Source organism: Comamonas granuli NBRC 101663, from assembly GCF_000739995.1.
Lineage (GTDB): Bacteria > Pseudomonadota > Gammaproteobacteria > Burkholderiales > Burkholderiaceae_C > Simplicispira > Simplicispira granuli.
In genome coordinates this window covers 1-226,679 of the sequence record NZ_BBJX01000006.1, presented here as the reverse complement: position 1 = coordinate 226,679, position 226,679 = coordinate 1, and the positions used below count along the sequence as shown (strand labels likewise).

Genomic DNA, 226,679 nt, shown 5'->3' with positions numbered 1-226,679 from the left:
AAAATCAACTTGACCATGGTGATCTGGGCACTTCTATGCAGCGCTTTGTCAGGTATTTTGCGTTCCCTGGAAAACCACTCGTCAATTGCAGTAGCCAAGTCAGTGCTTAGTGTTCTGAAACCATCGGTCGGTCGAGTGCTACCAGCAAGTGGCTCCATTTGTTTCATATAGTCCCGCAGCGCGAACAGAATCACACCGATTCTGAAACAGCGCTCAGAATATGTATGTAGTCGTAGGCTGGAGAAAAGCACGACGTATTGCTCGCACTGCCTCACGAGGCCCTCCGCTTCCTCTCTCAGCTCTCGGATGTCTGCCATCTCCAATGATCGGTGGCCCAGTATATGCGATCCTCTCGCCATCCGAGATCGCAGCATTTCCAAGAGATTTTCGGAATTACCGTAGATTGAGTGGCTGAATAGCTCGGATAATCGATCATTTTTTAGTTCGTAGTGAAGCGCCTCATTCAAGTTTTGGATGCCGCCAGCGCGCAGTAGCAAAGTTGTGCAATCACGAAGAAACTGGAGGCACAGAAATGAGGCTGTGCGTTGTGCCTGAATTTTATTGCGCAACTGCACGATCCAAAAAATCGTGGGTACAAGGATGGTGAGAAGCAGGATGTCAATTGCCATCCCGCTGACTTCGACGAATAGACCTTCGAGATATTCGGGCGTTTTCACGAATGCACTGTATCTCTGCAAAAGCTCATCTAATGTCATCTTCTTTTCCCACCTCTTCCCAGCAATCCTACACTTGTCCCTGACACCCACATTGCTCCCACTGCCCTGCGAACAATGTCTTGATTGGCAAGGTAGTCGACTGCTTGCGAAAGAATAACAACCGCATTGCGGGGATTGGTATGCACTGCTCTCATTGGCCGCTTTGGGTCGATTTGCGCCAGTCAACCCGGCGCCTTACTTACGGTTGCGGCTTTTCTTCTTCCATCTCCCACCGCCCCGCCACATTCTTCAGCAGCGCATTCACTGCCGCCAGCCTGCGGCTGCGCACATCGATCAGGCCGCGCTGCGCCGCCAGCACCGTGGTCTGCGCGCTCAGCACGTTGAGGTAGCCGACCGTCCCCGCGCGGTACTGGTTGGTCACCACGTCCAGCGCGCGCTGCGCGGCGGCCACGGCCTCCAGTTGCAGTGCCTGTTCGCGCTCCAGCGCGGCGGCGGCGACGAGGTTGTCTTCCACCTCCTGCAGGGCGGTCAGCACGGTCTGGCGGTAGCTGGCCACGGCCTGCTCGTGCGTGGCGCGGGCCGATTCCACGGCGGCGCTGCGCGCGCCGCCGTCGAACAGGGCGGCGGCCAGCGCCGGGCCCAGCGACCAGAAGCGGTACGGGGCGCTGAGCAGGTCGGCCAGTTGCGCGCCGCGCAAGCCCGCCGTGGCCGACAGGGTGATGGCGGGGAAGAAGGCGGCGCGGGCCACGCCGATCTGCGCATTGGCGGCGGCCACGCGGCGCTCGGCAGCGGCGATGTCGGGGCGGCGCTCCAGCAGGCGCGCGGGCAGTTGCGCGGGCACGGCGGGCGGCTGGGGCAGCGCGGCCGTGGCGCCCAGGCTGAGCGCCGCCGGGGCCTGGCCGGTGAGCGCGGCCAGGGCGTGCTCCAACTGGGCGCGGCTGGTGCGTGCTTCGTGCCATTGCACCTGGGTGGATTTGTACTGCGCCTCGGCCTGGGCCACGTCGGCGGCCGAGGCCACGCCGGCGCGCTGGCGGTTGCGCGTGAGCTCCCAACTGCGTTCGTAGGCGGCCAGGGTGTCGTCCAGCAGTTGCGCCTGCGCCTCGGCGGCGCGCAGGGCGAAGTAGGTTTGCGCCACCGTGGCCTGCACCGACAGGCGCATGGCGGCCAGGTCGTCGGCGCTGGCCTGGGCGCTGGCGCGCGCGGCATCCACGCTGCCCGACAGGCGCCCCCACAGGTCCAGCTCCCAACTGGCGCTCAGTCCCAGCGCGTGGCTGCTGGTGGTGCGCGCCGTGCTGCTGCCATCCTGGGTGGTAGTGCCGCTGCGCGCGCGCGTGCTGCTGGCATTGGCGCCCAGGCTGGGCAGGGTGGCGGCGCTGGCGCCGTCGAGCGCGGCGCGCGCGGCGCGCAGGCGGGCCACGGCCAGGGCGACGTTTTGGTTGCCGCTGGCGGCGCGCTCCTGCAGGGCGTCGAGCACGGGGTCGGCGAACAGGGTCCACCAGGCGTCGGGCACGCTGTCCTGCGGCTCGGCGGGCTGCCACACGGCGCTGCCGGGCACGCCTTCCTTGTAGGCGGCGGGCAGGTCGAGCGCCGGACGCTCGTGCGGCGGCTGCAGGCTGCCGCAGGCGGCCAGCCAGGCCGTGCTTACAAGCAAAAAAGGCCTCCAGGGCCTGTGCATCCAGCGCAAGCAGCTATCAAAACAGGAGTTTTCAAAGGGCATCAGGTGTCTCCTTGCAGCGCGGGCGCCGGGCCGGGCGCCGCCGGGCGGCTGGCGGTGGCGCGCAGCACGCGCTGGCGCAGGCGGTCGAACACCACGTAGACCACGGGCGTGGTGTAGAGCGTGAGCACCTGGCTGAGCAGCAGGCCGCCGACCACGGCCATGCCCAGCGGCTGGCGCAGCTCGGCGCCGTCGCCGCGGCCCAGGGCCAGGGGCAGCGCCCCCACCATGGCGGCCAGGGTGGTCATGAGGATGGGGCGCAGGCGCAGGCTGCAGGCGCGGTAGATGGCCTGCGCGGCCCCGGCATGGCCCCGGCGCTGGCGCGCGAGGGCGAAGTCGATCATCATGATCGCGTTCTTCTTGACGATGCCGATCAGCAGGATCACGCCGATGAGCGCAATGAGCGAGAACTCCGTCTTAAACAGCATGAGCGCCAGCAGCGCACCCACGCCGGCCGAGGGCAGCGTGGACAGAATGGTGAGCGGGTGCACCAGGCTCTCGTACAGCATGCCCAGCACCAGGTAAATGCACACCATGGCCGCGAGGATGAGCAGCGGCTGGCCGGCCAGCGCGTCCTGGAAGGCCCCGGCCGTGCCGCTGAACGAGCCGCGCACCGACACCGGCACGCCGAGCTGCGCCACCGCGTCGTGGATGGCCGCCGTGGCCTGCGACAGCGAAACCCCCTGCGCCAGGCTGAAGCTCACCGTGCTGGCGGGGGTGCCGCGCTCGTGCTGCACGGACAGGGGCGTGGTCGTCTGCGTGACGCGCGCAAAGGCCGTGAGCGGCACGCTCTGCCCCTGCTTGTTGACGAAGAAGAAGCCGCCCAGCGTCTCGGGGCTTTGCAGGTAGCGCGGCGCGGCCTCCATGACCACGCGGTACTGGTTGAGCGGGTTGTAGATCACGCCCACCTGGCGCTGGCCGAAGGCGTCGTTCAGCGTGGCGTCGATCTGCGCCATGGTCAGGCCCAGGCGCGTCACGGCGTCGCGGTCGATCACCAGCGTGGTCTGCACGCCAAAGTCCTGCACGTCGCTGTTCACGTCCTCCAGCTCGGGCAGTTGCGCCATGGCCTGGCGGATGCGCGGCTCCCAGGTGCGCAGGTCCTGGATGTCGTCGGCCTGCAGGGTGTAGTCGAACGAGGCGCTGCTCTGGCGCCCGCCGATGCGGATGTCGCGCTGCAGCATCATGAACAGGCGCGCGCCGGGCTCGTTCTTGAGCTGCTGGCGCAGGCGGTTGATGACTTCGTCCGACGAGACCTTGCGCTCGGCCAGGGGCTTGAGCGTGAGGTACATGCTGGCGGCGTTGCGCTGCCAGCCGCCGGTAAAGCCCGTCACGTACTCCACCGCCGGGTCCTGCTGCACGATGGCCAGGAAGCGCTTGAGGCGCTGCTCCATGGCCTGGTAGGAGGTGGCCTGGTCGGCGCGGATGAAGCCGGAGATGCGCCCCGTGTCCTGCTCGGGCATGAAGCCCTTGTCGATGGCCATGTACAGGTGCACATTGAGCGCCACCACGCCCGCCAGGGCCAGCAGCACCAGCGGCTGGTGGCGCAGGCACCAGGCCAGGCTGCGCCGGTAGCCGCGCAGGCCGCGCGCGGCCAGCGCGTCCTGCCAGCGCGCCCAGCGGCTGCGCTGGCGCGGCTGCAGGGGCTGGCGCAGCAGGTGCGCGCACATCATGGGCGTGGTGGTGAGCGACACCACCATGGACACCAGAATCGCCGCCGACATGACGATGGCGAACTCGCGGAAGAACCGCCCGACGATGCCGCCCATGAACCAGATGGGCACGAACACGGCGATCAGCGACAGGCTCATGGACACCACGGTGAAGCCGATCTCGCGCGCGCCGTCGAGCGCCGCCTGCAGCGCGCTCTTGCCGCGCTCCATGTGACGCATGATGTTTTCCAGCACGACGATGGCGTCGTCCACCACGAAGCCGGTGACCACGGTGAGCGCCATGAGCGAGAGGTTGTCCAGCGTGTAGCCCGCCAGGTACATCACGCCAAAGGTGCCCGCCAGCGACGCGGGCACGGCCACGCTGGGGATGAGCGTGGCGCGGCCATTGCGCAGGAACAGGAATACCACCAGGATGACCAGCCCCACGGCCAGCGCCAGCGCGCGCTCGACCTCGCGCAGGGAGGCGCGCAGCGTGGGCGTGCGGTCGGAGACGATGGTGATGTCTATGGCCGCCGGGATGGAGGCCTGGAGCTGCGGCAGCAGCGCGCGCACGCGCTCGACGGCCTGCAGGATGTTGGCCCCCGGCTGCTTGTACACCTGCAGCAGGATGGCGGGCTTGCCGTTGGCCACGCCGTAGTTGCGCACGTCCTGCACCGAGTCGAGCACCTCGGCCACGTCCTGCAAACGCACGGCGCGGCCCTGGTTCCAGCGCAGCACCAGCGGGGCGTACTCGGCGGCGGTGCGCGCCTGGTCGTTGGTGGCCACCTGCCAGTAGTGGTCCTCGCGCTCGAGCGCGCCCAGGGGGCGGTTGGCGTTGGTGCTGGTGAGGGCGGCGCGCACCTGCTCCAGCGAGATGCCGTTGGCCGCCAGGCGCACCGGGTCGAGCTCCACGCGCACGGCGGGCAGCGCCCCGCCGCTCACCGTGGCCTGGCCCACCCCCTCGACCTGCGAGAGCTTTTGCGCCAGCACGGTGGAGGCGGCGTCGTACATCTGCCCGCGCGTGAGCGCATCGGAGGTGAGCGCCAGGATCATGATGGGCGCGTCCGCCGGGTTCACCTTGCGGTAGGTGGGGTTGCTGGGCATGCCCGTGGGCAGCAGGGTGCGCGCGGCGTTGATGGCGGCCTGCACGTCGCGCGCCGCGCCGTCGATGTCGCGCCCCAGGTCGAACTGCAGCGTGATGCGCGTGCTACCCAGCGTGGAGCTGGAGGTGATCTCGTTCACCCCGGCGATGGCGCCCAGCGCGCGCTCGAGCGGCGTGGCCACGGTGGCGGCCATGGTGTCGGGGCTGGCGCCGGGCAGGCTGGCCGACACCGAGATGGTGGGGTAGTCCACCTGGGGCAGCGGCGCCACCGGGAGCAGAAAGAAGGCCACCGTGCCGGCCAGGACCAGGCCGAGCGTCAGCAGCATGGTGGCGATGGGGCGGTGGATGAAGGGAGTGGAGAGGCTCATTCATGCCCTCCCATCGGGCGCTGCGGCTTGTCTGGATTGAGGGCGGAGGCCGGGTCTCGCCCTCCATACCAACACAGCACTACAAAAAAGAGAGCTGCCAGCGCACACCACATAAGCCCCAGAGCCGAAAAAGGCATCAAACATCACGCCCCCTCTGCACCCACCCCTCGAACGTGAGGTAAATGACCGGCGTGGTGAACAGCGTGAGCAGTTGGCTCAGGATCAGCCCCCCCACCATGGTCACCCCCAGCGGGTGGCGCAGCTCGCTGCCCACGCCCGTGCCCAGCATCAGGGGCAGCGCCCCGAGCAAGGCGGCCAGCGTAGTCATGAGGATGGGCCGAAAGCGCAGCAGGCAGGCCTGGGTGATGGCCTCGCGCGCGCTCAGCCCCTCGCGGCGCTGCGCATCGAGCGCGAAGTCGATCATCATGATGGCGTTCTTCTTCACGATGCCGATCAAGAGCACGATGCCGATGATGGCGATGATGTCGATCGCCAGCCCCGCCCACAACAGCGCCAGCAGCGCCCCCACCCCGGCCGAGGGCAGCGTGGACAGGATGGTGACCGGGTGGATGGTGCTCTCGTACAGCACGCCCAGCACGATGTACATGGTGACCACCGCCGCCAGGATCAGCAGCAGCGTGTTCGTCAGCGAGGCCTGGAAGGCCAGCGCCGCGCCCTGGAAGGCCATCTCCACCGACAGGGGCATCTGCCCCTCGGCCTGCAGCGCGGCGTGCGCGCGCTCGATGGCCTGCACCGCCGCGCCCAGGGACACGCCCGGCGCCGTGTTGAACGACAGCGTGGCCGCCGGCAGCTGGCCCACGTGGTTCACGGCCAGGGCGGTGCTGCGCTCCTCGATGTGCGCCACGGACGACAGCGGCACCGGCGCCCCCAGGCTGGAGGGCACGTGGATACGCTCCAGCGCCTCGGGCCCGAGCTTGAACTGCGGCGCCACTTCGAGCACCACGCGGTACTGGTTGGACTGGGTGAAGATGGTCGAGATCAGGCGCTGGCCGAAGGCGTTGTACAGCGCCGTGTCGATGCCCGCCACCGTCACGCCCAGGCGGCTGGCCTGCGCGCGGTCGATCTGCACATACGCCTGGCGGCCCTGGTCTTGCAGGTCGCTGGCCACGTCGGCCAGCTCGGGCGCGGCGCGCAGGCGCTCGAGCAGCGCGGCGGTGCTGCGCTGCAATTGCGCCATGTCGGCCGACGACAGCAGCACCTGGTACTGGGTGCGCGCCACGCGGTCTTCAATGGTCAGGTCCTGCACCGGCTGGGCGTACAGGCGGATGCCGGGCACGTCCAGCGTGTCCTGCGCCAGGCGGCGCAGCACCACGTCCAGCGCCTCGCGCTGGCCATGGGGCTTGAGGTCGATCTGCAGGCGCCCGGTGTTCAGCGTGGTGTTGGTGCCGTCCACGCCGATGAAGGACGACACGCTTTGCACCGCCGGGTCGCGCAGCACGCGCTCGGCGAGCTGCTGCTGGCGCTGGGCCATGGCCGCGAACGAGATCGACTGGTCGGCCTCGGTCGTGGCCTGCAGCGTCCCGGTGTCCTGCACGGGGAAAAAGCCCTTGGGCACCACCAGGTACAGCAGCGCCGTGAGCGCCAGCGTGGCCAGGAACACCAGCCACGTCAGCCCCCGGTGCGCCAGCACCCAGCCCAGGGCGCGCCCGTAGTGGGCGATGGTGCGCTCGAAGAATCGGCCCGTGGCCCGTGCCAGGCGGCCGCGCTGCGCCTCGCCTTCGCTCTGGTGGCGCAGCAGGCGCGCGCACAGCATGGGCGTGAGCGTGAGCGAGACCACGGCCGAGATCAGGATGGCCACCGCCATGGTGATGGCGAACTCGTGGAACAGCCGGCCCACCACGTCGCCCATGAACAGCAGCGGGATCAGCACCGCAATCAGCGAAATGGTGAGCGAGATGATGGTGAAACCGATCTGTTGCGCGCCCTTGAGCGCCGCTGCCAGCGGGGCCTCACCCTGCTCCACATAGCGGGCGATGTTCTCGATCATGACGATGGCGTCGTCCACCACGAAGCCGGTGGAGATGGTCAGCGCCATCAGCGTGAGGTTGTTGATGGAAAAGCCCATCAGGTGCATCACGCCAAAGGTGCCGATCAGCGACAGCGGCACCGCCAGCGCCGGAATCACGGTGGCCGTGCCGCTGCGCAGGAACACGAAGATCACGCCCACCACCAGGGCAACGGCCAGCAGCAGCTCGGCCTGCATGTCCTGCACGCCCGCGCGGATGGTGACGGTGCGGTCCGTGAGCACCTGCACATCCAGCGAGGCGGGCAGCGTCTCCTGCAGCTGCGGCAGCAGCGCCTTGATGCGGTTCACCGTCTCGATCACGTTGGCTCCGGGCTGGCGCCGGATGTTCAGGATCACCCCGGCCTTGGCGCCCGTCTGCGGCGTGCCGGCCCAGGCGGCCAGGCGGGTGTTTTCGGCGTCGTCCACCGTCTCGGCGATGGCCGACAGGCGCACCGGGTTGCCGTTCTTGTAGGCAATGATGAGGTCGCGGTATTCCTGCGCCGACTGCAGCTGGTCGTTGGCGTCGATGGTGGAAGCGCGCTCGGGCCCGTCAAAGCCGCCCTTGGGCTGCTTGACGTTGGCGGCCGTGATGGCGCTGCGCACGTCCTCCAGCGTCATGCCCAGCCCCGCCAGCGCCACCGGGTTGGCCTGGATGCGCACGGCCGGCCGCCGCCCCCCGGCAATGGCCACCAGCCCCACGCCATTGACCTGCGAGAGCTTGGGCGCGAGGCGGTTTTCCACCAGGTCGTTGACGCGGATCACCGGCAGCGAGGGCGAGGTGATGGCCAGCGTGAGAATGGGCGCGTCCGCCGGGTTCACCTTGCTGTACAGCGGCGGCATGGGCAGGTCGCCGGGCAGCAGGTTGGAGCCGGCGTTGATGGCCGCCTGCACCTGCTGCTCGGCCACGTCCAGGCCATAGTCCAGCGCAAAGCGCAGCGTGATGACCGAGGCCCCGCCCGAGCTGGTGGACGACATCTGCACCAGCCCCGGCATCTGGCCGAACTGGCGCTCCAGCGGCGCGGTGACGTTGGAGGTCATCACGTCGGGGCTGGCGCCGGGGTACAGCGTGGTGACCTGGATGGTGGGGTAGTCCACCTCGGGCAGGGCCGAGATGGGCAGCAGCCGGTAGGCCAGCAGCCCGGCGATCAGCACCGCCACCATGAGCAGCGACGTGGCGACCGGGCGCAGGATGAAGATGCGCGACAGGTTCATGGCGCGCTACATCAACGCGAGGCGGCCGCCGCGGGCGCCGGGGCCGCACCCGAGGCACCGCCCGCCGGGGCTGTGCCCCCGCCCTGCGCCGCCTCCTGCTGGGCGCGCAGCCTGCGGATGAAGGCCTTGCGCTCCTCGGGGGACAGGGCGGCCAGGCGCTCGCGCTGCTCGGGCGTGAGCTTTTTCAGGAACTCGGCGCGGCGCGCGCTGGCCTCCTGCGCGGCCTGGTCGGTCTTGGCCGCGGCTGCCTGGGCGTCGATGACCACCACCCGCGCGCCTTCGCGCAGGCGGTCCATGCCGTCGGTCACCACCTGGGCGCCCTCGGGCAGATCCCCTTGCACGCTCACGCGGTCGCCGTCCGCCACGCCCACGCGGATGCGCCGCTGCGTGACGGTGCCGTCCTCCTGCACCAGGTACACGTAGTTGTTCTGCACGGCGGTGGCGGGCACGGTGAGGGCGTTCTCCAGCAGGTTCACCTGCAGCCTCACGTTCACGAACTGGTTGGGGTAGAGGCTGCCGTCCTCGTTGGCAAAGCTGGCCTTGACGCGGATGCTGCCGGTGCTGGTGTCGATGGCGTTGTCCAGCGCCGCCACGCGCCCGCGCGCCAGCACCTGCCGCAGTTCGCGGTCCCACAGCTCCACAGGCAGCTCTGCGCCCTGCGCCAGGCGCGCGCGCAAGGCGGCCAGATGTACCTCGGGCACGGCAAACACCGCATCGATGGGGCGCACCTGGGTGATGGTGACGATGCCATTGGCGTCGCCGGGGTTGACCACGTTGCCGCGGTCGGCCGCGCGCAGGCCCAGGCGCCCGGAGATAGGCGCCGTGACGCGCGTGTAGCCGAGCTGCAGTCGCGCCGCGTCGACCTGCGCCTGGCCCGCAGCCACTGCGCCCTCGTACTGGCGCACCAGCGCGGCCTGCGTGTCCACCTGCTGGCGGGCGATGGAGTCCAGCGCCTGCAGCTCCTGGTAGCGCTGCAGATCCAGGCGCGCGTTCTTGAGCAGGGCCTGGTCGCGCGCCAGGTTGCCCTGCACCTGCGCCAGTTGCGCCTGGTAGCTGCGCGGGTCGATCTCGGCCAGCACCTGGCCGGCGCGCACCTCATCGCCCTCCTTGAAGCGCAGGGCCTGCAGCTCGCCGCTGACCTTGGTGCGCACCACGGCCGTGGCACGGGCGTTGAGCGTGCCGATGGCGCCCACGAGCACGCGCATGTCCTGGCGGCGCACCACGCCCACCGATACGGGCTGGGCCGCGCCGCCCGGTCCCAGGCGCGGGCCGCCGCCCTTGGCCGGCACGGAGGCGGCCGGCGGCGCGCCCCGCTGCTGCCACCACCAGACGCCGGCGCCGCCCGCCGCCAGCGCCAGCACCGCCAGGGCGGCCCACCATCGCATGCGGCCCCGCTGGTGCGAGACAGGATGCCGGGGAGCCAACGGGGTGGAACGCATGATGGAGCGCGCTGCAGAGTGGAACCAGCGGCTATGGTAGTGCCGCCTGCCCGGCCGCGCCCGGCGCCGCGGCTGGTTTTACCCAGGCTTTACCCGGCCGGGGCGGGCGGCAAGGCCAGGGTCTGCGCCCAGGGCACGCCGGGCAGCGCCTCGTAGTGCGCCACCACCAGCGCGCGCTGCGCGTGCGCCGGCTGGGCCAGCGCCTGCTGCAGGTACTGCACCGAGGGGCGGTCCAGCCCGGCCACGGGCTCGTCGATTAGCGTGAGCGGCGCCCCGCTGGCCAGCGCCGCCGCCATGAGCACCTTGCGCCGGCTGCCGGTCGAGAGCATGTGGAAGGTCTTGTCCAGGTGCTCCTGCAATGCAAAGCCCTGCAGGTGCTGCGCCAGCGCCTGCGCATCCCAGGCCGCGTGGGCGGGGGCCTGTGCCTGCAGCCAGGCGCGTACGGTCCAGGCGTCGAGCGCGCTGCAGCGCGGGTCCTGCCAGAACACCTGCGCGCGGTAGGCCGCCGGCGCGGCCGCCAGCGCCTGCCCGCCCAGCACCAGGTGCCCGGCGTCGGCGGGCTGCTGCCCCGCCAGCAGGCGCAGCAGCGTGGTCTTGCCGCTGCCCTCGTCGCCCTGCACCAGCGTGGCGCCCGGGCCTATGCGCGCCGACCAGCCGCGCAGCAGCGGCCGGCCCGGGTACGCGAAATCCAGCCCCTGCACGAGCAGCAGCGCCTGGGTGTCGTCGTTCATGCCTCATCCTCCATGGCGAGCAGCGGGCCGGTGCCGCACAATGCGGGGCCCCATCGCCGCACACCGCACACCATGCCCCTGCGCTACCTCGATTTTGACCACAGCGAAGACGCCGAGGGCAACGGCACCTGGGATGCCATGGCCAGCGTGACCCCGCAGCACCTGGACGCCCTGCTCGGCGAAATCAGTGCGGTGCTGGCCTGGGCCCATGCGCACTACCCCGGGCCCTGCGGCCCGCTCGACGAGGGCGGCGACTGGCATTTCGACCTGCAGGCCCTCAGCGAGGACGGCAGCACGCCGCCGCCGCTGCACTATGACGCGGGCCGCGCGCAGGCCTGCATGCCCCTGCCCACGCCTGCGCCGGCGCGCTGCACGGTGACGCTCACGCTGTGCGGCAGCAGCGCCTTTGGCGCGGCGCTGCGCGATCGCTTCGGCCTGTGATGCTCGCGGGTGCGACCTGCCGCACTTGTCTCTGACGCGACAAATGCGTTACGTCACCGACGTAAACCCCTAGCGACAAGGCCGGGGCCCGGCAGCTATAAACCGGGCTCTGTTAACACACATCAAGGAGACATCAGCGTGCAGATGCTGCAGTTGATGATCAGCGGGGTCGCGCAGGGCTGCATCTACGGCCTGATCGCACTGGGCTTCGTACTGATTTACAAAGGCACCGAAACGGTGAGCTTTGCCCAGGGCGAGCTGATGATGCTGGGGGCCTTCATCGGCCTGGCCTGCATGACGCTGATGGGCTTTCCCTTCTGGCTGTCCGTGCTCAGCGCCATTGCCGGCATGGCGGCGTTCGGCATGCTGCTCGAGCGCATCGTGGTGCGGCCCATCCTGGGGCAGCCGGCCTTCTCCATCGTGATGCTGACGATCGGCGTGGGCTACACCCTGCGCGGGCTCATCACCATGATCCCGGGCATAGGCACCGAGACCTACCTGCTGCCCGTGCCCTACAAGGACGAGATCTGGACCTGGGGCGAGCTGGTGGTCAACGTGGAGCAGTTCGCCATCATTGCCGCCACGGGCGTGCTGTGCCTGCTGCTGTTCGCGCTGTTCAAGTACAGCAAGCTGGGCATTGCCATGCAGGCGTCCTCGCAGAACCAGCTCGCGGCCTACTACATGGGCATTCCCGTGCAGCGCCTCAACGGCGTGGTCTGGGCCCTGGCCGCCGCCGTGGCGGCCGTGGCCGGGCTGCTGCTGGCGCCCATCACCTTCGTGCACGCCAACATGGGCTTCATCGGCCTCAAGGCGTTCCCGGCGGCGGTCGTGGGAGGCTTCAGCAGCCTGCCGGGCGCCATCGTCGGCGGCCTGGTCATCGGGCTGGTGGAGTCGTTCTCGGGCTTTTACCTGCCCGAGGGATTCAAGGACGTGGCCGCCTACGTGGTGGTCCTCATCATGCTGATGGTCAAACCCAACGGGCTGTTTGGCGAAAAGCTGCGCAAGAAGGTCTGACCCCTCCGATACCGCCATGCGTTTCATCTTCAAGACCGATTACCGCCAGGACATTGCCCTGGCCAAGCACCCGGGCCATGTGTTCTGGTACGGGCTGCTCGCCCTGCTGCTGCTCGCCGCGCCCTGGTGGCTGGCCGAGTACTGGCTCGCGCAGCTCACCTTCGTGCTCATCTACGCCATCGCGGGGCTGGGGCTCATGCTGCTGGCGGGCTTCACGGGTTTGTTCTCGCTGGGGCACGCTGCCTTCCTGGGCGTGGGGGCCTATACGCACGCGGCACTGGTGGCAGCGGGTTGGCCGTTCCTGCTGTCGCTGGCCTGCGCGGCCGCCATGTCGGGGGCCGTGGGCGTGGTCGTGGGCCTGCCCGCGCTGCGCGTCAAGGGCATCTACCTGGGCATGGCAACGCTGGCGTTCGGCTTCATCGTCGAGGAAATCCTCGCGCGCTGGGAGTCGGTCACCGGCGGCAACGCGGGCCTGCACGTCAAGGCGCCGCAGATCATGGGCTGGTCGCTCGCGGGCGCCGAGGCGTTCTACTTCCTGTGCCTGGTGATCACGGTGCTGGCCACGCTGGGCATGCTCAACCTGCTGCGCGCGCCCACGGGGCGGGCCTTCGTGGCTATCCGCGACTCGGAGATCTCTGCCCAGAGCATGGGCATCCACCTGGCGCGCTACAAGACGCTGTCGTTCGCGCTCTCGGCCGCCCTGGCGGGCGTGGCCGGGGCGCTGTATGCGCACAAGCTGCAGTTCATCTCGCCCGATCAGTTCAACATCCTGCAGTCCATCGACCTGCTGCTCATGATCGTGATCGGCGGCCTGGGTTCGGTGCACGGGGTGTTTCTCGGGGCGCTGTTCCTCATCGCCATGCCGCAGGCCATTGCCCTGGGCAAGGACCTGCTGCCCGCCGCCATCGGCCAGGCCCCGGGCCTGCAGGCCGCCGTCTACGGCCTGGTGCTCATTGCCTTCGTGCTGTTCGAGCCCATGGGCCTGTATGGGCGCTGGCTCAAGGTGCGCACCTGGCTGCAGTTGTTCCCGTTCTACCGCCAGGGCATGTTCAAGCGGCAGAAATCATTCCAGAAGTCGGACAGGCTGAAATGACAGACGTTCTTTTGACTGCCAACCACCTGAGCGTGCGTTTCGGCGGCGTGCTGGCCGTCAACGATGTGAGTTTCGACGTGCGCAAGGGCGAGGTGTTCACCCTCATCGGGCCCAACGGCGCGGGCAAGACCACGGTGTTCAACCTCATCAGCCGCATCTACCAGCCCACGGCGGGCGACATCTGGTTCGACGGCCGCAAGCTCACCGCCGAGCCGGCGCACGCGATTGCCGCCCTGGGCATTGCGCGAACGTTCCAGAACATCGAGCTGTTCGAGCACGCCACGGTGCTGCACAACCTGCTCATCGGGCGCCACACGCACCGGCGCACGGGCCTGGTGCGCGACCTGTTCTTCACTCGCACGGCGCGCGAAGCCGAGCTGCATTCGCGCCTCAAGGCCGAGGAGGTCATCGACCTGCTGAACCTGCAGCACTACCGCGACACCATGGTGGCGGGCCTGCCCTACGGTGTGCGCAAGGTGGTGGAGCTGGCGCGTGCGCTGTGCACCGAACCCCGGCTGCTGCTGCTCGACGAGCCGTCCAGCGGCCTGAACGTGGAGGAAACCGACGACATGGCGTTCTGGATCCAGGACATCCAGCAGGAGCTGGGCATCACGGTGCTCATGGTGGAGCACGATATGTCGCTGGTCTCCAAGGTCTCGGACCGCGTGCTGGCCATGAACCAGGGCGAGGTCCTGGCCCTGGGCACGCCGCGCGAGGTGCAGACCGACCCGGCCGTGGTCGAGGCCTACCTGGGCACCATCGACGATGTCTCTTCTCTGCGGAGGCCGGCATGAGCAGCAGCACCGCCACCCCCCTGGACAATCCGCCCGTGCTCAGGCTGCTCAACGTGGAGAGCGCCTACGGCCCCATCAAGGCCATCCGCGGCGTGAGCCTGCAGGTGCGCAAGGGCGAGATCGCCACCGTGCTGGGCTCCAACGGCGCGGGCAAGACGACCATTCTCAAGACCATCTCGGGCATCCTCGATCCGCGCAAGGGCTCGGTGGAATTCAAGGGCCTGGACATCACCGCCAAGGACCCTGCCTTCATCGTGCAGCAGGGCCTGCTGCACGTGCCCGAGGGGCGCGAAGTCTTTCCGCTGCTGTCCGTGCGCGACAACCTGCTCATGGGCGCCTACACGCGCCGCGACCGCGACGGCGTGGCGCGCGACATGGAGATGGTCTACGCCTACTTCCCCATCCTCAAGGAGCGCTCGCACCAGGACGCCGGCCTGCTCTCGGGCGGGCAGCAGCAGATGCTGGCCATCTCGCGCGCGCTCATGGCCAACCCCGACCTGATCCTGCTCGACGAGCCCAGTCTGGGCCTGAGTCCGAAGCTCACCAAAGAGATCTTCGAGATCGTGGTGCGCATCAACCGCGAGCGTGGCACCACGATTTTGCTGGTGGAGCAGAACGCCAACATGGCCCTCAACGCCTCGGACTATGGCTATGTGCTGGAGAACGGCCGCATCGTCATGGAGGACACCTGCGCGCGCCTGCGCGAGAAAGAGGACATCAAGGAGTTCTACCTGGGACTGAAGGAGACCGGCGTGCGCGGCGAGCGGCGCTGGAAAAAGAAGAAGACATGGCGGTGAAGCAATGAGCAATCTCTGGGATCTGAGCCATATCCAGCCCGGCCGCGCCGATGCGGTGGCCGGCGAGACCGTTCCCGCCCTGTTCTGGAACGCGGTGCAAAAGCGCGGCCCCAAGGTCTGGCTGCGGCAGAAGAAGCTGGGCATCTGGCAGAGCTGGACCTGGCAGCAGACCGGCGCGGCCGTGCGCGAGATCGCCGCCGGCCTGCAGGCCCTGGGCTTTGAGCGCGGCCACACGGCCTCCATCCTGGCCAATACCGTGGTCGAATGGGTGTGGGCCGATCTGGCCGTGCTCAGTTGCTGCGGCGTCTCCAACGGTATCTACCCCACCGACGCGGCGTCGCAGGTGCAGTACCTGTGCGAGGACTCATCCACGCGCGTGCTGTTCGTCGAGGACGACGAGCAGCTCGACAAGGCGCTGGAGGTGCGCGCGCAGCTCCCGCTGCTGCACAAGATCATCGTGTTCGACATGAAGGGGCTGCGCGAGCTCGACGACCCGGGCGTGCTGTCGCTGGACGCGCTGCGCGCCCTGGGCCGCAGCCACCTGCAGCAGCACCCCGACTGCGTGGAGCGCAGCAGCGCCGCCTGCCAGCCCGCGGACCTGGCCATCCTGGTCTACACCTCGGGCACCACGGGCAAGCCCAAGGGGGCCATGCACAGCCACCAGGGGCTGGTCTACACCATGCGCGGCTTCAATACCCTGATCGCGCAGGACGACACGGACGAGCGCATGTGCTTCCTGCCGCTGTGTCACATTGCCGAGCGCATGGGCGGCGAGTACTTCGCGCTGTTCACCGGCGCCAAGCTCAATTTCGTCGAGAACCCGGAGACCATCCCCGAGAACGTGCGCGAGATCGCACCCACGACGTTCACGGCCGTGCCGCGCGTCTGGGAGAAGTTCTATTCCGGCGTGATGATTGCCCTCAAGGAGTCCAGCCCCCTGCAGCGCGCCGCCTACGCCTGGAGCATTGGCGTGGGCATGCAGATCGCCGAGAAGGTGATTGCCGGCGAGGCGGTGGGCGCCGGCCTCAAGCTGCGCTTCACGCTGGCGCGCTGGCTCGCCCTGAACAACACGCGCAAGCTCATCGGCATCCACCGTGCGCGCTTTCTGGTCACGGGTGCAGCGCCCATTTCGCCCGAGCTGGTCAAGTGGTACCTGGCGTTGGGCGTGCCCATGCTGGAGGTCTGGGGCATGACCGAGACCTGCGGCGCATCCACGGGCATGACGCCCCAGCGCATCAAGCCGGGCTCCATCGGTCCGGCCACCAGCTTCAACGAGGTGCGGATCGACCCCGCCACAGGCGAGATCCTGGTGCGCGGCCCGAACGTGTTCATGGGCTACCTCAATCTGCCCGACAAGACGGCCGAAGCCATCGATGCCGAAGGCTGGCTGCACACGGGGGACGTGGGCGTGGTCGACGACGAGGGGTTCTTCCGCATCACCGACCGCATGAAGGACATCATCATCACCGCGGGCGGCAAGAACATCACGCCCAGCGAACTGGAGAACGAGCTCAAGTTCTCGCCCTACATCACCGACGCCGTGGTCATCGGCGACAAGCGCCCCTACCTCACGGTCATCATCATGATCGACCAGGAGAACGTGGAGAAATTCGCCCAGGATGCGGACATACCCTTCAGTAATTACGCCAGTTTGACGCGCGCGCCTGAAGTGCAAGAATTGATCCAGAGCGAAATCGACCGGGTGAACCAGAAGTTCGCCCGCGTCGAGCAGATCAAGAAATTCTTCCTGCTCGACACCCAACTCACGGCCGAGGACGAAGAACTCACCCCGACCATGAAGCTCAAGCGCAAGCTGGTGGAGAAGAAGTACGCGGCGCAAATCGATGCCATGTATTGAGCCCGTTCATTCCAACAAAGGAGACATGACATGCAATTCAAGACCCTGACCGCCCTGGCATGCGCCGCGGCGCTGGCCTCCCCTGCCCTGCTCGCCCAGGAAAGCCAGGGCGTGAGCAAGACGGAAATCACCCTGGGTTCCATCCAGGACCTCTCCGGCCCCCTGGCCGGCTTCGGCAAGCAGGTGCGCAACGGCATGATTCTGCGCGTGAACGAAGCCAACGAGCAGGGCGGCGTGAACGGCCGCAAGATCAAGCTGCTGGTCGAGGACTCGGGCTACGATCCGAAGAAGGCCGTGCTCGCCGCCCAGAAGCTCGTCAACCAGGACAAGATCTTCATGATGGTGGGCCACATCGGCACGGCGCAAAACCTCGCCGCCATGCCCGTGCAGTTCGAGAAGAACGTGATCAACTTCTTCCCCGTGACGGCTGCGCGCGAAATGTACGAGCCCTTCCACAAGCTCAAGTACGCCTTTGCCGCCACCTACTACGACCAGATGAAGGCGGCCGTGCCCAAGCTGGCGCGCGAGAAGGGGTCCAAGAAGATCTGTTCCCTGTACCAGGACGATGAGTTCGGCCTGGAGGTACAGCGTGGCGCCGAGGACGGCCTCAAGGCCATGGGCGTGACCATGACCGAGAAGACCACCTTCAAGCGCGGCGCCACCGATTTCTCCTCGCAAGTGGCCAAGCTCAAGGCATCCGAGTGCGACATGGTGGTGTTGGGGACCATCATCCGCGAGACCATCGGCGCCATCGGCACGGCGCGCAAGCTCGGCTACAACCCGGTGTTCGTGGCCTCGAGCGCGGCCTACACCGACCTGATCCACAAGCTCGGCGGCAAGGCCATGGACGGGCTGTACGCCACCATGACGGTGCAAAACCCCTACCTGGACGACGCTTCACAGCCCATCCGCTTCTGGGCCAACAAGTACAAGACGGCCTTCAACGAAGATCCCGCCGTGTTCTCGGTCTACGGCTACCTGGCGATTGATTCCTTCATCCGCGCCGCGCAGAAGACCGGCCCCAACCTGAACACCGAGAACTTCATCAAGGCCATGGACACCATGGAAATCCCGCGCGACATCTTCGGCAGCGCACCGCAGAAATTCGGCCCGCAAAAGCGCCTGGGCAACAACCAGTCGCGCCTGTCGCAACTGCATGACGGCCGCTGGACCATCGTATCGAACTACATCACCGAATAAGGGAGGGGGGGCCGCCCGTTCGCGGGCGGCAAGCGCCCAGCAAAACGCCCGGCCATGCCGGGCGTTTTTTTCATGGGTCGCTGGCGGCGCTCAATCGCTGTGCCAGATGACCTTCTTGCCCGTGCTTTCCCAGCGCTCGTAGTACCTGGCGTACACGTCCTCGATGCGGTTGCGCTTGACCTTGAAGGTCGGGGTGATCATGTCATTGTCCACCGTCCAGGGCTTGGTCACGACCACGATGCACTGCAACTGCTCGTGCGGGTCCAGCGGCGCATTCACCGCCTTGAGGTGCTGCGCGAGCGAGGCCTCGAGGGCGCTGCGCTCGCGGGCATCGGCCATGCGTGCGGCCACCTCGGCCCCCAGCATAACGATGCCCACGGGCTGCCCCAGGTTGGCGCCCGTGACCACGCAGGCCTCGATGGCCTCGTGCGCACCCAGCCGGTCCTCGATGGGAGCGGGCGCCACGTACTTGCCCTTGGCTGTCTTGAACAGGTCCTTGACGCGGCCCGTGATGTGCAGGCAGCCCTCGGCGTCGATGCGTCCCTTGTCACCGGTCTTGAGCCAGCCGTCGTCCGTGAAGGACGCACGGCTTTGCTCGGGCTCCTTGTAGTACCCGAGCATGAGTGCCGGGCTGCGCATCTGGATTTCGCCCGTCTGCGGGTCGATGCGGTGCTCCACTCCGCGGTAGGTCGGCCCCACGCTGCCCTGCTGGTTGCGCCCCGGAATGGTGAGGTGCGAGACCGCCAGGTTCTCGGTCATGCCATAGCCTTCGTTGATGTGCAGCCCGAGCCGGCTGTACCACTGCAGCAAGGCCAGAGGCATGGGGGCCGCGCCGCCGGCAGCGATGCGGCACTGGTCCAGGCCCAGGGCCTTTTGCACCTTGCGCCGCACCAGGCCGCCGATGAGCGGCAGGGAGAGCAGGCGCTGCAGCTTCTGGTCGGGCATCTTGTGGTTGATGCCTTGCTGGAACTTGACCCACAGGCGCGGCACCGAGAAAAAGATGGTGGGCCGGGCGCGCTGCAGATCGGCGGCAAAGGTGTCGAGCGACTCGGCAAACCACACGCGCATGCCCGTGCGCAGCCAGCCGTGCTCGACCAGCACGCGCTCGACCACGTGCGCCAGCGGCAGGTAGGAGAGCATGCGGTCATGCTCGTTCATGGGAATGCGCTCTATCCCCGCCTGCAGCGCCCAGGCGAAATTGCCGAAGCTGTGCATCACGCCCTTGGGTTTGCCCGTGGTGCCCGAGGTGTAGATCAATGTCGCCAGTTCGTCGGCTGCGCGCACCGGCTGGCCCTGCAGCGGCGCCGTGCGCGCGATGATGGCGTCCCAGCCCTCGTAGTTGCGGATGGCATCGTCGGGCGAGAGCGGGTAGCTCAGGCAGGGCAGGCCCTCGGGCACACCGGGCTTCATGCCTTCCCAGCCATCGAGCTTGCCGATGAAACAGGCCTTGGCCTCGCTGTGCGTAAGGATCTGGTGCACCGTGTCATGCGACAGCGTGGGGTACAGCGGCACCGACACGTAGCCCGCCATCCAGATGGCCAGGTCGCTCATCAGCCACCAGGAGCAGTTCTTGGAGAGGATGGCCACGCGCGAGCCGGGCTCCCAGCCCTGGGCCTGGAGGTAGGCGGCCATGCGCCGCACCTGGTCGGCAACCTCGGCCCAGGTGTAATCCTTCACGGCACCTCCACCCATGGGCTGCGTCAATGCAACGCGCGTAGGCGCTGTCGCCTCCCAGTGGTACAGGCGCTGCAGTGCCAGCGAGTCGGATGCTACGGAGCTCATTGGGATCAATCTCCTTTCGAGGGTTGGGCGGACTGTCAAATAGGTGACATCTTGTTTCCAGTATAGGGACGGCCACATGGATTCCCGGCCCCCGGCGCATGCCAGGCCCTAGCGATTTACCCCCATTGCAGGCCCGTGCCATCTTTGCCACGTCTGGCGCGATTCGGACGCACGCATGAAAAAACCACCTGGCACGGCGAGGCACCAGGTGGTTGGCGTGGCCCGCGCACCGGCCCTCCTGCGGAGAGCCGGGCAGGTCTGCGATCAGTGGAACTGCTCTTCTTCGGTGGAGCCGGTCAGGGCCTTCACGCTGGAAGAACCGCCCTGGATCACGGTGGTCACGTCGTCGAAGTAGCCTGCGCCCACTTCCTGCTGGTGCGACACGAAGGTGTAGCCCTTCTCACGTGCTGCGAACTCAGGCTCTTGCACCATGTTCACGTAGTGCTTCATGCCTTCGCCGCGGGCGTAGGCGTGGGCGAACTGGAAGGTGTTGAACCAGTTGACGTGGATGCCGGCCAGCGTGATGAACTGGTACTTGTAGCCCAGTGCCGACAGCTCTTCCTGGAAGGAAGCGATCTGGCTGTCGTTGAGGTTCTTCTTCCAGTTGAAGGAAGGCGAGCAGTTGTAGGACAGCAGCTTGCCGGGGCAGGCAGCGTGCACGGCCTGCGCGAACTCGCGGGCAAAGCCGATGTCGGGCACGCCGGTTTCACACCACACCAGGTCGGCGTAGGGGGCGTAGGCCACGCCGCGGCTGATGGCCTGCTCCAGGCCGTTCTTGACGCGGTAGAAGCCTTCTTGCGTGCGCTCGCCGGTCAGGAAGGGCTTGTCGTTGGCGTCGTGGTCGGAGGTGATCAGGTTGGCAGCCTCGGCGTCGGTACGGGCCAACACGATGGTGGGCACGCCCATCACGTCAGCGGCGAAGCGGGCAGCGATCAGCTTTTCAACGGCTTCCTGCGTGGGCACCAGCACCTTGCCACCCATGTGGCCGCACTTCTTCACGGCAGCCAGTTGGTCTTCGAAGTGCACGCCGGCAGCGCCAGCGGCGATCATGTTCTTCATCAGTTCGAAGGCGTTGAGCACACCGCCAAAACCGGCCTCGGCGTCAGCGACGATGGGCAGGAAGTAGTCGATGAAGCCTTCGTCGCCGGGGTTGATGCCGCGGCTCCACTGGATTTCGTCAGCGCGCTTGAAGGTGTTGTTGATGCGGCGCACCATGGTGGGGACCGAGTCGTAGGCGTAGAGCGACTGGTCGGGGTACATGGTCTCGGAGGTGTTGCCGTCGGCGGCGACCTGCCAGCCCGACAGGTACACGGCTTCCAGGCCTGCCTTGGCCTGCTGCATGGCCTGACCAGCGGTGATGGCGCCGAAGGCGTTCACGTAGCCCTTCTTCGCACCACCGTTGACCTTCTCCCACAGCTTTTCCGCACCACGCTGGGCCAGGGTGTACTCGGGCTGCAGGCTGCCGCGCAGACGCACGACGTCGGCTGCGGAGTAGCCGCGCTTGACCAGCTTCCAGCGGGGGTTTTCCGCCCAGTCTTTTTCCAGGGCTGCAATCTGCTGTTCACGGCTCAGTTGACGGTTCAGGGAATCAGGCATGTTCACTCCATCGGTTCATTGAAAAAAATCCCGGTTCGCACGCAGCGATCCATGGCTGTACTTTAAGTCTTCTATAAGACTTGCGCAATATCTTATGTCTTATACAAGACATGTTTTTCAAACGAAAAATCAAGCACTTGCGGTTTTTTTTCGCAAGATGAAATGATGTTTTCTTTGGCGGAATGCATCGATCGCGCGACCGGTCACGCGATTTCATGATGCGAGATCAATGCGCTGCACTGTGAAATGCGCAGGCCGCTGTACGTCCACCGGCTGCCAGCAGGCCGATGGGAGTCGCGGCGCCAGGCGCCGCGTGCGGGTCACAGGGGAGTGCTGCTGACGACGATGCCGTCGGCGTCGGCATACAGCCAGTCGCCCGGCTGGATGCGCACGCCCTGCACCAGCACCACCACGTCGCGCTGGCCCTCGTTGCGCTTCTCCGTGGGCAAGGGCATGAGGCCCAGGGCGCGGATACCGATCTCTGCGGCGGCCAGTTCGGCCGCGTCGCGCACGCAGCCGTCCACCACGATGCCGGCCCAGCCATTGCGGGCCGCAGCTGCCGCGAGATTGCCCCCCACCAGCGCCCTGCGCAGCGAACCGCCGCCGTCCACCACCAGCACGCGGCCTTCACCGGGCGACTCCACCGCCGCCTTGACGAGGGTGTTGTCTTCATGGCACTTGACGGTGCTCACCGGTCCCGCAAAGCAGGCACGCGCCCCGTAGCTGGCGAACACCGGCGGCAACACACGGAACGCGCCCGTCGCATCGGCCTTGTGCTGGTCACAGAAATCGCAGGTGCTGAAGGAGGTGGAACTCATGGTGCGGGCAAAAAAGGATCAGTGGTGAGGCGTCAGCTTGCGGCACTCGTCCGGCCGTTCGCCCACCGGGACCGGGCAGCGGTTGACCTCGAAGGGCGACTGGGCCAGCAAGGTGGTCAGGGCGCTCGATGCCATGGTGGCGAACCAGAACACGAAGAAAGCGGCAGTGTAGATGGCTTCGCGGGTCCAGGCGATGGACTGTCCCCCGAACCAGTGCAGGTCTTGCGGATCGATGAGGGCGAATACCACCATTTCCAGCGCACCGGCCACCAGAAAGGCTGGCCAGGCGATCCACATCAGGCGTTGGCTCCACATGGGTGTTGTCTCCTTGTTGGGTATGCTGGCCGCCGGTTCTCAGCGGGGACGGTCCTGCACGGGTGTGGCGGCGTGATTGCGACCCTTGAGGGCGGGCGGAAGGGTTGGGTCGGACGTATCCTCCAGCGTCTTGTTGATGTCCACCCCGCGCCGGTAGTAGTCCTCGGCGATCACCGGATCGGGCGTGCGCAGGATGAACCACAGGGTGACCACCGCTGCCAGGATCACCGCCAGCGGACCGGAAACGATCAGCCAGACATAGCCGTATTTCCACCAGGGGCCGCTGTGCTGCTCGGGGAGGGGCAATTTCTCGGACATGAGGAGACTCCAGGGAGAAGTGCTTACTGGCGCGGCACCAGGAACACGGATTTTTCGCTGACCTGTTTGCCGGTCTCCACCGCCAGGACGTCGAATTGCACGGGGTGCGAGCCCTCGGTCGCGCTGCCGTAGGGGATGTGCAGTTGCACCACCACCCAGCGCGACTGGGCCGCCTCGATTTGAAACTCAGGCTCGGAGACGAGTTCCAGGCCATCGAGGCCGCGCGCCGCAATGCGGTAGTGCTGCGGCGCCTCGGTTGCATTCATGATCTGCAGGCGGTAGATATTCTCCAGTTTGCCGCCGGCCACGATGCGCGAGAGCGCGGCGCGGTCGCGCACCACATCGACCTTGAAAGGCGTGCGCACCATCAGGCTGGCAAGCATGCCCACGGACAGCGCCACCAGGACGCCGGTGTAGATGAGCACGCGCGGACGCAGCACGCGCTTGAGCATCTGCAATTTGCTCCAGCCATGCTGCACACCGTTCTGTGTGGAGAAGCGGATCAGCCCGCGCGGATAGTGCATCTTGTCCATCACCGTGTCACAGGCATCGACGCACAGCCCGCAGCCTATGCACTCGTACTGCAGGCCGTTGCGGATGTCGATGCCCACGGGGCATACCTGCACGCACAGCGTGCAGTCGATGCAGTCGCCCAGGCCCTTGGCCTTGTAGTCCACCGCCTTGGTGCGCGGGCCGCGCGGCTCGCCGCGCCCGGCATCGTAGGTGACGATGAGGGTGTCGCGGTCAAACATCGCGCTCTGGAAGCGCGCGTACGGGCACATGTATTTGCATACCTGCTCCCGCAGGAAGCCGGCATTGCCATAGGTGGCGAAACCGTAGAACAGCACCCAGAAAATCTGCCAGGACCCCTGCAGAGCCAGAAGCTCCCCGCCGAGCTGGCGGATGGGCACGAAAAAGCCCACGAAGGTAAAGCCCGTCCAGAGTGAAACGGCGATCCAGAGGAACTGCTTGAGCGATTTCTTCCCGATCTTCTCGACGGTCCAGGGACTGCCGTCCAGGCGCAGACGGGCACTGCGGTCACCCTCGACCTTGTGCTCTATCCACATGAAGATTTCGGTGTACACCGTTTGCGGACAGGCGAAGCCGCACCACAAGCGCCCCGCGACTGCCGTGAACAGGAACAGGGCCAGGGCCGAAATGATGAGCAGCGCCGTGAGATAGATGAAATCCTGCGGGTAGAGCACCAGCCCGAAGATGTAGAAGCGCCGGGCGCCCAGGTCGAACAGCACCATCTGGCGTTCGCCCCACTGCAGCCAGGGCAGGCCATAAAACACCAACTGCGTGAGAAACACCATGGCCCAGCGCCAGCGCGAGAACAGGCCGGTGATGGAGCGGGGGTAGACCTTTTTCTGCGCCTCGTACAGCGAGACGATGTCTCCCTGGGAGTCGGCAGGGGCGATGGGGATGACCTTGCGGGGCTTCCCGCTGGGGGTGTTCATGGTGCAGTGCTCATCATGCAGTTGCGAACGCGGCCCAAAGGCCGCGTCCTGGAAACAATCGGCGGGTGAAAGGTCTGCACAACCCCTTCGCCCGGCCGTCGGTGCCTGCGGCCTCAGCGCGCCGCAGCACCTGCCTTGTGCGAGAGTCCCCACACATAGGCCGTCAGCACATTGAGCTGTGCTTCCGTCAGCTTACCCGCCTGGGCAGGCATTTCGTTGGTCTTGCCATTATTGATCATGGCCGTGATGGCAGCCTCGCCCCAGCCATGCAGCCAGGTGTCGTCCGTCAGGTTGGGGGCGCCCATGTCCTGGTTGCCCTTGCCATCCGGGCCGTGGCAGGCTGCGCAGGCAGCGAACAGCGGCTTGCCCAGCGATGCACGCAGCGAGTCGTGCGGGCTGCCCGAGAGGCTCAGCACGTATTGCGCGAGATTGCGCACGTCCTCGCCCGTGCCCACGGCTGCGCCCATGGGCGGCATCACGCCCACGCGGCCCTGGTGCAGGGTTTCGCTGATCTTCGCGGGCGAGCCGCCGTACAGCCAGTCGTTGTCGGTCAGATTGGGGAAGCCCTTGCTGCCGCGCGCATCGGAGCCATGGCATTGCGCGCAGTTGTTCATGAACAGGCGCTCGCCGATGGCCATGGCCTGGGGATCGCCAGCGATCTCCTCGGTCTTCATCGCAGCAAAGCGGGCATACACGGGTTCGATCTCGGCATTGCCCTTGTCCATCTCGCGCTGGTACTCACCCACCTGCGACCAGCCGAGCTTGCCCGCAAAATTGCCCAGGCCCGGGTAGAGGGCCAGGTAGCCCAGGGCGAAGACGATGGTGATGACGAACAGCCACATCCACCAACGGGGCATGGGGTTGTTCATCTCCGTCAGGTCGCCGTCCCAGACGTGGCCCGTGGTGTTGTCGGCGGTCGCCTCCACCTTCTTGCGTGCCGTGATGATGAGCAGAAGCAGGCAGGCAATGATGCCTACGACGGTGATTCCGGCCACGTACAACGACCAGAAATTGCTGGTGAAATCACTCATGGTTTGTTCTCATTCTGGTAGTGGTCAGTCTTGTTCGAAAGGGAGCTGCGCGGCCTCTTCAAACCGCTCCCGGTTGCTGCGTGCATAGGCCCAGAGGGCGATGCCGACAAAGCAGCCAAACGAGAGCAGCGTGACGACGATGCGCATCGTGGTGACATCCATGATGGCCTCCCGAGTCTTACTTGAGGGCGCGGCCCATCACCTGCAGGTAGGCGATGAGTGCCTCCATTTCGGTCTTGCCCTTGACTTCGCCAGCGGCGGCGGCGATTTGCTCGTCGGTGTAGGGCACGCCCACGGTGCGCAGCGCCTTCATGCGCGGAGCGACGGCCGAGGCATCGACCTGGTTTTTCTCCAGCCAGGGGTAGGCAGGCATGTTGGACTCGGGCACCACGTCACGCGGGTTGTTGAGGTGGATGCGGTGCCACTCGTCGCTGTACTTGCCGCCCACGCGGTGCAGGTCCGGACCGGTACGCTTGCTGCCCCACTGGAAGGGGTGGTCATAGACGAACTCGCCGGCGACGGAGTAATGGCCATAGCGCAGCGTCTCGGCGCGGAAGGGACGGATCATCTGCGAGTGGCAGTTGTAGCAGCCTTCGCGCAGGTAGATGTCGCGCCCCATCAACGGCAACGCAGCGTAAGGCTCCACGCCCTTGACCGGCTCGGTCGTCGAACGCTGGAAGAACAAGGGCACGATCTCGACCAGACCGCCGACCGCCACCACCAGGACGATGAGGACGATCATCAGGAAGTTGTTGGTCTCGATCTTCTCGTGGCTGAAGCCGGTTGCTTCGCGGGTATTCTGTGACATGAATGTTTCCTCGCTATCTCAGGCGTGGGAAGGCTTGACGGCGGGGATGGCCACCTTGACCGAGCGGCCGGAAATCGCCGTCATCCAGACGTTCCAGGCCATGATGATCATGCCGGTCAGATACAGCAGGCCACCCAGCACGCGGATCACGTAGAAGGGATAGGTCGCCTTGACGCTCTCGACGAAGGTGTAGGTCAGCGTGCCATCGGCGTTGACGGCGCGCCACATCAGGCCCTGCATGACGCCGGCAATCCACATGGCGGCGATGTAGAGCACGATGCCGATGGTGGCCAGCCAGAAGTGCAGCTCGATGGCCTTGATGGAATGCATTTTTTCGCGGCCGAACAGGCGCGGCACCAGGTAGTACAGCGAACCCATGGTAATCAGACCCACCCAGCCCAGGGCGCCGGAGTGCACGTGGCCCACGGTCCAGTCGGTGTAGTGCGACAGCGCGTTGACGGTCTTGATAGACATCATCGGACCTTCGAACGTGGACATGCCGTAGAACGACAGCGACACGATCAGGAAGCGCAGGATGGGGTCATCGCGCAGCTTGTGCCAGGCGCCCGAGAGCGTCATCATGCCGTTGATCATGCCGCCCCAGCTCGGGGCGAGCAGCACCAGGGAGAACACCATGCCCACGGACTGCGTCCAGTCGGGCAGCGCCGTGTAGTGCAGGTGGTGCGGGCCGGCCCACATGTAGGTGAAGATCAGCGCCCAGAAGTGCACGATGGACAGGCGGTAGCTGTACACCGGGCGGCCGGCCTGCTTGGGGATGAAGTAGTACATCATGCCCAGGAAGCCTGCGGTCAGGAAGAAGCCCACGGCATTGTGGCCGTACCACCACTGCACCATGGCATCCTGCACGCCGGCGTAGGCCGAGTAGCTCTTCATCCAGCCCGCGGGAACCTCGGCGCTGTTGACCACGTGCAGCAGCGCGATGGCCAGAATGAAGCCGCCATAGAACCAGTTGGCGACATAGATGTGCTTGACCTTGCGCACACCGATGGTGCCGAAGAACACGATGGCATAGGCCACCCAGACCAGGGTGATCAGGATGTCGATGGGCCACTCGAGCTCAGCGTATTCCTTGCCCGTGGTGAAGCCCAGCGGCAGGGAAATGGCCGCGGCCACGATGACCAACTGCCAACCCCAGAAGGTGAAGCCCACCAGCGGACCGCCGAACAGGCGCACCTGGCAGGTGCGCTGCACCACGTAGTAGCTCGTGCCGATGAGCGCGCTGCCGCCGAAGGCGAAGATCACCGCATTGGTGTGCAGCGGCCGCAGGCGCCCGTAGCTGAGCCAGGGGATGCCGAAGTTGAGTTCCGGCCAGGCAAGCTGCGCGGCAATGAACACGCCCACGAGCATGCCCACCACCCCCCAGACTACGGCCATGATCGAAAACTGCCGCACGACCGTGTCGTTGTAGTGCGCAGCGTTTGTTTTTGCTATGGAATCCATCGCTTACCTCTTGAAATGCCCGGAAATAATAACCTTATTATTAGTAGTGCTTTTTTGACCTCGGTCAACCGTCGCGAAGAATGCGCTCTCCCTCCTGCTCGACATTCTCGAACTGTCCCCCATGCACGGCCCACCAGAGGCCGAGCAGGATCAGCAGCACCAGGGCCACCGACAGCGGAATCAAGAGATACAGGATGTCCATTCAGCCATGTCCTTGTATGGTTGCGCGCTTCAGGCCGATATGGCGGGGCTGTGCAGGATGCGTACCGACGCCGGCAGCAGAGCGGCGGCGCCCTGCGGGGTGACCGACAGGCGCGCGGCGTTGAGGATCACCAGCAGCGAACTCAGCGCCATTCCCAGTCCGGCCAGCCAGGCAGGCATGTAACCCGCAATGGCCAGCGGAACGCAAGCCGCGTTGTACGCGGCAGCCCACCATAAATTCTGTCGCACAACCTTTAGTGCCTGCCGGGCGAGGGCTATTGCGCGCACCACCTGGCCGAGGTCTTCGCCGGGCACGACGAAGTCGGCGCGCGCCTGCGCCAGGGGCACGGAGCGCCCGAAGGCGAAGGAGGCATGGGCCGCCGCCAGCACCGGGCCGTCGTTGAGCCCGTCGCCCACCATGGCCACGCGGCGCCCCTGCGCCTGCAGGGCGCGCAGGGCGCGCAGCTTGTCGTCCGGGGAGCAGTCGCCCTGCCAGTGGGCAATGCCGGCCTGCCCGGCCAGGCGCTGCACGGCTGCGCTGCGGTCGCCCGACAGCAGATGCACATCAAGCCCGGCGCTGCGCAGGGCCGCCACCGCCTGCGGGGTTTGCGCACGCACGTCCTCCGCCAGGGCGAAGCGCGCCAGCTCGCGCGCCGTGCCCTGCCCATCGGTCGCAGCCAGAAACACCTGCGGCCCATCCGCCGGCGCGGCGCCTGCATCCAGCCCGGCGTGGCGCGCGGAGCCCAGGCGCAGGGTCCAGGCGGGGCCCGTGCCGTCGGCCTGCCACACCTGGGCACGCAGGCCGCGCCCCGGCTCTTCCTGCACGTCCTGCGCGACCCACTCGCCCTGCACGCCCTGCTCCTGGGCCAGGCGCAGGATGGCGCGCGAGGCCGGGTGCAGCGAATGCTGGGCCAGCGCCGCAGCCATGCCCAGCACCTGGCGCTCCTGCCCCGCAGCCGCGGGTTGCAGGGCCTGCACGGCCATGCCGTCGCGCGTGAGGGTGCCGGTCTTGTCGAACACCACGGTATCGACCTGCGAGAGCGATTCGAGCGCCTGCAGGTTGCGCACCAGCACGCCGCTGCGCGCCAGCGCACCCGCGGCAGAGAGCATGGCCACCGGCGTGGCCAGCGACAGCGCACAGGGGCAGGTCACGACGAGCACGGCCACGGCCACCATGAGGGCATGCGCCGGATCGGTGGGCCACCACCAGGCAGCGGCGAGCAGCGCGGCCAGCAGCACGAGCACGAGGAAGGGCCGCGCGATGCGGTCGGCGAGCTGGGCCAGGCGGGGCTTTTGCGTGGCCGCGCTCTCCATGAGGGCGACGATCTGGGCGAAGCGCGTGTCCTGGCCCACACCCTGCACCTGCACGAGCACGGGCGCCTGCAGGTTGTAGCTGCCCGCCACCACGCGGGTGCCAGGGCCGCGCCGCACGGGGGTGGATTCGCCGGTGAGCAGGGCCTCGTCCGCCAGGGTGTGGCCTTCGAGCACCTGGCCATCGGCCGCAAAGGCCTCGCCCGGCAGCACGCGCACCACATCGCCGGGCTGCAGGCGGCGCACCGCCACGCGCTCGAAGGCGCCATCGGCCTGGCGGCGCAGCACGCTGTCGGGCAGGCGGTTGAGCACGGCCTCCAGCGCCCCGGCGGTGCGGTCGCGCAGGCGCAGCTCCAGCCAGCGGCCGGTGAGCAGGAAGAAGACGAACATGGTGAGCGAGTCGAAATAGACCTCGCGGCCGAACACGCCCTCGGGCTCGAAGGTGCCGGCCGTGCTCACGGCAAAGGTGATGGCCATGCCCAGGGCCACGGGCAGGTCCATGCTGACGCTGCGCTGGCGGATGTCGCGCAGCGCATTGGAGAAGAATGGACCGCAGGCAAAGAACACCACCGGCAGGCTGATGACCCAGGAGGCCCAGCGCAGCAGGCGCTCCATTTCCATGGACAGGTCGCCCGGGTCGGCCACGTAGGCGGGCCATGCGTACATCATGACCTGCATCATGCAAAAGCCGGCCACCAGCCAGCGCCACAGGGCCTGGCGGTTCTCGCGCTGGCGCGCGCCGCGGGCATGGGCATCGAGCGCCGGCAAGGCGCGGTAGCCCGCGCGACGCAGTGCTGCCATCCAGTGCGAGGGCAGGGTCTGCCCGGGCTGCCAGACCACGCGGGCGCGCTGGCTGGCGGCGCTGACCTCGGCGCTGCGCACGCCGGGGACGCTGCGCAGCGCCTCCTCGACGGTGAGCGCGCAGGCGGCGCAGTGCATGCCCTGGATGACGACATGCGACTCCCAGGCGCCTGCAGGCGCACCCCCGCCATCCGCCGGGGCGCAGGCACGACCGAACGAGGGCCATTCCTGGGGATCGTCGAGCAGGGTCTCGTCGACCGCCTCGGTCGGCGTGACGGCCTGCGGACCATCCGTGGCCCTATCCGGTGCCGCAACGGATTTCTTTGACATCGCGCAAGCTTACCTATTTTGAATTCCCGATTATTTGACCATCGTCAACTCAAAACAGCTTGTTTTTACTTTAATCAAGCTTTTCAGCAAGGAAACTGCCATGTACCAACGCATCCTGATCGCCACCGACGGTTCCGCGCTCTCCAACAAGGCGGTGAAGAACGGCTTGGCCCTGGCCACCCAATGCGGCGCCAGCGTGGTGGCGCTCAAGGTCGTGCCGCGCTATCCGCGCAGCTACTTCGAGGGCGGGATGCCGGTGGACGCCAGCGACATCCGCCGCATCGAAAAGCAGTGGACCGACGCTGCCCAGGCCGAAGTCGATGCGGTCAAGGAGCTGGGGCTGAAGCAGGACGTGAGCGTCAAGGCCGTGGTCGCCAAGTCCGACCTGATCGCCGAGGCCGTGATCGCCGCCGCCAAGAAGCACAAGTGCGACATGATCGTCATGGCCTCGCACGGGCGCAAGGGCATCAAGCGCCTGCTGCTGGGCAGCGAGACGCAGCATGTGCTCACGCACTCGCACATCCCGGTGCTGGTTTTCAGATAAAAATGGCTCCAGCGCCCTATCAGCAAGCGCTGGCAGCTATAAAAAATATAGCATTCAAACCTGAAGAACCGTCTGGACCGCGCCGGCGGCGGCGGCGCGCTGTCAGGCGAACAGGCCCTGGTACTGCGCGCGCAGCAGGTTCTTCTGCACCTTGCCCATGGCGTTGCGCGGCAGCTCCGGCACCACGAAACACTTCTTGGGAATCTTGAAATTGGCCAGCCGCGCTTTCAGCGCGGCCACGATGGCCTCGGGCTGCAGCACGGCGCCCGGTTTGGCGATGAGCACCGCCACGCCCACCTCGCCAAAATCAGGGTGCGGCACACCCACCAGCGCGCTCTCGGCCACGCCGGGCAGCTCGTTGATGGTGGCCTCGACCTCGGCCGGATAGACGTTGTAGCCGCCGCTGATGATCAGGTCCTTGCTGCGGCCGACGATGCGCACGTAGCCGCGCTCGTCCACCACGCCCACGTCGCCGGTCTTGAACCAGCCGTCCTGCGTGAACTCCTCGGCCGTCTTCTCGGGCATGCGCCAGTAGCCCTGGAACACATTGGCGCCGCGCACCTGGATGTGGCCGGTCTCGCCCACGGGCAAGACTTTGCCGTCGTCCCCCACCACGCGCAGGCCCACGCCGGGCAGCGGGAAGCCCACGGTGCCGCCACGGCGCTCGTCCTGGCCGCCATGGCGCGCATCCGCCGCATAGGGGTTGGAGGTGAGCATGATGGTCTCGCTCATGCCGTAGCGCTCCAGGATGGTGTGGCCCGTGCGCTCCTGCCAGTCGCGGAAGGTCTCGATGAGCAGCGGTGCCGAACCCGAGATGAACAGGCGCATGTGGCGGGCCGCATCGCGCGTGAGCGCACCCTCGCCCAGCATGCGCACGTACAGCGTGGGCACGCCCATGAACACCGTGGCGCGCGGCAGCGCGGCGATCACGGCCTGGGGGTCGAACTTCGCCAGCCAGATCATCTTGCTGCCGCCCAGCAGCGCCGCGTGGATGGCCACGAACAGCCCGTGCACATGGAAGATGGGCAGCGCGTGGATCAGCACGTCGCCCTGGCGCCAGCCCCAGTAGTCATTGAGCACCACCGCGTTGGACAGCAGGTTGCCGTGCGTGAGCATCGCCCCCTTGCTGCGGCCCGTGGTGCCGCTGGTGTAGAGAATGGCGGCCACATCGTCCGCGCCCTTGCGCGCCACCTCGTGCGTGTCGGCATGGTGCACGGCGCGCTCCAGCAGGCTGCCGTCGCGGCTCTCGCCCAGCGTGAAGACATGGCGCGTGCCCGCCGTGAAGGCGATCTTCGACACCCAGCCAAAGTTGCCCGGCGTGCACACCACCACCGCAGGTTCGGCGTTGCCGATGAAGTATTCGATCTCGGCGCTCTGGTAGGCCGTGTTGAGCGGCAAAAAGACATAGCCCGCGCGCAGCGTGGCCAGGTACAGCAGCAGGGCCTCGACCGATTTTTCCACCTGCACCGCCACGCGGCTGCCGCCCGGCAAGCCGAGCGAGGCCAGCAGGTTGGCGATGCGGCTGCTGGCGCGGTCGATGTCGCGCCAGGTGTAGTACAGCGGCGTGCCATCGGGCGCCGTGGTTTCGATGGCGGTGGCGTCCAGGTCGGCGGGGAAGGCCGCGCGCAGGGCGGCGAACAGGCTGTCGTTGCGGGGGTTGGCGGTCATGGCAAGTTCAGAAGGCGGGGGGACGTTTGGCGAGGAAGGCGTTGATGCCCTCGCGGTGCTCGGCGCTGTCGGCGTAGGCGTAGGGGTCCGTGGCGCCATGTACTATGCTTTCGATAGCTGCTTGCGCTTGTACATCAAGGGCTGGAGGCACTTTCAATGCCCGAAGTGTCTGCTTGTTCAGGCGCGCCGCCTGCGGCGCCAGGGCGGCCACGCGCTGGGCGGTCCCCAGGGCCTCGGCGTCCAGGCGTTCGTCGGGCACCACGCGGCTCAGAAAGCCGCGCGCCAGCATGTCGGGCGCGGCGAAGGTGGCGGCTTCGAGCAGCATCTGGCGCGCGGTCAGCTCACCCACGGCGCCCGCCACGAGCTGTGCCTCGCGCGGCGCCATGGGGAAGCCCAGGCGCGCGATGGGCGCGCCAAAGCGCGCGCCGGTGGCGGCGATGCGGATGTCGCAGCAACTGGCGATCTCCACGCCCGCGCCCATGCAGGCACCGTCGATGCGCGCAACGATGGGCACGTCGCAGGCCAGCATGGCCGAGAGGCCGCCCCAGACGTCGTTCTCATGGAAGTCGCGCAACTGCGCCGCATCGAAACGGAAGGCCGGGTATTCCGAGATGTCGCCGCCCGCGCAGAACGCACCGCCCTCGCCTTCAATGAGCACGCAGCGCGCTTCAGGATTGCGCTGAATGCTCTCGAAAACAGAGCGCAACTGGCGCCACATGGCGCGCGACATGGCGTTGAGCCGCCCGGTGTGGCGCAAGGTCACCACCACCACGCCGGCTGCGCCGGCTTCTGCGGCGGCTGGCGCCGCCACCACTTCTGCTGTCATGTCCTGGATTCCCCCTTGGCCGTTGCTGCCGGGCCGCCGCGTCAGCGGCACAGGCCCTCGATCTCGCGCGCTGCCGCCACCTGGCCGGCCGCCAGCATGCTGCGGTGCTTGTCGATGCGCTTGAGATCGTACAAATAATTCACCATCAGTCCGTAGGACTGCTTGTGCCCCTTGGCCGACGGATCGGCCGCCCAGTTGATCCGCTCCACGCGCGCGCCATTGCCCAGGTGAAAGCGCGCCACCGGGTCCACGGGCTTGCCGTCCTGCAGCGCGTGCACCAGGTAGTGCGCAGCGCAGCGCAGCAGCATCTGGCGCACGGGCGCGCGCTCGTCCAGCGCCTGGGCCTTGTCGAAGGCGGCCAGCAACTGCGTGGCCTTGGGCGGCTCCTGGCCCAGGGCGCGGCCCAGTTCGGCGCGCTGGCGCTCGTCCAGGCCTTCGAGCAGCGCGCCCGCGTTCTTGCCCAGCCAGGCGCGCAGGCCCGGGAGGGGCGAGAGCGTGGCGAACTGGCGCAGGCGCGGAAACTCCTGCTTGAGCGTCTCCACCACGTGCTTGATGAGCGAATCGCCGAAGCTCACGCCGCGCAGGCCCGTCTGCGTGCTGCTGATGGAATAGAAGACGGCAGTGGTGGCGCGCTGGATGTCCACGGGCGCGGCGGTTTCGTCCAGCAGCGGCGTGATGCTGGCGGACAGGCGGTCGAGCAGCGCCACCTCCACGAAGATCAGGGGCTCGTTCGGCAGGCTGGGATGGAAGAAGCCATAGCAGCGCCGGTCGCTGTCCAGGCGGTTCTTCAGGTCGGCCCAGCTGCGGATGTCGTGCACGGCCTCGTACTGGATGAGCTTCTCCAGCAGCGAGGCGGGCGAGTCCCAGGAGAGGCGGCGCAGTTCCAGGAAGGCCACGTCGAACCAGGTGGAGAACAACTGCTCGAGCTCGGCGTCGAGCGCGAGCAGGCGCGGGTCGGCCTTGAGGGCGGCCAGCAGCTCGGCGCGCAGATCGACCAGGAAGCGCATGCCCCCGGCAAACACGGCAAAGCGCTGGAGCAGGCGCTTGCGCGGCGACACCAGCGCGCGGCGCAGGTGGATCTCGGCCTGGCCCTCTTGCGGCGTGCCCGCGGCGGCCTCGTAGCGCTGGCGCGCAGCGGCAAAGCGGGCGGCATCGGGGGCGAACTGCTCGCTCATCAGCAGCCACATGTCGTGCCGCTCGGCCGGCCCGGCCTGGGCGTACCAGCGGGCAATGTCCTGGGCGCGCGCGCCAGCCTCCACGTCGCTCACGCGCGCATCGACCACGCCCTGCAGATCGGCCAGCAGGCGGCGCAGCGCGCGCGGGGCGAGCGCCTCGGTGCCGCGCTTGAGCGTGGCCTGCAGGCGCTCGTGCGTGCTGCGCACCTCCTCGGGCTTGGCCGCCGGGGCGGCGGGCGGCGCGCCGTCAACGGCACGGGAACCGCGCAGGCGCGAGACACTGCGGGCGATCCATTCGGGGGCGGTGGTCATGGGCGGGACAGCGAGGACGTAGAGAGGCCGGGAACTCAGGCGAAATTATTGGCCATTGTGCGTGAGCACAGGCGCGGCAGACGAAATAGACATACTGTCTAGACGATTTGTCATTGTTTCGGTACAGTCGTCCCGCCAGGCTCCAGCCCCGGAGCCACCCCGAAAGGAAATCCATGTCCCTCCACGGCAAGACCCTGTTCATCAGCGGCGGCTCGCGCGGCATCGGCCTCGCGATCGCGCTGCGCGCAGCGCGCGATGGCGCCAACGTGGCCATTGCGGCCAAGACCACCGAGCCGCACCCCACGCTGCCGGGCACCATCCACACGGCGGCGGCCGAGATCGAGGCCGCGGGCGGCCAGGCGCTGCCACTGGTCTGCGACATCCGCGACGCACAGCAGATCGACGCGGCCGTCGCGCGCACCGTGGAGCGCTTCGGCGGCATCGACATCTGCATCAACAACGCCTCGGCCATCCACCTCACGGGCACGCTGCAGACCGAGCCCAAGCGGTTGGACCTGATGCAGAACATCAACGCCCGGGGCACCTTCCTGGTCAGCCGCGCCTGCATTCCGCACCTGATGAAGGCGGCCAACCCGCATGTGCTCAACCTGGCGCCGCCGCTCGAATTCAAGCCCGAGTGGTTCGCGCCCTACCCGGCCTACGCGCTGGCCAAGTATTCGATGAGCCTCTACGCCATGGCCATGGCGGAAGAATTCCGGCGCGAGCGCATCGCCTTCAACACGCTCTGGCCCAAGACCTACATCGACACCGCCGCCGTGCGCCACATCGCGGGCACGCAGGCACGCGCCGTGAGCCGCACGCCCGAGATCATGGCGGACGCTGCCTGGCACATCCTCACCCAGCCGAGCACCTCCTTCACGGGCCGGCACTGCGTGGACGAGGAGGTGCTGGTCGCAGCCGGCATGCGCGACCTGCGCCCCTACCGCTGCGAGCCCGGCGACACGCCGCTGGCGTTCGACCTGTTCGTGCAGCCCGGGCACCATCCGCAGGCCATCGTCTAGGAGCGCGCTCCGTGCGCACCACATCCATCACCCGGCGCGGCCGCGAGCCCAGCGACGCCCCGCCTGCCGCCGTGGACCGGCTGGTCGAGGCCTTCGAGCGCCTGCTTGCGCGCGGCGAGAGCTTCACGGCCATCAGCGTCGAACAGCTCGCACGCGAGGCCGGCGTGGCGCGCGCCACGTTCTACCTGCACTTTCGCAACAAGGGGCAGCTCGTCAGCCACGCCATGCAGGCGGTGCAGGGCGAGCTCAAGGCGGCAGCGCGCAGCCGGCTCAAGAAGGCCGGCGCCTACGGGCGCACCGAGTTCCAGGTCTTCATGCGCGAGGTGGTGGACATCCTGTTCCAGCACCGGCACGCCATCTGGGCCATGAACGAGGTGGCTGCCTACGACCCGCAGGTGCAGGCGGTGTTTGCCGAGTTCATGGACCAGCGCACCCGCGAGATCCAGCGCACGCTGGAGCAGCTCGAACGGCAGGGTGCCGCACACCCGGCTGCGCCTGCCGGGCTGGCGCCCATGCTGGCCTGGACCATAGAGCGCAGCTTCTGCCAGATGCTCAGCGAGCTGAGCCCGCGCGAGGAGCGCGCCGCCCTGGCGGACAGGCTCACGCACATCATCTGGAGTGCGCTGGCCCGCCCCGAGGCCGCCCCGGGCGCCCGTAGCCCGGGCTGAGAGGCCCCCGCGCGGCCGGCGCGGCGCCGCTCAGGAGGATTCGACCGCCGGCAAGCCCAGGTTGCGGCGCACGTTGTCGTTGATGATGCGCAGCTCGACCAGGCTGCTTTCAATGTGCGCACGTTTTTGCTCCAGCTCGGCAATGGCGGCATCGGTGCGCTGCAGCACGTAGCGCAGCTGCTGCTGGCGGCCTTCGCCGGCCTGGCCGTACATGTCGAGGTACTGCTTGATCTCGGCGAGCGAGGAGCCTATGACCTTGGCTCGCAGGATCAGCGCCAGGCGCGCGCGGTCCCGGCGGCTGTAGACGCGCGTGCCGTTGATGCGGCGCGGGCTCAGCAAGCCCTTGTCTTCATAGAAGCGCAGGGTGCGCGGCGTGACGTCGAAGGCCTTGCACAGTTCGGTGACGCCAAAGAGCTCGGAGGTCTTGTCGTCCGACATGTGGTCGGCCAGGGCCTGGCGGGCAGCCTCCGTGGCAGCCGCCTGCCGCTCGGCAGCCTCGGGGGTGCGGCCCTGCGCCATGTTCAGACCACCTTCTGCAGCTTCATGGCGACGCCCATGTCGCCGCTGACCTTGAACTTGCCGCTCATGAAGCCCGTGACGGGGTTGAGCGCGCCCGTGAGCAGGGCGTTGAGGTTCTCCAGCGTGATGGCCACGGTGCAGTCGGCCTCGCGGTCCTCGTTGCTCACGCTGTTGGGGGTGGAGACACCGTCGATGACGATCAGGCCGTCGCTGCCGCAGTCGAACTTGAGCACGGCGTTGAGACCGCTGTCCTCACCCACTTTGCCGCGGATGGTTTCGGTGCATTCCTGGAGATTCATGGTTTTCCTTGAGGGGATGTGAAAGAACGGAGCGCATCATAAGGCAATGCCATACCGCATATCTCAGGGAAAATACCAATAAGACATTTAGTTGACGTTAACGTCACCATAGCCTCTAATTCGTCACCCTCACCGATCCGTTCTTTCTCCATGAATCCAAGTAGCACCCCTTCCCAGGGCAGCGCACCCGCGCGCTACCAGAGCGTGTTCCGTCCAGACCTGTTCGCGGGCCGTACCGTCTGGGTGACCGGCGGCGGCAGCGGCATCGGCCGCTGCGTGGCCCATGAACTGGCGTCGCTGGGCGCGCGCGTGGTCATCAGCGGCCGCACCCAGGAAAAACTCGACCGCGTGGCGCAGGAAATCCGCGAAGACGGCGGCCTGTGCGAGACCACCGCCTTCGACATCCGCGACGAGGACGCCGTCAAAGCGGGCGTGGCGGCCATGGTGCAGCAGGTGGGCCGCATCGACGGCCTGGTCAACAACGCGGGCGGGCAGTTCCCGTCGCCGCTGCAGGCCATCAGCAAGCGCGGCTTCGAGGCCGTGGTGAGCAACAACCTCACGGGCGGCTTTCTGATGATGCGCGAGGTGTACCTGCACAGCATGCAGGCGCATGGCGGCGCCATCGTCAACATGACGGCGGACTTCAGGAACGGCATGCCCGGCATGGCGCACACGGGCGCGGCGCGCGCGGGCATGAGCAACCTGACCATGAGCGCCGCCTTCGAGTGGGCCAGCAGCGGCGTGCGCGTGAACGCGGTGGCGCCCGGCTGGGTGGCTTCCTCGGGCATGGACAGCTATGGCGGCGCCGTGAAGGCGCTGATCCCGCAGTTGCGCAAGCATGTGCCTCTGCAGCGCCTGGCCACCGAGGCCGAGGTCAGCGCCGCCATCGTCTTTCTGCTGAGCCCCGGCGCGGCCTTCATCACCGGGGTGACGCTGCAGATCGACGGCGCGGCTTCGCTGCAAACCCCGCTGTTCCCCATCCTGGAACACCAGCGCGCCCAGCCGTTCGAGGGTTTTCACCGCGCGCAGACGCCGGAGGTGCTCAAGCCATGACGCAGATCCGTTCCCAGATCGACCCACGCTCCGACGCCTACCGCCGCAACCACGAGCGCATGGCCGAGCGGCTGGCGCAGGTGCAGGCCCTGCAGGGCAAGGTGGTGGCGGAATCCGCCTCCAAGCAGGACAAGTTCGAGAAGAAGGGCCAGTTGCTGCCGCGCGAGCGCGTGGCGCGCCTGCTCGACCGGGGGAGCCACTTCCTGGAGCTCTCCGCCCTGGCGGGCCTGGGCATGCACGACGACGACGGCAAGAAGGCCGTGCTCGGCGGCGGCTCCATCGTGGGCATTGGCCAGGTGGCGGGCAAGCGCGTGCTGATCTCCGCCAGCGACAGCGCCGTCAAGGGCGGCACCGTGGCGCCCATGGGCCTGAAGAAAGGCCTGCGCGCCCAGGCGATTGCGCTGCAGAACAAGCTGCCGCTGGTGTCGCTGGTCGAATCGGGCGGCGCCAACCTGATGTACCAGGCCGACATCTTCGTGGACGGCGGGCGCAGCTTTGCCAACCAGGCGCGCCTGTCGGCCGCGGGCATTCCGCAGATCGCCGTGGTGCACGGTTCGTCCACGGCCGGTGGCGCCTACCTGCCGGGCCTGTCGGACTATGTGGTGCTGGTGAAGGACCGCTCCAGCATCTACCTGGCCGGCCCGCCCCTGGTGAAGGCCGCCATTGGCGAGGACACCACCGACGACGAACTGGGCGGCAGCGACCTGCACGCCCGCGTGACCGGCCTGGGCGAGTACCTGGCCGAGAACGACGCGCACGCCATCGCCATCGCCCGCGACCTGCTGGACCACCTGCCCTGGGACGAGGCTGCGGGCCAGGACGCCAGCGTGCGCGCGCCGCTGTACGACGCCGAGGAGCTGCTGGGCATCGTGCCGGCCGACGAGCGCGAGCCCTACGACGCGCGCGAGATCATCGCGCGCATCGTCGATGGCTCGCACTTCCTCGAATTCAAGGCGGCGTTCGACAGCGACACCGTCTGTGGCCATGCGCGCATCGCCGGCCACCGGGTCGGCCTCATCGCCAACAACGGCCCCATCCAGCCCACCGGCTCGGTCAAGGCGGCGCAGTTCATCCAGTTGTGCGACCAGAGCGGCACGCCGCTGGTCTTCCTGCAGAACACCACGGGCTACATGGTGGGCAGCGCGGCCGAGCGCGCCGGTGCCATCAAGCACGGCAGCAAGATGATCCAGGCCGTGGCCAATGCGCGCTGTCCGAAGTTCACCATCGTGGTGGGCGGCTCGTTCGGCGCGGGCAACTACGGCATGTGCGGGCGCGGCTTCGACCCGGACTTCATCTTCAGCTGGCCCAGCGCACGCACCGCCGTCATGGGCGGCGCCCAGGCCGCCATGGTCATGGAGATGATCAGCCGCGGCAAGCTCGCGCGCGAGGGCATACCGCTGAACGAAGACACCGAGGCCGGCATCCGCGCCATGAGCGAGCAGCTCAAGCGCCGCCTGGACCTTGAATCCGACGTGCTGTTCGGCACCGCGCGCCTGTGGGACGACGGAATCATCGACCCACGCGAAACCCGCAGCGTGCTCGCCCAGTGCCTGGCCATGGCGCGCGAGGCCCAAGCGCGCGTGCTGCACCCCAACACCTTCGGCATTGCCCGCATGTAACCCCCTTTCTTGAATCTGGAGCACACACCATGCAATTCACCCCCGAGCACGAGCAGATCCGCGACACGGTGCGCAAATTCGTCGCCAACGAGATCAACCCCCACACCCGCGAATGGGAGAAGGCCGGCATCTTCCCCGCGCACCAGCTCTTCAAGAAGATGGGCGACCTGGGCCTGCTGGGCATCAAGTACCCCACCGAGTACGGCGGCATGGGGCTGGACTTCAGCTACTCCATGGTCATGGCCGAGGCGCTGGGCGACTGCAACGTGGGCGGCGTGCCCATGGCCATCGGCGTGCAGACCGACATGTGCACCCCGGCGCTGGCGCGCTTTGGCAGCGACGAGCTGCGTCGTGAGTTCCTCGCCCCCTCCATCGCGGGCGACCTGGTGGGCTGCATCGGCGTGAGCGAAGTCACCGGCGGCTCGGACGTGGCCGCGCTCAAGACCACGGCCAAGAAAGACGGCGGCGACTACGTCATCAACGGCTCCAAGATGTGGATCACCAACGGCATGCAGGCCGACTGGTGCTGCCTGCTGGCCAACACCAGCGAGGGGCCGGTGCACTCGAACAAGTCGCTCATCATGGTGCCGCTCGACGCCCCCGGTGTGACGCGCCAGAAGATCGAGAAGATCGGCATGCATTCGAGCGACACGGCGCAGCTCTTCTTCGACAACGTGCGCGTGCCCCAGCGCAACCTCATCGGCCAGGAGGGCGCGGGCTTCATGTTCCAGATGCTGCAGTTCCAGGAAGAGCGCCTGTACGGCGCGGCCAGCAGCCTCCAGTCGCTGGACAACCTGATCGACCAAACCATCGAATACACGCGCCAGCGCCATACCTTCGGCCAGCCCCTCCTGAACAACCAGGTGGTGCACTTCCGCCTGGCGGAGCTGCGTACCGAAGTCGAAGCCCTGCGCGCCCTCACCTACCGCGCCGTGGAGGCCTACGTGGCGGGCAAGGACGTGACCAAGCTCGCCTCCATGGCCAAGCTCAAGGCGGGGCGCCTGTCGCGTGAGGTGGCGGACAGTTGCCTGCAGTACTGGGGCGGCATGGGCTTCACGGCGGACAACCCCATCAGCCAGGCCTACCGCGACAGCCGCCTGATCTCCATCGGCGGTGGGGCGGACGAAATCATGCTCGGCATCATCTGCAAGCTCGAAGGCACCTTGCCGGGCAAGAAGCGCTGAAGCGGATAAATGCTATGACTTTTATAGCTATTGGCGCCGTATCTACGGGCCCCGTGCTCGAAATCACCTTGAACCGCCCCGACGTGCGCAACGCCATGTCGCTGGCCATGGTGGAGGAGCTGCGCCAGGCCCTGGCGCAGGCCGAGGCCAGCGTGGGCAGCGCCCAGCCGACCCGCGTGGTGGTGCTGCGCGGCGCGGGCGGGCATTTCTGCGCCGGGGGCGACCTCAAGGACATGGCCATGGCCCGCATGCGCGCCATGGAGGCCCCGGCAGGCACCGACCCCATTGCTGAAGTCAATGCCGCCTTCGGCCGCATGTGCGCGGCATTTGCCGACACCCCGCTGGCCGTGGTGGCGGTGCTGGAAGGCACGGTGATGGGCGGCGGCTTGGGCCTGGCCTGCGTGGCCGACGTGGCGATCGCCACCGAGACGGCGAGCTTCCGCCTGCCCGAGACCTCGCTGGGCGTGGTGCCCGCGCAGATCGCACCCTTCCTCGTCGAGCGCCTGGGCTACTCGCAGGCCAAGCGCCTGGCAGTGACCGGCGGCAAGCTGGATGCGGCGCAGGCGCTGCGCATCGGCCTGGTGCACCAGCAAGTGGCCACCGCCGAGGCGGACGCTGCGCTGCAGGCCGTGCTGGCCGACATCCTGGCCTGCGCCCCTGGCGCCCTGGCAGCCACCAAGGCGCTGATGGCCAAGGCACGCTGGAGCGCCCCCGCCGCGCTGGTCGATGAGGCCGCCGCCCTCTTCTCGCGCGCCGCCCAGGGCCCCGAAGGCCAGGAGGGCACGGGCGCATTCCTGCAGAAACGCAAACCACACTGGGTTCCCGCATGAGCTTTTCCAAAATCCTGATTGCGAACCGGGGCGACCAGCCGCGCAGCGGCGCAGCGGCGAAGCCACATCGCATGGTGCGCGCAGCGCACGCAGGCGGTTTCTCCGCGAAAGGGGCACAGCATGTTTAACAAGATACTGATCGCCAATCGCGGAGAAATCGCCTGCCGCGTCATCCGCACCGCCCGCGCCCTGGGCTACCGCACGGTGGCCGTGTACAGCGACGCCGACGCGGAGGCCCCCCATGTGGCGCTGGCCGACGAGGCCGTGCACATCGGCCCCGCACCGGCGGCCGAGTCCTACCTGCAATTCGACGCCATCCTGGGCGCCTGCAAGGCCACGGGCGCCGATGCGCTGCACCCCGGCTACGGCTTCCTCAGCGAGAACGCCGCCTTTGCCCTGGCCTGCGAGGACGCGGGCGTGGTCTTCATCGGCCCGCCGCCCAGCGCCATCGAGGCCATGGGCGACAAGGCCCTGGCCAAGCAGCGCATGATCGCCGCCGGCGTGCCCTGCGCGCCCGGCTACCTGGGCGCAGACCAGGCCGACGCCACGCTGGTGGCCGAGGCGAAGAAGCTAGGCTACCCGCTGCTGGTCAAGGCCGTGGCGGGCGGCGGCGGGCGCGGCATGCGCCTGGTACGGCACGACAGCGAACTGCAAGCCGCCATCGAGGGCGCACGGCGCGAGGCCACCAGCGCCTTTGGCGACGGCACGCTGATGCTGGAGCGCCTGATCGACAACGGCCGCCACATCGAGATCCAGGTCTTCGCCGACGCGCATGGCAACGCCGTGCACCTGGGCGAACGCGACTGCACGGCGCAGCGCCGCCGCCAGAAGGTGATCGAGGAAGCGCCCTCCCCCGTGGTCTCGCCGCAGATGCGCGCGCAAATGGGGGCCGACGCCGTGGCCGCCGCGCTGGCCGTGGGCTACCGGGGCGCGGGCACGGTCGAATTCATCGTCGATGCGCAGAACCACCACTACTTCCTGGAGATGAACACGCGCCTGCAGGTCGAGCACCCGGTGACCGAATGCATCACCGGCCAGGACCTAGTGGAGTGGCAGTTGCGCGTGGCGGCGGGCGAACCGCTGCCGCTGGCGCAGGAGGACATCATGCTGTCCGGCCATGCCATCGAGGTGCGCCTGTACGCCGAAGACCCCTACGACGGCTTCGCGCCGCAAACCGGCGCCGTGCGCTACTGGCGGCCCGAGCAGGCACTGGCGGGCCGCGCCCGGGGCCAGGCTGCGTTTGGCGAGGTGCGCATCGACGCCGGCATCCGCGAGGGCGGCGAAGTCACCCCCTACTACGACCCCATGGTGGCCAAGCTCATTGCCCATGGCCGCGACCGCGCTGACGCCATCCGCCGCCTGATGGCCGCGCTGGACGACGCCCCGCTGCTGGGCCTGCGCCACAACGCGCGCTTTCTGCGCGACCTGCTGGACCACCCGGCCTTCCGCGAGGCGCGCATGCACACCACGCTGATCGACCAGTGGCAGCAGGCAGGCGAACCCCTGCTGCAGCGCCCCCAACCCGATGCGCTGGCCTGGGCCCTGGCGGCCGCCGCGCTGGCGGCTGGCGAAGGCGGTGCCCGCCGCCCCGACAGCGTGGCCACCTGGGGCACCACGCTGGTGCTCGCGGGCGGCAGCGAACAGCGCGCCGTGCGCGTGCGCCCCCACGGGACGCAGGTGCAGGTGCAATTGGCGGGCGCCGAGGGCTTCACCTTCGACACCGTGCGCTGGCAGGACGAACGCCTGACCTGGCGCCAGGGTGGCGTGCAGCGCAGCGCCGTGTGCCAGATGCAGGGTGGCCAGGTCACGTTGGCACTGGGCGCCACGGTGCACCAGTTTGCTGAGCTGTCGCCCTTCCCGCAGAACGACCCGGCCCTGGACCCGAGCAAGCTGCGCTCCCCGGTGGCGGGCACGGTGTGCGCCGTGGCCGTGGCCGTGGGCGAACAGGTCAGCGCCGGTCAGCCCTTGCTGTGCGTGGAGGCCATGAAGATGGAAATGTGGCTGCACGCCCGCGCCAGCGGCACCGTGTCGGCCCTGCACGCCCAGATCAAAGACAGCGTTGCCGCCGGCAGCGTGCTCGCAGAAATCGACATCACCGAAGAGGCCCCCGCATGACGCAAGAAAAAGCCATCCTCACCTGCGCCCTCACCGGCGTGCTGACCAACCCCCAGCAACACCCGGTGCCCGTCACGCCCGCGCAGATGGCCGCGCAGGCGCGCGACGCCTACAACGCGGGCGCGAGCATCATGCATGTGCACATCCGCGCGCAGGAGCCCGGCATGGGCCACATGCCCAGCTGGGACCCGGACGTGGCCCAGGAGGTGGTGGACGCCATCCGGGCGGCCTGCCCGGGCGTCATCATCAACCTGACCACCGGCGTCATCGGCAAGGACATCAGCGGGCCGCTCGCCTGCATCCGCCGCGTCCAACCCGAGATCGCCGCCTGCAATGCCGGCAGCCTGAACTACCTCAAGCTCAAGGAAGACGGCACCTGGGCCTGGCCGCCCATGGTGTTCGACAACCCGGTGGCCAAGGTGCAGCAGTTCCTCGACGTGATGGAGGAATGCGGCACGCACCCCGAGTTCGAGTGCTTCGACGTGGGCATCGTGCGCTCGGTCACCATGTACATCAAGAACGGCATGCTCAAGCCCTCCATGGGCCGCCCCGAATACAACCTGGTGATGGGCGTGGCCTCGGGCATGCCCTGCGACGCACAACTGCTGGAACTGCTGCCGCAGTGGATGGCCCCCGGCGCCGTGTGGCAGGCCACGCTGATCGGCCGCCAGGAAATCTGGCCCGTGCACCAGAAGACGGCGGACCTTGGCGGCATGCTGCGCACCGGCCTGGAAGACACCTTCTACCTGCCCGACGGCAGCCGCGCCAGCGGCAACGGTGTGCTGATCGAGGCGCTGGCCCAATGCGCGCGCAATGCGGGCCGCGCGATCGCTTCCCCCGCCGAGGCCCGCCAGATGCTGGGCTTGGCCTGAGCATCACCCGGCCTGTGCGCGACAGGCCCCCGCCAGAGGGGCCGGCGCGCCGCCTGCACTCCACGTGCAGGCCATCCCCCAAAAAAACGGAGACAAGAGCATGCCAACCTCCCTAGCGCAGAGCGGGCCGCTGGCCGCAAGCGACCAGCGCTTCCAGAGCATCCCGGCCCGCTTCATGGCCACCAGCCAGCGCCAGCCGCAGGCGCCCGCCTATTTCGTGCGCGACGCGCAGGGCTGGCAACCCACCACCTGGCAGGAATACGTCCAGCAAGTGCGCCAGGCCGCCCGCGCGCTGGTGGCTCTGGGCGTGCAACCCGGCGACGCGGTATGCATCCTGGGCTTCAACCGCCCCGAGTGGACCACCATGGACCTGGCCGCCATGATGGTGGGCGCCATGGCGGCCGGCATCTACTGGAGCAGCGCGGCCAACGAGATCGCCTACATCGTCGAGCACAGCGGCTGCGCCGTGCTGCTGGTGGAAAACGAGACGCAATGGGCCAAGGCAGCGGCAGAGCCCCAGGCGCTGGCCCGCCTGCGCGCCACCGTGCTCATGCGCCAGGCGCCGGACGATGCCCAGCCGCAGGTGCCCGAAGGCGTGGCCGCACCCATGGCCTGGGAGCAGTTCCTGGCGCTGGGTGGCATGGAGCACGATGCCGAGGTGCAGCGCCGCATGGACGCCATCCGCGAGGAGGACATCGGCACGCTGATCTACACCTCGGGCACCACGGGCCACCCCAAGGCCGTGGAGCTGACGCACGCCAACCTGAGCTGGACCTCGGCGGCACTGTCGGCCGCATTCCAGGTGGGCCCGCAGGACCGGCTGATCTCCTACCTGCCGCTGGCGCACATCGCCGAGCAGCACGGGTCGATTTGCAACCACGCGCTGGCCGGTTACCAGCTCTACTTCGCGCGCTCGCTGGAGAGCCTGGGCGAGCACCTGCAGGAGGTGCATCCCACGGTGTTCTTCGGCGTGCCACGCGTGTGGGAGAAGATGCAGGCCGCCATCGCCACCAAGCTGGCGGGCGCCACGGGCGTCAAGGCCCGGCTGGCGCGCTGGGCCCTGCGCACCGGGCGCGCCTGGCACGCCGAGCGCCTGCAAGGGCGCACGCCCGGCGCCTGGCTGGACCGGCAGTACCGCTGGGCACACCAACTGGTGCACCGCAAGGTGCAGGCCGCGCTGGGGTTTGACCAGGCGCGTATCCTGATTTCCGGCGCGGCGCCCATCGCCGTGGAAAACCTGGAATTCTTCACCGGCCTGGGCCTGCTGATCGGCGAGGTGTACGGCCAGTCCGAGGACTGCGGCCCCACCGCCATCAGCCTGCCCGGCTTCATCCGCCTGGGCGCGGCGGGAAAGACCCTGCCCGGCATGCAGGTGCGCATTGCCGAGGACGGCGAGATCCTCGTGCAGGGACCCAACGTGTTCCGCGGCTACCGTGGCCGCCCCGAAGACACGGCCGAGGCGCTGCAGGACGGCTGGCTGCACAGCGGCGACCTGGGCCGCATCGACGAGGACGGCTTCATCTACGTGACCGGCCGCAAGAAGGACCTGCTCATCACCTCGGGCGGCAAGAACATCTCGCCCGGCAACATCGAGGCCGACCTGATGAACCTGCCCCTGGTGGAGCACGCGGTGGTCATCGGCGATTCGCGCCACTACCTCGGCGCACTGCTCACGCTCAAGCCCGATGTGTTGCAGGCCTTTGCCCAGCAGCACCAGATCCCCGGCGGGCCCGCCGAGTGGGCGCGCAGCAGCCCGGTGCACGCGGAGCTGCAGCGCGGCATCGACGCCGTCAACGCCAAGCAGGCGCGCGTGGCGCATGTGCGCAAGTTTGCGGTGCTGGAAAGCGCCTTCACCATAGACAACGGCTGCCTCACGCCCACGCAGAAGATCCGCCGCAACGTGGTGCAGCGCCAGTACGCCGAGGAGATCGAGGCTCTGTACCGCGACGGCGCCAGCGCACCGCACTGAGCCACAGCTTCGCTGGGCGTCAGCCGCGCTTGGCGCTCCAGAGCCACAGCGCGATGCCCCCGGCGATCATGGGCAGGCACAGCCACTGCCCCATGCTCATGCCCAGCGACAGCAGGCCCAGAAAGGCATCGGGCTCACGGAAGTATTCGGCGATGAAGCGGAAAACGCCGTAGCCCACCAGGAAGGCCGCCGCCACCTGGCCCTGGCGCCGCTCCTTGCGCGCATACAGCCACAGCAGCACGAACAGCAGCAGCCCTTCGAGCAGGAACTGGTACACCTGCGAGGGGTGGCGCGGCAGCATGGAGCCGCTGTGCGGGAACACCATGCCCCAGGGCAGGTCGGGGCTGGCGAAACGCCCCCACAGCTCGCCGTTGATGAAGTTGCCCACACGGCCCGCCGCCAGGCCCGTGGGCACACAGGGCGCCACGAAGTCCGCCACCTGCAGCCACGGCCGCTGGCGGGTGCGAGCAAACCAGAAGAAGGAGCCAATGACGCCCAGCAGCCCGCCATGGAAGCTCATGCCGCCCTGCCACACGGCGAAGATCTCCAGCGGGTGCGCGGCGTAGTAGCCCGGCTTGTAGAACAGGCAGTAGCCCAGGCGCCCACCCACGATCACGCCGACCACGCCCAGGAAGAGGATGTCTTCCACATCCTTGCGCGTCCAGGCCCCGGGACCGGTCATGGAAGCAAAAGGCGGATGCCGCAGCCGCAGCGTCCCCAGCCACATGAACAGGCCAAAGGCCGCCAGGTAGGTCAGCCCATACCAATGGATGGCCACGGGGCCGAGCTGCAGGGCAACGGGGTCGATGTGGGGGTAAGTCAGCATGGTGGGCGGTATTGTGCCCGGCGCTGCATCCAGGCGTCACCCTCCCGGCGGTGATTGACGGATTTTTGAATAAATCGGCCTCTAGCGCTTATGGAGAAAGCGCCAAACGCTATTGAAACAATAGCAAAAACCGCCGGAATCCATCCGGCGGGTAGGCGCAGGGCTGCGCGTGGCGTCAGTCGAGCAGCGAGAGGTCGCGCACCGCGCCCTTGTCGGCGCTGGTCACCAGCATGGCGTAGGCCTTGAGCGCGGCCGACACCTTGCGCGGGCGCGGCTGGGCCGGCTTCCAGCCCTTGGCGTCCTGCGCGGCGCGGCGGCGCGCCAGTTCCTCGTCGCTCACCAGCACGTTGATGCTGCGGTTGGGGATGTCGATGCGGATCTTGTCGCCGTTCTGCACCAGGCCGATGGCGCCGCCGGCCGCCGCCTCGGGCGAGCAGTGGCCGATGGACAGGCCCGAGGTGCCGCCGGAGAAGCGCCCGTCGGTCAGCAGTGCGCAGGCCTTGCCCAGGCCCTTGCTCTTGATGTAGCTGGTGGGGTAGAGCATTTCCTGCATGCCGGGGCCGCCCTTGGGGCCCTCGTAGCGCACGATGACCACGTCGCCGGCCTTCACCTGGTCGTTGAGGATGTGCTCCACGGCCTCGTCCTGCGACTCGGTGACATGGGCCGTGCCCTCGAACACCAGGATGGATTCGTCCACGCCCGCGGTCTTGACCACGCAGCCGTCGACGGCGATGTTGCCCTTGAGCACGGCCAGGCCGCCTTCCAGGCTGAAGGCGTGCTCGATGGAGCGGATGCAGCCCTGCGCGCGGTCCAGGTCCAGGCTGGGCCAGCGGCTGGCCTGGCTGAAGGCCTTTTGCGTGGGTACGCCGCCGGGGCCGGCCTTGAAGAAGGTGTGCACGGCCTCATCCTGCGTGCGCGTGATGTCCCATTGCGCGATGGCCTCGCCCAGGGTCCTGGCGTGCACCGTGGGCACGTCGGTGTGCAGCTTGCCCGCGCGCTCGAGCTCTCCCAGGATGGCCACGATGCCGCCCGCGCGGTGCACGTCCTCGATGTGGTACTTGTCGGTATTGGGCGCCACCTTGCACAACTGGGGTACGCTGCGCGAGAGGCGGTCGATGTCCGCCATGGTGAAGTCGATCTCCGCTTCCTGCGCGATGGCCAGCAGGTGCAGGATGGTGTTGGTCGAGCCGCCCATGGCGATGTCCAGCGTCATGGCGTTCTCGAAGGCCTTGAAACCCACCGAGCGCGGCAGGATGCTCTCGTCCTCGCCCTCGTAGTACTGGCGCGCCAGCTCCACGATGCGCCGGCCGGCGCGCTGGAACAATTGCTCGCGGTCGGCGTGCGTGGCCAGCGTGGTGCCATTGCCGGGCAGCGACAGGCCCATGGCCTCGGTCAGGCAGTTCATGGAATTGGCGGTGAACATGCCCGAGCACGAGCCGCAGGTGGGACAGGCGTTGCGCTCGACCTCGGCGATGTCGGCCTCGCTCACCGCACTGTCCACGGCCATGACCATGGCGTCCACCAGGTCGAGCTTTTTCATGTGGATGGTCTTGGTGCCCGGGGTGGCCAGTTGCACCTTGCCCGCCTCCATGGGGCCGCCCGAGACGAAGATCACGGGGATGTTCAGGCGCATCGCGGCCATGAGCATGCCGGGGGTGATCTTGTCGCAGTTGGAGATGCACACCATGGCGTCGGCGCAGTGCGCGTTGACCATGTATTCCACGCTGTCGGCAATCACGTCGCGGCTGGGCAGCGAGTAGAGCATGCCGTCGTGGCCCATGGCGATGCCGTCGTCCACGGCAATGGTGTTGAATTCCTTGGCCACGCCGCCGGCGGCCTCGATCTCGCGCGCGACGAGTTGCCCCAGGTCCTTCAAGTGCACGTGGCCGGGCACAAACTGGGTGAAGGAGTTGACCACCGCGATGATGGGCTTCTGGAAGTCGGCATCCTGCATGCCGGTGGCGCGCCACAGGGCGCGGGCGCCGGCCATATTGCGGCCGGCAGTGGAGGTCTTGGAACGGTAGGCGGGCATCGTGGGACGGAAAAAAGGTGTCTGGAAAAGAAAACCGGCCCTTCCATTTCCAGGGCCACGGCGCATGGCCGCGCGCCGCCTCTTGAGCGGCGCCCGGGGCAAACCGGCCGATTATGTCGCAGCCCCACCCCGACGGCGCCAGGGGCATGGCGCCGCCGCCCTGCGCCGCGCCCTACACTGGCTGCGCCTGCACTGCCCGAGACCGCCATGACGGATTCCCTGCCCCTGAACCGCCGCTCCGCCCACATCACGCAAGGCAAGGAGCGCGCGCCCAACCGCTCCATGTACTACGGCATGGGCTATACCGCCGCCGACTTCGACAAGCCCATGGTCGGCGTGGCCAACGGCCACAGCACCATCACGCCGTGCAACAGCGGTCTGCAAAAGCTGTGCGATGCCGCCGTGGAAGGCATACGCGCCGCCGGCGGCAATCCGCAGACCTTTGGCACGCCCACGATCTCCGACGGCATGGCCATGGGCACCGAGGGCATGAAGTACAGCCTGGTGAGCCGCGAGGTGATTGCCGACTGCGTGGAGACCTGCGTGCAGGGCCAGTGGATGGATGGCTGCGTGGTCATCGGCGGCTGCGACAAGAACATGCCCGGCGGCATGATGGGCATGCTGCGCGCCAACGTGCCGAGCATCTATGTGTACGGCGGCACCATCCTGCCCGGGTGCCTGCACGGCTGCGACCTCAACATCGTGAGCGTCTTCGAGGCCGTGGGCGAGAACGCGGCAGGCAAGATCAGCGACCAGCAGCTCCAGGACATCGAACGGCACGCCATCCCCGGCACCGGCTCCTGCGGCGGCATGTACACGGCCAACACCATGAGCAGCGCCTTCGAGGCGCTGGGCATGAGCCTGCCCTACTCCTCCACCATGGCCAACGAGCACCAGGAGAAGGTCGATTCCGCCCGGGAATCGGCCCGGGTGCTGATCGACGCCATCCGGCACGACCGCAAGCCGCGCGACATCGTCACGCGCCAGTCCATCGAGAACGCCGTCGCCGTGATCATGGCCGTGGGCGGCTCGACCAATGCCGTGCTGCACTTCCTGGCCATTGCCCATGCGGCGGACGTGCCGTGGAGCATCGACGACTTCGAGCGCATGCGCCGCAAGGTGCCGGTGATTTGCGACCTCAAGCCCAGCGGCAAGCACCTCGCCATCGACCTGCACCGCGCCGGCGGCATCCCGCAGGTGATGAAGATCCTGCTCAACGCCGGCCTGCTGCACGGCGACTGCATGACCATCACCGGCCAGACCATCGCCGAGGCCCTCAAGGACGTTCCCGACCAGCCGCGCGCCGACCAGGACGTGATCCGCCCCATCACCCAGCCCCTGTATGCCCAGGGCCATTTGGCCATCCTCAAGGGCAATCTCAGCCCCGAGGGGGCGGTGGCCAAGATCACAGGGCTCAAGAACCCCGCCATCACCGGCCCGGCGCGCGTGTTCGACGACGAACCCTCGGCCCTGCAGGCCATCCTGGCGGGCCGCATCCGCGCGGGCGATGTGGTGGTGCTGCGCTACCTGGGCCCCAAGGGCGGGCCGGGCATGCCCGAGATGCTGGCGCCCACCAGCGCACTGGTGGGCCAGGGTCTGGGCGAGAGCGTGGGCCTGGTCACCGACGGGCGCTTCTCGGGCGGCACCTGGGGCATGGTCGTGGGCCACGTGGCGCCCGAGGCCTATGTGGGCGGCACCATCGCCCTGGTGCACGAGGGCGACAGCATCACCATCGACGCGCACCGGCTGCTGCTGCAACTGAACGTGGACGAGGCCGAGCTCGCCCACCGGCGCGCACTCTGGCAGCCCCCTGCCCCGCGCTACACGCGCGGCGTGCAGGCCAAGTTCGCCTTCAACGCCTCCAGCGCCAGCAAGGGCGCCGTACTCGACGACTTTGCGCCCCATGCCGCCGCCCGGTAGGCACTGCCCTGCCGCCCCAGCCGCAAGGCCTGCGGCGCGCAGCCTGCCCAATACCCGCTTTGCATTACAATATGCGCGATATGTTTGCCGCCCCACTGTTCACCCCGAACCTGGCCCCTGCCTGCCTGGCAGGTCTGGCTGCGCGCGCAACCATCACCAAAACCACGACCATTAAGGGCTGATCCAGCTCCGGCATCGTCGTGCGCCCTCCCTGGCCCAGACGAGCCGGGGCGAGGAAAACAGCCGCCGGTCGCGTGCGTACTGTTTTTTAACTTGAAAGGGCGTTGAAAATGAGCAAGTTGGTAGGTCTGGTGGGCTGGCGCGGCATGGTCGGCTCGGTATTGATGGACCGCATGCAGGCCGAAGGCGATTTCGACCTGATCGAGCCCCTGTTCTTCTCCACCTCCAACGCCGGCGGCCAGGCTCCCGCGCAGGCCAGGAACGAAACCACGCTGCAGGACGCCTTCAATATCGATGCCCTGAAGCGCTGCGAGATCATCATCTCCTGCCAGGGCGGCGACTACACCACCGAAGTGTTCCCCAAGCTGCGCGCTGCGGGCTGGAACGGCCACTGGATCGATGCCGCCTCCACCCTGCGCATGAAGGACGACGCCGTCATCGTGCTCGATCCCGTGAACATGCCGGTCATCCGGAACGCCCTGGCCAAGGGCGGCAGGAACTGGATCGGCGGCAACTGCACCGTGAGCTGCATGCTCATGGGCGTGGGCGCGCTGTACAAGGCGGGCCTGGTCGAGTGGATGAGCACGCAAACCTACCAGGCCGCCAGCGGCGGCGGCGCGCAGCACATGCGCGAGCTGCTGACGCAGTTCGGCACCCTCAACGCCGAAGTGAAGGCCCTGCTCGACGACCCCAAGAGCGCCATCCTGGAAATCGACCGCAAGGTCATCGCCAAGCAGCGCGCCCTCAGCGGCGCCGAAACCGCCAACTTCGGCGTGCCGCTGGGCGGCTCGCTCATTCCCTGGATCGACAAGGACCTGGGCAACGGCATGAGCCGCGAAGAGTGGAAGGGCATGGCCGAGACCAACAAGATCCTGGGCCAGGGCGAGGGCTTTGGCACGGCCGCCATTCCCGTGGACGGCTTTTGCGTGCGCATCGGCGCCATGCGCTGCCACAGCCAGGCCCTGACCTTCAAGCTGAAGAAAGACGTGCCCGTGGCCGACATCGAGGCCATGATCGCCGCCGACAACCCCTGGGCCAAGGTCGTGCCGAACACGCGCGAGGCCACCATCCAGGACCTCACGCCCGTGGCCGTCACGGGCACGCTGACCATCCCCGTGGGCCGCATCCGCAAGCTCGCCATGGGCCCGGAGTACGTGGGCGCCTTCACCATCGGCGACCAGTTGCTGTGGGGCGCCGCCGAACCGCTGCGCCGCATGCTGCGCATCCTGCTGGACGCCTGAGGCCCTTGCACGGCCCCTCCCCGAGAAAAGCGCCTGCGGGCGCTTTTCTTGCGTCTGCACCCCTGAAACACCTGGTTACCCACGTTGTCGCTGGACAACACACCCGGGGGCGCAAGCCCCGCTTCCAGCGTCTGGTCAGAGCTTCGCCACTACGTGAGCTTGTCAGTGCAAAACATTGCTGCTAAGGTGCTTTTACACATTTTTTCGTACGCTGGAGCGCAGGGGGGACATCCGACCATGACCAGGACCAGAGCGCTCCGCCGAGCCCCAGAATCAAATCAGTTGATGGCAACCATGCATCGTTGGAAACACTCCGCCCTGGCTGCGGCCGCCGCGGCGGCGCTTGGCCTCTACAGCTCTAGCGCCCTGGCCCTGGCCCTGGGACCCATCAGCGTGCAATCGGCCCTGGGCGAGCCGCTGCGTGCCGAGATCGACCTGCCTCAGGCCACGGCCTCGGAGGCCGAGACGCTGCGCGTGACCACGGCGGCGCCGGAAACCTACCGCGCGCAGGGCATGGAGTATTCGCCCCTCGTCACCCGCGTGCAGATCGAGATCAAGCGCCGCGCCAACGGCAGCGCGGTGCTGCGCCTGACCAGCGATCGGCCCGTGACCGAGCCCTTCGTGGACCTGGTGATCGACGCCAACTGGAATACCGGCCGCCTGACGCGCAGCTACACCATGCTGTTCGACCCGCCCACGCTGCGCAAGCCGCCCGTGGCCGTGGCCGCCATGCCCGAGGCGCCTGCCGCCCGGCCCGCGCCCGCCCAGCCACAGCGTACGCCGCAGGTCAGCGCCCCCGCAGCCAGCGCGCCGGCGGCCGCCGCAGGCGCGGAGCACAGCGTCACCGTCAAGGCGGGAGACACCGCGGGGCGCATCGCCAGCGCGCACCGCCCGGCCGGCGTGTCCCTGGACCAGATGCTGGTCGCCCTGCTGCGCGCCAACCCGGACGCCTTCATCCAGGGCAACGTCAACCGCATCAAGGCCGGTGCCGTGCTGCAGATGCCGAGCGAAGCCCAGGCCAGCGCCATCGACAAGGGCGAGGCCCGCCAGGTGCTGGCCGCCCAAAGCCGCGACTTCAGCGACTTCCGCCGCAAGCTGGCAGGCGCCGCCCCGGCAGTCGACGTGGGCGCCGCCGGGCGCTCTGCCAAGGGCACGGTCGAAGCCCAGGTGCAGGACCAGAAGGCCGGCAGCGCTGCTCCCGACAAGCTCACCCTCTCCAAGGGCGCCCTGAAAGGGCGCAAGGCCAACGAAGAAGCCCTGGCTCAGCGCAAGCAGGCGCAGCAAGCGGCAGCACGCGTGGAAGAGCTGGCCAAGAACATCGAAGACCTGAACAAGCTCAGCGCCGCATCCGGCGCAGCCGCCGCACCGGCTGCTGCGGCCAGCGTCCCAGGCATTGCCGTGCCCGTGGCAGCACCCATGCCCGCACCGGCGGCCTCCGAAGCTCCGGCCCCGGCCCCCGAGGCCGCAGCCGCCCCGGCGCAGCCCGCCAGCGAAGCCGCTTCCGCCCCCGATCCCGCGGCCTCCGCCGCCGAGGCCGCGTCCGCACCGGCTCCGATGGCAGAAGCGGCCTCGGCCGCCCAGCCTGCAGCGCCCAGGCCTGCGCCCCCGGCACCGCCTCCGGTCGAGGAGCCCGGCTTCCTCGACGGCCTGATGGACGACCCCATGATGCCCCTGGCCGGCGGCGGCCTGCTGGCCCTGCTGCTGGGCTATGGCGCCTACCGCGTGGTGCAGCGCCGGCGCAACAACGCCGGCATGGACAGCTCCTTCCTGGAAAGCCGCCTGCAGCCCGACTCCTTCTTCGGGGCCAGCGGCGGCCAGCGCATCGACACGGCCAACACCGACTCCTCCACGGGCGGCTCCTCCATGGCCTATTCGCCCAGCCAGCTCGACGCCGGCGGCGATGTGGACCCCGTGGCCGAAGCCGACGTGTACCTGGCCTACGGGCGTGACCTGCAGGCCGAGGAAATCCTCAAGGAAGCCCTGCGCCACAACCCCGGGCGTGTCTCCATCCACGCCAAGCTGGCAGAGATCTACGCCAAGCGCCAGGACCGCAAGGCACTGGAATCCACCGCCACCCAGATCCACCAGCTGACCCAGGGCCAGGGCCAGGACTGGGCCCGCGTGGCCGACCTGGGCCGCACGCTGGACCCCGGCAACGCCCTGTACCAGCCGGGCGGCGCCCCGGCAGCGGCGGCTGGCGGCGAAGGCGCCGCACCATCGACCATGCCGCCCGACCTGGATCTGGACCTGGATCTGGACCTGCCCGACGATGCGCTGACGGATGCCCCGGCGGCTCCCGCCGGCGCCTTTGCCGCCGCAGCCCAGAGTGCCGCAGCACCCGTACTGGAAGACAGCGCCCCCATGCCGCTAGAGATTCCCGACTACGAGTCGCCCGCAGAGCCGGCACCCGAGCCCATGCAGGCCGATGAAACCCCGCTGTGGCAGCCCCCGGTCCCCGCCAGCCCGGCCCCGGCAGCAGCGGCCGAGCCCCCTGGCCTGCTCGACGTCCCCCTGGACATGCCCCTGGACGCTCCGCTGGATCTGCCGGACATCGACACCCAGCCCAATGCCCTGGAAAAGCCCGCGGAGAAGCCCTACGTGCCTTCCGAATCCGGGCTGATGGACTTCGACCTCGACAGCATCTCGCTGGACCTCAAGGCCCCCCCGGCAAGCCCGGCGGCAGACAGCAGCCCGGCCGAGCCGACCACCGCCCGGGCCGAACTGCCGGGCGACCCCCTGGCCACCAAGCTCGCGCTGGCGCAGGAGTTCCATGCCATCGGCGACACCGACGGCGCCCGCACGCTGATCGAAGAGGTGATGGCCGAGGCCAGCGGCGATCTCAAGGCCCGCGCGCAGAAGATGCTGGCCGACTTCAGTTGACCCCGCGCCCGTCAGGCATGCGGATGGCGCTGGGCGTCAGCTACGACGGCCAGAACTACCTGGGCTGGCAGAGCCAGCCCTCGGGCAACACAGTGCAGGACCGGCTGGAGGCGGCACTCGCGCAGTTCGCCACCCGGCCCATCAGCACCTTGTGCGCCGGCCGCACCGATGCCGGCGTGCACGGGCTGATGCAGGTCGTGCACTTCGACGCCCCGGTGGAGCGCAGCCCGTTCTCCTGGGTGCGCGGCACCAACGCCTTCCTGCCGCCCGACATCGCCGTGCAATGGGCCCGGCCCGTGCCCGAAGCTTTTCACGCCCGCGCCTGCGCCACCGCGCGGCGCTACGCCTATGTGCTGCTGCAGTCGCCCGTGCGCCCCAGCGTAGAAGCCGGGCGCGTGGGCTGGGTGTTCCGCCCGCTCGACGGCGCCGCCATGCGCGCGGCCGCCGCGCACCTGCTGGGCGAGCACGACTTCACCTCGTTCCGCGCCTCAGCCTGCCAGGCGCTCACGCCGGTCAAGACCCTGCACCGCATCGACATCACCTGCAAAGGCCCCGCCCAGCCCGAGCCCGGCGAGGACTGGAGCCCGTGCTACTGGCGCTTCGAGTTCGAGGGCAACGCCTTCCTGCACCACATGATCCGCAACATCATGGGCTGCCTGGTGGCCATCGGCCAGGGTGCCAAGCCAGCCTCCTGGATGGCCGAGGTGCTGGCGGCGCGCTCGCGCGACGCGGCCGCGCCCACCTTCTCGCCCGATGGGCTGTACTTCCTCGGGCCGGTGTACGACGCCGCCTGGGGCCTGCCCAGCCGCACGGCTGCGTATGATGCGCTGCCATGAGCAGCCCCCCGCACATCCAGCCCCGCACCGCAACCCTCCCCGCCACCCGCACGCGCATCAAGGTCTGCGGTCTCACGCGCGAGCAGGACGTGGATGCCGCCGTCGCCGCCGGCGTGGACGCCGTGGGCTTCGTGCTCTACGCCCCCAGCCCGCGCGCCGTGACGCCCGAACGCGCGGCGCAACTGGCAGCGCGCCTGCCGCCCTTCGTCACGCCGGTGCTGCTGTTCGTCAACGAAACCGCTCCCAATGTGATAGCTGCCAGCGCAATGGTGGCGGGCGCAATGCTGCAATTTCATGGAGATGAAACCGCCGAGGAATGCTGGGAGGCCAGCGGCTGGGGTGCACGCCCCTACCTGCGCGCCGCGCGCATTCCCCTGGGGGAGCAAGGCATGGGGTTCGACCTCGTAGAATATGCCCATGTTCACTCCCGCGCCCGGGCCATCCTGCTCGACGCCCATGTCGAAGGCTATGGCGGTGGCGGCAAGGCTTTCCATTGGTCACTTCTGCCTCCAAGCGTCGCCTCTCACCTCGTTTTAAGTGGTGGACTCACGCCTGCAAACGTGACCGATGGCATCGTGCAGGTGCGCCCGCGAGGCCTCTCGCTGGCGGTTGATGTCAGTTCCGGCGTCGAGCTTGACGGCCCCGATGGCCAGCCCATCAAGGGCGTCAAGGACACCGACAAGATCCAGCGCTTCGTGGCCGCCGTGCGTGCGGCCGACGAGCACCTTGCAAGGCAATCCCATGTTCCAGTACGACCAACCTGATTCCTCGGGCCACTTCGGCCCCTACGGCGGCAGTTTCGCCAGCGAGACCCTGACCTTTGCCCTGCGCGAACTGCAGGCGGCCTACGCCCGCTACCAGAACGACCCGGAGTTCATCGCCGAATTCAACTACGAGCTCGCGCACTTCGTCGGCCGCCCCTCGCCCGTGTACCACGCGGCGCGCACCAGCCGCGAGATCGGCGGCGCGCAGATCTACCTCAAGCGCGAGGACCTGAACCACACCGGCGCGCACAAGATCAACAACGTGATCGGCCAGGCCATGCTGGCGCGCCGCATGGGCAAGAAGCGCATCATCGCCGAGACCGGCGCGGGCCAGCACGGCGTGGCCACGGCCACCATCTGCGCGCGCTACGGCCTCGAATGCGTGGTCTACATGGGCTCGGAGGACGTCAAGCGCCAGAGCCCCAACGTGTTCCGCATGAAGCTGCTGGGCGCCACCGTGGTGCCCGTGGAGTCGGGCAGCAAGACGCTCAAGGACGCGCTCAACGAGGCCATGCGCGACTGGGTGGCCAACGTGGACGATACCTTCTACATCATCGGCACCGTGGCCGGCCCGCACCCCTACCCCATGATGGTGCGCGACTTCCAGAGCGTGATCGGCAAGGAATGCCTCACGCAGATGCCCGCCATGCTGGCCGAACAGAAGATCGCCGCAGAGCAGCCCGACGCCGTGGTCGCCTGCGTGGGCGGTGGCAGCAACGCCATGGGCATCTTCCACCCCTACATTCCGTTCGAGAAGACCCGCCTGATCGGCGTCGAGGCCGCTGGCGAGGGCCTGGACAGCGGCAAGCACTCGGCCAGCCTGCAACGCGGCTCCAGCGGCGTGCTGCACGGCAACCGCACCTACATCCTGCAGGACGAGAACGGCCAGATCACCGAGACGCACAGCATCAGCGCCGGCCTGGACTACCCCGGCGTCGGCCCCGAGCACGCTTGGCTGCAGGAGATCGGGCGCGCGCAGTATGTCGGCATCACCGACAGCGAGGCGCTCGACGCCTTCCACTACCTGTGCCGCACCGAGGGCATCATCCCCGCGCTCGAATCGAGCCACGCCTTCGCCTATGCCATGAAGCTCGCCAAGGAGATGCGTCCCGACCAGTCCATCCTGGTCAACCTCTCGGGCCGGGGCGACAAGGACATCGGCACCGTGGCCGACCTCTCGGGCGAGGATTTTTACGACCGCCCCTCCATGCGCGGCCACGCCGTGAAGGGAGGACCCGCAGCATGAACACCACACCGAACCGCATCGCCGCCACCTTCGCCGCCCTGCAGGCCAAGGGCCGCAAGGCGCTGATCCCCTACGTCACGGCGGGCTTTCCGTTCGCCGACATCACGCCCGCGCTCATGCACGGCATGGTCGAGGCCGGCGCCGACATCATCGAGCTGGGCGTGCCCTTCTCCGACCCCATGGCCGACGGCCCGGTCATCCAGAAGGCCGGCGAGAAGGCCCTGGCGCTGGGCACCGGCCTCAAGCAGGTGCTGGGCCATGTGCGCGAATTCCGCGGCCGCAACAAGGACACCCCCGTGGTGCTGATGGGTTACGCCAACCCCGTGGAGCGCTATGACCAGATCCACGGGAAGGATGCCTTCGTGCGCGACGCCGCCGAGGCCGGTGTCGATGGCGTGCTCATCGTGGACTACCCGCCCGAGGAATGCACTGAGTTTGCCGCCAAGCTGCGCGCGCACGGCATGGACCTGATCTTCTTGCTGGCCCCCACCAGCACCGAGCAGCGCATGCAGGAAGTGGCCCGCGTGGCCAGCGGCTATGTGTACTACGTGTCGCTCAAGGGCGTCACCGGCTCGGGCGCGCTGGACACCGCCGCCGTCGAGGCCATGCTGCCGCGCATCCGCCAGCATGTGCACATCCCCGTGGGCGTGGGTTTCGGCATCCGCGACGCGGCCACGGCCCAGGCCATCGGCAAGGTGGCCGATGCGGTGGTCATCGGCAGCCGCATCATCCAGTTGCTCGATGACCAGCCGCACGAGAAAATCGTGCCCCTGGCCATGGACTTCCTGCGCGGTGTGCGCAAGGCGCTCGACGCATAATATGGGCTCAACCCCCTGAGCGGCTTCGCCGCTTCCCCCTTCTCTCGCGCTGCGCGCGGGAAGGGGGACGCCGCCAGTGCGGCGGGGCGGCCCTTGCACGGCGGCCCTCGCCTGGGCCGCGTCAGTTTCAAAGGCCGCGCCGCTGCGGGCCCATTCATACAGAGGAATACGCATGTCCTGGCTTGAAAAACTCCTGCCGTCCAAGATCCAGCATACCGACCCCACCGAGCGCCGCCAGATGCCCGAGGGGCTGTGGATCAAGTGCCCGAGCTGCGACACCGTGCTCTACAAGGCCGACCTGGAGCACAACCAGAACGTCTGCCCCAAGTGCAGCCACCACCACCGCATCGGCGCCCGTGCGCGGCTGGACGCCTTCCTCGACCCGGAAGGCCGCTACGAGATCGGCCAGGAGGTCATCCCGGTCGATGCCCTCAAGTTCAAGGACAGCCGCAAGTACCCCGAGCGCCTGAAGGAAGCCCTGGAGAACACGGGCGAGACCGATGCGCTGATCGTCATGGGCGGCGCCGTCAAGAGCATCAACGTCGTGGCCGCCTGCTTCGAGTTCGACTTCATGGGCGGCTCCATGGGCAGCGTGGTGGGCGAGCGCTTCGTGCGCGGCGTCGAGACCGCCATCGAACAGAAGGTGCCCTTCATCTGCTTCACCGCCACGGGCGGCGCGCGCATGCAGGAAGGCCTGCTCTCGCTCATGCAGATGGCCAAGACCAACGCCGCGCTCACGCGCCTGGCCAAGAAGGGCCTACCCTACATCAGCGTGCTCACCGACCCGACCATGGGCGGCGTGAGCGCGGGCTTCGCCTTCGTGGGCGACATCGTGATCGCCGAGCCCAAGGCGCTGATCGGCTTCGCCGGCCCGCGCGTCATCGAGAACACCGTGCGCGTGACCCTGCCCGAGGGCTTCCAGCGCGCCGAGTTCCTCATGCAAAAGGGCGCGGTGGACCTGATCTGCGACCGCCGCGAACTGCGCAACACCGTGGCCAGCAGCCTGGCCATGCTGCAGCGCCTGCCAGCCGACGCCGTCGCCTGAATGCTATTGAAATAATAGCTTGTAGCGCTTGAATGACGGGCGCTACAGGCTTTTTCAGCCTCTGAACAGCAGACTGGTCTGCAGGCTGCCCAGCACCATCAAGGCCACCTGGAGCAGCACCAGCACCAGCAGCGGCGAGAGATCGACACCGCCCACCAGCGGCACGATGCGGCGCACCGGCCGCAGCACGGGTTCGCACAGGCGGGCGATCACGTCCGACACCGGCGAGCGGGCCTGCACCCAGGACATGACGGCGTACACAATGAGCAAGCCGACCAGGCCGGTCAGGGCCACGCGCACCATGCCGAACAGCGCCAGCCAGGGGAGCCAGGCCCAGCCATCGCCGCCCCCGAGCAGCAGCCACAGCAGCAGGTACTGCACGAGTTCCACGAGGTAGGCGGCCGTGAGGCTGGCCCCATCGGCACGCCCCAGCGAACCGATGAGGCGCCGCAGCGGCAGCACCATCCAGTCCGAGAGCGCGAACACCAGACGCCCGACCGGGTTGGCAAACGGAATGCGCTGCCACTGCATCCACACACGCAGCAGGCTGGCGCCGCACAGCAGGCCCGTCGCCACGTCAAGCAAAAAAGAAACAATCTGGTAGAGCATCGCTGGGATTCCGTCCTGGGCCGCACGGCGGCATGGGATGATAGCCCCTTGCCCGTGCGCGCCATGCAGCCAGCCGATTCACTGCCCCTCACCCTGAACAGCCTGCCGCTGTTCCCGCTCCAGACCCTGCTGTTTCCGGGCGGGGTGCTGCCGCTCAGGGTCTTCGAGGTACGCTACCTCGACATGGTGCGCAAATGCCGCCAGGCGGGCGCGCCCTTCGGCGTCGTGGGCCTGCGCCAGGGGCACGAGGTGCGCCGCGCCGGCGCCGCCCCCGAGCAGTTGCACGAGGTGGGCACGCTGTGCACCATCGGCCAGTTCGACGCGCCGCAACCCGGCCTGGTCACGCTGGAATGCCACGGCGGCCCGCGTTTTCGCATTCTGCACAGCCACATGCTGCCCCATGGCCTGTGGGTGGCCGACGTGGAGCTGCTGCCCGGCGACGCGCCCGTGCCGGTGCCGCCGCACCTGCAGACCGCAGCGCAGGCCCTGGCCCGGGTGCGCACCGCCCTGCAGCAGCGCGCCCCGGCCCCCGGCACGCCCGGGGAGCAGCCCGACGACTGCGGCTGGGTCGCCAACCGCTGGTGCGAGCTGCTGCCCATCCCGCTGGAACTCAAGCAGCGCCTGATGCAACTGGACTCGCCCCTGGTGCGGCTGGAGCTGGTCAACGACCTGCTCGAACGCACGGGCATTGCCGCGCCATGACCGCCAGCGCTCCCTCCCACGACATGCTCGACAGCATGCTGCTCTGGCCGCGCGCGGCCAAGCGCCTGTTCGTCGCGCTGCTCGACACGGGCATGGGCCTGCTGGCCATGTGGCTGGCCTTCTCGCTGCGCCTGGATACCCTGCACCGGCCCACCGGCCTGCAATGGCTGGTGTACGGGCTGGGGCCGCTGCTGGCCTTTCCCATCTTCGTGCACCTGGGGCTGTACCGCGCCATCTTCCGCTACACCGGCATCCGCGCCCTGCTTACCACCGGCAAGGCCGTAGCCCTGTACGGGGCACTGCTGCTGGCCATTCTGCTGGTCGCGCAGTGGGAGGGCGTGCCGCGCAGCGTGGGCATTCTGCAGCCGCTGATGTTTCTGCTGCTCGTGGGCACCAGCCGCGCTCTGGCCTGGCTCTGGCTGGCCGGCCGCCCGGACGCGGCCTCGCGGCGCCTGCTGATCTACGGTGCGGGCAGCGCCGGCGCGCAGACCGCCGCCGGACTGGTAGGCATGCGCCAGTACCAGTTGCAGGGCTTTGTCGACGACGACGCGGGCAAGGTCGGGCGCAGCATCAACGGCGTGCGCGTGTATGGGCCGCAGGACCTGGCCGAGGTGGTGCAGCGCCTGCACGTCACCGATGTGCTGCTGGCCGTGCCCAGCACCACGCGCCAGCGCCGGCGCCAGATCATCGAAAGCCTGGGCCGCCTGCCTGTGCGCATCCGCACCCTGCCCGGGCTCTCGGACCTGGCCAGCGGCCGCGTGACGGTGGCGGACTTCCAGGACCTGGACATCGAAGACCTGCTGGGGCGCGAGCCCGTGGCGCCCCTGCCCGGCCTGCTGGGCCGCAACCTCGCGGGCCAAGTCGTCATGGTGACGGGTGCCGGCGGCAGCATCGGCAGCGAGCTGTGCCGCCAGATCGTGCACGAGGGGCCGGCACGGCTGCTGCTGGTGGACCACAGCGAATTCGCGCTCTACCGCATCCACCACGAACTGCAGGCCCAGGGCGCGCACGGCTGCGAGCTCGTGCCGCTGCTGGCCAGCGTGTGCGATGCGCAGCGCATGGAGGGCATCTGCGCAGCCCACCGCCCGCACTGCATCTACCACGCCGCCGCCTACAAGCACGTGCCCATGGTGGAGGCCAACGCCGGCGAAGGCGTGCTCAACAACGTCTTTGGCACGCTCACCATGGTGCGCATGGCGCTGGCGCACGGGGCGCAGCATTTCGTGCTCATCTCCACCGACAAGGCCGTGCGCCCGACCAATGTGATGGGGGCGAGCAAGCGCGTGGCCGAGCTGATTCTGCAGGCCGTGGCCGCCAGCCGCGCCGCGCCCTGGGCGGCCGCAGGCAGCGCCGCGCCCTGGCAATGCCCGGTGCGCTTTTCCATGGTGCGCTTTGGCAATGTGCTGGGCTCCAGCGGCAGCGTGATCCCGCTGTTCCGGCGCCAGATCGCCACGGGCGGCCCGGTCACGGTCACGCACCCCGAGGTCACGCGCTATTTCATGACCATCCCCGAGGCCGCCCAGCTCGTGCTGCAGGCCGGTGCCCTCGCCGAAGGCGGCGACCTGTTCCTGCTGGACATGGGCGAGCCCGTGCGCATCGTGGACCTGGCACGGCGCATGGTGGCGCTCTCGGGCCTGACGGTACGCGACGCGCAGCACCCCCTGGGCGACATCGCCATCGAGTTCACCGGCCTGCGCCCAGGCGAAAAGCTCTACGAAGAGCTGCTCATCGCCGACCAGCCCCTGCCAACGGCGCACCCGCGCATCCTGCGCGCCTGCGAGGAGCATCTGCCCTGGCCGGCCTTGCAGCCCCTGCTGGAGCAGTTACAGCGCAACGCGCAGGCGAACGACGGCGCGGCCCTCAAGGCCCTGCTGCGCACGCTGGTGCCCGGCTACCAGCCGCCCTCCAGCGCGCAGCCATGACTCCGACGCTGCTGCGGGCCACGTTCACGCTGCTGACGGGCAGCGTGCTGGCGCATGCGCTGCCCCTGCTGCTGGGCCCGGCGCTCACGCGCCTGTATGCACCCGAAGACTTCGGCCGCTTCGCACTGCTGTGGGCCGTGGCGGCCAACCTCGCCGTGGTGGCCTGTGCACGCTACGAGTTTGCCCTGCCGCTGGAGCCGCGTGCCCGGTCCGCCGCCCTGCTGATGGCGCTGTGTGCACGCATCCTCCTGGGTGCGGCCGCCCTGGCCCTGCCCGTGGGGCTGGCGCTGTGGTGGTGGCAGGGCCTGGCGCAGGCCTGGCTGCTGCCGCTGGCGGTGCTGGGCACGGGCAGCGTGCAATGGCTGGGCATGTGGGCGACGCGCGGGCAGCGCTTTGGCCTGCTGGCGGCGGCGCGCCTGCTGCAGCAGGGCGGCGGCGCCGTGCTGCAGGTGCTGCTGGGCCTGCTGCACGCCGGGCTGTGGGGGCTGGTGCTGGGGCCGGTGCTGGCGGCGCTGGCAGCGGCCGGGTTGCTGGCCCGGCCTGCGCCGCACGGGGGCTGGCAGGGCCTGGTGCGCCAGCCGCTGCAGCGGCTGCGGACCATGGCACGGCGCCACCGCGACTTCCCGCTCTACAACACGCCGCACGCCTTTCTGGGCGCCCTGCAGGACACCCTGGCCCTGCTGCTGGTCGCCGCCTGGGCGGGCGACGCGGCCGCAGGCTTCTGGGCGCTAGCGTTGCGCTACCTCAAGGCACCGGCCACGCTGCTGGGCGGCGCGCTGTCGCAAGCGCTGTACCCGCAACTGGTGCAGGCGCACAGCGCCGACCAGGCCCGCGCCCTGGTGCGCCGCAGCATGCTGGCGCTGGCCCTGCTCGCCGTCCCCCTGGCTGCCGTGCTGCTGCTGTGGGGGCCCGGCCTGTTCACCTGGGCGTTCGGCGCGCACTGGGGCGGCACGGGGGCGCTCGCGCGGGGGCTGGCGCTGTACATCGGCCTGCATTTCATCGCCTCGCCGCTCGCCGTGGTCACGCTGGCCTGGCGCGCACAGCCCTGGGCATTGCGCCTGTCGCTGGTGGGGCAGGCGGTGTTCTTTGCCGCGCTCATCCCCGGTTTACGGTGGGGCGGGCTGGAGGGGGCGGCCTGGAGTGTTTCGGCCGCCATGGCAGCGTACTTTCTTTACTATTTCCATGCCCTGGCACACTGGAAGGAGGTTCCCCATGAGAGCCTGGCTTAACCGCTGGCGCCGCGCACTGTGGCGGCAGCTCTTCTTCCGCATGGTGTTCGGCGAGCAGGACCGCAACGGCCGTGCGCTGGCGCACACGCGCATCGCTCCCAGCACCTGCATCGACCATCCCCAGGGCCTGGAGCTCGCCGACCATGTCTTCATCGGCCAGTTCAATTACCTGGAGGCCTCGGGGGGGCTGCGCATCGGCGAGGGCGTGCAGATCACGAACTATGTGAGCATCCTCACGCACAGCTCGCACCGCAGCATCCGGCTGCTGGGCCGCCACTTCACCAGCCACACGGGCGAGATGCCGGGCTACGTGCGCGCGGGCGTGGACATCGGCGCCTACAGCTTCATCGGCCCGCACAGCGTGATCGAGGCGGGCAGCCGCATCGGCAAGGGCGTGGTGGTGTGTTCCCACTCGCGCGTGCGCGGCACGGTGCCGGATTTTGCCATCGTCGCCGGGGTGCCGGCGCGCCCCGTGGGCGATGTGCGGGTGCGCGACGCCCGCCTGCTCGCCCAGCACCCGGACATGGCCGCCCACTACGCCGCCTGGGCCGGCGAGCTGCCCCGCGCGGAGCCCGGGCATGGCTGACAGGCCGCCCCACCTGTGCCTGCTCGGCGACGCCAACAGCCCGCACACGCGGCGCTGGGCGCTGGAGATGCGCGCGCGCGGCTGGCGTGTCTCCCTCGTCACGGCGCGGCCCGAACCGCTCGACGGCGTGGAGCAGCGCATCCTGCCGCCGGTGCGGCGCCAGGCCGACTGGCTGCTGCGCGCAGGCGCGGCGCGCCGCCATGTGCACGAGCTGGCGCCCGACATCGTGCATGCGCACTATGTCACCTCCTACGGCTACTTGGCCGCACGCTGCGGCCGTCACCCGCTGGTGATGACGGCCTGGGGCAGCGACCTGCTCGTCACGCCGCACACCCACCCGTGGATGCGCTGGCTCACCGGCTGGATCCTGCGCCGCGCCGACCTCCTCACCGGCGACTCGGCCAGCCTGGTGGAGGCCGCACGGCAATACCACCCGCGTGCCCCGGTGCACGAGATCCACTGGGGCGTGGACCGCGCGCGCTTCGCCCCCGCGCCCTGGGAGCACAAGGACGGCCTGCACATCGTGAGCCTGCGCGCCTGGGAGCCCAACTACCAGATCGGCACGCTGATCGAGGCCTTCGCGCTGCTGCGCCAGCAACTGCCCGGTGCGCCGCTGCAGCTGCACCTGCTGGGCGGCGGCGCGCTCGAAGCCGCGCTGCGCGCGCAGGTGCAGGCGCTGGGCCTGGCGCAGAGCGTGGTGTTCCATGGCCGGCTCGACGATGCGGGCATGGCCGCCGTGCTGGCGCGCTGCAAGATCTCGGTCAGCGTGCCAACCAGCGACGCCACCTCCGTGGCCATGCTGGAGAGCATGGCCTGCGGCCTGGCCGTGGTCGCCAGCGACCTGCCCGCCAACCGGCAGTGGATCACCCCCGAACTGCTGGTACCCGCGGGCGACGCGCCCGCGCTGGCCCGCGTGCTGCAGCGGCTGGCCAGCGACGATGCACTGGCGCGCCAGGCCGGCGAGCGCAATGCCGAGCGCATCGCTCTGGACGGCGACCGCAAGGCGCAGATGGACCGCATGGACCGGCTGTACCGGAAACTACTGCCATGACCGCCCCCACCCCCCATCTGCTCAGCGTGATCGCCCCCTGCCGCAACGAGGCCGCCTTCATCGACGCCTTTTGCGACTCGGTGCTGCGCCAGCAGTTGCCCGCAGGCTGGCGCATGGAAGTGCTGATCGCCGACGGCGAGAGCGACGACGGCACGCGCGCGCGCCTGCAGGAGCGCTGCGCGCACGACGCGCGCCTGGTGTGGGTGGACAACCCGGACCGCATCGTCTCCACCGGGCTCAATGCCTGCATCGCGCGCGCCCAGGGCGAGGTGATTGCCCGGCTCGACATCCACACCCAGTTCGCCCCGGACTACCTGGCGCGCTGCATCGAGACATTGGTGCGCAGCGGTGCCGACAACGTGGGCGGCCCCTGGATCGCGCAGGGCACCGGCCCCATGGGCGAAGCCATCGCGGCGGCCTTCCAGTGCCGCTGGGTGGTGGGCGGCGCGCGCTCGCGCGACCCGGCCTACGAAGGCGCGGTCGACACCGTGTACCTGGGCTGCTGGCGGCGCGAGGCGTTCGCGCGTTTCGGCCTGTTCGACGAGGCGCTGGTGCGCAACCAGGACGACGAACACAACCTGCGCCTGCGCCTGGGCGGCGGCCGCATCTGGCAGAGCGGCACGATCCATTCGGTTTACCACCCGCGCGGCTCGCTGCGCCACCTCTATGCCCAGCAGCAGCAGTACGGCTACTGGCGGCCCTTCGTGGTGCGCAAGCACGGCCAGCCAGGTTCGCCGCGCCAGCTCGTACCCGCGCTGTTCGTCGCCGCGCTCGTGCTCTGCGCCCTGCTGCTGCCCTGGTCGGCCTGGCCCGCCACCGCGCTGCTGGCGCTCTACGGCGGTTATCTGGCAATGGCGAGCGTGGCGGCGGCACACGCCGCCGGGTCCTGGCGCGCGCTGCCGCGCCTGCCCGCGGTGATCACGGCCTTCCACCTCGGCTATGGCTGGGGCACCTGGCAGGGCCTGTGGGATGTGCTGCGCAAGCGCCCGCCCGCGCAGCGCTTCGCGAGAATCACGCGATGAGCACGCCCGAAACCCAGGCTGTACAGGCACGCTACGCCCGGCGCGACAGCAGCGCCGACGCACAGCGCTACAGCCTGTACGCCAACGCGGCCGCATTGCAGGCGCAACAGGAACGCCTGCGTGTCCTGGCGCGCCTGTGGCGTGCGCATGGCTGGACCGACCTGTCGGGCCGCACGCTGCTCGAAGTGGGCTGCGGCAGCGGCGGCAACCTGCTGGACCTGCTGCGCCTGGGCGCCGCGCCCACGCAGTTGACCGGCATCGAGTTGCTGCCCGAGCGTGCCGCCGCCGCGCGCGCTGTGCTGCCGGGCGGCGTGCAGCTCATCGCTGGCGACGCCTGCGCCGCTCCCGTGGCAGATGGCAGCCAGCAGGCCGTGCTGGCCTTTACCGTATTCAGCTCGCTGCTCGACCCCGCCTACCGGCAGCAGTTCGCGCGCACCCTGTGGCGCTGGGTGGCGCCGGGCGGCGGCGTGCTGGTGTATGACTTCGTCGTCAACAACCCGCACAATCCCGATGTGCGCAAACTGCCGCTGTCCGAACTGCGCGCCCTGTTCCCCGGCGCGCGGCTGCATTCGCGCCGCCTGACGCTGGCGCCACCGGTCGCGCGGCGGCTGCCCGCCGGGCTCATCGCCCCGACCTCGCTGCTGCTGCCCCCGTTGCGCACGCACCGCCTCACCTGGGCGGTCAAACCTCTGTGAATCGAGCATGAAAATCACTGTCGTCGGAACCGGTTACGTGGGCCTGGTCACGGGCGCCTGCCTCTCGGAGATGGGCAACCAGGTGGTCTGCCTGGACCGCGACACCGAGCGCATCGCCACGCTGCAGAATGGCCAGTTGCCCATCCACGAGCCCGGCCTGCTCGATATCGTGCTGCGCAACACGCGCAGCGGGCGCTTGGCTTTCACGGGCGACGTGGACCACGCCGTGGCGCACGGCAGCGTGCAATTCATCGCCGTGGGCACGCCTGCGGGCGAAGATGGCTCGGCCGACCTGCAGCATGTGCTCGCCGCCGCGCAGGCCATCGCCGAGCGCATGCAGGAGCCCCGGCTCATCGTGAACAAGAGCACCGTCCCCGTGGGTACGGCGGACCGCGTGCGCGAGGCGGTAGCGCAGGTGCTGCAGGCGCGCGGCCTGCCGGCGCTGGCGTTTTCGGTGGCGTCCAACCCCGAGTTCCTCAAGGAGGGCTCGGCCGTGCAGGACTTCATGCGCCCGGACCGCGTGGTCGTGGGCGCCGACGATCCCCAGGCGGCCCAGACGCTGCACCAGCTCTACGCACCCTTCATGCGCAACCGCGACCGCCTGATCGTGATGGACGTGCGCAGCGCCGAGTTCACCAAGTACGCGGCCAACGCCATGCTGGCTACGCGCATCAGCTTCATGAACGAGCTGGCCCTGCTGGCCGAGAAGCTGGGTGCCGATATCGAACAGGTGCGCACGGGCATCGGCACCGACCCGCGCATCGGCACGCATTTCCTCTACGCGGGCACGGGCTATGGCGGGTCCTGCTTTCCCAAGGACGTGAAGGCCCTGGTACACACCGCGCGCGAGGCCGGGCAGGACCTGACCATCCTGCAGGCCGTGCAGGCCGTGAACGAGCGCCAGAAGCAGGTGCTGGTGGACAAGATCGTGGCCCGCTTCGGGCCGGACCTGCGCGGGCGGCGTTTTGCGCTCTGGGGCCTGGCCTTCAAGCCGGGCACGGACGACATGCGCGAGGCACCGAGCCTGACCCTCATCGAGCGCCTGCTGGCCCTCGGCGCCGAAGTCGCCGCCTACGACCCCGTGGCGCTGGCGCAGGCGCGCATCGCACTGGGCGAACGCACGGGCTTGCGCCTGCTGGACCAGGCCAATGCCGTGCTCGAAGGTGCGGATGCGCTCGTCATCGTGACCGAGTGGAGAGAGTTCCGCAGCCCCGACTTCGCCCACCTGGCCGCCACGCTGCGCCAGCCGGTCCTCTTCGACGGCCGCAACCTGTTCGAACCCGCCGACATGCGCGCGCTGGGCATCGAATACCACGCCATCGGCCGTGGCACCCCCTGAACCCTCACCATGTCCGACACCGCCCCCCCCTTCCTGCCCTTCGCCCGCCCCGACATCGGCGACGCCGAAATCGCCGCCGTCACCGAGGCCCTGCGCTCGGGCTGGGTCACCACCGGCCCCCGTGCCCGCGCTTTCGAGCAGGCCTTCACCGACTACCTGGGCGGCAACGGTTTGCAGTCCATCGCCGTCAACTCCGCCACGGCCGGCCTGCACCTGGCGCTGGAGGCTCTGGGCATCGGCCCGGGCGACGAGGTGATCGCGCCCACGCTGACCTTCACCGCCACCGTGGAGGTGGTGCGCTACCTCGGCGCCGACCCGGTGCTGGTGGACGTGGACCCGGTGACGCTGAACATTGCCCCCGAGGCCATCCGCACCGCCATCACGCCGGCTACCCGCGCCATCATGCCGGTGCACTATGGGGGCCTGGCCTGCCGCATGGACGCCATCCTGGCCATTGCGCGCGAACACGGCCTGAAAGTGGTGGAAGACGCCGCGCACGCCCTGCCCACCACCTGGCAAGGCCAGCTCGTGGGACAGCTCGACTCCGACGTGACAGTGTTCAGCTTCTACGCCAACAAGACCATCACCACCGGCGAAGGCGGCATGGCCGTGACGCGCGATCCGAAACTGGCCGAGCGCATGCGCGTGATGCGCCTGCACGGCATGAGCCGCGACGCCTTCGACCGCTTCACCTCCAAGACGCCGGCCTGGTACTACGAGGTGGTGGCACCCGGTTTCAAGTACAACCTGACCGACACCGCCGCCGCCCTGGGCATGGTGCAATTGCAGCGTCTGCCGCAGTTCGTGCAGCGGCGCGAATATCTGGCGCAGCGCTACCATGCGCAACTGGCCGGCCTGCCCCTGGTGCTGCCCGCCTGCGCGCCGATGGGCGATGTGCACGCCTGGCACCTGTACGTGGTGCGCCTGGCGCCGGGCGCCCGCCTGGAGCGCGATGCGCTGATCCAGGCCCTGTCGGACCGCGGCATCGGCACCAGCGTGCACTATGTGCCGCTGCACCGCCACCCCTACTGGCGCGACCGCTACCAACTGCGCGCCGAACAGTTTCCGCAGGCCGACGCGGCCTACCAATCCATGGTCAGCCTGCCGCTGTTCACTGCCATGCAGGATGCGGACCAGGACCGCGTCATCGCCGCGCTGCAGGAACTGCTGGGCTAGGGCGATGCCACACCCCCCGTGGCGCGCAGCGCCAAGGACCACTGAGATGGGCAAACGCCTGTTCGACATTGCCTGTGCCGCCACGGCGCTGGTGCTGCTGTCACCCGTGCTGCTGCTGGTCGCGCTGTGGGTGCGGCTCGATTCGCCGGGGCCGGTGCTGTTTCGCCAGCAGCGCGTGGGGCGCGGCGGGCGGCCGTTTGCCATCCTCAAGTTCCGCACCATGCAGGTGAACGCCGAGGCCGCCGGGCTGCAGATCACCGTGGGGCGGGACCCGCGCGTCACGCGCGCGGGCGCCTGGCTGCGCCGCAGCAAGCTCGATGAATTGCCGCAGTTCTTCAACGTGCTGCGCGGCGAGATGAGCGTGGTGGGCCCGCGCCCCGAGGTGCCGCGCTACGTGGCGCTGTACCCGGCCGCGCAGCGCGCCACCGTGCTGAGCGTGCGCCCCGGCATCACCGACCTGGCCTCGCTCGCCTTCCGCGACGAGGCCGGCCTGCTGGCCGCCAGCGCCGACCCCGAGCGCACCTATGTGGAGCAGATCCTGCCCGTCAAGCTGCGCCACGCCTGCGACTACGTGCAACAGCGCAGCCTGTGGCTGGACCTGCGCATCATTGCCCGCACGGCACTGGCCGTGCTGGGCTGGCAGGGCGCGGCGCCGCCGCACGGAAGCGCACCGCCGTAAAATCGCGAGTTTGGCCGCATCGGCCGCCCCTTCTGGCCGCATCGGCCGCCCTTTTCACGCCCCGCAGCGACGGCCCCTATGTCTGAACAGCACACCCCCCCTTCCCCCCAGGACGAGAACCAGCTCATCGCCGAGCGCCGCGAGAAACTGCGCGCCCTGCGCGAGGCGCAGGCCCAGGGCCGGGGCGTGGCCTTCCCCAACGACTTCAAGCCCACGCACCATGCCGCCGCGCTGCAGCAGCAGTACGCCGCGGCGGACGCCGAAGCCCTGCAGGCCCAGGGCGTGGCCGTGTGCCTGGCCGGCCGCATGATGCTCAAGCGCGTGATGGGCAAGGCCAGCTTTGCGACGGTGCAGGACGGCTCGGGCCGCATCCAGCTCTACGTGACGCGCGACGCCCTGGGCGAGGAGCTCTACGCCGCCTTCAAGCACTGGGACCTGGGCGACATCGTCGGCGCCGAAGGCACGCTCATGAAGACGCGCACCGGCGAGCTCTCCGTGCACGTGACGCGCCTGCGCCTGCTCACCAAGAGCCTGCGCCCCATGCCCGACAAGTTCCACGGCATCGCGGACCAGGAGATGAAGTACCGCCAGCGCTACGTGGACCTGATGACCGACGAGAGCGCGCGCCAGCGCTTCGTCGCGCGCAGCAAGGCCATCAGCGCCATCCGCGACTTCATGGTGCAGCACGGCTTCCTGGAGGTCGAGACGCCCATGCTGCACCCCATTCCCGGCGGGGCCAATGCGCGCCCCTTCGTGACGCACCACAACGCGCTGGAGCAGGAGATGTACCTGCGCATCGCGCCCGAGCTGTACCTCAAGCGCCTGCTGGTGGGCGGCTTCGAGCGCGTGTTCGAGATCAACCGCAACTTCCGCAACGAAGGCATCTCGGTGCGCCACAACCCCGAGTTCACGATGATGGAGTTCTACGCGGCCTACTGGAACTACCGCGACCAGATGGACTTCACCGAGCAGCTCATCCGCAACGCCGCCATGCAGGCCGTGGGCACGCTGCAGCTGAGCTACCAGGGCCGCGCCGTGGACCTGTCCCAGCCGTTCGCGCGCCTGACCATCCGCGAGGCCATCTACCAGTACACCGACGCGGGCGCGCATGTGGACGACCCTGCCTGGCTCATCAGCGCGCTCAAGAAGCTGGGCCTGAGCGAAGACAAGGACCGCCTCTCGGCGCGCACGCTCGCCGGCCTGCAGGTGCTGTACTTCGAGGAGGCGGTGGAGAGCCAGCTCTGGCAGCCGACCTTCATCATGGAGCACCCCACCGAGATCTCGCCGCTGGCGCGCGCCAACGACCTGCGGCCGGAGGTGACCGAGCGCTTCGAGCTCTACATCACGGGCCGCGAAATGGCCAACGCCTTCTCCGAGCTCAACGACGCCGAGGACCAGGCCGCGCGCTTCCAGGCCCAGGTGGACGCCAAGGACAGCGGCGACGACGAGGCCATGTACTTCGACCACGACTTCGTGCGCGCCCTGGAATACGGCATGCCCCCGGCCAGCGGCTGCGGCATCGGCATAGACCGCCTGATGATGCTGCTGACCGACAGCCAGAGCATCCGCGACGTGATCCTGTTCCCGGCGCTGCGGCGCGAGGATTGAGCGCCGTCATCGGGATGACCGCGCGCCATGGGGATCTGACATGAGAACCGCGATCCGGCCCAGTGTGAAAGAGCGCCTGCCCGAGTGGGTGCAGGACTGGCTGGACCTCATCGTCCCGGGCGCGCAGATCCTGCTCATCCTGCTGGCCGCCTGGGCGCTGCAGCGCCTGCTGCGCCGGCTGTTTGCCCACGCCGCCGAGCGCTACGGCCTGCCGCACGCGCTGCGCACCTCCGTCAACGGCCTGATCCGCTGGACCATCCTGGCCAGCGCCCTGCTGCTCGTGCTCGAACGCCTGGGCGTATCGGCCTCGGTGCTGTGGGCCGCCTTCACCGGCTTTGCCACCGTGGGCGCCGTGGCCTTCTTCGCGGCATGGAGCGTGCTCTCCAACCTGTTCTGCGCCCTGCTGATCTTCACCGTGCGGCCGTTCAAGCTGGGCGACACCATCGAGGTGCTGGACACGGCGGAAAAGCCCGGCGCCAGGGGCCGCGTGGTGGACATCAACCTGCTCTACACCACGCTGCAGGATGGCGCGCCGCCACAGGCCGGAGCGCTGTTGCAAATCCCGAATGCGCTGATCTTCCAGCGCGTGGTGCGCCGCTGGCCCGACGGCCCGGCTGCCGATGCGGGCGCCAGCACGCCGGTGCCCGCCGCAGACGGCAGCGCGGCAGACACCCCCGCCGTGCCCTGAGCGCTGCCTCTCAGGGCAGCAGATCCAGCGCGCGCATGTAGGCGCCGTGCACCATGAGCTCGTCCCAGGCCAGGGGCAGGGTCTCGGGCAGCAAGGCCAGGCGGCGCTCCTCGCTGCGGGCGCTGGGCTGCCAGCGGCCCTGCGACTGGGCCTGGGCCAGGCCGCCGATCAGGGCATCGACCTCGTGGCCCTCGCCCAGGCTCTGGTTGCACAGCAGCACCAGGTCGCAACCCGCCTGCAGGGCCGCGACGGCGGCGTCGGTGTAGCTCACCGTGCGGCCGTCGATGCGCCGCGCGCCCTCCATGCTCAGGTCGTCGCTGAAGATGGCGCCGTCAAAGCGCAGCTGGCCGCGCAGAATGTCCTGCAGCCAGCGTGCGGAAAAGCCCGCCGGGCGGCTGTCCACCTGGGGATAGATGACATGCGCGGGCATGACGCTCTGCAGCGAGCTCGACAGCCAGCCGTAGGGCGCGGCGTCGTCGTGCAGGATGGCGCTGAAGCTGCGCCGGTCCACCGGAATCTCCGTGTGCGAGTCGGCCTGGACGAAGCCGTGCCCAGGAAAATGCTTGCCGCAATGGGCCATGCCCGCCTGCAGCAGGCCCTGCATGAGGGCGCGCGCCAGCAGGGTCACCACGCGCGGGTCGCGCGCGAAGGCGCGGTCGCCGATCACGCCGCTGACGCCGTAGTCCAGGTCGAGCACGGGCGTGAAGGAAAAATCCACGCCGCAGGCGCGCAGCTCGGCCCCCAGCACATAGCCCGCCGCCGTGGCCGCGTCCATGGCGCGCAGCGCGCCGCTGCCCTCGCGGTAGGCGCGCCCCTGGCCGTCGTCCAGCCACAGCTCGCCGAAGGCGCGCATGGGCGGGATGTGCGTGAAGCCGTCGGTCTTGAAGCGCTGCACGCGCCCGCCCTCGTGGTCCACGCAGATCAGCAGGTCGGCGCGCACCGCCTTGATGCTGGCCGTGAGCTGCAGCAGTTGCGCGCGGTCCTGCCAGTTGCGCGCAAACAGGATGACGCCGCCCACCAGCGGGTGGGCCAGGCGCGCGCGGTCTGCCGCCGTGAGGGCGGTGCCGGCGACGTCGATGATCAGGGGGGAATGCTCGGTCATGCGGTGAATGCTCTGTTTTTAATAGCTGCTTACGCTTGCTGGGTGGCCGCCAAAGGCGATTTTCCTTCAAATCTTCTCGACCACGCAGAAACTGGCGGCGTAGTCGCTTTCGTCCGTCACGCTGAGGTGGCAGCGCAGGCCCTGCGCGTCGAACCAGTCCTGCAGCGCGCCATGCAGCACGATGGCGGGCTGGCCGCTGGGCAGGTTCACGACCTCGCAGGCGCGCCAGGTCATGGGCATGCGCATCCCCAGGCCCACGGCCTTGGAGAACGCCTCCTTGGCGGAAAAGCGCGTGGCCAGATAGCGCAGGCCGCGCTCGCTCCAGCGCGCCGAGCGCGCGCGCCAGATGGCGAGCTCGCCCTCGCACAGCACTTTTTCGGCAAAACGCTCCCCATGGCGCTCCAGGCTGGCGCGGATGCGGCGGATGTCGCAGATGTCGGTACCGATGCCGTAGACCATGGGTTTTAAGTAAAAAAGGCCTCCAGCCCTTGCGTGGCAAGCGCTGGCAGCTATGGATTCAGGAGTCCCGCTCGGCCATGCCCTGGTCTATGCAGCGCTGGTAGGCGCGCACCGTGTCGCCATAGCCCAGCTCCAGCGCGTCGGCGATCAGCGCGTGGCCTATGGACACCTCCAGCACGCCGGGCACCTGCGCCAGGAAGTCGGCCAGGTTGTCGCGGTTGAGGTCGTGGCCCGCGTTCACGCCCAGGCCCGCCGCCAGCGCGGCCTGGGCTGCGGCGCGGTAGCGCGCGAGCTGCGCGGCCTGCTGCGGCGTGCCCCAGGCGGCCGCGTAGGGTTCGGTGTAGAGCTCGACGCGGTCGGCGCCCACGCTGCGCGCGGCGGCCATCTGCTCGGGCACGGGGTCCATGAACAGGCTCACGCGCACGCCCAGGGCGTGGCACTCGTCGATCAGCGGCCGCAGGCGCGCGGCGTCCTGCGGCAGGCTCCAGCCGTGGTCGCTGGTGAACTGGCTCTCGCTGTCGGGCACGAAGGTGGCCTGGTGCGGGCGCACCTGGCGGATGAAGTCCATGAGGTTCTGCGTGGGGTTGCCCTCGATGTTGTATTCCGCCTGCGGCCAGGCGCGCAGCAGCTCGGCGAGCTGCTGCACGTCTACGGCGCGGATGTGGCGCCCGTCGGGGCGCGGGTGCACGGTGATGCCCTGCGCCCCCGCCTCCAGGCAGCGCTGCGCGGCACGCGTGACGCTGGGAATGCCCAGGTGGCGCGTGTTGCGCACCAGGGCGACCTTGTTGACGTTGACGGACAGGGCCGTGCGGGGGTGGGCGTGGGTCATAGCGATTGCAGGTCCATCATGAGCTGGCGCGTGCGCAGCAGCGGGCTGCCGCAATGGTATTGCAGCAGCACGCGCAACTGGGGCTTGAGTTCGGCGTCCACGCTGGCGCAGGCGCGCAGCAGCGCGGGGTAGTCCTGCTCCAGCGCCTGCTGCAGCGCGCTCCACTGCGCCCCGGTGAGCGCGGCGCGGTCAGCGGGCGCGGCAGCGCGCAGGCCGCCCTCGGGCACCAGCGTGTAGCGGGCCTGGGCGTCCAGCGCGGCCAGGGTGGCGGTCTCGGCGTCCAGCGCGGGCAGCAGGCCGATGGCGCGCAGCAGCAGCAGCTCGAAGGTGCGCAGCACGGGGCCCACCGCATCGCCCTGGGGGCCGCCAGCGAGCACGCGCACCACGCCGGCGTAGATGTCGAACAGCTCGGCGTGCGGGTCGTCGCGCGCGAGCAGGCGCAGCAGCAGCTCGTTGAGGTACAGGCCCGAGAGCAGCGCATCGCCCGTGGGCATGACGTGGCCGCCCACCCATTCCGCGCCCTTGAGTGCATGGATCTCGGCCGCCCCGGTCGCAGCCACCGTGTAGGCCAGGTGCAGCGGCTGCAGCGGCAGCAGCACGGGACGGAAGTTGGAGGTGGGCTTCTTCGCCCCCTTGGCCACCAGTGCCACGCGCCCATGGTGGCGCGTGAAGGCTTCCAGGATCAGGCTGGACTCGCTCCAGGCATAGCTGTGCAGCACGAAGGCGGGCTCGTCGGAAATGCGGCGCACTGCCATGGGACGCTATTGATTCAGTAGCTTCCGGCGCTTGATGGACGGGCGCTGGCGGCTGATTTCATCCATGCAGCGCCGCAGGGGAGTGTTCCTCACTCATAGCCGAAGGAGCGCACGCGCGCCTCGTCGTCGGCCCAGCCCGAGCGCACCTTGACCCAGATTTCGAGGAACACCTTGGCGTCGAGCAGGCGTTCGAGCTCCTGGCGCGCCTCGGTGCTGATGCGCTTCAAGCGCTCGCCCTTGTCGCCGATGACCATGGCCTTGTGGCTGTCGCGCTCGACCACGATGGTGGCGGCAATGCGCACGAAGCGCTTGTACTGGCGGCTCTCCTCCTCGTCCCACTTCTCTATCATCACCGTCGAGGTGTAGGGCAGCTCGTCGCCCGTGAAGCGGAAGAGCTTTTCGCGCACCGTCTCGCTGGCGAGGAATTTCTCGCTGCGGTCGGTCAGCTCGTCCTCGGCGTACCACCAGGCTTGCTCGGGCAGGTATTTCTCGACGATGCCGTACAGGCGCTCGATGTCGCCCTTGCTCTTGGCCGACATGGGCACGAACTCGGCGAACGGGTGGCGCTCCTGCATGCCCTTGAGCCAGGGCGCGATCTCGGCGCGGCGGTGCACGGTGTCGAGCTTGTTGGCGATGAGCAGCGTGGGAATGCCGGGCTTGAACAGGCTCAGCACCTTGGCGTCCTGCAGCGTGAAGCTGCCGGCCTCGACGACGAAGAGGATCAGGTCCACGTCGCCGATGGCCCCCATCACGGCCTTGTTGAGCGACTTGTTCAGCGCCGTGCTGTGGCGCGTCTGGAAGCCCGGCGTATCGACGAAGACGAACTGCGTCTGGCCGCGCGTGCGGATGCCCGTGATGCGGTGGCGCGTGGTCTGCGCCTTGCGCGAGGTGATGGAGATCTTCTGCCCCACGAGCGCGTTCATCAGCGTGGACTTGCCCACGTTGGGCTTGCCCACGATGGCGATCAGCCCGCAGCGCTGGCCCGCGGCACTGGTTCCGCCGTCCGCCTGCGCCGCCGCCACCGTACCGCCGGGGCGCAGCGCAGCGAGCATGGAATCCAGGTCATTTTGGGTTGCAGCGCCCGCCGGGCTTGCGCCAGGAGCTACATTTTTGGGAGCATTCGTCATCGGTTTGCGCTTGTCAATTGGGCCAGCATGGCGGCCGCCGCGGCCTGCTCGGCCGCACGGCGCGAGGCCCCGCTGCCGTCCTGGCGCAGGTCCAGCTCGGCGATCTGGCACTCCACATGGAACACCTGCCGGTGCGCGGCGCCCGTGGTCTGCACCACACGGTACTGGGGCAATTGCATTTTGCGGCCCTGCAGCCACTCCTGCAACGCCGTCTTGGCATCCTTGGCCGCCGCGCGCAGGCGCGGGCTCAGCTCCACACCCTCGTACAGGCGGTGCACCAGGGCCTCGGCGGGCGCATAGCCCGCGTCCAGGTACACCGCGCCGATGATGGCTTCCAGAGCGTCGGCCAGGATGGAGGGGCGCTGGCGCCCGCCGGACTTGGCCTCACCCTCGCCCAGGCGCAGGACCTCGGGCAGGCGCAGGGCGAGCGCGAGTGCGTGCAGCGACTCCTGCCGGACCAGGTGGGCGCGCAGGCGCGAGAGCTCGCCTTCCGGCAGGTCGCTCAGTCGCTGGTACAGCAGGCTGGAGACCGCCAGGCTGAGCACCGAGTCGCCCAGGAACTCCAGGCGCTCGTTGTGTTCGCTGCCGAAACTGCGGTGCGTGACCGCCTGCTGCAGCAGCGCGGCATGGGAAAACGGGTGCTGCAGCCGCGACTGCAGCGCCATCAGGGGCGATGCGGACACCTATTCGACGGACTCTTGGAAGCGGTACACCAGGTACGCCGGGCCGGCGAGGGCGATCTCGCGCGAATACTTGAACGACACCACGACCTTGTCGCCACGCTTAGTGACCTCCAGGTCCTTGCCCGAGATGGAGTGGATGTCGTCGATGGCGGCCGCGCGGTCAAAGGCAGCGCGCACGTCGTTCACGGTCGATCCCTCGCGCGCAGCCTTCTTGGCGGCCTTGCCGATCGCGTGGTACTCGAGAAAGACGGGGATGGACTGCCCGCCCACGGCAAAGCCGGCCACGGCCAGCACGCCCACGAAGATCAGGCCAAAGAACGACAGGCCGCGCTGGCGGGCGCGGCGGGCGGATCGGAATGCGGTCATCTTGTCTCCCCTCTCGTGTGTCAGTGGAACGAACCGATGCGCTTGAGGTTGCCGAAGTTCATCCAGACGAAGAAGGCCTTGCCCACGATATTGGACTCCGGCACGAAGCCCCAGTAGCGCGAATCGAGCGAATTATCGCGGTTGTCGCCCATCATGAAGTAGTGGCCCTCGGGCACCTTGCAGACCACGCCTTCCACACTGTAGCGGCACTGGTCACGGTAGGCAAAATTGCTCGCCCCCTGCACGAAGGCCGGGGCTTCGGGGTTGACGATCAGGTGGTGGCGCTCGGCGCCGAGCTGTTCGTCGAACTGCTGGAAGTAGCGCAGGCTGCCTTCCTCGAGATAGTCCGGCAGGGCCGAGGCCGGCACCGGCTGGCCGTTGATGGTGAGGCGCTTGTTCAGGTAGGCCACCTCGTCGCCCGGCAGGCCCACCACGCGCTTGATGTAGTCCAAGCTGGGCTGCGGCGGGTAGCGGAACACCACCACGTCGCCGCGCTGCGGCGCATTGCCCTGTGTGACCTTGGTGTTGATCACCGGCAGGCGCACGCCGTAGGTGAACTTGTTCACCAGGATCAGGTCGCCGACCAGCAGCGTGGGAATCATGGAGCCCGAGGGGATCTTGAACGGCTCGAACAGGAACGAGCGCAGCAGGAACACGGCGGCGATCACCGGGAACAGGCCCGCCGTCCAGTCCAGCCACCAGGGCTGCATGAGCAGCTTGTCCTTGGCGGCGCGCACGTCGATGTCCACCTGAGCGATGCCCATGCGGTCGAGTTCGGCGCGGCGCTGGGCGGCGGCAGCCTCCACGGCCTCGGCCGCGCGCCGGCGCTGCGGCAGGAAGTACAGGCGCTCGGCCAGCCAATAGACGCCCGTGACCACCGTGGCCAGGAACAGCAGCAGCGCGAAATTGCCTTCGATGGCGCCGAAGTACCAGGCGCCGGCATAGCCGGCAAAGGCGGCCAGGATGCACGCGGTGAGGATGGAGATGGCCTGCATCAGTCTTCCACCTGCAAAATCGCCAGGAAGGCTTCCTGGGGCACCTCGACCGATCCGATCTGTTTCATGCGTTTCTTGCCTGCCTTTTGTTTTTCGAGGAGCTTGCGCTTGCGCGTGATGTCGCCGCCGTAGCATTTTGCCAGCACGTTCTTGCGCAGCGCCTTGACGGTCTCGCGCGCGATGATGTTCGCGCCAATGGCCGCCTGGATGGCCACATCGAACATCTGGCGCGAGATGATCTCGCGCATCTTGGCCGCCACCGCGCGACCGCGGTAGGCCGCCTGGCTGCGGTGCACGATGATGGAGAGCGCGTCCACCTTCTCGCCGTTGAGCAGGATGTCCACCTTCACCACGTCGGAGGGGCGGTACTCCTTGAACTCGTAGTCCATGGAGGCATAGCCGCGCGAGACGCTCTTGAGCTTGTCGAAGAAGTCCAGCACGATCTCGCCCAGCGGCAGCTCGTAGGTCAGCATGACCTGGCGGCCGTGGTACTGCATGTTCAGTTGCACACCGCGCTTCTGGTTGGCCAGCGTCATCACCGGGCCCACGTAGTCCTGCGGCATGTACAGGTGCACGGTGACGATGGGCTCGCGGATTTCCTCGATCTTGCCCTGCTCCGGCATCTTGGACGGGTTTTCGACCATGATGATCTCGCCGTCGCCCTTGAGCACCTGGTACACCACGCTGGGCGCGGTGGTGATCAGGTCCTGGTCGAACTCGCGCTCCAGGCGCTCCTGCACGATCTCCATGTGCAGCAGGCCCAGGAAGCCGCAGCGAAAGCCAAAGCCCAGCGCCTGCGAGACCTCGGGCTCGAAGTGCAGTGAGGCATCGTTGAGCTGGAGCTTCTCCAGCGCATCGCGCAGCGCGTCGTACTGGTTGGCCTCGGTGGGGTACAGGCCCGCGAACACCTGGGGCTGGATCTCCTTGAAGCCGGGCAGCGCCTCGCTGGCCGGGCCGGCGTTGTTCGGGAGCTTTTTCTCCAGCGTGATGGTGTCGCCCACCTTCGCCGCCTTGAGCTCCTTGATGCCGGCGATGATGTAGCCCACCTCGCCCGCACGCAGGATGTCGCGCGGCTGGTTGGCCGGGGTGAACACGCCGAGCTGGTTGGCCTCATAGGCCGCACCCGTGGCCATGAGCTTGATGCGCTCGCCTTTCTTGAGCTCGCCGTCGACCACGCGCACCAGCATCACCACGCCGACGTAGCTGTCGAACCAGCTGTCGATGATCATGGCGCGCAGCGGGCCGTCGGGCCGGCCCTCGGGCGGCGGCACCTTGGCCACCACGGCCTCCAGGATCTCGTCGATGCCCAGGCCCGTCTTGGCCGAGCAGGCGATGGCATCGCTCGCGTCGATGCCGATCACGTCCTCGATCTCGGCCTTGGCGTTGTCCGGGTCGGCCTGGGGCAGGTCCATCTTGTTGAGCACGGGCAGCACTTCCACGCCCAGGTCCAGCGCGGTGTAGCAGTTGGCCACGGTCTGCGCCTCCACGCCCTGCGAGGCATCGACGACCAGCAGCGCGCCCTCGCAGGCCGAGAGCGAGCGGCTCACCTCGTAGGAGAAGTCCACGTGGCCCGGGGTGTCGATCAGGTTGAGGTTGTAGACCTGCCCGTCCTTGGCCTTGTACTGCAGCGCGGCCGTCTGCGCCTTGATGGTGATGCCGCGCTCCTTCTCGATGTCCATGGAGTCGAGCACCTGGGCTTCCATCTCGCGTTCGGCCAGGCCGCCGCAGCGCTGGATCAGGCGGTCGGCGAGCGTCGACTTGCCATGGTCGATGTGCGCGATGATGGAGAAATTTCGGATGTGTTTCATCGACGGGAATCTGCGTCAGGGAAGGAACAATGCACCAGGCGGGCATGAAAAAAGGGCGCGTCGACGGAAGACGCGCCCTGAACCAACGATCTGTGGCAACTGCGATGGTTGGAGCCTCATTGTAGGCAAAAAGCCCCGCAAAAAAAGGCGTCCACGCAGTCGACCCAGAGCGTTGCAGAGCGGCAACGAAATGTTATGCACAATTTATCCACATGATGAGCACATCACACAGGGACATCCTGTGCGCGACCTGTGGATCGCTTGTGCGGTACCTGGCAATATCCCAAATCATGAAATCAGGCCATGCCGTTATACCGCTTGCCATGCCTTGGAAGGGCGCCATTCTAACAAATCGGCTATGTAGGCTGCGCCGGGGTGTGCCTGCCGGAATGGCCATGACCGGCACGCACAAAGGGTTATTCCTGCTCCCCGGCGGGCGCCCCCATGGCATCAGCGCGCGGGCCGGATCAGCGCGTACTGCGCCCACTCCCCGCGCCGGAACAGCACATTGACGGGCTTGCCCTTGTCGAGCCTGGCGACGGCGGCCTCGAAGTCCTTGACCGTGGCCACCTCCGTATTGGCGATCGCGAGGATGACATCGCCCTCACGCAGACCGGCGCGCGCCGCGGCCTCGCTGGCCGCGTCCACGCGCACGCCGCCGCGCAACCGCAGCTCCTTCTTCTGGGCATCGCTGAGGTCGGAGACCGTGAGCCCGAGCTGCTGGGCTGCCGCCGAGGCCTTGGGCGCACGGCCTTCGCGCTCGGAGGTCTTGGCGGCAGGTGCATCGGGCTCGACCTCGCCGATCACCACGCTCAAGTCCTTGGCCCGCCCGCGCCGGAACACCGTGATGGCGCTCTTGGTGCCGGGCTTGGTATTGCCAACCATGCGCGGCAGGTCCGCCAGCTTCTCGATGGGTTTGCCCTCGAAACGGGTGATGATGTCGCCCGCCTCGACGCCGGCCTTGTCGGCCGGGGAGCCGGTCTCCACGCCGGTCACCAGTGCCCCCTGCTGCTTGCCCAGGCCCAGGGATTCGGCCAGGTCACGCGACACCGGGCCGATCTGCACGCCGATGCGCCCGCGCGTCACGCGCCCGCTGGCACGCAGTTGCTCGCTCACGCGCATGGCCTCGTCGATGGGAATGGCAAACGAAATGCCCATGAAGCCGCCCGAGCGCGAGTAGATCTGGCTGTTGATGCCCACGACCTCGCCGCGCATATTGATCAGCGGCCCGCCCGAGTTGCCGGGGTTGATGGCCACATCCGTCTGGATGAAGGGCAGGTAGTCGCCGGTGTCGCGCTGCTTGGCGCTCACGATGCCGGCCGTCACGGTGTTGTCCAGGCCGAAGGGCGAGCCAATCGCCATGACCCACTCGCCCACGCGCAGGCGCCCCACGTCGGCAATGCGCACGGCCGGCAGGCCCGTGGCGTCGATCTTCACCAGGGCCACGTCGGTGCGCTTGTCCGTGCCCACGATGCGCGCCTTGAACTCGCGCTTGTCGGTCAGGGTCACGAAGACCTCGTCGGCGCCATCGACCACATGCGCATTGGTCAGCACATAGCCGTCCGGGCTGATGATGAAGCCCGAACCCAAGCCGCGCGCCTGCTCCTCTTCCTGTGGCCGCTGGGGGCGCTGCTGGCGTGGAACCTGGGGCATGGGAATGCCGAAGCGCTTGAAGAACTCCAGCATGTCCTCGTCCATGCCGCTAAAGGCGCCGCGCGTGCCCACTTTCTCCATGGTGCGGATGTTCACGACCGAGGGGCCGACCTGCTCGACCAGGTCACTGAAGTCGGGCAGGCCGCGCACCACGGGCGCGGGGGCGGCCGTCTGTGCCGCGGCGGGGGCGGCATGGCCCAGTGCCGCCGCCAGGCCCACGGCCGCAGCGCAGGCCAGCGTGTTCCACTGCTTTGCAATGCTTGCATTCATCGGTGTACCTCTCATGATGCGGTAGGCCGGCGGAGGCGCCGGCACCTGCTCTGTGAAGGCCGGGCACGCACTTTGGTTCCCCGTGCGCGCGGGCCGCGTGCGCACACGGCGCAGCGCCTGGGGATTCAGCGCTGCGGCTCTTCCAGCGTGGTGTTGCGCAGGAAGCGCGCCGGCATCTGCAGCGCATTGGCGCCGCTGTACTGCCTGCGGGCGGCGAGCAGTTCGTCGAGCCGCGGGTCGCGCAGCATGACCTGGCTGTCGGCCGCAGGCTGGGCAGCGACCTGCACGCTGGCGGTGTCGGCACGCGCGGGCGCCGCGGCCAGTTGGGCTCCGGCGGCCGGGCCGCGCACGGCGTCCAGCACATTCCAGCCCAGGGCCGAGACCGCCGCGAGCGAGGCAATGCCGGCCATCATCTTCCAGCGGAACAGCGCCTGGTTGGCCGCCTCGCCGCGCGCCAGCGCGCCTGCGCCCGGCGCCTGTCGCTCGGCGTGCGGCGCAGGGCGCGGCACAGCCGGCTCCTGCGCCAGGCGCTCGTGCAGCCCGGCCAGAAACGCCGGGGCCGCACTGGCACGCGCCAGCTCGGCCGAGCGCAGCGCATCACCGATGAGCTGGTACTCCAGCCACGCTTGCCGGCCTGCCGCCTGGCCGGCATAGTCCAGCACCGGCGGCAACTCTCCGGCAGGCAACTGGCCATCCGCCAGCGCCGACAACTGTTCACGCAATTTCAGTTCCTGGTCCATGCTCATACCTGCCTCGCCATCGTCTCACTCGCGTACGCCACCACCCCATCACCAGCGCTTGCCACTGCGGTTTTCCAGCAGCGGGCGCACACGCGCCGATATGGCCTCACGTGCCCGGAAGATGCGCGAGCGCACCGTACCGATCGGGCAAGCCATGGCCGTGGCGATTTCCTCGTAGCTCAAGCCCTCGATCTCGCGCAGCGTCACAGCCTGGCGCAAATCCTCGGGCAGCGCTTCCATCGCGGCATTCACAGCGGCCGCAATTTCCTGTGCTGCCAGCACGGTCTCGGGGGTTTCGTCGCTGGTTGGTTCCTGCACGGGGCGGGAAGTTTCATCGTCTTCGCCCTCGGGCCGCAGCGCCCCCTCGTACACCACGGGGTCGCGCTTGAGGTCCATCAAGGCCTTCTTGGCCGTGTTCACGGCAATGCGGTACAGCCAGGTGTAGAACTGGGCTTCGCCACGGAACTGGTGCAGCGCACGGTAGGCGCGCAGAAAGGTCTCTTGCGCAATGTCCTGCACCAGATCGGTGTCGCGCACCATGCGGCCGATGAGACGCTCGATGCGGCGCTGGTACTTGATCACCAGCAGGTCGTAGGCGCGCAAATCCCCGGCCACGGTGCGCTCGACCAGCAGCAGGTCGCTGTCGGCCGGGCTTGGCGGGGGAGAAGCGGACGATGGATGGGTCATGGCAATGGGGGCTTGCGGCTCACGGTCCTTCGTCCGGCCGGGTGGGAGGCGTCGCCGTGTCGGCAGAATCGACGCCGGCGCGCGAATATACCGCACGGCGCAGCGCGCTCCAGCGCTCGGGCTGGGTGCGCGATTCGAGCCAGAGCCAGCAGCGCGCGCCCTGCGGGGCCACCAGGCATACGCCCATGCGCTGCTGCAGGTCCAGGTGCACTTGCAGGCGCGCCTGCGCCAGGCTCTGCCTGCCCGCCTGCAAGTCCCAGTGGCTGCCCGTCCAGTGCAGCACGCCCAGCGGCTGCGCGTGCCACTGGCGCCCGGCGGACAGGCAGGCTGCCAGCCAAGCGCCCATGCAGGCCGGCACCACCCACCAGGCATGCTGCCCGGCACCCCACAGGGCCCAGACGAGCAGTGCGGCCAGGCCTGCCAGCGCCACGGCGCAGAGCACGCCGGCGAGCCAGCGGCTGCGCGCTACGGGATAGTGCACGGGCGGCGCCTGCCGGCGCGCGGCTGGGCCGGTCATGGCGCAGGTCCTGCGCACGCCGGCACAGGCGGGGCCGGGGCGCGGGGTGCCGGGCCGGCGTCAGACCCGGCGGAACACCAGAGTGCCGTTGGTTCCGCCAAAGCCGAAGTTGTTCTTCATGGCGACGTCGAACTTCAGGTCGCGCGCAGTATGGGCGCAGTAGTCCAGGTCGCACTCGGGGTCCTGGGCATCCAGGTTGATGGTGGGCGGGATCTGCTGGTGGTACAGCGCCAGGATGGTGAAGATGCTCTCAATGCCCCCGGCGCCGCCCAGCAGGTGGCCGGTCATGGACTTGGTGGAGCTCACGACGACCTGGTGCGCATGCGCGCCCAGGGCCGCCTTGATGGCGTTGGACTCGTTCACGTCCCCCAGCGGGGTGGAGGTGCCGTGCGCGTTGAGGTAGCCCACCGCATCGGCCGGGAGACCGGCGTTGCGCAGTGCAGCGAGCATGGCGCGGCGCGGGCCGTCCATGCTGGGGGCCGTCATGTGACCGGCGTCGGCGCTCATGCCGTAGCCCGAGAGCTCGGCGTAGATGCGCGCGCCGCGGGCCTTGGCATGCTCGTACTCTTCCAGCACGACCACGCCGGCACCCTCGCCCAGCACGAAGCCGTCGCGGTCCTTGTCCCAGGGGCGGGAGGCCGCCTGGGGGGCGTCGTTGCGCGTGGACAGCGCACGCATCGCGGCAAAGCCGCCTATGCCCAGGGGCGAGACCGTGGCCTCCGAGCCGCCGGCCACGACCACGTCGGCATCGCCATACTCGATCATGCGGCCCGCCTCGCCGATGCAGTGCAGGCCTGTGGTGCAGGCGGTGACGACGGCGAGGTTCGGCCCCTTGAAGCCAAAGCGCATGGACACATGGCCCGCCACCATGTTGATGATGGACGCCGGGACGAAGAAGGGCGTGATGCGCCGCGGGCCGCGGTTGACGTACTCGGTGTGGGTTTCCTCGATCAGCGGCAGGCCGCCGATGCCCGAGCCGATGACGCAGCCAATGCGCGTGGCCTGCTCTTCGCTCAGGGCATCGCCCGTGGGCAAACCTGCGTCACGCACGGCCTGGGTGGCCGCGGCGATGCCGTAATGGATGAACGAGTCCATGCTGCGCGCCTCCTTGGCGCTGATGTAGGACTCGAGGTCAAACCCCCGGACCTCGCCGGCAATTCTGCAGGCGAAGTTCGACGCATCGAACTTGGTGATGAGGTCAATGCCGGATTTACCGGCCAGGAGGTTGGCCCAGGCATCAGCCACCGTATTGCCTACGGGAGTGACACAGCCCAGGCCGGTCACGACTACGCGACGACGGCTCATGCGTGAAAAAACCTTGTGCTGATCGCTGCAGGTACAGCGGCGCGCGGTGCGCCGCTCAGGACTTCTGGTGTGCCAGGGCGTAGTCGATGGCGTTTTGCACCGTGGTGATCTTCTCGGCGTCTTCGTCCGGAATCTCGATGCCGAATTCGTCTTCCAGCGCCATCACCAGTTCCACCGTGTCCAGCGAGTCGGCACCCAGATCGGCCACGAAGGCCTTTTCATTGGTGACCTGGGACTCTTCCACGCCGAGTTGTTCGGCAATGATTTTTTTGACACGTGCTTCGATATCGCTCATGGGTTTCCCTCTGGGGGTTGTGAATGGATCCGCGATTCTAGCCGTTTAAGGAATGTGCCCTAAACCGCCCGCCGCACGGATGGATCGGCGTGTTTCTAGCGCGGCATGCTACATATACATGCCGCCGTTGACGTGCAGCTCCTGCCCGGTCACGTAACCCGCCTCGCGCGATGCCAGGTAGGCCACGGCGTGGGCGATGTCGACGGGCTGGCCCATGTGGCCCAGCGGAATCTGCGCCTGCAGGGCCTTGTGCTGCTCTGCGGACAGCTCGGCCGTCATGTCGGTCTGGATGAAGCCCGGCGCCACGCAGTTGACCGTGATGTTGCGGCTGCCCAGCTCGCGCGCCAGCGAGCGCGTCATGCCCGCCACGCCCGCCTTGGCGGCAGCGTAGTTGGCCTGGCCGGGGTTGCCCGACGCACCCACCACGCTGGTGATGCTGATGATGCGGCCGTAGCGCTGCTTCATCATGGGCTTGATCGCGGCACGGCTGACGCGGAACACGGCCTTGAGGTTGGTGTCCAGCACGGCGTCCCAGTCGTCGTCCTTCATGCGCATGGCAAGCTGGTCGCGCGTGATGCCGGCGTTGTTCACCAGCACATGCAGGCCGCCCTGGCCCTTGACGATGCCGTCGATCAGCGCCTCGACCGCCGCCGCGTCGTTCACATTGAGGTTGGCACCCCGGCAGCCCGGGTAGGCGGCCAGCGCCTGGGTGATGCGCGCTGCGCCATCGTCGGTGGTGGCCGTGCCGATGACCTGGTGGCCGCGCGCGGCCAGTTCCAGGGCGATGGCGGCGCCGATGCCGCGCGAAGCACCCGTGACCAGCGCCACGGTGGGGGTTGCGGTGGATGCGCTCATGCCAGCAGTTCCTTCACTTCATTCAGGGTGGCCGGGTCGTACAGTGCCGCGCCCGTCAGTTCGGCGTCGATGCGCTTGGTCATGCCCGCCAGCACCTTGCCGGGGCCGCATTCGACGATGTGGGTGATGCCGCGGGCCTTGAGCGCCTGCACGCACTCCACCCAGCGCACGGGGCCGAAGGCCTGGCGGTAGAGCGCGTCACGGATGGCGTCGGCGTCCTGCTGCACGGCCACGTCGATATTGTTGAGCACCGGGATCTGCGGCGCCGCCAGTGGCGTGGTGGCCAGGGCGGCACGCAGCTTCTCGGCGGCAGGCTTCATCAGGCTGGAATGAAAGGGCGCCGACACCGGCAGCGGTAGCGCGCGCTTGGCACCGGCGGCCTTGAGGGCTTCGCAGGCCTTCTCGACGGCCGCCTTGCTGCCTGCAATCACGGTCTGGGCCGGATCGTTGAAATTGACCGCCTCGACCACTTCAGTGCCGTTTTGGCCCAGGGCGCGCGTCACTTCTGCGCAACCAGCTATTACTTTTGCTGCACCCAGGCCCAGAATCGCGGCCATGGCGCCGGTGCCCACGGGCACGGCTTCCTGCATGGCGGCGGCGCGCAGGCGCACCAGCGGCGCCGCCTGGGCCAGCGTGAGCACGCCGGACGCCACCAGCGCCGAGTATTCGCCGAGCGAGTGCCCGGCCACAGCGGCCGGTAGCGCACCGCCCTCGGCGCGCCAGACGCGCCAGGCTGCCACGCCGGCCACCAGCATCACCGGCTGGGTGTTGGTGGTCAGGGCCAGCGCCTCCTTGGGGCCTTCGTGGATCAGGCGGCCCACGTCTTCGCCCAGGGCGTCGGACGCTTCCTGCAGCGTCTGGGCCACAGCGGGGTGATCGCCCCAGCCATCGAGCATGCCCACGGCCTGCGAGCCCTGGCCGGGAAAGACGAATGCGAAATTCTTCATGGTGGTTCTGAAAAATACAGTCAAATCGGCCTCTAGCGCTTATCCATCAAGCGCCAAAAGCTACATTTTCAATAGCACAGCGCCCCAGGTGAAGCCGCCGCCCACGCCTTCGAGCAGCACCGTCTCGCCCCGGTGGATGCGCCCGGCGCGCACCGCATGGTCCAGCGCCAGCGGAATGGACGCCGCAGAGGTGTTGCCGTGTTCGTGCACGGTGACCACCATGCGCTCGAGCGGCAGCCGGAGCTTGCGTGCCGTGCCCTGCATGATGCGGATATTGGCCTGGTGCGGAATGAGCCAGTCGATGTCGGATGCGGCCAGCCCCGCCTTGTCCAGGGCGGCGCGCGCCGCGCTCTCGAGCACACCCACGGCGAGCCGGAACACGGCGGGGCCGTCCATGGTCAGCAGGGGGTGGCCCGTGGCCTGGCCGCCCGAGACATGGCCCGGCACGCACAGGATGCCCACATGGCGCCCATCGGCGTGCAGGTCGCTGGCCAGAATGCCCGGTTCGTCCGAAGCCTCCAGCACCACGGCACCGGCGCCATCGCCGAAGAGCACGCAGGTCGTGCGGTCGTTGAAATCCAGGAGGCGGCTGAAGATTTCCGCCCCCACCACCAGGGCGCGGCGCGCCGTGCCGGCACGGATCATGGCGTCCGCCACCGTGAGCGCATAGACGAAGCCGCTGCACACCGCCTGCACGTCAAAGGCCGGGCAACCCACGATGCCCAGCTTGTTCTGCAGAATGCAGGCCGTGGAGGGAAACACCATGTCCGGCGTGGACGTGGCGACGATGATGAGATCGATGTCCTGCGCCGCCACGCCGGCCGCCTGCAGGGCCTGGCGCGCAGCCTCCAGCGCGAGGTCGCTGCAGGCCACGCCGGCGTCGGCGAAGTGGCGCGCTTCGATGCCGGTGCGCTCGACGATCCATTGGTGGGAGGACTCGATCCCCCGGGCGGCCAGGTCGGCCACCAGTTCGGCATTGGTGACGCGGCGCGGCGGCAGGTAGCTGCCGGTGCCGGTGATACGGGAATAGCGTGTGTTCAAGGCTGGGTGGCCGCCGCCTCCGGGACGGACTGGGCAGCGGCAGGCATCAGCAAGGGGGCCGCATGCGCAATCCGGGACCGGACTCGGTCGAGCAGGTTGTTGCGGGCCGCATCATACGCCCGGTTCAAGGCCTGCTCAAAGGCCAGCACATCGGCCGAACCATGGCTCTTGAACACCAGCCCGCGCAGCCCGAGCAGGGCCGCGCCGTTGTAGCGCCGGTAGTCCATGCGCTTCATCAGCGCAGATAGCACCGGATACGCAATGATGGCGGCAATTTTGGTGAAGATATTGCGCTTGAACTCTTGCTTGAGTCCACCCACGATCATCGAGGCGACCCCTTCGCTGGCCTTGAGAGCGACGTTGCCCACAAAGCCGTCGCAGACGACGATATCCACCGTGCCCTTGAAGATGTCATTGCCCTCGACGTTGCCGTAGAAGTTCAAATCGCCGGAGTTAGCCGCAGATCGCAGCAATTCGCCAGCCCTCTTGATGATTTCACTGCCCTTGATGGTTTCTTCGCCAATATTGAGCAGGCCTACGGCGGCGGGCGAGCCCTCCTGCAGCACCGACACCAGGGCCGAGCCCATCACCGCGAACTGCAGCAGGTGCTCAGCCGAGCAATCGACGTTGGCGCCGAGGTCCAGCACGGTGGTGGCGCCGCCCTTGTCGTTGGGCATCTGGGTGGCAATGGCCGGCCGGTCTATGCCGTCGAGGGTCTTGAGCACGTAACGGGCAATCGCCATGAGCGCGCCCGTATTGCCCGCGGACACGGCGGCGGCCGCCGCCCCCTCCTTCACCTGCATGATGGCCACGCGCATGGAAGAGTCCTTCTTGCGGCGCAGGGCCACCTCGATGGGATCGTCCATGGCGACCACCTCGCTCGCCGGCACCACGGTGGCGCGCTCATGGGCAAAGCCCTGCAGGGCCGCAGGCAGGCCCACGAGGAGCAGGCGCGCATCGGCGTGCGCATCGAGGAAATGGCGGCACGCCGCCAGCGTGACATGGGGGCCATGGTCGCCGCCCATGCAGTCAACAGCCAGTGTGATCATGCAACAGGATTCTGGTGAAACGGCTCCCCTTGCCGGGCGCGCAGAACGCACATACGACAAAGGCCCGTGCTACGGTACGGTAGCTACGGGCCTGGGAGGAAACGGCCTCGGGCAAATGCCGATCAGGCTTCCGACTTGTTCTTCAGCACCTGGCGGCCGCGATAGAAGCCGTTGGGGCTGATATGGTGGCGCAGATGGGTTTCGCCCGTGGTGGGTTCCACAGCGATGCCCGGCACCGTCAGTGCATTGTGCGAGCGGTGCATGCCGCGCTTGGACGGCGATTTCTTGTTTTGCTGAACAGCCATGAGGGGCTCCTGGTCTTCAAAAGGTGTTGGTGAAAACGCGATCAGCCCAACCAAAGACACGAGGGGTTTCGCGCGAAGCCTGCCATTATAGCGCAAACCCGGGCTCGCTCGCCAGCACTGGAAAACCCAGCACCACACACAGCCCGCCCAGGCGCCGGGAGGACTCCAGAACGAGCGTCGCACCGTGCAGCCGAGCGATGGCGTGCACGATGGCCAGCCCCAGTCCGCTGCCTCCAGCGCCCTGCGCGCCCGCGGCCGTGCGGTAGAAGCGGCCGAACACCCGGCCGCGCTCGGCCTCGGGAATGCCCGGGCCGCTGTCCTCCACCACCAGTTCGACCACGGGTACCGGCCCGCTCGGCCCATCCGGGCGGGCGGCCGTGCGCAGGGTCACATCCACCGTGCCGCCGGCGGGCGTGTATTTGATGGCGTTGTCCAGCAGGTTGCGCACCAGGATGCGCAGCGCCTCCTGCTGCCCGGCAATGGCTGGCAGCGGCGCCTCGGGCAACGGCGCCAGGCCCAGGTCTATGCCGCGCGCCTGGGCCGCCGGCGCCAGATCGGCCAGCACCAGGCGCACGACCCCGGCCAGGTCCACCGGTTCGGCCGGGGCGCCTTGCGCTGCGTGGGCTTCCTGGCGCGCCAGCACGAGCAGTTGCGCGACCAGGCCCGCGGCACGGTCGATGCCGGCTTCGAGGCGCGCCACGGCCAGGCGGCGCGCCGCCTCGTCCTGCGCCCGGCGCAGGCCCTGCACCTGCAGCTTGAGCGCCGCCAGCGGCGAGCGCAGCTCGTGCGCCGCATCGGCCACAAAATGGCTCTGCGCCTCGAAAGCCTGCTGCACGCGCGCAAACAGCAGGTTGAGTTCACGCACCAGCGGCTCCACCTCGTCGGGCAGTGCCGCCGCATCCACGGGCGACAAATCGCCCGCCTGGCGCTGCGCCAGCTCGCTGCGCACCCGCTCGACCGGGACCAGCAGGCGGCTCACGGCGGCCCACACCGCCAGGGCCAGCAGCGGCGCCATCAGGGCCAGGGGCAGCAGGGAGCGCAGCGCCAGCGCCCGCGCCATGGAGCGGCGCACCGCCATGTCCTGCGCGACCTGGATGACCTGCGCGCGCGTCTGCAGGGAAAACACCCGGTAGGTGGTCCCGCGCGCCCGCACGTCGGCAAAGCCCAGCACGGCCATCTGCGGCAAGGCCGCCCCCACGGCAGATTCAAAGATGCGCAGCCCCTCCTGGGTCCAGATCTGGACGATGAATTCGTGGTTCTCGTCCTCGGGCAGCGGCGCGGGCCCAACGCCCGGCGCCATGGGTGGCAGCCCGGCGCGCAGGGCAAAGGCCGTCTGCTGCATGTGGTAGTCGAACAGGGCGTCGGCTTCGGCCAGGGCGCTGCGGTAGGCCAGCGCCCCCTGCACCGCCGCGGCCAGGGCAATGGCCGCGAGCAGGAAGACCAGCAGGCGCACGCGCAGGGAGCGCGGCAGGCCCACGGGCGACCGCCTGGCCGTATTCATGCCTTGGGCACCATATAGCCCACGCCGCGCACGTTGAGCACCAGGCCCGCGCCGAGCTTCTTGCGCAGGCCATGGATGTAGACCTCGACCGCGTTGCTGCTGACCTCTTCGCCCCAGCCGTAGAGCTTGTCCTCCAGTTGCTGGCGCGAGAGCACCGCCCCTGGACGGGCGAGCAGCGCTTCGAGCACCGCCCATTCGCGCGCCGACAGCACCACGGCGCGCCCCTGCACGCGCACCTCGCGCGTGGCCGGGGCTATGGCCACGCCCTGGTGCTCGTACACCGGCTCGGCGCGTCCGGCGGCGCGGCGCAGCAGCGCGCGGATGCGTGCCAGCAGTTCGTCGAAATCGTAGGGCTTGAGCACGTAGTCGTCGGCACCGGCATCGAGCCCTTCGATGCGCTGGGCCACGCCGTCGCGCGCCGTGGCCACGAGCACGGGAGTGCGGTCCCGGCGCGCCCGCAGGCCGCGCAGCACGGCCAGGCCGTCGCGGCGCGGCAAGCCCAGGTCCAGCAGCACCAGATCGTAGGCTTGCGCGGCCAGCGCCGCATCGGCCATGGCGCCATCGGTCGCCCAGTCCACGGCATAGTGCTCGCCGCGCAGCAGATCACGCACGGCTTCACCGATCATGGGATCGTCCTCGACGAGCAGCAGGCGCATGGGAAATCCACGGTTCGGCCAGGGGCGGGGCGGCGGCACCGGCCCTGGCCTGGCTATCGTAAACCGGTCCGCGCTCCCGCCTCAGCCCAGGCGCACGGGAATGAAGATTTTCTCGCTGTCGCGCGCGATGAGCAGCGCCACCGACGAACCGGCATGGGCCACGGTACTGCGCACCTGCTCAACGCCCTGCACGGGCGTGCCGTTGATGGCCAGCAGCACGTCGCCCGGCTGTACACCGGCCATGGCAGCGGGGCCGCGCACGTCCTCGATCACGAGGCCTGCACCCACACCGGCGGCACGCGCTTCCGCGGGGGCCAGCGGCCGCAGCGCCAGGCCCAGCCGCCCCTGGCCCACGGCAGCATCGCCGCGCTCTGCCACACGGGCTTGGTCGCTGGCGTCGCCGAGCGTGGCGTTCAGGGTGGTGGCCCGGCCCTGGCGCCAGACTTCGAGCTCCAGCTTCTCGCCTGGCGCGGCCTGGCCGATGAAAGCGGGCAGATCTCCGGACGCCACAATGGCCTGGCTGCCGATCCGCAGAATCACATCGCCGGCGCGCAGTCCGGCCTTGTCGGCCGGGCCGCCAGGCTCGACGCTGGAGACCAGCGCCCCGGCAGGGCGCGGCAGCTCGAAGGAATCGGCAAAGGCCTGGTTCACCTCCTGCACGGCGACCCCCAGACGCGCATGGCGCGCATGACCGGTCTGCCGGACCTGCTGCTCGACGCGCGTCGCCACCTCGATGGGAATGGCGAACGACAGCCCCTGGAAGCCCCCGGAGCGGCTGTAGATCTGGGCATTGATGCCCACCACCTCGCCGCGTGCATTGAACAGGGGACCGCCCGAGTTGCCGGGGTTCACCGCCGCATCGGTCTGGATGAAGGGCACCAGGCTGTCGTCGGGCAAGCTGCGGCCCTTGGCACTGACCACGCCCGCGGTGACGGTGTTCTCAAAACCAAAGGGCGAGCCAATGGCCAGCACCCATTCGCCCACCTGCAGGTCCTGCGAGCGCCCCAGTTGCACCGTGGGCAGGTTCTTGGCGTCGATCTTCAGCACGGCAATGTCGGTCTTGGGATCGGCGCCCAGCACCTTGGCGCGGAACTCGCGCCGGTCCGTGAGCTTGACGGTGACGTCGCTGGCGCCCTGGACCACGTGGGCATTGGTCAGAACGATGCCATTGGCATCGATGATGAAGCCCGAACCCTGGCCGCGCAGGGGCACGGCCGCGCCGTCCCGCCCGTCCATGCCCGGCAGGCCGAAACGGCGCAACAGCTCGGGCCAGGGGCTGTCCGGGTCCAGGCCGGGCATGCCGCTGCCGGCCGAATCGCCCTGCGCCTGGGCGCCGGAGACCTTGCGCATGCCGCTGACGCTGATGTTGACCACCGCCGGGCCATACAAGGCGGTGACGCGCGAAAAATCCGGCAATCCGCTCCCCACGGCCAGGGGCGGCGCCGCAACAGGCGCAGCGGCGGCCGGGAGTTCGTGCGGCGTGCGCGCCGCATGGGCCGTGACATAGCCCGCGCCCGCGGCGCCCAAGGCGCCCGAGGCCAGCACGGCGACCAGCCAGCGGCGCGAGGAATTGTTGAGCGTGTTCATGGCGTGCCTTTCCACAAGGTGATGCTGATGCAAGGGCAGTGTGCGCGGCAACACTTAGGCCTGGCTGAAGGCCCTGGCGGGGCCGCCCCCCGCCCCCCGGCACGGGCCCGGAGGAACGCGCAGGCAAAGCAAAGGGCCGCACGTTCGGAGAACGGTGCGGCCCTGGATGTGGTGCCGATTGTCGGGATCGAACTGACGACCTACCGCTTACAAGGCGGTTGCTCTACCACTGAGCTAAATCGGCGTGGCCGGTATTGTAGCGGCGCCCCAGCGGCTTATTTGACGCGCTTGAGCGCGGGGCGCGTGGGCTGCGTCGGCGGGCTGGGCGGTGGGTCCTGTGGGGGCTCCTCGCCTGGCGCGGCGGCAGGCTCGCTGCTCACGAGTTGCACCACGCGCGCCGGGTCGCCACTGGCAGGCTCCGGCGCCACCGGCTGTGCCGTCTGAGGGCTGGTCTCCGGCGGAAAAGCCATGCCCTGCCCGTTCTCGCGCGCATAAATGGCCAGCACCCGGTCCACCGGCACCACGATGTCGCGCGCTACGCCGCCGAAACGGGCCTTGAAACTGATGTAGTCATTGCCCAGTTGCAGGCTGCCCGTGGCATCGAAGCCCACGTTGAGCACGATTTCACCGCCGTTCACGTACTCCCGGGGCACCTGCACGGATTCGTCCACACGCACGGCGATGTAGGGCGTGAGGCCGTTGTCGGTGCACCATTCGTGCAACGCACGGATCAGGTAGGGGCGCGTGGAGGTGGTTTCCTGGTCGTTCATTGCGGGTGGAACTGCGATGGCTTCGGGGGGGGGCGGTACGGCCCGGCGGGCGCGGGGCCGTCTGGGGCTTACTTGCGCATGACCTTTTCCGAGGGCGTGAGCGCCTCGATGTAGGCCGGGCGCGAAAAGATGCGCTCGGCGTACTTGAGCAGGGGGGCGGCATTCTTGCTCAGTTCGATGCCGTAGTAGTCCAGGCGCCAGAGCAGCGGCGCGATGGCCACGTCCAGCATGGAGAAGTTCTCGCCCAGCATGTATTTGTTTTTCAGAAACACCGGGGCGAGCTGGGTCAGGCGGTCGCGGATGTGCGCGCGGGCCTTTTCCAGGGCTTTCTCGTTGCTCTTGGTGGCGCGCGACTCCAGCGTGCTGACGTGGACGAACAGTTCCTTCTCGAAGTTGAGCAGGAACAGGCGTACGCGGGCGCGGTCCACCGGATCCCCGGGCATGAGCTGGGGATGGGGGAAACGCTCGTCGATGTACTCGTTGATGATGTTGGACTCGTACAGGATGAGGTCGCGCTCCACGAGGATGGGCACCTGGCCGTACGGGTTCATCACGCTGATGTCTTCGGGCTTGTTGTAGAGGTCCACGTCGCGGATTTCGAAATCCATGCCTTTTTCGAACAGCACGAAGCGGCAGCGGTGGGAGAAGGGGCAGGTGGTTCCCGAATAAAGCACCATCATGGCAAGTAGCTCCTAAAAACCAAAGGAGTGGAACGCATGCACGCGTCCACTCCGCAAAGGATGGGCCGCGCCCGAAGGCGCGGCGGGGGCAAGGCTGGGGGCCTTACTTGACGTCTTTCCAGAAAGCGGCGTTGAGCCTCCAGGCGAGGAACGTGGTCACGAACAGGAAAGCCAGCACCCAGATGCCGATACGCACGCGGGTATTCTGGGCCGGCTCGCCCATCCACTGCAGGTAGCCGACGAGGTCCGCCACGGCAGCGTCGTATTCCTGCGCGCTCATCTTGCCAGGTGTGACTTGCTCGTAGCCCTTGAAGGCATGGGTGGTCTCGTCGAAGGTGGCGCGGCGCTCACCCTGCAGCTCCCACAGCGCGTGCGGCATGCCCACGTTGGGGAACAGCACGTTGTTCCAGCCCGTGGCCTTGGCGTCATCGCGGTAGAAGGAGCGCAGGAAGGTGTAGAGATAGTCAGCGCCGGTGCCACCATGGCCCGCACGCGAGCGCGCGATCACGGTCAGGTCGGGCGGGTTGGCGCCGAACCAATCCTTGGCCTGCTTGGGATCGATGGTGGCCTTCATGGTGTCACCGATCTTGTCCGTGGTCAGCAGCAGGTTGTCCTTGATCTGCTGCTCGGTCAGGCCGATGTCCTGGAGGCGGTTGTAGCGCATGAAGGCGGCCGAGTGGCAGCCCAGGCAGTAGTTGACGAACAGCTTGGCGCCGTTCTGCAGGGCCGGCAGGTCATTGGTCTTGTTGGGCGCCTTGTCCCAGGCAATGGTGGCGCCGCCGGCGGCATGGGCCGCGCCAGCAACCAGGCCCAGAGCCGCAATGAACGAGAGGATGATTTTTTTCATGGTGGGTTGACTCCGGCTCAATGCGCTTGGTAGATGACACGGTCGGGCACGGGCTTGGGCTCCCCCTTGGCGCTCCACCAGGGCATCAGCAGGAAGAAGCCGAAGTAGATCAGCGTGCCAAGCTGCGAGACGCGCTCGCCCACGGGAGACGGAGGCTGCACGCCCAGGTAGGCCAGGATCACGAAGTTGACCACGAACACGGCGTACACGTACTTGTGCCAGGTCGGGCGGTAGCGGATGGAGCGCGCCGGGCTGCAGTCGAGCCAGGGCAGGAAGAACAGGATGATCACGGCGCCGCCCATGACCACCACGCCCCAGAACTTGGCGTCGATGGCAAGCATGAGGGCCACGGTGACGGCCGCGGCCACGGCGATGAGGCCCTTGAAGATGCCGGGCAGTTTGGCCTTGAAGACACCGAAGGCCGCGCCCAGCACCACGCAGGCCACGAGCACGTACACCATTTCGGTGGTGATGGCGCGCAGCATGGAGTAGAACGGCGTGAAGTACCACACCGGGGCGATGTGCGCCGGCGTGACCAGGGGATCGGCCGGGATGAAGTTGTTGTACTCCAGGAAGTAGCCGCCGGCTTCAGGCGCAAAGAAGATCACGGCCGTGAAGACGATCAGGAACACGCACACGCCAAGGATGTCGTGCACCGTGTAGTAGGGGTGGAACGGAATGCCGTCGGTCGGAGCGGTCGGCGACCAGCGGTTGCCCTTGGGGCCCTTCTTGATCTCGATGCCGTCGGGGTTGTTGGAGCCCACGTCGTGCAGCGCCAGTAGGTGGGCCACCACCAGGCCCAGCAGCACCAGCGGCACGGCGATGACGTGGAAGCTGAAGAAGCGGTTCAGCGTGGCGTCGGACACCACGTAGTCGCCGCGGATCAGCAGGGCCAGGTCAGGGCCGATGAAGGGGATGGCGGAGAACAGGTTCACGATCACCTGGGCGCCCCAGTAGGACATCTGACCCCAGGGCAGCAGGTAGCCCATGAAGGCCTCGCCCATGAGCGCCAGGAAGATGGCGCAGCCAAAGATCCAGACCAGCTCGCGCGGCTTGCGGTAGCTGCCGTACAGCAGGCCGCGGAACATGTGCAGGTACACCACGATGAAGAACGCCGAGGCGCCCGTGGAGTGCATGTAGCGGATCAGCCAGCCCCAGGGCACGTCGCGCATGATGTACTCGACCGACTCGAAGGCCTTGGCGGCGTCGGGCTTGTAGTGCATCACGAGGAAGATGCCGGTGACGATCTGGATCACCAGCACCAGCAGGGCGAGCGAACCGAAGATGTACCAGAAGTTGAAGTTCTTGGGTGCGTAGTACTCCGACATGTGGACGCGGTAGGCGTCGAACATGGTCGGAAAGCGGTTCTCAAACCAGTTGGTGAGCTTGGCGCCCGCCGAGGCGTTGGGGGAGATTTCCTTGAATTCGGCCATGGTGGGGTCCTCGATTAGGCTTTCTTGTCTTCACCGATGAGCAGGCGCGTGTCCGACAGGTACATGTGCGGGGGAATTTCGAGGTTGTCGGGCGAAGGCTTGTTCTTGAACACGCGGCCGGCCAGGTCGAAGGTGGAGCCATGGCAGGGGCAGAGGAAGCCGCCCTTCCAGTCGTCGGGCAGCGAAGGCTGGGGACCGGGGGTGTATTTTTCGGTCGGCGAGCAGCCCAGGTGCGGGCAGATGCCCACGGCCACGAGGATCTCGGGCTTGATGGAGCGGTGCTCGTTGCGCGCGTAGGGGGGCGTGAATTCGTCGGGCTTGCGCTCGGACTTGGGGTCGGCCAGCTGATTGTCGAGCGAGGGCAGATCGGCGATCTGCTCGGGCGTGCGCTTGATGATCCAGACGGGCTTGCCGCGCCACTCGGCGATGATGCGCTCACCAGGCTTGAGCTGAGAGATGTCCACCTCGATCGCAGCGCCGGCGGCTTTGGCCTTTTCCGACGGCTGGAAGGTACTCACGAAAGGAACGGCGGTTGCCACGCCGCCCACGGCGCCCGCGCAGCCGGTCGCGATCAGCCACGTCCTTTTGCTGGAGTCGATTGGAGTGTCACTCATGGGGGTCCTCGATGAACATCGCTATGGTTGGGTCAACCGTAAATTGTAGCGGAGTGCCAAGAAAGGGCCGGGACAATCTGGCGCGTCATTGACCTGCATCGAACTCTGCGTGCGGTCGTGTTGTGCGTGATACTTGCAGCTTTCCCACTTCAAGGACACATCCATGGGCATGCTGCAAGAATTCCGCGAATTCGCCATCAAGGGCAACGTCATCGATCTGGCCGTGGGTGTGATCATCGGCGGGGCATTTGGCAAGATCGTCGATTCCGTCGTCTCCGACCTCATCATGCCGGTGGTGGGCCTGGTGTTCGGCAAGCTCGATTTCTCCAACCTGTTCGTCGTGCTCGGCACGGTGCCTGAGGGCACGGCGCGCACGCTCGATGCGCTCAAGAAAGCGGGCGTGCCCGTCTTTGCCTACGGCAACTTCGTCACCGTGGCGGTGAATTTCTTCATCCTGGCGTTCATCATCTTCATGATGATCAAGCAGATCAACCGGCTCAAGCGCGAAGCCCCGGCCGCCGCGCCCGCGCCGGTCGAGCCGGCGCCCACGCCCGAGGACATCGTGCTGCTGCGCGAAATCCGCGACAGCCTCAAGCGCTGATCAGCCCGCCACCAGGCGGCGCGCCATGCGCACCGCCTCGATGAGGCTGGAGGCATCGGCCACGCCCTGGCCGGCGATGTCGAAGGCCGTGCCATGGTCCGGGCTGGTGCGCACCAGGGGCAGGCCCAGGGTGACGTTCACGCCCTTGTCCACGCCCAGGTATTTCACCGGGATGAGGCCCTGGTCGTGGTACATGGCCACGACGGCATCGAATTCGCCCGGATGCCCCGGGGCATGGCGTGCGCGCATGAACACGGTGTCGGGCGCGTAGGGGCCATGGGCGTCCACGCCCTCGGCGCGGGCCTGGGCCACGGCCGGGGCGATCACCTCGATTTCCTCGCGGCCGAACAGGCCACCCTCGCCCGCATGCGGATTGAGCCCGGCCACGGCGATGCGCGGTGCCCGCCCCAGGCTGCGCGCGAGCGCGGCATGCGCGATGCGCAACGTCTGCAGCACATTGGCGGGCGTGACCGCCGCGATGGCGTCGCGCAGCGACACATGGATGCTCACCAGCACCGTGCGCAGCTCGTCGCTGGCGAGCATCATGCGCACCGGCATGTCGGCCAGGGCCACGCCCGCGTGCCGCGCCGCCTCGGCCTGCAGCAGCTCCGTGTGCCCCGGGTAGTCCACCCCCGCCGCGGCCAGCGCCTCCTTGTGCAGCGGCGCCGTGACCAGCGCCGCCACCTCCCCGCGCAGCGCCGCGCGCGCGGCCCACAGCACGCAGTCGGCGGCCGCGCGCCCTGCCCCGGCCGTCACCTGCCCCCAGGGCGGCGGGCCGGGCAGGCCGGGCAGCGCCAGCACGGGCAGACAGCGCGGCGGCACCTGTGCGGCGTCGCGCGCCGCGTCCAGCAGCGCCACGGGCAGCTCGGGCTGGCCGGGCTGGCCGGGCCCGGCGATGCACGCCGCCGCACGGCGCAGCGTCGCCAGCTCGCCCACGGCAAAGCAGCCGCGCAGCACCTCGGGGGCATCGCGGAAGGCCTTGGCGACGATCTCGGGGCCGATACCCGCAGGATCGCCCTGGGTGATGGCAATGGGAAGCATGGCGGCAGTATTCATAGGAAAAATGGCTGTAGCGCCCTGTGGTTAAGCGCTACCAGCTATCAAAACAGGAGTTTCAAGCCGGATTGGCGATGTCGATGAAGCGGTGCTCCAGGCCCCACTGCGCCGCCACCTGCGCCGCGACGGCCGGCGCGCCGTAGCGTTCGGTCGCGTGGTGGCCCGCGGCCAGAAAGGCGACGCCGCACTCGCGCGCCAGATGCGCCTGGGGCTCGGAGATCTCGCCGGTGAGGAAGGCATCGGCCCCGGCGGCGATGGCCGCCTCGAAGTAGCCCTGGGCTCCACCGCTGCACCAGGCCACGCGGCGGATGGGCCGCCCGGGCTCGCCCTCCACCAGGGTCACGGGGCGGCCCAGCACCTGCTCCACGTGGCGTGCCAGCGCTGCCGCATGGTCGTAGGCCGCGCGGCCCGCAAAGCCCAGCTCCTGCTCGCCAAAGCGCGCCTCGGCCGTGAAGCCCAGCTCGGCACCCAGGCGCGCGTTGTTGCCCAGCTCGGGGTGGGCGTCCAGCGGCAGGTGGTAGGCAAAGAGGTTGATGTCGTGCGCCAGCAGGCGCTGCAGGCGCTCTTTCATCCAGCCGGTGACGCGGCCGTCCTGCCCGCGCCAGAACAGGCCGTGGTGCACGAAGATGGCGTCGGCCTGCGCGGCGATGGCGGCGTCGATCAGGGCGCGGCTGGCCGTCACGCCGCTGACGATGCGCGCCACCGCGCGCTTGCCTTCGACCTGCAGGCCGTTGGGTCCGTAGTCCTTGAAGCGCTCGGGCTGCAAGAGCGCATCGAAGGACTGCAACAGGGTGTCTCGGGATAGGGGCATGTATGTATTGTCCTGCCTGGCGCGCACGGGCGCTTGCGCCACAATAGTGCCCGCACTGCATTTATTCCAGACACCCCCATGAAACGCCTCTGGCTGCTGTTTTCGCAAACCGTGACGGTGCTCGTCGCGGCCTACTTCGTCGTGGCCACGCTCCAGCCCGACTGGATCCGCAGGGGCATAGGCCGCCCGGGTGCGGTGCCTGCGCTCATCGAGGCGGCGCCCAATGCGGCGGGCCACGTACCGGCCGGCAGCCTGAGCAGCGCCGCGCGCAAGGCCGCGCCGGCCGTGGTGAGCATCAACACCAGCAAGGCGCCGGTGCGCGATCCGCGCAGCAGCGACCCGTGGTTCCGCTTCTTCTTCGGCGACATGGGCAGCGAACCCCAGGTCGGGCTGGGCAGCGGCGTCATCGTCAGCCCCGACGGCTACATCCTGACGAACAACCACGTCGTCGAGGGTGCCGACGAGATCGAGGTGACGCTCTCCGACAGCCGCCACGCGCGCGCGCGCACCATCGGCACCGACCCGGAGACCGACCTGGCCATCCTCAAGATCGAGCTGGACAAGCTGCCCGTCATCGTGCTGGGCAATTCCGACGAGCTGGCGGTGGGCGACATCGTGCTTGCCATCGGCAACCCCTTCGGCGTGGGCCAGACGGTGACCAGCGGCATCGTCAGTGCGCTGGGCCGCAGCCAGTTGGGCATCAACACCTTCGAGAACTTCATCCAGACCGACGCCGCCATCAACCCCGGCAATTCGGGCGGCGCGCTCGTGGACGTGGACGGCAACCTCATGGGCATCAACACGGCCATTTACTCCCGCTCGGGCGGCAGCCTGGGCATCGGCTTCGCCATCCCCATGTCCACGGCGCGCATGGTGCTCGACGGCATCGTGCGCGAGGGCAAGGTCACGCGCGGCTGGATCGGCGTGGAGCCGGGCGAACTCTCGCCCGAGCTGGCCGAGACCTTTGGCGTCAAGGCGACCTCGGGCGTCATCATCACCGGCGTGCTGCAGGACGGTCCGGCCGCCCTGGGCGGCGTGCGGCCCGGCGACGTGATCGTGGAGGTGGCGGGCAAGCCCGTGGGCAATGTGGCCGCCCTGCTGTCGGCCGTGGCGGCCCTGCGCCCAGGCATGCCGGCGCAATTCCAGGTGCAGCGCGGCAACAGCGTCATCGCCCTGCAGCTGACCCCCGACGTGCGGCCCCAGCCGCGGCGCACGCGCCAGCGCTGAGCGGGCCGCGGCGCTCAGGCGGCCGGGGGCTCCTGCTGCTCCCCGGGCGCCTGTGTGTGCCGCACGAAGAGCTGCGCCGCCCAGATGCCGATCTCGTAGAGCAGGCACATGGGCACGGCCAGCGCCAGTTGGGAGATCACGTCGGGCGGCGTCACCACGGCAGCGACGATGAAGGCCACGACGATGAAGTAGCCGCGGAAGGACTTGAGCTTGGCGACCTCCACGATGCCAAAGCGCACGAGCAGCACCACCACGATGGGCACCTGGAACGCCAGGCCAAAAGCCAGGTAGAGCGACAGGATGGACTCCACGTAGGAGGCGATGTCCGGCGTGGCGGCCACGCTGGCCGGCGTGAAGCCCTGGATGAAGGCGAACATCTTGTCGAGCACGAAGAACTGCACGAAGGCGATGCCCGTGTAGGCCAGCAGGCTGCCGAAGACGATGAGCGGCAGCACGAATTTCTTTTCGTGGCTGTAGAGCCCGGGCGCCACGAACGCCCAGATCTGGTAGATCAGCCAGGGCAGCGCCAGCAGCACCGCCACGAGCATCAGCACCTTGAGCGGCACGAAGAAGGGCGAGAACACTCCGACGGCGATGAGCTTGGCGTCGGGCGGCATGTGCGCGCGGATGGGCCGCGCGATGAAGTCGATGAGCCCGTTGGGGCCGGGCCAGATGGCCAGCAGACCGACGGCGGCGAAGATGCCGTAGATGCAGTAGAGCAGGCGGTCACGCAGCTCGATGAGGTGCTGCACGAAAGGCTGCTCGGTGCCTGCGAGTTCGTCGTCTTGGGATGGTTGCTCGGACATAAAGGTGGTTCGCAGGCCTGCTGCCTCCGCCCCAGCGGCGCTGGCGCCGGAGTCAGCGGTATGAGGAGGGGCGGTGGCGGGCCACGCGCGCCGCGCCGGACTGCACCTTGGTGCGGATGCCGCTGCGCGATTTGTACCACTGGGGCATCGCACCGCGCTTGAGGCGCCAGTTCTTGCGCGGATGGCGGTACACCGGGGCCACGGCGCCCAGGCCCTCGCCGGGCAGCGCGGCGCCGGACTGGCCCGTGGCCTCGGCCCAGTCCTTCTCGAACTCGGCCGCCGTGGTGTGGATGGACTGCTCGACGTCGCGCGCCGCGGTCTCCACCGTCTCCTTCATTTTCTTGAGCTCATCGAGCTCCATGGAGCGGTTGACCTCGGCCTTGACGTCGGCGACGTAGCGCTGGGCCTTGCCCAGCAGCGTGCCCACGGTGCGCGCCACGCGCGGCAGCTTCTCCGGTCCGATGACGATGAGGGCGACCACGCCCACCAGCGCCATCTTGGAAAGGCCGATATCGATCATGCGAGCACGGGCTGCGGCAGAAGGCGGCGGTTCAGCCCTTCTGCTTGGCCTCGACGTCGATGGTGGTCTTCTCGGCGGCCGAGGCGCTGTCCGTCACCTGCCCCGCGGGCGGTATGGTGGGCGCGGCTTCGCTGGTGGCCCCGTCCTTCATGCCATCCTTGAAGCCCTTGACGGCGCCGCCCAGGTCCTGACCGATGTTCTTGAGCTTTTTGGTGCCGAACACCAGCACGACGATCAGCAGCACGATCAGCCAGTGCCAGATGGAAAAAGTACCCATGGAATATCTCCTGATGAATGCAGCCGATTTTAGTCCGTGCCGGACTTCGTGCGGGTTTCAACCCTTGAGCCAGGGTCGTGGTCCGCCCATGACGTGGATGTGCAGGTGGTGCACTTCCTGCCCGCCTTCGGCCCCGGTGTTCGCCACGATGCGAAAGCCCCCGTCCGGATAGGGCCGGCAGCCCTGCTCCAGCGCCAGGCGCGGCGCCAGCGCCATCATGCGGCCCAGCAAGGCCTCGTGCCCGGTGTGCACCTGGGCCATCGAGGGAATATGCAGCTTGGGCACCATGAGGAAATGCACCGGCGCCCAGGGGTGGATGTCGTGGAAGGCAAAGACCTCTTCGTCCTCGTACACCTTGCGGGAGGGGATCTGGCCGGCAATGATCTTGCAGAAAATACAGTTCGGGTCGTGCATGGAGCAGGTGGGGAGTCGGCAATCAGGACGTCACGGCATGGCTCTGGTTCATGGCCACCATGCCGCGCACGATGCGGTAGAGAAACCACAGCGAGATCAGCGACCAGGCGACCCAGCCGGGCAGGAAGAACAGCAGCCACAGCGGCGCCGTGACCAGGTAGAGCACGCCCGCCGTGAGCACGGTGGAGATGCGCCAGGTGAAGTGCGAGGCCTGCCAGGTGCCCTGGGCCTCGCCTTTCTTCACCAGGTCGATGACCAGCGCGACGAGCAGCAGCGCGGCGCTGGGCTGCGCGCCCGGCACCACGGCCGCCACGGCCACGATGAGGTGCAGCACATAGCTCACCCAGCCCCAGGCCTTGAGGCCTTCGGCACGCTGGTCGTCCGCGTCGATGATGTCGCTCATGGCACAGCCCTCCGTTCAGGCATGGGGCCTTGCGGCCTTCTCCGCGATGCCGCTGGTGCCTTCGCGGCGCTCGAGTTCGGCCAGCACGTCGTCGGGGTGCAGGCCGTAGTGGGCCAGCGCCACCATGCTGTGGAACCACAGGTCGGCCACTTCGTAGACCAGCTTGGCCTTGTCGCCGCCGTGCTCCAGGTCCTTGGCGGCGAGGACGACCTCGGTCGCCTCCTCGCCGATCTTCTTCAAAAAGGCGTCCGGCCCCTTGTGCAGCAGCCGCGCCACGTAGCTGGTCGCCGGGTCGGCGCCCAGGCCGGGGCGGCGGCTTTCGATGGTGGCGGCCACGCGGGCCAGGGTTGCGCTGCGCGTCATGGGGTGCGTCACTGGTAAATGGATGCCGGGTCTTTGAGCACCGGGTCGGCCGCCTGCCAGGCGCCGTCCTGCAGCACGTTGAAGAAGCAGCTGTGGCGCCCGGTATGGCAGGCGATGCCGGGCTCGTGGCCGAGCTGGGTGACCTGCAGCAACACCACGTCGCCGTCGCAGTCGGTGCGGATCTCGTGCACGGTCTGCACGTGGCCGGACTCCTCGCCCTTGTACCAGAGCTTGCCGCGCGAGCGGCTGAAGTACACCGCACGGCCCAGCTCTGCCGTCTTGGCCAGGGCCTCGCGGTTCATCCAGGCGAACATCAGCACGTGGCCCGTGCCCTGCTCCTGCGCAATCACGGGCACCAGGCCCTGCGCATCCCATTTCACTTCGTCCAGCCAGTTGCTCATGGCGCTATTGTCGCGGATGCTGCGGCCGGCTTTCAGCGCAGCGCGGGGGCCACGGAGCGCGCCGCCTGCACGGCGCCGGCGCCCACGGCCGCGCCAAAGCGCTTGGCCAGGCGCTCGGCGACGTTCTCGCGGCGCGTGTAGTCGATGATGTCCTCGGCCTTGACGACCTCGCGCGCCACGTAGTCCAGGCTGCCCAGGTGGTCGGCCAGGCCGCGCTCTATGGCCTGCTGGCCGGTCCAGAACAGGCCGCTGAAGGTCTGCTCGTCGCTCTTGAGCCGCTCGCCCCGGCCGGCCTTGACGGCCGCGATGAACTGCGCGTGGATCTGGTCGAGCATGACCTGGGCGAGCGCGCGCTGCTGGTCCGACTGGGGACTGAAGGGGTCCAGGAAGCCCTTGTTCTCGCCCGCGGTGAGCAGGCGGCGCTCGATGCCCAGCTTCTCCATGGTGCCGGTGAAGCCGAAGCCGTCCATGAGCACGCCGATGCTGCCGACGATGCTCGCCTTGTCGACATAGATCTCGTCGGCCGCCGCCGCGATGTAGTAGGCCGCCGAGGCGCAGGTCTCCTCTACCACGGCATAGAGCGGCTTGCCGTGCTTTTGCTTGAGGCGCACGATCTCGTCGTTGATGATGCCCGCCTGCACCGGGCTGCCGCCGGGCGAGTTGATGAGCAGCACCACGGCCTGCGAGCCCGCGTCCTCGAAGGCGCTGCGCATGGCGGCGAGCACGTTGTCGGCGCTGGCGTCGGCGCCCGAGGCGATTTCGCCCTTGATCTCGACCACCGCCGTGTGCGGGGCCGATTTGCTGGTGGTGCCTGCCATTTCGTTGCTCGCCAGGCTCCAGGCCAGCGCCGCAATGAGCAGCAGCCAGGCCAGGCGGAAGAAGTTGCGCCAGCGCCGCGCCGCGCGCTGTTCGGCCAGGGCGGCAAAGGCCAGCTTCTCCAGCACGGCGCGCTCCCAGCCCGGGGCGCCCGGCACGGCCTCTTTTGCTACAGAAGATGTAGCTGGTTGCGCCCATGGATCGGGCGTTGGAAGCGGTTTTTTCTCAAAACCATTGCCCGTGTTCTCTTGGGGGTCGTTCATTTCAGAACTCGAAAGGTTGCAATTGCTTCGCAGTATGCCAGCGCACCACACCCCCGCTTTCGCTCAGGGCGATCTTGACCAGGCTGCCGCGGCAGGGGCCGGCGACGCAGGCCCCGGTGTCCGGCGCGTAGGTGGCACCGTGCGTGGCGCACAGCAGCCAGTGGCCGCTGTGGTCGAAAAAGCGGTTCTCCTGGTAATCCATCTCCATGGGCACATGGGCGCAGCGGTTGAGGTAGGCATGCACCTGGCCCGCGTAGCGCACGGCAAAGGCGCGGCAGTGCTGCCCCTGGTAGAGCACCTCGAAGGGCACGGCCAGGCCGCCGTCCTGCAGGTCGGCGCTGGCGCACAGGGCAATGGCCTGGTCCGGCGCTGCGGCGTCGCTCATGCCTGGGCCTCCAGCCAGCGGTGCAGCTCCGGCACGGAATGCGCCACATGCAGCGGCGCCAGGGCGCCGAAGGTGCCGCTCTCGTGGGCGCCATAGCTCACGCCCACGCTGGGGCAGCCGGCGTTCTGCGCCATCTGCAGGTCGTGCGTGGTGTCGCCGATCATGAGCACGCGCTCGGGCGGCACGCCGAACTCGGCCATGAGTTCCTGCAGCATCAGCGGATGGGGTTTGCCCGCCGTCTCGTCGGCGGTGCGCGAGCTGTCGAACATGCCGCGCAATTGCACCATCTGCAGGACCTGGTCCAGCCCGCGGCGGCTCTTGCCCGTGGCCACGGCCAGCCAGTGGCCGCGCGCGCGCAGACCTTCCAGCATGGGCAGCACGCCCTCGAACAGGCTCAGGTCCTCCTGGTGCTGCAGGTAGTGGTAGCGGTAGCGGTGGGCCAGCTCGGGGTATTTGTCCGGCGGCACGTCGGGCGCGGCATGGGCCAGCGCCTGCGGCAGGGCCATGCCGATGACGTAGGCGGCCGCCTGTTCGCTGGGCATGGCGCCGCCCACGTCGCGCACGGCCTCCTGGATGCTGCGCACGATGATGGCCGTGGAGTCGAACAGCGTGCCATCCCAGTCGAAGGCGATCAGGTCGAAGCGGCGGGCGCGGGAGAGAGGGCTCATGGCTCGGTCGGTACAAAACAGGCCAGATCGGGCGGCAGCGGCGCCAGCAGCTCGGTGCGCTCCCCGGTGGCCGGATGGTCGAACTGCAGGCGCCAGGCATGCAGGAACATGCGCTTGAGGCCCTGGCGCTGCAGGCGGCGGTTGAGATCGAAATCCCCGTATTTTTCATCCCCCGCAATGGGGTGGCCCTGGCTGGCCAGGTGCACGCGGATCTGGTGTGTGCGCCCGGTCTTGATGGTCACCTCCAGCAGCGTGAACGCGGGCAGGCCTTCCTGCGGCCGCGCAGGCTGGCTGCTGCGCACCTTCACCAGCGTGATGGCCCGCATGGCATCGGGGTCCTCGGCGGTGGTCACGCGCACGCGCCGCTCGCCGTCGGGCTGCAGGTATTTGTGCAGCGGCACGTCGATGAGCTTCTTGCGCGCCGGCCACTGGCCGCTCACCAGCGCCAGGTAGGTCTTGCCGGTCTCGCGCTGGCGGAACTGCTCCTGCAGCCGCGTGAGCGCGCTGCGCCGCTTGGCCACGAGCAGGATGCCCGAGGTCTCGCGGTCGAGCCGGTGCACGAGTTCCAGGAAGCGGGCCTGCGGCCGGGCCTGGCGCAATTGCTCGATCACGCCGAAGTCCACGCCGCTGCCCCCGTGCACGGCCGTGCCGGCGGGCTTGTCGATGGCGAGCAGGTGCTCGTCCTCCAGCAGCACGGGGAATTCGCGCGCCGGCGCCGCGCGCCCGGCCGCGGCGACAGCCCGCTCGGGCAGGCGCAGCGGCGGCACGCGCACCTGGTCGCCCGCGCTCACGCGCGCATCGGCGCTGGCGCGGCCCTTGTTGAGGCGCACCTCGCCGCTGCGGATGATGCGGTAGACATGCGTCTTGGGCACGCCCTTGAGCTGGCGCAGCAGGAAATTGTCCAGCCGCTGGCCCGCCGATTCGGCATCGACGGCGATCAGGCGCGCCGCCGGGGGGGACGGATGGGCCGCCCGGTGCGTGGCCGGATTGCCCCCTATAATGTGTGTCACCTGCGCAGTGTTTTGTAAGTGGTTGATTCGTCTGGAGTTTAGTCCACGCGGCCATTTCCCTGTGTGCAGGCAGGTCGATGCCGGCGGGCGTCGCAGCGGCAGATGGCGGGGCATTTCCCCGCCATGGCCAGTGCGGCGCACGGGTGGCTGACACACATTGGAACACCGATACGGAATACCCCATCGGGCAGGCCACCCCACCCGGGCTGCGCCTGCCCAAGGATCGAAGCGAATATGTGGGCACTGGTGATGTGGATCCCAACGCTGTGGCGCAGGCGCCTGCCTGCCCCATGGGCCATGGATTGCATGCCCAAGCCCGTACTGCCTGCGCAAACCGCTGTTTTCAGGGTCGCCAACCAACGCACCCGCAGGCACTTCGCCCCCATCCACGCGCCCTTGCCGCCCCCGCCGAGTCCATAAGCTCGCGCAGGTGCTGCGGCATCCATTGGCAATTCCCTCCGTTCCAACAGCGTCAGCCCAGGCATGGTTGGCTCGTCAAGAGCCTGTTTGTCTGTAGGGTCGCTGCGGGCCCGTGCCTCCAGGGCAGGCCCGCCGCAAGAAGAAGGAAGACGCACCATGAAACGGATGCTCATCAACGCCACGCAAGCCGAAGAGCGGCGCCTGGCCATCGTGGACGGCCAGAAGCTGCTGGACTACGAAATCGAGATCGAAGGGCGCGAGCAGCGCAAGGGCAATATCTACAAGGCCGTCGTCACGCGCGTCGAGCCTTCGCTGGAGGCCTGCTTCGTCGACTATGGCGAGGACCGCCACGGCTTCCTGCCGTTCAAGGAGATCTCGCGCCAGTATTTCGCTGAAGGCGTCGCCCCCAGCCAGGCGCGCATCAACGAGGTCATCAAGGAAGGCCAGGAGCTGATCGTCCAGGTCGAGAAGGAAGAGCGCGGCAACAAGGGCGCCGCGCTCACGACCTTCGTCAGCCTGGCCGGGCGCTACGTGGTGCTCATGCCCAACAACCCGCGCGGCGGCGGCGTCTCGCGCCGCATCGAGGGCGAGGACCGCGCCGAGCTCAAGGAGGCGATGGACCAGCTCGAATACCCCAAGGGCATGTCCATCATCGCGCGCACGGCCGGCATCGGCCGCAGCGCGCCCGAGCTGCAGTGGGACCTGAACTACCTGCTCAAGCTGTGGAACGCCATCGACGGCGCCGCCAAGGCGGGCCGCGGCGCCTTCCTGATCTACCAGGAATCCAGCCTGGTGATCCGCGCCATCCGCGACTACTTCAACAGCGACATCGGCGACATCCTGATCGACACCGATGACATCTACGAGCAGGCGCAGCAGTTCATGGCGCACGTCATGCCCGAGCATGCCGCCAAGGTCAAGCGCTACCGCGACGACGCGCCGCTGTTCTCGCGCTTCCAGATCGAGCACCAGATCGAATCGGCGTACTCGCGCACCGTCACCCTGCCCTCGGGCGGCGCCATCGTCATCGACCACACCGAAGCCCTGGTCAGCGTGGACGTGAACTCGGCCCGCGCCATCAAGGGCGGCGACATCGAGGAGACCGCCACGCGCACCAACCTGGAGGCCGCCGACGAGGTGGCGCGCCAGATGCGCCTGCGCGACCTGGGCGGCCTGATCGTGATCGACTTCATCGACATGGAGGAATCGAAGAACCGCCGCGAAGTCGAGAACCGCCTGCGCGACGCGCTGCGCCAGGACCGCGCGCGCGTGCAGTTCGGCTCGATCTCCAAGTTCGGCCTCATGGAGATGAGCCGCCAGCGCCTCAAGCCCGCCTTGAGCGAGGGCTCCTCCATCCCCTGCCCGCGCTGCGGCGGCTCGGGCCATATCCGCGACACGGAAAGCTCGGCCCTGCAGATCCTGCGCATCATCCAGGAAGAGTCCATGAAGGACAACACCGCCGCCGTGCACTGCCAGGTGCCGGTGGAGGTGGCCAGCTTTCTGCTCAACGAGAAGCGCACCGAAATCGCCAAGATCGAGCTCAAGCAGCGCGTGGCCGTGCTCATGGTGCCCAACAAGACGCTGGAGACCCCGAACTACAAGCTCGAACGCCTCAAGCACGACGACCCGCGCCTGGACCAACTGGACGTGAGCTACAAGCTGGCCGAGGACATCGAGGACCCCACGCGCGTGACGCGCCGCTCGCAGGAGCCCACGAACCGGCAGACTCCGGTGATCAAGGGCGTGCTGCCCGACGCCCCCGCGCCGCAGGCCCCGGCCCGCCCCGAGCCGCCGGCGGCGGCCGCCCCCGCGCCGACCGCAGCGCCCCGCGCGCCCAGCGCACCGGTGCGCACGCAGCCCGAACCGGAACAGGGCTTTTTTGCCTGGCTCAAGAGCCTGTTCGGCCTGGGCCGGCCCGCCCAGGGCACCCCGGCCAGCGCCGCTCCGGCCGCTGCCGCTCCGGCGGCCAGCCCCGCAGCGCGTGAGCCGCGGCGCGACGGACGGGGCGAAGGCCGCGGCCGCCGCGGCGAACGCAATGGCGAACGCAATGGCGAGCGCAACGGCGAGCGCGGTCCGCGCGACGCCGGCAGCGAAGGCCGCAACCGCCGAGGCGAGCGCAGCGAGCGCCAAGGTGAGGCCCGCCCGGCCGAGCCACGCGCCCCGCGCGAGGGCCGTGAACCACGCGAGGGCCAGCGCCCGCGCCGCGACGCCGACCAGCGCGCCGCCACCGAAGCTCCGCTGCACGGCGCGGCCGCCGAGGGCGCCGCACCGGAAGCGGCCGCCAGCGAGCGCGCTCCGCGCCAGGGCAACGGCCAGCGGCGCGAGCGCACACCACGCGGCGAGGGCCGCGAGAGCCGCGAAGGCCGTGAGGGCCGCGAAGCACCGGAACGCGCACCCGAGGCCCGCGCCGCGGCCCCCGAGTTCGCCGACACCACGCCGCAGGAGCTGCTGCCCGACCTGGACCTGACCGGCAACGAAGTGCCCTTCAGCCCCATGGAAGGCAAGGAACGGCGCGAACGCCGCTCGCGCGACCGCTATGGCCGCAACCGCCGCGAACGCGGCGAGCGCAGCGCCAACGCCGCGGAAGGCGCCGACACCGAGCTGCTGCCCGACATCGACCTGACCGCCACGCAGGAGGCCCCGGCCGCCCCGCAGGCCAGCGACGAAGCCCCGCGCCGCAGCTACTTCAGCGCACCGGCAGCGCCTGCAGCGCAGCCCGCCGCACCGAGCCTGCCCCCCGAAGCGGCAGAGCCGGCGCCTGTCGCGGCTGTGCCGGCCCCGGCCGCCCCGCAGGCGACGGCGCAGCCCCTGCCCGCGACCGAAGCCGCGGTGCCAGCCCCCGCTGCCGTGCCGGCGCCCGCCGTGCCAGCCGCCCCCGCGGCAGAGGCCGTGGCGCCACCGGCCCTGCCCCGGGTGGCAGGCTTTACGCTGCCGCTGGACGAGCTGCAGCGCGTCGCCGCGGCCTCGGGCCTGCAGTGGGTGAACTCCGATGCCGCCAAGGTCGCCGCCGTGCAGGCCGCCATTGCCGCCGAGCCCGCTCCGGTACATGTGCCGCGCGAACGCGCGCCCGTGGCGCTGCCCGACGAAGGCCCGCTGGTGCTCGTGGAGACCCGGCGCGACCTGCGCAACCTGCACCTGCCGTTCGAGTCCTGAGAAGGTGTGAACGAACCCACCATGCCCGCTCATCCCGCCACCACACACCCGCTCGGCGTTGCAAATGCTCGCCATAGCACGCGCTATGGCTGCGCTTTGCGCCTTGATCGGCCGCGTGGTGACGGCCTGCTCGGGCACGCCGGATTCATTCACACCTTCTGAGCGCCGCAAGGCGCAGGCCCGCCCCTCTGGGACGGGCCTGCCGCCGCCTGCGGATGACCCCTGCCCCCTGTCATTGCCATGCTGATCCTGCTCTCGCCCGCCAAGTCGCTGGACCTCGACAGCCCCCTGCCCGACGGCCTGGCGCAGACGCAACCGCCCTTTCTCGCGCAATCGGCCGAGTTGATCGGCCTGCTGCGCCGGCTCTCGCCGCAGCAGGTGGCCTCGCTCATGCATCTGAGCGACGCGCTCGCCGCGCTCAACGTGGCGCGCTACGCCGCCTGGACGCCCGAGGGCGCGCCCGGCAGCGCGCGCCCGGCGGTGCTGACCTTCAACGGCGACGTGTACGAAGGCCTGGACGCACGCAGCCTGGACCGCGCCAGCCTGGCCTGGGCGCAGGAGCATGTGGCCATCCTCAGCGGCCTGTACGGCGTGCTGCGCCCGCTCGACGGCATGCAGCCCTACCGCCTGGAGATGGGCACGAAGCTGGCCACGCCCGCGGGCGCCAACCTCTACCAGTTCTGGGGCGAGCGCATCGCCCGGCACCTCAACGCGCGGCTGGCAGGCCAGGCGGCGCCCGCTGTGCTGAACCTGGCATCGCAGGAATACTTCAAGGCCGTGGACCGCAAGGTGCTCGCTGCGCGCGTGGTCGAATGCGTGTTCGAAGACTACAAGAACGGCGCGTGGAAGATCATCAGCTTCCACGCCAAGCGCGCCCGCGGCCTGATGGCGCGCCACGCCATTGCGCAGCGCGCCCGCACCCCCGAAGATGTGCTCGGTTTTGACGCCGAAGGCTGGCGCCACGCCCCGGCCGCCTCCACGCCCGAGCGCCTGGTGTTCCGCCGCCGCCTGGCGTGAATTTCAAGCCAAATCAGGCTCCAACGCCCGTCCATCCAGCGCAAGCTGCTCTCTTTTTGGGAGTTGATCATGCCCCTGCCGGAACAATCCCCCTTGGGCAAGGCCTCGGCCTATGCCGACCAGTACGACCCCACCCTGCTGTGCCCCCTGGAGCGCGCGCCCAAGCGCGCCGAGATCGGCATCGGCGCCGCCGGCGCGCCCTTCGTCGGTGCCGACCTGTGGACGGCGTATGAGCTCTCCTGGCTGAACGCGCGCGGCAAGCCGCAGGTGGCGCTCGCGCACATCACCGTGCCCTGCGAGACGCCCTGCCTCATCGAGAGCAAGTCCTTCAAGCTCTACCTCAACAGCTTCAACCAGACCGCTTTTGCCAGCGCGCAGGACGTGCAGGCGCGCCTGCGCGCCGACCTGGGGGCCGCCGTCTGGCACGGCGCGCCGCAGCCCGGCACGGTGGGCGTGCGGCTGATCGCGCCCGAGCAGTTCGACCAGCAGAGCGTGCACGAGCTCGACGGCCTGGACCTCGACCGCCTGGACATCGAGTGCCACACCTACCAGCCGGCGCCCGAACTGCTACGCGCACACCACGACGAAGCCCCGGTGAGCGAGGTGCTCACCAGCCGATTGCTCAAGAGCAACTGCCTAGTCACGGGCCAGCCCGACTGGGGGAGCCTGCGCATTGCCTACAGCGGGGCGCCCATCGACCAGGAAGGGCTGCTGCAATACATCGTGAGCTTTCGCCAGCACCAGGAATTCCATGAGCAGTGCGTGGAGCGCATCTTCATGGACCTGTGGACGCGCTGCCGCCCCACCAAGCTGGAGGTGTACGCACGCTACACGCGCCGCGGCGGGCTGGACATCAACCCCTGGCGCACCAGCCACCCCATGCAGTTGCCGGCCCACACGCGCACGGCGCGGCAGTAAAGGGCGCGTCAGGGCAGCTGGAAGACGTTCACCGACAGGCCCAGCGATACCGCGCTGGCCCGCAGGCCTTGCGCCGAAGCCGCAGACTCCTCCACCAGCACGGCGTTTTGCCGGGTGGCGCTGTCGAGCTGGGTGACGGCCTCGTTCACCTGCGTAATGCCCAGCGCCTGCTCCTGGGTGGCCTGGCTGATCTGCTGCACCATGGTGGACACCCGCTGCACGGCGCCAACCACCTCCTGGATGGTGGCGGCCGCATGGTCCATCTGCTGGGCGCCGCCAGAGACCTGCTCCACCGTGGCCGCGATCATGCCGCGCACCTCCTGGGCGGCGGCGGCGCTGCGCTGCGCCAGCGCGCGCACCTCGGAGGCGACCACGGCAAACCCGCGGCCCTGCTCGCCCGCACGGGCCGCCTCCACGGCCGCGTTGAGCGCCAGCAGATTGGTCTGAAACGCAATGCCTTCGATGACGCCCACGATCTCGCCGATCTTGCCGGACGACTGCTGCATCTGCTGCATGGCCGCCCCGACGGCCTGCACCGCCTGCCCGCCGCGCAAGGCCGTCGCGCTGCTGTGGGCGCTTTCCTGCGACACCTGGGCGGCGATACCGGCCGTCTGCCGGACGGTGCCGGACAGCTCCTCCATGGAGGCGGCCGTCTCCTCCAGGCTGGCGGCCTGCGCTTCGGTGCGCGCCGACAGGTCATTGCTGCCTTGAGTGATGGACCCCGCCGCGGCCGTCAGGCTGCCCACCTGCGCGCGCACATCGCCGACCACGGCGCGCAGATTCACCTGCGTCTGCTGCAGCCGCTGCATCAGCGCGCCCAGGGGCTGGGGAAAGTCCGTCGCCACCGTGGTGGTCAGGTTGCACACGGAAATGTCCGCGGCAAAGCGGCAGGCCTCCTGCATTCCCGCCAGCACCGCGGCCTGAAAGCGCCACAGCACCCAGCCCGCGCCGAGCAGCAGCAATGCGGCCCGCGCGGCAACGGCGGCGCCGCCCTGCCAGCCCGCCGCATCGGGCAGCAGCGCCAGCAGCACGAGCAGCGCCAAGCCGCCGGCCATGCGCTGCAGCAGCGGCCGCTGCCCGGCCCACTGCCCCAGCCCCTTGAGGCCACGGTAGCGCACCTGGCCGGATTCGAGCGTGAAACTGCAGCGCCCCGAGGCCGCTTCGTCGCGCATGCGGGCGTACAGCGCCTCGGCGGCCGCCACTTGCGCCGCACTCGGACGGGTGCGCACCGACATATAGCCCCGCGGGCGGCCGCCTTCCAGGATGGGGGTGACATTCGCCCGCACCCAGTAGTGGTCGCCATTCTTGCGGCGGTTCTTCACCAGCCCCGTCCAGGGCTCGCCGCGGCCTATGGTGCGCCACATGTCCTGGTAGGCCTGGGCCGGCATGTCGGGGTGGCGCACCAGGTTGTGCGGCTGCCCCAGCAGCTCATCGCGGCTGAACCCGCTGGTCTCGATGAAGGCCGGGTTGCAGTGCTGGATGACACCCTGGGTGTCGGTGATGGACACCAGCATGCTTTCCGGGGGGAAATGGTATTCACGCTGGGTGACCGGCAAATTCAGGCGCATCGACAGGGTTCCTTGTTCGTCCCACCCTGGAAGCGGCTGGAATTTACAAATGTTACTCGTTGATGCAAATCAAGACAACATTACCCAAGTCCCCGACCACTGCCGGGCCACGCGCCCCGGCGTGCGGCGCAGCCGCCCTGCGCTCCGGCCTCTCAGGGCAGCTTGAAGACGTCCAGCGTGCGTCCCAGCACGCCCGCATAATTGCTCATGGAGCGCGCCGATGCAGCGGACTCCTCCACCAGCGCGGCGTTCTGCTGCGTCACGCGGTCCAGGTCGGTCACGGCGTCGTTCACCTGGGCGATGCCTATGGACTGCTCGCGCGTGGCCACGCCGATCTGGCCCATGAGCTCATTCACATGGGCCACGGACTGCACCACCTGCGCGATGGTCTGGCCGGCCGACTGCATCTGCTGCGCACCGCGCCCGATGTGCGCACTGGACTCGCCGATCAGCCCGCGGATCTCGCCCGCCGCCGTGGCGCTGCGCTGCGCCAGCGCGCGCACCTCGCTGGCCACCACGGCAAAGCCGCGCCCCTGCTCGCCCGCGCGCGCCGCCTCCACGGCGGCATTGAGCGCCAGGATGTTGGTCTGGAACGCGATGCCCTCGATAGTGGCGATGATCTGCCCCATCTTGCGCGAGGACTGCTCGATCGCCTGCACCACGCTGCCCACCTCGGCCACGGCCTGGCCGCCGCGCTGGGCGAGGTCGGCGCTGCGTTCGCTCTCCTTGAGCACCTGCTGCGCCGCGTCGGCCGACTGGCGCACCGTGCTGGAGAGCTCCTCCATGGACGCGGCCGTCTGCTCCAGGCTGCTGGCCTGCGACTCGGTACGTGCCGACAGGTCCTGCGCGCCCTGCGCGATCTCGGCGGAAATGCGCCCGAAGGCGCCGATCTCGCCGCGCGCATCGCCCACCACGGCGCGCAGGTTGATCTGGATCTGGTGCAGGCGCTCGATCAGCAGCGCCATGGGATGGCGGCCATCGGCCTGGCAGCCCGAGGTGCCCAGATTGCAGCCGGCGATGTCGCGCGCCAGCCGGTTGGCATCGTTCAGTGCATAGGTGATGCGCCGGTGAAAGCGCCACAGGATCAGTGCTGCCCACGCCACCATCAGCACGGCCTGGGCGACAGCCACGTCTGCGCCGCGCCAGCCCAGCAGCGCGGGCGCCAGGGCCACGGCCAGCAGCGGCAGCATCATCACCGCCAGGCGCTGCGTGAAGCTGGCGCGCTGCAGCTTGCCGACCCAGTCGCGCCAGCCGGTATGCCGCACACGGCCCGCGTGCAGCACGAAGCTGCTCACGCCCGCCTCGCGCTCCTGGCGGATCCGGTCGTACAGCGCCTCGGCCGCGCGCACCTCCTCGCGCGTGGGCTTGGCGCGCACCGACATATAGCCCCGGGGTTTGCCATTGACCACGATGGGTGTGACATGGGCACGCACCCAGTAGTAGTCGCCATTCTTGCGCCGGTTCTTCACGATGCCGCACCAGCTGCGCCCATGGCCGATGGTGGACCACAGGTCCTTGAACGCCTCGGGCGGCATGTCGGGGTGGCGGATCAGGTTGTGCGGCTGGCCCATGAGCTCGTCCATGGTGTAGCCGCTGACCCGCATGAACGCCGCGTTGCAGTGCGTGATGACGCCCTTGTTGTCGGTGGTGGACATCAGGAGTTCTTCACCCGGATAGTCGTATTCATGCTCGCTGACCGGCAGATTGACACGCATGGGGGCAGACCTTGGAAAAAAGCGATGGAATGAAGTATCGGAAATGCATATTAACTTCGCGTTACATCCATCTTTTGACTATCGTCAACCCAGCAGATGGGACTGGCCGCCGGTTCGCTTGGGCGTGCCGGTGGCCCGGGGGTCGGAAAACCCGACGCCACTGCAAGCGGCACAAGCGTTTACCCTTAAATGCACAGGGAAAATGTAAATTTATGTAATAATCAGCAACAGATTTTGTCGCACACGCGACAAAATCAAGCTTGCAAAGCCACCGACCTATGGCCTCCTGCTGAAAGGTATGGCATAGGAGCAAACTTTCGGCCAACTCCCGCCCCTGGGGGGGGGGGAATTAGTCGATGCAGCCATGGAAGCCGTTTTCAGTGTTTCCGGTTTTGCGGTCGCGCCCGTCCTGGCGTTTTTTCCCTACGGGACCTGGCTGCTGCGTTTCGGGCCCGCTAATGTCCCCTGGCCGGCAATCCGGCCCGAGGCGCAGCAAAGGGGCGAGACCTTTCTTCTGGCTGCCTACCAGCAGCCCAGCCAAGGCTTTGCCTCAAGCCTCCCGCTGTACCTCCAACACCAGGCACTCACCCAGAGGATCCGTCCCATGACCCTTGCCATTGCTCCACAGGAACCCACTTCCTCTCCGGTCGGACCCATCGCCGCGGAGTACCTGACTTTCCGCCTGGGCAAAGAGGAATACGCCATCGACATCCTGCGAGTGCAGGAAATCCGGGGCTACGACGCCGCCACACGCATTGCCAACGCTCCTGCCTATGTCAAGGGTGTTATCAACCTGCGTGGCCGCATCGTTCCCATCGTCGATCTGCGCATGCTGTTCGACCTGCCAGACCCAGATTACGACAGCTTCACCGTCGTCATCGTGATCAATGTCTGCGACACCGTGCTCGGAATGGTCGTGGACGGTGTCAACGACGTAGTCCAGATATCCCGCGCAGACGTCAAGCCGGCTCCCGGATTCGGCGCTTCGGCGGACACCAGCTACCTCCACGGTATCGCTTCCATCGCAGAGCGAATGATTCTTTTGCTGGAAATCGAGAAGCTTGTCCAAGGCGCTGGCCTGGGCTCCCTGCACACAGAACAACCCTAACTACGCAAACTTCAAGGAGAAGTCACATGGATTGGTTCAAAAACCTCAAGGTCGGCGCCAAGCTGATCAGCGGATTCCTGGTGGTCGCCGCCATCGGCGCGGTCATTGGCATCCAGGGCATCCTCAAGTCCGCACACATGAACGACATGGCCAGCATCATGTACGAACGCGAAATCGTAGGGCTGAGACATGCCGCAGAAGCCAATATTCAACTGCTCGCAGCCGCCCGCTCCATTCGCACCGCGATTCTGTCGAACAGCACGGAAGACAGGGCCCACAACCTCAAGGAACTCGATGAGCGTGTGCAGCGGGTCTACTCCGAGCTGACCGCCGCCGAGAAGACCTTTGTCACCGAGCAAGGCAAAGCGTTGGTAGACAACGCGGTGAAGGCGGTACGCGACTTCGAGGCGAGCATCAAGCAGATCGAACAATTGCTACGCACTGAAGAGCTGAGCGACAAGCGTGCATCGACCGAGCATTTGTTCAAAGTGGCGATTCCTCTGACGAACAAAGCCGACGATTTGATGACAGAGCTGGTCGAGAGAAAGAAAGCCAACGCCGACCGCCTCAACAACGAAACCGATGAGGTCTACGCCAACATCCGCATCCTGCTCATCAGCCTGACCATCGGCGGTGTGCTGGCAGGCGTGGCCATCGGCGTCATGCTGACCCGCGGCATCACCCGGCAGTTGGGCGGCGAGCCGGCCGACGTGGCCAGTGTGGCCGGCGCCATCGCGGCCGGCGACCTGGCCACGCACATCGATGCGTCGCACGCCCGGCCGGGCAGCGTGGTCCATGCCATGCAGCAGATGCAGCAGTCCCTGCGCCAGGTCGTGGGTGCGGTGCGCAGCAGCAGCGACAGCATCGCGACGGGCGCCAACCAGATCGCCATGGGCAACGCCGACCTCTCCCAGCGCACCGAGGAGCAGGCCAGCAACCTGGAGGAGACGGCCGCCTCCATGGAGGAGCTCTCCAGCACGGTGCGCACCAACTCCGACACCGCGCAGCAGGCGGCGCAACTGGCCCAGTCCGCCAGCGGCGTGGCCGTCAAGGGCGGCGAGGTGGTGCAGCAGGTCGTGCACATGATGGAAGAGATCAACGCCTCCTCCAAGAGGATCTCCGACATCATCGGCGTCATCGATGGCATCGCCTTCCAGACCAACATCCTGGCGCTCAACGCCGCCGTGGAGGCCGCCCGCGCGGGCGAGCAGGGCCGCGGCTTTGCCGTGGTGGCCTCGGAGGTGCGCAGTCTTGCAGGACGCAGCGCCGAAGCGGCCAAGGAAATCAAGTCGCTGATCGGCGACAGCGTGCAAAAGGTGGAAGCCGGCGGCCAATTGGTGACCGAGGCGGGCAGCACCATGCAGGACATCGTGGCCCAGGTCCGGCGCGTGACCGATCTGATCTCGGAAATCAATGCGGCCACCAAGGAGCAGACCGCCGGCATCGACCAGATCAACGACGCCGTGATGCAGCTCGACCAGGTGACGCAGCAGAACGCGGCACTGGTGGAGGAGTCCGCCTCCGCCGCCGACAGCCTCAATCAGCAGGCGCAGCAGCTGGTGAGTGCCGTGGCGGTATTCAAGATCGGCGATGCCGCCCCTGCCGCAGCCTACACGCCGCCGGCCCAGCACACGGCCTTCGTGCAACGCGCGCCCTCCGCGGCCAAGCCGGCGCCGGCGGTCCAGGGTGGCAGGAAGCCCGTGGTGGCGGCCCTGGCGGGCGGGCAGCCCCGCGCCAGCGCCAAGGCCGGTGACGCGGCGTCGGACGACTGGACCTCGTTCTGAGGCGATGCGGCATCCGTCCGCGCCGTGGCGCTAGAACAGCTCGGCGGTGCCGCCCGCGCACCCTGCGCCACCCGGCCCCGCGGGCGGCTGGTGGCTTTCACCGGGGCGCGACAGCCCGCCCACGCGCACGCCCAGCAGGCGCAGGCGCCGCTGCAGCGGCACGCGCTTGAGGCACAGGCCCGCCACGCGGCGGATGGCGGCGGCGTCTTGTGTGGGTTCGGCAATGGTCTGGTCGCGCGTGACGCTGCGAAAGTCGTCATAGCGCAGCTTGATGCCGATGGTGCGCCCCACATAGCCCTTGTGCTGCAGGTCCTGCGCCACGCGCTCGCACAGGCCGGTGAAGATGGCACCGAGCTCGGCGCGGTCGTGCACGGCGTGCAGGTCGCGCTCGAAGGTGGTCTCGCGGCTGATGCTCACGGGCTCGCTCTCGGTCACCACGGGGCGCGCGTCGCGCCCCCAGGCGGCCTCGTGCAGCCAGGCGCCCGTGGCCTTGCCAAAGTGCTGTACCAGCCAGTCGCGCGGGCGGGCCGCCAGTTCGCCGATGGTGTGGATGCCGTGGTGCGCCAGCTTCTCGCTGGCCTTGGGGCCGATGCCGTTGATCTTGCGGCACGGCAGCGGCCAGATCAGCGGCTCCAGGTCGGCCTCGTGCACGATGGAGATGCCGTTCGGTTTGTGGAACTCGCTCGCCATCTTGGCCAGCAGCTTGTTGGGCGCCACGCCGATGGAGCAGGTCAGGCCCGTCGCGTCGTGGATGCTTTTCTGGATCAGGCGCGCGAGCACGCGCCCGCCCTCACGCTGGCCGCCGGGCACCTCGGTGAAGTCGATGTACACCTCGTCCACGCCGCGGTCCTCCATCACCGGGGCGATGTCGGTGATGATGGCCTTGAAACGGCGCGAATAGCGCCGGTATTCGTCGAAATCCACCGGCAGCAGGATGGCCTGCGGGCACAGGCGCGCCGCTTTCATCAGGCCCATGGCCGAGCCCACGCCGAAGGCACGCGCCGCGTAGGTGGCGGTGGTGATGACGCCGCGCCCGGTGTAGTCCTGCAGCCGCGGGAAGGCCGAGAGCGGGATCTCGTGCAGCGGCAGGAGCGCGCCTTCGGCGGTGAGCGCGCTGTCGCAGGCGCGGCGCCCACCGCCGATCACCACGGGCAGGCCCTGGAGCTGCGGGTAGCGCAGCAGCTCCACGCTGGCATAGAAGGCATCCATGTCCAGGTGGGCGATGCGGCGAATCAGAGGCGGGCTGGCGGTCACAGCCGCCATTGTTTCACCTCAGCGGCTGCCGCTCACGGCGTGGGGTAGGTGCCAGGCAGCAGGATGGAGGCATCGACCTGCTCGATGTTCGTGCGCCCGCAAAAGGCCATGGTCAGGTCGAGCTCGCGGTGGATGATCTGCAGCGCGCGCGCCACGCCCTGCTCGCCATAGGCGCCCAGGCCGTAGAGGAAGGCGCGGCCGATGTAGGTGCCGCGTGCGCCCAGCGCGCGCGCCTTGAGCACGTCCTGGCCGCTGCGGATGCCGCTGTCCATGTGCACCTCGATCTCGCGCCCCACGGCATCGACGATGGCGGGCAGCGCCTCGATGGCCGAGGGAGCGCCGTCGAGCTGGCGCCCGCCGTGGTTGCTGACGATCAGGGCGTCCGCCCCCGACTCCACCGCCAGGCGCGCATCCTCGGGCACCATGATGCCCTTGATGATGAGCTTGCCGCCCCAGCGCTTCTTGATCCACTCGACGTCGCCCCAGTTCAGGCGCGGGTCGAACTGGTCGGCCGTCCAGGCGCCCAGGTTGCTCATGTCGGTCACGCCCTCCACATGGCCGTGGATGTTGCCGAACTTGCGCCGCGGCGTGCCCAGCATGCCCATGATCCAGCGCGGCTTGGTGGCCAGGTTGATGAGGTTGGCCAGCGTGGGCTTCGGGGGCGTGGACAGGCCGTTCTTGATGTCCTTGTGGCGCTGGCCCAGGATTTGCAGGTCCAGGGTGACGACCAGGGCGCTGCAGCCCGCGGCCTTGGCGCGGTCGATCAGGCGCTCGATGAAGCGGCGGTCGCGCATGACGTAGAGCTGGAACCAGAAGCCCGGCCCGGCATGCTGGGCCACGTCCTCGATGGAGCAGATGCTCATGGTCGAGAGCGTGAAGGGCACGCCGAAGGCGCGCGCCGCGCGCGCGGCCAGGATTTCGCCGTCGGCGTGCTGCATGCCGGTCAGGCCCGTGGGGGCCAGGGCGACGGGCATGGCCACCTCCTGGCCCACCATGGTGCTCGCGGTGCTGCGCCCTTCCATGTTGACGGCCACGCGCTGGCGCAGCTTGATGCGCTGGAAGTCGTCCTGGTTGGCGCGGTAGGTGCCCTCGGTCCACGAGCCGGAATCACAGTAGTCGTAGAACATGCGGGGCACGCGGCGCTGGGCGACGCGGCGCAGGTCTTCGATGCAGGTGATGGTGGACAGATCGGGCATGCGGAAAACTCCTGGGTGATGGGCAGGCGCCATGGTAGGGCGCGGCGCCGGCGGCGGCCATCGAAATTATTTGCAGGCCTTGGAGCAAATTTGCATCTCCAAGTCAAAAACGGCTCAAACCATTGCCTAGCAAGCGCAAGCAGCTATCAATGATATAGCTATAGCAGCACCGGCGTACCGCGCTCCTCGTCGGCCAACAGCTCGGGCTCCTGCCCCGGCCCGGCGTAGCGGCGCACCTGCATGCGCCCGGCGCGCTTGGCGGCGTACATGGCGGCGTCGGCGTGGCGCGCCAGCTCCTCGAAGCTGCTGCCATGCTGCGGGAACAGGGCCATGCCCGCGCTCAGGCCCACCGTGGCCGTGTGGCCCTGCAGGTCGAAGGGCGCGCGGCACACGGCCAGCAGCTTGCGCGCCAGCACCACCGCCTGCTCGGCGCCCTCGAGCCCGGGCAGCAGCAGCACGAACTCGTCGCCGCCCTGGCGGCACACGGTGTCGGACTCGCGCACGGCGGCCTGCAGGCGGCGGGCGAACTGCACGAGCAACTGGTCGCCCAGGTCATGGCCCAGGGTGTCGTTGACGTCCTTGAAGCCGTCGAGGTCGAGGTACATCACCGCCAGGCTCTTGCCCTCGCGCCGCGCGAGCGCCAGGGCGTGGCGCGCGCGGTCCTGCAGCAGCACGCGGTTGGGCAGGTCGGTGAGCGCGTCGTACTGCGCCAGGTGCGCCATGCGCTCGGCCAGGGCCATGGTCTCGGTCACGTCGTGCAGCACCATCACGGCGCCGCTCAACTGGCCATGGCGGTCGGTGATGGGGCTGGCCGACTCCTCGACCACGTAGCGGTGCCCGTCCTTGCGGTGCAGCACCACGCCGCGCGTGGGGCCGCAGGGCTTGCCGGTCTCCAGGGTCTGGTGCATGGGGCTGGGCTCCACGCGCACGCCGTTGCTGTGGTAGAGCGGCGCCACCTCGTCCACGCTCTGGCCTGCGGCGTCGAAGGCCTGCCAGCCCGTCATGCGCTGGGCCACGGGGTTGATGTAGGTGACGCGGCCGGCGGCGTCGGTGCAGACCACGGCGTCGCCAATGGATTGCAGCGTCAGGCGCATGCGCTCCTTTTCCTCGAAGAGGGCGTCCTCCATGCGCTTGCGCTCGGTGATGTCGGTGACCTGGGCAAAAATGCCCTGCACCGGGCCGCCGGGCTCGGGCCGGTCGGGCGTGTAGGAGATGTGGTTGTGGCGCACCTCGCCGGTGGCCGCGTGCACATGGGTGCGCTCGAACACCTGCGGCTCGCCCGCCAGGGCGTGGCGCACATAGGGTTCGACGGCGGCGAAATCCGCGGCGCCCAGCAGCCCGGCCGCATCCCGGCCCTGCATGCCCTCGGGCGTGAGCCCGAAGACGGCGCTGGCGGCCTTGTTGGCAAAGCGGCTGCGCAGGTCGGCGCCCCAGTAGCTCACCAGCGAGGGCAGGTTGTCGAGGATGGTGCGCACGTCGTGCTGGGCCTGCTGCAGGCGGCTGGCCACCTGCTGGCGCTGCGTGAGCTCGCGCGTGAACAGCACGGCCAGCCCCACGCAACTGGCCATGAGCACCAGCGCGAAGACGGACAGTTGCAGCGCATTCTTGCGCCAGTGGGCCAGGATGACGTCGGTCGCCTGGGCGACGTTCACCACCAGGGGGTACGGCCCCACGTGCCGGAAGGAGTAGAAGCGCTCCACCTGGTCCAGGCTGGCCACGCCCACGAAGCTGCCGGCCGGCGCGGCCAGCAGGCGGCGCATGTTCGGCGTGCCCGCCAGGGACTTGCCCACGTCGGCGTCGCCATAGGGGTAGCGGGTCACGATGACGCCGCTGTCGAGGATGAGGTTCACGCCGCTGCTGGGACCCAGTTGCAGGGCCGAGAACAGCTCGTTGAAGTAGCTCAGGCTGATGGAGCTGACCACCACCCCGGCGACCCGCCCATCCGCGCCCCGGTAGGCCCGCGCCACGGGCAGCATCCAGGTCTTGGTGACGCGGCCCATGACCGGATGGCCGATGACCAGGCCTTGCCGGGTGCCGGACATCAGCGCCTGGAAATAGTCGCGGTCGGCGTAGTTGGCCTGGTGCGGCGGGGTGGCGGACGAGTCGATGATGATGTCGCCCCGGGCATCGACCACATAGACATCCATGAGGCCGGCCACGCGCAGCGGGGTATTGAACAGCACCCGGTTGCGCAGCTCCGGCGGCAGGTCCACGACGCCGGGGTGCTCCAGCTTGGCCGCGACGTCCTGCAAGGACTGGTCCAGCGCCCGCAGCGTCCAGCCCACGGACTGCTCCAGCGCCGTCACCAGGTTGGCATTGGTGCGCGTGGCGAAGTCCCACTCATCGGCACGCATGGTCCAGACCGTGCGCGCCACCATGGCGCCTATCCCCATGCTCAACAGCAGGGCCAGCCAGATCAGGCGTTGGGAGAAGAAATGGCGCATCAGGATTGCAGGGGGCAGCGTTTTGATTGTAGGTGTAAGAACCTGTTTCGACCACCGGCAGGCCGGCGCCGCCTCAGCGCCCAGCCAGCCCTGCGCCGCGCACTTCGATGCGCACCTCGTCCAGCACGGTGCCGCGCGCGTCCGTCAATTGCACCACATGGCGGCCGGGCCAGGGCAGCCAGGCCGCCTGCGCGCCGCGCGCCAGGGGTTTGCCGTCGATGCGCCAGCGCAGGCCGGCCGGCGCGCCCGGCATGGCGGCGAACTGCAGGCGCTGGTGCTGCGGCGGGATGTCGGGGTCCAGCGCGACGATGGTGCCCGGCGCCGGCGCCAGGATGCGCACGGCCGAGGGTGCGCCGGGTACAGAATTTTTAGTATCCGATAGGGCTCCAAGGCTTGCTGCATCAGCGCCAGCTGCTCCGCTATCCATAGCAAAAAACGATTGCTGCGTGCCGGCGAGGAACCACTCGGCGCGCGCCGCTTCGAGGGGCGTGGACACGCCCGGTGCGGGACCGAAGCGCACCGCCTGGCGCACCAGCGCGACCGGTGCCACCGGGGCGCGGCTGGGCGCGCGCGCGTGCAGGTGCGCCATGAGCGCGGCCCACACGGGCGCCGCGCCGCTGGTGCCGCTGACCTCGTGCATGGCAGCGCCGCTGGCATTGCCCACCCACACGCCCACGGTGTAGCGCTGCGACCAGCCCAGGGCCCAGTTGTCGCGCATGTCCTTGCTGGTGCCCGTCTTCACCGCCGTCCAGGCGCGCGTGGCGAGCACGCTGTCGGTGCCGAAGGTGCGCGCACGGGCGTTGCCGTCGGCCAGGATGTCGCCCACGATGAAGGCCGCCCCCGCATCGAGCACCTGCGTGGGCGCCGCCGCCGCTGCCCCCCCGGGCCGCACCAGGGGCGCGACCGGGCCGTAGCGCCCGCCGTTGGCCAGCGCCCGGTAGGCATTGGTCAGGTGCAGCAGCGCCACCTCGCTGCTGCCCAGGGCCAGGCTGTAGCCGAAGTAGCCCGCGCTCTCGGCCAGCGGCAGGCCCAGGCTGCGCAACTGGCGGAAGAAGGCGTCGGGCGAGACCATGGTCAGCGTGCGCACCGCCGGCACGTTGAGCGAGGCGCCCAGCGCCGTGCGCACCGACACCCAGCCCTTGAACTGGCGGTCGTAGTTCTGCGGGATGTAGAGCCCGCCGGGGGTGGCGATCTGCGCCGGGGAGTCCTCGATGAGCGAGGCCGCCGTGAGCCGCCGCTCGGCCAGCGCCTGGGCGTAGAGAAAGGGCTTGAGCGTGGAGCCGGGCTGGCGCAGGGCGAGCACGCCGTCGACCTCGGCCGCGGCGCTGAGCACGCCCGAGGAGCCGACCCAGGCGAGCACCTCGCCGCTGGCGTTGTCGAGCACCAGGACGGCGCCATCCTCCACATGGCGCCCGCGCAGTTCGCGCAACTGCTGCTCCAGCACTTGCACCGCCCGGCGCTGCAGCGGCGCGCTGAGCGTGGTGCGCAGCACGCCGCCCGCCTGGGCCGCGCCCGCCTGGGCCAGCGCCCGGCGCGCCGCATGCGGCGCCACGCCCTCGCTCGCCGGCCAGGCACGGCGCTGCAGGGCGCCGTCAGCCAGCAGGGCCAGGGCCGCGCAATCGGTGTGCGCCGGCGCGCCGGCCTGCGCGCTGCGCATCAGGCGCAGCACACCGCAGGCGCGCTGGGCGACCTGCGCGGGCCGGGCATTGGGCGCGCGCACCAGGGCGGCGGCGAGCGCGGCCTCGTGCTCCTGCAGGCCATGCGCCGCCTTGCCGAACAGGGTGCGCGCCAGCGCGTCTATGCCCACGATCTCGCCGCGAAAGGGCACGAGGTTGAGGTAGGCCTCCAGGATCTGGTCCTTGCGCCAGCGCCGGTCCAGCACCTGCGCCGCCACCGCCTGGCCCAGCTTCTGCGCCACGCTGCGCCCGCCCGGCCCCTGGCGCCAGTCCTCGTCGAGCAGGCCCGCGAGCTGCATGGTGATGGTGCTGGCGCCGCGCGTGCGCTGGTGCCACAGCCGGCCCCAGGCGGCGGCCGACACGGCCGCCCAGTCCACGCCACTGTGCTCGTAAAAGCGCTTGTCCTCGCTCCACACCAGGGCGGTGCGCAGCGCGGGCGACATGTCCGCCAGCGCCACCCAGGCGCCGCGGCGCACCTGGGCGTCCTGGCGCACGCGCTGCAGCAGCTCGCCCTCGCGCGAGAGCACCAGCACCTCGGACGAGCGGTGGCCCTGGCGCACTTCCTCGAACGTGGGCAGGGCCCAGGCCGGCAGCGCCGCCAGCAGGCCGCAGCCCCAGGCTGCCAGCACGCGCCAGCGCCGCCCGGCCGCCGCAGGTGTGCAGGACGTCACGCTGCCGCCCCAGTGCGGGCCTGGGCGGCTGGACGCGGGGAGCCGCTTTTTGTACAGTGCAGCAACAACTTGATACACCTTCGCCCACCCCCTCGGAGACCCCCATGCAACAAAGCCTGTGCTGCCTCACCCTGGCCTGCTCCCTGTTCCTGCCGGCCTGGGCGCAAACCCAGGTCTGGTCCGAGGCGCCCCAGACCCAGCGCTGGTCGCAGGCGCCCCAGCGCCCCGCGCAACCGGCCCCGCCCGCACCGCCCGCGCCGCGCACCACGCAGTGGAGCACCCAGCACGCCCTGCCCGGCGCAGCCCCTGCCGCCCGTGCGCCGGACGCCGCTGCGGGGCGCACCAGCCAGTGGTCCACCCCGACCTATACCCAGCGCCGTTCCGATGCCGACATCCAGCGCCAAGTGGACGCCATCACGCGCGATGCCGAGCGCCGCGCCCGCGCAGGCCAGGGGGGCTGGAGCGGCGGGCGCAGCGCCAGCCAGGTGCCCGACCAGGCCTGGCGCGACCACATGGACCGCTCGCGCGCGCAGGACCAGTTCCAGCGCGACCAGGACGACTACTACCGGCGCCAGCGTGAGTTCAGCGGCCGCTGAGCGCGCTTTCAAGGAAAAATGGCCTCCAGGGCTTATGTAGCCTGCGCCAGCAGCTTCTCTTTCGATAGCAAAAACCGCTTTCAAGGCAGGCCCACCTGCATGCGTGCATTGGGCGCTGCGCCAAACATCTCGGGCGCGTACAAGGCCTCGGCCCGACTCGGGGGCAGGGCAAAGTCGCCCGCGTTGTTCAGGCGCAGGGTGTATTCCATCTTCACCGTGCCCTTGGGCAGGTACTCGTAGTAGCTGCGGAAGGCCTCGAAGCTGCGCTCCTCGAACGCGGGCCAGCCTGCGCCGCTGCGCTTCTCGCCCTGGGTGGCGATCTCGGAGTCGCGGCCCAGGCCGCTGCCCAGGATGGTGGCGCCCGCGGGAATGGGGTCGGTGATGGCCACCCAGGTCATGTCGGCCTGGCCGCTCACCGTAAGCTGAACGCGCAGCACGTCGCCGCGCGTGTACCGGCCGGGCGGCAGGTCCTTGCGCGCCTGCTCGATGGGCGTGACGGTTTTCTGGATGCGGTAGCCCGCGCTGAACGGCGCCTTCAGCTCGACGGCGGCCACCGACTGCAGCGTGAGCCAGGGCTTGCCCGGCCCCTGGTGCGCCACGGCCAAGGTCTGCGTGCCGCTGCCCCAGGGCAGGAACATGCTGTTGCCGCGCAGCATGCCGGGGGCGGCCGGCGCGCCGAAGGCGCTGCTCTGGTGCGCCGCGCCGCTGGCGTCCTGCGTCTTGATGCGCTCGACCTTGCTCCAGTCCACGCTGGCCGCGTTGCCGCCCAGGCTGGCGCGGGTCGTGCCCGCCACGGGCGTGGCCTCGAATCGGGCGCTGAATTTCTCCAGCGCCAGCCCACCCCACAGGTTGGCCGTGGTGGTGCGCCAGGCCCCGCCCTGCTGGCGCGCGATGAAGCCGCTGGCCAGGCGGCCCAGCTCATCGCGCCACTGCGGGTCGTCGAGCCCGGCGAGCAGCAGGCGCGCGGCGTTCACGTCGCCGTTCTGCATGAGCCACCACCAGTGGTCGTCCTGCTCGGTGCTGAAGATGAGCCGCGTGCCCTGGTACGCCAGGCGGCTGCGCAGGATCTGCACGGCTTCCTTCAGGCGCTGCTCGCGCTGCGGCACGTCCTGCACGCGCTGGAGGATGCCCAGCCAGTCGAGCACGCTGTGCGTGGGCCACTGCTGGGGCGCGATGGTGAGGCTGGTGAGCATGCGCGCCTGCGCGCGGCCATGGCGCGCCAGCGCCTCGATGGCGGCGAGCTTGCGCATGTCCAGGTCCTTGCGCGGGCTCCAGAAGCTGCGCTCGATGCGGCCCTCGACGAAGGCGATCAGGCCGCGCTCCATGGCGGCGCGCGCCTCGTCGGGCAGGGCAAAGGCCGGGTTCAGGCCCGCGGCCTCGTGGGCGGCGGCGAGCAGGTGGGCGGTGAGCACGTCGCTGCCGTGGTCGGCGCTGCCGCTGCGCGGCGGGAAATAGCTGGCCAGGCCGTCGCTGTCGAGGTAGGTGGGCAGTTGCGCCATCACCGTGGCCCACAGGCGCGCGTCGCGCAGGCCGATGGCCTTGCTGGTCTTTTGCTCCAGGCAGGCAAAGGGGTAGCGCGCCCACCAGTCGCGCACGCCGGGCAGGCCCTCGGCCAGGCGCGGCTGCAACGCCAGTTGCAGGCCGCCGCGCCCGGGCAGGGCATCGGCCGGGGCCTGCACGTCCAGGTTCAGGCCGCCGTCGAGCTGCACCAGCGTGGCCTGCTGCACGGCCAGCGGCACGGCGGGCACGATGCGCTGGCTGGCCTTGAGCGCGTCACGGGCGCTGCCCGCGGTGTCGCGCGCCACGACCTCCCACAGCAGGGCCTGGGCGCGCGTGCGCCCGAGCTGCTCGGGCGCCGTGACCTGCCAGGCCAGCTCGCGCGCCTGGCCGGGCGCCAGCTCCAGCGTCTGCGGCGCCAGCTCCAGCAGCGTGGCGCGCGGCGCGACCTCGACCTTCATCGCCGCCGCGGTGGTGTTGCGCAGGGTGAATTGCGCCCGGAACTGGTCGCCCTCGCGCACCAGGGGCGGCAGGCCGCTGATGATCTGCAGGTCCTGCGTGGTGCGTATGCGGGCCGTGCCGGTGCCGAACCAGCCCGCCCCGGCGTCGGCCACGGCGACGATCTGGAAGGTGGTGAGCGCATCGTTGAGCGGCACCTCCACCCGCGCCTGGCCGCGCTCGTCGAGCTGGACCGCGGGCTGCCACAGCAGCAGGGTGTCGAGCAGTTCGCGCGTGGGCGCGCGCCCGCCGCCGCCGCCCGCGGGCACGGCTTTCTTGCCGTAGTGGCGCCGGCCCACGATTTCCATCTGCGCCGTGGCCGTCTGCACGCCCCAACTGCGGCGCTGCAGCATGGCATCGAGCAGGTTCCAGCTGGTGTTGGGCATGAGCTCGAGCAGCGCCTGGTCCACGGCGGCCAGCGCCACCTCGGCGTGGGCCGCGGGCTTGCCGCCGGGAAGCTGGGCCGTGATGGTGACCCGCGCCTTGCCGCGCACGGGGTAGCTGGCCTTGTCGGCCTGCACCTTCACGTCGATCTGGTGCGCCCGCGTGCCCACCCGGAGTTCAGCCACGCCCAGGCGGAAGGCGGGCTTGGCCAGGTCCACCAGCGCCGTGGGCGCGGTGTATTCCTTGCCCTCGTACCAGAAGGCCGTCCACCACTCGCGCGGGGCCTGGTAGCCCCAGGTGAAGAAGCTGTACCAGGGCACGTCGCGCAGGCGCCCGCGCAGGGCCAGCACGCTGACGTAGACGTTGGGGCCCCAGCCCTCCTCGATCTTGAGGTGCACGGTCGGGTCCTTGCCGCTGAGCTGCACCACCTGCGTGGCGATGATGCCCTCGCGCTCCACCGCCACCAGGGCCGTGGCGAAGCGAAACGGCATGCGCACCTGCAGGCGCGCGGTCTCGCCAGGCTGGTAGCTCTTCTTCTCGGGCAGCAGGTCGATGCGGTCGTGGTTCTCGCCGCCGAACCACAGCTCGCCCTGGCGCGTGACCCAGACCGAGGAGGCGGCGTCCGCGGTGTTGCCGGACTTGTCGCGCGCGGTGGCCACCAGCTCCACCTCGCCGCCCTGGTCCAGCCGGACCTCGCACAGCAGCAGGCCGCGCGCATCGCTCTCGCCCGTGCAGACGGTACCCAGGTCCTTGGTGTCGCTCTTGTGGTCGTAGCTGTAGAAGCCGCCCACCATGCGCTTGCGGCTGGTGGTGGTGGTGTGGGCGATGGCCTGCACCTGCAGCGGCACGCCCGCGGCGGGACGGCCTTCGGGCGTGAGCGCCAGCGCCTGCAGGCGCAGCTTCTGGCTGGCCGAGGCCCAGCCCTCGGTCTTGATGCCGGCCACCACGGCCGCAGGCCACAGGGTGTGGGCGCTGCGCAGGGTCTGCACCTCGCCGGCCGGGTCGGCGTAGGTGGCTTCGATCACCAGCTCCTGCGCCGCGCTGGCGCGCGGCACGTTCTCCAGGGTGATGCGGCCCGCGCCCTGGCGGTCGAGCGTGAGCGCCAGCTTGTCGGCAATGACGCGGGCGTCCTCGCGGGCGGCGTCTTCCTCTTCGCCGGCCTGCGCGCCGCCCTGGCGCGGCCGCGGCGGCTGGAAGCTGAAGTCCTCGTAGTCCCCGTAGTGCAGCGGCTTGGTGCGCACCAGGGCCGAGACGCGCACCGGCAACTGCGCCGCCGGGCCGCCGGCCACGTACTGGACCTGCACCGCGGCCGGCACGGAGCGCACGTTCACCAGCGGCGCCGGGTCAGCCGGGCCCACGCGCCCTTCGAGCACCGGCAGGCGGAACTCCTCCACGCGAAAGCGCCCCGAGGCGTAGGACGGCGCACCCTCGGCGCCGCGCAGCTCCACCTCGTACACGCCCAGCCGGGCGGCCGGCGGCACGGCGAATTCGCTCTGCGCGCTCAGGCCGCCCGTGGCCGTCTTGCGCCACTGCAGCGCCTGGGTGAACTGCTGGCCGCTGCCCACGTGGGTGATGGCCAGCGTCGGCGGCTGCTGTGCGGGCAGGGCGAAGCCGGCCTGGGTCTCGGTGCGCAGCAGGTGCTTCATGGACACGGTCTCGCCCGCACGCAGCAGGGTGCGGGCGAAGATGGTGTGGGCGCGCACGTCGGGCTGGGGCTCGCTGCTCGTGGGCACGTTGAAGCGCCAGGGCTCGATGCCGCGCTGCCACTCGCTCCAGGCGAAGGCCATGTCCTGCACGCCGTCGGCGCCGCGGTGGCGCGCGCTCACGAAGTAGCCCGCGCCGGAAGCGCCCGCGCCCTCGCAGTACGGCGGCGTGGCGGAGAGCCCCTCGATGCGCGCCACGCCCTGGGCGTCGGTCACCGCGCTGGCCAGGGCCTTGCCGGCGCAATCGGAGACGCGCACCTGCGCGCCCGCCACGGGCTGGCCGCGGTCCAGCGAGGTCACCCAGGCGAGCGCGTTCTCGCGCCCGAGCTTGAAGTGCACGGCCAGATTGGTCACCAGGGCCATGCTGCGCACGTACATGCTGCGGCTGCGGCCGTGGCGCGCGTCGAGCAGCGAGGCGCCCAGCAGCGGCGAGGCGATCTCGATGACGTGAAAACCCGGCGCCAATGGGATGCCCACGACCTCGAACGGCCGCTTGTCGCCCCGCGCGGTCCGCGGCAGATCGAGCGTGCGCACCCCGCCCTGGCCGGCGAGCAGCGACAGCATGCGCGGCTGCACGTAGTCCGGGCTCTCGCCCGCGAGCGCCTGGGGCAAGGGGCCCTTGACGTCGCGGCGCGCCACGCGGCGCTCGACCTGCCAGGCGTCGTGGCGCTGCACCTTCTGGAACCAGGCGATGATGTCGGCGTCCTGCGTGGGCTGCAGCGTGCCGACCTGGCCCGCCGCGGGCGCCGCCGGCCCGGTCTGCAGCCCCTGCACGCGCAGATCGGACTCGACGTTGCGCAGCGTCACGGGAAACAGCGCCGGCCCCTGCGGCCCTTCGGCAAAGCGCTCGACGACGCCAAAGGGCGCGGCGGCAAACTTGGCCAGCGGCGGCAGGCCGCCCGTGGCCACCTGCAGCGGAAAGCTCGCCGCATTCGCCAGCGCCCGGCCCGAGGCGTCTTTCAAGTCCTTGGGCAGCTCCAGCACATAGGCGGTGTTCTCCGCCAGCGGCGCAGCGAACTGCACGCTGCCCACCAGCGCGTCGCCCTCGGGCTCCTCGCCGGCGCCCGGCAGGCTGGGCTGCAGCGTCTCGCGCGGCCCCTTCAGGCGCAGCGCCAGCGCCTGCTTGCGCGGCACGGGCGCGCTGAACGCCACGGTGAGCGGGCGGATCGGCAGGCAAGCCGCCTGGGCATTCTCGCGCTCGCAGGAGAACTCGGCCGTGAAGGGCGCGCGCACGCGGAAGGTGAAGCGCTTTTCCACCCGGTTCTCCACCCCGCCCGGCGTGGCCACGCCCTTGCCCCAAACGAGTTGCACCTGTGCCGAAGGCGCCAGGCGCCGGTTGCACGCGAGCGTGACCATGGCCAGCGGGTTCTGCTGCGCGCGCGCCTGCAGCCCCAGGGCCTGGAGCAACTCGGTGCGTTCCTTGCCCGCCACGGCACGCACCGGCACGCGCTCGCCCACCCCTTCGACCGCGCACCACACATGCGCCAGCACGCTCTCGGGCGCGGCCGCGCCGTTGAGCTGCAGCACGAAATGCTGCTCCTCGTCGATGGGCTGGTAGGTGCCAGGGCGCACGTTCACGACGAACGGCCCGCCGCTATTGAATTGATAGCTGGCCGCGCCCTTCAACAGGTCGCCAGAGGGCGATTGGAAGCTGGTATTGAGCTCGGCCGTGCAGCGCACGCCGGGCGGCAGCTCGCGCTCGAAGTCGTACACCCACTCGCGCTCGCTGGTCCAGCGCCCCGCGCCCTTGCTGGCCTGCGCGTCCGAGCAATGCAGCGTGAGCGGCGCCGGCGCCCGGGGGTCGCCGAAGGCCACCGCAGCACCGTCGAACCGGGCCACCACCTGGCCTATGCGCGCCACCTCGCCCTGGGGCGAAAAGCGGCTGATCTGCAGGGCCTGGGCACTGCTGGCGGCAAGCAATAGTACGCACGCGGCGGCCATGTCCCAGGCAATGGTCTTGGGGTTCACGCGGGTCTCCTCGGCTGATCCATGGAGCGTAGCGGAAAATACCCAACCGCCAGACCGCTCCGGCGTGCAGAATTGCACGTTGTTAACCGCGCGGCGGACCTGCCGCGCAGCCCCCACCGCATGCCCATTCCCTTCAACGTCCAATTCGGCCAGGATTTGTGCGACGTGCTCCACGCCGAGCTGGGGCTGGTGTGCAGCTTCATGGATGCCTCGGGACGCATCGTCGCCTCCAGCGCGCGCGCACGCATCGGCCAGCACCATGCGATTGCGCTGCGCATCATGCAGGGCGAGATGGACGAATACTGCGTCACCGCCGCGCAGGCCGCCCACTCGGACACCATGCGCGAAGGCATTGGCATGGTCATCCAGGCCGGCGGGCAGCGGCTGACCTGCTTTGCCCTGGCCGGCCCGCTGGCCGTGGTGCAGCCGCTGGCGCGCATCGTGCGCTTTTGCGTCACGGCGCTGCTGCAGGTCTGGGGCGACGAAAGCCCCGCCCCGCCGCAGAGCCCCCCGCCCGCCGCGCCGGCCAGCGCGCCCGCGGACCGCCTGAACGAGCTGCTGCATTTTGCGAGCCAGAAGGTGGAGTTCAGCCTGGCGCGCCTGCACGAGGCCGTGAACTACATCGACCAGGGCCTGTCGCTGTTCGACCGGGACATGCGCCTGGTCGTCTGGAACCGGCAGTTCCTGCAGATCATCGGCTGGCCCACGGGCCAGCCCTGCCATGGCCAGCCCATGGACGCCTTGCTGCACAGCTACATGCGGCACACCGGCGTGGCGCCGCAGCAGTTGCAGCCCCTGGTGCAGCGCCGCGTGCAGCGCCTGCGCACGGGGCAATCCAATGCGTTCGAGTACACCAGCGCGCAAGGGCAGGTGCTGGCCGTGACCGACCGCCGCCTGCCCGACGGCAGCGTGGTCTCGACCTACACCGACGTGACCGAACGCCACCAGGCGGAAAATGCCTTGCGCGCCGCGCACGAGCACGCGGAGCGGCTGCTCGCGCAGGTGCGGGAACACGGCACCGAACTGTCGCGCCAATTGGGCTTCATGCAGCAACTGATCGAGGCCATCCCCGGCCCCCTGTTCTACAAGGACGCCCAGGCCCGCTACCTGGGCTGCAACAGCGCCTTCGAGGCCTTCATCGGCAAGCGCTCGGCCGAGATCATCGGCCGCTCGCCCCTGGACCTCTCGCCCCCCGCGCTCGCCCAGCGCTACATGGCGGCGGACCGCGAACTGCTGGACCGGCCGGGCAAGCAGATCTACGAAAGCCGAGTGCAGCAGGCCGACGGCCAGGTGCGCGACGTGATCTTCCACAAGGCCACCTTCACCAACCCCGACGGCAGCGTGGGCGGCCTGGTGGGGGTGATACTCGACATCACCGAGCGCAAGCGCATGGAAGACGACCTGCGCCAGGCGGCCACCTTTTTCGACAACAGCGCCGAGGGCGTGACCATCGCCCAGCACGACGGCACCATCATCGCCGTCAACCGCGCGTTCACCGCCATCACCGGCTACGAGCCCGCCGAGGTCATCGGCAGGAACCCGCGCCTGCTGCAGTCGGGGCGGCACGACCAGCGCTTTTACGCCGAGATGTGGGAGGCGCTGGCACGGCACGGCCGCTGGCAGGGCGAGGTCTGGAACCGGCGCAAATCCGGCGACATCTACCCGCAGTGGCTCTCCATCGTGGCCGTGCGCGCCCCGCAGGGCCCGGTGACCCACTACGTGGCCACGTTCTCCGACATCACGCAGCAAAAGGAGAACGAGGAGCGCATCCAGCAGCTCGCCTTCTCCGACCCGCTCACCGGCCTGCCCAACCGGCGCCTGCTGCTCGACCGGCTGGAGCATGCCATCGCCGTGAGCCAGCGCAACCAGCGGCACGGCGCGCTGTTCTTCATCGACATCGACCATTTCAAGGGCCTGAACGACACGCGCGGCCACTACGTGGGCGACCTGCTGCTGCAGCAGGTCGCCCAGCGCCTGACGCAGTGCGTGAACGCGGGCGACACCGTGGCGCGGCTGGGCGGCGACGAGTTCGTCGTCATGCTCGAAGGCCTGAGCGCTGACGCCCTGCAGGCCGTGGCGCAGGCCGAGGCCATGGGCTCGCGCCTGCTGCAGGCGCTGGGCGAGCCCTACACGCTGCACGGCAGCACGCACCACCACAGCGCCAGCATGGGCGTGGCCCTGTTCGGCACGCCCCAGACCTCGGTCGAAGACCTGCTCCGGCAGGCCGACATGGCCATGTACCGCGCCAAGGCCTCGGGGCGCAATGCGCTGAGCTTCTTCGACCCGCAGATGCAGTCGGCGCTGGTCGAGCGCGTGGCCCTGGAAAAGGCCATGCGCCAGGCGCTGGAGCAGCAGGCGTTCCTGCTGCACTACCAGCCCCAGGTGCACCTTTCGGGCGCCGTGGTGGGCGTGGAGGCGCTGCTGCGCTGGCGCCAGGCCGATGGCCGCATGGTCTCGCCGGCCGAATTCATCCCCCTGGCCGAGGACACGGGCCTGATCCTGCCCCTGGGGCGCTGGGTGCTGGAGACCGCCTGCCGCCAACTGTCCACCTGGGCGCAACAGCCGCGGCGCCGGCACCTGTCCATGACCGTGAACGTGAGCGCCCGCCAGTTCCACCATGGCGGTTTCGTCGATGAGGTGCTGGAGGTGCTGGAGCACACCGGGGCCGACCCGCGGCGCCTCAAGCTCGAACTGACCGAGAGCCTGCTGGTCACCAATGTGGAGGACGTGGTCGTCAAGATGGTTGCGCTCAAGGCGCGCGGCGTGGGCTTCTCGCTCGATGACTTCGGCACCGGCTACTCCTCGCTCGCCTACCTCAAGCGCCTGCCGCTGGACCGTTTGAAGATCGACCAGGGTTTCGTGCGCAACGTGCTCACCGATGCGAACGACGCCGCCATCGCGCGCACGGTCGTGGCCCTGTCCGACAGCCTGGGGCTGGAGGTCATTGCCGAGGGCGTGGAGCAGGCCGGGCAGCGCGATTTCCTCGCGCAGCACGGCTGCCACACCTACCAGGGCTATTTCTTCAGCCGCCCCCTGGCTATCGATGCGCTCGAGGCCTGGATCGCCGACCGCGAGGGCGGCGGCGTCCCGCAGGGCGAGGGCTGAAAGCCCGGCCCTGCGCCCGCCCGGCCCTCAGGCCAGGCGCGCGCGATGGCGCGCGATCTGCGCGCGCACCTGCGCCGGCGCCGTGCCGCCCAGCGTGTTGCGCGCCCCCAGCGAGCCGCGCAGACTCAGGCACTCGTAGACATCCTTGTCGATGCTCGCGTGGAAGCCCTGCAACACGGCCAGCGGCAGTTCCGAGAGGTCGCAGTTGTGCGAGCTTGCAGCCTTGACGGCGTGGGCCACGGTTTCGTGCGCGTCGCGGAAGGGCAGGCCCTTCTTCACCAGGTAGTCGGCCAGGTCGGTGGCGGTGGCGTAGCCCTTTTGCGCAGCGGCCTCCATGGCCTGGGCGTTGACGGTGATGCCGCCTTCCTTGGCGCCGGTGGCGGGGTTGAGCTGGCCGCCCACCATCTCGGCAAAGATGCGCAGCGTGTCCTTGAGCGTGTCCACGGTGTCGAACAGCGGCTCCTTGTCTTCCTGGTTGTCCTTGTTGTAGGCCAGGGGCTGGCCCTTCATCAGCGTGATCAGGCCCATGAGGTGGCCCACCACGCGGCCGGTCTTGCCGCGCGCGAGCTCGGGTACGTCGGGGTTCTTCTTCTGCGGCATGATCGACGAGCCGGTGGTGAAGCGGTCGGCAATCTTGATGAAGCCGAAGTTCTGGCTCATCCAGATGATGAGCTCTTCGGAGAGGCGGCTCAAGTGCACCATGCACAGGCTGGCGGCGGACGTGAACTCGATGGCGAAGTCACGGTCGCTCACGGCGTCCAGGCTGTTCTGGCACACGCCGTCCATGCCCAGGGTTTGGGCCACGCGCTCGCGGTCCAGCGGGTAGGTGGTGCCGGCAAGGGCCGCGGAGCCCAGCGGCAGCACGTTGGTGCGGCGGCGCACATCCTGCATGCGCTCGGCATCGCGCGCGAACATCTCCACGTAGGCCAGCAGGTGGTGCGCAAAGCTCACGGGCTGCGCCACCTGCAGGTGGGTGAAGCCGGGCAGGATCACCTCCACGTTCTTCTCCGCCACTTCCACCAGCGCCTTCTGCAGGTCGGTGAGCAGGCCGCCGATCAGGTCGATCTCGCCGCGCAGCCACAGGCGCACGTCGGTGGCTACCTGGTCGTTGCGGCTGCGGCCGGTGTGCAGGCGCTTGCCGGCGTCGCCCACGAGCTGCGTGAGGCGCGCCTCGATGTTCAGGTGCACGTCCTCCAGGTCGAGCTTCCACTCGAATGCACCGGACTCGATCTCCTGGGTGATCTGGGCCATGCCGCGCTGGATGGCGGCGTGATCCTCCTGGCTGATGATGCCCTGCGCCGCCAGCATCTCGGCATGCGCCAGGCTGCCCGCGATGTCGGCCTGCCACAGGCGCTTGTCGAAGAACACGCTGGAGGTGTAGCGTTTGACGAGCTCGCTCATGGGCTCGGAGAACAGCGCCGACCACGCCTGCGCCTTGGTGTCGAGCTGGTTGTGGGAAGGCTGGGTGGGTTGGCTGGTGGGCATGGGGGGGCAATAATCCGGTGGAACAGACACCCGGTGCGCCCGGATGCCGCGATGCAAGAGACGCAAATTTTATCGACCCTGCCCGATGCCCCTGCGACCGCCCGCCCGCTCCGGCCAGCGGGCCGGGCACTGGTGTTCGATGCCTGCCATGCGGGCGTGGTCCTGCGCGCGGTGCTGTTCGTCGAAGGCGTGCTCGGCGTCGGGGCGCTGTACGGCGCCGACCACCCCCTGGACTGGCTCGCCCGGCTGGCCTGGCTCACCGGCGTGGCGCTGCCCGCCACGCTGGCCTGGCTGGTGGCGGCCTGCAGCCTCAAGCAATGGCTCGAAGGCCTGCGCACGCAGGGCCAGTACGCCGCCGGCATCCTGCTGGGCGCCCTGGCCGGCCTCGCGGCCTGTGCCATGCTGCGGCTCATCGGCGCCACGGAGCACCCGGCCTGGGTGGCCGGGGCTGCCAGCGGTGCACTGCTCGCCGGGCTGCTGGTGGCCGCACTGGTTCTGCGCGCGCGCGCGCGCACCCCGGCAGCGACGACCGCGCGGCTCACGGAATTGCAGGCGCGCATCCGCCCGCATTTCCTCTTCAACTCGCTCAACAGCGCCATCGCCCTGGTGCGCGACGAGCCCGCCAAGGCCGAATCCCTGCTCGAAGACCTGAGCGACCTGTTCCGCTCGGCCCTGGTCGAGCAGGGCGAGGCCGTGGCCCTGGCCGACGAGATCCGCCTGGCGCGGCGCTACCTGGCCATAGAGCAGGTGCGCTTTGGCGAGCGCCTGCGCGTGCAGTGGCAGCTCGACCCGCGCACCGAGGGCGCGCTGTTGCCCCCGCTGCTGCTGCAGCCGCTGGTGGAAAACGCCGTCAAGCACGGCGTGGAGCCCAGTGCGCGCGGCGGCAAGCTGCGCGTGGTCACGGAGCTGCGCGGCAGCCGCGTGGTCATCCGCATCACCAACACCCTGCCGGAACAGGGCGCCGCCACCGGCCGCGCGCCACGCGGCCACGGCATTGCCCTGGCCAATGTGCGTGCGCGCCTGTCGCTGCTGCACGACGTGCAGGGCGATTTCAGCGCCGGGGTGCAGGACGGCCTGTACCAGGTGCGCATCAGCCTGCCCGCGCCGCGCACCCCGGCCCACCGGCCGCGGCAGAACGCATCCCCCCGCAAGAAACCATGAATATCCTGGTGGTCGACGACGAACCCCTGGCCCGCAGCCGCCTGCGCAGGCTGCTGGCCGACGACGCCGGCAGCACCGGCCGGCAGCCGCACCTGGTGCGCGAGGCGGCCAGCGCCAGCGAGGCCCTGGCCCTGCTGCAGCCCAGCGGCGGCCAGGCCTTCGATCTGCTGCTGCTGGACGTGCACATGCCCGGGCAGGACGGCCTGAGCCTGGCGCACAACCTGCAGGGCCTGCGCCACCCGCCCGCCGTGGTGTTCGTGACCGCCCATGCCGACCATGCCGTGAGTGCCTTCGAACTCGACGCCGCGGACTACCTCACCAAGCCCGTGCGCCTGGAGCGCCTGCAGCAGGCCCTGGCCAAGGTGCAGCGGCTGCAGCGCCCGCCGGCCGCCGCCGCCCCGCCCCCAGACGCCACGCCCGCAGGCCGGGGCGAGATGCTGCTCATCCAGGACCGGGGACGCACGGAGCGCATCGCGCTGGCCGAGGTGCTGTATTTCAAGGCCGAGCAGAAATACGTGACCGTGCGCACACTGACGCGCAGCTATGTGCTCGACGGTGCGCTGAGCGAGCTGGAAAGCCGCTATCCTGGGCGCTTTCTGCGCATCCACCGCAACGCCCTGGTGGCCCGGCATGCCCTGCGCGCGCTCGAGCGCCACCATGACCCCGAGGAAGGCGAATGCTGGGCTGCACGCCTGCACGGGCTGGCCGAGCTGCTCACGGTCTCGCGCCGCCAAGTGGGCGCCGTGCGCGATGCCCTGACCAGCGGCTGAACCTCCCCATCAATCCATGAATGCACTCATCCGACTCTTTGCTCTCGCCTTGTGCACCTGCCTGCTGCAGGCCTGCGGCGGCGGCGCCGATACCCCTGCGCCCCAACCCCCGGCCCGCCTGGTGGGCGAAGTCTTCTCGACCGGTGCAGAGATCAGCAGCTCGGCCCTGCGCACGAATGCCGGGTACTCCGGCAATCCTTCCACGTCCCGCGCCATCCAGGCCGCGGGCCGGCAGAACATCCTGGACCTGCTGTTCATGCTGCACCCGGCCGAGGGCACGGACGCGCTGATCGCACCGGACGCAGAGCAACAGCTGGTGGCCTATGCCCGCGCGCATGGGGACCTGCTCACCCCCGGCATCCGCGTGCTGGTGCAGGACGAGATCTTCTGGCAGCTTTGCCAGGGCTGCGCCACGCCCGCGTACCTGCAGGCCAAGCTGGAGGCCCTGCAGACCGCCGTGCGCCTGGTGCGCCGCCATATTCCACAGGCCTCTGTGGGCATCACGGTGACTCCCTACGCCGTGTTCGAGCACCCCCTGGTGCAGGACTACCTTCCCCGGGCCATTGCGCTGGTGGATTGGGTGGGCACCGACCCCTACTGGCTGGGCGATCCCCGCCTGATCGACAGGCTGCACGACTGGTCCGCCACATTTCCGGCCATGGCCCAACAGGCCCATCCGGGCGTGGAGACATGGTTCATCGCGCAGGCCTTCAAGTTTCCGGACTGGGACGGCGCCACGTTCGATGCCTTCATCGCGCGCCAGCTGGCCTACGCCGAAGGCTACGACCACATCCTGTTCTTCGGCTGGCAATTCGCCTCGGAGCTCGGCTCACAGACGCAAGGCCAGCATTTTCCGCCGCAGACCAAGGCGCTGTACGCCAAGTACCTGAAATAAAGAGGACCGCGCTGGGCTCACTGCCCCAGCCCGCGGCGCAGCTCCTTGAGCAGCAGGGTCACCTGGTTGGACGCATGGCGGTAGCCGCCCTGGAACAGGCGCCAGGCCTTGTCCTGCTCTCCCGCCTGGGCCAGCGCCACGACGGCCGCGGCCTGCGTGTGGTAGTACCGGTGCCGCGCCATCAGCATCTCGAAGGCCGGGTACTGGCCCAGCGCCTCCTTGCCCGGCCCTTGCAGCCACTGCCCCAGGGGGCAGGCCGCATGGTCGGCCACCTGCTGCGCATCCAGGGTCAGGGGCTGGCGGCCTTCGAGCATGTGCTGCAGGCGCTGTTTCCATTTCTCATGGCTGGCGATGGCGGCCTCGATGTCGAATTCGGTCAGCAGCGTGGCCGCGGATTCCGGGTCGAGCACCAGCTCGCTGGCGTTGTCCTCGTAGGACCAGGTCGTCTCGGGGCTGGAGGAGTCCTGCTCCCGGAATTTGAAAATACGGCTGAAGAATCCCATACACCCCTCCTGGTGTCGCTCGCTGCGCCGCACCGTGCATCCCGCGCAGTTCTATCGCCTGATTTCGCCATCATCGGGCATTTTGCGCCGCACCGCACGCCTATGCGCAACATCGGGGGCGCAGGCACCCCAGGCCATGCACAATCAGCGGCTACCATCCTGACCTGTTCCATCCGCCGCCTGCGCCCGACGCCCTCCCATGCCTGCCTTTTCCTTTGAAGCCCTGGACGCACAGGGCCAGACCCGCAAGGGGGTGCTTGAAGCGGACACGGCCAGGGCGGCGCGCAGCCAGTTGCGCGCCCAGGCGCTGGTTCCGCTGGCCGTGCAGGCCGTGGGCGAAAGCGCGGGCAGCGGCGCAGCGCAGGCGCGCGGCTGGGGCCGCCCGGTGTTCGGATCGGCGGCCCTGGCCATCTGGACACGCCAGCTTGCCGGGCTGCTGGCCTCGGGGCTGCCGCTGGAGCGCGCCCTCACGGCACTGGCCGACGAGGCCGAGAACGAACGCCAGCACCACCTCGTGGCCCTGCTGCGCGCGGAAGTGAATGCGGGCTCGACCTTTGCGCGTGCACTACAGCAGCATCCGCGCGAGTTCTCCGACATCTACTGCGCCGTGATCGGCGCGGGCGAGCACAGCGGCAACCTCGCCCTGGTGCTCGAGCGCCTGGCCGACGACCTGGAGGAACGCCAGGCCCTGCAGGCCAAGCTCATCGGCGCGGCGCTCTACCCGGCCATCGTGACGGTGGTGGCCATCCTCATCGTGCTGTTCCTCGTGAGCTACGTGGTGCCGCAGGTGGCGGGCGTGTTCGCGGGCACCAAGCGCCAGTTGCCGCTGCTCACGGTGGCCATGCTGGGGATCAGCAGTTTCGTGCGCGCCTGGGGCCTGTGGCTGGGCGCGGCGCTGGGGCTGGGGCTGCTGGCCGGGCGCTGGGCGCTCACCATCGACACCCTGCGCACGCGCTTCGATGCCTTCTGGCTGCGCCTGCCGCTGCTCGGGCGGCTGGCGCGCGGCTACAACGCAGCACGCTTTGCCAGCACGCTGGCCATGCTCGCCGGCGCGGGGGTGCCCATCCTCAAGGCGCTGCAGGCAGCGGCCGAGACGCTGCACAACCGCGCCCTGCGCGCCGACGCCCTCGATGCCCTGGTGATGGTGCGCGAGGGCGCACCGCTCGCCACGGCCCTGGCCCAGAAGAAGCGCTTTCCCGGCCTGCTGCCCATGTTTGCCCGCCTGGGCGAGCAAACCGGGCAGTTGCCGTTGATGCTCGAACGCGCCGCCACGCAGTTCAGCGCCGAGGTGCAGCGGCGCGCCCTGCAACTGGCCACGCTGCTGGAGCCGCTGCTCATCGTCACCATGGGCGTGGTGGTGATGCTGATCGTGCTCGCGGTGCTGCAGCCCATCATCGAGCTCAACCAATTCATGAAGTAGGCACGGCCATGGCACAGACGCTGGAAGACAAGCTGGTGGTGGCGATTTCCTCGCGCGCCCTGTTCGACTTCGAGGAGGAGAACCGCCTGTTCGACCAGGGCGACGCCCAGGCCTACATGCACCTGCAACTGGCGCGCCTGGATGTGCCTGCGGCCCCCGGCGTGGCGTTCTCGCTGGTGAAGAAGCTCCTGGCGTTCAACGAGCCGGGCCAGCAGCGCGTGGAGGTGGTGGTGCTCTCGCGCAACGACCCGGCCAGCGGCATGCGCGTGTTCCGCTCGGCGCATGCCCACGGCCTGACCAGCGTGCAGCGCGGCGTGTTCACCCAGGGGGCCGCGCCCTTTCGCTATCTGCGCCCGCTGGGCGCACACCTGTTTCTCTCGGCCAATGCCGCCGACGTGGCCCAGGCGCTGAGCATGGGCTACCCGGCCGCACAGGTGGCCACGCAGTCGGCCCAGGCCAGCGCCACCAACCCGCACGAAGTGCGCATTGCCTTCGACGGCGACGCCGTGCTGTTTTCCGACGAGGCGGAGCGCGTGTTCCAGTCCGGCGGCCTCGACGCCTTCCAGGCGCATGAGGCCGAGAAGGCCCACCTGCCGCTGCCGCCCGGCCCCTTCAAGCCCTTTCTTTCGGCCCTGCACCGGCTGCAGCAAAGCGGCGGCGCGCCCATGCGCATCCGCACCGCCCTGGTCACGGCGCGCAGCGCACCGGCCCACGAGCGCGCCATCCACACGCTGATGAGCTGGAACATCGCCGTGGACGAAGCCATGTTCCTCGGCGGCCTGCCCAAGGGCGAGTTCCTGCGCGAGTTCGAGCCCGACTTCTTTTTCGACGACCAGACGGGCCATGTGGCTTCGGCCGCCCAGCATGTGCCTGCCGGGCATGTGCGCAGCGGCGTGGCCCATGCGTCCGCACCCTGAGAAAAAGGGTCAAAAATGCAAAAAGCGCCCGTAGTACGGGCGCCTAAAGCTATGTTTTTGAGAGCAAAAACGTTTACAGACCGCCGGTCTTCTTGACCTTGGGGTCGGAGTACGTGAGCGGCTCGTTCTGCGCCTGGGGGGCCAGACGCTCCTGCAGCGTGTTCTTGTTGACCTCCTGCGCCGCCTCGATGGCGCTGCCGCTGGCACGCCAGAGCGCGTGCAGGTGCTCGATGAGCAGCTTGTAGAGCGGCGGCTCCTTGGGCGGCTCCGGGGGCTCCTCGACTTTTTCCGCCGTCTTCACCGCCGTCCAGTCGCGGTTCTGGACGTCCGGGTCCGAGGGTTTCTCGGGCGTCTTGACCACCGCGCCCTCGCCCAGCCGGTCCATGGATTCGACCGGATTGGCATTGTGGACGGGACGCACCGGCACCGCCCCGGAGGCTCCGGTGGAGTACAGATCTGCGCCCTGGGGACGCCAGATCGGAGATCGGTCGACAGGTGGCAGTTGCATGGCGGTGACCTCACAAAAGTGTTCAGACGGCGCACTATCACCGTCTCGTGCCTTTATTTCGGTAAAAAGAAGGGGAAGTTGAGGTCTTTTTTACCGATTGACACAAAACCAGGGTAAACCCTTATAACAATCCACCTCCCAGGCTTACAAAAACCGCTCCAGCAGCTTGCGTGACGCCTTGTCCAGGGCGCTGGTGTCGGCCACGGCGTAGTGCACGCCCTCGGCGCTGGCGATGAGCAAGGCGGTGCGGCCGCGCAGGCGGCGGATGTCTTCCTCGGCCTTGAGGGTGAAGCGCGTGGCGCCGCGGTCGGTCTCCACCGACCAGGTGCTGGGCATGGAGAAGCTCGATACTGTGCTGATTCTGGTGATAGTGGGCACAAACTCGCGTACTGCCAGTTCGGCGCGCACCAGGCTGCGCACGGGCGCGGCGAGGTCGTCCAGGCGGTCGATCCAGCACAGCTCGCGGCCGTCGGGGCCGACGAACGACAGGCCCTCTTCGGGCGCGGCCAGCGGAAAGGCGCGGACCGGCGTGACGCCGCTGTGCACGGTGCCGTCCGGGAGCTGCAGCACCAACAGCCCGTGGGCGTCGCGTTGCAGTTGCAGGCCGGCGGTAGAAAAAGCAGGGTGGGACATGGGAAACCTTGCGTTGGTCATTGGCCCGCGGGATGGGCGCTGTGCAGCAGGCTGCTGTCGATGACGACGCCCGCGGCCTGCGCGTCCTCTTCGGCGCGGCGCACCTGGGCCTGGTAGAGCCGCCAGTAGGCGCCCTGCTGTTCCATGAGGGCGTCGTGCGGGCCGACCTCCACGATCTCGCCGCGGTCCATGACGACCAGGCGGTCGGCCTTGCGCAGCGTGGACAGGCGGTGGGCGATGGCGATGGTGGTGCGCCCCTGCACCAGGTTGTCCAGCGCCTTCTGGATTTCCTTCTCGGTCTCGGTGTCCACGGCCGAGGTGGCCTCGTCGAGGATGAGGATGCGCGGGTCGATGAGCAGCGCGCGCGCAATCGAGATGCGCTGGCGCTCGCCGCCCGACAGGCCCTGGCCGCGTTCGCCCACCAGGCTGTCGTAGCCGTGCGGCAGGCGCAGGATGAACTCGTGCGCGTGCGCGGCGCGCGCAGCGGCGACGATCTCGGCGCGCGTGGCGTCGGGCTTGCCGTAGGCGATGTTCTCGGCAATGGTGCCGAAGAACAGGAAGGGCTCCTGCAGCACCAGGCCGATGTGGCGCCGGAAATCGCTCACGGCGAAGCGGCGCACGTCCACGCCGTCGACGAGGATGGCGCCGTCCGAGACGTCATAGAAGCGGCTGATGAGGTTGACCAGCGTGCTCTTGCCCGAGCCGCTGTGGCCCACCAGGCCGATCATCTCGCCGGGGCGGATGTCCAGGTTCAGGTTCTTGATCACCGTGCGACTGCCGTAGCGAAAGCCCACGCCGCGCATCTCTATGGCCCCGGCCACCTTGTCCACCTGGACCGGGTGGGCCGGGTCGGGCACGTTGCTCACATGGTCCAGGATGTCGAAGATGCGCTTGGCCCCGGCCGCCGCCTTTTGCGTGACCGAGACGATGCGGCTCATGGAATCGAGCCGCGTGTAGAAGCGCCCGATGTAGGCGATGAAGGCCGTGAGCACGCCCACGGTGATCTGGTCGTGCGCCACCAGCCAGATGCCGAAGGCCCAGACCACGAGCAGGCCGATCTCGGTCATCAGCGACACGGTGGGCGAGAACAGGCTCCAGGTCTTGTTCAGGCGGTCGTTGACCTCCAGGTTGTGCTGGTTGGCGGCGCGGAAGCGGTCCGCCTCGCGCTTTTCCTGGGCAAAGGCCTTGACCACACGGATGCCCGGGATGGTGTCGGCGAGCACGTTGGTGACCTCGCTCCAGACCCGGTCGATGCGCTCGAAGCCCGTGCGCAGCCGGTCGCGCACGTTGTGGATCAGCCAGGCGATGAAGGGCAGCGGCACCAGCGTGACCAGCGCCAGCCAGGGGTTGATGGAAAACAGGATGACCGCGGTCATCAGAATCATCAGCACGTCGTTGACGAAATCGAGGGCGTGCAGCGACAGGAAGACGTTGATGCGGTCCGTTTCCGAGCCGATGCGCGCCATCAGGTCACCCGTGCGCTTGCCGCCGAAGTAGTCCAGCGACAGGCGCAGCAGGTGCTCGTAGGTGGTGGTGCGCAGGTCGGCGCCGATGCGCTCGGACACCAGCGCCAGGATGTAGGTGCGCGCCCAGCCCAGGCCCCAGGCCAGCAGCGCCGCCAGCAGCAGCCCGCCCAGGTAGAGCGCCACCAGCATGGGGTCTATGGTCTTGCCGCTCTGGTAGGGGATGAGGATGTCGTCCATCAGCGGGATGGTCATGTACGGCGGCACCAGCGTGGCCGCCGTGGAAGCGAGCGTGAGCGCGAAACCGGCGGCCAGCTGCTTTTTATAGGGCTGGGCAAAGCGCCACAGGCGCAGCAGCACCCAGGTGGAGGTGGGCGGCTGCTGCGCGCGCGCGCAGGCCGGGCATTCGTCGCTGTCGGGCGGCAGGGCGGCGTGGCACACGGGGCACTGGGCCTCGTCGGCCGCGGCCTGGGGGGCGCCGGCGCCCGCCTGCAGGCGCTGCAGCTGCTGCTCCATGCGCTGCACCAGGCGCAGGGCCTGGGCATGGCCCCCCATGGTGAAGCGCCAGAGCTGCAGGCGCTGGCGGGCGTCGTGCAGCTCCAGCGTGCCCACGCCGCCGTGGTCGGACACGCGCAGCTCCAGGCCGGGCTGCAGCGGCCAGTCGCGCCAGTCCGCCTCGCCGGGCGCGCGGGCGAGCAGGCGCTCGGCGGTCAGCACGACCAGGCCGCTGCCGAACTGCAGCGTGCTGGCAAGGTCAACCTCCAGGCTGGCCAGGACGTTCTCGTGGGAAGCGAGCCGGGCTCGCAGTTCGCCCCCCCAGGGGCTTTGAAAGACACCGGAGGCGTCTACAGAATGGTGGTGTGGCATGTGGCTCGGTGTGTGCGCAGGCGGCGGCCTCTGGGCGCCTGGCTTGCGCAATGCGGAATTGTCCGCCATCGTGCCGCAAAGGGGGGTGGCGGTAGTTTTCCAGTCTCAACGCTGCACCCCCGCCCCCCGCTGACACGCCCGCAATGTGCCCGGCTGGGAGCACAATCGCCCCATTCTTCAGCCTGCCCCAGGCGCCAACCCCACCGCTGCAACCCATGGCGACATTCAACGACATCCAACTGCTGCGCATCAACTACCTGCGCGGTCCCAATATCTGGACCTACCGTCCGGCGCTCGAAGTCTGGCTGGACCTGGGCGCACTCGAAGACCATCCCTCGCACCTGCTGCCGGGCTTCAACGAGCGCCTGACCGCCTGGCTGCCCGCGCTGGTCGAGCACCACTGCGGTGTGGGCGAGCGCGGGGGCTTTCTGCAGCGCCTGCACGAGGGCACCTGGTGCGGCCATGTGCTGGAGCACATCGTCATCGAGCTGCTCAACCTTGCGGGCATGCCCACGGGGTTCGGCCAGACGCGCTCGACCTCCCAGCGCGGCGTCTACCGCATGGTGTTCCGCGCCCGTGACGAGCGCGTGGCGCGCGTGGCGCTGGAGCAGGGGCACCGCCTGATCATGGCGGCGATCAACGACCAGCCCTTTGACGTCCAGGCCGCCGTCGCGCGCGTGCGCACCGAGGTGGACGACCAGTACCTGGGCCCGAGCACGGCCTGCATCGTCACCGCCGCCACGGACCGGGGCATTCCGCACATCCGCCTGAACGACGGCAACCTCGTGCAACTGGGCTACGGCGCCGCGCAGCGCCGCATCTGGACGGCCGAGAGCGAGTTCACCAGCGCCATCGCCGAAGGCATCGCCTCGGACAAGGACCTCACCAAGGGCCTGCTCAAGGCCTGCGGCGTGCCCATTCCCGAAGGGCAGATCGTGCACAGCCCCGAAGAGGCCTGGGAGGCGGCGCAGGACATCGGCCTGCCGGTGGTGGTCAAGCCCTCGGACGGCAACCACGGCCGGGGCGTGACGCTGGACCTGCGCAAGGAAGAGGACATCAAGGCCGCCTACCACGTCGCCTACCCCGAGGGCAGCGACGTGATGGTCGAGCGCTTCATTCCCGGCAACGAGCACCGCCTGCTGGTGGTGGCGGGCAAGGTGGTGGCGGCCGCACGCGGCGAGGTGGTGAGCATCACGGGCAACGGCCGCGACACCGTGCGCGCACTCATCGACAGCCAGCTCAACTCCGACCCGCGCCGCGGCTACGAGGAAGAGTACCCGCTGGAGATCATCGACGTGGAGAGCGACGCCAAGGTGCAGCTCGAAATCAAGCGCCAGGACCTCACCCCCGACTCCGTGCCCGAGCACGGGCGCCAGGTGGTGGTGCAGCGCAATGGCAATGTGGCCGTGGACTGCACCGACGAAGTGCACCCCGAGGTGGCCTACATCGCCCAGCTGGCGGCCAAGGTCGTGGGTCTGGACATCGCCGGCATCGACCTGGTGGCGCAGGACATCGCCCGCCCCCTGCACGCACAGGGCGGTGCCATTGTCGAAGTGAACGCCGGCCCGGGCCTGCTCATGCACCTCAAGCCCGCCATCGGCGCACCGCGTCCCGTGGGCCAGGCGATTGCCGAGCACCTGTTCCCCGCCGACGAGGCCAGCGAAGGCGGCGCAGGCCGCATCCCGCTGGTAGGCGTGGCCGGCACGCGCGGCACCAGCACCATTGCGCGCGTGGTCGCCTGGCTGCTGCACCTGGGCGGGCGCCACACGGGCGTGGCCTGCCGCGAGGGCCTGTTCCTCGACCGTCGCCGCGTGGACACCAAGGACAGCGCCCACTGGGAGGCTGCGCACCGCCTGCTCATGAACCAGATGGTGCAGGCCGCCGTGATCGAGAACGATGCACGCACCATCCTGCAGGACGGCCTGGCCTACGACCGCTGCCAGGTGGGCGTGGTGACCGACATGGACGGCAAGGAGGCCCTGGCCGCCTTTGACGTGCATGAGCAGGAGCAGATGTTCAAGGTGCTGCGCACCCAGGTGGACGTGGTGCTGCCGGGCGGCGCCGCCGTGCTCAACGCCGCCGAGCCGCAGGTGCTGGAGCTCGCGCCGCTGTGCGACGGCGCCGTGGTGCTGTACGCCCAGGATGCGCAACTGCCCGCCATCGCGCAGCACCGCGCGCAGGACAACGGCCGCGCCGTCGTCGTGAAGAACGGCCGCGTGGTGCTGGCCACCGGCACGGCCGAGCATGTGCTGGGCACCGTCTCCGAACTCACTTTCGGCCGCAACGCCGTGGCGGCCGATACCGACACGCTGCTGGCCATCGCCGCCACGGCCTGGGCGCTGGACATCGCGCCCGACCTGATCGCTGCCGGCATCAAGACCTTCGAGCCCGACCTGGCCTGAGCCAGAGCCCACCGAAAGACCGACCATGGAAGTCACCCGCATCCGCGCCCTGCGCGGCCCCAACCTCTGGACCCGTCTCACGGCCATCGAGGCCATCGTGGCGTGCAGCGAGGCCGAACGCGACATCGGCCTGTTGCCCGATTTCGAGCAGCGCCTGCGCGCGCTGTTTCCGGCCATCGGCCCGCTGCACACCGAGGGCGGCGCCGCCGTCTCCCTGGCCCATGTGCTGCAGGAAGCCGCCCTGGCGCTGCAGGCCCAGGCGGGCTGCCCGGTCACCTTCGGCCGCGTGACGGCCACCATCGAGCCCGGCGTGTTCCAGGTGGTGGTCGAGTACAGCGAGGAGGCCGTGGGCCGCCAGGCCTTTGACGACGCGCAGGCGCTGGTCCAGGCCGCGCTGGCCGGCGGCCGCTTCGACGCCGAGGCCGCCCTGGCAGCGCTGCGCGAGCTCGACGAGGACGAGCGCCTGGGCCCGAGCACGGGCGCCATCGTCGAGGCCGCCGTGGCGCGCGGCATTCCCTACCGGCGCCTCACGCGCGGCAGCCTGGTGCAGTTCGGCTGGGGCTCCAAGCAGCGCCGCATCCAGGCCGCCGAGATCGACTCCACCAGCGCCGTGGCCGAGTCCATCGGCCAGGACAAGGACCTCTCCAAGCGCCTGCTGCACGCCGCCGGCGTGCCCGTGCCCCTGGGCCGGCCGGTGGAAACCGTCGAGGAAGCCTGGGCCGTGGCCCAGGAGGTGGGCCTGCCCGTGGTCGTCAAGCCCCAGGACGGCAACCAGGGCAAGGGCGTGACGGTGAACATCACCGACCGCGCCCAGCTCGAAGAGGCCTACAAGAATGCCGCCGACTACGGCACGGTGATGGTCGAGCGCTTCCTGCCGGGCCAGGATTTCCGCCTGCTCGTGGTGGGCGACCAGCTCGTGGCGGCTGCGCGGCGCGACCCGCCCCAGGTGCTGGGCGACGGCGAGCACACGGTGCGCGAGCTGGTGGACATCGTCAACCAGGACCCGCGCCGTGGCAGCGGCCACGGCACGGCGCTGACCAAGATCCGCCTGGACGACATTGCCCTGGCGCGCCTGGCCCTGCAGGGCCTCACGCCCGACTCCGTGCCCGAGAAGGGCCAGCGCGTGGTGCTGCGCAACAACGCCAACCTCTCCACCGGCGGCACGGCCACCGACGTGACCGACGAGGTGCACCCCGAGGTGGCCGCGCGCGCCGTGGCGGCCGCGCGCATGGTGGGCCTGCACATCTGCGGCGTGGACATGGTGGCCGAGACCGTGCTGCGCCCGCTGGAGGAGCAAGGCGGCGGCTTCGTCGAGGTGAACGCCGCCCCGGGCCTGCGCATGCACCTCTCGCCCAGCTACGGCAAGCCGCGCCCCATCGGCCAGGCCATCGTGGACCGCCTCTTTGCCCATGGCGAGGACGGCCGCATCCCCACCGTGGCCGTGACCGGCACCAACGGCAAGACCACCACGGCGCGCCTGATCGCCCACCTGTTCACCGCCCACGGCCTGCGCGTGGGCATGACCAATACCGACGGCGTGTACGTGAACGGTCGCCAGATCGACAGCGGCGACTGCTCGGGCCCCAAGAGCGCGCGCAACGTGCTGCTGCACCCCGAGGTGGACGCCGCCGTGTTCGAGACGGCGCGCGGCGGCATCCTGCGCGAAGGCCTGGGCTTTGACCGCTGCCAGGTGGCCGTGGTGACCAACATCGGCGAGGGCGACCACCTGGGCCTGAACTTCATCACCACGGTGGAGGACCTGGCGGTGCTCAAGCGCGTGATCGTGCAGAACGTGGCCAGCAGCGGCTACGCCGTGCTCAACGCGGCCGACCCCATCGTCGCCGCCATGGCCAGCGTGTGCCCGGGCAAGGTCATCTACTTCGCCAGCGACCGCCAGCACCCCCTGATGGCCACGCACCGCGCCCAGGGGCACCGCACGGTGTACGTGGACGGCGACTCCATCGTCGCCGCCGAGGGCTCCTGGCGCGAGACCATCCACCTGCGCGACGTGCCCATCACACGCGGCGGCAAGATCGCCTTCCAGGTCGAGAACGTCATGGCCGCCGTCGCCGCGGCCTGGGGCGCAGGCCTGCCGTGGCAGACCATCCGCCGCGGCCTCTCGGGCTTCGTCAACGACAGCGACAACGCCCCCGGGCGCTTCAACGTCATGGACTACCGGGGCGCGACCATCATTGCCGACTACGGCCACAACCCCGACGCCATGCGCGCCCTGGTGCAGGCCGTGGACGCCCTGCCCGCCAAGCGCCGCAGCGTGGTCATCAGCGGCGCGGGCGACCGGCGCGACGAGGACATCCGTGCGCAGACCGTGATCCTGGGCGCGGCCTTCGACGACGTGCTGCTCTACCAGGACGCCGCCCAGCGCGGCCGCGCCGACGGCGAGGTCATGGCCCTGCTGCGCGAGGGCCTGGAGGGCGCCACGCGCACGCGGCATGTGGAAGAGATCCGCGGCGAGTTCACCGCCATCGACACCGCGCTGGAGCGCCTGGCACCGGGCGACCTGTGCCTGGTGCTGGTCGACCAGGTGGAAGAAGCCCTGGCCCACCTGGCGCGCCGCTGCGCCGAGGCCGCGTGATGCGCGCGCGCTGGCTCACCGCCCTGGCGCTGGCCGCGGCAGGCTGCGCGCAGGCCGCCAGCGGCGAGAAGATCGGCAGCGTGGACACGGCCTTCCAGTGGATAGGGCGCGACCACGACATCATCGTCGAGGCCTACGACGACCCGGCCGTGCAGGGCGTGACCTGCTACGTCTCGCGGGCGCGCATCGGCGGCATCAAGGGCACGCTGGGCCTGGCCGAGGACCGGGCCGAGGCCTCCATCGCCTGCCGCCAGGTGGGGCCCATCGGCTTCCCGAAGCCGCCGCTGCGCCAGCAGGAAGAGGTGTTCAGCGAGCGCATGTCCCTGCTGTTCAAGCGCCTGCGCATCGTGCGCATGGTGGACGCGCAGCGCAACACCCTGGTCTACCTGACCTACTCGGACAAGCTCATCGACGGCTCGCCGCAGAACAGCGTGACCGCCGTGCCGGTGGACCGCGCCACGCCCATTCCGGTCAAGCCGTAGCGCTTCAAAAAGCATAGCTGGCAGCGCTTGCCACAGGCCATTTTCAAATATCTTTTACCCTGAAATAGCCTGAAAACAAGCGCCAGAAGCTCACTTTTCAGTAGCGATCTGCCGCAGCGCCTGCTCGAACACCTCCACCGGCTGGCCGCCCTGGATCAGGTGGCGGTCGTTCACGATGACGGCGGGCACCGAATGGATGCCGTGGCCCTGGTAGAAGGCCTCGCGCTCGCGCACCTCGGCGGCGTAGCGGTCGCTGGAGAGCACGGCGCGGGCGGCGTCCGCATCCAGCCCCACCTCCTGCGCCGCGCGCAGCAGCACCGCGTGGCTGCCGGGGTTCTGCCCGTCGGTGAAATAGGCCTTGAACAGCGCGTGCTTGAGCGGCCGCTGCAGGCCCTGCTCCGCGGCCCAGTGCAGCAGGCGGTGCGCATCGAAGGTGTTGTAGATGCGGCTGCGCTTGTCCATCTGGAAGGCAAAGCCCAGCGCCGCGCCGCGCTCGGCAATGGCCGCGCGCGTCTGCTGGCTCTGCTCGGGCGTGGCGCCGTACTTCTCCTGCAGGTGCTCGTTGATGTCCTGCCCCTCGGGGCCCATGTGCGGGTTGAGCTCAAAGGGCTGGAAATGCCAGTCCAGCGCCACCTCGCCCTGGAGCCGCGCGGCCGCCTGCTCCAGCGCGTGCAGGCCAATGGCGCACCAGGGGCAGGAGATGTCGGAGACGAAGTCGATCTTGAGAACGGTGGGGGCCATGGCGGCGGACTCCTGGAACGGGCAGTGCAAGAAACAGGCATGGTAGGCCCCCGGCCAAGACCTTGCGCCGTACGCGCCATCGCCCCCCGCAGGCCCGGGCGCTTGGTGCCGGGGGCTGCGCATGCCAGAATTTGCCCCCATGCCCGCCCCCTCCCCCACGGACTTCTTTCACACCCAGCAGCCCGCAGGCCCGACCGAGAGCGCCATGGCAACGCTCTACCGCGCGGCGCTCGGCCCCATCGGCACCGCGCACTACCTGCCCCGCTTCGAGCGCTTTGACACGCTGGGCCGCACCCAGCCGGGCTGGAACTGGGCCGCCAGCCTGTGCACGCTCAACTGGATGGCGCTGCGCCACCTGTGGACGCCCGCCCTGCTCTACGTGGCCGCCGCCGAGGGCCTGGGACTGCTGCTGTTCGGTGCCATCCGCACGCTGCTGCCCTGGCCCGAACCCGTGCAGTGGGGGCTGGTGGGCGCCTTCGCCCTGCTGGCCTTTGCCCTGCCCGGCCTGTATGGCGACGCCGTCCTGCACACCGAAATCCGCAAGCGCATTGCCCGCGCCCTGGCCAGCACCCGCACCCTGCCCGAGGCCTGCGCCCAACTGGCACAGCAGGCCGGCAGCGTGCGCCGCCTGGCGGCTTTGGCCGCACTGAACACCGCGCTGCTGGCCGCGGCGCTGCTGGCCTACCAGCTTCTGCCCCAGGACTCCCCTGCCAGCGCCGCGGCAGCCCCCGTCGCCAGCGCCCCGGTCACGGCGGCCCCGGCCAGCGCCGCCAGCGCCAGTGCCATGCAGCCGCCCGCACCGGCCAAGCAGCCCCAGGCCGCAGAGCCCGCCCCTGCCCGCCCGGCCACGGAGCCCCTGCCCCCCGCCAGCGCAGCCCCCGCGGCTGCCGCGCCCCCTGCCAGCGCCCCCCCGGAGCCAGCGCCCCCTGCGGCAGCGCCGGCAAAACCTGCTGCGCCTGCCACTGCAGCCTCCAGCGCCGCACCGCCCGCGCCCGCCCCGGCATCTGCTGCCAGCCCCCAGCCCGGCCCCGCGCGCCCAGGCGCGGCACCGGCGCCCCGCAGCGCCCCCGGCCCGCAGACGGGCGCACCCCCTGCCGGCAAACCCACCGCCAGCGCCCCCGCAGCCCGCAGCCGCAGCACAGCGGCGCATGCACGGCCGGCGGCGGTACCTGCCCCAGCACCCGCCGCCGACCCACCGGACGCAGCGGCATCGGCGGCGCAGCCGCCCGCCTCGGCCCCGCCCGCCGGCAGCGCCATGCCCCTGGTGGGCAGTGCGCCCGGCTACTACATCAACGTGGGCCTGTTCGCCGAAGAGGCCAACGCCCGCAAGGCCCAGGCCAAGCTGCTCAACGCCGGCCTGCCCGCCTTCCGCCAGAGCCTGGACACCCCCAAGGGCCGCCGCATCCGGGTGCGTGTGGGCCCCTACCCCCGCGCGGCACAGGCGCAGCAGGCCGCGCGCAGCATCCAGGCGCTGGGGCTGGAGGCGGTGGTGTTCCAGCAAAAGCACGCCCTGCCCTGAGCCCGTGCCTGCGGCCGGTGCGCGCCGCCGCGCTCAGTGGAAGTCCCGGCTCTGCGTCGCCAGGCGGCCCAGCAGCGGCGACAAATCCGCCAGGCGGTGCGCGATGAGGTTGCACACCGCCCCCTCGCGCTGCCAGCGCCCCTGCACCAGCAGCAGCCGCGCACCCAGCAGCACCTGGCGCTGCGCCTCCTTGACATGCCGCCAGACGATGACCTGCGTGCTGCCATGCTCGTCTTCGAGCGAGACGAAAACCGTGCCCTTAGCCGTGGGCGGCTGCTGGCGCAGCGTCACGATGCCGGCCGTGCGCACCCAGCGCCCATCGTGCACCTGCTGCAGTTGCGCCGAGGTGCGGAGCCGGTAGCGCTGCAGTTGCGGCCGCAGCAAGGCCAGGGGGTGGCTGCGCAGCGTCAGGCCGACCGAGGCAAAGTCCCAGAGCACCTCCTCGCCCTCGGGTGCGGCGGGCAGCGCCAGGAACTCCTCGTCCACCGGCGCGTCCCGCAGCAGCGCGGGCGGGGCGTGCAGGGCCGCGGCCTCCCACACCTGCTGGCGGCGGTGGCCCGCCAGCGCCGCCAGGGCGCCCGCCGCGGCCAGCAGTTGCATCTCGTGCTGCTCCAGCCGGGCGCGGCGCGCCAGTGCCTCGGCGCTGGCAAAGGGCGCCGCGGCCCGCTCGGCCACGATGCGCGCGGCGCTGGCGGCCGGCAGGCCGTGCACCAGGTGCAGGCCCAGGCGCACGGCGGGGGTGGCGGGCAGGTCCTCCAGCGTGGACTCCACGGCGCTGTGCACCACGTCCACGGGCCGCACCTCCACGCCGTGGCGGCGCGCATCCTGCACGAGCTGGCTGGGGGTGTAGAAACCCATGGGCTGGCTGTTGAGCAGCGCCACGAGGAAGGCTGCCGGCTCGTGCCGCTTGATCCAGGCCGAGGCGTAGACCAGCAGCGCGAAGCTGGCCGCATGGCTCTCCGGGAAGCCGTACTCGGAGAAGCCCTGGATCTGCTCGAAGATGGCCTCGGCGAACTCCAGCGCATAGCCGCGCTCGGTCATGCCACCCACGAGCCGGTGGTAGTACTTCTCCAGCCCGCCCTTGCGCTTCCAGGCCGCCATGGCGCGGCGCAGGCCGTCGGCCTCGCCGGGCGTGAAGCCGGCCGCGAGCATGGCGATCTGCATCACCTGCTCCTGGAACACCGGCACACCCAGCGTACGGCCCAGCGCGGCGCGCAGCGCCTCGCTGGGGTAGGTGACCGGCTCCCTGCCCTGGCGCCGGTTCAGGTAGGGGTGCACCATGCCGCCCTGGATGGGCCCGGGCCGCACAATGGCCACCTCGATCACCAGGTCGTAGAAGCACCGGGGGCGCAGGCGCGGCAGCATGCCCATCTGCGCCCGGCTCTCGATCTGGAACACGCCGATGGTGTCGGCCCGGCAGACCATGTCGTAGGTGGCGCGGTCCTCGGCCGGGATGTCCTGCATGCGGAACACCAGGCCGCGCCGCAGGCCGATCAGGTCCAGCGCACGCCGGATGGCCGACAGCATGCCCAGGGCCAGTACATCGACCTTGAGCAGGCCGGCGGCGTCGAGGTCGTCCTTGTCCCACTCGATCACCGTGCGGTGGGGCATGGCGGCGTTCTCCACCGGCACCATGCGGCACAGCGGGCCCTGGGTGAGCACGAAGCCGCCCGTGTGCTGCGACAGGTGGCGCGGAAACCCCAGCAACTGCTGCGTGAGCGTGATGAGCTGGCGCACGGCCAGGTCGTCCGCCGGGATGCCCAGCTCCGCGAAGCGCTCGGGCCGCACGCCCGCACCGTCAAACCACTTCTGGCCCTTGGCGATGGCATCCACCGTGGCCAGATCGAAGCCCAGGGCCTTGCCCACATCGCGGATCGCCGACTTGGGGCGGTAGCTGATGACCGTGGCGGTGAGGGCGGCGCGGTCACGCCCGTACTTCTGGTACAGGTACTGGATCACCTCCTCGCGGCGCTCGTGCTCGAAGTCGATGTCGATGTCCGGGGGCTCGTTGCGCTCCCGGGAGATGAAGCGCTCGAACAGCACCGACATGCGCGCCGGGTCCACCTCGGTCACGCCCAGGCAGTAGCAGACCACGCTGTTGGCCGCCGAGCCGCGCCCCTGGCACAGGATGCGGCGCGAGCGCGCGAAGGCCACGATGTCGTACACCGTGAGGAAGTAGTGCTCGTAGCGCAGCTCGCAGATCAGGGCCAGCTCGTGCTCGATCAGCGCCTGCACAGAGGGCGGAATGCCCGCAGGCCAACGCCCCTCCGCGCCCTGGTAGGTCACCTGGCGCAAATAGCTGGCGGCCGTGTGTCCTGGCGGCACCACTTCGTCGGGGTACTGGTACTTGAGCTCGTCCAGGCTGAAATGGCAGCGCGCCGCCACGCGCAGCGTCTCGGCCAGCAGCTCGGCGGGAAAGGTCTGCGCCAGGCGCAGGCGCGTGCGCAGGTGCTGCTCGGCGCTGCGCTGCAGGGCATGGCCGCATTCCGTCAGTGGCTTGCCGATGCGCGTGGCCGTGAGCACGTCCTGCAGCGGCTTGCGCGAGCGCACATGCATGTGCACGTCGCCCACCGCCACCAGGGGCAGCGCCGTCAGCTCGGACAGGGTGCGCAGGCGGTGCAGCCACAGTTCGTCGTCCAGGCGGCGCAACTGCTCCACCCCGATCCAGCCGCGGCCCGTGAACTGCCCCAGCGCCCAGCGCCCCATGGCTTCGAGCTGGGCATCGGTGGCCTGGCGGTCCGGGCACAGCAGGGCCAGGCAGTCCGCCAGCTCGGCGCCCGTGATGTGGTCCAGGGTGAGGTGGTAGCTGCCTTTCTCGGAAGCGCGCCGCAGCTGGGTGATGAAGGCGCACAGGTTGCCGTAGCCCTGGAGGTTTTGCGCCAGCACGACCAGGACGAACGGTGCTTCGGTGGTGCCGCGAGGAGCAACGCCAAACTGCGCCCCCAGCAGCAGGGGCAGGCCCACGGCCTTTGCCGCCACATGGGCCCGCACGGCCCCGGCCAGGCTGCACTCGTCGGTGATCGCCAGCGCCCGGTAGCCCAGGGCGTGCGCGCGTTCGACCAGCTCGTGCGGGTGGCTGGCACCGCGCAGAAAGCTGAAGTTCGAGAGGCAGCGCAGCTCGGCATAGTCGGGCAAGGACAGTGCCATGTCAGTCCCCCTTACGGCGCCCATGGCACCCACAACGCAGGCAATCGGCACGGCCCAGGTCAGCAGCCACCGTGCAAGGGCCGCCCCGCCGCATGGGTGGCGTCCCCCTGCCCGCGGCGCGCAGCGCTGCGAGAGCGGGGGGAAGGCGCCGAAGGCGGCTCAGGGGGGTGGCCTTCTCGTCCCTCATGCGTACAACCCATGCAGAAACCAGGCCGTCTCGTCCCCCGCCAGGCGCTGCTGGAACACCCACAGCAGCCCGGCATGGGGGCTGCGGGCAAGCCAGTAGTCGCGCTGCACGTTGAGCGCCTGGGCATCGGCCCCCTGGCCGCTGCGGTGCCACCAGCCGCCCTCCACGCGGTCGGGCCCGAGCAGCAGTTGCAGCGGGCCCTGGTAGTACGGGCGGTGCTGGCGCTCCCGCAGGCGCAGCGGCACATCCAGCAGCCAGGGGGGCTGGGGCAGGCCGGCCCCCGCCAAGGCGCTCTGCGGGACGCGTTCCGCGGACGCCTTGCCGCCTGGCGCGGGGCGGCCTGCCAGGGCGCTGTGCCAGTGCTGCATGTACTCGGGCCGGTGGTCGGCGTGCAGCACGGGCGAGCACACGGCCTGCGGGCCCAGCCGGGCCTGGATGCGCTCGAGCGCCTGCTCGGCGCCCGCGCCCTGGTGCAGGGCATCGGGCAGCCATGCGTGGTTTTCCTCGGCGCAGGGCTCCACCTCATCGGCGTGCAGGGCAATGTCGCCCACGGGTGCATCCAGCACCACGCGGGCCAGGTGCTCGGACAGCAGGCGCATGCAATGCGCCACGCTCTGCGTGGGCCGGGCGGTGCGCACCGTGAGCGCGCCCCCGCTGCCCGCATCGCGCGGGCGCAGCGCGTCGTGGCACCAGTGCAGGGTGAAGGCCCGCACGCCGCAGCGGCGCGCCGCCAGCCAACCCGCCATCTGCACCAGCAGGCGCCTGGCGCCCGCAAGCAGGGCCGGCGCATGCTCCACCCGCGCCATCAGCTCCAGCCGGGCTTCAAAGGTCTGCGGCACGGTGATCCAGTCGTAGGCCTCGGGCTGCAGGCCGTAGGCCTGGTCCAGCGCCGCCAGCAGTGTCGCACCAAAGCGGCGAACCAGGGCAGCGCGCGGCAGGCGGCGCACCTGCCCCAGCGTGCGGCAGCCCACGCGCTCCAGCGTGGCCTGGTGCTGGCCCACAGCCGTGAGGCTGTGCAAGGGCAGCGCGTCGAGCTGCCGGGCCAGGGGGCCCTCAGGCACCCGCGCGCCGCCCTGGCGCGCCAGGGCCAGCGCCGCCAGGCCCGTGGGCGCCCAGGCCACATGCGCGCCCAGATCGGCTGCGCCTTGCTGCACGCGCTGGTGCAGCCGCTCCAGCCCCCCGAACAGGCGCGCCGACGCCGCCAGCTCGGCCAGCGCCGCGCCCTCCCGCAAGGCCACCCGGGGGGTGAACTGCAAGGCCCAGGCGCCCAGCGCCGCGGCGTCAATGGGCGAGGAGCCTGCTGGCTGCGGCAGAGGAAGCAACGCGGCCCAATGCGCGGACATCGGACGACTCCTTGCACACCGGCGCCTGCCCCGGCGCAGGCACGCACGCCAGGCGCGGCGGCAGCACCGCTTGCAGAGGTGCGGGCACTGCCGCCAGCTGCAGCACGCCATCGAACGCAGCGCCCCGGCGCTTGGGGATGCGCACCTGCAGGCCCCAGCCCGGAGCCAAGGCCACGCAGACGCGCAAGGGGGCGGGCGAAGCCTGCTGCAAGGCTGCCATGGGCCGGAACAGGAACACCGGCGCATCGCAGGCCTGCGCGTGGATGTGCAGGCGGCGGATCTGCCCGGGCCGCGCTTGGGGCAGCCAGGCCAGCACGGCCCCGGCCGGGGCGGCCTGGAGGATTTGCTCGGTGGCCCAGAGCCGGTCCGCCAGCACCTCTGCCTGCACCCAGACCAGTTGCGCAGGCGGTACCCCCCATTGCGCCAGGCCGCCCGCATGCGGCGGCTGGGGCGGGCCCACCAGGTAAATGCGGCCGCCGCCCTGCAGCAGACCCGGCAGCGCCGGCCCCAGCAGGCGCCACACGCACAGCGCCGCCGCGGGTTGCAGCAGCTCCGTCACGGCCTGTGTGGGCCAGCCGCCACCGGGCAACTGGCCGTCCAGCAGCGCAAAGCCGGTCGGCACGGTGCGCCCAGCCACGCGCCCCAGGTCCGACCCGCGCCAGACAGCCTGGGCCACAGGGCCCGGCAGCAGAGCGGGATCGAAGGCACGCCCAGGGGCGGCAAAGGCAGGGGCGGACATGGCAGAAAGCGCTGGCAAGATGCAGAAAACTGTATTTATGTACAGTATACGCAAACGGGTTGGCATGCAAGCCCCGGCCCCCTGCCGCGCGCTACACTGACGCAGGTCAAGCTTCTGCCGGCCCTGGCGGTCCCCGCAACGGGCGCGCCGGCAGCGGCCAAAAAGAAGCTGCCATGTCCGACGTGGGCAAGCTCGGCAGCGACAGCGTGGTCGCCTTCTGCGTCGCCCAGTCCCAGGCCGGCGCCGACCACGAGGCCGACTACCGCGCGCTGACCAAGGACAACGGCTACGTGTGGATCCGCGACGTGGTGCACGTGGTGCGCAACGCCCAGGGCGAGCCCGAAGCGCTGATCGGTTTCATGTTCGGCATCAGCGAACAGAAAAAAACCGAGGAGAAATTGCTGGCGCTGCAAAAAGAGCTGGAGGCGCTCTCGTTCAAGGACGGACTGACCCACATCACCAACCGGCGCAGGTTCAACGCCTGCCTGGAGATCGAATGGGACAGCGCCCGCAGCCAGCGCCAGCCTCTGTCCATCCTGCTGTTCGACATCGACTACTTCAAGCAGTACAACGACCTGTACGGCCATGTGCGCGGCGACCAATGCCTGATCGACATTGCGCAGACGCTGAACCTGGCGCTGGACGGCCCGCGCGACCTGGTGGCCCGCTTCGGCGGCGAGGAGTTCATCGTGCTGCTGCCCCAGGCCAACGCCGAGGTGGCCCGCAAAGTGGCCGAACGCTGCCAGCGGCTGGTGCAGAAACAGACCATTGCCCACGCGCAGTCCCCCCACGGCCAGCACATCACCGTGAGCGTGGGCGTGGGCACCGTCGTGGCCGGCGGCCTGGAGAGCACGAAGCCCTCCGACTTCATCGACGCCGTGGACCAGCAGCTCTATGCGGCCAAGAGGAGCGGACGCAACCGGATAGAGATGGTGGTTTTAAGCGATTAAAGTCGTAAACAGCGGTCCAGCATCCATGCCATTGTGCGCACTATCTCGCCAAGTAATCGTCCATCTAAAGTCGTGAACACCGCCGAGTGCGTCGCCATGTCCGTCCAAAGAGAGGCTCACAGCAATCCAGACGAGGCCTTTTTACTACTGCTGTATGAAGCCCCCTCGGAAACCTTGTGCGTTTGCTGCGATGATCAGTCCAGGGCCACATCATCGTAGGGCGATAGCGGTCCCCAGATGGATTCGGGCAGGTTGCGCACCGTCTTGGCTGCGACCGTGTGCATGGACATGGTGGTGATGTAGTCCACGTGAAGCCCCCTCGAATTCCTGAGCCAGTCAGAAATAGAGGCTGGGGAACGTCAACGTCAGCCCACCCCCAACGTCCGGGGTTTATTCTTTTTCGATCGAGGTGCCGTTGGAATAAGGGCGGCTCACTCCACCGTCACGCTCTTGGCCAAATTGCGTGGCTTGTCCACGTCCGTCCCTCGTGCGCAGGCCGTGTGGTAGGCCAGCAGTTGCAGCGGCAGCACGTGCAGGATGGGCGAGAGGGCGCCGTAGTGCTCGGGCATGCGGATGACGTGGATGCCTTCGCTGCTGTCGATGCGCGTGTCGGCATCGGCCAGCACGTAGAGCACGCCGCCGCGCGCGCGCACCTCCTGCAGGTTGCTCTTGAGCTTTTCCAGCAGCGCATCGTTGGGCGCCACCGTCACCACCGGCATGCTGGCGTCCACCAGCGCCAGCGGGCCATGCTTGAGTTCACCGGCCGGGTAGGCCTCGGCGTGGATGTAGCTGATTTCCTTGAGCTTGAGCGCGCCTTCGAGCGCAATGGGGTAGTGCAGGCCCCGGCCCAGGAACAGGGCGTTCTCCATGCGCGCAAAGACTTCGGCCCAGCCGATGATCTGGGGTTCGAGCGCCAGCACGGCCTGCAGGGCCACGGGCAGGTGGCGCATGGCCTGGAGGTGGGCGGCCTCCTCGTCCTCGGTGAGGCGCCCGCGCGACTGCGCCAGCGCCAGCGTGAGCAGGAACAGGCCCGCCAGCTGCGTGGTGAAGGCCTTGGTGCTGGCCACGCCGATCTCGACCCCTGCGCGGGTGATGTAGGCCAGCTCGCACTCGCGCACCATGGCGCTGGTGGCCACGTTGCAGATGGTGAGGGTGTGGCGCATGCCCAGGCCTTGCGCGTGGCGCAGCGCGGCCAGGGTGTCGGCGGTCTCGCCGCTCTGGCTGATGGCCACGACCAGGGTGCGCGGGTCGGGCACGCTGGTGCGGTAGCGGTATTCGCTGGCCACCTCCACCTGGGTGGGAATGCCGGCGATGTCTTCCAGCCAGTACTTGGCCGTGCAGCCGCTGTAGTAGCTGGTGCCGCAGGCCAGGATGAGCACGCGGTCGATCTCCTTGAACACGCGCCAGGCGGCGGTGCCGCCCGGGCCGTCGAACAGCTCGGGCACGACGGCCTGCACGCCTTCGAGCGTGTCAGCAATGGCGCGCGGCTGCTCGAAGATCTCCTTCTGCATGTAGTGCCGGTAGGGGCCCAGCTCGGCCGCGCCGCTGAAGGCCTGCACGGTGCGCACGGGGCGCTGTGCGGGCGTGAGCGGGGCGCGGTCTTTGCCCACGATCCAGTAGCGGCCCAACTGCAGGTCCACCAGGTCGCCCTCTTCCAGGTAGACGATCTGGTCGGTCACCCCGGCCAGGGCCATGGCGTCGCTGGCCAGGAAGTGCTCGGCCCCGTCCTGCCCCACGCCCAGGATGAGCGGCGAGCCCGCGCGTGCCCCCACCACCCGGTGCGGCTCGTCCTTGTGCAGTACAGCAATGGCGTAGGCGCCGCGCAGCGCGCCGACTGCCGCCTGCACGGCCTGGAACAGGTCGCCGTCGTAGTGGCTGTCCACCAGATGGGCGATGACCTCGGTATCCGTCTGGCTGGCGAAGGCATAGCCCCGCGCCTGCAGTTGCGCACGCAGCTCCTCGTGGTTTTCGATGATGCCGTTGTGCACCAGGGCCACGCGGCCGGGACGGCCGTCGGCCCCATCGGCAAGCGGGCCGTAGCTGAAATGCGGGTGCGCGTTGTGCACCGCCGGCGCGCCGTGCGTGGCCCAGCGGGTATGGGCAATGCCGGAGGCGCCTTCGATGTGCTCGGTCTGCACCTGCGCCAGCAGCTCGGCCACGCGGGCCGTGCTGCGCGCGCGCTGCAGGCCCGCGGGGCGCGCGGCATCGGGGCTGGCGGCGTGCACGGCCAGGCCGCAGGAGTCGTAGCCGCGGTATTCCAGCCGCTGCAGGCCTTGCACAAGAATGGGAACGATGTTGCGCCGTGATACCGCGCCGACGATGCCGCACATGGGTTTTCTCCTGCCTGGGGGAAGCGATGGCGCGATGGTAGGCAGGGGCGCGCCAAATTTCAGATTGATTTTTGTATGTTTTTGAAATTTAATTTCGACAAATCACACATGTGAAATTTCCAAGCAAAATCACGTTAAGTATGGAAGAAATCATCCTGGATGCCGTGGACCTCAAGCTGCTGGACCTGCTGCAGGACGACGCCGCGCGCAGCAACCAGTGGCTGGCCGAGCAGGTGCATGTATCGCCCCCCACCTGCCTGCGGCGCGTGCGGCGCCTGCACGAGTGCGGGCTGATCGAACGTCAGGTGGCCATCGTCCAGCCCGAGCGGCTGGCTGCCGTGCAGGGGCATGGGCTGGCGTGCATCGTGGAAGTCGCGCTCGACCGCCAGGGCGCCGAGTGGCTGGACGCCTTCGAGGCCCGCGCCGTGCAGGAGCCCTGCGTGCAGCAATGCTGGCGCGTATCCCCCGGGCCGGACTTTGTGCTGGTGCTGCACACGAGCGACATGCCTGCCTACCTGGCGCTGGCCCAGCGCCTGTTCACGGGCGATGCCAATGTGCGCAACGTGAAGGCCTTTTTTGCCACCAAGCGGGCAAAATTCACAACAAAACTGCCTGTAGCGCTCGCCGCATAAGCACAAGCAGCTATCGTTTTGATATCAACTACCGGGCCAGCAGACACTGACCGTGCAGCCCGCCCCCGGCGCCGCCTGCACGCTCACCGTGCCGCCATGGCGCTGGGCGATGGCGCGCACGGCCGCCAGGCCGCAGCCCGCGCCGTCGAACTCGCTCTCGCGGTGCAGGCGCTGGAAGATGCCGAACAGCGCCTGCGCACGCGCGGGGTCGAAACCCGTGCCGTTGTCCTGCACGCGCAGGGCACAGCGCCCGTCGGCGCCGCGTTCGGCGTCCACGCGGATCTGCGCTGGTTCGCGCCCGCGGGTGAACTTGACGGCATTGCCCAGCAGCTCGGTGAGCAGGGTGCGCAGGAGTTCGGTGTCGCCATGCAGCGCAGGCCAGGCATCGGGCACCTGCCAGTGCACGGCGCGGCCTGCGCAGCGCGGCGCCAGGGCCGCGCGCACCTCGTGCACCAGGGCGCCCAGGTCCACGGCCTGGGGCATGAACGGTGCGCGGGCGATGCGCGCCAGTTGCAGCAGGCCGTCGAGCATGCGGCCCATGCGGCGGGCGGATTGGTCCATGGTGGCCAGGTAGTCCAGCGCTTCTGCGCGGGCGGTGGCGTCCAGGCCGGGCGCGTCCTGCAGCAGCTCGCGCACCAGCGGCCCGAAGGAGGTGATGTGGCGCAGCGGCGCGCGCAGGTCGTGCGAGACGGCGTGGGTCCAGGCCTGCAGGGCCGCCTGCTGATCGGCCAGCGCGGCGTCGCGCCCGGCCAGCAGGGCGCGCAGTTCCGGGGCATCCAGCCCGGCGTAGGGGCCGGGCTCGGGGGCTGGCGGCGGCACGGGCACGCTCATGGCTTGGGCTGCTTGGTCGGGCGCTGCCAGTTCGCAATCGCCAATTGCTTGCCGCGCGCCACACCCAGGGCGCCCGCGGGCACGTCCTTGGTGATGGTGGAGCCGCCGCCCACCGTGGCGCCGGCGCCGATGGTCACGGGCGCCACCAGCACGCAGTTGCTGCCCACGTGCACGTCGGCCTCGATCACGGTACGGTGCTTGTTCGCGCCGTCGTAGTTGGCGGTGATGCTGCCCGCGCCGTAGTTCACGCGCTCGCCCACCGTGGCGTCGCCCAGGTAGGCCAGGTGGTTGGCCTTGGCGCCGTCGGCCAAGGTGGAATTCTTCACTTCGACGAAATTGCCGATGTGCACCTCGCGCCCCAGCACGGCGCCGGGGCGCAGGCGCGCATAGGGGCCCACGAGGGCGCCCGCGCCCACGCTGGCGCCGAGCTTCTCGCCGTCGATGTGGGTGTAGGGGTGGATGACCGCGCCCGCCGCAATGCGCGCATTGGCAATGCAGCAGTGCGCGCCCACCTGCACGCCTTCGCCCAGCTCCACGCGGCCGGTGAAGATGCAGCCCACGTCGATCTCCACGTCCGGCCCGCAGAGCAGCTCGCCGCGCACGCCGGTGCGCGCGTCGTCGCGCAGGTCAAAGCGGGCGGGGTCCAGCAGGCGCACGCCCTGCTCCATCAGCGCGCGCGCCTGGCGCAGTTGGTGCGCGCGTTCGAGCTCGGCCAGTTGCAGGGGGCTGTTCACGCCGGCCACCTGCAGGGCATCGTCGATGCGGTGGGCCACCACCGGCAGCCCGTCGGCCACGGCCATGGCGACGATGTCGGTGAGGTAGTACTCGCCCTGGGCGTTGTCGTTGCTCAGGCGCGCCAGCCAGGGCTTGAGCTGGCGCGCGGGCACGGCCATGATGCCGCTGTAGATCTCATCGATGGCGCGCTGGGCCTCGCTCGCGTCCTTGTGCTCGACGATGCCCGTCACCCGCCCCGCGGCATCGCGCAGGATGCGGCCATAGCCCGCGGGGTCGGGCAGGCGCACGGTCAGCAGCGCCAGTTGCCCGCCGGGCACGGCCTGCGAGGCCGCCACCAGCGCGCGCAGCGTGTCGGCCTGGGTCAGCGGCACATCGCCCGAGAGCACGACCACCGTGCCGTCGTCTGCCAGGCAGGGCACGGCCTGCTGCACGGCGTGGCCGGTGCCCAGTTGCGGCTCCTGGCGTACGAATTTGAGGTCAAATGAGGCCGCAGCGCCCGCCAGGCCTGCGGTAGCAGCTTCTACTTCTGTAGCACCGTGGCCGGTGATGACGATGGCGCTGCGCGCCTGCAGGTGCGCGGCCTGGTCCAGCACATGGTGCAAGAGGGGACGGCCCGCCAGACGCTGCAAGACCTTGGGCAGGCGGCTTTTCATGCGCGTGCCCTTGCCCGCGGCCATGATGAGGATGTCCAGTGCGGTGGGAGTGGGAGTCATGGGGCGCCATTATCGGCATCGGGCGCGGCGCAGACGCAAAAAAACGGGCCGCGGCCGCCTGCCAATGCAAGCCGCAGCGGCCCGTCCAGAGGGCATATCAGGCGTTCGGCCAGGGGGTCAGGCGCAGCACAGTTCGGCACCGCCCGGCCCCACCTGGGCGCGTTGCCACCAGGTGGGCAGGGGCTGCGCCCGCTCGACGGCCTGCAGGCGGTACTGCAGCGGCGCCGTGCCCACGGATTCGACCACCACCTGCTGGCCCGCAGGAATGCGCAGGCTCTGGCCCGCGTGCAAGAAGCCATCGCCTGCGCGCTCGCCCGCCTGGCCGTGCGGCCCATCGCCCAGCGTGACCCAGGCCTGGCCCTGCACCACGCGCAGAACGGTGGCGCGCTGCCCCTGCAGGCTGTGCGCCGCGCCCACGGCGAGCGTGCGCACCTCCCGTGCCGCAGCCCCGGCGGGGGCGGTGAATTGTTGCAGATTGCGAAGATAGGCGAGTTGCATGGCGATCTCCTGGAAAACCCTAGGTACACCTCTATGATGCGCCGCCAAAATCACGCAGTCCAATGAATTCATGGACGGTTATTGATTACATTTCCACATCAATCAACGCATGCATGACACCCCCCACCCCCGGCTGCGCACGCGCCCTGTGGCGCTGGGGCACTGGCGCGCCTTTCTGGCCGTCGCCCGGCACCTGAACTTCCGCGCCGCCGCCGACGAGCTGGCCCTGACGCAGTCGGCCGTGAGCCGCCAGATCCAGGCGCTGGAGGACGACGTGGGCGTGGCCCTGTTCCTGCGCCACACACGCGCCGTGGAGCTCACCAGCGCCGGAGCGCAGTTGCTGCACGCCGTGGCCCCGGCCATCGAACGCATGGACGCCGCCGTGCGCCAGGTGCGCCTGCAGGCCGGGCGCAAGAGCGTGGCCATTTCCACCTGGGCGAGTTTTGCCTCGATGTGGCTGATCCCGCGGCTGGAGCAGTTCCAGCGCGACAACCCGGACATCGACATCCGCATCGACACCACCGACGCCAAGGTGGACCTGGAGATCTCCGACGCCGACCTGGCGCTGCGCTACACACAGCCCGGCCCCGGCACCCAGGGCGCCGAACTGCTTTTTGGCGAACAGCTCGCCGTGGTCGCCAGCCCCTGGCTGCTGCAGAGCGCCGGACCCATACGCACCCCTGCCGACGTGGCGCGCTTCACACTGATCGACGCGGGCGACGCCCACCGCCTGCCCTACCTGGAGTGGCTCACCTGGCCGCGCTGGCTGCAGGCCTACGGCCAGGCCGACCTGAGCCCCAAGCGCTGGCTGTACTTCAACTACGCGCACCAGATCGTGCAGGCGGCCCTGGCGGGCCAGGGCCTGGCGCTGGCGCGCCTGCCGCTGATCACCGAGTCGCTGGCCGCGGGCGACCTGGTGGAGGTGCTGCCCGCCTACCGGCTGGACTCGCCGCTGGCGTACTGGCTGCTGGTGGCACCGCGCAGCAGCCAGCGGCCCGAGATCCGCGCCTTCTGCGCCTGGCTGCAGGCCCAGGCCCTGGCCACACGCCTGGCCATCGGCGACATCGCCGCCCCGGGCACGCACCCGGCGGCGGCGTAATCGCTCCTGAATCCATAGCTGCTCGCGCTTGCTGCGCAATTGCTGAAGGCCAATTTTCCCCAAACGCCTGACAACAGATCTGCGGCCCCCGGGGCCTCTCAGGCCAGCGTCACGCGCGCAAACTTGCGCTTGCCCACCTGCACCACGTAGCTGCCTGCGTCGAGCTTCAGGCCCTTGTCGCTGACCACGCTGCCATCGACGCGCACGCCGCCGCCGTCGATCAGGCGGCCCGCCTCGCTGGTCGAGGGGGCCAGGTTGGCCTGCTTGAGCAAGGCGCCTATGCCCAGCGGCGCGCCGCAGAGCTGCACTTCGGGAATGTCGTCGGGCACGCCGCCCTTGCTGCGGTGGATGAAGTCCTGCTCCGCCGCCTCGGCCGCCGCGGCGCTGTGAAAGCGCGTGGTGATTTCCTTGGCGAGCAACACCTTGGCGTCCTTGGGGTTGCGCCCGCCGGCCACCTCGGCCTGGAGCGCGGCGATCTCGGCCAGGCTGCGGAAGGACAGCAGGGTGTACCAGTCCCACATCAGGTCGTCGGAGATCGACAGCACCTTGGCGAACATGGTGTTGGCGTCCTCGGTGATGCCGATGTAGTTGTTCTTGGACTTGGACATCTTGTCCACGCCGTCCAGGCCCACCAGCAGCGGCATGGTCAGGATGCACTGCGGCTCCTGGCCGTATTCCTGCTGCAGGTGGCGGCCCATGAGCAGGTTGAACTTCTGGTCCGTGCCGCCCAGCTCCAGGTCGCTCTTGAGCGCCACGGAGTCGTAGCCCTGCATCAGCGGGTACAGGAACTCGTGCACGCTGATCGACTGGCCCGTGGAAAAGCGCTTGTGGAAGTCGTCGCGCTCCATCATGCGCGCCACGGTGTACTTGGCGGCGAGCTGGATCATGCCGGCCGCGCCCAGGGGCTCGCTCCATTCGCTGTTGTAGCGGATCTCGGTGCGTGCCGGGTCCAGCACCAGGCTGGCCTGGCGGTAGTAGGTCTCGGCATTGGCCTTGATCTGCTCGGGCGTGAGCGGCGGGCGCGTGCTGTTGCGGCCCGAGGGGTCGCCGATCAGGCTGGTGAAGTCGCCGATCAGGAAGATCACCTGGTGGCCCAGGTCCTGCAACTGGCGCAGCTTGTTGAGCACCACCGTGTGGCCGATGTGGATGTCGGGCGCCGTGGGGTCCAGCCCCAGCTTGATGCGCAGCGGCTGGCCCGAGGATTCGGAACGCTGGAGCTTTTTCACCCATTCGTCACGCGGCAGCAGTTCGTCTGCGCCCCGCAGGGAGACTTCCAGCGCCTGGGCAACGGCGTCGGACAGGGGAGTTTGGGCAGGGGAGGAATGCATAAGGGTTTTCTAGGGTGTGCACTCCACAAGCTTGGCTATACTTGCGCGCACATTGCAGGAGCGGGGATTTTACGTTCCCCTGTAGCCCGGTGGCACCGGGCCCTGCCGCATGACTTGCTGGCGCGCCCGCGCCGCCCGGCTCCTCCGGGCCCCACGCGCGGGCGGCCTCCAGACCTGGGGATCGACTTTTGACACACGGCCTGACCACCGCCCGCGCCGCCTTGCTTGAGCGTCTTGCACAAGGCATCCAAAACCACCCCCGCCGCATCACCGCCCTGATCGCCGCCCTGCTGCTCACCGGCGGCGGAGGCGCCTTCGCCGTCGCCTCGCTGGGGCCCGACCCCGCCGAGCTGCCGGTGCACACGCTGGCGCTGCCCGTCGAGTCCCTGGCCAGCGGCGCCTCGCTGGCCGACCTGACCGAGCGCCCGGGCTTCTCGCTGTTCCGCAGCGAGCAGGTGCGCAGCAGCGACACCGCCGAATCCCTGCTGCAGCGCCTGGGCGTAGCCGACCCCCTGGCCGCCGCCTTCCTGCGCCGCGACGCGCTGGTGCACCGCAACATCCTCGGGCGCACCGGGCGCCTGGTCTCCGCCGAAACCAGCGACGACCACCGCCTGCTGCGCCTGACCGCACGCTGGGCGCCGGACGACAGCGGCAACTTCCAGCGCCTGGTGGTCGAGAAATCCGACCAAGGCTTTGTCTCGCGCATCGAAACCGGCACGCTGGCCAGCTCCTCGCGCCTGGCAGGCGGCGTGATCCAGAGCTCGCTGTTCGCCGCGACCGACGCCTCCGGCATCCCCGACAGCGTGGCCGTGCAGTTGGCCGAGCTGTTTTCCACCGACATCGACTTCCGCCGCGCCTTGCGCAAGGGCGACCGCTTCTCCGTGGTGTACGAAACCCTGGAGGCCGACGGTGAGCCGCTGCGCACGGGCCGGGTGCTGAGCGCCGAATTCGTCAACAACGGCAAGACGCACCAGGCCATCTGGTTCCAGGAGCCCGGTGCCAGCAAGGGTGCCTACTACGCGCTGGACGGCCAGAGCAAGCGCCGCGCCTACCTCGCCTCGCCACTGGAGTTCACCCGCGTCTCCAGCGGCTTCGCCATGCGCTTTCACCCCATCCACAAAACCTGGCGCGCGCACCTGGGCACCGACTTCGCGGCGCCCACGGGAACGGCCGTGCGCACCGTGGGCGACGGCGTGGTCGAATTCGCCGGGGTGCAGAACGGCTTTGGCAACGTGGTGTTCATCAAGCACCGCAACGAGCATGTCACGGTGTACGCGCACCTGAGCCGCATCGACGTGAAGAAAGGCCAGTCCGTCGCGCAGGGGCAGACCGTGGGTGCCGTGGGCGCCACGGGCTGGGCCACCGGGCCGCACCTGCATTTCGAGTTCCGCGTGAACGGCAAGCAGCAGGACCCCATGACCATCGCCCGCCAGAGCGAGGCCGCTGCGCCCATCTCGGCCGCCGCCCGCCCGGCCTTCGAGCGGCTCGCGGGCCTGATGCGCGTGGAGCTGTCCTCCGCCGCCCTGGTCACCCAGGCCAGCGCCGAATAAGCCTGCCGGCGCAGCCCAGGCGCCTGCCACCGGCCGCCCGCCCATGCCCGAGCTCTACATCGGCCTGATGTCGGGCACCTCGCTGGACGGGGTGGACGCCGTGCTGGCCGACCTGTCCGGCCCGCGCTGCCGCGTGCTGCACCACCATGCGGCCGCCTTTGCGCCCGGCATGCGCGCCGAGCTGCTGGCGCTCAATGCCAGCGGCCCCGACGAACTGCACCGTGCCGCGCTGGCAGCCAACGCCCTGGCACGCTGCTATGCCCAGGCCGTGCACGCCCTGCTGGCGCAGGCCGGCTGTGCGCCGGCCGCCGTGCGCGCCATCGGCGCCCATGGGCAAACCGTGCGCCACCGGCCCGGCGCCTTCGACGGCACGGGCTATACCCTGCAACTGAACAACCCCGCCCTGCTGGCCGAACTCACCGGCATCTGCGTGGTCGCCGACCTGCGCAGCCGCGACCTGGCCGCGGGCGGACAAGGCGCGCCCCTGGTGCCCGCCTTCCACCAGCAGCAGTTCGGGCAACCGGGCCAGGACGCGCTGGTGCTGAACATCGGCGGCATCGCCAACCTGAGCGTGCTGCGTGCCGACGGCAGCGTGCTGGGGTTCGACTGCGGCCCGGGCAACGCCCTCATGGACCACTGGTGCCAGCAGCACCTGGGCCAGGCGTTCGACCGGGACGGCGCCTGGGCGGCCAGCGGCCGGGTGGCGCCCGCGCTGCTGGCGCTGCTGCAGGCCGAGCCCTACCTGCACCAGGCGCCGCCCAAGAGCACAGGGCGCGACCTGTTCCATCCCGGCTGGCTGGAGCAGCACCTGCGCGCGCTCCCGCCGCTGCCCGCCGCCGATGTGCAGGCAACATTGCTCGAATTGACCGCCAGCGCTTGTGCAGCAAGCGCCACAAGCTATAAAAACAATAGTGAATTTCTGGCCGTGTGCGGCGGTGGCGCTTTCAACGGGCAGTTGATGGCGCGGCTGCAGGCATTGCTGCCGGGCCTGCGCGTGCAGCCCACGGACACACTGGGCCTGCCCGCCCTGCAGGTGGAGGCCGCCGCCTTCGCCTGGCTGGCGCGCCAATGCCTGCACGGCCTGCCGGGCAACCTGCCCAGCGCAACGGGCGCCCAAGGCGCCCGTGTGCTCGGGGCCATCTACCCCGCGTGAGATCCGGTGCCCGCCAGCGGGCGCCGCTCAGGTCGAGAAGCTCGAACCGCAGCCGCAGGTGGACGAGGCGCCCGGGTTCTTGATGACGAACTGCGCGCCCTGCAGGTCTTCCTTGTAATCGATCTCGGCGCCCACCAGGTACTGGTAGCTCATGGCGTCGATCAGCAGCGAGACGCCGTTCTTGGTCATCACCGTGTCGTCTTCGTTGGTGATTTCGTCGAAGGTGAAGCCATACTGGAAGCCCGAGCAGCCCCCGCCCTGCACGAACACGCGCAGCTTGAGGTCGGGGTTGCCCTCTTCAGCGATGAGATCGGCCACCTTGGCTGCCGCGCTCTCGGTGAAGATGATGGGATCGGGCATCACTTCGTCAGGGGTTTCTTGGACTGCGGCATTCATGGGCTAACTCCGGTTCGGGTCGGCAATGCTACTGCAAAGCACGCCGAGCTTCATTTTCACGAGTTGTTTGCCGCCAATTTCAGTGGGGGCTTTTCCTCCAGCACGACGTCGGCGGGAAACATCTTCCCGCAGATGGTGGCGCCCTGGTGCATTTCCAGGGTCTTGTAGTGCACGTCGCCCGCAATGCGCGCCTTGGGCTGCAGCTCCAGCATGCTGGCGGCATGCACCGGCCCATGGATCTGGCCGTTGACGATCACATGGTCGGCGTGCACGGCGCCCTCGACGCGGGCCGTGGCCGAAATCACCAGCAAGCCAGCCGCCCCGGGGCCCACACGCACGTCGCCCACCACCTCGCCGTCGATGCGCAAGCCGTCGGTGAATTGCACATTGCCCTCGATGCGGCTGCCCTCGGCGATCAGACTCTTGATGGGCGGCTGTTTGTTGCGGGAAAACATGGTGAATCCTTCGGTTGGCTCACGGCCTGGCCCGGCGGCGGCCGGCACCTGGCGCCTGCCCCTGCTGGGAAAATAGTTATTCAGTGCCTGCGGACAGAACGGCCGCCACACCCTCCAGCGCCGTGGTCTGGCTGGCATGCAGGGTGCTGCCTTCCCAGATCCGCGCGGTGACGGTTTTTACCACGGTATGGGGCGGCAGTTCGATGGTGCCCTCCAGGCGCCGGTACTGGCGGAGGTGCAGCGGGGCGTTGTCGTCCGGGGCCGTGGTGGTCCAGGGGCGGCCCTCGCGCGTGCCACTGAGCGTGATCTCCAGGCGCCCCTTGAACTCCGGCGCATTCTTGACCGTGCGCATCACCAGCGCCTGCCAGCGCACGAGCACCTGGGCCACCACCTCGGCCTGCAGGCCGCGGATGGCCACGCCCTGGGCGACGCCCGCCATGGGGATGAGGCGCTCGAACAGGCCCAGGTCCTCGCGCAGGGAGCGGTTCTCGGTCTCGGCCTGGCGCAGGCGCGCCGTCAATTGTTCCACGGCCGTGCGCTCGGCCAGCAGCAGGCTGCCGGAGCTGTCGGTCTGGGACTGGTGCTGCTGGTTTTCCTCGCGCAGGCGCTGCACCTCGGCGCGCAGTTGCTCCAGCTCCACGCGCCGGGCGGCGTCCAGCCCGGCAATGGAGCGGCCGAACTCGAAGGCCCACAGCGCCACGGCCGCCGACAGGCCCAGCACCGCCGCCGCCAGGAACCAGCGCAGCGGCCAGGGCAGCGCGCTGCGCACGGCCATGCGCGGGGCACTGATGGTCAAACGGCGGCGCAGCAGGCGCAAACGCATGGCAACGGGTCTGGCGGTAGTGGATCGTGGCCCCGGACTATACCTGCTGCGCGACGCGCCAAAAACAAAGCCGCCAGCGGCATGCACCGTGGCGGCTTGGGGGGCCCGAAGGCAGTGTCCGGCTGGGAATCAGCGCTTGGAGAACTGCTTGGCGCGGCGGGCGCCGCGCAGACCGACCTTCTTGCGCTCGACTTCGCGGGCGTCGCGCGTCACGAAGCCGGCAGCGCTGAGCTGGGGCTTGAGGGTCGCGTCATAGTCGATCAGCGCACGGGTGATGCCGTGGCGGGTCGCGCCGGCCTGGCCGGATTCGCCGCCGCCGTTGACGTTGACCTGCACATCGAAGGTTTCGAGGTTGTTGGTCAGCGCCAGGGGCTGCTTGGCGATCATGATCGAGGTCTCACGGCCGAAGTAGGACTGGATGTCCTTGCCGTTGATCGTGATCTTGCCAGAGCCTTTTTTCAGAAACACGCGGGCGACGCTGGACTTGCGGCGGCCGGTGCCATTGTTCCAATCACCAATCATCTCAAGGCTCCTTACAGTTCCAGCACTTTGGGCTGTTGGGCGGTGTGGGGATGCTCTGCACCACCGTACACCTTGAGCTTCTTGATCATGGCGTAGCCGAGCGGGCCCTTGGGCAGCATGCCCTTGACGGCCTTCTCCAGCGCGCGGCCGGGGTGCTTGGCTTGCATGTCGCGGAAGTTCGTGGCCGTGATGCCGCCGGGGTAACCGGAATGGCGGTAGTACACCTTGTCGAGGGACTTGGTGCCAGTGACCTTGAGCTTGGAGGCGTTGATGACGACGATGTAATCGCCGGTATCGACGTGAGGCGTGTAAATGGCTTTGTGTTTGCCGCGCAGACGGAGGGCAACTTCGCTGGCTACCCGGCCGAGCACCTTGTCGGTGGCGTCAACCACAAACCACTCGTGCACCACCTCAGCGGGCTTTGCGCTGAACGTAGACATGAGATTCTCTTTCGAGGGTTTGACCGGCCAAAAATAGGGGCCGGTGTCCTGCGGGCTCTTTTCCACGGTCGGTGTTTCTCTTTACCGGAAACCTCTTAGGTGGGACCTGGGCTGCCTGCCCAATCGGCATACGGCCCACTTCGCCGCGGAGCACCAGGTCGCTGCGAAGCCGGCCATTATACAAATTTCACGGCCTGCGCGCCAGGCCTCCAGCGCCCGGCCGTCAATTGGCGAGCTGGCGGTTCTCCAGCGGCTCCATCTGGCGGCGGAACTCCACACACGCGGGCAGCGCGGCATTGCCCGCCTTGCGGCACTGCTCGCGCAGGCACATGCTGCGCGTCAGCACCGTTTCGCCCTCGCACAGCCGCACCACCGGCGCCGGTTTGGGCGGCGGTGGCGGCGCGGGCACGGGCGCCGGTGGCGGCGGCGCGGGGGGTGGTGACGGCGGCTCGGCGGCAGGCGGCGGTACGGCAGCGACCACGCGGCGGCGTGGCGCAGCACGCGAGGCAGCACGCGGATCGGACGCCGGAACGAAGGCCGGAGCAGGCGCCGAGGCCGGCTCGGCCACAGCCTGCGCCACGTCGGCGGAGGCAGGCGGTGCGGGCAGCTCGGCCACCGCGCTGGCGGCGGAGGCCGCCGGGGCCGGCGGTGCCGACGCGGGCACGGCCATTTCCGTGATGATGTCTTCGGCCCGGGCGGGCGCCGAGCGCTCTGCCTGGCCACGCCAGGCGTAGGCCCCGGCCGCGGCCAGGCTCACCGCCGCGAGCGCCAGCCACAGCCGGGCGCCGCGTGCGCCACTGCCCCGACCGGGCTGCGGGCGCGCGGCCGCACGGTGCGCCCCCCGGTGGTGCGCCGAGGACGGCCGCGACGGGCGCTCGCGCTCGGATTCAAGCCCATAGCGCCGGGTGCCGGGAGGGATCTGCGCTTCGCCCACCGGCTCCGCATCGAGCAGCGAGCTGTCCACGACCTCCTCGAGCAGCACGGTATCGCCGCCATCGAGGGCCACGGTGTCCGGGCCGTCGGCGGCCTGCGCCGCAGCAGCGGGCGCGGCCGGCGCTGGTACGGCCGGGGCGGGCTGCTTGAGTTTGTCCATCACCTCGGCCGTGAGATCGACCGTGGGCACGACGATGCCCGGCCCGGGCTGGTCGGTGGGCTCGACCCAGATGTCCCCCAGTTCGGCACGGAAATCGAACAGCTCCAGCCCGCCCGGGGGCGTGGTCATGTCCATGAGCTGGAGGAAGGCGTCGATGCTCTGCGGCCTATCCTGGGGCCGCAGGGACAGGGCCTGCGAGATGGCCTCGACGAAGGCCGGGGAGTATTCCTGCCCGAACTGGCGCTTGACCGTCTTGGCCACGCGCGCAAACGGGACCATGCGGTCGCGGATGGAGCGCAGCGTGGAGGGCAAGGGGGTGTCGTTGCACAGGCAGCCATGGACCACGGCGCCCAGGGAGTACAAATCGCTCCAGGGGCCCTGGACCAGCTCCGGGTCACCCTCGGCGTACTGCTCGATGGGTGCGTAATTGACCTTGAGCACGGCCGTGTGCTTGCGGTCGCGGTCGTTGATCGCGTGGCGCGCCGCACCCAGGTCCAGCAGCACGGGGGGGCCGAAGTCCTGCAGGAAGATGTTGTCCGGCGAAATGTCGCGGTGCAGGGTCTGCCCGTTGTGCAGCACGCGCAGCGCGCCCAGGATGCACCACAGCAGCTTGCGCAGCCAGGCCTCGGGCGGCGGCGTGCGCATTTGCGCGCGCGCCTGCTTGAAGGTCATGCCGCTGTACAAAGGCATGACCATGTACGCCGTGTGGTTCGCCTCCCAGAAGCGGAACACCTTGACCAGCGAAGGATGATCGAACTGCGCCAACAGGCGCGCCTCGCCGACGAAGGAATTCAGGCCGGCGCGAAAGGCCGGCTGGTCGGCCGGCGAGCGGGTGTGCAGGGCGCCATCGGGGCCCCGGGTGGCCAGTGCCGCGGGCATGAACTCCTTGATGGCCACGGCGCGATGCAGGGAGTGGTCGAAGGCCTTGTAGACCATGCCAAAGCCCCCCACGCCCAGCAGGGCGAGGATCTCGAACTCGCCCAGGCGCGTGCCCACCGGCAGCGCGTCCACATGGACGCCCGCCGCAGAAGGAAGATGTTGTGCAGGTTCTGTCATGGTCGTCAAAACACAATCCGGGCCACGAAGGCTGGGCACCGGGACAGGGTTGCCCCGGGCTGCGCAAGCCGCCCATCATCGCCGCTGTGCCTGCCGGGTGAGCAACAAAAAGCGTCCCGGAAGCAAAAAAAGCGCACGATCTGCCTACTTTGTCCGCCATTGTGCCCGCGCAGACCTGTACCGGAACCCGGGCGAACACCCCCCAGAGCGCCGCCACCGGCGGTGCGGGGATTACCATTGCCGCATGTTCAGTTATCGCCACGCCTTCCATGCAGGCAACCACGCCGACGTGCTCAAGCACGCCGTGCTGATCGCCACTCTGCAGCATCTCACCACCAAGGAGGCCGCGCTCACCGTGCTGGACACCCACGCCGGCGCGGGCCTGTACCGGCTCGACGGAGACTACGCGCGCACCAGCGCCGAGGCCGACGCCGGGGTGCTGCGCCTGGCGGCGCAGGCCGACACGGGCACGCTGGCCCCCCTGCTGCAGGACTACCTGGACCTGGTGCGCAGCTTCAATCCGGGGGCCCATATCCGGATTTACCCAGGCTCCCCGTTCATCCTGCAGAAATTGTTGCGCCCGAACGACAGGCTCAAGCTGTTCGAGCTGCATCCCACCGACCTGCGGGCCCTGGCGGGCAATGTGGCGCAGCTCCAGGCGGGGCGCCAGGTGGCCGTGCTGCAGGAGGATGGCTTTGCCGGCCTGCGTCGCTTTCTGCCGCCGCCCTCGCGCCGCGCCCTGGTGCTATGCGACCCAAGCTACGAGATCAAAAGCGACTACGCGCGCGTGCCCGAGATGCTGCAGGATGCGCTCAAGCGCTTTGCCACGGGCACCTACGCGGTCTGGTACCCCATCATTCCCCGGCCGGAGGCGCACGACCTGCCGCGGCGCCTGAAGGCGCAGGCGCTGCGGGCGGGCCGCAACTGGCTGCACGCCACGCTCACCGTGCGCGCGGGCGGCGGCCCGCGGCCGGGCCTGGGGGCCAGCGGCATGTTCCTGGTCAACCCGCCGCACACCCTGCACGCAGCGCTGCAGCAGGCCCTGCCGCAGATGGTGGAACTGCTGGGGCAGGACCGCAACGCGGCCCATACCCTGGAGGCGGGCGGCTGATCAGCGCTTGCAGCGCTGGAGGAAGTTGTCCTCGAAGCGGCGCAAATCGGCCTGCTCGCCGGGCGTGAGGTCGGTGCGCTGTTTCTTGGCCTGGAGGATGCGGCGCGACTCGGCACACTGCTCCAGGAAGCGGGCCTCGCTCTCGCGCGAGGTCTGCTCTTGCCACTGGGCGGTCTTTTCAGCCTCGTGCCGCTCTTTTTCGCGCGCGCGGCGCTCGGACGCGTGCTTGGAATAGGCCTCGCGCTCCTGCTCCCGGCAATCGCGCTCGTATTCATAGCGCATGTCGGCAATGACGTCCTGCTTGAGCCCGCGGCTGTAGCCGGTGCGCATGGCCTGGTTGAGCGAGCGGCAGCGCTCGCTCAGGTACTGGTAATGCTCGGGCTCGTCGCGCGTCGAGCGGGAGAAGCTGCCCGACCCGCCGGACGCATAGGAGGACGATGAGTAGGCCGAGGAGCGCGCCGGCCCGGCGGCTGCCGCCGTGGTGCGCATGCCCGAGGGACAGGGGCGCGAGAACACGAAATTGTTGCCATCGGCATCCCGGCAGTGGTAGCTCGTCTGGGCGCTGGCCGCTCCAGCCCCCATCGCTCCGCACACCACGGCCATCCAGGCCCAGACCGCTTTCATCGGAAATTCCCCCCGCCACGCCCAAAAAGCGGCCATATTACCGTCGCTCGCCCCCGGGCAAGCCCAGGCGGCGGCAGATTTCGAGCACGGCAGCGCTCTGGTTCATGGTGTAGAAGTGCAGCGCCGGGGCGCCCGCGGCCAGCAACTGCTCGCACAGGCGCGTGACCACATCCAGGCCAAAGGCGCGGATGCTGGCCGTGTCGTCGCCAAAACCCTGCAGGCGCAGGCGGATCCAGCGCGGGATCTCGGCGCCGCAGGCGTCGGAGAAGCGCATCAGCTGGGTGGAGCTGGTGATGGGCATGATGCCGGGCACCACCGGCACCTCGGCGCCCAGACGGCGCGCATCCTCGACGAAGCGGAAGTACGCGTCGGCGCTGTAGAAATACTGCGTGATCGCGGCATCGGCGCCGGCCTGCACCTTGGCGGCGTAGGCCTTGAGGTCGGCCTCGGGCGACTTGGCCTGCGGGTGCACCTCGGGGTAGGCGGCCACCTCGATGTGGAAGTCGCGCCCGGTCTCGGCGCGGATGAAGGCCACCAGGTCGCTGGCGTAATGGAACTCGCCGCCCATGCCGTAGCCGCTGGGCAAGTCGCCGCGCAGGGCCACGAGGCGGCGCACGCCCATGGCCTTGAGCGCGGCGAGCTGCGCGCGCACCGACTCGCGCGTGGCGCCGATGCACGAGAAATGCGAGGCTGCGCTCACGCCCTCGGCCAGGATCTCGCGCACGGTGGCAAAAGTGCCCTCTTGCGTCGAACCGCCCGCGCCGTAGGTGACCGAGCAGAACTCGGGCCGCAGCGCATAGAGCTGCTGGCGCACGGCGCGCAGCTTTTCGGCGCCCTCGCTCGTCTTGGGCGGGAAGAATTCAAAACTCACCGGCAGGCCGGTGGATGGTGCGTTGGCAGCGGTCATGCGCCCCTCCTCGCGAAAACAAAGAATTCATGGTTGCCGTCGCCGCCGCTGATCGGGCTGCCGATCCATGCTTGCACCGCCAGCCCCAGGCTGGCGCAGCAGTCGCGGATGCGCTGCTCCACCACGGGGTAGAGCGCGGCATCGCGCACGATGCCGCCCTTGCCCACCTGGCCGGGCTGCAGCTCGAACTGCGGCTTGACCAGCATCAGCAGGTGGCCGCCCGGCGCCAGCAGCGGCACCAGCGCGGGCAGCACCAGCGTGAGCGAGATGAACGACAGGTCGCCCGTGACCAGCTCGAACACCGGCGCGGTGCTCTCGCCCGCCCAGGCCTTGAGGCGGCGGCGTGCGGCAGGCGCCGCGGACGGCGCTGCGCCCTCGCGCTCGCGCGCCAGGTCGGCCTCGATGTCCTCGTCACTCACGTCATCGCTGTCGTCGTAGTCGGTCACCTCGCCGTCGCCACTCATCCAGCGGTAGGGGGTCGCGGGCTCGGCATCGTCCTCCACGGCCACGGAGGCCGGCTCGGACCAGGCCTCCTCCCAGGCCGCCTGCAGCGCCTCGGGCGTGAGCGCGCGGGCGTTGAGGCCTTCGAGGCAGACCACGCGCGGGTCCGCGCGCAACTGCGCGTGCAACTGGCCGTGGCCCACGTCCACGCCCACCACGCGGCGCGCGCCACGCTCCAGCAGGCAGTGCGTGAAGCCGCCGGTGGACTGGCCCACGTCCAGGCACTGCAGCCCCTGCACCGCCAGGCCCAGGGATTCCAGCGCGCCGTCGAGCTTGAGGCCGCCGCGCGAGACAAAGCGCGCCTCGGCCGCGTCGAGCAGGCGCAGTTCGGAACCCGCCGGAATGTCGTCGCCGTTCTTGGCCACCGGGGTCCAGGGTGCGCCCGGGCCCAGGCGCCATTCCACGCCGGAGGCGATCAGGCGCTGGGCCTGCGAGCGGGTGCTCGCGTGGCCGGACTCCACCAGAAAAACATCTGCACGCATGGCAATTTTTGATAAAAATGGGCTGCAGGGCGCATGCATCATGCGCCAGCAGCTATCAATAACAGAGCGACCGTCTTAGTAGCGGTAGGTGTCGGGCTTGTAGGGCCCCTGCTTGGGCACGCCGATGTAGGCGGCCTGCTCGTCGCTCAGTTCGGTCAGCATGGCGCCCACCTTCTTCAGGTGCAGGCGCGCCACCTTCTCGTCGAGGTGCTTGGGCAGCACGTAGACCTTGCCCACGTCGTAGCCCTCGGGGTGGGTGAACAGCTCGATCTGCGCGATGGTCTGGTTGGCGAACGAGTTGGACATCACGAAGCTCGGGTGCCCCGTGCCGCAGCCCAGGTTCACCAGGCGGCCCTTGGCCAGCAGGATGATGCGCTTGCCGTCCGGGAAGATCACATGGTCCACCTGCGGCTTGATCTCTTCCCACTGGCAGTGCTCTTCGAGCTTGGCGACCTGGATCTCGTTGTCGAAGTGGCCGATGTTGCAGACGATGGACTGGTCCTTCATCGCCTTCATGTGCTCGAAGGTGATGACGTCGCGGTTGCCGGTGGTGGTGACGAAGATGTCGGCCTTGTCGGCGGCCCACTCCATGGTCACGACCTTGAAGCCTTCCATGGCGGCCTGCAGGGCGTTGATGGGGTCGATCTCGGTCACCCACACCTGGGCGCTGAGGGCGCGCAGCGCCTGGGCCGAGCCCTTGCCCACGTCGCCGTAGCCGCAGACCACGGCCACCTTGCCGGCAATCATCACGTCGGTGGCGCGCTTGATGCCGTCCACCAGCGATTCGCGGCAGCCGTACAGGTTGTCGAACTTGGACTTGGTGACCGAGTCGTTCACGTTGATGGCGCGGAACATCAGCGTGCCCTTGGCCGACATTTCCTTGAGGCGGTGCACGCCCGTGGTGGTCTCTTCGGTCACGCCGATGATCTGGGCGCTCTTGCGGCTGTACCAGGTGCCGTCCTCGGCCAGCTTGGCCTTGATGGCGGCGAACAGGATGCGCTCTTCCTCGCTGCCGGGGTTGGCCAGCACGGAGGCGTCCTTTTCAGCGCGCTTGCCCAGGTGCATCAGCAGCGTGGCGTCACCGCCGTCGTCCAGGATCATGTTCGGGCCTTCGCCCTCGCTGCCCTTGGGGCCGAAGTCGAAGATGCGGTGGGTGTAGTCCCAGTAGTCCACCAGGGTCTCGCCCTTGATGGCGAACACCGGCGTGCCGGTGGCGGCAATGGCGGCGGCGGCGTGGTCCTGGGTGGAGAAGATGTTGCACGAGGCCCAGCGCACGTCGGCGCCCAGGGCCTTGAGCGTCTCGATCAGCACGGCCGTCTGGATGGTCATGTGCAGCGAGCCGGTGATGCGTGCGCCCTTGAGCGGCTGCTGGGCGGCGAATTCCTCGCGGATGGCCATCAGGCCGGGCATCTCGGTTTCGGCGATGCGGATTTCCTTGCGGCCCCAGTCGGCCAGACTGATGTCGGCAATGGCGGAATCGGCAGAGGGTGCGTTGACGCGTGCGTTCATGGTTTGCTCCAAAGCATGTTTGAAAAAACCACTCGCCGGGGGCAGGGGGAAAGCTCACCACGCGGAAAGTGGATGAGCGTCGTTGCGAAGATGGGTTCCGAGCCTCACGCCCCGCTGTGCTGGGGGCGCTGCAACGCTCCTCGGATGGGCGCTGATTATAAAGGCAAGGCCAAGCCCCGGAATCGCCGCCCGGCCCGCGGGCAGGCCTTGCTGCGCCCGCCCGGTAAAATTGCCGCTTTCGCACGCCTGCCGGGGCGCCCTGTCCCTTGCGCACTCCCTTCTGGAATTCCTTGTGTCCTACGCCCCCGAAACCCGGCGCCGCCGTACCTTTGCCATCATCTCCCACCCCGACGCGGGTAAAACGACGCTGACGGAAAAGCTGCTGCTGTTCTCGGGCGCGATCCAGATCGCCGGCGCCGTCAAGGGGCGCAAGGCCAGCCGCCACGCCACCAGCGACTGGATGGAGATCGAGAAGCAGCGCGGCATCTCGGTGGCGTCCAGCGTGATGCAGATGAGCTACCGCGACCACGTCATCAACCTGCTCGACACCCCCGGCCACAAGGACTTCTCCGAGGACACCTACCGCGTGCTCACGGCCGTGGACTCGGCCCTGATGGTGATCGACGCCGCCAACGGCGTGGAGGCGCAGACGCGCCGCCTGATCGAGGTCTGCCGCCAGCGCGACACGCCCATCATCACCTTCGTCAACAAGATGGACCGCGAGGTGCGCGACCCGCTGGACATCCTCGACGAGGTGGAGCGCGAGCTCGGCATGCCCTGCTGCCCCATGACCTGGCCCGTGGGCCAGGGCAAGTCCTTTGGCGGCATCATCGACCTGCGCACGCAGAGCATGACCGTGTTCGAGCCCGGCAGCGAGAAGCGCCCGCAGGATTTCGAGGTGATCCCGCTGGCCGAGTCCGACAAGCTGCGTGCGCGCTTTGGCCAGGCCTTCGACGACGCCCTGGAGAGCATGGAGCTGGCCGTGGGCGCCTCCACCACGTGGAGCCACGAACAGTTCCTCGCGGCCAAGCTCACGCCGGTGTTCTTCGGCTCGGGCGTGAACAATTTTGGCGTGCAGGAAGTGCTCAACGCCGTGGTGGACATGTCGCCCCCGCCGGGCCCGCGCATCGCCTACCAGGAGGTCAACCGCCAGCGCGAGGAAAAGACCATCCACCCCGAGGACGAGGGTTTCTCGGGCGTGGTCTTCAAGGTGCAGGCGAACATGGACAGCAACCACCGCGACCGCATCGCCTTCGTGCGCGTGGCCTCGGGCAAGTACACCCCGGGCATGAAGATGCGCGTGCAGCGCACGGGCAAGGAGTTGCGCCCCACCAGCGTGGTCACCTTCATGAGCCAGCGCCGCGAGGCCGTGGACGAGGCCTTCGCGGGCGACATCATCGGCTTCACCACGCACGGCGGAGTGCAGCTCGGCGACACCATCACCGACGGCCCCAACCTGCAGTTCACCGGCCTGCCCTTCTTCGCGCCCGAGATGTTCATGACCGTGGTGCTGAAGAACCCGCTGCGCTCCAAGCAGTTGCAGCAGGGCCTGATGGAGCTCGGCGAGGAAGGCGCCATCCAGGTCTTCAAGCCCGACGCCGGCGGCAACATGCTGCTGGGCGCCGTGGGCCAGTTGCAGTTCGAAGTGGTGCAGCACCGCCTGAAGACCGAGTACGACTGCGACGTACGCCTGGAGAGCTGCCAGTACACCGGCGCCCGCTGGATCACCGCCGACACCCCGGCCGAGCTGCGCGAGTTCGAGAACGCCTACCCCCTGCGCCTGGCGCACGACGCGGCCAACACCCTGGCCTACCTGTGCACCAGCCCCTACGACGTGCGCCTGGCGCAGGAGCGCTTTCCCAAGATCCACTTCCACCCGCTGCGCGAGCACGCGGGGCTGAGCCTGGGCTCGAACTGAAGGCCGGGCCATGCTGCCGCTCGCACACTGGCGGGTGCCGCCCGGCCTGGCGGGCCTGCTCACCGACATCGACGACACCCTGACCACCGAGGGCGCCATCACCGCCGACGCGCTCGATGCGCTGCAGGCGCTGCGCCAGGCCGGGCTGCACGTGATCGCCATCACCGGGCGGCCCGTGGGCTGGAGCGCCCCCTTTGCCGCCACCTGGCCCGTGGACGCCATCGTGGCGGAAAACGGCGCCGTGGCCTGGGTGCCGGACAGGCAGGAAAATGGGCTGCAGGGCGCACTGGGAAAGCGCAGGCAGCTATCAAAATGGTATCAGCAGGATGCGGCCTGCCGGGCGGCGCAGTTCGCGCGCATGCAGCAGGTGCTGGCGCGCATCGAGCGCGAGGTGCCCGGTGCGCGCCGCGCCCAGGACTCGGCCGGACGCGAGACCGACATCGCCATAGACCACAGCGAGTTCACGCAACTGGCGCCCGGCGCCATCGCCCAGGTGGTGCGCATCATGCAGGCCGAGGGCATGCGCGCCACGGTCAGCAGCATCCACATCAACGGCTGGTACGGCACGCACGACAAATGGGAGGGCGCGCGCTGGATCGTGCGCCAGTTGCTGGGGCGCACGCTGGACGCCGAGACCGACCGCTGGGTCTATGTGGGCGACTCGACGAACGACCAGATCATGTTCCAGCACCTGCCGCACAGCGTGGGCGTGGCGAACATCGCGCGCTTCGTGCCGCAGCTCGCCCACCTGCCGCGCTACGTGGCGCAGGGCGAGCGCGGCGCGGGCTTTGCCGAACTGGCGCGCGCCCTGCTCGCGGCGCGCTGACTCAGTCCGCGGCAGTGGCGGCCTCGCCCGTCCAGTGCAGCACGGCCCCTCCGGGCTGGGCCAGCATGACGCGGTTGCGGCCCGACTGCTTGCCCGCGTAGAGGGCGGCATCGGCGCGCTGCAGCAGCACATCGAGCTGCTCCTCGCACGGCAGCAGCTCGGCCACGCCGGCGGTGGCCCGCACGCGCAGGGTGAGGCCCTCGAAGCCGATGTCCGTCTGCTCCAGCACGCGCAGAAAGCGCAGCACCACATCGCCCGCGCTGTGCAGGGCCGTACCGGGCATGAGGACGACGAACTCCTCGCCCCCCAGGCGGCCCGCGATGTCGACCGCGCGGAACTCCTCGCGGCACAGCCGCGCCACGTGGCGCAGCACCTCGTCGCCCGCCGCGTGGCCGTACTGGTCGTTCACGCGCTTGAAGAAGTCCAGGTCCAGAATGGCCAGCGAGAGCGTGCCGCCCTCGCGCCGCGCCCGCGCCATCTCGTGCAGAAAGCGCTTTTCATACTCGCGCCGGTTGGCCAGGCCGGTGAGCGGGTCGGTGGTCGCCTGGATCTGCAGCGCCTCCTGCAGCACGGCGCGCTGCGCGGCCTCGTCGCGCAGCCGGGCATTGCTGCGGCGTGCGGACATGAGCAGGGCGTACTGCTGGCGCTGCAGCATGTGCACGCGCCAGGCGCTCACGTAGCCCATGCCCAGGGGCAGCACCAGCACCAGCCCCAGGCGCATCAGTTCCTGGGGCGGCCAGTCCGTGCGCGCCAGCATGGCCGCGGTGAGCAGGGCGCCGAACACCGCCACCCCCAGCGCCTGGCACAGGCGGTTGGGCACGAGCACGAGCAGCATGACGATGAGCATCAGGGTCGTGGCGTAGATCCAGAAGGTGATGTCGGGCCGCAGCACGTACAGCAGCATGAAGCTGGCAAAGCCCACGCATTCGAGCACCGTCGTCCAGAAGCCGCGCGTGGCCAGCCGGGGCTGGCGCGCCACGGCGCGCATGAGCAGCAGCACGCAGGCGACCACGGCCACGCGCATGGTCAGCAGGATCTGGAAGCCCGCCGTCCAGCCCAGCGCCAGGAAGTCCGAGACCGCGAACAGCAGCAGGAACAGCGCCCAGGCGCCCAGCGTCCACTGCAACTGGCGCGCGACGAGCTGCTCGCTGTAGCGCGCATAGCCGGCCTCGGTCTGCGCGTCGGCGAACTCCGCGCACCAGCCGCGCAGGCGCCAGCGCGGGTCCTGCGCGAGCTGCGCGGCGCCTTCGGCGTCGTCGTGCAAGCCCAGCAGGGAGGAGAGGCTTTCAGCGGGCATGGCGGATGCGTGGTGGGGGTCCGGCGCGCCCCGGCCCCGTGCCGGGGGTGCGGCCTTTTCCATTGTGCCCGCGCGCCTGCGCCGGACCATGGCCCCACACGGCCTGTGTGAACCGCGCGCCACAGGCGCGGCCCCGGGGCCCGGCAGTCTCAGGCCTTGTAGGTGGACAGCAGGATGCTGGTCTCGGTGTTGGCGATGCCGGGCGTGAGGCGGATGCGGCCCAGCGCCGCGTCAAAGGCCTCCAGGCTTTCGGCGCGCAGCTCGGCCACGATGTCCCAGCGGCCATTGGTCGTGTGCAGCGTGCCCACCACGGGCTCGCCGCGCAGGGCGCGGATGACCGCGGGCGCGGCGTTGCCCTCCACAGCGATGCTCATCCAGGCGCGGATGCGCTGCGGCTCGGAGTCGGGCCGCAGGCGCACGGTGTAGCCCACGATGACGCCGCCGTCCTCCAGCTTGCGCAGGCGGTTCTGCACCGTGCCGCGCGAGACGCGCACCTTCTGCGCCAGGGTGGCCACGGGGGTGCGTGCGTCCTCGCGCAGCAGGCTGAGGATTTCGCGGTCGGTATCGTCCAATTTGGTCATGGTGATTCTTATCGCTGGCGTTTTGCCAGATTTTGCATCGTTTTGACAGATTTGCTGGCTTTTTGTTGGCGACGCCTGTGCGCACACTGCCGGCACCTTGTTCATGCAGGAGCTGCCCATGTCCTTTTCCACCCCCCAGGCCCCGGCCGCCGTCGTCATGGTGCGGCCGCAGCACTTCCACCCCAACCCCGAGACGGCGGCGGACAACGCCTTCCAGCAGCCCGCCGGCGCGCGCCCGGCCCCGGCCCCGGCCCTGGCCGCGCAGGCCCATGCCGAGGTGAGTGCGGCCGCCGCGCGCCTGGAGGCCGCGGGCGTGCGCGTGCACCTGTTCGACAGCCACGACCCCGGCGCGCCCGACGCGGTGTTCCCGAACAACTGGTTCTCCACGCACGCGGGCGGCCATGTGGCGCTCTACCCCATGTATGCCCCGAGCCGGCGGCGCGAGCGGCGCAGCGACATCATCGAGATGCTCAAGGCGCACTACCGCGTGCAGGACGTGATCGACTACTCCGGCCTGGAGCACGACGGCGTGTTCCTTGAGGGCACGGGCGCCATGGTGCTCGACCACATCGGCCGCGTGGCCTACGCCGCGCAGTCGCAGCGCGCCGACCCGCGGGCGCTGGAGCGCTTTTGCACGCGCTTTCACTTCGAGCCCATGGCCTTTGCCACCGCCGACGCGCAGGGCCGGCCCTGCTACCACACCAATGTGATGCTGTGCGTGGGCACGGACTTCGCGCTCGGGGGCTTCGGGCTGATCCGCGACGCGCAGCGCCGCGCCGCCGTGCGCGCGCGCCTGCGCGAGAGCGGGCGCACGCTGATCGAGCTCGATGCGCTGCAGATCGCCGCCTTTGCCGGCAATGCGCTGGAACTGACGGGGCGCGGCGGGCAGCGGCTGCTGGCGCTGTCCGAAACCGCCTGCCGCAGCCTGGGCGCGGCGCAAAAGGCCGCCATCGAGCGCAGCGCCACGCTGCTGCCGCTGCGCGTGCCCACCATCGAGCTGGCGGGCGGCTCGGTGCGCTGCATGCTCGCGGGCATCCACCTGGCGCCGCGCTCCGCACCCCCGGCGCCCGATTTTGAAGAAAAATGGGCCGCAGTGCCCGTGGATCAAGCGCTGACAGCTATGTAAAAAATAGCATTCAAGGCCCCTTGGGCGCCAGCGCCTGGCCCGTGGCCTCGCGCCGCACCAGCCACCAGGCGACGCGTGCCAGCCAGGCCAGGGCGAGCAGCGCGGCCACGCCCACCAGCCAGGCGCCCAGGCGCGCCTGGTCGTCCTGCAGGTAGGCGTTGCACAGGCGCAGCGGCGTGTCGCTGTAGAGCTGGCCCACCACGGCCGTCATGGGCAGCACATTGCCGAGGAAAAAGCCCTGCACCACCAGCCCCGCCGCGCCCCAGGAGCCGCGCAGCGCCGCGCCCGCCAACAGCAGGGCGGCGCATTTGGCGCACTCGACCACGGGGTCGCGCAGCGCCAGGTCGAGCACACGCGGCACCATGAGCACGGCCAGCACCACGCCCACACCCACCAGGCCGGCGATGCCATGCGCATTCCAGCGCGCCGCACGCGCACGCAGGGCCGGCGGCAGCGCCCCCGCCAGGCAGGCGCCGGCCAGCATCCACAGCGGGAACTGCAGCAGCATGTGGCGCCACATGGTGGCCTCCAGCCAGGCGCGCACCGCGGGCCAGGCCAGCAGCACGCCCAGGGCCAGGGCGGCCGCGCCCTGGCGTGCGGGCGTGCACAGCGCCGCCACGCGCGCGCTCATGGCGTCCCCCCGGCCAGGTGACGCGCATAGTCCAGCGCCAGTTGCTGCTCGGCCAGGTCGAACACGCGCCGCATGCGGCCGCGCGCGTCGAACACCAGCAGCGCGGCGTTGTGCTCGTAGTCGCCGCGGCCATCGGGCACCACCACCACGCCCAGGCGGCGCAGCAGGGCCTGCTCCTGCGCGGCAGCGGGCACGCGCACGAAGCGCCACAGCGCCGGGTCGGCGTGCTGGCCGCGGGCGTAGGCCTGGAGCTGGGCCGGGCCGTCGTGCGCGCCGTCGAAGCTGATCGACAGCAGGCGCACGTTCGCGCTGCGGCCCGCCGCATGGTCGGCCTGCAGCGCCGCCTGCAGTTGCTGGAAGCTGCTGCCCAGCGACAGGCACACGCTCTGGCAGCGCGTGTAGATGAAATCGACCACGGTCACGCCGCCGCCCTGCCCCAGCAGCGCCGGCAGGTCGGGCGCGGCCACGCCCGGCCCCTCCACCGCCACGCGCGGCGCGTCCACGGGGCGCAGCGCCACCTCCAGGCGGCGCGCGCCCTCGTCGGTCCAGACCTGGAAGTCGTGCGTCAGCCAGCGCGCCGCGGCATAGCCGCCGAGCAGCAGCAGCACGCTGAGCAGGGCGGTGCGCAGCATGCGCTCAATGCCTCGACGGAAGAAACAACGGACATACCCCGCAGCCCAGGGCAAAGGGCGCGCTGACTGCCCACACTCCCGGCGCATGCAACGGGCGCGCTCCAGGCCAGGGCTCCCGCGCAAGGGCCGCCCCGCCGCGCCGGGAGCGTCCCCCTGCCCGCAGCGCGCAGCGCTGCGAGAGCGGGGGGAAGCGGCGCAGCCGCTCAGGGGGGTGTTTCATTTCAACGCCTGCAGCGCCGCCCCGCCCTCGAAGGGGGTGGTGCGCGTGCTGGCCTGGCGCTCCTGGGCGAACAGCCCGGGCTCCACCGGACCGGCCTGGTTGCTCCAGCTGCTGCGGACGTAGCTCGCCAGCGCCGCCAGCTCGGCGTCGCCCAGTTGCTGGAAGCTGGGCATGGCGCCCTGGTAGGTCTGGCCCTTGACGGTGAGCTCGCCGGTCACGCCGTGCAGCAGGATGTTGGCCAGCACCCGGGGCTCGCCCTGCACCCATTCCGAGCCGTCGAGCGGCGGGAACACGCCCGGCAGGCCCTGGCCGCTGGCCTGGTGGCAGGCGGCGCACTGCGCGGCGAACAAGGCCTTGCCGTCCACGGCCGCCGCGGCGCCCGCGCCGGCCGCGGCCGGGCCGGAGAGCTCGGCGCGCGTGCGCTGGTCGCCCCATTCGGAGAGGTCCAGCGGCTCGGTGTAGAGGATGTAGACCACCGCCCACAGCACCATGCCCAGCGCCACGAGCAGGGCGGCCAGCGGCATGGGGCGGATGGCCTCTTCGGGTTCTTCGTTCTCGCGCTGCTGGGCGCGGGTGGGCTGTTGTTCTGGGCTCATGGTGCCTGTCCTTTCACGAGGCCTTGCCGGCGGCTGCTGCGGCCGGCGCCTGGGCGCCTGCCGCGTCCCGCGGCTCGGGCGGCAGGACGGGGTAGTCGCGCTTGAGCGCCTGCAGGTACTTCACCAGGTCCAGCGCCTCGGGCTTGGGCACCACCACCTTGCCCGCGGGGGCGTGCCCGGGCGGCAGCTTGAGCGTTTCCTCGCCCGGGTCGGCCTTGTCCTTGACGTCGAACAGGTAGGGGTAGGAGGGCATGATGGAGCCGGGCACGTAGGCGCGCGGCTGGTACAGGTGGCCCAGGTGCCAGTCCTTGCTGGGCTGGCGCACGCCGATGTTGAACAGGTCCGGCCCCGTGCGCATGCTGCCCAGCAGGTGCGGCTTGTCGTACACGTAGTCGCCGGGTACCGAGGCGCGGCCCCAGCCGCGCTGGGCATCGGGGGCGAAGCTCTCGGAGCGCGGCTGCTGGCTGTGGCAGTACATGCAGCCGTTGGCGATGTAGCTGGCGCGCCCGCGCAGCTCGGCGCTGGTATAGGGCTTGAGCCCTGCGGGCGGGGCCACGTCGCGCACCTGGATGTAGGGCAGGATGACCAGCGCCGACGCGGCGATGGCGAAGGTCACCATCGCGCCGGCCGTGAGTTTGACTTCATTCTCCATGAGCGAGCTCCAGGGCCTGGGGTTTGGACGAGAACAGCGCGGCGCCGGCGCGCGTGGGGCCAAAGCGCAGCGCCATGGCCAGGAAATGGCCCACGAAGATCAGGTGGCTGGCCACCATGAGGGCACCGCCCACGCTGCGCCACTGCAGCCAGGGGAGGGTGACGGCCACTGAGTCCATGAAGGGGCGCGAGGCATCGAGCATGGCCAGCCCCTGCAGCCAGCCGCCGTAGGACAGGCCCACGAAATAGATCAGGATGCCGGTGGCGGCCAGCCAGAAATGCCAGGCAATGAGCCGGGGGTAAGGCCATTCCCAGTGCAGGATGCGCGGCATCATGAAGTAGATGGCGCCGAACAGCACCATGGTGACGAAGCCGTAGGCGCCCAGGTGGGCGTGCGCCACGGTGAAGTGCGTGAAGTGCGCCACCTGCTGCACCGAGCGCAGCGCCTCGAACGAACCCTGCAGCGAGGACAGCAGGTACATCAGCCCGCCGAACAGCATGAAGCGCAGCGTGGGCGAGTACAGCCCCAGGCGGGCGCGGCCCTTCATGGTCAGGCCCATGTTGATGGAGAAGGCCAGCACCGGCACGATCATCATCATGCTCTGCACGATGGACAGGGTGATGAGCCAGCCCGGCACCGGCCCGCCCACCAGGTGGTGGCCGCCGACCTGGGCGTAGAAGAAGGCCAGCGTCCAGAAGCCCAGGATGGACAGGTTGTACGAGCGGATGGGCCGCGCGATGATCTTGGGCAGGAAGTAGTAGATCGCGCCCACGGCCACGGGCGTGAACCACAGGCCCAGCACGTTGTGGCCGTACCACCAGTTCATGGCCGCCTGCTGCACGCCGAAGTGCACGCCCGGCATCTTGCCGACGATGAACAGCAGCGTGATCCACAGCAGCCCCGCCGTGTGGTACCAGGTGGTCACGTACAGCGACTCGACCTTGCGGTTGACCAGGGTGTACATGACCGGGACGATGATGCAGACCATGCCGGCGGCGAAGAAGATGCCGATCTGCCAGGGCATCTCCAGGTACTCCAGCCCGTCCGTCCAGCCCGCGCCGATGGCGCCTATGCCGCTGGCGATGGCCACGTTGACCAGGGCGCCGCCCATCATGATCCACATCGGGCCCAGCAGCGGCGTGCGCAGCAGGCGCGGCATGAGCCAGATGATGATGCCCAGCTCGGCATTGGTGATCCAGCCGTAGAGCACGGCCGTGAGGTGCACGGTGCGGATGCGCCCGAAGGTCATCCAGGCCTCGCTCACCAGCCAGTCGGGCCAGTGCAGCTTGAGCGAGGCCGTGAGCCCCGCGATGCCGCCCAGCAGCAGCCACATGCAGGCAAAGCCGATGAACATGAACACCGGGAAGGCGCTGGAGCGGTCGGCGGCGATGCGCGCGGCGATCTCCTGCGCGTCGGGCGGGTGGGCGGTGTCGCCGGGCTCGGCCACCGCGGCCGCCAGGCGCTGGTGCTGCGCCCGGCCCAGGGCCGGGTCGTCGGCATGGCCGATCTCGCCGCGCGCAAAGATGACGGAGGCAGCCTTGGGGTTCTCCACCAGCAGGCCCTTGCGCAGCGACCAGATGAAGACGAACAGCCCCAGGATGGACAACAGGAAGGCGCCCAGCAGGCTCAAGATGGCACTGTCCATGATCAGGTGGTCCTTTCGCAACAGCGCCACGGGGCGGCGGGCGCATAGGGTTGATGCACCGCAAGCCGCCCCTTCCCAACCCGTGTTAGGCGCCAATGCCGGCGATTCTAAAATTCATATTGAATGCATATTTATTGCGCGGCATAAACCCATTTCCGTAGCAGTGTTACCATTTGTTGGGTACTTCCTCCCCTTCTCTCTCTCCCCTCCCCCACCCCATGCAAAACCTCACTGTCCGTGCGCGGCTCACGGCCGCGTTTGCCAGCCTGCTGCTGGTACTGCTTGCCATTGCGGGGGTGGCCATCTACCTGCTCGCACAGGCCGACGAGCGCTATGAAACCTATGTCAACGGCGTCAGTGCACGTGCCCTGACGGCGGCACGTGTGGGTGCCGCCGTGCTGGTGCGCGGCGTGGCCGTGCGCAACCTGGCGCTGGTCACCCAGGCCGCGGACGTGGCCCTGGAAAAGGCATCGGCCGAGAGCGCCCATGCCGAGGCCACGCGCGCGCTGGCGCAGCTCGTGGCGCTGGCGCAGGACCCCGGTGTGACCGCGGAGATGCGCCGCATGATCGAGGAGATCGCCCAGGTGGAGCAGCGCTACGCACCCGTGGCCCTGCGCATCGTCGCCCTGGCCGCCCAGGGCCAGCGCGACGAGGCCATCCAGACGATGAACAGCGAATGCCGCCCCCTGCTCAAGGATCTGGTGGCCCGCATCAACGCCTACACGGACGCCACGGCCGCGCGCGCGCAGGCGCAGGTGCAGCAGGCGCGCGCCGCCTACCGCGCCCAGCGCAATCTGCTGCTGGGCCTGGGCGCGCTGGCCACGCTGCTGGCCCTGGGCGCGGGCGTCTTCATCGCACGCAGCCTGCGCCAGGAGCTGGGCGCCGAGCCCGCGGTGCTGCGCCAGCTCGTGGCCGCCGTGGCCGATGGGCAGCTGACCCAGGCCATCGACCTGCGCGCGGGCGACACCTCCAGCGTGCTCGCGGCCCTGGCGCGCATGCAGGCGGGGCTGATCGGCATCGTGACCGCGGTGCGCCAGGAGGCCGAGGCCGTCTCCAGCGCCGCACAGCAGATCGCCGGCGGCAATGCCGAGCTCGCCCAGCGCACCGAGTCGCAGGCCAGCACGCTGGAGCAGACGGCCGCCGCCATGGGTCAGTTCAGCAGCACGGTGCGCCAGAACGCCGAGGGCGCCGCCCAGGCGCACCAGCTCGCGCAGGACGCCAGCAGCGTGGCCGCGCAGGGCGGCGAGGTGGTGGGCCAGGTGGTGCAGACCATGCAGGGCATCAACGCCAGCTCGCGCCGCATTGCCGACATCATCCAGGTGATCGACTCCATCGCCTTCCAGACCAACATCCTGGCGCTCAACGCCGCCGTGGAGGCCGCGCGCGCGGGCGAGCAGGGCCGGGGCTTTGCCGTCGTGGCCAGCGAGGTGCGCTCCCTGGCCGGGCGCAGCGCCGAGGCCGCACGCGAGATCAAGGCGCTGATCAGCGACAGCGTGGCGCGCGTGGACCAGGGCACGGTGCAGGTGGAGCACGCGGGCCAGACCATGTCCGGCATCGTCGCGGGCATCGAGCGCGTGAGCGCGGTCGTGGGCAGCATCACGACGGCCAGCCAGGAGCAGCTCCAGGGCGTGGCGCAGGTGGGCGCGGCCGTGGGCCACATGGACCAGGCCACGCAGCAGAACGCCGCCCTCGTCGAGGAAGTGGCCGCTGCCGCGCACCACCTGCAGGAGCAGGCGCACAAGCTGGTGCAGGCCATGGCCGTATTCCAACTGCCCGCAGGCGGCGCGCCGGGCCAGCACCTGGCACTGGCCTACCGCGACTGAAGGTCCGGGGGCCGCGCGCGGCCCGTTCAGCCCGGGGGCGCCTGGGCCTGCAGGGCGGCGTCGCAGCCCGCGCCCGCGGCAATCCAGCGGTGCGCCAGCCGCCGCAGGCCGCGCACCACCCACGGGTGGCGCCAGCGCGTGACGCCCGCGGGGTCGGCCACCATGCCACACCAGTAGCGCTGGTCGGCGTCGCTCCAGCGCAGCGCTGCGCAGGGGCCGCTGCGCCGACGCGACACCAGCATGCCCAGCGGGCAGGGCTCGGCCAGGCAGCACAGGCCGCAGCCGTTGCAGGGCGCACCCGGCGCGGGCGGCGGCGGCGCCGCGGGGTGGATGAGCACCGTGCGGTACGCTGGCGCCATGGCCGGGGCCCTCAGCGCGCCAGCACCGGCGCCAGCGCCCGGCCCGTGTGCGTACCCAGGCGCACCACCTCCTCGGGCGTGGCCGCGGCGACGATGCGCCCGCCGCCCGCGCCGCCCTCGGGGCCCAGGTCGATGATCCAGTCGGCCTCGGCGATCACGTCCAGGTCGTGCTCGATGACCACCACGCTGTGGCCGCCATCGACCAGGCGGTGCAGCACGCGGATGAGCTTGTGCACGTCGGCCATGTGCAGGCCCACGGTGGGCTCGTCGAGCACGTAGAGCGTGTGCGGGGCCTTCTGCCCGCGCCGGCCCACCTCGTCGCGCACCTTGGTGAGCTCGGTCACCAGCTTGATGCGCTGCGCCTCGCCGCCCGACAGCGTGGGGCTGGGCTGGCCCAGCGTGAGGTAGCCCAGGCCCACGTCCTTCAAGAGCTGCAGCGGGTGGGCGATGCTGGGCATGCTGGCGAAGAACTCCACGGCCTCGTCCACCTCCATCTGCAGCACGTCGCCGATGCTCTTGCCGCGCCAGGTGACGGCCAGCGTCTCGGGGTTGAAGCGCGCGCCGTGGCAGACCTCGCAGGGCACCTTCACGTCGGGCAGGAAGCTCATCTCGATGGTGCGCACGCCCTGGCCTTCGCAGCCCGGGCAGCGCCCCTCGCCGGTGTTGAAGGAGAAGCGCCCGGCCGCGTAGCCGCGCGCCTTGGCCTCCAGCGTTTCGGCGTAGAGCTTGCGGATGGTGTCCCAGAAGCCGATGTAGGTCGCGGGGCAACTGCGCGGCGTCTTGCCGATGGGGGTCTGGTCCACCTCGAGCACGCGGTCTATGGTCTCGAAGCCCGACAGGCCGGTGCAGCCGGCCAGCGGCGGCGCCCTGCCCGCGTCCATGGCCTCGCGCCCGGCCTTGGTACTGCGCTGCTGCACCCAGGCGGCCACATTGGCGAGCAGCACGTCGCGCGCCAGCGTGGACTTGCCCGAGCCGCTCACGCCCGTGACGGCCACCAGGCGCTGCAGCGGCACGCGCGCGGTGAGCTGCTGCAGGTTGTGCAGGTGCGCGCCGTGCACGGTGAGCCAGGCGGGCGGGCCCGCCTCTGCTCTCTTTTCGGGAGCTGCTTGCGCTTGTCTTTTCTTGGTTTCAGGTTCTTTTTCATCTGAAACCGTTGCAGAGTCAGCGCTAGCAGCTATGGTTTTTGCGAGCACGGCGCGGCGCGCCTGCAGCGGGTGGCGCATGGCGTGCAGCAGGTAGCGGCCGGTCTGCGAGTCGGCGGCCGCCTGCACGTCGGCCACCGTGCCCTGGGCCACCAGGCGCCCGCCGCGCTTGCCGGCGCTGGGGCCGATGTCGATGATGTGGTCGGCACGGCGGATGGTGTCCTCGTCGTGCTCCACCACCACCAGGGTATTGCCCTTGTCGCTGAGGCTTTGCAGGGCGTTCAGCAGGATCTGGTTGTCGCGCGCGTGCAGGCCGATGGTGGGCTCGTCGAGCACATAGCACACGCCCTGCAGGTTGCTGCCGAGCTGCGCGGCCAGGCGGATGCGCTGCGCCTCGCCGCCCGAGAGCGTGGGCGCGCCGCGGTCCAGCGTGAGGTAGGACAGGCCCACCTCCTCCAGGAATTCGAGCCGGCTGCGGATCTCGGGGATCAGGTCGCGCGCGATCTCGGCCTCGCGCCCGCTGAGCTGCAGGCCCGCGATCCAGGCGCGCACCGCGCTCACCGACAGGCGCGCCACCTCGGTGATGGGCGTGCCGGCGAACAGCACGGCGCGCGCCACGGGGTTCAGGCGCGTGCCGCCGCAACGGGCGCAGGGCGCGTCGGCCACGTCCTCCAGCTCGGGCTCGGCGAAGGTCTGCTCGCGGCCTTTCTCCTTGTCGGCCTGCACCGAGTCGTCGAGCAGCTTGCGCTGCTCCCTGGTGAGCGCGACGCCCGTGCCCACGCAGTCGGGGCACCAGCCGTGCTTGCTGTTGTAGGAGAACAGGCGCGGGTCCAGCTCGGCATAGCTGGTGGCGCACACGGGGCAGGCGCGCTTGGTGGAGAACACCTGCAGCCGGCCGATGGACGCCGTGGGCGCGCCGTCCTGCAGCGCCTGCTGCAGGCCGTCCAGGTCGCTCAGCACATGCACCACGCCCTTGCCCAGCTCCAGCGCCTTGGCCAGGTGCCGGCGCAGCGCGTCCTCGTGCTCGGGCGCCACATCCAGGCTGGCCACGGGCAGCTCGATGGTGTGCTCCTTGAAGCGGTCGATGCGCGGAAAGCCTGCGGTCGGCAGGAAGCGGCCGTCCACGCGCAGGTGCGTGTAGCCGCGCGGGCGCGCCCAGTCGGCCAGCTCGGTGTAGACGCCCTTGCGGTTCACCACCAGCGGCGCGAGCAGGCCGATGTGCTGGCCGCGGTAGTCGCGCAGCAGTTGCGCGGCGATGCTCTCGGCCGTCTGCGGCTGCACGGCCGCGCCGTCGTGCACGCAGTGCTGCACGCCCAGCTTCACATACAGCAGGCGCAGGAAGTGCCAGACCTCGGTGGTCGTGCCCACGGTGCTCTTCCTGCCGCCGCGCGAGAGGCGCTGCTCGATGGCCACGGTGGGCGGGATGCCGTAGACGGCGTCCACCTCGGGGCGGCCGGCGGGCTGCACGATGCTGCGCGCGTAGGCGTTGAGGCTTTCCAGGTAGCGGCGCTGGCCTTCGTTGAACAGGATGTCGAAGGCCAGCGTGGACTTGCCCGAGCCGGACACGCCGGTGATGACGTTGAAGCGCCCGCGCGGGATGTCCACCGACAGGCTTTGCAGGTTGTGCTCCTTGGCGTTCACGATTTCAATCGCGTTTTTGGCCTCTGGCGCCCTGCCCGCCTGCGTCAGCAGCTCCTGTTTTCGTAGCACCGCCTGCGGCTCGTGCACCGCATGCCCGCCCGCGCCCAGCGCCTGCGCGTACGCGCGCAGTGCGGCGCCGGTGTGCGAGGCGGGGTGCTGGCGCACCTCCTCGGGCGGGCCCTCGGCCACCACCTGGCCGCCGGCGTCGCCGCCCTCGGGGCCTAGGTCGATGAGCCAGTCGGAGGCGGCGATCACGTCCAGGTTGTGCTCGATGACGATGAGCGAATGGCCCGCGTCCAGGAGTTTTCTGAGCGCGCGCATGAGTTTGGCGATGTCGTCGAAGTGCAGGCCGGTGGTGGGCTCGTCGAACAGGAACAGCGTGCCGCGGCGCGCCAGCGGCTGGCGGCTGCTGCTGGCGGCCTTGGCGGCCTCGGCCAGAAAGCCCGCGAGTTTGAGGCGCTGCGCCTCGCCGCCCGACAGCGTGGGCACGGGCTGGCCCAGCTTCACGTACTCCAGCCCCACGTCCACGATGGGCTGCAGCGCGCGCAGCACGTCGCGGTCTGGCGCAAACAGCGCTGCCGCCTCGTGCACGGTGAGCTGCAGCACCTCGGCCACGTTGAGCAGGCGGCCGCCGCGCTCGATGCGCACCTCCAGGATCTCGGGTCGGTAGCGCTGGCCGTCGCAGTCGGGGCAGCGCAGGTAGACGTCGCTGAGAAACTGCATCTCCACATGCTCGAAGCCCGAGCCGCCGCAGGTGGGGCAGCGCCCGTCGCCCGAGTTGAAGCTGAACTTGGCGGCGGTGTAGCTGCGCTCGCGCGCCAGCGGCGCGATGGCGAACAGCTCGCGGATGGCATCCCAGGCGCCCACGTAGCTCACGGGGTTGGAGCGCGCCGTCTTGCCGATGGGGGTCTGGTCCACGAACACCACGTCGCCCAGGTGGTCGGCGCCCAGCAGGCGCTCGTGCGCGCCGGGCGATTCCGTGGCCTTGCCGAAGTGGCGCATCAGCGCGGGCGCCAGCACGTCCTGGATCAGCGTGGACTTGCCCGAGCCCGACACGCCGGTGATGGTGACCAGGCGCTGCAGCGGGAACTCCACGCTCACGTCACGCAGGTTGTGCTCGCGCGCGCCCTCCAGGATCAGGCGCGGCGTGGCATCCGTCACCAGGCGCTTGAGCCCGGTGCCGACATGCTTGTGCCCGCCCAGGTACTGGCCGGTGAGCGTGGGTGCGTGGCGCAGCGCGGCCACCGTGCCGTCGAACACGATCTGCCCGCCGCGCTCGCCGGGGGCGGGGCCCATGTCGATGATGCGGTCGGCCGCGAACATCACGGCGGGGTCGTGCTCCACCACCACCAGGGTGTTGCCCGCGTCGCGCAGGCGCAGCATGGCCTCGGTGATGCGGTGCATGTCGCGCGGATGCAGGCCGATGCTGGGCTCGTCAAGCACGAACAGGGTGTTGACCAGGCTGGTGCCCAGCGCCGTGGTGAGGTTGATGCGCTGCACCTCGCCGCCGGACAGCGTGCGGCTTTGCCGGTCCAGCGTGAGGTAGCCTATGCCCACGTCGCACAGGTATTTGAGACGGGTGGTGATTTCGGCGTGCAGCAGGCGCAGCGCCTGGGCCTCGCCGCTCTTGGGGTCATGGAGGGCCGTAGCGCCCGCCCCGTCTGCGTTGGCAGCTCCCAAACCCATAGCACCCGGCGCCCCCGCCAGACGGTCGAAGAAGCGCCGCAGCCGCGCGATGGGCAACTGCATCAGGTCGTGCAGGCACAGGCCCGGCAGGGCCTCGAGCTGGGCGCGCGTCCAGTCCACGCCCTGGGGCAGGAAGCGCTGCACAGGCTCGAGCACGGCGTCGGCGTCCTGCTTGCTGCCCACGCGCCACAGCAGGCTCTCGGTCTTGAGGCGCGCGCCCGCGCACACCGGGCAGGGCGTGTAGCTGCGGTACTTGGACAGCAGCACGCGGATGTGCATCTTGTAGGCCTTGCTCTCCAGGTACTCGAAGAAGCGGCGGATGCCGTACCACTGCTTGTTCCAGTTGCCGTTTTTGAAGCCCGGCGTGCCCTCGATCACCCAGCGCTGCTGCTCGGGCGTGAGCTTGTACCAGGGCGTGTCGCGCGGGATGCCGGCCTCCTCGGCGTAGCGCATCAGGTCGTCCTGCGCTTCCTTCCAGGCGGGCGTCTGTATGGTCTTGATGGCGCCGGCGCGCAGCGTGAGCCGGTCGTTCGGGATCACCAGCCCCCAGTCCACGCCGATCACGCGGCCAAAGCCGCGGCAGGTGTCGCAGGCGCCCACGGCGGAGTTGAACGAGAACATCGAGGGCAGGGGCTCGGCGTAGCGCAGGTCGCTGTCGGGGCAGTGCAGGCCGGTGGAGAAGCGCCACAGCTCGGCGTCCTCGCCGCCATCGTGCAGGCGGTACACGTTCATGCGCCCGCTGCCGCGCTTGAGCGCGACCTCGATGGCCTCGACCACGCGCGCACGCTCGACCTTGCCCAGGCGGAAGCGGTCGGCCACCACGTCCAGCAGCTTGCGCGGGCCGGTGGGCGTGGCCACCTCGCGCTCGGCCTGCACCTTGGTAAAGCCGCTGGCGGACAGCCATTGCTCGAGCTGCGCGGCGGTGGTGCCGGCGGGCAGCTCCACGGGGAAGGTGAGCACCAGGCGCGGGTCGTCCGCAGGGCTGTGGGCTGCGGCCTGCGCGGGGGCCGCTTCCCCTGCGGTGAACCCGCAGCGCCGCCGCAGCTCGGCGTAGATGGTCTCGGGCGTGTCGTGGCGCACGGGCTGCGCCGTCTGCCGGTCGAAGAGCTGGCCGGCACGCGCGAACAGCAGCTTGAGGTGGTCGTTGATCTCGGTCATCGTGCCCACGGTGGAGCGCGACGAGCGGACCGGGTTGGTCTGGTCGATGGCGATGGCCGGGGGCACGCCCTCGACCTTGTCCACGGCGGGCTTGTCCATGCGGTCCAGGAACTGGCGCGCATAGGCGCTGAAGGTCTCGACGTAGCGGCGCTGGCCCTCGGCGTAGAGCGTGTCGAACACCAGGCTGGACTTGCCCGAGCCGCTGGGCCCGGTGACCACGGTGAGTTCCCCCGTGCGGATGTCCAGATCCAGGTTCTGGAGGTTGTGCTGGCGCGCGCCGCGGATGCGGATCAGTCCCTGGGTCATGGTGCGGGAGTCGGAAGAATGGCAGGCCTGCCCATTCTAGAAAGCTGGGCGCCGACCCGCGCCGGCACGCACCAAAGCCCCTGCAGGCCAGGGCACTGCACCCGCACCCGCAGGGCAAGCCGCCCGCGGCCGGGCGGGCTCAGCCCAGGAGCACGGCCTCCAGCTCCTTGCAGGCGCCCTTGCCTGCGGCCTCCTCGATCTTGGGCAGCAGGTCGATGAGCTCCTGCAGGCTGGCGGCGTGCTCTACCGAGAGGTTGAGGCGAAAGCCCCGCAGGCCCAGGCCGGCCGTGATCTGCGTGGCCAGGGCGCTGCCGCGCAGGAAGCGCTCCTGGTCGCTCAGGCCGCTGGCGGGGGCCACGGCATCGGTCGCGGCGGACGCGCCGCCCCCGCCGGAGGCCGCCAGGTAGCCCTGATCGACGAGCGCCTGCACATCGGCCATGGTGGCACCCATGCCGGCCGTCGTCGCCAGCACCTCTTCGACGGACTTGTGCCCATCGAACAGGATGAACATCGAGCGCTGGCGCGCCGTGATGCTGGCAGAACGCTGCTTGAATGCCTGCTGACCTGCGTCGGTCTTGCTGTACTTCATGTGTCTGAGGTATTCCGTGACGTGTCGATGGACGGCCACAGCCACCCTACCTCTTTTGACACGCCAGGGCTAGTGGGGCATGCCCGCACCGCGGCGCCGCCCCGGCCCGGCCTCACTTGCTGGCCGCAGACTCGGGCTCATGGGCCTGCGTGGCCTCGGCGCCGTGCTTTTCGCCGCCCATGTCGATGGCTCCGCCCTGGCTGATCATGTACAAGGCCACCGCGGCGAACAGCACGAAACCCACTGCAATTTTCCACATATCCATTTCCTTCTTCACGAAGGCCCGTTTCCGGGCCCAAAAAAAGCCCTCTTGCGAGGGCTTGGCAGACGGCCTGGGCGCCAGGGGGCGCCACAGGCCGCGGCAAGGGTGCCGGCGCGCAATCAGTCGCCAGCGTAGATGTCCACGTCCTTGGTCTCGCGCACGAACAGCATGCCGACCACCAGCGTCATGGCCGCGACGATGATGGGGTACCACAGGCCGTTGTACATATTGCCGGTCTGGGCCACGATGGCGAACGAGGTGGTGGGCAGCAGGCCGCCGAACCAGCCGTTGCCGATGTGGTAGGGCAGCGACATGGAGGTGTAGCGGATGCGGGTCGGGAACAGCTCGACGAGCATGGCGGCGATGGGGCCGTAGACCATGGTCACCAGGATGACGAGGTAGGTCAGGATGACGATCATCATGCCCTTGTTCATCTTGGCGGGGTCGGCCTTGGTGGGGTAGCCGTCCTTCTTCAGGGTTTCGGCCACGGCCTTCTTGAACTCGCCGTCCTTGGCCTTGGCCTCGTCGGCGGAAATGCCCTTGCTGGTGTAGCTGGGGATCACGTCGCTGCCGATCTTGATGACGGCGGGCGTGCCGGCGGGAGCGGCTTCGTTCTCATAGCTCACGGAGCCGGCGGCCAGCACCTGCTTGGCGATGTCGCAGGAGCTGGTGAACTTGACCGTGCCCGTGGGGTTGAACTGGAACGAGCACTCGGCCGGGTCGGCAACGACGACGACCTTGTTCTTGGCCTGGGCGGCTGCCAGATCGGGGTTGGCGGCTTCGGCCAGCATCTTGAACGCCGGGAAGTAGGTCACGATGGCCAGCGCGCAACCGGCCATGATGATGGCCTTGCGGCCGATCCTGTCCGACAGCGTACCGAAGATCACGAAGAAGGGCGTGCCGATGACCAGCGCGGCGGCGATCATCAGGTTGGCCGTGACGGCATCGACCTTGAGCTGCTGCGTGAGGAAGAACAGCGCGTAGAACTGGCCCGTGTACCACACGACGGCCTGGCCGGCGGTCAGGCCGAACAGGGCGAGCAGCACGATCTTGAGGTTCTTCCACTGGCCGAAGGACTCGGACAGCGGTGCCTTGGAGGTCTTGCCCTCGGCCTTCATCTTCTGGAAGGCGGGCGACTCGGACAGCGACAGGCGGATCCACACCGAGACGGCCAGCAGCAGGATGGAGACCAGGAACGGAATGCGCCAGCCCCAGTCGTTGAAGGCGGGCTCGCCCATGGCGGTGCGGGTGCCCAGGATCACGAGCAGCGACAGGAACAGGCCCAGCGTGGCGGTGGTCTGGATCCAGGAGGTGTAGGCACCGCGCTTGCCATGCGGCGCGTGCTCGGCCACGTAGGTGGCGGCGCCGCCGTACTCACCGCCCAGCGCCAGGCCTTGCAGCAGGCGCAGGCAGATCAGGATGACCGGGGCGGCCACGCCGATGCTGGCGTAGTTGGGCAGGATACCGACGATGAAGGTCGAGATGCCCATGATCAGGATGGTCACCAGGAAGGTGTACTTGCGTCCGATCATGTCGCCCAGGCGGCCGAACACCAGCGCGCCGAAGGGGCGGATGATGAAGCCCGCCGCAAAGGCCAGCAGCGCGAAGATGAAGGCCGAGGTGGGGTCCAGGCCCGCGAAGAACTGCTTGGCGATGATGGCCGCCAGCGAACCGTAGAGGTAGAAGTCGTACCACTCGAAAACGGTACCTAGCGAGGAGGCGAAGATCACCTTCCTCTCTTCGGGGGTCATGGGCCGTGCGGCGGCGACGGCTTTTGACGATGCGGCATGTGAGGCCATGGGCTTGTCTCCTTGGGAATAATGCGTGGGGCCCGCACTGCGGCGGGCTGCATGCATTTTTCAGGAGCGCACTGACCACGCTCTGACGCCAAACCAACGCAGACTTGCACGAAACTGACCGGGCTCTGACAACTTAAGGACTAACCCGCAGCTTTCATGCCGTAATGCGAAAAATGGCGTATCTCAGGGCGCCAGGCCCGAAGGAAGCTGACGCACGGCCTCCCACTGCGGGCCGTCGAACCAGGGGTCCGCCATGAGGCAGGCACGCAACATGGGCAGGCTGTCCAGGCCCCAGAAGACCCGGCCTTCGGCCACCCAGGCCGGCACGCCGAACACGCCCTGGGCGGCTGCGGCCTCGGTGTTGGCGCGCAGCAGCGCCTTGGCGCGTGCGCCGTCCTCGCCGCCAGGGCGCACCTGCGGCTCCAGCGCCTCGGCCAGGGCCTGCTGGCGCTGGGCGTCGAGCGCCTCCTGCCCGTCCTGCCAGACATGGCGGAACACCGTCTCGGCCACGTAGCGGTTGATGCGCCCGTCCTCGCTGCAGGCCAGGGCCTGGCGCAGCAGGGGCAAGGGATTGAAGGGGTGGCGCGTGGGCATCTGCAGCGGCACGCCCAGGTGGTGGCCCAGCCAGAGCGCGTGGCGGTAGGTCCAGTCGCGCTTGGGCGCAATGCCCGCAGGGCCCGGGTTGGCGTGCTGCTGCAAGAGCGCGCCCAGCAGCACCGGGCGGTAGTCCACGGCATGGCTCAGGCCCTCCAGGGCCTCGGGCAGGCGCTGGAAGGCCAGCCAGGCGTAGGGCGAGACGAAGTCCAGGTAAAAGGTGATGGTCTTCATGGCTGCGACTCCAGGGCCGGGGGAAAGGGGAAGCCCGCACGCTGCGCGAGCTGCGCCCAGATGGCCAGGCGCTGGGCGCGGTCGGCCTGGGCCCAGGCGCGGATTTCCGCGATGCTGCGCCAGCACCCCACGCAGTGGCTGCGGTCCTCGGACATGCGGCACACCGAGATGCAGGGCGAGGGGATCACCTCGTCCGATTGGGGATCAAAAAAGCCCGCTTCGCCCAGCAGATGCGCGCGAGCAGCTATGGATTCAGTAGCACTCATGGGACGGGCGTCTCCTGCACCACGTCGGCCCAGGGGGCTCCGGTCAGGCGTTCGAGGTCCTGCGGCTGCAAGGGGAAGACGCCGTGCGGATGCCCGGCCGCCGCCCAGATGAGCGCGAAGCGCTGCAGTTCGCGGTCGATCAGGGTCACGCTGGGCTGGGCATGCGCCACTGGCGAGACGCCGCCGATGGAAAAACCCGTGCGCGCCTTGACGAACTCCGCGTCGGCGCGGCCGATCTTGCCGACCAGGGCGGCGACCTTCTTCTCGTCCACGCGCCGGTCGCCCGAGGTGATGACGAGCACGGCCGCGTCGTCCTCCTTGCGCCGGAAGATGATGCTCTTGGCAATCTGGCCCAATTGCACGCCCAGGGCGTCGGCCGCCTGCTGGGCCGTGCGCGCGGCGTCGTCGAGCATGCGCGGGCCGTGGGGATGGCCCAGCGCCTGCAGCGCCTGGACCACGCGCTGCACGCCGGGCGGCAGCGTCTCGGGGGAGGAAACAGCTTCAGTCATGGTGCCCCGATGGTAGCGGCGCCGCAGACGGCGCGCTGGCAGTTCAGGCGCGCTTGTTGAGCAGGGCCACGGCCGTGCGCGAGTTCGGCTTGCGGCCCAGGAAGTCGCTGATGTAGGCGCCGGCATCGACGAGCCGGTCGAGGTCGATGCCGGTGTCGATGTCCATGCCGCGCAGCATGAACACCAGGTCTTCGGTCGCCACATTGCCCGTGGCGCCCTTGGCGTAGGGGCAGCCACCCAGGCCGGCCACCGAGGCCTGGAAGTTCCACACGCCCAGCTCCAGCGCCGCCAGCGTATTGGCCAGCGCCTGGCCGTAGGTGTCGTGGAAATGGCCCGAGACCTCATCCACGCCATAGTGCTGCAGCGCCGCCTCGATGGCGCGCTGCACCTTGCGCGGCGTGCCCACGCCGATGGTGTCGGCCACGTCCACGCGCTGCACGCCGATGCCCTTCATCAGCCCCGCAAGATAGGCCACCTGCTGCGGCGCGATGTCGCCCTCGTAGGGGCAGCCCACGGTGCAGCTCATGGCACCGCGCACGCGCATGCCCGCCGCCCGCGCCGCCGCGACCACGGGCGCGAAGCGCTCGATGCTCTCGGCGATGGAGCAGTTGATGTTCTTGCGGCTGAAGGCCTCGCTGGCCGAGCCGAAGACCACGATCTCGTCGGGCCGCGTCTGCACCGCCGCCTCGTAGCCCTGCAGATTGGGCGTGAGCACGGAGTAGCGCACGCCGGGCTGGCGCGCGATGCCGGCCATGACCTCGGTGTTGTCGGCCATCTGCGGCACCCACTTGGGGCTGACGAAGCTGGTGACCTCGATCTCCTGCAGGCCGGCGTCCTGCAGGCGCTGCACCAGGCCGATCTTGACCGCGGCGGGCACGGGGGTCTTTTCGTTCTGCAGGCCGTCGCGCGGGCCGACGTCGATGATCTGGACGCGGGTAGGAATGCTCATGGGAAGGTCCTTGGTGAATGCCGTCGGTTCAATAGCCGCGCCCGGGGTCCACCACCCCGGCAATGGCCTCGCCGCGCTCCAGCGCGCCGATCTTGCCCGCGATCTGGGCGATGCTCTCATCGCGCAGCGTACGCGCCGAGGCGTGGGGCGTGAGGGTGATGCGCGGGTGCGTCCAGAACGGGTGGCCCGCGGGCAGCGGCTCGGTGCGGAACACGTCCAGCGTGGCGCCCGCCAGGTGGCCGCTGGCCAGCAGCGCCAGCAGGTCGTCCTCGACCAGGTGCGCGCCGCGCGCCACGTTGATGAGGTAGCCCCCCGGCTGCAGGCGCGCCAGCGTGTCGCGGTTGAGGATGTTTTCCGTATCCGGCGTGAGCGGCAGCAGGTTCACCAGCACGCGGCTGGCGGCCAGGAAATCGGGCAAGCCGTCCGCGCCGCTGAAGCTGCGGATGCCGTCGAGCGCCTTGGGCGTGCGGCTCCAGCCGTTGACCGGGAACTCGAACTGCGCCAGCGCCCGCGCCACGCGCGCGCCCAGCACGCCCAGGCCCATCACGCCCACAGGGAAGTCCTGGCGCTGGCGCGGTTTGCGGTAGGCCCACTCGCCTGCGCGCATGCCGGCCTCCAGGGCGTCGAGCTCGCGGAAATGGCGGATCACGGCGTGGCACACGTACTCAGCCATCTGCACAGCCATGCCCGCGTCGTCCAGGCGCACCACGCGCGCCTGGGGCGGCAGGCGCAGGCGCAGCAGCGCATCCACGCCCGCGCCGATGTTGAACAGCGCCTTGAGGCCGGTCTGTTCGTCCAGGAACTGCTGGGGCGGTGCCCAGACCACGGCATAGTCGGCCGCAGGCGCGCCGGGCGCCCACACCGAGAGGCGCGCGCCCGGCAGGGCGGCGGCCAGGCCCTGCAGCCAGGGCTCGGCCGGTGTGTCCTTGCAGCAAAAAAGAATGTTCATGGCGTGCAAGCGTACCGCGGCCGCGCGGGGCGGGCGCTCAGGCCGCGCTCAGCGTGAGCAGCTCGGCCCCCTCGGCCACCTGGTCGCCCGGGGCGTAGAGCAGCTCCTGCACCACGCCGTCGGCGGGCGCGGCGATGGTGTGCTCCATCTTCATGGCCTCCATCACGGCCAGGGGCTGGCCCTTGGTGACGGTGTCGCCCGCCTGCACGGCAAACGACACCACCTTGCCGGGCATGGGGGCCGTGAGGCGCCCGCCTTCGGACTGGTCCTCGCCCGCGTGGGCCAGCAGGTCGATGGAGACGATCTGCGTCGCGCCCTGCGGGGTGAAGACATGGTCGGTCTCGCCCAGCGCGTACACCGCGGCGCGCGTGCGCTGGCCGGCGAACTGCAGTTCCAGGCCCTGGGCATCGCCCTGGAAGGCGAGCGCGCCGCTCACGGCCTGGGCGCCCTCGCCCACCGCCAGCAGCAGGCCGCCGTCGTGCTGGTAGGTGAGCCGCGCGGGCACCTGCGCGCCGCCGAACTCGAAGGCGAAGCGCCGCTCGGTCAGCCCGTGCGAGCGCCAGCCGTCGCGGCGGCTGAAGGGGTCGGCGCCCTCGCTGGCGCGCTCGCGCAGCAGGGTGTGCGCCACGGCGGCGGCGGCGGCCAGCGGCAGGCCCACGCGCTCCTGCTGGAACAGCACGTCCTGCTCGCGCGGAATCAGCGCCGTGTCGAGCCGCGCCTGGGCAAACGAGGCGCTGCGCGCCACCAGGCGCAGGAACTGCACGTTGGTGGCCAGGCCGACGATGTGCGTCTGCGCCAGGGCCTCGTCCAGCCGGGCCAGCGCCTGCTCGCGCGTGTCGCCATGCACGATGAGCTTGGCCACCATGGAGTCGTAGAAGGGGCTGATGGCGTCGCCCTCGCGCACGCCGTCGTCCACGCGCACCGCGACGCCGGTGTCGCGCCCGTTCGCGCGCTCGAAGCTGGTGCACGCGGGCTTGCGGTACACCGCGAGCTGGCCGGTGGCGGGCAGGAACTGGTTGTCGGGGTTCTCGGCGCAGATGCGCGCCTCGATGGCGTGGCCATGGATGCGCAGGTCCTCCTGCGCCAGCGGCAGCGGCTCGCCCGCGGCCACGCGCAGTTGCCATTCCACCAGGTCCAGGCCGGTGATGGCTTCGGTGACCGGGTGCTCGACCTGCAGGCGCGTGTTCATCTCCATGAAGTAGAACTTCATCTCCTCGGGGCGCTCGTAGCCGCCGGGCTGCTCCACGATGAATTCCACCGTGCCTGCGCCCACGTAGTGCACGGCGCGCGCCGCGGCCACGGCGGCCTCACCCATCTGGCGGCGCAGGGATTCGGTCATGCCGGGGGCCGGGGCCTCTTCCAGCACCTTCTGGTGGCGGCGCTGCACCGAGCAGTCGCGCTCGAACAGGTAGACGCAATGGCCGTGCGTGTCGCCGAACACCTGGATCTCGATGTGGCGCGGGCGCTGCACGTACTTTTCGATCAGCACGGCGTCGTCGCCGAAGCTGTTGATCGCCTCGCGCTTGCAACTGGCCAGGGCGGCATCGAAGTCCTCGGCGCGCTCCACGGCGCGCATGCCCTTGCCCCCGCCGCCCGCGCTGGCCTTGATGAGCACCGGGTAGCCGATGCGGTCGGCCTCCCGCTTGAGCAGCGCGGCGTCCTGGTCGGCGCCGTGGTAGCCCGGCACCAGGGGAACGTTGGCGGCTTCCATCAGGCGCTTGGACTCGGCCTTCAGGCCCATGGCCTGGATGGCGCTGGCGGGCGGGCCGATGAAGACCAGGCCTGCGGCCTGGCAGGCCTGGGCGAACTCCTCGTTCTCGCTGAGGAAGCCGTAGCCGGGGTGGATGGCCTGGGCGCCGGTGGCCTGGGCGGCCTCGATGATGCGCTCCCAGCGCAGGTAGCTGTCCTTGGGGGCGCTGCCGCCGATGTGCACGGCCTCGTCGCACACGGCCACGTGTTTGGCACGGGCGTCGGCGTCGGAATACACGGCGACGGTCTGGACGCCCATGCGGCGCGCGGTGGCGGCGACCCGGCAGGCGATCTCGCCGCGGTTGGCAATCAGGATCTTTTTAAACATGGCGCCCTCCAGCGGCGAGATCGCCTGCGCACGCTGCGCGTGCCAGGCAATTTGTTGAAACGGCTGCTGCGCAACCGTTTTCGCCGCGGTTGGCAATCAGGATCTTCTTGAACATGTTGAATCTCTCCAGGGATTTCAGACCAGCCAGCCCGGCTTGCGTTTTTGCAGGAAGGATTGCACGCCCTCGCGGCCCTCCGCGCTCGCGCGGATGTCGGCGATGCCTTCGACGGTGACTGCGATGAGCTGCGCGTCGATCTGCTGCTGCGCCACGTCCTGCACCAGCTGCTTGCAGGCGCGCACGGCGTTCGGGCTGGCGCTGACCAGGGCTTTGACGATGTCATCGACCTTGGCGTCGAGCTGATCAAGCGCGACGACCTCGTGCACGAAGCCGATGCGCAGCGCCTCCAGGGCGCCGAAGCGCTCAGCCGTGAGGAAGTAGCGGTGCGCGGCGCGCGCGCCCATGGCGCGGATCACGTAGGGGCTGATGGTGGCCGGGATCAGGCCCAGCTTGACCTCGCTGAGGCAAAAGCCCGCCGTGTCCACCGCCACGGCCATGTCGCAGGCCGCCACCAGGCCCATGCCGCCGGCGTACACGTCGCCCTGCACGCGCGCCACGGTGGGCTTGGGGCAGGTATAGATCACGCGCAGCATCTCGGCGAGCTTGCCCGCGTCCGCGATGTTCTCGGCGCGCGTGTAGTCGGCCATGCGACGCATCCAGTTGAGGTTGGCGCCGGCGCAGAAGGCCGGGCCCTCGGCGGCCAGTACCACGGCGCGCACGTCGGGACGGGCGCCCACGTCAAGAAAGGCCGCGGTGATCTCGGCGATGACCTCGTCGCTGAAGGCGTTGCGCACCTCGGGCTGCGTCAGCGTGATGCGCGCGACCGGGCCCGACTGGGTGATGGAAAGGTTCTGGCTCATGGCGTGTGCGGGTTCTGCAGGAAATAGACGAGATCGAGCTCCGGGCAGGGCTGGCCGAGCGCGGTGAGCGCCGCCGTGATCTGCCCGCGGTGGTGCGTGCCGTGGTTGAACACATGCGCCAGCGTGGCGGCGAACGGCAGCGTGGCCGGGGTGCCGCGCATGGTGGTGTAGGACAGCTGGCCGCTCCAGCGCGCCGGCTCGATGCCGGCGATCAGCGGCTCCCAGCGCGCCGCGCCCGCGCGCAGGCGGCTGGCCAGGCGCGCGCGGTCGCTCTCCACCTCGGCGTCCAGCGCCACGCGCGGCGAGCTGCCCTCGGCAAAGCGCACGAACCACAGCAGGTGCTCGCCCACCAGCAGGTGGTTGAGCGTGCCGTGGATGCTGCGGAAGAACAGGCCCAGGTCGCGCCGGTAGTCCGCCTCGGGCAGCGCGTCCACGGCCCGGAGCAGGCGCTCGGTGGCCCACACGTTGTAGCGTGCGAGCTGGCCAAAGTGGGCGGCGGCGTCCATGGGGTGTTCCGTGCGGCGGCGTGCGTTCTTACATGCGGAACACGCCGAACTTGGTGTCCTCGATGGGCGCGTTGCGCGTGGCCGAGAGGCCCAGCGCCAGCACGCGGCGCGTGTCGGCGGGGTCGATCACGCCGTCGTCCCACAGGCGCGCGGTGGCGTAGTAGGGGTGGCCCTGTTCCTCGTACTGGCGGCGGATGGGGGCCTTGAAGGCTTCCTCTTCCTCCATGCTCCACTGGCCGCCCTTGCCTTCGATGCCGTCGCGCTTGACGGTGGCCAGCACGCTGGCGGCCTGCTCGCCGCCCATCACGCTGATGCGCGCGTTGGGCCACATCCAGAGGAAACGCGGCGAGTAGGCGCGGCCGCACATGCCGTAGTTGCCGGCGCCAAAGCTGCCGCCGATGATGATGGTGAACTTCGGCACGGCCGCCGTGGCCACGGCCGTGACCAGCTTGGCGCCGTGGCGCGCGATGCCTTCGTTCTCGTACTTGCGGCCGACCATGAAGCCGGTGATGTTCTGCAGGAACACCAGCGGGATCTTGCGCTGGCAGCACAGCTCGATGAAGTGCGCGCCCTTCTGCGCGCTCTCGCTGAACAGGATGCCGTTGTTGGCGATGATGCCGACCTGCATGCCCTCGACGCGGGCGAAGCCGCACACCAGGGTGCTGCCGAAGCGCGCCTTGAACTCGTCGAACGCGCTGCCGTCGACGATGCGCGCGATGATCTCGCGCACGTCGAAGGGCTTGCGCGTGTCCACGGGGATCACGCCGTACAGCTCTTCCGCTGCATATTTAGGAGCTACTGGCGCAGTATCGGCGGACGTTTGCGGCTTGTTTATATTCAAATTCGCGACCGCGTGGCGCGCCAGCTTGAGCGCGTGCAGGTCGTTCTGCGCCAGGTGGTCGGCCACGCCCGACAGGCGCGTGTGCACGTCGCCACCGCCCAGGTCCTCGCTGCTGACCACCTCGCCCGTGGCGGCCTTCACCAGCGGCGGGCCGCCCAGGAAGATGGTGCCCTGGTTCTTCACGATGATGGATTCGTCGCTCATCGCCGGCACGTAGGCGCCGCCGGCCGTGCAACTGCCCATGACCACGGCGATCTGCGCGATGCCCTGCGCGCTCATGTTGGCCTGGTTGAAGAAGATGCGGCCGAAATGCTCGCGGTCGGGGAACACATCGTCCTGGTTGGGCAGGTTGGCGCCACCGGAGTCCACGAGGTAGATGCAGGGCAGGCGGTTCTGCGCCGCCACTTCCTGGGCGCGCAGGTGCTTCTTCACCGTCATGGGGTAGTAGGTGCCGCCCTTCACCGTGGCGTCGTTGCACACGATCATGCAGTCCACCCCGCTCACGCGGCCGATGCCGGCGATCAGGCCCGCGCCCGGCGCGTCGTTGTGGTACATGTTCAGCGCGGCCAGCGGCGCCAGCTCCAGGAAGGGCGTGCCCGGGTCGAGCAGCATCTGCACGCGCTCGCGCGGCAGCAGCTTGCCACGCGCCACATGCTTGGCGCGCGCGGCCTCGCCGCCGCCGGCAGCGACCTTGGCGATCTGGGCGTTCAAGTCGTCCACCAGCGCGCGCATGGCGCTGGCGTTGGTCTGGAAGTCGGCCGAGCGGGCGTTGAGTTGGGTCTGCAGTACGGGCATGGTGTCTATTTCCGTTCCAGGAATTCGGCAGGGGCAGGACAGGCCGCGGGCCTGCGCCCCAGGGGCTGGCCCCGAGAATACGCCCGGCGGCCGCGCCTGGCATGCCAGCGTGGTTGCAAATCACGCCACAGTTGCGGCACACTTGCGCGGGTGAAGCCCCACCCCGCCGCCCCCCTGCCCCCGCCGCTGCCGCCGGCCGTGTCTCCCGCGCCCGCCGTCACGCCGATGGCGTTCGTGCAGGCCATCGTGCAGGCCTGCGCACGCGCGGGCGTGCCTGCGCTGCCGCTGCTGCAACAGGCACAAATCGCGCCACAGGAAGTGGAAAACCCTGGCGCCCGCGTGACCGCCTGGCAGTTCGAGCGCCTCTCGGGCCTAGCCATGCAGGCGCTGGACGACGAGGCCCTGGGCTGGTTCAGCCGCCGCCTGCCCTGGGGCAGCTACGGCATGCTGGCGCGCGCCTCCATCAGCTCGCCCACGCTGGGCGTGGCGCTCCAGCGCTGGTGCCGCCACCATGGGCTGCTGACGGACGACATCGCCCTCACGCTGCAGGCCGAGGGCGCCACGGCCACCGTGCGGCTGCAGGAGCGCCGGCCGCTGGGGGCGTTCGCGGAGTTCTGCCCCGTCTCGGTGCTGCGCAACATCCACGGCCTGGCCTGCTGGTTCATCGATTCGCGCATTCCGCTGCAGGAGTCCTTCTTCGCCTTCGCCCGGCCCGCCCACCACGACGCCTACGCCGTGCTGTTCCCCGGCCCGGTGCAGTTTGGCGCCCCCTGCAGCGGCCTGCGCTTTGATGCGCGCTACCTGCAACTGCCCCTGCAGCGCGACGAGGCGGCGCTGCGCCAGATGCTGCAGCGCGCCCTGCCGCTGACCGTGCTGCAGTACCGGCGCGACCGCCTGCTGGTGCAGCGCGTGCGCACCCTGCTGACGGCCGACCCGGCCGCCGCGCACAGCGCCGAGGCCCTGGCGCTGCGCCTGCACCTGTCGCCGCGCACGCTGCACCGCCAGCTCAAGGAGGAAGGCGCCTCGCTGCAAGGTCTCAAGGACGAGGTGCGGCGCGAACGCGCCATGGACCTGCTGCGGCGCACCGAGCGCCCGATCAAGCAGGTGGCGCACGAGGCGGGCTTCGGCAACGACAAGAGCTTCATCCGCGCCTTCCGCGGCTGGACGGGGCTCTCGCCCGCGGAATTCCGGCGCCTGAGCCGCACGCCCGGCGCGCTATCGATTCAATAGCTTCTGGCGCTTTCTTGACGGTCGTTTCACGCCGTTTTCTTATAAAACATCGCCATCCACATACCACCAGCGCCCGAGCTCGCGCACGAAGCGGCTGCGCTCGTGCTGGCGCACGGCGCGGCCCGCCACGCGAAAGCGCGCGATGAATTCGACCTCGGCATGGTCTGCGCCCAGGGCACGGTGGGCGCGCACCTCCAGCCCCAGCCACCGGGTGGCGGGGTCCAGGTCCAGCTGCGCCGGGCGCGTACTGGCGTGCCAGGTGGCCAGCAGGTAGTCCGCCCGCCCCTGCACGAAGGCGCTGTAGCGCGAGCGCATCAGGCTCTGGGCATCCGGCGCCGAAAGCGCCTGCGGCCCCGCCAGGTACGGGCCGCAGCACTGGGCATGGGGCAGCAGCCGGCCGCGGGCGTCGGTGCGGCCGCAGGGGCAAGGCAGGGGAACAGCAGCAGTGCGGGCCATGGCCGCATTGTGCCCGGCCCCGCCTGGGCGGCGCGGCTCGGAGCGGCGCGGCGCCTTCCCCACAAAGACGTTAAGGGTAAACCCTGGAATTTGTAATTTTTCGCAACAATGCCATCTTTGCCCCGGCCTGTGGCCGGGGGTCTTTTCCTGACTGGCCGGGAGTTGCCATGTTCGATCTTTCTTCCTGGCGCGTGCGCACGCGCCTGAGCGCGGGTTTCGGCGCCGTCTGCCTGCTGCTGGTGGCCTCGGCCGCCATGGGCCTGGCGTCCATGGGCCGCATCGGCACGGACTTCCGGGCCGTGGTGGACGGCCACTTTCCGCGCATCACCGCGGCCACCAGCGTGATGACGCAGACCGACGCCATCGCCATCGCCCTGCGCAACATGCTGCTCAGCCCCGATGCGGACGACCGCGCACGCCAGGTGCAGGCCATAGCCGCGGCGCGCACCGAGATCGCCCGGCAGGTGCAGGCGCTGGACCAGGCCCTGGCCGACCCGCGCGAGCGCGACCTGCTGCACCAGGTGCAGGAGAGCGGCGCGCGCTACCTGGCCGGGCAGGAGGCGCTGCTGGCGCTGATCCGCAGCGGCGAGACCGAGCAGGGCCGCGACTACCTCACCCACCAACTGCGGCCCACGCTGGCGGCCTACAAGGCGGCGGCTGGCGCGCTCGTCGCCGCCGAGCAGGAGGCCATCGGCCAGGCCCGCAGCAACGCCCAGGAGACGGCGGCCGGCGCGCGCGCCACGCTCATCGCGCTGGGGGTGGCGGCGCTGCTGGCAGCCGCCGGACTGGGCTGGCTCATCGTGCGCAGCCTGCTGCGCGAGCTCGGGGGCGAGCCGCGCACGGCGGCGCAGGTGGCGCGCGCCGTGGCCCAGGGCGACTTCACGCACCCCATTGCCGTGCAGCCGGGCGACCGCTCCAGCCTCATGGCCCAGCTTGCCGCCATGCAGGCCAGCCTGGGCCAGGTGGTGGCGCAGGTGCGCCGCAGCTCCGAGAGCGTGGCCCTGGCCAGCGCCGAGATCGCCCAGGGCAACCAGGACCTGTCGGCGCGCACCGAGAGCCAGGCCAGCAGCCTGGAGGAGACCGCCGCTTCCATGGAACAACTGGGCGCCACCGTGCGCCAGAACGCCGACAGCGCGCGCCAGGCGCATGCGCTCGCACGCACCGCCTCGGACGTGGCCGAGCGCGGCGGCGCCGTGGTGGACCAGGTGGTGCAGACCATGGCGGGCATCCACGAGAGCTCGCAGCGCATTGGCGACATCCTGCAGGTGATCGACTCCATCGCCTTCCAGACGAACATCCTCGCGCTCAACGCCGCCGTGGAGGCCGCGCGTGCGGGCGAGCAGGGGCGCGGCTTTGCCGTGGTGGCCTCCGAGGTGCGCGCCCTGGCCGGGCGCAGCGCCGAGGCCGCACGCGAGATCAAGGGCCTGATCGGCGCCAGCGTCGAGCGCGTGGCACAGGGCAGCGCCATGGTCGAGCAGGCGGGCACGACCATGACCGAGGTGGTGCACAGCATCCGCCGCGTGGCTGGCCTGGTGGGCGAGATCAATGCCGCCAGCAGCGAGCAGGCCGGCGGCGTGGCCCAGGTGGGCGAGGCCGTCACGCAAATGGACCAGGCCACGCAGCAAAATGCCGCGCTGGTCGAGGAAATGGCGGCTGCGGCCAGCAGCCTGAGCACCCAGGCCCAGGACCTGGTGCAGGCGGTGGCGGTGTTCAAGCTCGACGCACGCCTGGGCGCTGCGCCCGCACCCGCCCTGCCCGCGCGGCCGGCGGCGCCCATGCCGCCCCGGCGCGCCGCAGCCCCTAGCCTGCCCGGCGGCAAGGCCGCCCTGGCGGGCACGCCTGCGCCAGGCACGCTGCCGCGCCCGGCCCTGGCCGCGGCCGCCGCGGACCAGTGGGAAGCCTTCTGAGCCGCCTGCGGCGCGCGCCCGCTGCCGCCTGCCGGGCCCCGGTGCCGCCCGCCCTGCTCAGCCGTCCAGCCAGGCGGGCAGATGCGCCATGTGCGTCAGCACGCCCACGGCCCCGGCGGCGCGCAGCGCCTCGGGCGAGCCATGCCCCTCGCTGCCGGGGCTGAAGCCCAGCACCGTGGCCCCGGCCGCCACGCCGGCGGTCACGCCGGTGACGGTGTCTTCCACGACCAGGCAGCGCGCCGGGTCCGCACCCAGCGCCGCAGCGGCGGCCAGGTACACGTCGGGCGCGGGCTTGGTGCGCGGCATCTCGTGCCCGCTGAACACGCGCCCGGCGAAATAGGGCGCCAGCCCGACCTTCTCCAACTGCATCTCGACCTTGTAGCGGTCCGCCCCCGAGGCGCAGGCGATGCGCCCCTGCAGGCGCGCGTGCACGGCGCGCACGGCATCGACAGCGCCGTCGATGGGCTGCAGCTCGGCCTCCAGGCGCGCATTGCGGCGCGCGTAGAAATCCTGCATCCAGGCGTCGGTCAGCGGGCGTCCGGTGCGCTGCTCGATCAGCGCCGCCTCGCTGCGCACCGTCTTGCCGACGAAGAGGCTCATGCACTCGGCGGGCGAGAGCGTCCAGCCCGCCTCGCCCAGCATGGCGCACAGCACGCCGTTGGTGATGGCTTCGCTGTCCACCAGGACACCGTCGCAGTCAAAGAGAATGGCTTCAAATGGCATGGCTGCTGGCGCGCGCAGTGCGGGCGCGGGGGGCTTGGGGGGTTCAGGAATGGGGGCCAAGGGCGCAGGCAGCGCCGGCGCTGGCATGGCGGGCGGATTATGGAACGTAGACTATCCCTCGCATTGCTGGAAAGGGATTTTTATGTGGTCTATGAGCGTGCCCTGGTGGGAATTCGTGCTGCGCGGCGTGGTGGTGTACTGCTTTCTGCTGGTGTTCCTGCGCCTGACCGGCAAACGCCAGACGGGGCAGTACGCGCCCTTCGACCTGGTGCTGCTGCTCATCCTGTCGAATGCGGTACAGAACTCGATGAACGCGGGCGACAACTCGCTGGTCGGCGGACTGATCTCGGCCACGACGCTGATCGTGTGCCACGTGGCGCTGGCGCGCCTGACCTTTCACGTGCGCTGGATCGAGCGCCTGATCGACGGCCGCGCCCAGGTGGTGGTGCAGGACGGGAAAGTGGACGAGGCGCTGCTGCGCCGCGAGCTGATCTCCCCCAACGACCTGGCCGAGGCCTTGCGCATGGGCGGCTGCCTGCATGCGCACGAGGTGGAGCGCGCCACGCTGGAGACCAATGGCGCCATCACCGTGGTGCTCAAGAAGCGCTGAAGACTTTTAGCCAAAAAAGCCTCCAGCCCTTTCCAGGCGAGCACGATAAGCTATTGAATCAATAGCACCTCAGGCCAGGGCCCGCTGGATGATGATCTTCTGCACGTCGCTCGTGCCTTCGTAGATCTGGCACACGCGCACGTCGCGGTAGATGCGCTCGACCGGGAAGTCGTTGACCACGCCGTAGCCGCCCAGGGTCTGGATGGCGGCGCTGCAGACGCGCTCGGCCATCTCGCTGGCGAAGAGCTTGGCCATGGCCGCTTCCTTCAGGCAGGGCTGGCCCGCGTCGCGCAGCGCGGCGGCGTGCCAGATGAGCTGGCGCGCGGCCTCGATCTGCGTGGCGCAGTCGGCCAGGCGAAAGCCCACGGCCTGGTGGTGGAAGATGGGCGTGCCGAAGCTCTCGCGCTCCTTGGAGTACGCCAGCGCCGCCTCGAAGGCGCTGCGCGCCATGCCCACGCTCTGCGCGGCGATGCCGATGCGCCCGCCTTCGAGCGCGCCCAGCGCGATCTTGTAGCCCTCGCCCTCGGCGCCGATGAGGTTCTCGGCCGGGATGCGGCAGTGGTCGAAGTTGATCTGCGCGGTGTCGCTGGAATGCTGCCCCAGCTTGTCTTCCAGGCGCGCCACCACGTAACCGGGCGTGTTCGTGGGCACGAGGAAGGCGCTCATGCCCTTTTTGCCCGCGCCCTTGTCGGTGACGGCGATGACGATGGCCACGTGGCCGTTCTTGCCGCTGGTGATGAACTGCTTGACGCCGTGGATCACGTATTCGTCCCCCTCGCGCGTCGCCGTGGTGCGCAGCGCCGAGGCGTCCGAGCCCACATGCGGCTCGGTCAGGCAGAAGGCGCCGAGCATCTCGCCGCGCGCCAGGGGCGTGAGCCAGTCGCGCTGTTGCTGCGCGTTGCCGTAGCGCATGAGGATGGCGTTGACGGGGCAGTTGGTGACGCTGATCGCCGTGCTGGTGCCGCCGTCGCCGGCGGCGATTTCTTCGAGCACCAGCGCGAGCGTGAGGTAGTCCAGGCCCGCGCCGCCCAGGTCCTCGGGCACGCAGATGCCGTAGGCGCCCAAGGCGGCCAGGCCCTGGTGGGCCTCGCGCGGGAAATGGTGCTCCTTGTCCCAGCGCGCGGCGTGGGGCCACAGTTGCTCCTGGGCGAAGGCGCGCACGGCGTCGCGGATCATTTGCTGGTCTTGGGTCAGCAGCATGGGGTCTCCTTGGAAAGGGTGGGGCCGGCGCTCACCAGTGGGTGGCGCGCCGGCCATCGTGGTGCAGCAGGTGGCCTTTGTCGGCGGGCGTGAGGTGGGCCAGGGTGTGGCGCATACCGCGCACGCTGTCCTCGACGCTGAGCGGCGCACGCTCGCCGCCCATGTCGGTGCGCACCCAGCCGGGGTCGATGGTGACCAGCGTGGCGCCGGGGTAATCGTGCTGCGCGGCCGCCACAGCCATGTTGAGCGCGGCCTTGCTGGTGCGGTAGAGCCAGGCGCTGCTCTCGCCCACGCTGCCGATCTGCGACATGGACGAGGACAGGAAGGCGAACACGCCGCCCGCGGCCTCCACCATCGGCGCGACCTGCGGAATCGCCTGCATGGCACCGAGCACGTTGGCGTGCATCACGGCGTCGAAATCGGGTTGCGTGGGCGGCGTGCGCGCGCCGGGGCGGCGCATCACGCCGGCCACGTAGAGCGCGACGTCGAGCTCCTCGCCGTCGAGCTGCCAGGCCAGGCCGCTGACGCTGGCGGGCTTGGCCACATCCACGGTCAGGGCCTGGGCGCCGAGCGCCTGCACGCGCGCGCGGCCGGCGTCATCGCGCACGGTGGCGATGACGCGCCAGCCCTCGGCGGCGTACTGGCGCGCCAGCTCCAGGCCGATGCCGCGCGAGGCGCCGATCACCAGGACAGTAGGCATTGAATATGAATCAAACAGGCCTCCAGCGCCCTATGCACAAGCGCCAGAAGCTACCAATTCGATAGCAATCAAACCAGCTCGATCGCCATGGCCGTGGCCTCGCCGCCGCCGATGCACAGCGTGGCCAGGCCCTTTTTCTTGCCGCGCGCCTGCAGCGCGTACAGCAGCGTGACCAGGATGCGCGCGCCCGAAGCGCCAATGGGGTGGCCCAGCGCGCAGGCGCCGCCGTTGACGTTGACCTTCTCGTGCGGCACCTTGAGGTCGGCCATCAGCGCCATGGGGACGACGGCGAAGGCTTCATTGATTTCCCACAGGTCCACGTCGTCCACCTTCCAGCCGGCCTTCTTCAGGGCCTTCTCGGTCGCGCCCACCGGGGCGGTGGTGAACCACTCGGGCTCCTGCGCGTGCGTGGCGTGGGCGACGATCCTGGCCAGGGGCTTGCAGCCCAGTTGCTGGGCGGTGGACTGGCGCATCAGCACCAGGGCGGCGGCGCCGTCGTTGATGCTGGAGCTGGCGGCGGCGGTGATGGTGCCGTCCTTCTTGAACGCGGGCTTGAGCGTGGGGATCTTGTCCAGGCGGATCTTCAGCGGGCCTTCGTCCTGCGCCACCGTGACCTCGCCCTTGCGGGTCTGGAAGGTGACCGGGGTGATCTCGGCCTTGAAGGCGCCGGAGTTGATGGCGTCCTGCGCGCGCTGCACGCTGGCCATGGCGAAGGCGTCCTGCTGCTCGCGCGTGAACTGGTACTTGGCGGCGCAGTCCTCGCCAAAGGTGCCCATGGAGCGGCCGGCCTCGTAGGCGTCTTCCAGGCCGTCGAGCATCATGTGGTCGAAGACCTTGTCGTGGCCCATGCGGTAGCCGCCGCGGCCCTTCTTGAGCAGGTAGGGGGCGTTGGTCATGCTCTCCATGCCACCGGAGACCATCACGTCGCGGCTGCCGGCGACGAGCTGGTCGTGCGCGAGGATGGTGGCTTCCATGCCGGCGCCGCACATCTTGGACAGCGTCACCGCGCCGGTGCTGCGCGGCAGGCCGCCCTTGAAGCCGGCCTGGCGCGCGGGCGCCTGGCCCTGGCCCGCCATGAGGCAGTTGCCGAACAGCACTTCATCGACCTTCTCGGGCGCGACGCCCGCGCGCGCGACGGCCGCCTTGATGGCAGCGCCGCCCAGGTCGTGCGCGGCGAGGTCGGAAAAGTCGCCCTGGAACGCGCCCATGGGGGTGCGGGCGGCGCCGACGATGACGATGGGGTCTGCAGATGAGGACATGGGTTTTCTCCTAATGGTCGGAAAGGGATGGATCAGGGGGATCAGATGCCGTCGGACATGCGCGTCTGCACGAAGCGCCGGCTCACGTCGTAGGGGAAGACGTCGTACACATGGCCCGCGAGGATGCGCTCCTTGTGCGACTGCCAGAACTCCACGTCGAGCAGGTCGGCGTGGTGCTGCATGAATACTTCGCGCACGGCGTCGTTGCCGAGCAGGAAGGGGCCGAAGGTTTCGGGGAAGACGTCGTTCTTGCCCACCGAATACCAGATCTCGCCGCTCATCTCATCTTCCTCGTTGCGCGGCGCGGGCACGCGCCGGAAGTTGCAGTCGGTGAGGTATTCGATCTCGTCGTAGTCGTAGAACACGACCTTGCCGTTGCGCGTGACGCCGAAGTTCTTCCACAGCATGTCGCCCGGGAAGATGTTGGCCGCCACCAGGTCCTTGATGGCGTTGCCGTACTCGATGACGCTGTTTTCCATCTGCTGGCGCGCGCGCGGGTCGGACAGCCCGGTGTCGAAGCACTCCTGCAGGTAGATGTTGAGCGGGATCATGCGCCGCTCGATGTAGAGGTGCTTGATGATCACCTCCTGCCGGCCGTCGCCGTCGCGGTCGCTGATCTCGAGCTGGCTGGGCGCGAATTTCTGGATTTCCGCGATCAGTTCGTCGTCGAAGCGCTCGCGCGGGAATGCCACCAGACTGTACTCCAGCGTGTCGGCCATGCGGCCCACGCGGTCATGGTGCTTGACGAGCTGGTACTTGCTCTGGATCTGCTCGCGCGTGGTGTCCTTCTGCGGCGGGTAGTAGTCCTTGATGAGCTTGAAGACGAACGGAAAGCTCGGCAGGTCGAACACCAGCATGACCATGCCCTTGATGCCGGGGGCAATGCGGAACTTGTCCGTGGAGTTGCGCAGGTGGTAGAGGAAGTCGCGGTAGAACAGCGTCTTGCCCTGCTTGGCCAGGCCCAGGGCGTTGTAGAGCTCGGTGCGCGGCTTGCGCGGCATGAGGCTGCGCAGGAACTGCACGTAGGCGCTGGGGATCTCCATGTCCACCATGAAGTAGGCGCGCGCAAAGGAGAACAGCATCTGCAGGTCGTCTTCGCCGAACAGCGCGGCGTCGATGTAGAGCTTGCCCTCCTCGTTGTGCAATATGGGCAGGGCGAACGGCACTTCGTTGAAGCCGTTGATGATCTTGCCCACCACGTAGGCGCCCTTGTTGCGGAAGAACAGGCTGGAGAGCACCTGGATCTGGAAATTGGCGCGCAGGCGCACCTTGTCGAGCTTGATCTGCATGGCGCCCACCACGTTGCGCATGTCGCGCGGCAGGTCGGCGAACTCGCGCTGCAGGTCGTAGTGCTCGATGATGGTGACCAGGGTGTCGAACAGCGTCTCGCGCTGGGGATAGTAGGCGCGGAAGGTGGGGCGCGCACCGGGTTGCTCGTTCTCGATGTATTCGGTGCTCACCGCCGGCCACACGAAGATGAAGTCGTTGTGGAAATGCGTGCGGTGCAGGATCTTGGTGGTCACCGAATTGAAGAAGGTCTCGGCCAGCTCGGGCTGCTGGTGGTTCACCAGGAGGCCGATGTAGTGCAGCTTGACCTGGTGCCAGACCTCCATGGGCTGCTGGCCGGCCTTGAACTCCTTTTCCAGCCGGCGCGTGCACTCCTTGACGCGCAGGTCGTAGAACTCGATGCGCTCGCGCTGGGCGCGTTGCTGTCCATGCCAGTCGGCCGTCTCGAAGCGGTGCTTGGCGCGCGCCGATTCCGTGCGGAACAGGCGGTAGTGGCGGTTGAAGCCATCGACCATCGCCTTGGCGATGTCGTAGGCCTGCGGGGCGTCAAGGCGCTGAGGAAACATGGGGCGATCGTCCTGTGAGCGATAAACCCCCGACTTTAGCGCCGCGCCGCGCCCACGCCGGCCACGGCGGCCTTGTAGAGCGAGTCCAGGCCGTCAGAACCCGCGACGGTCATGTGCAGGTTGTTGATCAGCCCGTCCTTGAGGCCGTAGCACCAGCCGTGCAGGTGCACCTTCTGGCCGCGCGCCCAGGCGTCCTGCATCACCGTGGTGTGGGCGATGTTGATGACCTGCTCGATCACGTTGAGCTCGCACAGCACGTCGTGGCGCTGCGCTGCCGGCGTCTGCGCAAGCAGATCGCGGTGGCGGTCGCGCACGTCCTTGACGTGGCGGATCCAGTTGTCCGCCAGGCCCACGCGCATGTCCTCCAGCGCCGCCAGCACGCCGCCGCAGCCGTAATGCCCGACGACCATCAGGTGCTCGACGTGGAGCTGGTCCACCGCGTACTGGATGGTGGAGAGGCAATTGAGATCGGTAGGCACGACCACATTGGCCACGTTGCGGTGCACGAACACCTCGCCCGGCTCCAGGCCCGTGATCTGGTTGGCCGGCACACGGCTGTCGGAGCAGCCTATCCACATGTACTTGGGCTTTTGCTGCGACAGCAGGCCGGTAAAAAAGCCCGGGCGCTCGCGCTCCATCTGCGCCGCCCACTCACGGTTGTGGACGAACAGGTCTTCGATGGAGTTGATGGCCATGGGGGGTCTCCGGTGCGGCGCGCGGGGCAAGAGGTGGTGGTCGGCGGGATCAGCAGGTTTCGGCAAACAGCTCGCGGCCGATCAGCATGCGGCGGATCTCGCTCGTACCGGCACCGATTTCGTAAAGCTTGGCATCGCGCCACAGACGTCCGAGCGGGTACTCGTTGATATAGCCGTTGCCACCGAAAATCTGGATGCCCTCGCCCGCCATCCAGGTCGCCTTCTCGGCGCACCACAGGATGACCGAGGCACAGTCCTTGCGCACCTGGCGCACATGCTCGGCGCCCAGCATGTCCAGGTTCTTGGCCACGGTGTAGGCGAAGGAGCGGCCGGCCTGCAGCACGGTGTACATGTCGGCGACCTTGCCCTGGATGAGCTGGAACTCGCCAATGCTCTGGCCGAACTGCTTGCGGTCGTGGATGTAGGGCACCACGTTGTCCATCACGGATTGCATGATGCCCAAGGGGCCGCCGGTGAGCACGGCGCGTTCGTAATCCAGGCCGCTCATCAGCACCTTGGCGCCGTTGTTCACGCCGCCCAGCACGTTCTCGGCCGGCACCTCCACGTTCTCGAACACCAGCTCGCCGGTGTGGCTGCCGCGCATGCCCAGCTTGTCGAGTTTTTGCGCAATGGAGAAGCCCTTCATGCCCTTCTCGATCAGAAAGGCGGTGACGCCGCGCGCGCCCAGTTCGGGTTCGGTCTTGGCATAGACCACCAGGGTATCGGCGTCCGGGCCGTTGGTGATCCACATCTTGGAGCCGTTGAGCAGGTAGTAGCCGCCCTTGTCCTCGGCCTTGAGCTTCATGCTGATCACGTCCGAGCCCGCGCCCGGTTCGCTCATGGCCAGCGCGCCCACATGCTCACCGCTGATGAGCTTGGGGAGGTACTTTTTGCGCTGGTCCTCATTGCCGTTGCGCTTGATCTGGTTCACGCACAGGTTGCTGTGCGCGCCGTAGGACAGGCCGACCGAGGCGCTGGCGCGCGAGATCTCCTCCATGGCCACCATGTGCGCCAGATAGCCCATGTTCGCGCCACCGTATTCCTCAGGCACCGTGATGCCCAGCACCCCCAGGTCGCCGAACTTGCGCCACAGGTCCATGGGGAACTGGTCCGTGCGATCGATCTCGGCCGCGCGCGGTGCGATCTCGGCCTGCGCGAAGTCGCGCACGGCATCGCGCAGGGCGTCGATGTCTTCGCCCAATTGGAAATTCAGTCCAGGAAGAGAGGTGGTGCTGCCCATGGATACTCCTAAGGTTTGGGTTGGCGGGCCGTTCAGCCCCGGATGCCGGGTCTGCCGGTCACGGTCATGAGGGTGCAGTTCATGGTGGCAGCCAAGGTCTCCTTGGCCCCGTCCATGGCCCAGGCGCGGCCTTCGGCCACCGTGATGGTGCGCCCCGGCTTGAGCACGCGCCCCTCCATGCGGAAGCGCTGCCCCTGCGCCGGTGCCAGCAGATTGATCTTGAACTCGATGGTCAGGACGGCCGCTTCCTCGGGCATCAACGAGTAGGCAGCGTAACCGCAGGCCGAGTCCAGCGCCGTGGACACCACGCCAGCGTGCAGGAATCCATGCTGCTGCGTCAAGCCTGGTGCCCAATCCAGTTCGATGTCTACCACGCCCGGCTCCACGCGCGCGAGGCGTGCGCCCAGGGTTTGCATCACGCCCTGCAGCGCAAAACTCTCCCGCACCCGCCGTTGAAAGTCGGGGTGCTTGGCTGTCCACACGGTGGGCTGCATGCGGCCTCCTGATTTACGTTTACGTAAACGTAAATTATGCCGGATTTCGGCCGACTTTTGCGAGCAAAGTCCTGGCCTCTTTCTCGTGTTCTTTGACTTCGTCGAGATTGGCCTGCAGATCGGCCATCTGCGCCTCCAACTGCCTGCGGTGCTGCTCCAGCACGGCCAGGAACTTCTGCAGCTGCACCCCGGTGTCGCGCGGACTGTCGTACAGATCGATGATTTCCTTGGCCTCGGTCAGCGACAGCCCCAGACGCTTGGCACGCAGCGTGAGCTTGAGGCGCGTGCGGTCCCGGGCGGTGTAAGTGCGCGTGCGCCCGCCAGGCCCGGTGCGGGCTGGAGCCAAAAGACCCATGTCCTCATAGAAGCGGATGGCGCGCGTCGTGAGGTCGAACTCCTTGGCCAGGTCGCGGATGCTGTAGGTGATCGCCATGTCGTGGCACTGGAATATGGTGGTTGGTGCAGCAGGCATCCTATCCGATGCCGCGTCCGGCCGAAACGCCCCGCATCCTCCGGCCCAGCCGCTTCAGGCCGTATGCCTGCCTGTGCCTGCGCAGGTGGGAGAAAGCATTTCCCATCCCCCC

Annotated in this window: 199 protein-coding genes, 1 tRNA gene and 1 riboswitch (1 of these 201 running past the window's edge); of the genes, 69 read left to right on the top strand and 131 right to left on the bottom strand. The window is 69.3% G+C overall.

Annotation, left to right across the window (positions count from 1 at the left end):
- From CGR01S_RS16680 to CGR01S_RS08555, 6 genes are all read right to left on the bottom strand, one after another.
- Nucleotides 1-677: the 5' portion of a hypothetical protein gene (locus CGR01S_RS16680; RefSeq protein WP_156967528.1), read on the bottom strand. The gene continues 454 nt to the left of window position 1, outside the view; only the first 677 of its 1,131 coding nucleotides appear in the window; it begins with the start codon at nt 675-677; the stop codon falls past the left edge of the window.
- 238 nt (nt 678-915) lie between these two features.
- Entirely contained in the window at nt 916-2,352 is a 1,437-nt protein-coding gene (locus CGR01S_RS08575; RefSeq protein ID WP_042425219.1) for an efflux transporter outer membrane subunit, read from the bottom strand.
- Nucleotides 2,353-2,393: 41 nt separating this feature from the next.
- The gene (locus CGR01S_RS08570; RefSeq protein ID WP_042425216.1) at nt 2,394-5,510 is read right to left on the bottom strand and encodes a multidrug efflux RND transporter permease subunit; all 3,117 of its coding nucleotides are present in this window, start codon (nt 5,508-5,510) and stop codon (nt 2,394-2,396) included.
- 136 nt (nt 5,511-5,646) lie between these two features.
- Nucleotides 5,647-8,748 (bottom strand): MdtB/MuxB family multidrug efflux RND transporter permease subunit, encoded by a 3,102-nt coding sequence (locus CGR01S_RS08565; RefSeq protein ID WP_042425213.1) that lies wholly within the window; start codon nt 8,746-8,748, stop codon nt 5,647-5,649.
- 11 nt (nt 8,749-8,759) lie between these two features.
- Entirely contained in the window at nt 8,760-10,133 is a 1,374-nt protein-coding gene (locus tag CGR01S_RS08560) for an efflux RND transporter periplasmic adaptor subunit (protein WP_245616776.1), read from the bottom strand.
- 143 nt (nt 10,134-10,276) lie between these two features.
- The gene (locus CGR01S_RS08555) at nt 10,277-10,918 is read right to left on the bottom strand and encodes an ABC transporter ATP-binding protein (protein WP_042425207.1); all 642 of its coding nucleotides are present in this window, start codon (nt 10,916-10,918) and stop codon (nt 10,277-10,279) included.
- 72 nt (nt 10,919-10,990) lie between these two features.
- Between CGR01S_RS08555 and CGR01S_RS08550 the strand changes: the two genes are divergently transcribed.
- From CGR01S_RS08550 to CGR01S_RS08520, 7 genes are all read left to right on the top strand, one after another.
- Nucleotides 10,991-11,359: a hypothetical protein gene (locus CGR01S_RS08550; protein WP_042425204.1), complete on the top strand. Its 369-nt coding sequence runs from the start codon at nt 10,991-10,993 to the stop codon at nt 11,357-11,359.
- Nucleotides 11,360-11,497: 138 nt separating this feature from the next.
- The gene (locus CGR01S_RS08545) at nt 11,498-12,373 is read left to right on the top strand and encodes a branched-chain amino acid ABC transporter permease (protein ID WP_042425201.1); all 876 of its coding nucleotides are present in this window, start codon (nt 11,498-11,500) and stop codon (nt 12,371-12,373) included.
- Between the two features lie 16 nt (nt 12,374-12,389).
- The gene (locus tag CGR01S_RS08540) at nt 12,390-13,466 is read left to right on the top strand and encodes a branched-chain amino acid ABC transporter permease (protein WP_042425199.1); all 1,077 of its coding nucleotides are present in this window, start codon (nt 12,390-12,392) and stop codon (nt 13,464-13,466) included.
- Nucleotides 13,463-14,260, top strand: coding sequence for an ABC transporter ATP-binding protein (locus CGR01S_RS08535; RefSeq protein WP_042425197.1), 798 nt, complete (start codon nt 13,463-13,465; stop codon nt 14,258-14,260). The genes CGR01S_RS08540 and CGR01S_RS08535 overlap by 4 nt, the downstream gene beginning before the upstream one ends.
- Entirely contained in the window at nt 14,257-15,057 is an 801-nt protein-coding gene (locus CGR01S_RS08530) for an ABC transporter ATP-binding protein (RefSeq protein ID WP_042425194.1), read from the top strand. Before CGR01S_RS08535 ends, CGR01S_RS08530 begins: the two co-directional genes overlap by 4 nt.
- A 4-nt stretch (nt 15,058-15,061) precedes the next feature.
- Entirely contained in the window at nt 15,062-16,915 is a 1,854-nt protein-coding gene (locus CGR01S_RS08525; RefSeq protein WP_042425192.1) for an AMP-dependent synthetase/ligase, read from the top strand.
- A gap of 30 nt (nt 16,916-16,945) precedes the next feature.
- Nucleotides 16,946-18,115 carry an ABC transporter substrate-binding protein gene (locus CGR01S_RS08520; protein WP_042425189.1) on the top strand — a complete coding sequence of 390 codons (1,170 nt, stop codon included), beginning with the start codon at nt 16,946-16,948 and terminating at the stop codon, nt 18,113-18,115.
- Between the two features lie 90 nt (nt 18,116-18,205).
- Here CGR01S_RS08520 and CGR01S_RS08515 read toward each other — a convergent pair whose 3' ends face one another.
- The 12 genes from CGR01S_RS08515 to CGR01S_RS08460 all read right to left on the bottom strand — a co-directional run bounded on the left by CGR01S_RS08515 (nt 18,206) and on the right by CGR01S_RS08460 (nt 30,347).
- On the bottom strand, nt 18,206-19,897 hold the full coding sequence (locus CGR01S_RS08515) for an AMP-binding protein (RefSeq protein ID WP_042425186.1): 1,692 nt from the start codon (nt 19,895-19,897) through the stop codon (nt 18,206-18,208).
- A 264-nt stretch (nt 19,898-20,161) separates the two neighbouring features.
- Entirely contained in the window at nt 20,162-21,493 is a 1,332-nt protein-coding gene (gene aceA, locus CGR01S_RS08510; protein ID WP_042425317.1) for an isocitrate lyase, read from the bottom strand.
- 320 nt (nt 21,494-21,813) lie between these two features.
- On the bottom strand, nt 21,814-22,311 hold the full coding sequence (gene rraA, locus CGR01S_RS08505) for a ribonuclease E activity regulator RraA (protein ID WP_042425183.1): 498 nt from the start codon (nt 22,309-22,311) through the stop codon (nt 21,814-21,816).
- Nucleotides 22,312-22,329: 18 nt separating this feature from the next.
- Complete coding sequence (locus CGR01S_RS08500; RefSeq protein ID WP_042425180.1) at nt 22,330-22,626, bottom strand: hypothetical protein; 297 nt, start codon at nt 22,624-22,626, stop codon at nt 22,330-22,332.
- A 39-nt stretch (nt 22,627-22,665) separates the two neighbouring features.
- Entirely contained in the window at nt 22,666-22,944 is a 279-nt protein-coding gene (locus tag CGR01S_RS08495; RefSeq protein WP_042425177.1) for a FixH family protein, read from the bottom strand.
- Nucleotides 22,945-22,967: 23 nt separating this feature from the next.
- Nucleotides 22,968-24,404, bottom strand: a complete 1,437-nt coding sequence (gene ccoG / locus CGR01S_RS08490) for a cytochrome c oxidase accessory protein CcoG (protein WP_042425174.1) — start codon at nt 24,402-24,404, stop codon at nt 22,968-22,970.
- A 113-nt stretch (nt 24,405-24,517) separates the two neighbouring features.
- Nucleotides 24,518-25,435 (bottom strand): cytochrome-c oxidase, cbb3-type subunit III, encoded by a 918-nt coding sequence (gene ccoP / locus CGR01S_RS08485; protein ID WP_042425171.1) that lies wholly within the window; start codon nt 25,433-25,435, stop codon nt 24,518-24,520.
- A 24-nt stretch (nt 25,436-25,459) separates the two neighbouring features.
- A complete protein-coding gene (locus tag CGR01S_RS08480) occupies nt 25,460-25,597 on the bottom strand; it encodes a CcoQ/FixQ family Cbb3-type cytochrome c oxidase assembly chaperone (protein ID WP_042425168.1) in 138 nt (45 codons plus the stop codon).
- A 16-nt stretch (nt 25,598-25,613) separates the two neighbouring features.
- Nucleotides 25,614-26,243: a cytochrome-c oxidase, cbb3-type subunit II gene (ccoO, locus tag CGR01S_RS08475; RefSeq protein ID WP_042425165.1), complete on the bottom strand. Its 630-nt coding sequence runs from the start codon at nt 26,241-26,243 to the stop codon at nt 25,614-25,616.
- Nucleotides 26,244-26,261: 18 nt separating this feature from the next.
- Nucleotides 26,262-27,704 carry a cytochrome-c oxidase, cbb3-type subunit I gene (ccoN, locus tag CGR01S_RS08470; RefSeq protein ID WP_042425161.1) on the bottom strand — a complete coding sequence of 481 codons (1,443 nt, stop codon included), beginning with the start codon at nt 27,702-27,704 and terminating at the stop codon, nt 26,262-26,264.
- A gap of 64 nt (nt 27,705-27,768) precedes the next feature.
- Nucleotides 27,769-27,906 (bottom strand): cbb3-type cytochrome oxidase assembly protein CcoS, encoded by a 138-nt coding sequence (gene ccoS / locus CGR01S_RS08465; RefSeq protein ID WP_042425158.1) that lies wholly within the window; start codon nt 27,904-27,906, stop codon nt 27,769-27,771.
- 29 nt (nt 27,907-27,935) lie between these two features.
- Nucleotides 27,936-30,347, bottom strand: coding sequence for a heavy metal translocating P-type ATPase (locus CGR01S_RS08460; RefSeq protein WP_084690606.1), 2,412 nt, complete (start codon nt 30,345-30,347; stop codon nt 27,936-27,938).
- A 100-nt stretch (nt 30,348-30,447) separates the two neighbouring features.
- On the opposite strand from CGR01S_RS08460, the gene CGR01S_RS08455 reads away from it, so the two are divergent.
- Nucleotides 30,448-30,891 carry a universal stress protein gene (locus CGR01S_RS08455; RefSeq protein ID WP_042425155.1) on the top strand — a complete coding sequence of 148 codons (444 nt, stop codon included), beginning with the start codon at nt 30,448-30,450 and terminating at the stop codon, nt 30,889-30,891.
- 102 nt (nt 30,892-30,993) lie between these two features.
- On the opposite strand, the gene CGR01S_RS08450 is transcribed toward CGR01S_RS08455, so the two are convergent.
- From CGR01S_RS08450 to CGR01S_RS08440, 3 genes are read right to left on the bottom strand one after another with little or no spacing between them, the layout of a single operon-like run.
- Entirely contained in the window at nt 30,994-32,559 is a 1,566-nt protein-coding gene (locus tag CGR01S_RS08450; protein ID WP_042425153.1) for a malonate--CoA ligase, read from the bottom strand.
- 7 nt (nt 32,560-32,566) lie between these two features.
- The gene (locus tag CGR01S_RS08445) at nt 32,567-33,385 is read right to left on the bottom strand and encodes an enoyl-CoA hydratase/isomerase family protein (RefSeq protein WP_042425150.1); all 819 of its coding nucleotides are present in this window, start codon (nt 33,383-33,385) and stop codon (nt 32,567-32,569) included.
- Between the two features lie 41 nt (nt 33,386-33,426).
- Complete coding sequence (locus tag CGR01S_RS08440; protein WP_042425148.1) at nt 33,427-34,872, bottom strand: malonyl-CoA decarboxylase; 1,446 nt, start codon at nt 34,870-34,872, stop codon at nt 33,427-33,429.
- A 173-nt stretch (nt 34,873-35,045) separates the two neighbouring features.
- Here CGR01S_RS08440 and CGR01S_RS08435 point away from each other — a divergent pair, with 173 nt between their 5' ends.
- Both CGR01S_RS08435 and CGR01S_RS08430 read left to right on the top strand, forming a co-directional pair.
- Complete coding sequence (locus tag CGR01S_RS08435; protein WP_042425146.1) at nt 35,046-35,894, top strand: SDR family oxidoreductase; 849 nt, start codon at nt 35,046-35,048, stop codon at nt 35,892-35,894.
- An 11-nt stretch (nt 35,895-35,905) separates the two neighbouring features.
- On the top strand, nt 35,906-36,562 hold the full coding sequence (locus CGR01S_RS08430; protein ID WP_042425144.1) for a TetR/AcrR family transcriptional regulator: 657 nt from the start codon (nt 35,906-35,908) through the stop codon (nt 36,560-36,562).
- A 30-nt stretch (nt 36,563-36,592) separates the two neighbouring features.
- Here CGR01S_RS08430 and CGR01S_RS08425 read toward each other — a convergent pair whose 3' ends face one another.
- Nucleotides 36,593-37,081 (bottom strand): MerR family transcriptional regulator, encoded by a 489-nt coding sequence (locus tag CGR01S_RS08425; RefSeq protein ID WP_052382522.1) that lies wholly within the window; start codon nt 37,079-37,081, stop codon nt 36,593-36,595.
- Between the two features lie 2 nt (nt 37,082-37,083).
- Nucleotides 37,084-37,380: an SCP2 sterol-binding domain-containing protein gene (locus CGR01S_RS08420; protein ID WP_042425141.1), complete on the bottom strand. Its 297-nt coding sequence runs from the start codon at nt 37,378-37,380 to the stop codon at nt 37,084-37,086.
- Nucleotides 37,381-37,530: 150 nt separating this feature from the next.
- Between CGR01S_RS08420 and CGR01S_RS08415 the strand changes: the two genes are divergently transcribed.
- The 8 genes from CGR01S_RS08415 (at nt 37,531) to CGR01S_RS08385 (ending at nt 47,022) form a co-directional block, all read left to right on the top strand.
- Nucleotides 37,531-38,433 carry an SDR family oxidoreductase gene (locus tag CGR01S_RS08415; RefSeq protein ID WP_042425139.1) on the top strand — a complete coding sequence of 301 codons (903 nt, stop codon included), beginning with the start codon at nt 37,531-37,533 and terminating at the stop codon, nt 38,431-38,433.
- On the top strand, nt 38,430-40,052 hold the full coding sequence (locus tag CGR01S_RS08410; RefSeq protein WP_042425136.1) for an acyl-CoA carboxylase subunit beta: 1,623 nt from the start codon (nt 38,430-38,432) through the stop codon (nt 40,050-40,052). Before CGR01S_RS08415 ends, CGR01S_RS08410 begins: the two co-directional genes overlap by 4 nt.
- A 29-nt stretch (nt 40,053-40,081) precedes the next feature.
- Nucleotides 40,082-41,236 (top strand): acyl-CoA dehydrogenase family protein, encoded by a 1,155-nt coding sequence (locus tag CGR01S_RS08405; RefSeq protein WP_042425133.1) that lies wholly within the window; start codon nt 40,082-40,084, stop codon nt 41,234-41,236.
- Between the two features lie 14 nt (nt 41,237-41,250).
- The gene (locus CGR01S_RS08400) at nt 41,251-42,066 is read left to right on the top strand and encodes an enoyl-CoA hydratase/isomerase family protein (RefSeq protein ID WP_042425130.1); all 816 of its coding nucleotides are present in this window, start codon (nt 41,251-41,253) and stop codon (nt 42,064-42,066) included.
- Nucleotides 42,063-42,194, top strand: coding sequence for a hypothetical protein (locus CGR01S_RS17210; protein WP_281174257.1), 132 nt, complete (start codon nt 42,063-42,065; stop codon nt 42,192-42,194). The genes CGR01S_RS08400 and CGR01S_RS17210 overlap by 4 nt, the downstream gene beginning before the upstream one ends.
- Entirely contained in the window at nt 42,187-44,181 is a 1,995-nt protein-coding gene (locus CGR01S_RS08395) for an acetyl/propionyl/methylcrotonyl-CoA carboxylase subunit alpha (protein WP_042425127.1), read from the top strand. Before CGR01S_RS17210 ends, CGR01S_RS08395 begins: the two co-directional genes overlap by 8 nt.
- Nucleotides 44,178-45,053: a beta-keto acid cleavage family enzyme gene (locus tag CGR01S_RS08390; RefSeq protein ID WP_042425124.1), complete on the top strand. Its 876-nt coding sequence runs from the start codon at nt 44,178-44,180 to the stop codon at nt 45,051-45,053. The genes CGR01S_RS08395 and CGR01S_RS08390 overlap by 4 nt, the downstream gene beginning before the upstream one ends.
- Before the next feature lie 100 nt (nt 45,054-45,153).
- Nucleotides 45,154-47,022, top strand: coding sequence for an AMP-dependent synthetase/ligase (locus CGR01S_RS08385; RefSeq protein WP_169742454.1), 1,869 nt, complete (start codon nt 45,154-45,156; stop codon nt 47,020-47,022).
- Between the two features lie 19 nt (nt 47,023-47,041).
- Here the strand turns inward: CGR01S_RS08385 and lgt are convergent, their stop codons facing one another.
- The gene (gene lgt / locus CGR01S_RS08380) at nt 47,042-47,848 is read right to left on the bottom strand and encodes a prolipoprotein diacylglyceryl transferase (RefSeq protein WP_042425122.1); all 807 of its coding nucleotides are present in this window, start codon (nt 47,846-47,848) and stop codon (nt 47,042-47,044) included.
- 175 nt (nt 47,849-48,023) lie between these two features.
- On the bottom strand, nt 48,024-49,880 hold the full coding sequence (ilvD, locus tag CGR01S_RS08375) for a dihydroxy-acid dehydratase (protein WP_042425119.1): 1,857 nt from the start codon (nt 49,878-49,880) through the stop codon (nt 48,024-48,026).
- Between the two features lie 207 nt (nt 49,881-50,087).
- On the opposite strand from ilvD (CGR01S_RS08375), the gene ilvD (CGR01S_RS08370) reads away from it, so the two are divergent.
- From ilvD (CGR01S_RS08370) to accD, 8 genes are all read left to right on the top strand, one after another.
- Nucleotides 50,088-51,800: a dihydroxy-acid dehydratase gene (gene ilvD, locus CGR01S_RS08370; RefSeq protein WP_042425117.1), complete on the top strand. Its 1,713-nt coding sequence runs from the start codon at nt 50,088-50,090 to the stop codon at nt 51,798-51,800.
- A 290-nt stretch (nt 51,801-52,090) separates the two neighbouring features.
- Nucleotides 52,091-53,221: an aspartate-semialdehyde dehydrogenase gene (asd, locus tag CGR01S_RS08365; RefSeq protein ID WP_042425114.1), complete on the top strand. Its 1,131-nt coding sequence runs from the start codon at nt 52,091-52,093 to the stop codon at nt 53,219-53,221.
- Between the two features lie 294 nt (nt 53,222-53,515).
- On the top strand, nt 53,516-56,101 hold the full coding sequence (locus CGR01S_RS08360; protein ID WP_042425111.1) for a motility hub landmark protein FimV: 2,586 nt from the start codon (nt 53,516-53,518) through the stop codon (nt 56,099-56,101).
- Nucleotides 56,102-56,118: 17 nt separating this feature from the next.
- Entirely contained in the window at nt 56,119-56,937 is an 819-nt protein-coding gene (truA, locus tag CGR01S_RS08355; protein ID WP_042425109.1) for a tRNA pseudouridine(38-40) synthase TruA, read from the top strand.
- Nucleotides 56,934-57,701: a phosphoribosylanthranilate isomerase gene (locus CGR01S_RS08350; protein ID WP_042425106.1), complete on the top strand. Its 768-nt coding sequence runs from the start codon at nt 56,934-56,936 to the stop codon at nt 57,699-57,701. Before truA ends, CGR01S_RS08350 begins: the two co-directional genes overlap by 4 nt.
- Complete coding sequence (gene trpB, locus CGR01S_RS08345; protein ID WP_042425103.1) at nt 57,679-58,947, top strand: tryptophan synthase subunit beta; 1,269 nt, start codon at nt 57,679-57,681, stop codon at nt 58,945-58,947. The genes CGR01S_RS08350 and trpB overlap by 23 nt, the downstream gene beginning before the upstream one ends.
- Entirely contained in the window at nt 58,944-59,765 is an 822-nt protein-coding gene (gene trpA, locus CGR01S_RS08340; RefSeq protein WP_042425100.1) for a tryptophan synthase subunit alpha, read from the top strand. Before trpB ends, trpA begins: the two co-directional genes overlap by 4 nt.
- Nucleotides 59,766-59,937: 172 nt before the next feature.
- Nucleotides 59,938-60,810 carry an acetyl-CoA carboxylase, carboxyltransferase subunit beta gene (gene accD, locus CGR01S_RS08335; RefSeq protein ID WP_042425097.1) on the top strand — a complete coding sequence of 291 codons (873 nt, stop codon included), beginning with the start codon at nt 59,938-59,940 and terminating at the stop codon, nt 60,808-60,810.
- 54 nt (nt 60,811-60,864) lie between these two features.
- On the opposite strand, the gene CGR01S_RS08330 is transcribed toward accD, so the two are convergent.
- Nucleotides 60,865-61,419 (bottom strand): YggT family protein, encoded by a 555-nt coding sequence (locus tag CGR01S_RS08330; RefSeq protein ID WP_042425094.1) that lies wholly within the window; start codon nt 61,417-61,419, stop codon nt 60,865-60,867.
- A gap of 63 nt (nt 61,420-61,482) precedes the next feature.
- Between CGR01S_RS08330 and CGR01S_RS08325 the strand changes: the two genes are divergently transcribed.
- The 12 genes from CGR01S_RS08325 to CGR01S_RS08270 all read left to right on the top strand — a co-directional run bounded on the left by CGR01S_RS08325 (nt 61,483) and on the right by CGR01S_RS08270 (nt 74,116).
- Nucleotides 61,483-62,121: an LON peptidase substrate-binding domain-containing protein gene (locus tag CGR01S_RS08325; protein WP_042425305.1), complete on the top strand. Its 639-nt coding sequence runs from the start codon at nt 61,483-61,485 to the stop codon at nt 62,119-62,121.
- 23 nt (nt 62,122-62,144) lie between these two features.
- Entirely contained in the window at nt 62,145-64,043 is a 1,899-nt protein-coding gene (locus tag CGR01S_RS08320) for a polysaccharide biosynthesis protein (RefSeq protein WP_042425303.1), read from the top strand.
- Entirely contained in the window at nt 64,040-65,272 is a 1,233-nt protein-coding gene (locus tag CGR01S_RS08315; RefSeq protein WP_042425091.1) for a lipopolysaccharide biosynthesis protein, read from the top strand. The genes CGR01S_RS08320 and CGR01S_RS08315 overlap by 4 nt, the downstream gene beginning before the upstream one ends.
- A complete protein-coding gene (locus CGR01S_RS08310) occupies nt 65,256-65,858 on the top strand; it encodes an acyltransferase (RefSeq protein WP_042425088.1) in 603 nt (200 codons plus the stop codon). The genes CGR01S_RS08315 and CGR01S_RS08310 overlap by 17 nt, the downstream gene beginning before the upstream one ends.
- Nucleotides 65,851-66,909, top strand: a complete 1,059-nt coding sequence (locus CGR01S_RS08305; protein ID WP_042425085.1) for a glycosyltransferase — start codon at nt 65,851-65,853, stop codon at nt 66,907-66,909. The genes CGR01S_RS08310 and CGR01S_RS08305 overlap by 8 nt, the downstream gene beginning before the upstream one ends.
- Entirely contained in the window at nt 66,906-67,931 is a 1,026-nt protein-coding gene (locus CGR01S_RS08300) for a glycosyltransferase family 2 protein (protein WP_042425082.1), read from the top strand. Before CGR01S_RS08305 ends, CGR01S_RS08300 begins: the two co-directional genes overlap by 4 nt.
- A complete protein-coding gene (locus CGR01S_RS08295; protein ID WP_042425079.1) occupies nt 67,928-68,626 on the top strand; it encodes a class I SAM-dependent methyltransferase in 699 nt (232 codons plus the stop codon). Before CGR01S_RS08300 ends, CGR01S_RS08295 begins: the two co-directional genes overlap by 4 nt.
- A gap of 7 nt (nt 68,627-68,633) precedes the next feature.
- Nucleotides 68,634-69,965 (top strand): UDP-glucose dehydrogenase family protein, encoded by a 1,332-nt coding sequence (locus CGR01S_RS08290; RefSeq protein ID WP_042425076.1) that lies wholly within the window; start codon nt 68,634-68,636, stop codon nt 69,963-69,965.
- A gap of 9 nt (nt 69,966-69,974) precedes the next feature.
- Nucleotides 69,975-71,141, top strand: a complete 1,167-nt coding sequence (locus tag CGR01S_RS08285; protein WP_042425073.1) for a DegT/DnrJ/EryC1/StrS family aminotransferase — start codon at nt 69,975-69,977, stop codon at nt 71,139-71,141.
- Between the two features lie 46 nt (nt 71,142-71,187).
- Nucleotides 71,188-71,820: a sugar transferase gene (locus tag CGR01S_RS08280; protein ID WP_042425070.1), complete on the top strand. Its 633-nt coding sequence runs from the start codon at nt 71,188-71,190 to the stop codon at nt 71,818-71,820.
- Between the two features lie 78 nt (nt 71,821-71,898).
- A complete protein-coding gene (lysS, locus tag CGR01S_RS08275; RefSeq protein ID WP_042425067.1) occupies nt 71,899-73,428 on the top strand; it encodes a lysine--tRNA ligase in 1,530 nt (509 codons plus the stop codon).
- Nucleotides 73,429-73,468: 40 nt separating this feature from the next.
- Nucleotides 73,469-74,116, top strand: a complete 648-nt coding sequence (locus CGR01S_RS08270; RefSeq protein WP_042425063.1) for a mechanosensitive ion channel domain-containing protein — start codon at nt 73,469-73,471, stop codon at nt 74,114-74,116.
- 10 nt (nt 74,117-74,126) lie between these two features.
- Here the strand turns inward: CGR01S_RS08270 and nagZ are convergent, their stop codons facing one another.
- The 29 genes from nagZ to petA all read right to left on the bottom strand — a co-directional run bounded on the left by nagZ (nt 74,127) and on the right by petA (nt 99,992).
- Nucleotides 74,127-75,218 carry a beta-N-acetylhexosaminidase gene (nagZ, locus tag CGR01S_RS08265; RefSeq protein ID WP_042425060.1) on the bottom strand — a complete coding sequence of 364 codons (1,092 nt, stop codon included), beginning with the start codon at nt 75,216-75,218 and terminating at the stop codon, nt 74,127-74,129.
- 66 nt (nt 75,219-75,284) lie between these two features.
- Nucleotides 75,285-75,677: a holo-ACP synthase gene (acpS, locus tag CGR01S_RS08260; protein WP_042425058.1), complete on the bottom strand. Its 393-nt coding sequence runs from the start codon at nt 75,675-75,677 to the stop codon at nt 75,285-75,287.
- A gap of 58 nt (nt 75,678-75,735) precedes the next feature.
- The gene (locus CGR01S_RS08255; RefSeq protein WP_042425055.1) at nt 75,736-76,506 is read right to left on the bottom strand and encodes a pyridoxine 5'-phosphate synthase; all 771 of its coding nucleotides are present in this window, start codon (nt 76,504-76,506) and stop codon (nt 75,736-75,738) included.
- Complete coding sequence (gene recO, locus CGR01S_RS08250; RefSeq protein WP_042425052.1) at nt 76,503-77,261, bottom strand: DNA repair protein RecO; 759 nt, start codon at nt 77,259-77,261, stop codon at nt 76,503-76,505. Before recO ends, CGR01S_RS08255 begins: the two co-directional genes overlap by 4 nt.
- A gap of 89 nt (nt 77,262-77,350) precedes the next feature.
- Complete coding sequence (gene era / locus CGR01S_RS08245) at nt 77,351-78,388, bottom strand: GTPase Era (RefSeq protein WP_042425049.1); 1,038 nt, start codon at nt 78,386-78,388, stop codon at nt 77,351-77,353.
- Nucleotides 78,385-79,053: a ribonuclease III gene (gene rnc / locus CGR01S_RS08240; protein WP_042425300.1), complete on the bottom strand. Its 669-nt coding sequence runs from the start codon at nt 79,051-79,053 to the stop codon at nt 78,385-78,387. The genes era and rnc overlap by 4 nt, the downstream gene beginning before the upstream one ends.
- 18 nt (nt 79,054-79,071) lie before the next feature.
- Nucleotides 79,072-79,437 carry a DUF4845 domain-containing protein gene (locus CGR01S_RS08235; RefSeq protein ID WP_042425046.1) on the bottom strand — a complete coding sequence of 122 codons (366 nt, stop codon included), beginning with the start codon at nt 79,435-79,437 and terminating at the stop codon, nt 79,072-79,074.
- 20 nt (nt 79,438-79,457) lie between these two features.
- On the bottom strand, nt 79,458-80,432 hold the full coding sequence (gene lepB / locus CGR01S_RS08230) for a signal peptidase I (protein ID WP_042425042.1): 975 nt from the start codon (nt 80,430-80,432) through the stop codon (nt 79,458-79,460).
- Nucleotides 80,432-82,240, bottom strand: coding sequence for a translation elongation factor 4 (gene lepA, locus CGR01S_RS08225; protein WP_042425039.1), 1,809 nt, complete (start codon nt 82,238-82,240; stop codon nt 80,432-80,434). Before lepA ends, lepB begins: the two co-directional genes overlap by 1 nt.
- A 450-nt stretch (nt 82,241-82,690) precedes the next feature.
- Complete coding sequence (locus tag CGR01S_RS08220; RefSeq protein ID WP_042425036.1) at nt 82,691-84,163, bottom strand: DegQ family serine endoprotease; 1,473 nt, start codon at nt 84,161-84,163, stop codon at nt 82,691-82,693.
- Between the two features lie 125 nt (nt 84,164-84,288).
- The gene (locus tag CGR01S_RS08215) at nt 84,289-84,903 is read right to left on the bottom strand and encodes a sigma-E factor negative regulatory protein (RefSeq protein ID WP_042425298.1); all 615 of its coding nucleotides are present in this window, start codon (nt 84,901-84,903) and stop codon (nt 84,289-84,291) included.
- 48 nt (nt 84,904-84,951) lie between these two features.
- Nucleotides 84,952-85,590, bottom strand: coding sequence for an RNA polymerase sigma factor RpoE (gene rpoE, locus CGR01S_RS08210; protein WP_042425032.1), 639 nt, complete (start codon nt 85,588-85,590; stop codon nt 84,952-84,954).
- Nucleotides 85,591-85,609: 19 nt separating this feature from the next.
- The gene (locus CGR01S_RS08205) at nt 85,610-86,107 is read right to left on the bottom strand and encodes a hypothetical protein (RefSeq protein WP_042425029.1); all 498 of its coding nucleotides are present in this window, start codon (nt 86,105-86,107) and stop codon (nt 85,610-85,612) included.
- A 60-nt stretch (nt 86,108-86,167) separates the two neighbouring features.
- On the bottom strand, nt 86,168-87,412 hold the full coding sequence (gene fabF / locus CGR01S_RS08200) for a beta-ketoacyl-ACP synthase II (protein WP_042425026.1): 1,245 nt from the start codon (nt 87,410-87,412) through the stop codon (nt 86,168-86,170).
- A 55-nt stretch (nt 87,413-87,467) separates the two neighbouring features.
- Entirely contained in the window at nt 87,468-87,707 is a 240-nt protein-coding gene (gene acpP / locus CGR01S_RS08195) for an acyl carrier protein (RefSeq protein WP_042425023.1), read from the bottom strand.
- Between the two features lie 108 nt (nt 87,708-87,815).
- Entirely contained in the window at nt 87,816-88,562 is a 747-nt protein-coding gene (gene fabG / locus CGR01S_RS08190; protein ID WP_042425021.1) for a 3-oxoacyl-ACP reductase FabG, read from the bottom strand.
- Nucleotides 88,559-89,509 carry an ACP S-malonyltransferase gene (fabD, locus tag CGR01S_RS08185; protein WP_042425018.1) on the bottom strand — a complete coding sequence of 317 codons (951 nt, stop codon included), beginning with the start codon at nt 89,507-89,509 and terminating at the stop codon, nt 88,559-88,561. Before fabD ends, fabG begins: the two co-directional genes overlap by 4 nt.
- 60 nt (nt 89,510-89,569) lie before the next feature.
- Nucleotides 89,570-90,550, bottom strand: coding sequence for a beta-ketoacyl-ACP synthase III (locus tag CGR01S_RS08180; RefSeq protein ID WP_042425015.1), 981 nt, complete (start codon nt 90,548-90,550; stop codon nt 89,570-89,572).
- A complete protein-coding gene (gene plsX, locus CGR01S_RS08175) occupies nt 90,547-91,599 on the bottom strand; it encodes a phosphate acyltransferase PlsX (RefSeq protein ID WP_042425012.1) in 1,053 nt (350 codons plus the stop codon). The genes CGR01S_RS08180 and plsX overlap by 4 nt, the downstream gene beginning before the upstream one ends.
- 122 nt (nt 91,600-91,721) lie before the next feature.
- Nucleotides 91,722-91,904, bottom strand: a complete 183-nt coding sequence (rpmF, locus tag CGR01S_RS08170; RefSeq protein ID WP_011794326.1) for a 50S ribosomal protein L32 — start codon at nt 91,902-91,904, stop codon at nt 91,722-91,724.
- A gap of 85 nt (nt 91,905-91,989) precedes the next feature.
- Nucleotides 91,990-93,405: an ATP-binding protein gene (locus CGR01S_RS08165; protein WP_042425006.1), complete on the bottom strand. Its 1,416-nt coding sequence runs from the start codon at nt 93,403-93,405 to the stop codon at nt 91,990-91,992.
- Entirely contained in the window at nt 93,402-94,061 is a 660-nt protein-coding gene (locus CGR01S_RS08160; RefSeq protein WP_042425003.1) for a response regulator transcription factor, read from the bottom strand. The genes CGR01S_RS08165 and CGR01S_RS08160 overlap by 4 nt, the downstream gene beginning before the upstream one ends.
- 81 nt (nt 94,062-94,142) lie before the next feature.
- Nucleotides 94,143-95,648, bottom strand: a complete 1,506-nt coding sequence (locus CGR01S_RS08155) for a Do family serine endopeptidase (protein ID WP_042425001.1) — start codon at nt 95,646-95,648, stop codon at nt 94,143-94,145.
- A 169-nt stretch (nt 95,649-95,817) separates the two neighbouring features.
- A tRNA-Thr gene (locus CGR01S_RS08150) sits at nt 95,818-95,892 on the bottom strand.
- Nucleotides 95,893-95,923: 31 nt separating this feature from the next.
- Nucleotides 95,924-96,418 carry a ClpXP protease specificity-enhancing factor gene (locus tag CGR01S_RS08145; RefSeq protein WP_042424997.1) on the bottom strand — a complete coding sequence of 165 codons (495 nt, stop codon included), beginning with the start codon at nt 96,416-96,418 and terminating at the stop codon, nt 95,924-95,926.
- A 68-nt stretch (nt 96,419-96,486) separates the two neighbouring features.
- Nucleotides 96,487-97,098 carry a glutathione S-transferase N-terminal domain-containing protein gene (locus CGR01S_RS08140; protein ID WP_042424994.1) on the bottom strand — a complete coding sequence of 204 codons (612 nt, stop codon included), beginning with the start codon at nt 97,096-97,098 and terminating at the stop codon, nt 96,487-96,489.
- A gap of 103 nt (nt 97,099-97,201) precedes the next feature.
- The gene (locus CGR01S_RS08135) at nt 97,202-97,945 is read right to left on the bottom strand and encodes a cytochrome c1 (protein WP_042424992.1); all 744 of its coding nucleotides are present in this window, start codon (nt 97,943-97,945) and stop codon (nt 97,202-97,204) included.
- Nucleotides 97,946-97,962: 17 nt separating this feature from the next.
- The gene (locus CGR01S_RS08130; RefSeq protein WP_042424990.1) at nt 97,963-99,378 is read right to left on the bottom strand and encodes a cytochrome b; all 1,416 of its coding nucleotides are present in this window, start codon (nt 99,376-99,378) and stop codon (nt 97,963-97,965) included.
- Nucleotides 99,379-99,392: 14 nt separating this feature from the next.
- Nucleotides 99,393-99,992 carry a ubiquinol-cytochrome c reductase iron-sulfur subunit gene (gene petA, locus CGR01S_RS08125; RefSeq protein WP_042424987.1) on the bottom strand — a complete coding sequence of 200 codons (600 nt, stop codon included), beginning with the start codon at nt 99,990-99,992 and terminating at the stop codon, nt 99,393-99,395.
- Nucleotides 99,993-100,155: 163 nt separating this feature from the next.
- On the opposite strand from petA, the gene mscL reads away from it, so the two are divergent.
- Entirely contained in the window at nt 100,156-100,593 is a 438-nt protein-coding gene (mscL, locus tag CGR01S_RS08120; RefSeq protein ID WP_042424985.1) for a large conductance mechanosensitive channel protein MscL, read from the top strand.
- Here mscL and pdxA read toward each other — a convergent pair whose 3' ends face one another.
- Together pdxA and CGR01S_RS08110 are read right to left on the bottom strand one after the other, a co-directional pair.
- Complete coding sequence (pdxA, locus tag CGR01S_RS08115; RefSeq protein WP_439644740.1) at nt 100,594-101,634, bottom strand: 4-hydroxythreonine-4-phosphate dehydrogenase PdxA; 1,041 nt, start codon at nt 101,632-101,634, stop codon at nt 100,594-100,596.
- A gap of 73 nt (nt 101,635-101,707) precedes the next feature.
- On the bottom strand, nt 101,708-102,460 hold the full coding sequence (locus CGR01S_RS08110) for a Nif3-like dinuclear metal center hexameric protein (protein ID WP_042424979.1): 753 nt from the start codon (nt 102,458-102,460) through the stop codon (nt 101,708-101,710).
- Between the two features lie 78 nt (nt 102,461-102,538).
- On the opposite strand from CGR01S_RS08110, the gene CGR01S_RS08105 reads away from it, so the two are divergent.
- Nucleotides 102,539-103,687 (top strand): trypsin-like peptidase domain-containing protein, encoded by a 1,149-nt coding sequence (locus tag CGR01S_RS08105; RefSeq protein ID WP_042424976.1) that lies wholly within the window; start codon nt 102,539-102,541, stop codon nt 103,685-103,687.
- 14 nt (nt 103,688-103,701) lie between these two features.
- Here the strand turns inward: CGR01S_RS08105 and tatC are convergent, their stop codons facing one another.
- From tatC to CGR01S_RS08050, 11 genes are read right to left on the bottom strand one after another with little or no spacing between them, the layout of a single operon-like run.
- Nucleotides 103,702-104,493, bottom strand: a complete 792-nt coding sequence (tatC, locus tag CGR01S_RS08100) for a twin-arginine translocase subunit TatC (RefSeq protein WP_042424971.1) — start codon at nt 104,491-104,493, stop codon at nt 103,702-103,704.
- A 52-nt stretch (nt 104,494-104,545) separates the two neighbouring features.
- On the bottom strand, nt 104,546-105,013 hold the full coding sequence (gene tatB / locus CGR01S_RS08095; protein WP_042424968.1) for a Sec-independent protein translocase protein TatB: 468 nt from the start codon (nt 105,011-105,013) through the stop codon (nt 104,546-104,548).
- A gap of 31 nt (nt 105,014-105,044) precedes the next feature.
- The gene (gene tatA / locus CGR01S_RS08090) at nt 105,045-105,290 is read right to left on the bottom strand and encodes a Sec-independent protein translocase subunit TatA (RefSeq protein WP_042424965.1); all 246 of its coding nucleotides are present in this window, start codon (nt 105,288-105,290) and stop codon (nt 105,045-105,047) included.
- A gap of 57 nt (nt 105,291-105,347) precedes the next feature.
- The gene (locus CGR01S_RS08085; RefSeq protein ID WP_042424962.1) at nt 105,348-105,704 is read right to left on the bottom strand and encodes a histidine triad nucleotide-binding protein; all 357 of its coding nucleotides are present in this window, start codon (nt 105,702-105,704) and stop codon (nt 105,348-105,350) included.
- Between the two features lie 22 nt (nt 105,705-105,726).
- Nucleotides 105,727-106,107 (bottom strand): DUF4870 family protein, encoded by a 381-nt coding sequence (locus CGR01S_RS08080; RefSeq protein WP_042424959.1) that lies wholly within the window; start codon nt 106,105-106,107, stop codon nt 105,727-105,729.
- A 15-nt stretch (nt 106,108-106,122) separates the two neighbouring features.
- Nucleotides 106,123-106,470 (bottom strand): phosphoribosyl-ATP diphosphatase, encoded by a 348-nt coding sequence (locus CGR01S_RS08075; RefSeq protein ID WP_042424957.1) that lies wholly within the window; start codon nt 106,468-106,470, stop codon nt 106,123-106,125.
- An 8-nt stretch (nt 106,471-106,478) separates the two neighbouring features.
- Nucleotides 106,479-106,871, bottom strand: coding sequence for a phosphoribosyl-AMP cyclohydrolase (gene hisI / locus CGR01S_RS08070; RefSeq protein ID WP_042424954.1), 393 nt, complete (start codon nt 106,869-106,871; stop codon nt 106,479-106,481).
- A 32-nt stretch (nt 106,872-106,903) separates the two neighbouring features.
- Nucleotides 106,904-107,950 carry a S49 family peptidase gene (locus CGR01S_RS08065; protein ID WP_042424951.1) on the bottom strand — a complete coding sequence of 349 codons (1,047 nt, stop codon included), beginning with the start codon at nt 107,948-107,950 and terminating at the stop codon, nt 106,904-106,906.
- A 1-nt stretch (nt 107,951) separates the two neighbouring features.
- Nucleotides 107,952-108,335, bottom strand: coding sequence for a Rieske (2Fe-2S) protein (locus tag CGR01S_RS08060; protein WP_042424948.1), 384 nt, complete (start codon nt 108,333-108,335; stop codon nt 107,952-107,954).
- Nucleotides 108,332-109,003 carry an HAD family hydrolase gene (locus tag CGR01S_RS08055; RefSeq protein WP_042424946.1) on the bottom strand — a complete coding sequence of 224 codons (672 nt, stop codon included), beginning with the start codon at nt 109,001-109,003 and terminating at the stop codon, nt 108,332-108,334. Before CGR01S_RS08055 ends, CGR01S_RS08060 begins: the two co-directional genes overlap by 4 nt.
- Entirely contained in the window at nt 109,000-110,013 is a 1,014-nt protein-coding gene (locus tag CGR01S_RS08050) for an RluA family pseudouridine synthase (RefSeq protein ID WP_042424943.1), read from the bottom strand. Before CGR01S_RS08050 ends, CGR01S_RS08055 begins: the two co-directional genes overlap by 4 nt.
- 576 nt (nt 110,014-110,589) lie before the next feature.
- On the opposite strand from CGR01S_RS08050, the gene CGR01S_RS08045 reads away from it, so the two are divergent.
- From CGR01S_RS08045 to queF, 3 genes are all read left to right on the top strand, one after another.
- Entirely contained in the window at nt 110,590-113,586 is a 2,997-nt protein-coding gene (locus CGR01S_RS08045) for an Rne/Rng family ribonuclease (protein WP_042424938.1), read from the top strand.
- Nucleotides 113,587-113,826: 240 nt separating this feature from the next.
- Nucleotides 113,827-114,603 carry a peroxide stress protein YaaA gene (gene yaaA, locus CGR01S_RS08040; protein WP_042424935.1) on the top strand — a complete coding sequence of 259 codons (777 nt, stop codon included), beginning with the start codon at nt 113,827-113,829 and terminating at the stop codon, nt 114,601-114,603.
- A gap of 69 nt (nt 114,604-114,672) precedes the next feature.
- The gene (gene queF / locus CGR01S_RS08035; RefSeq protein ID WP_042425295.1) at nt 114,673-115,521 is read left to right on the top strand and encodes an NADPH-dependent 7-cyano-7-deazaguanine reductase QueF; all 849 of its coding nucleotides are present in this window, start codon (nt 114,673-114,675) and stop codon (nt 115,519-115,521) included.
- A gap of 8 nt (nt 115,522-115,529) precedes the next feature.
- Here the strand turns inward: queF and CGR01S_RS08030 are convergent, their stop codons facing one another.
- Nucleotides 115,530-117,089, bottom strand: coding sequence for a methyl-accepting chemotaxis protein (locus tag CGR01S_RS08030; RefSeq protein ID WP_042424932.1), 1,560 nt, complete (start codon nt 117,087-117,089; stop codon nt 115,530-115,532).
- A gap of 152 nt (nt 117,090-117,241) precedes the next feature.
- Nucleotides 117,242-118,804 carry a methyl-accepting chemotaxis protein gene (locus tag CGR01S_RS08025; RefSeq protein WP_042424930.1) on the bottom strand — a complete coding sequence of 521 codons (1,563 nt, stop codon included), beginning with the start codon at nt 118,802-118,804 and terminating at the stop codon, nt 117,242-117,244.
- Between the two features lie 364 nt (nt 118,805-119,168).
- Here CGR01S_RS08025 and CGR01S_RS08020 point away from each other — a divergent pair, with 364 nt between their 5' ends.
- The gene (locus CGR01S_RS08020; RefSeq protein ID WP_369345548.1) at nt 119,169-119,912 is read left to right on the top strand and encodes a chemotaxis protein CheW; all 744 of its coding nucleotides are present in this window, start codon (nt 119,169-119,171) and stop codon (nt 119,910-119,912) included.
- Nucleotides 119,913-119,938: 26 nt separating this feature from the next.
- On the top strand, nt 119,939-121,696 hold the full coding sequence (locus CGR01S_RS08015) for a methyl-accepting chemotaxis protein (RefSeq protein WP_042424927.1): 1,758 nt from the start codon (nt 119,939-119,941) through the stop codon (nt 121,694-121,696).
- 30 nt (nt 121,697-121,726) lie between these two features.
- Here the strand turns inward: CGR01S_RS08015 and dinB are convergent, their stop codons facing one another.
- From dinB to pbpC, 4 genes are all read right to left on the bottom strand, one after another.
- Nucleotides 121,727-122,959 carry a DNA polymerase IV gene (gene dinB, locus CGR01S_RS08010; RefSeq protein WP_042424924.1) on the bottom strand — a complete coding sequence of 411 codons (1,233 nt, stop codon included), beginning with the start codon at nt 122,957-122,959 and terminating at the stop codon, nt 121,727-121,729.
- A gap of 23 nt (nt 122,960-122,982) precedes the next feature.
- Complete coding sequence (locus tag CGR01S_RS08005; RefSeq protein ID WP_042424921.1) at nt 122,983-124,146, bottom strand: alpha-hydroxy acid oxidase; 1,164 nt, start codon at nt 124,144-124,146, stop codon at nt 122,983-122,985.
- 158 nt (nt 124,147-124,304) lie between these two features.
- On the bottom strand, nt 124,305-126,590 hold the full coding sequence (locus CGR01S_RS08000) for a bifunctional diguanylate cyclase/phosphodiesterase (RefSeq protein ID WP_042424919.1): 2,286 nt from the start codon (nt 126,588-126,590) through the stop codon (nt 124,305-124,307).
- Nucleotides 126,591-126,663: 73 nt separating this feature from the next.
- Entirely contained in the window at nt 126,664-128,937 is a 2,274-nt protein-coding gene (gene pbpC / locus CGR01S_RS07995; RefSeq protein ID WP_174435693.1) for a penicillin-binding protein 1C, read from the bottom strand.
- Nucleotides 128,938-129,041: 104 nt separating this feature from the next.
- Here pbpC and CGR01S_RS07990 point away from each other — a divergent pair, with 104 nt between their 5' ends.
- A complete protein-coding gene (locus tag CGR01S_RS07990; protein ID WP_042424913.1) occupies nt 129,042-129,533 on the top strand; it encodes a hypothetical protein in 492 nt (163 codons plus the stop codon).
- 80 nt (nt 129,534-129,613) lie between these two features.
- Here CGR01S_RS07990 and CGR01S_RS07985 read toward each other — a convergent pair whose 3' ends face one another.
- The gene (locus CGR01S_RS07985) at nt 129,614-135,556 is read right to left on the bottom strand and encodes an alpha-2-macroglobulin family protein (RefSeq protein WP_042425289.1); all 5,943 of its coding nucleotides are present in this window, start codon (nt 135,554-135,556) and stop codon (nt 129,614-129,616) included.
- 147 nt (nt 135,557-135,703) lie between these two features.
- Between CGR01S_RS07985 and CGR01S_RS16150 the strand changes: the two genes are divergently transcribed.
- Nucleotides 135,704-138,688, top strand: coding sequence for an EAL domain-containing protein (locus tag CGR01S_RS16150; protein WP_052382520.1), 2,985 nt, complete (start codon nt 135,704-135,706; stop codon nt 138,686-138,688).
- 27 nt (nt 138,689-138,715) lie between these two features.
- Here CGR01S_RS16150 and argH read toward each other — a convergent pair whose 3' ends face one another.
- Nucleotides 138,716-140,173 (bottom strand): argininosuccinate lyase, encoded by a 1,458-nt coding sequence (argH, locus tag CGR01S_RS07975; protein WP_042424911.1) that lies wholly within the window; start codon nt 140,171-140,173, stop codon nt 138,716-138,718.
- Nucleotides 140,174-140,224: 51 nt separating this feature from the next.
- Here argH and CGR01S_RS07970 point away from each other — a divergent pair, with 51 nt between their 5' ends.
- From CGR01S_RS07970 to CGR01S_RS07960, 3 genes are read left to right on the top strand one after another with little or no spacing between them, the layout of a single operon-like run.
- Nucleotides 140,225-141,334 carry a sensor histidine kinase gene (locus CGR01S_RS07970; protein ID WP_042424908.1) on the top strand — a complete coding sequence of 370 codons (1,110 nt, stop codon included), beginning with the start codon at nt 140,225-140,227 and terminating at the stop codon, nt 141,332-141,334.
- Nucleotides 141,331-142,104, top strand: coding sequence for a LytR/AlgR family response regulator transcription factor (locus CGR01S_RS07965; protein ID WP_042424906.1), 774 nt, complete (start codon nt 141,331-141,333; stop codon nt 142,102-142,104). The genes CGR01S_RS07970 and CGR01S_RS07965 overlap by 4 nt, the downstream gene beginning before the upstream one ends.
- A gap of 16 nt (nt 142,105-142,120) precedes the next feature.
- On the top strand, nt 142,121-142,999 hold the full coding sequence (locus tag CGR01S_RS07960) for a hypothetical protein (RefSeq protein ID WP_156967527.1): 879 nt from the start codon (nt 142,121-142,123) through the stop codon (nt 142,997-142,999).
- Nucleotides 143,000-143,016: 17 nt separating this feature from the next.
- On the opposite strand, the gene CGR01S_RS07955 is transcribed toward CGR01S_RS07960, so the two are convergent.
- On the bottom strand, nt 143,017-143,502 hold the full coding sequence (locus CGR01S_RS07955) for a CZB domain-containing protein (RefSeq protein WP_042424901.1): 486 nt from the start codon (nt 143,500-143,502) through the stop codon (nt 143,017-143,019).
- Nucleotides 143,503-143,701: 199 nt separating this feature from the next.
- On the opposite strand from CGR01S_RS07955, the gene gspF reads away from it, so the two are divergent.
- Nucleotides 143,702-144,922: a type II secretion system inner membrane protein GspF gene (gene gspF, locus CGR01S_RS07950; protein WP_042424898.1), complete on the top strand. Its 1,221-nt coding sequence runs from the start codon at nt 143,702-143,704 to the stop codon at nt 144,920-144,922.
- 8 nt (nt 144,923-144,930) lie between these two features.
- A complete protein-coding gene (locus tag CGR01S_RS07945) occupies nt 144,931-145,839 on the top strand; it encodes a 5'-nucleotidase (RefSeq protein ID WP_042424894.1) in 909 nt (302 codons plus the stop codon).
- 73 nt (nt 145,840-145,912) lie between these two features.
- Here the strand turns inward: CGR01S_RS07945 and CGR01S_RS07940 are convergent, their stop codons facing one another.
- From CGR01S_RS07940 to CGR01S_RS07930, 3 genes are all read right to left on the bottom strand, one after another.
- Nucleotides 145,913-146,347, bottom strand: coding sequence for a hypothetical protein (locus CGR01S_RS07940; RefSeq protein WP_042424891.1), 435 nt, complete (start codon nt 146,345-146,347; stop codon nt 145,913-145,915).
- Nucleotides 146,348-146,491: 144 nt separating this feature from the next.
- On the bottom strand, nt 146,492-146,980 hold the full coding sequence (locus tag CGR01S_RS07935) for a cyanophycin metabolism-associated DUF1854 family protein (RefSeq protein WP_245616775.1): 489 nt from the start codon (nt 146,978-146,980) through the stop codon (nt 146,492-146,494).
- A 17-nt stretch (nt 146,981-146,997) separates the two neighbouring features.
- On the bottom strand, nt 146,998-149,310 hold the full coding sequence (locus CGR01S_RS07930; protein ID WP_042424885.1) for a cyanophycin metabolism-associated ABC transporter: 2,313 nt from the start codon (nt 149,308-149,310) through the stop codon (nt 146,998-147,000).
- Between the two features lie 215 nt (nt 149,311-149,525).
- Here CGR01S_RS07930 and CGR01S_RS07925 point away from each other — a divergent pair, with 215 nt between their 5' ends.
- From CGR01S_RS07925 to CGR01S_RS07915, 3 genes are read left to right on the top strand one after another with little or no spacing between them, the layout of a single operon-like run.
- Nucleotides 149,526-151,712 carry a cyanophycin synthetase gene (locus CGR01S_RS07925; protein ID WP_042424882.1) on the top strand — a complete coding sequence of 729 codons (2,187 nt, stop codon included), beginning with the start codon at nt 149,526-149,528 and terminating at the stop codon, nt 151,710-151,712.
- Between the two features lie 25 nt (nt 151,713-151,737).
- A complete protein-coding gene (cphA, locus tag CGR01S_RS07920) occupies nt 151,738-154,305 on the top strand; it encodes a cyanophycin synthetase (RefSeq protein ID WP_042424880.1) in 2,568 nt (855 codons plus the stop codon).
- Nucleotides 154,305-154,787, top strand: a complete 483-nt coding sequence (locus CGR01S_RS07915; RefSeq protein ID WP_042424876.1) for a CreA family protein — start codon at nt 154,305-154,307, stop codon at nt 154,785-154,787. Before cphA ends, CGR01S_RS07915 begins: the two co-directional genes overlap by 1 nt.
- A 90-nt stretch (nt 154,788-154,877) precedes the next feature.
- On the opposite strand, the gene CGR01S_RS07910 is transcribed toward CGR01S_RS07915, so the two are convergent.
- Nucleotides 154,878-155,528, bottom strand: a complete 651-nt coding sequence (locus CGR01S_RS07910; RefSeq protein ID WP_042424873.1) for a DsbA family oxidoreductase — start codon at nt 155,526-155,528, stop codon at nt 154,878-154,880.
- A 139-nt stretch (nt 155,529-155,667) separates the two neighbouring features.
- On the opposite strand from CGR01S_RS07910, the gene CGR01S_RS07905 reads away from it, so the two are divergent.
- The gene (locus CGR01S_RS07905; RefSeq protein WP_042424870.1) at nt 155,668-157,047 is read left to right on the top strand and encodes an SPOR domain-containing protein; all 1,380 of its coding nucleotides are present in this window, start codon (nt 155,668-155,670) and stop codon (nt 157,045-157,047) included.
- A gap of 33 nt (nt 157,048-157,080) precedes the next feature.
- Here CGR01S_RS07905 and CGR01S_RS07900 read toward each other — a convergent pair whose 3' ends face one another.
- The 3 genes from CGR01S_RS07900 to imuA form a co-directional block, all read right to left on the bottom strand.
- Nucleotides 157,081-160,194, bottom strand: a complete 3,114-nt coding sequence (locus tag CGR01S_RS07900) for an error-prone DNA polymerase (RefSeq protein ID WP_042424867.1) — start codon at nt 160,192-160,194, stop codon at nt 157,081-157,083.
- 183 nt (nt 160,195-160,377) lie between these two features.
- Nucleotides 160,378-161,724 carry a Y-family DNA polymerase gene (locus tag CGR01S_RS07895; RefSeq protein WP_084690603.1) on the bottom strand — a complete coding sequence of 449 codons (1,347 nt, stop codon included), beginning with the start codon at nt 161,722-161,724 and terminating at the stop codon, nt 160,378-160,380.
- Nucleotides 161,663-162,463: a translesion DNA synthesis-associated protein ImuA gene (imuA, locus tag CGR01S_RS07890; protein WP_042424861.1), complete on the bottom strand. Its 801-nt coding sequence runs from the start codon at nt 162,461-162,463 to the stop codon at nt 161,663-161,665. The genes CGR01S_RS07895 and imuA overlap by 62 nt, the downstream gene beginning before the upstream one ends.
- Nucleotides 162,464-162,636: 173 nt before the next feature.
- Between imuA and CGR01S_RS07885 the strand changes: the two genes are divergently transcribed.
- Nucleotides 162,637-163,413 (top strand): sensor domain-containing diguanylate cyclase, encoded by a 777-nt coding sequence (locus CGR01S_RS07885; RefSeq protein ID WP_084690602.1) that lies wholly within the window; start codon nt 162,637-162,639, stop codon nt 163,411-163,413.
- Between the two features lie 431 nt (nt 163,414-163,844).
- Here the strand turns inward: CGR01S_RS07885 and glmS are convergent, their stop codons facing one another.
- Nucleotides 163,845-165,743 carry a glutamine--fructose-6-phosphate transaminase (isomerizing) gene (gene glmS / locus CGR01S_RS07880; protein WP_042424858.1) on the bottom strand — a complete coding sequence of 633 codons (1,899 nt, stop codon included), beginning with the start codon at nt 165,741-165,743 and terminating at the stop codon, nt 163,845-163,847.
- Nucleotides 165,744-165,883: 140 nt separating this feature from the next.
- On the opposite strand from glmS, the gene CGR01S_RS07875 reads away from it, so the two are divergent.
- Complete coding sequence (locus tag CGR01S_RS07875) at nt 165,884-166,375, top strand: Lrp/AsnC family transcriptional regulator (protein ID WP_042424855.1); 492 nt, start codon at nt 165,884-165,886, stop codon at nt 166,373-166,375.
- Between the two features lie 24 nt (nt 166,376-166,399).
- Here the strand turns inward: CGR01S_RS07875 and CGR01S_RS07870 are convergent, their stop codons facing one another.
- From CGR01S_RS07870 to CGR01S_RS07860, 3 genes are all read right to left on the bottom strand, one after another.
- The gene (locus CGR01S_RS07870) at nt 166,400-167,206 is read right to left on the bottom strand and encodes a sensor histidine kinase (protein ID WP_042424852.1); all 807 of its coding nucleotides are present in this window, start codon (nt 167,204-167,206) and stop codon (nt 166,400-166,402) included.
- Nucleotides 167,203-168,654: a bifunctional UDP-N-acetylglucosamine diphosphorylase/glucosamine-1-phosphate N-acetyltransferase GlmU gene (gene glmU / locus CGR01S_RS07865; RefSeq protein WP_042424850.1), complete on the bottom strand. Its 1,452-nt coding sequence runs from the start codon at nt 168,652-168,654 to the stop codon at nt 167,203-167,205. The genes CGR01S_RS07870 and glmU overlap by 4 nt, the downstream gene beginning before the upstream one ends.
- Nucleotides 168,655-168,771: 117 nt before the next feature.
- Entirely contained in the window at nt 168,772-169,152 is a 381-nt protein-coding gene (locus tag CGR01S_RS07860) for a DUF2917 domain-containing protein (RefSeq protein ID WP_042424847.1), read from the bottom strand.
- A gap of 109 nt (nt 169,153-169,261) precedes the next feature.
- Between CGR01S_RS07860 and CGR01S_RS07855 the strand changes: the two genes are divergently transcribed.
- Complete coding sequence (locus CGR01S_RS07855) at nt 169,262-170,251, top strand: LysR substrate-binding domain-containing protein (RefSeq protein WP_042424844.1); 990 nt, start codon at nt 169,262-169,264, stop codon at nt 170,249-170,251.
- 98 nt (nt 170,252-170,349) lie between these two features.
- Here the strand turns inward: CGR01S_RS07855 and tyrS are convergent, their stop codons facing one another.
- Entirely contained in the window at nt 170,350-171,579 is a 1,230-nt protein-coding gene (gene tyrS / locus CGR01S_RS07850) for a tyrosine--tRNA ligase (protein ID WP_042424841.1), read from the bottom strand.
- Nucleotides 171,580-171,767: 188 nt separating this feature from the next.
- Here tyrS and CGR01S_RS07845 point away from each other — a divergent pair, with 188 nt between their 5' ends.
- Nucleotides 171,768-173,129, top strand: a complete 1,362-nt coding sequence (locus tag CGR01S_RS07845; protein WP_042424838.1) for a M23 family metallopeptidase — start codon at nt 171,768-171,770, stop codon at nt 173,127-173,129.
- A gap of 43 nt (nt 173,130-173,172) precedes the next feature.
- Nucleotides 173,173-174,282: an anhydro-N-acetylmuramic acid kinase gene (locus CGR01S_RS07840; protein ID WP_042424835.1), complete on the top strand. Its 1,110-nt coding sequence runs from the start codon at nt 173,173-173,175 to the stop codon at nt 174,280-174,282.
- A 27-nt stretch (nt 174,283-174,309) separates the two neighbouring features.
- Here the strand turns inward: CGR01S_RS07840 and erpA are convergent, their stop codons facing one another.
- The 6 genes from erpA to CGR01S_RS07810 form a co-directional block, all read right to left on the bottom strand.
- On the bottom strand, nt 174,310-174,642 hold the full coding sequence (gene erpA / locus CGR01S_RS07835) for an iron-sulfur cluster insertion protein ErpA (protein WP_156967533.1): 333 nt from the start codon (nt 174,640-174,642) through the stop codon (nt 174,310-174,312).
- Between the two features lie 92 nt (nt 174,643-174,734).
- Nucleotides 174,735-175,133, bottom strand: coding sequence for a bactofilin family protein (locus CGR01S_RS07830; protein ID WP_042424830.1), 399 nt, complete (start codon nt 175,131-175,133; stop codon nt 174,735-174,737).
- A gap of 76 nt (nt 175,134-175,209) precedes the next feature.
- Entirely contained in the window at nt 175,210-175,956 is a 747-nt protein-coding gene (locus tag CGR01S_RS07825; protein ID WP_042424828.1) for a DUF6776 family protein, read from the bottom strand.
- Between the two features lie 129 nt (nt 175,957-176,085).
- A complete protein-coding gene (rpsI, locus tag CGR01S_RS07820) occupies nt 176,086-176,478 on the bottom strand; it encodes a 30S ribosomal protein S9 (RefSeq protein WP_042424825.1) in 393 nt (130 codons plus the stop codon).
- 11 nt (nt 176,479-176,489) lie between these two features.
- Entirely contained in the window at nt 176,490-176,918 is a 429-nt protein-coding gene (rplM, locus tag CGR01S_RS07815; protein WP_042425278.1) for a 50S ribosomal protein L13, read from the bottom strand.
- Nucleotides 176,919-177,141: 223 nt separating this feature from the next.
- Complete coding sequence (locus CGR01S_RS07810; protein WP_042424822.1) at nt 177,142-179,067, bottom strand: serine/threonine protein kinase; 1,926 nt, start codon at nt 179,065-179,067, stop codon at nt 177,142-177,144.
- Nucleotides 179,068-179,311: 244 nt separating this feature from the next.
- Between CGR01S_RS07810 and CGR01S_RS07805 the strand changes: the two genes are divergently transcribed.
- Nucleotides 179,312-180,178, top strand: a complete 867-nt coding sequence (locus tag CGR01S_RS07805; protein ID WP_042424820.1) for a 23S rRNA (adenine(2030)-N(6))-methyltransferase RlmJ — start codon at nt 179,312-179,314, stop codon at nt 180,176-180,178.
- Here the strand turns inward: CGR01S_RS07805 and CGR01S_RS07800 are convergent, their stop codons facing one another.
- From CGR01S_RS07800 to ahcY, 4 genes are all read right to left on the bottom strand, one after another.
- Nucleotides 180,179-180,802 (bottom strand): hypothetical protein, encoded by a 624-nt coding sequence (locus CGR01S_RS07800; protein WP_042424815.1) that lies wholly within the window; start codon nt 180,800-180,802, stop codon nt 180,179-180,181.
- 37 nt (nt 180,803-180,839) lie between these two features.
- Nucleotides 180,840-181,709, bottom strand: coding sequence for a methylenetetrahydrofolate reductase [NAD(P)H] (gene metF, locus CGR01S_RS07795; RefSeq protein ID WP_042424812.1), 870 nt, complete (start codon nt 181,707-181,709; stop codon nt 180,840-180,842).
- Nucleotides 181,706-182,692, bottom strand: coding sequence for a TlyA family RNA methyltransferase (locus CGR01S_RS07790; RefSeq protein WP_042424809.1), 987 nt, complete (start codon nt 182,690-182,692; stop codon nt 181,706-181,708). Before CGR01S_RS07790 ends, metF begins: the two co-directional genes overlap by 4 nt.
- A 75-nt stretch (nt 182,693-182,767) precedes the next feature.
- Nucleotides 182,768-184,201, bottom strand: a complete 1,434-nt coding sequence (gene ahcY / locus CGR01S_RS07785) for an adenosylhomocysteinase (RefSeq protein ID WP_042424806.1) — start codon at nt 184,199-184,201, stop codon at nt 182,768-182,770.
- A 67-nt stretch (nt 184,202-184,268) separates the two neighbouring features.
- Nucleotides 184,269-184,349, bottom strand: a riboswitch (S-adenosyl-L-homocysteine riboswitch).
- 144 nt (nt 184,350-184,493) lie between these two features.
- Between ahcY and CGR01S_RS07780 the strand changes: the two genes are divergently transcribed.
- Nucleotides 184,494-186,119, top strand: a complete 1,626-nt coding sequence (locus tag CGR01S_RS07780; protein ID WP_042424805.1) for a peptide chain release factor 3 — start codon at nt 184,494-184,496, stop codon at nt 186,117-186,119.
- Between the two features lie 10 nt (nt 186,120-186,129).
- Nucleotides 186,130-186,945, top strand: a complete 816-nt coding sequence (locus CGR01S_RS07775) for an HAD-IIB family hydrolase (protein WP_042424803.1) — start codon at nt 186,130-186,132, stop codon at nt 186,943-186,945.
- Nucleotide 186,946: 1 nt separating this feature from the next.
- Here CGR01S_RS07775 and CGR01S_RS07770 read toward each other — a convergent pair whose 3' ends face one another.
- A complete protein-coding gene (locus CGR01S_RS07770; RefSeq protein ID WP_042424799.1) occupies nt 186,947-188,242 on the bottom strand; it encodes a GGDEF domain-containing protein in 1,296 nt (431 codons plus the stop codon).
- Nucleotides 188,243-188,391: 149 nt separating this feature from the next.
- Complete coding sequence (locus CGR01S_RS07765) at nt 188,392-188,823, bottom strand: Lrp/AsnC family transcriptional regulator (RefSeq protein ID WP_042424796.1); 432 nt, start codon at nt 188,821-188,823, stop codon at nt 188,392-188,394.
- A gap of 118 nt (nt 188,824-188,941) precedes the next feature.
- Here CGR01S_RS07765 and ctlX point away from each other — a divergent pair, with 118 nt between their 5' ends.
- Nucleotides 188,942-189,949: a citrulline utilization hydrolase CtlX gene (ctlX, locus tag CGR01S_RS07760; RefSeq protein WP_084690611.1), complete on the top strand. Its 1,008-nt coding sequence runs from the start codon at nt 188,942-188,944 to the stop codon at nt 189,947-189,949.
- A 10-nt stretch (nt 189,950-189,959) separates the two neighbouring features.
- On the opposite strand, the gene CGR01S_RS07755 is transcribed toward ctlX, so the two are convergent.
- The 5 genes from CGR01S_RS07755 to CGR01S_RS07735 form a co-directional block, all read right to left on the bottom strand.
- On the bottom strand, nt 189,960-190,580 hold the full coding sequence (locus tag CGR01S_RS07755; RefSeq protein WP_042424793.1) for a hypothetical protein: 621 nt from the start codon (nt 190,578-190,580) through the stop codon (nt 189,960-189,962).
- Complete coding sequence (locus CGR01S_RS07750) at nt 190,577-191,212, bottom strand: SCO family protein (protein ID WP_042424790.1); 636 nt, start codon at nt 191,210-191,212, stop codon at nt 190,577-190,579. The genes CGR01S_RS07755 and CGR01S_RS07750 overlap by 4 nt, the downstream gene beginning before the upstream one ends.
- A gap of 216 nt (nt 191,213-191,428) precedes the next feature.
- A complete protein-coding gene (locus CGR01S_RS07745) occupies nt 191,429-192,028 on the bottom strand; it encodes a c-type cytochrome (RefSeq protein ID WP_042424787.1) in 600 nt (199 codons plus the stop codon).
- A 13-nt stretch (nt 192,029-192,041) separates the two neighbouring features.
- Complete coding sequence (locus CGR01S_RS07740) at nt 192,042-192,680, bottom strand: cbb3-type cytochrome c oxidase subunit II (RefSeq protein WP_042424784.1); 639 nt, start codon at nt 192,678-192,680, stop codon at nt 192,042-192,044.
- Nucleotides 192,670-194,325, bottom strand: a complete 1,656-nt coding sequence (locus CGR01S_RS07735; RefSeq protein ID WP_042425272.1) for a cbb3-type cytochrome c oxidase subunit I — start codon at nt 194,323-194,325, stop codon at nt 192,670-192,672. Before CGR01S_RS07735 ends, CGR01S_RS07740 begins: the two co-directional genes overlap by 11 nt.
- Nucleotides 194,326-194,543: 218 nt before the next feature.
- Here CGR01S_RS07735 and CGR01S_RS07730 point away from each other — a divergent pair, with 218 nt between their 5' ends.
- Entirely contained in the window at nt 194,544-196,148 is a 1,605-nt protein-coding gene (locus tag CGR01S_RS07730) for a methyl-accepting chemotaxis protein (protein ID WP_042424781.1), read from the top strand.
- A gap of 26 nt (nt 196,149-196,174) precedes the next feature.
- Here CGR01S_RS07730 and CGR01S_RS07725 read toward each other — a convergent pair whose 3' ends face one another.
- The 15 genes from CGR01S_RS07725 to CGR01S_RS07665 all read right to left on the bottom strand — a co-directional run bounded on the left by CGR01S_RS07725 (nt 196,175) and on the right by CGR01S_RS07665 (nt 213,728).
- The gene (locus tag CGR01S_RS07725) at nt 196,175-196,507 is read right to left on the bottom strand and encodes a hypothetical protein (RefSeq protein WP_042424778.1); all 333 of its coding nucleotides are present in this window, start codon (nt 196,505-196,507) and stop codon (nt 196,175-196,177) included.
- A gap of 11 nt (nt 196,508-196,518) precedes the next feature.
- Nucleotides 196,519-202,440 (bottom strand): excinuclease ABC subunit UvrA, encoded by a 5,922-nt coding sequence (gene uvrA, locus CGR01S_RS07720; RefSeq protein WP_042424776.1) that lies wholly within the window; start codon nt 202,438-202,440, stop codon nt 196,519-196,521.
- A 139-nt stretch (nt 202,441-202,579) separates the two neighbouring features.
- Nucleotides 202,580-203,029 (bottom strand): hypothetical protein, encoded by a 450-nt coding sequence (locus CGR01S_RS07715; RefSeq protein WP_042424773.1) that lies wholly within the window; start codon nt 203,027-203,029, stop codon nt 202,580-202,582.
- A 112-nt stretch (nt 203,030-203,141) separates the two neighbouring features.
- Entirely contained in the window at nt 203,142-203,288 is a 147-nt protein-coding gene (locus CGR01S_RS16840) for a hypothetical protein (RefSeq protein WP_169742453.1), read from the bottom strand.
- 122 nt (nt 203,289-203,410) lie between these two features.
- On the bottom strand, nt 203,411-205,090 hold the full coding sequence (locus CGR01S_RS07710) for an MFS transporter (RefSeq protein WP_042424771.1): 1,680 nt from the start codon (nt 205,088-205,090) through the stop codon (nt 203,411-203,413).
- A 183-nt stretch (nt 205,091-205,273) separates the two neighbouring features.
- Nucleotides 205,274-205,918: a 2-hydroxychromene-2-carboxylate isomerase gene (locus tag CGR01S_RS07705; protein WP_042424768.1), complete on the bottom strand. Its 645-nt coding sequence runs from the start codon at nt 205,916-205,918 to the stop codon at nt 205,274-205,276.
- Entirely contained in the window at nt 205,915-206,184 is a 270-nt protein-coding gene (locus tag CGR01S_RS07700; RefSeq protein ID WP_042424766.1) for a DUF1289 domain-containing protein, read from the bottom strand. The genes CGR01S_RS07705 and CGR01S_RS07700 overlap by 4 nt, the downstream gene beginning before the upstream one ends.
- A complete protein-coding gene (locus CGR01S_RS07695) occupies nt 206,181-206,693 on the bottom strand; it encodes a YbaK/EbsC family protein (protein ID WP_042424763.1) in 513 nt (170 codons plus the stop codon). Before CGR01S_RS07695 ends, CGR01S_RS07700 begins: the two co-directional genes overlap by 4 nt.
- A 43-nt stretch (nt 206,694-206,736) precedes the next feature.
- Entirely contained in the window at nt 206,737-207,642 is a 906-nt protein-coding gene (locus CGR01S_RS07690) for a hydroxymethylglutaryl-CoA lyase (RefSeq protein WP_042424760.1), read from the bottom strand.
- 28 nt (nt 207,643-207,670) lie between these two features.
- Nucleotides 207,671-208,591, bottom strand: a complete 921-nt coding sequence (locus CGR01S_RS07685) for a 2-hydroxyacid dehydrogenase (protein ID WP_042424757.1) — start codon at nt 208,589-208,591, stop codon at nt 207,671-207,673.
- Nucleotides 208,592-208,628: 37 nt separating this feature from the next.
- Entirely contained in the window at nt 208,629-210,668 is a 2,040-nt protein-coding gene (locus CGR01S_RS07680) for an acetyl/propionyl/methylcrotonyl-CoA carboxylase subunit alpha (RefSeq protein WP_042425269.1), read from the bottom strand.
- Nucleotides 210,661-210,783, bottom strand: a complete 123-nt coding sequence (locus CGR01S_RS17205) for a hypothetical protein (RefSeq protein WP_281174256.1) — start codon at nt 210,781-210,783, stop codon at nt 210,661-210,663. The genes CGR01S_RS07680 and CGR01S_RS17205 overlap by 8 nt, the downstream gene beginning before the upstream one ends.
- A gap of 20 nt (nt 210,784-210,803) precedes the next feature.
- Nucleotides 210,804-211,586, bottom strand: a complete 783-nt coding sequence (locus tag CGR01S_RS07675; RefSeq protein ID WP_042424754.1) for an enoyl-CoA hydratase/isomerase family protein — start codon at nt 211,584-211,586, stop codon at nt 210,804-210,806.
- On the bottom strand, nt 211,583-212,092 hold the full coding sequence (locus tag CGR01S_RS07670; protein WP_042424752.1) for a DinB family protein: 510 nt from the start codon (nt 212,090-212,092) through the stop codon (nt 211,583-211,585). Before CGR01S_RS07670 ends, CGR01S_RS07675 begins: the two co-directional genes overlap by 4 nt.
- Nucleotides 212,093-212,120: 28 nt before the next feature.
- Entirely contained in the window at nt 212,121-213,728 is a 1,608-nt protein-coding gene (locus CGR01S_RS07665; protein WP_042424751.1) for a carboxyl transferase domain-containing protein, read from the bottom strand.
- Between the two features lie 150 nt (nt 213,729-213,878).
- On the opposite strand from CGR01S_RS07665, the gene CGR01S_RS07660 reads away from it, so the two are divergent.
- Nucleotides 213,879-214,958: an AraC family transcriptional regulator gene (locus CGR01S_RS07660; RefSeq protein ID WP_042424750.1), complete on the top strand. Its 1,080-nt coding sequence runs from the start codon at nt 213,879-213,881 to the stop codon at nt 214,956-214,958.
- A gap of 39 nt (nt 214,959-214,997) precedes the next feature.
- Here the strand turns inward: CGR01S_RS07660 and CGR01S_RS07655 are convergent, their stop codons facing one another.
- Nucleotides 214,998-215,414: a YchJ family protein gene (locus CGR01S_RS07655; protein ID WP_042424748.1), complete on the bottom strand. Its 417-nt coding sequence runs from the start codon at nt 215,412-215,414 to the stop codon at nt 214,998-215,000.
- 167 nt (nt 215,415-215,581) lie between these two features.
- Between CGR01S_RS07655 and CGR01S_RS17200 the strand changes: the two genes are divergently transcribed.
- Nucleotides 215,582-217,321, top strand: a complete 1,740-nt coding sequence (locus tag CGR01S_RS17200; RefSeq protein ID WP_042424747.1) for a methyl-accepting chemotaxis protein — start codon at nt 215,582-215,584, stop codon at nt 217,319-217,321.
- A 57-nt stretch (nt 217,322-217,378) separates the two neighbouring features.
- Here the strand turns inward: CGR01S_RS17200 and CGR01S_RS07645 are convergent, their stop codons facing one another.
- Nucleotides 217,379-218,044: an HAD family hydrolase gene (locus CGR01S_RS07645; protein ID WP_042424744.1), complete on the bottom strand. Its 666-nt coding sequence runs from the start codon at nt 218,042-218,044 to the stop codon at nt 217,379-217,381.
- A 142-nt stretch (nt 218,045-218,186) separates the two neighbouring features.
- Between CGR01S_RS07645 and CGR01S_RS07640 the strand changes: the two genes are divergently transcribed.
- Nucleotides 218,187-218,654, top strand: coding sequence for a DUF421 domain-containing protein (locus CGR01S_RS07640; protein WP_042424741.1), 468 nt, complete (start codon nt 218,187-218,189; stop codon nt 218,652-218,654).
- Between the two features lie 69 nt (nt 218,655-218,723).
- On the opposite strand, the gene CGR01S_RS07635 is transcribed toward CGR01S_RS07640, so the two are convergent.
- The 8 genes from CGR01S_RS07635 to CGR01S_RS07600 all read right to left on the bottom strand — a co-directional run bounded on the left by CGR01S_RS07635 (nt 218,724) and on the right by CGR01S_RS07600 (nt 226,528).
- Entirely contained in the window at nt 218,724-219,854 is a 1,131-nt protein-coding gene (locus CGR01S_RS07635) for an acyl-CoA dehydrogenase family protein (protein WP_042424738.1), read from the bottom strand.
- Nucleotides 219,855-219,885: 31 nt separating this feature from the next.
- Entirely contained in the window at nt 219,886-220,554 is a 669-nt protein-coding gene (locus tag CGR01S_RS07630) for an SDR family oxidoreductase (RefSeq protein ID WP_042424735.1), read from the bottom strand.
- A gap of 68 nt (nt 220,555-220,622) precedes the next feature.
- A complete protein-coding gene (locus CGR01S_RS07625; protein ID WP_042424732.1) occupies nt 220,623-221,813 on the bottom strand; it encodes an acetyl-CoA C-acyltransferase in 1,191 nt (396 codons plus the stop codon).
- A 41-nt stretch (nt 221,814-221,854) separates the two neighbouring features.
- Nucleotides 221,855-223,666, bottom strand: a complete 1,812-nt coding sequence (gene aceK / locus CGR01S_RS07620) for a bifunctional isocitrate dehydrogenase kinase/phosphatase (RefSeq protein ID WP_042424729.1) — start codon at nt 223,664-223,666, stop codon at nt 221,855-221,857.
- Nucleotides 223,667-223,701: 35 nt separating this feature from the next.
- Nucleotides 223,702-224,361 (bottom strand): carbonate dehydratase, encoded by a 660-nt coding sequence (gene can / locus CGR01S_RS07615; RefSeq protein WP_042424726.1) that lies wholly within the window; start codon nt 224,359-224,361, stop codon nt 223,702-223,704.
- A gap of 49 nt (nt 224,362-224,410) precedes the next feature.
- Nucleotides 224,411-225,601, bottom strand: a complete 1,191-nt coding sequence (locus CGR01S_RS07610) for an isovaleryl-CoA dehydrogenase (protein ID WP_042424723.1) — start codon at nt 225,599-225,601, stop codon at nt 224,411-224,413.
- A 32-nt stretch (nt 225,602-225,633) separates the two neighbouring features.
- Nucleotides 225,634-226,095, bottom strand: coding sequence for a PaaI family thioesterase (locus CGR01S_RS07605; RefSeq protein ID WP_042424721.1), 462 nt, complete (start codon nt 226,093-226,095; stop codon nt 225,634-225,636).
- 34 nt (nt 226,096-226,129) lie between these two features.
- Nucleotides 226,130-226,528 (bottom strand): MerR family transcriptional regulator, encoded by a 399-nt coding sequence (locus CGR01S_RS07600; protein ID WP_042424718.1) that lies wholly within the window; start codon nt 226,526-226,528, stop codon nt 226,130-226,132.
- Between the last annotated feature and the right edge of the window lie 151 nt (nt 226,529-226,679).

Bases quoted from the DNA above. Each gene is read 5' to 3' on its own strand.
- CGR01S_RS08575 (WP_042425219.1), bottom strand. From the start codon at position 2,352: ATGCACAGGCCCTGGAGGCCTTTTTTGCTTGTAAGCACGGCCTGGCTG.
- CGR01S_RS08570 (WP_042425216.1), bottom strand. From the start codon at position 5,510: ATGAGCCTCTCCACTCCCTTCATCCACCGCCCCATCGCCACCATGCTG.
- CGR01S_RS08565 (WP_042425213.1), bottom strand. From the start codon at position 8,748: ATGAACCTGTCGCGCATCTTCATCCTGCGCCCGGTCGCCACGTCGCTG.
- CGR01S_RS08560 (WP_245616776.1), bottom strand. From the start codon at position 10,133: ATGCGATGGTGGGCCGCCCTGGCGGTGCTGGCGCTGGCGGCGGGCGGC.
- CGR01S_RS08555 (WP_042425207.1), bottom strand. From the start codon at position 10,918: ATGAACGACGACACCCAGGCGCTGCTGCTCGTGCAGGGGCTGGATTTC.
- CGR01S_RS08550 (WP_042425204.1), top strand. From the start codon at position 10,991: ATGCCCCTGCGCTACCTCGATTTTGACCACAGCGAAGACGCCGAGGGC.
- CGR01S_RS08540 (WP_042425199.1), top strand. From the start codon at position 12,390: ATGCGTTTCATCTTCAAGACCGATTACCGCCAGGACATTGCCCTGGCC.
- CGR01S_RS08535 (WP_042425197.1), top strand. From the start codon at position 13,463: ATGACAGACGTTCTTTTGACTGCCAACCACCTGAGCGTGCGTTTCGGC.
- CGR01S_RS08530 (WP_042425194.1), top strand. From the start codon at position 14,257: ATGAGCAGCAGCACCGCCACCCCCCTGGACAATCCGCCCGTGCTCAGG.
- CGR01S_RS08525 (WP_042425192.1), top strand. From the start codon at position 15,062: ATGAGCAATCTCTGGGATCTGAGCCATATCCAGCCCGGCCGCGCCGAT.
- CGR01S_RS08520 (WP_042425189.1), top strand. From the start codon at position 16,946: ATGCAATTCAAGACCCTGACCGCCCTGGCATGCGCCGCGGCGCTGGCC.
- CGR01S_RS08515 (WP_042425186.1), bottom strand. From the start codon at position 19,897: ATGAGCTCCGTAGCATCCGACTCGCTGGCACTGCAGCGCCTGTACCAC.
- aceA (WP_042425317.1), bottom strand. From the start codon at position 21,493: ATGCCTGATTCCCTGAACCGTCAACTGAGCCGTGAACAGCAGATTGCA.
- rraA (WP_042425183.1), bottom strand. From the start codon at position 22,311: ATGAGTTCCACCTCCTTCAGCACCTGCGATTTCTGTGACCAGCACAAG.
- CGR01S_RS08500 (WP_042425180.1), bottom strand. From the start codon at position 22,626: ATGTGGAGCCAACGCCTGATGTGGATCGCCTGGCCAGCCTTTCTGGTG.
- CGR01S_RS08495 (WP_042425177.1), bottom strand. From the start codon at position 22,944: ATGTCCGAGAAATTGCCCCTCCCCGAGCAGCACAGCGGCCCCTGGTGG.
- ccoG (WP_042425174.1), bottom strand. From the start codon at position 24,404: ATGAACACCCCCAGCGGGAAGCCCCGCAAGGTCATCCCCATCGCCCCT.
- ccoP (WP_042425171.1), bottom strand. From the start codon at position 25,435: ATGAGTGATTTCACCAGCAATTTCTGGTCGTTGTACGTGGCCGGAATC.
- CGR01S_RS08480 (WP_042425168.1), bottom strand. From the start codon at position 25,597: ATGGATGTCACCACGATGCGCATCGTCGTCACGCTGCTCTCGTTTGGC.
- ccoO (WP_042425165.1), bottom strand. From the start codon at position 26,243: ATGTCACAGAATACCCGCGAAGCAACCGGCTTCAGCCACGAGAAGATC.
- ccoN (WP_042425161.1), bottom strand. From the start codon at position 27,704: ATGGATTCCATAGCAAAAACAAACGCTGCGCACTACAACGACACGGTC.
- ccoS (WP_042425158.1), bottom strand. From the start codon at position 27,906: ATGGACATCCTGTATCTCTTGATTCCGCTGTCGGTGGCCCTGGTGCTG.
- CGR01S_RS08460 (WP_084690606.1), bottom strand. From the start codon at position 30,347: ATGTCAAAGAAATCCGTTGCGGCACCGGATAGGGCCACGGATGGTCCG.
- CGR01S_RS08455 (WP_042425155.1), top strand. From the start codon at position 30,448: ATGTACCAACGCATCCTGATCGCCACCGACGGTTCCGCGCTCTCCAAC.
- CGR01S_RS08450 (WP_042425153.1), bottom strand. From the start codon at position 32,559: ATGACCGCCAACCCCCGCAACGACAGCCTGTTCGCCGCCCTGCGCGCG.
- CGR01S_RS08445 (WP_042425150.1), bottom strand. From the start codon at position 33,385: ATGACAGCAGAAGTGGTGGCGGCGCCAGCCGCCGCAGAAGCCGGCGCA.
- CGR01S_RS08440 (WP_042425148.1), bottom strand. From the start codon at position 34,872: ATGACCACCGCCCCCGAATGGATCGCCCGCAGTGTCTCGCGCCTGCGC.
- CGR01S_RS08435 (WP_042425146.1), top strand. From the start codon at position 35,046: ATGTCCCTCCACGGCAAGACCCTGTTCATCAGCGGCGGCTCGCGCGGC.
- CGR01S_RS08425 (WP_052382522.1), bottom strand. From the start codon at position 37,081: ATGGCGCAGGGCCGCACCCCCGAGGCTGCCGAGCGGCAGGCGGCTGCC.
- CGR01S_RS08420 (WP_042425141.1), bottom strand. From the start codon at position 37,380: ATGAATCTCCAGGAATGCACCGAAACCATCCGCGGCAAAGTGGGTGAG.
- CGR01S_RS08415 (WP_042425139.1), top strand. From the start codon at position 37,531: ATGAATCCAAGTAGCACCCCTTCCCAGGGCAGCGCACCCGCGCGCTAC.
- CGR01S_RS08410 (WP_042425136.1), top strand. From the start codon at position 38,430: ATGACGCAGATCCGTTCCCAGATCGACCCACGCTCCGACGCCTACCGC.
- CGR01S_RS08405 (WP_042425133.1), top strand. From the start codon at position 40,082: ATGCAATTCACCCCCGAGCACGAGCAGATCCGCGACACGGTGCGCAAA.
- CGR01S_RS08400 (WP_042425130.1), top strand. From the start codon at position 41,251: ATGACTTTTATAGCTATTGGCGCCGTATCTACGGGCCCCGTGCTCGAA.
- CGR01S_RS17210 (WP_281174257.1), top strand. From the start codon at position 42,063: ATGAGCTTTTCCAAAATCCTGATTGCGAACCGGGGCGACCAGCCGCGC.
- CGR01S_RS08395 (WP_042425127.1), top strand. From the start codon at position 42,187: ATGTTTAACAAGATACTGATCGCCAATCGCGGAGAAATCGCCTGCCGC.
- CGR01S_RS08390 (WP_042425124.1), top strand. From the start codon at position 44,178: ATGACGCAAGAAAAAGCCATCCTCACCTGCGCCCTCACCGGCGTGCTG.
- CGR01S_RS08385 (WP_169742454.1), top strand. From the start codon at position 45,154: ATGCCAACCTCCCTAGCGCAGAGCGGGCCGCTGGCCGCAAGCGACCAG.
- lgt (WP_042425122.1), bottom strand. From the start codon at position 47,848: ATGCTGACTTACCCCCACATCGACCCCGTTGCCCTGCAGCTCGGCCCC.
- ilvD (WP_042425119.1), bottom strand. From the start codon at position 49,880: ATGCCCGCCTACCGTTCCAAGACCTCCACTGCCGGCCGCAATATGGCC.
- ilvD (WP_042425117.1), top strand. From the start codon at position 50,088: ATGACGGATTCCCTGCCCCTGAACCGCCGCTCCGCCCACATCACGCAA.
- asd (WP_042425114.1), top strand. From the start codon at position 52,091: ATGAGCAAGTTGGTAGGTCTGGTGGGCTGGCGCGGCATGGTCGGCTCG.
- CGR01S_RS08360 (WP_042425111.1), top strand. From the start codon at position 53,516: ATGCATCGTTGGAAACACTCCGCCCTGGCTGCGGCCGCCGCGGCGGCG.
- truA (WP_042425109.1), top strand. From the start codon at position 56,119: ATGCGGATGGCGCTGGGCGTCAGCTACGACGGCCAGAACTACCTGGGC.
- CGR01S_RS08350 (WP_042425106.1), top strand. From the start codon at position 56,934: ATGAGCAGCCCCCCGCACATCCAGCCCCGCACCGCAACCCTCCCCGCC.
- trpB (WP_042425103.1), top strand. From the start codon at position 57,679: ATGTTCCAGTACGACCAACCTGATTCCTCGGGCCACTTCGGCCCCTAC.
- trpA (WP_042425100.1), top strand. From the start codon at position 58,944: ATGAACACCACACCGAACCGCATCGCCGCCACCTTCGCCGCCCTGCAG.
- accD (WP_042425097.1), top strand. From the start codon at position 59,938: ATGTCCTGGCTTGAAAAACTCCTGCCGTCCAAGATCCAGCATACCGAC.
- CGR01S_RS08330 (WP_042425094.1), bottom strand. From the start codon at position 61,419: ATGCTCTACCAGATTGTTTCTTTTTTGCTTGACGTGGCGACGGGCCTG.
- CGR01S_RS08325 (WP_042425305.1), top strand. From the start codon at position 61,483: ATGCAGCCAGCCGATTCACTGCCCCTCACCCTGAACAGCCTGCCGCTG.
- CGR01S_RS08320 (WP_042425303.1), top strand. From the start codon at position 62,145: ATGCTCGACAGCATGCTGCTCTGGCCGCGCGCGGCCAAGCGCCTGTTC.
- CGR01S_RS08315 (WP_042425091.1), top strand. From the start codon at position 64,040: ATGACTCCGACGCTGCTGCGGGCCACGTTCACGCTGCTGACGGGCAGC.
- CGR01S_RS08310 (WP_042425088.1), top strand. From the start codon at position 65,256: ATGAGAGCCTGGCTTAACCGCTGGCGCCGCGCACTGTGGCGGCAGCTC.
- CGR01S_RS08305 (WP_042425085.1), top strand. From the start codon at position 65,851: ATGGCTGACAGGCCGCCCCACCTGTGCCTGCTCGGCGACGCCAACAGC.
- CGR01S_RS08300 (WP_042425082.1), top strand. From the start codon at position 66,906: ATGACCGCCCCCACCCCCCATCTGCTCAGCGTGATCGCCCCCTGCCGC.
- CGR01S_RS08295 (WP_042425079.1), top strand. From the start codon at position 67,928: ATGAGCACGCCCGAAACCCAGGCTGTACAGGCACGCTACGCCCGGCGC.
- CGR01S_RS08290 (WP_042425076.1), top strand. From the start codon at position 68,634: ATGAAAATCACTGTCGTCGGAACCGGTTACGTGGGCCTGGTCACGGGC.
- CGR01S_RS08285 (WP_042425073.1), top strand. From the start codon at position 69,975: ATGTCCGACACCGCCCCCCCCTTCCTGCCCTTCGCCCGCCCCGACATC.
- CGR01S_RS08280 (WP_042425070.1), top strand. From the start codon at position 71,188: ATGGGCAAACGCCTGTTCGACATTGCCTGTGCCGCCACGGCGCTGGTG.
- lysS (WP_042425067.1), top strand. From the start codon at position 71,899: ATGTCTGAACAGCACACCCCCCCTTCCCCCCAGGACGAGAACCAGCTC.
- CGR01S_RS08270 (WP_042425063.1), top strand. From the start codon at position 73,469: ATGAGAACCGCGATCCGGCCCAGTGTGAAAGAGCGCCTGCCCGAGTGG.
- nagZ (WP_042425060.1), bottom strand. From the start codon at position 75,218: ATGACCGAGCATTCCCCCCTGATCATCGACGTCGCCGGCACCGCCCTC.
- acpS (WP_042425058.1), bottom strand. From the start codon at position 75,677: ATGGTCTACGGCATCGGTACCGACATCTGCGACATCCGCCGCATCCGC.
- CGR01S_RS08255 (WP_042425055.1), bottom strand. From the start codon at position 76,506: ATGACCCACGCCCACCCCCGCACGGCCCTGTCCGTCAACGTCAACAAG.
- recO (WP_042425052.1), bottom strand. From the start codon at position 77,261: ATGGCAGTGCGCCGCATTTCCGACGAGCCCGCCTTCGTGCTGCACAGC.
- era (WP_042425049.1), bottom strand. From the start codon at position 78,388: ATGACGAATGCTCCCAAAAATGTAGCTCCTGGCGCAAGCCCGGCGGGC.
- rnc (WP_042425300.1), bottom strand. From the start codon at position 79,053: ATGGCGCTGCAGTCGCGGCTGCAGCACCCGTTTTCCCATGCCGCGCTG.
- CGR01S_RS08235 (WP_042425046.1), bottom strand. From the start codon at position 79,437: ATGACCGCATTCCGATCCGCCCGCCGCGCCCGCCAGCGCGGCCTGTCG.
- lepB (WP_042425042.1), bottom strand. From the start codon at position 80,432: ATGCAGGCCATCTCCATCCTCACCGCGTGCATCCTGGCCGCCTTTGCC.
- lepA (WP_042425039.1), bottom strand. From the start codon at position 82,240: ATGAAACACATCCGAAATTTCTCCATCATCGCGCACATCGACCATGGC.
- CGR01S_RS08220 (WP_042425036.1), bottom strand. From the start codon at position 84,163: ATGAATGCAAGCATTGCAAAGCAGTGGAACACGCTGGCCTGCGCTGCG.
- CGR01S_RS08215 (WP_042425298.1), bottom strand. From the start codon at position 84,903: ATGGACCAGGAACTGAAATTGCGTGAACAGTTGTCGGCGCTGGCGGAT.
- rpoE (WP_042425032.1), bottom strand. From the start codon at position 85,590: ATGACCCATCCATCGTCCGCTTCTCCCCCGCCAAGCCCGGCCGACAGC.
- CGR01S_RS08205 (WP_042425029.1), bottom strand. From the start codon at position 86,107: ATGACCGGCCCAGCCGCGCGCCGGCAGGCGCCGCCCGTGCACTATCCC.
- fabF (WP_042425026.1), bottom strand. From the start codon at position 87,412: ATGAGCCGTCGTCGCGTAGTCGTGACCGGCCTGGGCTGTGTCACTCCC.
- acpP (WP_042425023.1), bottom strand. From the start codon at position 87,707: ATGAGCGATATCGAAGCACGTGTCAAAAAAATCATTGCCGAACAACTC.
- fabG (WP_042425021.1), bottom strand. From the start codon at position 88,562: ATGAGCGCATCCACCGCAACCCCCACCGTGGCGCTGGTCACGGGTGCT.
- fabD (WP_042425018.1), bottom strand. From the start codon at position 89,509: ATGAAGAATTTCGCATTCGTCTTTCCCGGCCAGGGCTCGCAGGCCGTG.
- plsX (WP_042425012.1), bottom strand. From the start codon at position 91,599: ATGATCACACTGGCTGTTGACTGCATGGGCGGCGACCATGGCCCCCAT.
- rpmF (WP_011794326.1), bottom strand. From the start codon at position 91,904: ATGGCTGTTCAGCAAAACAAGAAATCGCCGTCCAAGCGCGGCATGCAC.
- CGR01S_RS08165 (WP_042425006.1), bottom strand. From the start codon at position 93,405: ATGAATACGGCCAGGCGGTCGCCCGTGGGCCTGCCGCGCTCCCTGCGC.
- CGR01S_RS08160 (WP_042425003.1), bottom strand. From the start codon at position 94,061: ATGCGCCTGCTGCTCGTCGAGGACGATCCCATGATCGGTGAAGCCGTG.
- CGR01S_RS08155 (WP_042425001.1), bottom strand. From the start codon at position 95,648: ATGAACACGCTCAACAATTCCTCGCGCCGCTGGCTGGTCGCCGTGCTG.
- CGR01S_RS08145 (WP_042424997.1), bottom strand. From the start codon at position 96,418: ATGAACGACCAGGAAACCACCTCCACGCGCCCCTACCTGATCCGTGCG.
- CGR01S_RS08140 (WP_042424994.1), bottom strand. From the start codon at position 97,098: ATGATGGTGCTTTATTCGGGAACCACCTGCCCCTTCTCCCACCGCTGC.
- CGR01S_RS08135 (WP_042424992.1), bottom strand. From the start codon at position 97,945: ATGAAAAAAATCATCCTCTCGTTCATTGCGGCTCTGGGCCTGGTTGCT.
- CGR01S_RS08130 (WP_042424990.1), bottom strand. From the start codon at position 99,378: ATGGCCGAATTCAAGGAAATCTCCCCCAACGCCTCGGCGGGCGCCAAG.
- petA (WP_042424987.1), bottom strand. From the start codon at position 99,992: ATGAGTGACACTCCAATCGACTCCAGCAAAAGGACGTGGCTGATCGCG.
- mscL (WP_042424985.1), top strand. From the start codon at position 100,156: ATGGGCATGCTGCAAGAATTCCGCGAATTCGCCATCAAGGGCAACGTC.
- pdxA (WP_439644740.1), bottom strand. From the start codon at position 101,634: ATGCTTCCCATTGCCATCACCCAGGGCGATCCTGCGGGTATCGGCCCC.
- CGR01S_RS08110 (WP_042424979.1), bottom strand. From the start codon at position 102,460: ATGCCCCTATCCCGAGACACCCTGTTGCAGTCCTTCGATGCGCTCTTG.
- CGR01S_RS08105 (WP_042424976.1), top strand. From the start codon at position 102,539: ATGAAACGCCTCTGGCTGCTGTTTTCGCAAACCGTGACGGTGCTCGTC.
- tatC (WP_042424971.1), bottom strand. From the start codon at position 104,493: ATGTCCGAGCAACCATCCCAAGACGACGAACTCGCAGGCACCGAGCAG.
- tatB (WP_042424968.1), bottom strand. From the start codon at position 105,013: ATGATCGATATCGGCCTTTCCAAGATGGCGCTGGTGGGCGTGGTCGCC.
- tatA (WP_042424965.1), bottom strand. From the start codon at position 105,290: ATGGGTACTTTTTCCATCTGGCACTGGCTGATCGTGCTGCTGATCGTC.
- CGR01S_RS08085 (WP_042424962.1), bottom strand. From the start codon at position 105,704: ATGCACGACCCGAACTGTATTTTCTGCAAGATCATTGCCGGCCAGATC.
- CGR01S_RS08080 (WP_042424959.1), bottom strand. From the start codon at position 106,107: ATGAGCGACATCATCGACGCGGACGACCAGCGTGCCGAAGGCCTCAAG.
- CGR01S_RS08075 (WP_042424957.1), bottom strand. From the start codon at position 106,470: ATGACGCGCAGCGCAACCCTGGCCCGCGTGGCCGCCACCATCGAAAGC.
- hisI (WP_042424954.1), bottom strand. From the start codon at position 106,871: ATGAGCAACTGGCTGGACGAAGTGAAATGGGATGCGCAGGGCCTGGTG.
- CGR01S_RS08065 (WP_042424951.1), bottom strand. From the start codon at position 107,950: ATGAACGACCCCCAAGAGAACACGGGCAATGGTTTTGAGAAAAAACCG.
- CGR01S_RS08060 (WP_042424948.1), bottom strand. From the start codon at position 108,335: ATGAGCGACGCCGCAGCGCCGGACCAGGCCATTGCCCTGTGCGCCAGC.
- CGR01S_RS08055 (WP_042424946.1), bottom strand. From the start codon at position 109,003: ATGAGCCCTCTCTCCCGCGCCCGCCGCTTCGACCTGATCGCCTTCGAC.
- CGR01S_RS08045 (WP_042424938.1), top strand. From the start codon at position 110,590: ATGAAACGGATGCTCATCAACGCCACGCAAGCCGAAGAGCGGCGCCTG.
- yaaA (WP_042424935.1), top strand. From the start codon at position 113,827: ATGCTGATCCTGCTCTCGCCCGCCAAGTCGCTGGACCTCGACAGCCCC.
- queF (WP_042425295.1), top strand. From the start codon at position 114,673: ATGCCCCTGCCGGAACAATCCCCCTTGGGCAAGGCCTCGGCCTATGCC.
- CGR01S_RS08030 (WP_042424932.1), bottom strand. From the start codon at position 117,089: ATGCGCCTGAATTTGCCGGTCACCCAGCGTGAATACCATTTCCCCCCG.
- CGR01S_RS08025 (WP_042424930.1), bottom strand. From the start codon at position 118,804: ATGCGTGTCAATCTGCCGGTCAGCGAGCATGAATACGACTATCCGGGT.
- CGR01S_RS08020 (WP_369345548.1), top strand. From the start codon at position 119,169: ATGGAAGCCGTTTTCAGTGTTTCCGGTTTTGCGGTCGCGCCCGTCCTG.
- CGR01S_RS08015 (WP_042424927.1), top strand. From the start codon at position 119,939: ATGGATTGGTTCAAAAACCTCAAGGTCGGCGCCAAGCTGATCAGCGGA.
- dinB (WP_042424924.1), bottom strand. From the start codon at position 122,959: ATGGCGGCTGTGACCGCCAGCCCGCCTCTGATTCGCCGCATCGCCCAC.
- CGR01S_RS08005 (WP_042424921.1), bottom strand. From the start codon at position 124,146: ATGCCCGATCTGTCCACCATCACCTGCATCGAAGACCTGCGCCGCGTC.
- CGR01S_RS08000 (WP_042424919.1), bottom strand. From the start codon at position 126,590: ATGCGCCATTTCTTCTCCCAACGCCTGATCTGGCTGGCCCTGCTGTTG.
- CGR01S_RS07990 (WP_042424913.1), top strand. From the start codon at position 129,042: ATGCAACAAAGCCTGTGCTGCCTCACCCTGGCCTGCTCCCTGTTCCTG.
- CGR01S_RS07985 (WP_042425289.1), bottom strand. From the start codon at position 135,556: ATGGCCGCCGCGTGCGTACTATTGCTTGCCGCCAGCAGTGCCCAGGCC.
- CGR01S_RS16150 (WP_052382520.1), top strand. From the start codon at position 135,704: ATGCCCATTCCCTTCAACGTCCAATTCGGCCAGGATTTGTGCGACGTG.
- argH (WP_042424911.1), bottom strand. From the start codon at position 140,173: ATGCCCACCAGCCAACCCACCCAGCCTTCCCACAACCAGCTCGACACC.
- CGR01S_RS07970 (WP_042424908.1), top strand. From the start codon at position 140,225: ATGCAAGAGACGCAAATTTTATCGACCCTGCCCGATGCCCCTGCGACC.
- CGR01S_RS07965 (WP_042424906.1), top strand. From the start codon at position 141,331: ATGAATATCCTGGTGGTCGACGACGAACCCCTGGCCCGCAGCCGCCTG.
- CGR01S_RS07960 (WP_156967527.1), top strand. From the start codon at position 142,121: ATGAATGCACTCATCCGACTCTTTGCTCTCGCCTTGTGCACCTGCCTG.
- CGR01S_RS07955 (WP_042424901.1), bottom strand. From the start codon at position 143,502: ATGGGATTCTTCAGCCGTATTTTCAAATTCCGGGAGCAGGACTCCTCC.
- gspF (WP_042424898.1), top strand. From the start codon at position 143,702: ATGCCTGCCTTTTCCTTTGAAGCCCTGGACGCACAGGGCCAGACCCGC.
- CGR01S_RS07945 (WP_042424894.1), top strand. From the start codon at position 144,931: ATGGCACAGACGCTGGAAGACAAGCTGGTGGTGGCGATTTCCTCGCGC.
- CGR01S_RS07940 (WP_042424891.1), bottom strand. From the start codon at position 146,347: ATGCAACTGCCACCTGTCGACCGATCTCCGATCTGGCGTCCCCAGGGC.
- CGR01S_RS07935 (WP_245616775.1), bottom strand. From the start codon at position 146,980: ATGTCCCACCCTGCTTTTTCTACCGCCGGCCTGCAACTGCAACGCGAC.
- CGR01S_RS07930 (WP_042424885.1), bottom strand. From the start codon at position 149,310: ATGCCACACCACCATTCTGTAGACGCCTCCGGTGTCTTTCAAAGCCCC.
- CGR01S_RS07925 (WP_042424882.1), top strand. From the start codon at position 149,526: ATGGCGACATTCAACGACATCCAACTGCTGCGCATCAACTACCTGCGC.
- cphA (WP_042424880.1), top strand. From the start codon at position 151,738: ATGGAAGTCACCCGCATCCGCGCCCTGCGCGGCCCCAACCTCTGGACC.
- CGR01S_RS07915 (WP_042424876.1), top strand. From the start codon at position 154,305: ATGCGCGCGCGCTGGCTCACCGCCCTGGCGCTGGCCGCGGCAGGCTGC.
- CGR01S_RS07910 (WP_042424873.1), bottom strand. From the start codon at position 155,528: ATGGCCCCCACCGTTCTCAAGATCGACTTCGTCTCCGACATCTCCTGC.
- CGR01S_RS07905 (WP_042424870.1), top strand. From the start codon at position 155,668: ATGCCCGCCCCCTCCCCCACGGACTTCTTTCACACCCAGCAGCCCGCA.
- CGR01S_RS07900 (WP_042424867.1), bottom strand. From the start codon at position 160,194: ATGGCACTGTCCTTGCCCGACTATGCCGAGCTGCGCTGCCTCTCGAAC.
- CGR01S_RS07895 (WP_084690603.1), bottom strand. From the start codon at position 161,724: ATGTCCGCGCATTGGGCCGCGTTGCTTCCTCTGCCGCAGCCAGCAGGC.
- imuA (WP_042424861.1), bottom strand. From the start codon at position 162,463: ATGTCCGCCCCTGCCTTTGCCGCCCCTGGGCGTGCCTTCGATCCCGCT.
- CGR01S_RS07885 (WP_084690602.1), top strand. From the start codon at position 162,637: ATGTCCGACGTGGGCAAGCTCGGCAGCGACAGCGTGGTCGCCTTCTGC.
- glmS (WP_042424858.1), bottom strand. From the start codon at position 165,743: ATGTGCGGCATCGTCGGCGCGGTATCACGGCGCAACATCGTTCCCATT.
- CGR01S_RS07875 (WP_042424855.1), top strand. From the start codon at position 165,884: ATGGAAGAAATCATCCTGGATGCCGTGGACCTCAAGCTGCTGGACCTG.
- CGR01S_RS07870 (WP_042424852.1), bottom strand. From the start codon at position 167,206: ATGAGCGTGCCCGTGCCGCCGCCAGCCCCCGAGCCCGGCCCCTACGCC.
- glmU (WP_042424850.1), bottom strand. From the start codon at position 168,654: ATGACTCCCACTCCCACCGCACTGGACATCCTCATCATGGCCGCGGGC.
- CGR01S_RS07860 (WP_042424847.1), bottom strand. From the start codon at position 169,152: ATGCAACTCGCCTATCTTCGCAATCTGCAACAATTCACCGCCCCCGCC.
- CGR01S_RS07855 (WP_042424844.1), top strand. From the start codon at position 169,262: ATGCATGACACCCCCCACCCCCGGCTGCGCACGCGCCCTGTGGCGCTG.
- tyrS (WP_042424841.1), bottom strand. From the start codon at position 171,579: ATGCATTCCTCCCCTGCCCAAACTCCCCTGTCCGACGCCGTTGCCCAG.
- CGR01S_RS07840 (WP_042424835.1), top strand. From the start codon at position 173,173: ATGCCCGAGCTCTACATCGGCCTGATGTCGGGCACCTCGCTGGACGGG.
- erpA (WP_156967533.1), bottom strand. From the start codon at position 174,642: ATGCCCGATCCCATCATCTTCACCGAGAGCGCGGCAGCCAAGGTGGCC.
- CGR01S_RS07830 (WP_042424830.1), bottom strand. From the start codon at position 175,133: ATGTTTTCCCGCAACAAACAGCCGCCCATCAAGAGTCTGATCGCCGAG.
- CGR01S_RS07825 (WP_042424828.1), bottom strand. From the start codon at position 175,956: ATGCGTTTGCGCCTGCTGCGCCGCCGTTTGACCATCAGTGCCCCGCGC.
- rpsI (WP_042424825.1), bottom strand. From the start codon at position 176,478: ATGATTGGTGATTGGAACAATGGCACCGGCCGCCGCAAGTCCAGCGTC.
- rplM (WP_042425278.1), bottom strand. From the start codon at position 176,918: ATGTCTACGTTCAGCGCAAAGCCCGCTGAGGTGGTGCACGAGTGGTTT.
- CGR01S_RS07810 (WP_042424822.1), bottom strand. From the start codon at position 179,067: ATGACAGAACCTGCACAACATCTTCCTTCTGCGGCGGGCGTCCATGTG.
- CGR01S_RS07805 (WP_042424820.1), top strand. From the start codon at position 179,312: ATGTTCAGTTATCGCCACGCCTTCCATGCAGGCAACCACGCCGACGTG.
- CGR01S_RS07800 (WP_042424815.1), bottom strand. From the start codon at position 180,802: ATGAAAGCGGTCTGGGCCTGGATGGCCGTGGTGTGCGGAGCGATGGGG.
- metF (WP_042424812.1), bottom strand. From the start codon at position 181,709: ATGACCGCTGCCAACGCACCATCCACCGGCCTGCCGGTGAGTTTTGAA.
- CGR01S_RS07790 (WP_042424809.1), bottom strand. From the start codon at position 182,692: ATGCGTGCAGATGTTTTTCTGGTGGAGTCCGGCCACGCGAGCACCCGC.
- ahcY (WP_042424806.1), bottom strand. From the start codon at position 184,201: ATGAACGCACGCGTCAACGCACCCTCTGCCGATTCCGCCATTGCCGAC.
- CGR01S_RS07775 (WP_042424803.1), top strand. From the start codon at position 186,130: ATGCTGCCGCTCGCACACTGGCGGGTGCCGCCCGGCCTGGCGGGCCTG.
- CGR01S_RS07770 (WP_042424799.1), bottom strand. From the start codon at position 188,242: ATGCCCGCTGAAAGCCTCTCCTCCCTGCTGGGCTTGCACGACGACGCC.
- CGR01S_RS07765 (WP_042424796.1), bottom strand. From the start codon at position 188,823: ATGACCAAATTGGACGATACCGACCGCGAAATCCTCAGCCTGCTGCGC.
- ctlX (WP_084690611.1), top strand. From the start codon at position 188,942: ATGTCCTTTTCCACCCCCCAGGCCCCGGCCGCCGTCGTCATGGTGCGG.
- CGR01S_RS07755 (WP_042424793.1), bottom strand. From the start codon at position 190,580: ATGAGCGCGCGCGTGGCGGCGCTGTGCACGCCCGCACGCCAGGGCGCG.
- CGR01S_RS07750 (WP_042424790.1), bottom strand. From the start codon at position 191,212: ATGCTGCGCACCGCCCTGCTCAGCGTGCTGCTGCTGCTCGGCGGCTAT.
- CGR01S_RS07745 (WP_042424787.1), bottom strand. From the start codon at position 192,028: ATGAGCCCAGAACAACAGCCCACCCGCGCCCAGCAGCGCGAGAACGAA.
- CGR01S_RS07740 (WP_042424784.1), bottom strand. From the start codon at position 192,680: ATGGAGAATGAAGTCAAACTCACGGCCGGCGCGATGGTGACCTTCGCC.
- CGR01S_RS07735 (WP_042425272.1), bottom strand. From the start codon at position 194,325: ATGGACAGTGCCATCTTGAGCCTGCTGGGCGCCTTCCTGTTGTCCATC.
- CGR01S_RS07730 (WP_042424781.1), top strand. From the start codon at position 194,544: ATGCAAAACCTCACTGTCCGTGCGCGGCTCACGGCCGCGTTTGCCAGC.
- CGR01S_RS07725 (WP_042424778.1), bottom strand. From the start codon at position 196,507: ATGGCGCCAGCGTACCGCACGGTGCTCATCCACCCCGCGGCGCCGCCG.
- uvrA (WP_042424776.1), bottom strand. From the start codon at position 202,440: ATGACCCAGGGACTGATCCGCATCCGCGGCGCGCGCCAGCACAACCTC.
- CGR01S_RS07715 (WP_042424773.1), bottom strand. From the start codon at position 203,029: ATGAAGTACAGCAAGACCGACGCAGGTCAGCAGGCATTCAAGCAGCGT.
- CGR01S_RS16840 (WP_169742453.1), bottom strand. From the start codon at position 203,288: ATGTGGAAAATTGCAGTGGGTTTCGTGCTGTTCGCCGCGGTGGCCTTG.
- CGR01S_RS07710 (WP_042424771.1), bottom strand. From the start codon at position 205,090: ATGGCCTCACATGCCGCATCGTCAAAAGCCGTCGCCGCCGCACGGCCC.
- CGR01S_RS07705 (WP_042424768.1), bottom strand. From the start codon at position 205,918: ATGAAGACCATCACCTTTTACCTGGACTTCGTCTCGCCCTACGCCTGG.
- CGR01S_RS07700 (WP_042424766.1), bottom strand. From the start codon at position 206,184: ATGAGTGCTACTGAATCCATAGCTGCTCGCGCGCATCTGCTGGGCGAA.
- CGR01S_RS07695 (WP_042424763.1), bottom strand. From the start codon at position 206,693: ATGACTGAAGCTGTTTCCTCCCCCGAGACGCTGCCGCCCGGCGTGCAG.
- CGR01S_RS07690 (WP_042424760.1), bottom strand. From the start codon at position 207,642: ATGAGCATTCCTACCCGCGTCCAGATCATCGACGTCGGCCCGCGCGAC.
- CGR01S_RS07685 (WP_042424757.1), bottom strand. From the start codon at position 208,591: ATGAACATTCTTTTTTGCTGCAAGGACACACCGGCCGAGCCCTGGCTG.
- CGR01S_RS07680 (WP_042425269.1), bottom strand. From the start codon at position 210,668: ATGTTTAAAAAGATCCTGATTGCCAACCGCGGCGAGATCGCCTGCCGG.
- CGR01S_RS17205 (WP_281174256.1), bottom strand. From the start codon at position 210,783: ATGTTCAAGAAGATCCTGATTGCCAACCGCGGCGAAAACGGTTGCGCA.
- CGR01S_RS07675 (WP_042424754.1), bottom strand. From the start codon at position 211,586: ATGAGCCAGAACCTTTCCATCACCCAGTCGGGCCCGGTCGCGCGCATC.
- CGR01S_RS07670 (WP_042424752.1), bottom strand. From the start codon at position 212,092: ATGGACGCCGCCGCCCACTTTGGCCAGCTCGCACGCTACAACGTGTGG.
- CGR01S_RS07665 (WP_042424751.1), bottom strand. From the start codon at position 213,728: ATGCCCGTACTGCAGACCCAACTCAACGCCCGCTCGGCCGACTTCCAG.
- CGR01S_RS07655 (WP_042424748.1), bottom strand. From the start codon at position 215,414: ATGGCCCGCACTGCTGCTGTTCCCCTGCCTTGCCCCTGCGGCCGCACC.
- CGR01S_RS17200 (WP_042424747.1), top strand. From the start codon at position 215,582: ATGTTCGATCTTTCTTCCTGGCGCGTGCGCACGCGCCTGAGCGCGGGT.
- CGR01S_RS07645 (WP_042424744.1), bottom strand. From the start codon at position 218,044: ATGCCATTTGAAGCCATTCTCTTTGACTGCGACGGTGTCCTGGTGGAC.
- CGR01S_RS07640 (WP_042424741.1), top strand. From the start codon at position 218,187: ATGTGGTCTATGAGCGTGCCCTGGTGGGAATTCGTGCTGCGCGGCGTG.
- CGR01S_RS07635 (WP_042424738.1), bottom strand. From the start codon at position 219,854: ATGCTGCTGACCCAAGACCAGCAAATGATCCGCGACGCCGTGCGCGCC.
- CGR01S_RS07630 (WP_042424735.1), bottom strand. From the start codon at position 220,554: ATGCCTACTGTCCTGGTGATCGGCGCCTCGCGCGGCATCGGCCTGGAG.
- CGR01S_RS07625 (WP_042424732.1), bottom strand. From the start codon at position 221,813: ATGTCCTCATCTGCAGACCCCATCGTCATCGTCGGCGCCGCCCGCACC.
- aceK (WP_042424729.1), bottom strand. From the start codon at position 223,666: ATGTTTCCTCAGCGCCTTGACGCCCCGCAGGCCTACGACATCGCCAAG.
- can (WP_042424726.1), bottom strand. From the start codon at position 224,361: ATGGCCATCAACTCCATCGAAGACCTGTTCGTCCACAACCGTGAGTGG.
- CGR01S_RS07610 (WP_042424723.1), bottom strand. From the start codon at position 225,601: ATGGGCAGCACCACCTCTCTTCCTGGACTGAATTTCCAATTGGGCGAA.
- CGR01S_RS07605 (WP_042424721.1), bottom strand. From the start codon at position 226,095: ATGCAGCCCACCGTGTGGACAGCCAAGCACCCCGACTTTCAACGGCGG.
- CGR01S_RS07600 (WP_042424718.1), bottom strand. From the start codon at position 226,528: ATGGCGATCACCTACAGCATCCGCGACCTGGCCAAGGAGTTCGACCTC.